The 230686-nt window shown below is 46.7% G+C and carries 211 protein-coding genes, 4 tRNA genes, 1 other RNA gene, 1 pseudogene and 3 other annotated features (2 of these 220 cut by a window edge); of the genes and pseudogenes, 26 read left to right on the plus strand and 191 right to left on the minus strand.

The features are described 5' to 3' along the window. The 4 genes from BK126_RS13845 to BK126_RS13860 form a co-directional block, all read right to left on the minus strand. A protein-coding gene (locus BK126_RS13845; RefSeq protein ID WP_076313160.1) for a bifunctional homocysteine S-methyltransferase/methylenetetrahydrofolate reductase crosses the window boundary here: on the minus strand, window positions 1-1551 show its 5' portion. It extends 315 nt beyond the left edge of the window; 1551 of the gene's 1866 nt are visible here — the first part of the coding sequence; its start codon is at window positions 1549-1551; the stop codon falls past the left edge of the window. Window positions 1552-1730: 179 nt separating this feature from the next. After that, on the minus strand, window positions 1731-2417 hold the full coding sequence (locus BK126_RS13850) for a copper homeostasis protein CutC (RefSeq protein ID WP_076313161.1): 687 nt from the start codon (window positions 2415-2417) through the stop codon (window positions 1731-1733). A 129-nt stretch (window positions 2418-2546) separates the two neighbouring features. Then, the gene (dapF, locus tag BK126_RS13855) at window positions 2547-3380 is read right to left on the minus strand and encodes a diaminopimelate epimerase (protein ID WP_076313162.1); all 834 of its coding nucleotides are present in this window, start codon (window positions 3378-3380) and stop codon (window positions 2547-2549) included. Between the two features lie 155 nt (window positions 3381-3535). After that, the gene (locus BK126_RS13860) at window positions 3536-6325 is read right to left on the minus strand and encodes a calcium-translocating P-type ATPase, SERCA-type (RefSeq protein ID WP_076313534.1); all 2790 of its coding nucleotides are present in this window, start codon (window positions 6323-6325) and stop codon (window positions 3536-3538) included. A gap of 264 nt (window positions 6326-6589) precedes the next feature. On the opposite strand from BK126_RS13860, the gene BK126_RS13865 reads away from it, so the two are divergent. Next, window positions 6590-8335: an Rqc2 family fibronectin-binding protein gene (locus tag BK126_RS13865; RefSeq protein WP_076313163.1), complete on the plus strand. Its 1746-nt coding sequence runs from the start codon at window positions 6590-6592 to the stop codon at window positions 8333-8335. Between the two features lie 160 nt (window positions 8336-8495). On the opposite strand, the gene BK126_RS13870 is transcribed toward BK126_RS13865, so the two are convergent. The 9 genes from BK126_RS13870 to BK126_RS13910 form a co-directional block, all read right to left on the minus strand. Further along, window positions 8496-9350 (minus strand): PHP domain-containing protein, encoded by an 855-nt coding sequence (locus tag BK126_RS13870; protein ID WP_076313164.1) that lies wholly within the window; start codon window positions 9348-9350, stop codon window positions 8496-8498. A gap of 41 nt (window positions 9351-9391) precedes the next feature. Next, window positions 9392-10306 carry a selenium metabolism-associated LysR family transcriptional regulator gene (locus BK126_RS13875; protein ID WP_076313165.1) on the minus strand — a complete coding sequence of 305 codons (915 nt, stop codon included), beginning with the start codon at window positions 10304-10306 and terminating at the stop codon, window positions 9392-9394. Between the two features lie 137 nt (window positions 10307-10443). Then, entirely contained in the window at window positions 10444-10881 is a 438-nt protein-coding gene (locus tag BK126_RS13880; RefSeq protein WP_047910946.1) for a hypothetical protein, read from the minus strand. Between the two features lie 258 nt (window positions 10882-11139). After that, the gene (locus BK126_RS13885; protein WP_047910945.1) at window positions 11140-11406 is read right to left on the minus strand and encodes a YlbG family protein; all 267 of its coding nucleotides are present in this window, start codon (window positions 11404-11406) and stop codon (window positions 11140-11142) included. 87 nt (window positions 11407-11493) lie between these two features. Further along, entirely contained in the window at window positions 11494-11934 is a 441-nt protein-coding gene (locus BK126_RS13890; RefSeq protein ID WP_076313166.1) for a YlbF/YmcA family competence regulator, read from the minus strand. Between the two features lie 120 nt (window positions 11935-12054). Continuing rightward, on the minus strand, window positions 12055-13962 hold the full coding sequence (locus tag BK126_RS13895; protein WP_076313167.1) for a helicase-associated domain-containing protein: 1908 nt from the start codon (window positions 13960-13962) through the stop codon (window positions 12055-12057). Window position 13963: 1 nt separating this feature from the next. Continuing rightward, window positions 13964-15649, minus strand: a complete 1686-nt coding sequence (locus tag BK126_RS13900; protein WP_076313168.1) for a DNA repair helicase XPB — start codon at window positions 15647-15649, stop codon at window positions 13964-13966. Window positions 15650-15738: 89 nt separating this feature from the next. Beyond that, complete coding sequence (locus BK126_RS13905) at window positions 15739-16173, minus strand: CBS domain-containing protein (RefSeq protein ID WP_076313169.1); 435 nt, start codon at window positions 16171-16173, stop codon at window positions 15739-15741. A gap of 100 nt (window positions 16174-16273) precedes the next feature. After that, window positions 16274-17464 (minus strand): M20 metallopeptidase family protein, encoded by a 1191-nt coding sequence (locus BK126_RS13910; RefSeq protein WP_076313170.1) that lies wholly within the window; start codon window positions 17462-17464, stop codon window positions 16274-16276. A 164-nt stretch (window positions 17465-17628) separates the two neighbouring features. On the opposite strand from BK126_RS13910, the gene BK126_RS13915 reads away from it, so the two are divergent. Then, window positions 17629-17976, plus strand: coding sequence for a YugN family protein (locus BK126_RS13915; protein WP_076313171.1), 348 nt, complete (start codon window positions 17629-17631; stop codon window positions 17974-17976). 13 nt (window positions 17977-17989) lie between these two features. Next, window positions 17990-19261, plus strand: coding sequence for a putative lipid II flippase FtsW (gene ftsW / locus BK126_RS13920; RefSeq protein ID WP_076313535.1), 1272 nt, complete (start codon window positions 17990-17992; stop codon window positions 19259-19261). A 118-nt stretch (window positions 19262-19379) separates the two neighbouring features. On the opposite strand, the gene BK126_RS13925 is transcribed toward ftsW, so the two are convergent. Then, a complete protein-coding gene (locus BK126_RS13925) occupies window positions 19380-19742 on the minus strand; it encodes an Asp23/Gls24 family envelope stress response protein (protein WP_047910938.1) in 363 nt (120 codons plus the stop codon). A 163-nt stretch (window positions 19743-19905) separates the two neighbouring features. On the opposite strand from BK126_RS13925, the gene cax reads away from it, so the two are divergent. Next, entirely contained in the window at window positions 19906-20967 is a 1062-nt protein-coding gene (cax, locus tag BK126_RS13930; protein WP_076313172.1) for a calcium/proton exchanger, read from the plus strand. Between the two features lie 75 nt (window positions 20968-21042). On the opposite strand, the gene BK126_RS13935 is transcribed toward cax, so the two are convergent. The 6 genes from BK126_RS13935 to BK126_RS13960 form a co-directional block, all read right to left on the minus strand. After that, window positions 21043-21339, minus strand: coding sequence for an Fpa/YlaN family protein (locus tag BK126_RS13935; protein ID WP_047910937.1), 297 nt, complete (start codon window positions 21337-21339; stop codon window positions 21043-21045). A gap of 141 nt (window positions 21340-21480) precedes the next feature. Next, window positions 21481-21726, minus strand: a complete 246-nt coding sequence (locus BK126_RS13940; RefSeq protein WP_047910936.1) for an HPr family phosphocarrier protein — start codon at window positions 21724-21726, stop codon at window positions 21481-21483. A gap of 100 nt (window positions 21727-21826) precedes the next feature. After that, window positions 21827-22942 (minus strand): aminopeptidase, encoded by a 1116-nt coding sequence (locus tag BK126_RS13945; RefSeq protein WP_076313173.1) that lies wholly within the window; start codon window positions 22940-22942, stop codon window positions 21827-21829. 124 nt (window positions 22943-23066) lie between these two features. Next, window positions 23067-23825: a hypothetical protein gene (locus tag BK126_RS13950; protein ID WP_076313174.1), complete on the minus strand. Its 759-nt coding sequence runs from the start codon at window positions 23823-23825 to the stop codon at window positions 23067-23069. 200 nt (window positions 23826-24025) lie between these two features. Continuing rightward, window positions 24026-25849 carry a sensor domain-containing diguanylate cyclase gene (locus BK126_RS13955; protein WP_076313175.1) on the minus strand — a complete coding sequence of 608 codons (1824 nt, stop codon included), beginning with the start codon at window positions 25847-25849 and terminating at the stop codon, window positions 24026-24028. Then, window positions 25831-26046 (minus strand): hypothetical protein, encoded by a 216-nt coding sequence (locus tag BK126_RS13960; RefSeq protein ID WP_076313176.1) that lies wholly within the window; start codon window positions 26044-26046, stop codon window positions 25831-25833. Before BK126_RS13960 ends, BK126_RS13955 begins: the two co-directional genes overlap by 19 nt. A gap of 449 nt (window positions 26047-26495) precedes the next feature. Between BK126_RS13960 and rpsD the strand changes: the two genes are divergently transcribed. After that, window positions 26496-27095, plus strand: a complete 600-nt coding sequence (gene rpsD, locus BK126_RS13965; RefSeq protein WP_076313177.1) for a 30S ribosomal protein S4 — start codon at window positions 26496-26498, stop codon at window positions 27093-27095. 162 nt (window positions 27096-27257) lie between these two features. Here the strand turns inward: rpsD and tyrS are convergent, their stop codons facing one another. Then, window positions 27258-28508: a tyrosine--tRNA ligase gene (tyrS, locus tag BK126_RS13970; protein WP_076313178.1), complete on the minus strand. Its 1251-nt coding sequence runs from the start codon at window positions 28506-28508 to the stop codon at window positions 27258-27260. A gap of 61 nt (window positions 28509-28569) precedes the next feature. Further along, window positions 28570-28846 (minus strand) — a binding site (T-box leader). A 136-nt stretch (window positions 28847-28982) separates the two neighbouring features. On the opposite strand from tyrS, the gene BK126_RS13975 reads away from it, so the two are divergent. Continuing rightward, complete coding sequence (locus BK126_RS13975) at window positions 28983-32066, plus strand: transglycosylase domain-containing protein (protein ID WP_076313179.1); 3084 nt, start codon at window positions 28983-28985, stop codon at window positions 32064-32066. Window positions 32067-32176: 110 nt separating this feature from the next. On the opposite strand, the gene acsA is transcribed toward BK126_RS13975, so the two are convergent. Continuing rightward, entirely contained in the window at window positions 32177-33901 is a 1725-nt protein-coding gene (acsA, locus tag BK126_RS13980; protein WP_076313180.1) for an acetate--CoA ligase, read from the minus strand. Window positions 33902-34187: 286 nt separating this feature from the next. Between acsA and BK126_RS13985 the strand changes: the two genes are divergently transcribed. Next, window positions 34188-34820, plus strand: coding sequence for a GNAT family N-acetyltransferase (locus tag BK126_RS13985; RefSeq protein WP_076313181.1), 633 nt, complete (start codon window positions 34188-34190; stop codon window positions 34818-34820). Window positions 34821-34890: 70 nt separating this feature from the next. Here BK126_RS13985 and BK126_RS13990 read toward each other — a convergent pair whose 3' ends face one another. The 4 genes from BK126_RS13990 to BK126_RS14005 all read right to left on the minus strand — a co-directional run bounded on the left by BK126_RS13990 (window position 34891) and on the right by BK126_RS14005 (window position 37701). Next, window positions 34891-35586, minus strand: a complete 696-nt coding sequence (locus tag BK126_RS13990; protein ID WP_076313182.1) for a 5'-methylthioadenosine/adenosylhomocysteine nucleosidase — start codon at window positions 35584-35586, stop codon at window positions 34891-34893. A gap of 116 nt (window positions 35587-35702) precedes the next feature. Then, window positions 35703-36707 (minus strand): catabolite control protein A, encoded by a 1005-nt coding sequence (gene ccpA, locus BK126_RS13995; protein WP_047910927.1) that lies wholly within the window; start codon window positions 36705-36707, stop codon window positions 35703-35705. A 99-nt stretch (window positions 36708-36806) separates the two neighbouring features. Then, window positions 36807-37154, minus strand: a complete 348-nt coding sequence (gene ytxJ, locus BK126_RS14000; RefSeq protein ID WP_076313183.1) for a bacillithiol system redox-active protein YtxJ — start codon at window positions 37152-37154, stop codon at window positions 36807-36809. A 127-nt stretch (window positions 37155-37281) separates the two neighbouring features. Next, complete coding sequence (locus BK126_RS14005) at window positions 37282-37701, minus strand: hypothetical protein (RefSeq protein WP_379263663.1); 420 nt, start codon at window positions 37699-37701, stop codon at window positions 37282-37284. Window positions 37702-37951: 250 nt separating this feature from the next. Between BK126_RS14005 and BK126_RS14010 the strand changes: the two genes are divergently transcribed. Further along, complete coding sequence (locus BK126_RS14010; RefSeq protein WP_076313185.1) at window positions 37952-38479, plus strand: type 1 glutamine amidotransferase domain-containing protein; 528 nt, start codon at window positions 37952-37954, stop codon at window positions 38477-38479. A 122-nt stretch (window positions 38480-38601) separates the two neighbouring features. Here BK126_RS14010 and ptsP read toward each other — a convergent pair whose 3' ends face one another. The 4 genes from ptsP to aroA form a co-directional block, all read right to left on the minus strand. Next, window positions 38602-40344, minus strand: a complete 1743-nt coding sequence (gene ptsP, locus BK126_RS14015; RefSeq protein ID WP_076313186.1) for a phosphoenolpyruvate--protein phosphotransferase — start codon at window positions 40342-40344, stop codon at window positions 38602-38604. Continuing rightward, complete coding sequence (locus BK126_RS14020; protein WP_076313187.1) at window positions 40341-42227, minus strand: glucose PTS transporter subunit IIA; 1887 nt, start codon at window positions 42225-42227, stop codon at window positions 40341-40343. Before BK126_RS14020 ends, ptsP begins: the two co-directional genes overlap by 4 nt. A 185-nt stretch (window positions 42228-42412) precedes the next feature. Then, window positions 42413-42838 (minus strand): CoA-binding protein, encoded by a 426-nt coding sequence (locus BK126_RS14025; protein WP_076313188.1) that lies wholly within the window; start codon window positions 42836-42838, stop codon window positions 42413-42415. A gap of 100 nt (window positions 42839-42938) precedes the next feature. Continuing rightward, window positions 42939-44228 carry a 3-phosphoshikimate 1-carboxyvinyltransferase gene (gene aroA / locus BK126_RS14030; protein ID WP_076313189.1) on the minus strand — a complete coding sequence of 430 codons (1290 nt, stop codon included), beginning with the start codon at window positions 44226-44228 and terminating at the stop codon, window positions 42939-42941. A gap of 151 nt (window positions 44229-44379) precedes the next feature. On the opposite strand from aroA, the gene BK126_RS14035 reads away from it, so the two are divergent. After that, window positions 44380-44688, plus strand: coding sequence for a rhodanese-like domain-containing protein (locus BK126_RS14035; protein ID WP_076313190.1), 309 nt, complete (start codon window positions 44380-44382; stop codon window positions 44686-44688). 73 nt (window positions 44689-44761) lie between these two features. Here BK126_RS14035 and BK126_RS14040 read toward each other — a convergent pair whose 3' ends face one another. Next, entirely contained in the window at window positions 44762-45274 is a 513-nt protein-coding gene (locus BK126_RS14040; protein WP_256702840.1) for a shikimate kinase, read from the minus strand. Between the two features lie 149 nt (window positions 45275-45423). Between BK126_RS14040 and BK126_RS14045 the strand changes: the two genes are divergently transcribed. After that, window positions 45424-45750, plus strand: coding sequence for a hypothetical protein (locus BK126_RS14045; RefSeq protein ID WP_090725430.1), 327 nt, complete (start codon window positions 45424-45426; stop codon window positions 45748-45750). 55 nt (window positions 45751-45805) lie between these two features. Here the strand turns inward: BK126_RS14045 and gndA are convergent, their stop codons facing one another. Both gndA and BK126_RS14055 read right to left on the minus strand, forming a co-directional pair. After that, complete coding sequence (gene gndA, locus BK126_RS14050; protein WP_076313537.1) at window positions 45806-47218, minus strand: NADP-dependent phosphogluconate dehydrogenase; 1413 nt, start codon at window positions 47216-47218, stop codon at window positions 45806-45808. A 252-nt stretch (window positions 47219-47470) separates the two neighbouring features. Further along, window positions 47471-48070: a hypothetical protein gene (locus tag BK126_RS14055; RefSeq protein WP_076313192.1), complete on the minus strand. Its 600-nt coding sequence runs from the start codon at window positions 48068-48070 to the stop codon at window positions 47471-47473. 324 nt (window positions 48071-48394) lie between these two features. On the opposite strand from BK126_RS14055, the gene BK126_RS14060 reads away from it, so the two are divergent. Further along, entirely contained in the window at window positions 48395-49027 is a 633-nt protein-coding gene (locus tag BK126_RS14060; RefSeq protein ID WP_076313193.1) for a DUF1054 domain-containing protein, read from the plus strand. A gap of 128 nt (window positions 49028-49155) precedes the next feature. Further along, window positions 49156-50631: an aminotransferase class I/II-fold pyridoxal phosphate-dependent enzyme gene (locus BK126_RS14065; RefSeq protein WP_076313194.1), complete on the plus strand. Its 1476-nt coding sequence runs from the start codon at window positions 49156-49158 to the stop codon at window positions 50629-50631. A gap of 76 nt (window positions 50632-50707) precedes the next feature. Here BK126_RS14065 and BK126_RS14070 read toward each other — a convergent pair whose 3' ends face one another. The 6 genes from BK126_RS14070 to BK126_RS14100 form a co-directional block, all read right to left on the minus strand. Next, window positions 50708-51010 carry a DUF1292 domain-containing protein gene (locus BK126_RS14070; protein ID WP_047910914.1) on the minus strand — a complete coding sequence of 101 codons (303 nt, stop codon included), beginning with the start codon at window positions 51008-51010 and terminating at the stop codon, window positions 50708-50710. A gap of 126 nt (window positions 51011-51136) precedes the next feature. Continuing rightward, window positions 51137-51694, minus strand: a complete 558-nt coding sequence (locus tag BK126_RS14075; RefSeq protein WP_076313195.1) for a stalk domain-containing protein — start codon at window positions 51692-51694, stop codon at window positions 51137-51139. Window positions 51695-51881: 187 nt separating this feature from the next. Beyond that, window positions 51882-52076, minus strand: coding sequence for a hypothetical protein (locus BK126_RS14080; RefSeq protein ID WP_076313196.1), 195 nt, complete (start codon window positions 52074-52076; stop codon window positions 51882-51884). A gap of 405 nt (window positions 52077-52481) precedes the next feature. Further along, window positions 52482-52721, minus strand: coding sequence for a DUF3892 domain-containing protein (locus tag BK126_RS14090; RefSeq protein WP_047910910.1), 240 nt, complete (start codon window positions 52719-52721; stop codon window positions 52482-52484). A 123-nt stretch (window positions 52722-52844) separates the two neighbouring features. Next, on the minus strand, window positions 52845-53288 hold the full coding sequence (locus BK126_RS14095; protein WP_076313198.1) for a GNAT family N-acetyltransferase: 444 nt from the start codon (window positions 53286-53288) through the stop codon (window positions 52845-52847). A 118-nt stretch (window positions 53289-53406) separates the two neighbouring features. Then, window positions 53407-53628, minus strand: a complete 222-nt coding sequence (locus BK126_RS14100; RefSeq protein ID WP_076313199.1) for a hypothetical protein — start codon at window positions 53626-53628, stop codon at window positions 53407-53409. A gap of 136 nt (window positions 53629-53764) precedes the next feature. Here BK126_RS14100 and BK126_RS14105 point away from each other — a divergent pair. Continuing rightward, window positions 53765-53837 (plus strand) — tRNA-Val (locus BK126_RS14105). A 98-nt stretch (window positions 53838-53935) separates the two neighbouring features. Here the strand turns inward: BK126_RS14105 and BK126_RS14110 are convergent. From BK126_RS14110 to BK126_RS14135, 6 genes are all read right to left on the minus strand, one after another. Beyond that, window positions 53936-55135 carry a hypothetical protein gene (locus tag BK126_RS14110; RefSeq protein ID WP_076313200.1) on the minus strand — a complete coding sequence of 400 codons (1200 nt, stop codon included), beginning with the start codon at window positions 55133-55135 and terminating at the stop codon, window positions 53936-53938. A gap of 336 nt (window positions 55136-55471) precedes the next feature. Further along, window positions 55472-55885 (minus strand): WGxxGxxG family protein, encoded by a 414-nt coding sequence (locus tag BK126_RS29835; RefSeq protein WP_076313201.1) that lies wholly within the window; start codon window positions 55883-55885, stop codon window positions 55472-55474. A 257-nt stretch (window positions 55886-56142) separates the two neighbouring features. Beyond that, a complete protein-coding gene (locus BK126_RS14120; RefSeq protein ID WP_076313202.1) occupies window positions 56143-56562 on the minus strand; it encodes a hypothetical protein in 420 nt (139 codons plus the stop codon). A 28-nt stretch (window positions 56563-56590) separates the two neighbouring features. Continuing rightward, window positions 56591-57259 (minus strand): uracil-DNA glycosylase, encoded by a 669-nt coding sequence (locus tag BK126_RS14125; RefSeq protein WP_076313203.1) that lies wholly within the window; start codon window positions 57257-57259, stop codon window positions 56591-56593. 101 nt (window positions 57260-57360) lie between these two features. Beyond that, window positions 57361-57446: transfer RNA gene (locus tag BK126_RS14130), tRNA-Leu, on the minus strand. Window positions 57447-57685: 239 nt separating this feature from the next. Further along, window positions 57686-58087 (minus strand): hypothetical protein, encoded by a 402-nt coding sequence (locus BK126_RS14135; protein WP_076313204.1) that lies wholly within the window; start codon window positions 58085-58087, stop codon window positions 57686-57688. 487 nt (window positions 58088-58574) lie between these two features. On the opposite strand from BK126_RS14135, the gene BK126_RS14140 reads away from it, so the two are divergent. Both BK126_RS14140 and BK126_RS14145 read left to right on the plus strand, forming a co-directional pair. Beyond that, entirely contained in the window at window positions 58575-58793 is a 219-nt protein-coding gene (locus BK126_RS14140) for a hypothetical protein (protein ID WP_076313205.1), read from the plus strand. A gap of 119 nt (window positions 58794-58912) precedes the next feature. Continuing rightward, entirely contained in the window at window positions 58913-59134 is a 222-nt protein-coding gene (locus BK126_RS14145) for a DUF2905 domain-containing protein (protein WP_076313206.1), read from the plus strand. Between the two features lie 7 nt (window positions 59135-59141). On the opposite strand, the gene BK126_RS14150 is transcribed toward BK126_RS14145, so the two are convergent. From BK126_RS14150 to lspA, 22 genes are all read right to left on the minus strand, one after another. Next, window positions 59142-59426 (minus strand): hypothetical protein, encoded by a 285-nt coding sequence (locus BK126_RS14150; RefSeq protein WP_076313207.1) that lies wholly within the window; start codon window positions 59424-59426, stop codon window positions 59142-59144. A gap of 12 nt (window positions 59427-59438) precedes the next feature. Continuing rightward, window positions 59439-59639: a hypothetical protein gene (locus tag BK126_RS14155; RefSeq protein ID WP_076313208.1), complete on the minus strand. Its 201-nt coding sequence runs from the start codon at window positions 59637-59639 to the stop codon at window positions 59439-59441. A gap of 220 nt (window positions 59640-59859) precedes the next feature. Beyond that, complete coding sequence (locus BK126_RS14160) at window positions 59860-60930, minus strand: hemolysin family protein (RefSeq protein ID WP_076313209.1); 1071 nt, start codon at window positions 60928-60930, stop codon at window positions 59860-59862. Between the two features lie 78 nt (window positions 60931-61008). After that, window positions 61009-62313 (minus strand): hemolysin family protein, encoded by a 1305-nt coding sequence (locus tag BK126_RS14165; RefSeq protein ID WP_076313210.1) that lies wholly within the window; start codon window positions 62311-62313, stop codon window positions 61009-61011. Between the two features lie 676 nt (window positions 62314-62989). Continuing rightward, window positions 62990-63063: transfer RNA gene (locus BK126_RS14170), tRNA-Ile, on the minus strand. A gap of 45 nt (window positions 63064-63108) precedes the next feature. After that, a tRNA-Met gene (locus BK126_RS14175) sits at window positions 63109-63182 on the minus strand. A 92-nt stretch (window positions 63183-63274) separates the two neighbouring features. Further along, window positions 63275-63439, minus strand: coding sequence for a hypothetical protein (locus BK126_RS29435; RefSeq protein ID WP_170862441.1), 165 nt, complete (start codon window positions 63437-63439; stop codon window positions 63275-63277). A gap of 123 nt (window positions 63440-63562) precedes the next feature. Then, on the minus strand, window positions 63563-65038 hold the full coding sequence (locus BK126_RS14180; protein ID WP_143757724.1) for an ABC transporter substrate-binding protein: 1476 nt from the start codon (window positions 65036-65038) through the stop codon (window positions 63563-63565). A 21-nt stretch (window positions 65039-65059) separates the two neighbouring features. Then, window positions 65060-65914: an ABC transporter ATP-binding protein gene (locus tag BK126_RS14185; RefSeq protein WP_076313212.1), complete on the minus strand. Its 855-nt coding sequence runs from the start codon at window positions 65912-65914 to the stop codon at window positions 65060-65062. A 1-nt stretch (window position 65915) separates the two neighbouring features. Then, window positions 65916-68876, minus strand: a complete 2961-nt coding sequence (locus BK126_RS14190; protein ID WP_076313213.1) for an ABC transporter permease — start codon at window positions 68874-68876, stop codon at window positions 65916-65918. Continuing rightward, complete coding sequence (locus tag BK126_RS14195; protein WP_076313214.1) at window positions 68876-69982, minus strand: efflux RND transporter periplasmic adaptor subunit; 1107 nt, start codon at window positions 69980-69982, stop codon at window positions 68876-68878. The genes BK126_RS14190 and BK126_RS14195 overlap by 1 nt, the downstream gene beginning before the upstream one ends. Then, window positions 69945-70715 carry an ABC transporter ATP-binding protein gene (locus tag BK126_RS14200; RefSeq protein ID WP_371264563.1) on the minus strand — a complete coding sequence of 257 codons (771 nt, stop codon included), beginning with the start codon at window positions 70713-70715 and terminating at the stop codon, window positions 69945-69947. Before BK126_RS14200 ends, BK126_RS14195 begins: the two co-directional genes overlap by 38 nt. A gap of 261 nt (window positions 70716-70976) precedes the next feature. Further along, the gene (gene pyrE / locus BK126_RS14205) at window positions 70977-71618 is read right to left on the minus strand and encodes an orotate phosphoribosyltransferase (RefSeq protein WP_076313215.1); all 642 of its coding nucleotides are present in this window, start codon (window positions 71616-71618) and stop codon (window positions 70977-70979) included. Then, window positions 71615-72355: an orotidine-5'-phosphate decarboxylase gene (gene pyrF / locus BK126_RS14210; protein ID WP_076313216.1), complete on the minus strand. Its 741-nt coding sequence runs from the start codon at window positions 72353-72355 to the stop codon at window positions 71615-71617. The genes pyrE and pyrF overlap by 4 nt, the downstream gene beginning before the upstream one ends. A 106-nt stretch (window positions 72356-72461) precedes the next feature. Then, entirely contained in the window at window positions 72462-75680 is a 3219-nt protein-coding gene (gene carB, locus BK126_RS14215; RefSeq protein WP_076313217.1) for a carbamoyl-phosphate synthase large subunit, read from the minus strand. A 1-nt stretch (window position 75681) separates the two neighbouring features. Then, entirely contained in the window at window positions 75682-76824 is a 1143-nt protein-coding gene (carA, locus tag BK126_RS14220) for a glutamine-hydrolyzing carbamoyl-phosphate synthase small subunit (protein ID WP_076313218.1), read from the minus strand. Window positions 76825-76918: 94 nt separating this feature from the next. After that, the gene (locus BK126_RS14225; RefSeq protein ID WP_076313219.1) at window positions 76919-78223 is read right to left on the minus strand and encodes a dihydroorotase; all 1305 of its coding nucleotides are present in this window, start codon (window positions 78221-78223) and stop codon (window positions 76919-76921) included. A gap of 108 nt (window positions 78224-78331) precedes the next feature. Next, window positions 78332-79246 carry an aspartate carbamoyltransferase catalytic subunit gene (locus BK126_RS14230; RefSeq protein ID WP_076313220.1) on the minus strand — a complete coding sequence of 305 codons (915 nt, stop codon included), beginning with the start codon at window positions 79244-79246 and terminating at the stop codon, window positions 78332-78334. Beyond that, window positions 79243-79797: a bifunctional pyr operon transcriptional regulator/uracil phosphoribosyltransferase PyrR gene (gene pyrR / locus BK126_RS14235; RefSeq protein ID WP_076313221.1), complete on the minus strand. Its 555-nt coding sequence runs from the start codon at window positions 79795-79797 to the stop codon at window positions 79243-79245. The genes BK126_RS14230 and pyrR overlap by 4 nt, the downstream gene beginning before the upstream one ends. A 797-nt stretch (window positions 79798-80594) precedes the next feature. After that, window positions 80595-81848 (minus strand): LL-diaminopimelate aminotransferase, encoded by a 1254-nt coding sequence (locus tag BK126_RS14240; protein ID WP_076313539.1) that lies wholly within the window; start codon window positions 81846-81848, stop codon window positions 80595-80597. Between the two features lie 218 nt (window positions 81849-82066). Then, window positions 82067-83008, minus strand: coding sequence for an RluA family pseudouridine synthase (locus BK126_RS14245; protein WP_076313222.1), 942 nt, complete (start codon window positions 83006-83008; stop codon window positions 82067-82069). A 4-nt stretch (window positions 83009-83012) separates the two neighbouring features. Next, window positions 83013-83504 carry a signal peptidase II gene (gene lspA / locus BK126_RS14250; protein WP_076313223.1) on the minus strand — a complete coding sequence of 164 codons (492 nt, stop codon included), beginning with the start codon at window positions 83502-83504 and terminating at the stop codon, window positions 83013-83015. Between the two features lie 224 nt (window positions 83505-83728). Here lspA and BK126_RS14255 point away from each other — a divergent pair, with 224 nt between their 5' ends. After that, window positions 83729-84463: a TraR/DksA C4-type zinc finger protein gene (locus BK126_RS14255; RefSeq protein WP_076313224.1), complete on the plus strand. Its 735-nt coding sequence runs from the start codon at window positions 83729-83731 to the stop codon at window positions 84461-84463. 41 nt (window positions 84464-84504) lie between these two features. On the opposite strand, the gene BK126_RS14260 is transcribed toward BK126_RS14255, so the two are convergent. The 37 genes from BK126_RS14260 to BK126_RS14440 form a co-directional block, all read right to left on the minus strand. Beyond that, the gene (locus BK126_RS14260; protein WP_370510325.1) at window positions 84505-84789 is read right to left on the minus strand and encodes a DUF5665 domain-containing protein; all 285 of its coding nucleotides are present in this window, start codon (window positions 84787-84789) and stop codon (window positions 84505-84507) included. Between the two features lie 233 nt (window positions 84790-85022). Next, on the minus strand, window positions 85023-88112 hold the full coding sequence (ileS, locus tag BK126_RS14265) for an isoleucine--tRNA ligase (RefSeq protein ID WP_076313225.1): 3090 nt from the start codon (window positions 88110-88112) through the stop codon (window positions 85023-85025). Window positions 88113-88183: 71 nt separating this feature from the next. Beyond that, window positions 88184-88458: a binding site (T-box leader), on the minus strand. 79 nt (window positions 88459-88537) lie between these two features. Then, window positions 88538-89047: a DivIVA domain-containing protein gene (locus tag BK126_RS14270; RefSeq protein ID WP_076313226.1), complete on the minus strand. Its 510-nt coding sequence runs from the start codon at window positions 89045-89047 to the stop codon at window positions 88538-88540. A gap of 136 nt (window positions 89048-89183) precedes the next feature. Continuing rightward, on the minus strand, window positions 89184-89966 hold the full coding sequence (locus tag BK126_RS14275; protein ID WP_076313227.1) for a YlmH family RNA-binding protein: 783 nt from the start codon (window positions 89964-89966) through the stop codon (window positions 89184-89186). Between the two features lie 35 nt (window positions 89967-90001). Continuing rightward, window positions 90002-90271, minus strand: a complete 270-nt coding sequence (locus BK126_RS14280) for a YggT family protein (RefSeq protein WP_256702846.1) — start codon at window positions 90269-90271, stop codon at window positions 90002-90004. Between the two features lie 7 nt (window positions 90272-90278). After that, entirely contained in the window at window positions 90279-90746 is a 468-nt protein-coding gene (locus BK126_RS14285; RefSeq protein ID WP_076313228.1) for a cell division protein SepF, read from the minus strand. Window positions 90747-90751: 5 nt separating this feature from the next. Further along, window positions 90752-91441, minus strand: a complete 690-nt coding sequence (locus BK126_RS14290) for a YggS family pyridoxal phosphate-dependent enzyme (RefSeq protein ID WP_076313229.1) — start codon at window positions 91439-91441, stop codon at window positions 90752-90754. A 6-nt stretch (window positions 91442-91447) separates the two neighbouring features. Continuing rightward, the gene (gene pgeF, locus BK126_RS14295) at window positions 91448-92317 is read right to left on the minus strand and encodes a peptidoglycan editing factor PgeF (protein WP_076313230.1); all 870 of its coding nucleotides are present in this window, start codon (window positions 92315-92317) and stop codon (window positions 91448-91450) included. A 93-nt stretch (window positions 92318-92410) separates the two neighbouring features. Then, a complete protein-coding gene (locus BK126_RS14300; protein WP_256209778.1) occupies window positions 92411-92716 on the minus strand; it encodes a YlmC/YmxH family sporulation protein in 306 nt (101 codons plus the stop codon). Between the two features lie 235 nt (window positions 92717-92951). Beyond that, window positions 92952-93734 (minus strand): RNA polymerase sporulation sigma factor SigG, encoded by a 783-nt coding sequence (gene sigG / locus BK126_RS14305; protein ID WP_076313232.1) that lies wholly within the window; start codon window positions 93732-93734, stop codon window positions 92952-92954. A 102-nt stretch (window positions 93735-93836) separates the two neighbouring features. Further along, window positions 93837-94559 (minus strand): RNA polymerase sporulation sigma factor SigE, encoded by a 723-nt coding sequence (gene sigE / locus BK126_RS14310; RefSeq protein WP_047910874.1) that lies wholly within the window; start codon window positions 94557-94559, stop codon window positions 93837-93839. 12 nt (window positions 94560-94571) lie between these two features. After that, the gene (spoIIGA, locus tag BK126_RS14315; protein ID WP_076313233.1) at window positions 94572-95537 is read right to left on the minus strand and encodes a sigma-E processing peptidase SpoIIGA; all 966 of its coding nucleotides are present in this window, start codon (window positions 95535-95537) and stop codon (window positions 94572-94574) included. A gap of 201 nt (window positions 95538-95738) precedes the next feature. Continuing rightward, entirely contained in the window at window positions 95739-96857 is a 1119-nt protein-coding gene (ftsZ, locus tag BK126_RS14320; protein ID WP_076313234.1) for a cell division protein FtsZ, read from the minus strand. Window positions 96858-96939: 82 nt separating this feature from the next. Beyond that, a complete protein-coding gene (gene ftsA, locus BK126_RS14325; RefSeq protein ID WP_076313235.1) occupies window positions 96940-98211 on the minus strand; it encodes a cell division protein FtsA in 1272 nt (423 codons plus the stop codon). A gap of 342 nt (window positions 98212-98553) precedes the next feature. Continuing rightward, window positions 98554-99324: a cell division protein FtsQ/DivIB gene (locus tag BK126_RS14330; protein WP_076313236.1), complete on the minus strand. Its 771-nt coding sequence runs from the start codon at window positions 99322-99324 to the stop codon at window positions 98554-98556. Between the two features lie 125 nt (window positions 99325-99449). Further along, window positions 99450-100721, minus strand: coding sequence for a UDP-N-acetylglucosamine 1-carboxyvinyltransferase (gene murA, locus BK126_RS14335; protein WP_076313237.1), 1272 nt, complete (start codon window positions 100719-100721; stop codon window positions 99450-99452). Window positions 100722-100995: 274 nt separating this feature from the next. After that, complete coding sequence (gene murG, locus BK126_RS14340; RefSeq protein WP_076313238.1) at window positions 100996-102102, minus strand: undecaprenyldiphospho-muramoylpentapeptide beta-N-acetylglucosaminyltransferase; 1107 nt, start codon at window positions 102100-102102, stop codon at window positions 100996-100998. A 5-nt stretch (window positions 102103-102107) separates the two neighbouring features. Continuing rightward, a complete protein-coding gene (spoVE, locus tag BK126_RS14345) occupies window positions 102108-103205 on the minus strand; it encodes a stage V sporulation protein E (protein ID WP_076313239.1) in 1098 nt (365 codons plus the stop codon). A 49-nt stretch (window positions 103206-103254) separates the two neighbouring features. After that, window positions 103255-104676 (minus strand): UDP-N-acetylmuramoyl-L-alanine--D-glutamate ligase, encoded by a 1422-nt coding sequence (gene murD / locus BK126_RS14350; protein WP_076313240.1) that lies wholly within the window; start codon window positions 104674-104676, stop codon window positions 103255-103257. Between the two features lie 3 nt (window positions 104677-104679). Beyond that, window positions 104680-105648: a phospho-N-acetylmuramoyl-pentapeptide-transferase gene (gene mraY / locus BK126_RS14355; RefSeq protein WP_047910865.1), complete on the minus strand. Its 969-nt coding sequence runs from the start codon at window positions 105646-105648 to the stop codon at window positions 104680-104682. Window positions 105649-105660: 12 nt separating this feature from the next. Then, window positions 105661-107070, minus strand: a complete 1410-nt coding sequence (locus tag BK126_RS14360) for a UDP-N-acetylmuramoyl-tripeptide--D-alanyl-D-alanine ligase (RefSeq protein WP_076313540.1) — start codon at window positions 107068-107070, stop codon at window positions 105661-105663. Beyond that, window positions 107070-108557, minus strand: a complete 1488-nt coding sequence (locus BK126_RS14365; protein WP_076313241.1) for a UDP-N-acetylmuramoyl-L-alanyl-D-glutamate--2,6-diaminopimelate ligase — start codon at window positions 108555-108557, stop codon at window positions 107070-107072. The genes BK126_RS14360 and BK126_RS14365 overlap by 1 nt, the downstream gene beginning before the upstream one ends. Before the next feature lie 92 nt (window positions 108558-108649). After that, the gene (locus BK126_RS14370; RefSeq protein ID WP_076313242.1) at window positions 108650-110632 is read right to left on the minus strand and encodes a stage V sporulation protein D; all 1983 of its coding nucleotides are present in this window, start codon (window positions 110630-110632) and stop codon (window positions 108650-108652) included. 107 nt (window positions 110633-110739) lie between these two features. After that, entirely contained in the window at window positions 110740-113025 is a 2286-nt protein-coding gene (locus BK126_RS14375; RefSeq protein ID WP_076313541.1) for a penicillin-binding transpeptidase domain-containing protein, read from the minus strand. A 29-nt stretch (window positions 113026-113054) separates the two neighbouring features. Further along, window positions 113055-113477 (minus strand): hypothetical protein, encoded by a 423-nt coding sequence (locus tag BK126_RS14380; protein ID WP_076313243.1) that lies wholly within the window; start codon window positions 113475-113477, stop codon window positions 113055-113057. A gap of 24 nt (window positions 113478-113501) precedes the next feature. After that, on the minus strand, window positions 113502-114452 hold the full coding sequence (gene rsmH, locus BK126_RS14385) for a 16S rRNA (cytosine(1402)-N(4))-methyltransferase RsmH (protein ID WP_076313244.1): 951 nt from the start codon (window positions 114450-114452) through the stop codon (window positions 113502-113504). A 45-nt stretch (window positions 114453-114497) separates the two neighbouring features. Continuing rightward, window positions 114498-114935: a division/cell wall cluster transcriptional repressor MraZ gene (gene mraZ, locus BK126_RS14390; RefSeq protein WP_047910860.1), complete on the minus strand. Its 438-nt coding sequence runs from the start codon at window positions 114933-114935 to the stop codon at window positions 114498-114500. Window positions 114936-115210: 275 nt separating this feature from the next. Further along, window positions 115211-116476, minus strand: a complete 1266-nt coding sequence (locus tag BK126_RS14395; RefSeq protein ID WP_076313245.1) for an adenosylhomocysteinase — start codon at window positions 116474-116476, stop codon at window positions 115211-115213. A 13-nt stretch (window positions 116477-116489) separates the two neighbouring features. Further along, the gene (bshC, locus tag BK126_RS14400; RefSeq protein ID WP_076313246.1) at window positions 116490-118124 is read right to left on the minus strand and encodes a bacillithiol biosynthesis cysteine-adding enzyme BshC; all 1635 of its coding nucleotides are present in this window, start codon (window positions 118122-118124) and stop codon (window positions 116490-116492) included. 125 nt (window positions 118125-118249) lie between these two features. After that, window positions 118250-119188 carry an ABC transporter ATP-binding protein gene (locus BK126_RS14405; protein ID WP_047910857.1) on the minus strand — a complete coding sequence of 313 codons (939 nt, stop codon included), beginning with the start codon at window positions 119186-119188 and terminating at the stop codon, window positions 118250-118252. Next, window positions 119185-120180 carry an ABC transporter ATP-binding protein gene (locus BK126_RS14410; protein ID WP_076313247.1) on the minus strand — a complete coding sequence of 332 codons (996 nt, stop codon included), beginning with the start codon at window positions 120178-120180 and terminating at the stop codon, window positions 119185-119187. The genes BK126_RS14405 and BK126_RS14410 overlap by 4 nt, the downstream gene beginning before the upstream one ends. Window positions 120181-120192: 12 nt before the next feature. After that, window positions 120193-121143, minus strand: coding sequence for an ABC transporter permease (locus BK126_RS14415; RefSeq protein WP_076313248.1), 951 nt, complete (start codon window positions 121141-121143; stop codon window positions 120193-120195). A gap of 3 nt (window positions 121144-121146) precedes the next feature. Further along, window positions 121147-122079 carry an ABC transporter permease gene (locus tag BK126_RS14420; protein WP_076313542.1) on the minus strand — a complete coding sequence of 311 codons (933 nt, stop codon included), beginning with the start codon at window positions 122077-122079 and terminating at the stop codon, window positions 121147-121149. A gap of 193 nt (window positions 122080-122272) precedes the next feature. Beyond that, window positions 122273-123937, minus strand: coding sequence for a peptide ABC transporter substrate-binding protein (locus tag BK126_RS14425; RefSeq protein ID WP_076313249.1), 1665 nt, complete (start codon window positions 123935-123937; stop codon window positions 122273-122275). Between the two features lie 155 nt (window positions 123938-124092). Continuing rightward, the gene (locus BK126_RS14430; protein WP_256702848.1) at window positions 124093-124479 is read right to left on the minus strand and encodes a DUF3397 domain-containing protein; all 387 of its coding nucleotides are present in this window, start codon (window positions 124477-124479) and stop codon (window positions 124093-124095) included. A gap of 5 nt (window positions 124480-124484) precedes the next feature. Continuing rightward, entirely contained in the window at window positions 124485-125435 is a 951-nt protein-coding gene (locus tag BK126_RS14435; RefSeq protein WP_076313250.1) for a ketopantoate reductase family protein, read from the minus strand. Between the two features lie 148 nt (window positions 125436-125583). Beyond that, a complete protein-coding gene (locus BK126_RS14440; protein ID WP_076313251.1) occupies window positions 125584-126228 on the minus strand; it encodes an RsfA family transcriptional regulator in 645 nt (214 codons plus the stop codon). 284 nt (window positions 126229-126512) lie between these two features. On the opposite strand from BK126_RS14440, the gene BK126_RS14445 reads away from it, so the two are divergent. After that, window positions 126513-126749 (plus strand): DUF2626 domain-containing protein, encoded by a 237-nt coding sequence (locus BK126_RS14445; RefSeq protein ID WP_047910852.1) that lies wholly within the window; start codon window positions 126513-126515, stop codon window positions 126747-126749. Window positions 126750-126911: 162 nt separating this feature from the next. Then, complete coding sequence (locus BK126_RS14450; protein WP_076313252.1) at window positions 126912-127997, plus strand: hypothetical protein; 1086 nt, start codon at window positions 126912-126914, stop codon at window positions 127995-127997. 6 nt (window positions 127998-128003) lie between these two features. Here BK126_RS14450 and BK126_RS14455 read toward each other — a convergent pair whose 3' ends face one another. The 8 genes from BK126_RS14455 to BK126_RS14485 all read right to left on the minus strand — a co-directional run bounded on the left by BK126_RS14455 (window position 128004) and on the right by BK126_RS14485 (window position 136295). Next, entirely contained in the window at window positions 128004-129308 is a 1305-nt protein-coding gene (locus tag BK126_RS14455) for a type 2 periplasmic-binding domain-containing protein (RefSeq protein ID WP_076313253.1), read from the minus strand. 147 nt (window positions 129309-129455) lie between these two features. Further along, complete coding sequence (locus BK126_RS14460; RefSeq protein ID WP_076313254.1) at window positions 129456-130787, minus strand: PhoH family protein; 1332 nt, start codon at window positions 130785-130787, stop codon at window positions 129456-129458. A 154-nt stretch (window positions 130788-130941) separates the two neighbouring features. Continuing rightward, complete coding sequence (locus tag BK126_RS29840) at window positions 130942-131067, minus strand: hypothetical protein (protein ID WP_256209764.1); 126 nt, start codon at window positions 131065-131067, stop codon at window positions 130942-130944. Between the two features lie 94 nt (window positions 131068-131161). Further along, window positions 131162-132232 (minus strand): LCP family protein, encoded by a 1071-nt coding sequence (locus tag BK126_RS14465; protein ID WP_076313255.1) that lies wholly within the window; start codon window positions 132230-132232, stop codon window positions 131162-131164. A gap of 187 nt (window positions 132233-132419) precedes the next feature. After that, on the minus strand, window positions 132420-132722 hold the full coding sequence (locus BK126_RS14470; protein WP_076313256.1) for a YlaH-like family protein: 303 nt from the start codon (window positions 132720-132722) through the stop codon (window positions 132420-132422). Window positions 132723-132780: 58 nt separating this feature from the next. Beyond that, window positions 132781-134622 carry a translational GTPase TypA gene (gene typA / locus BK126_RS14475; protein ID WP_076313257.1) on the minus strand — a complete coding sequence of 614 codons (1842 nt, stop codon included), beginning with the start codon at window positions 134620-134622 and terminating at the stop codon, window positions 132781-132783. 263 nt (window positions 134623-134885) lie between these two features. Continuing rightward, window positions 134886-135386 carry a LiaF transmembrane domain-containing protein gene (locus BK126_RS14480; protein WP_076313258.1) on the minus strand — a complete coding sequence of 167 codons (501 nt, stop codon included), beginning with the start codon at window positions 135384-135386 and terminating at the stop codon, window positions 134886-134888. A gap of 243 nt (window positions 135387-135629) precedes the next feature. After that, a complete protein-coding gene (locus tag BK126_RS14485; protein WP_076313259.1) occupies window positions 135630-136295 on the minus strand; it encodes a TerC family protein in 666 nt (221 codons plus the stop codon). A gap of 147 nt (window positions 136296-136442) precedes the next feature. Here BK126_RS14485 and BK126_RS14490 point away from each other — a divergent pair, with 147 nt between their 5' ends. After that, window positions 136443-137126 (plus strand): TerC family protein, encoded by a 684-nt coding sequence (locus BK126_RS14490; protein WP_076313260.1) that lies wholly within the window; start codon window positions 136443-136445, stop codon window positions 137124-137126. Between the two features lie 123 nt (window positions 137127-137249). Here BK126_RS14490 and thiI read toward each other — a convergent pair whose 3' ends face one another. The 6 genes from thiI to BK126_RS14520 form a co-directional block, all read right to left on the minus strand. Next, window positions 137250-138470, minus strand: coding sequence for a tRNA uracil 4-sulfurtransferase ThiI (gene thiI, locus BK126_RS14495; RefSeq protein ID WP_076313261.1), 1221 nt, complete (start codon window positions 138468-138470; stop codon window positions 137250-137252). Between the two features lie 4 nt (window positions 138471-138474). Continuing rightward, window positions 138475-139626: a cysteine desulfurase family protein gene (locus tag BK126_RS14500; protein WP_076313262.1), complete on the minus strand. Its 1152-nt coding sequence runs from the start codon at window positions 139624-139626 to the stop codon at window positions 138475-138477. 130 nt (window positions 139627-139756) lie between these two features. Further along, window positions 139757-140515: a lytic transglycosylase domain-containing protein gene (locus tag BK126_RS14505; RefSeq protein WP_076313263.1), complete on the minus strand. Its 759-nt coding sequence runs from the start codon at window positions 140513-140515 to the stop codon at window positions 139757-139759. Between the two features lie 172 nt (window positions 140516-140687). Then, the gene (locus BK126_RS14510; protein WP_076313264.1) at window positions 140688-141062 is read right to left on the minus strand and encodes a protein-disulfide reductase DsbD; all 375 of its coding nucleotides are present in this window, start codon (window positions 141060-141062) and stop codon (window positions 140688-140690) included. 58 nt (window positions 141063-141120) lie between these two features. After that, the gene (locus BK126_RS14515) at window positions 141121-141336 is read right to left on the minus strand and encodes a DUF1540 domain-containing protein (RefSeq protein ID WP_076313265.1); all 216 of its coding nucleotides are present in this window, start codon (window positions 141334-141336) and stop codon (window positions 141121-141123) included. A 155-nt stretch (window positions 141337-141491) separates the two neighbouring features. Next, the gene (locus BK126_RS14520; protein ID WP_047910837.1) at window positions 141492-141986 is read right to left on the minus strand and encodes a YpuI family protein; all 495 of its coding nucleotides are present in this window, start codon (window positions 141984-141986) and stop codon (window positions 141492-141494) included. A 262-nt stretch (window positions 141987-142248) separates the two neighbouring features. Here BK126_RS14520 and BK126_RS14525 point away from each other — a divergent pair, with 262 nt between their 5' ends. Beyond that, window positions 142249-144132 (plus strand): S8 family peptidase, encoded by a 1884-nt coding sequence (locus tag BK126_RS14525; protein ID WP_076313266.1) that lies wholly within the window; start codon window positions 142249-142251, stop codon window positions 144130-144132. 51 nt (window positions 144133-144183) lie between these two features. On the opposite strand, the gene BK126_RS29105 is transcribed toward BK126_RS14525, so the two are convergent. The 31 genes from BK126_RS29105 to BK126_RS14680 all read right to left on the minus strand — a co-directional run bounded on the left by BK126_RS29105 (window position 144184) and on the right by BK126_RS14680 (window position 181961). Further along, the gene (locus BK126_RS29105) at window positions 144184-144537 is read right to left on the minus strand and encodes a hypothetical protein (RefSeq protein ID WP_047910835.1); all 354 of its coding nucleotides are present in this window, start codon (window positions 144535-144537) and stop codon (window positions 144184-144186) included. Window positions 144538-144750: 213 nt separating this feature from the next. Continuing rightward, window positions 144751-145160: RNase P RNA component class A (gene rnpB, locus BK126_RS14535), an RNA gene on the minus strand. A gap of 62 nt (window positions 145161-145222) precedes the next feature. After that, window positions 145223-146338: a Nif3-like dinuclear metal center hexameric protein gene (locus BK126_RS14540; protein WP_076313267.1), complete on the minus strand. Its 1116-nt coding sequence runs from the start codon at window positions 146336-146338 to the stop codon at window positions 145223-145225. After that, a complete protein-coding gene (locus tag BK126_RS14545) occupies window positions 146314-147084 on the minus strand; it encodes a tRNA (adenine(22)-N(1))-methyltransferase (RefSeq protein ID WP_305954042.1) in 771 nt (256 codons plus the stop codon). Before BK126_RS14545 ends, BK126_RS14540 begins: the two co-directional genes overlap by 25 nt. Before the next feature lie 236 nt (window positions 147085-147320). Then, window positions 147321-148451 carry an RNA polymerase sigma factor RpoD gene (gene rpoD / locus BK126_RS14550; RefSeq protein ID WP_047910833.1) on the minus strand — a complete coding sequence of 377 codons (1131 nt, stop codon included), beginning with the start codon at window positions 148449-148451 and terminating at the stop codon, window positions 147321-147323. A gap of 44 nt (window positions 148452-148495) precedes the next feature. Then, entirely contained in the window at window positions 148496-150316 is a 1821-nt protein-coding gene (gene dnaG / locus BK126_RS14555) for a DNA primase (RefSeq protein ID WP_076313268.1), read from the minus strand. A gap of 47 nt (window positions 150317-150363) precedes the next feature. Beyond that, a complete protein-coding gene (locus BK126_RS14560; RefSeq protein WP_076313269.1) occupies window positions 150364-150822 on the minus strand; it encodes a YaiI/YqxD family protein in 459 nt (152 codons plus the stop codon). A 164-nt stretch (window positions 150823-150986) separates the two neighbouring features. Further along, entirely contained in the window at window positions 150987-153062 is a 2076-nt protein-coding gene (gene glyS, locus BK126_RS14565) for a glycine--tRNA ligase subunit beta (protein WP_076313270.1), read from the minus strand. Then, window positions 153062-153943 (minus strand): glycine--tRNA ligase subunit alpha, encoded by an 882-nt coding sequence (gene glyQ / locus BK126_RS14570; protein ID WP_047910829.1) that lies wholly within the window; start codon window positions 153941-153943, stop codon window positions 153062-153064. Before glyQ ends, glyS begins: the two co-directional genes overlap by 1 nt. Before the next feature lie 386 nt (window positions 153944-154329). Next, on the minus strand, window positions 154330-155082 hold the full coding sequence (gene recO, locus BK126_RS14575) for a DNA repair protein RecO (protein WP_076313271.1): 753 nt from the start codon (window positions 155080-155082) through the stop codon (window positions 154330-154332). 36 nt (window positions 155083-155118) lie between these two features. Continuing rightward, complete coding sequence (locus BK126_RS14580) at window positions 155119-155271, minus strand: YqzL family protein (protein ID WP_076313272.1); 153 nt, start codon at window positions 155269-155271, stop codon at window positions 155119-155121. 136 nt (window positions 155272-155407) lie between these two features. Further along, a complete protein-coding gene (gene era / locus BK126_RS14585) occupies window positions 155408-156310 on the minus strand; it encodes a GTPase Era (RefSeq protein WP_047910827.1) in 903 nt (300 codons plus the stop codon). Between the two features lie 36 nt (window positions 156311-156346). Continuing rightward, the gene (locus BK126_RS14590) at window positions 156347-156754 is read right to left on the minus strand and encodes a cytidine deaminase (protein WP_076313273.1); all 408 of its coding nucleotides are present in this window, start codon (window positions 156752-156754) and stop codon (window positions 156347-156349) included. Between the two features lie 50 nt (window positions 156755-156804). Beyond that, window positions 156805-157170: a diacylglycerol kinase family protein gene (locus tag BK126_RS14595; protein ID WP_076313274.1), complete on the minus strand. Its 366-nt coding sequence runs from the start codon at window positions 157168-157170 to the stop codon at window positions 156805-156807. After that, entirely contained in the window at window positions 157170-157664 is a 495-nt protein-coding gene (gene ybeY, locus BK126_RS14600) for an rRNA maturation RNase YbeY (protein WP_076313275.1), read from the minus strand. Before ybeY ends, BK126_RS14595 begins: the two co-directional genes overlap by 1 nt. Before the next feature lie 87 nt (window positions 157665-157751). Next, window positions 157752-159983 (minus strand): HD family phosphohydrolase, encoded by a 2232-nt coding sequence (locus tag BK126_RS14605; protein WP_076313276.1) that lies wholly within the window; start codon window positions 159981-159983, stop codon window positions 157752-157754. Between the two features lie 17 nt (window positions 159984-160000). Then, window positions 160001-160972, minus strand: coding sequence for a PhoH family protein (locus BK126_RS14610; protein ID WP_076313277.1), 972 nt, complete (start codon window positions 160970-160972; stop codon window positions 160001-160003). A 6-nt stretch (window positions 160973-160978) separates the two neighbouring features. After that, window positions 160979-162184, minus strand: coding sequence for a sporulation protein YqfD (gene yqfD, locus BK126_RS14615; protein ID WP_076313278.1), 1206 nt, complete (start codon window positions 162182-162184; stop codon window positions 160979-160981). Further along, window positions 162181-162474 carry a sporulation protein YqfC gene (yqfC, locus tag BK126_RS14620; protein WP_047910820.1) on the minus strand — a complete coding sequence of 98 codons (294 nt, stop codon included), beginning with the start codon at window positions 162472-162474 and terminating at the stop codon, window positions 162181-162183. The genes yqfD and yqfC overlap by 4 nt, the downstream gene beginning before the upstream one ends. A gap of 120 nt (window positions 162475-162594) precedes the next feature. Then, entirely contained in the window at window positions 162595-163110 is a 516-nt protein-coding gene (locus BK126_RS14625; RefSeq protein WP_076313279.1) for a hypothetical protein, read from the minus strand. 14 nt (window positions 163111-163124) lie between these two features. After that, window positions 163125-164132 carry a flotillin-like protein FloA gene (gene floA, locus BK126_RS14630; RefSeq protein ID WP_076313280.1) on the minus strand — a complete coding sequence of 336 codons (1008 nt, stop codon included), beginning with the start codon at window positions 164130-164132 and terminating at the stop codon, window positions 163125-163127. An 82-nt stretch (window positions 164133-164214) separates the two neighbouring features. Next, window positions 164215-165531: an NfeD family protein gene (locus tag BK126_RS14635; RefSeq protein WP_076313545.1), complete on the minus strand. Its 1317-nt coding sequence runs from the start codon at window positions 165529-165531 to the stop codon at window positions 164215-164217. A gap of 164 nt (window positions 165532-165695) precedes the next feature. Next, window positions 165696-166139 carry a GatB/YqeY domain-containing protein gene (locus BK126_RS14640; protein ID WP_076313281.1) on the minus strand — a complete coding sequence of 148 codons (444 nt, stop codon included), beginning with the start codon at window positions 166137-166139 and terminating at the stop codon, window positions 165696-165698. A 16-nt stretch (window positions 166140-166155) separates the two neighbouring features. Further along, window positions 166156-166329, minus strand: coding sequence for a 30S ribosomal protein S21 (gene rpsU, locus BK126_RS14645; RefSeq protein WP_005547957.1), 174 nt, complete (start codon window positions 166327-166329; stop codon window positions 166156-166158). 268 nt (window positions 166330-166597) lie between these two features. Next, on the minus strand, window positions 166598-166957 hold the full coding sequence (locus tag BK126_RS14650; protein ID WP_076313282.1) for a histidine triad nucleotide-binding protein: 360 nt from the start codon (window positions 166955-166957) through the stop codon (window positions 166598-166600). A 447-nt stretch (window positions 166958-167404) separates the two neighbouring features. After that, complete coding sequence (locus BK126_RS14655; RefSeq protein WP_076313283.1) at window positions 167405-167734, minus strand: hypothetical protein; 330 nt, start codon at window positions 167732-167734, stop codon at window positions 167405-167407. A gap of 137 nt (window positions 167735-167871) precedes the next feature. Then, window positions 167872-171306 (minus strand): AAA family ATPase, encoded by a 3435-nt coding sequence (locus tag BK126_RS14660; protein WP_076313284.1) that lies wholly within the window; start codon window positions 171304-171306, stop codon window positions 167872-167874. Beyond that, window positions 171303-172490, minus strand: a complete 1188-nt coding sequence (locus BK126_RS14665; protein WP_076313285.1) for an exonuclease SbcCD subunit D — start codon at window positions 172488-172490, stop codon at window positions 171303-171305. Before BK126_RS14665 ends, BK126_RS14660 begins: the two co-directional genes overlap by 4 nt. A 31-nt stretch (window positions 172491-172521) precedes the next feature. Further along, on the minus strand, window positions 172522-176694 hold the full coding sequence (addA, locus tag BK126_RS14670; RefSeq protein ID WP_076313286.1) for a helicase-exonuclease AddAB subunit AddA: 4173 nt from the start codon (window positions 176692-176694) through the stop codon (window positions 172522-172524). Next, the gene (gene addB, locus BK126_RS14675) at window positions 176678-180199 is read right to left on the minus strand and encodes a helicase-exonuclease AddAB subunit AddB (RefSeq protein ID WP_076313287.1); all 3522 of its coding nucleotides are present in this window, start codon (window positions 180197-180199) and stop codon (window positions 176678-176680) included. The genes addA and addB overlap by 17 nt, the downstream gene beginning before the upstream one ends. Window positions 180200-180578: 379 nt before the next feature. Next, window positions 180579-181961: a class I SAM-dependent rRNA methyltransferase gene (locus tag BK126_RS14680; protein WP_076313288.1), complete on the minus strand. Its 1383-nt coding sequence runs from the start codon at window positions 181959-181961 to the stop codon at window positions 180579-180581. 127 nt (window positions 181962-182088) lie between these two features. On the opposite strand from BK126_RS14680, the gene BK126_RS14685 reads away from it, so the two are divergent. Next, window positions 182089-183063, plus strand: a complete 975-nt coding sequence (locus BK126_RS14685) for a Na/Pi cotransporter family protein (RefSeq protein WP_076313289.1) — start codon at window positions 182089-182091, stop codon at window positions 183061-183063. A gap of 2 nt (window positions 183064-183065) precedes the next feature. On the opposite strand, the gene BK126_RS14690 is transcribed toward BK126_RS14685, so the two are convergent. From BK126_RS14690 to gpr, 17 genes are all read right to left on the minus strand, one after another. After that, entirely contained in the window at window positions 183066-183497 is a 432-nt protein-coding gene (locus BK126_RS14690) for an NUDIX hydrolase (protein WP_076313290.1), read from the minus strand. A gap of 130 nt (window positions 183498-183627) precedes the next feature. Continuing rightward, a complete protein-coding gene (mtaB, locus tag BK126_RS14695; RefSeq protein WP_076313291.1) occupies window positions 183628-184968 on the minus strand; it encodes a tRNA (N(6)-L-threonylcarbamoyladenosine(37)-C(2))-methylthiotransferase MtaB in 1341 nt (446 codons plus the stop codon). Window positions 184969-184970: 2 nt separating this feature from the next. Further along, on the minus strand, window positions 184971-185735 hold the full coding sequence (locus BK126_RS14700) for a 16S rRNA (uracil(1498)-N(3))-methyltransferase (protein ID WP_076313292.1): 765 nt from the start codon (window positions 185733-185735) through the stop codon (window positions 184971-184973). A gap of 89 nt (window positions 185736-185824) precedes the next feature. Continuing rightward, window positions 185825-186502, minus strand: a complete 678-nt coding sequence (locus tag BK126_RS14705) for a site-2 protease family protein (protein WP_076313293.1) — start codon at window positions 186500-186502, stop codon at window positions 185825-185827. 3 nt (window positions 186503-186505) lie between these two features. Continuing rightward, complete coding sequence (prmA, locus tag BK126_RS14710) at window positions 186506-187468, minus strand: 50S ribosomal protein L11 methyltransferase (protein WP_076313294.1); 963 nt, start codon at window positions 187466-187468, stop codon at window positions 186506-186508. A gap of 198 nt (window positions 187469-187666) precedes the next feature. After that, complete coding sequence (locus tag BK126_RS14715) at window positions 187667-187858, minus strand: YfhD family protein (protein ID WP_076313295.1); 192 nt, start codon at window positions 187856-187858, stop codon at window positions 187667-187669. A gap of 25 nt (window positions 187859-187883) precedes the next feature. Further along, window positions 187884-188246: a hypothetical protein gene (locus tag BK126_RS14720; protein ID WP_076313296.1), complete on the minus strand. Its 363-nt coding sequence runs from the start codon at window positions 188244-188246 to the stop codon at window positions 187884-187886. A gap of 164 nt (window positions 188247-188410) precedes the next feature. Next, entirely contained in the window at window positions 188411-189532 is a 1122-nt protein-coding gene (dnaJ, locus tag BK126_RS14725) for a molecular chaperone DnaJ (RefSeq protein WP_076313297.1), read from the minus strand. 148 nt (window positions 189533-189680) lie between these two features. After that, entirely contained in the window at window positions 189681-191531 is a 1851-nt protein-coding gene (gene dnaK, locus BK126_RS14730; RefSeq protein WP_076313298.1) for a molecular chaperone DnaK, read from the minus strand. 154 nt (window positions 191532-191685) lie between these two features. Then, window positions 191686-192282: a nucleotide exchange factor GrpE gene (gene grpE / locus BK126_RS14735; RefSeq protein ID WP_076313299.1), complete on the minus strand. Its 597-nt coding sequence runs from the start codon at window positions 192280-192282 to the stop codon at window positions 191686-191688. Window positions 192283-192480: 198 nt separating this feature from the next. Continuing rightward, the gene (gene hrcA, locus BK126_RS14740; protein ID WP_076313300.1) at window positions 192481-193512 is read right to left on the minus strand and encodes a heat-inducible transcriptional repressor HrcA; all 1032 of its coding nucleotides are present in this window, start codon (window positions 193510-193512) and stop codon (window positions 192481-192483) included. Between the two features lie 102 nt (window positions 193513-193614). Further along, the gene (locus BK126_RS14745; protein WP_047910799.1) at window positions 193615-194076 is read right to left on the minus strand and encodes an N-acetyltransferase; all 462 of its coding nucleotides are present in this window, start codon (window positions 194074-194076) and stop codon (window positions 193615-193617) included. A gap of 79 nt (window positions 194077-194155) precedes the next feature. Continuing rightward, window positions 194156-195337, minus strand: coding sequence for a radical SAM family heme chaperone HemW (gene hemW / locus BK126_RS14750; protein WP_076313301.1), 1182 nt, complete (start codon window positions 195335-195337; stop codon window positions 194156-194158). Window positions 195338-195493: 156 nt separating this feature from the next. Further along, entirely contained in the window at window positions 195494-197311 is a 1818-nt protein-coding gene (gene lepA, locus BK126_RS14755; protein ID WP_076313302.1) for a translation elongation factor 4, read from the minus strand. A gap of 78 nt (window positions 197312-197389) precedes the next feature. Continuing rightward, the gene (locus tag BK126_RS14760; RefSeq protein ID WP_076313303.1) at window positions 197390-197764 is read right to left on the minus strand and encodes a DUF3679 domain-containing protein; all 375 of its coding nucleotides are present in this window, start codon (window positions 197762-197764) and stop codon (window positions 197390-197392) included. Between the two features lie 66 nt (window positions 197765-197830). Beyond that, the gene (locus BK126_RS14765; RefSeq protein WP_076313304.1) at window positions 197831-199108 is read right to left on the minus strand and encodes a stage II sporulation protein P; all 1278 of its coding nucleotides are present in this window, start codon (window positions 199106-199108) and stop codon (window positions 197831-197833) included. A 202-nt stretch (window positions 199109-199310) separates the two neighbouring features. Further along, a complete protein-coding gene (gene gpr / locus BK126_RS14770) occupies window positions 199311-200303 on the minus strand; it encodes a GPR endopeptidase (RefSeq protein WP_076313305.1) in 993 nt (330 codons plus the stop codon). 210 nt (window positions 200304-200513) lie between these two features. Here gpr and rpsT point away from each other — a divergent pair, with 210 nt between their 5' ends. After that, on the plus strand, window positions 200514-200786 hold the full coding sequence (gene rpsT / locus BK126_RS14775; RefSeq protein ID WP_047910794.1) for a 30S ribosomal protein S20: 273 nt from the start codon (window positions 200514-200516) through the stop codon (window positions 200784-200786). Window positions 200787-200881: 95 nt separating this feature from the next. On the opposite strand, the gene BK126_RS14780 is transcribed toward rpsT, so the two are convergent. The 4 genes from BK126_RS14780 to BK126_RS14795 all read right to left on the minus strand — a co-directional run bounded on the left by BK126_RS14780 (window position 200882) and on the right by BK126_RS14795 (window position 204646). Further along, on the minus strand, window positions 200882-201298 hold the full coding sequence (locus tag BK126_RS14780) for a VOC family protein (RefSeq protein ID WP_076313306.1): 417 nt from the start codon (window positions 201296-201298) through the stop codon (window positions 200882-200884). Between the two features lie 93 nt (window positions 201299-201391). Further along, entirely contained in the window at window positions 201392-202414 is a 1023-nt protein-coding gene (holA, locus tag BK126_RS14785) for a DNA polymerase III subunit delta (protein WP_076313307.1), read from the minus strand. Between the two features lie 255 nt (window positions 202415-202669). Continuing rightward, window positions 202670-204100 carry an anti-sigma factor gene (locus BK126_RS14790; protein ID WP_076313308.1) on the minus strand — a complete coding sequence of 477 codons (1431 nt, stop codon included), beginning with the start codon at window positions 204098-204100 and terminating at the stop codon, window positions 202670-202672. Further along, a complete protein-coding gene (locus BK126_RS14795; RefSeq protein WP_047910790.1) occupies window positions 204101-204646 on the minus strand; it encodes an RNA polymerase sigma factor in 546 nt (181 codons plus the stop codon). It abuts the gene before it with no gap. 582 nt (window positions 204647-205228) lie between these two features. Here BK126_RS14795 and BK126_RS14800 point away from each other — a divergent pair. From BK126_RS14800 to BK126_RS14810, 3 genes are all read left to right on the plus strand, one after another. After that, window positions 205229-205804 carry a hypothetical protein gene (locus BK126_RS14800; RefSeq protein WP_076313309.1) on the plus strand — a complete coding sequence of 192 codons (576 nt, stop codon included), beginning with the start codon at window positions 205229-205231 and terminating at the stop codon, window positions 205802-205804. Window positions 205805-205942: 138 nt separating this feature from the next. After that, window positions 205943-206272, plus strand: a complete 330-nt coding sequence (locus BK126_RS14805) for a PadR family transcriptional regulator (protein ID WP_076313310.1) — start codon at window positions 205943-205945, stop codon at window positions 206270-206272. Between the two features lie 3 nt (window positions 206273-206275). After that, window positions 206276-207598 (plus strand): FtsW/RodA/SpoVE family cell cycle protein, encoded by a 1323-nt coding sequence (locus BK126_RS14810; protein WP_076313311.1) that lies wholly within the window; start codon window positions 206276-206278, stop codon window positions 207596-207598. A 95-nt stretch (window positions 207599-207693) separates the two neighbouring features. Here the strand turns inward: BK126_RS14810 and BK126_RS14815 are convergent, their stop codons facing one another. From BK126_RS14815 to BK126_RS14860, 10 genes are all read right to left on the minus strand, one after another. Beyond that, entirely contained in the window at window positions 207694-208068 is a 375-nt protein-coding gene (locus BK126_RS14815; protein ID WP_256702853.1) for a hypothetical protein, read from the minus strand. Window positions 208069-208277: 209 nt separating this feature from the next. Next, window positions 208278-208946, minus strand: a complete 669-nt coding sequence (locus BK126_RS14820; RefSeq protein ID WP_076313312.1) for a DUF1796 family putative cysteine peptidase — start codon at window positions 208944-208946, stop codon at window positions 208278-208280. Between the two features lie 110 nt (window positions 208947-209056). After that, window positions 209057-209878, minus strand: a complete 822-nt coding sequence (locus BK126_RS14825) for a carbohydrate ABC transporter permease (RefSeq protein ID WP_076313313.1) — start codon at window positions 209876-209878, stop codon at window positions 209057-209059. 10 nt (window positions 209879-209888) lie between these two features. Next, a complete protein-coding gene (locus BK126_RS14830) occupies window positions 209889-210860 on the minus strand; it encodes a carbohydrate ABC transporter permease (protein ID WP_179085546.1) in 972 nt (323 codons plus the stop codon). Between the two features lie 81 nt (window positions 210861-210941). Further along, window positions 210942-212276, minus strand: a complete 1335-nt coding sequence (locus BK126_RS14835) for an ABC transporter substrate-binding protein (protein ID WP_076313314.1) — start codon at window positions 212274-212276, stop codon at window positions 210942-210944. Between the two features lie 44 nt (window positions 212277-212320). Beyond that, on the minus strand, window positions 212321-213310 hold the full coding sequence (locus tag BK126_RS14840; RefSeq protein ID WP_076313315.1) for a metallophosphoesterase family protein: 990 nt from the start codon (window positions 213308-213310) through the stop codon (window positions 212321-212323). A 136-nt stretch (window positions 213311-213446) separates the two neighbouring features. Further along, window positions 213447-214094 carry a GntR family transcriptional regulator gene (locus tag BK126_RS14845; RefSeq protein ID WP_076313316.1) on the minus strand — a complete coding sequence of 216 codons (648 nt, stop codon included), beginning with the start codon at window positions 214092-214094 and terminating at the stop codon, window positions 213447-213449. 141 nt (window positions 214095-214235) lie between these two features. Next, a complete protein-coding gene (locus BK126_RS14850; protein WP_143757725.1) occupies window positions 214236-217238 on the minus strand; it encodes a ComEC/Rec2 family competence protein in 3003 nt (1000 codons plus the stop codon). A gap of 111 nt (window positions 217239-217349) precedes the next feature. Beyond that, on the minus strand, window positions 217350-217868 hold the full coding sequence (locus tag BK126_RS14855; protein WP_076313317.1) for a deoxycytidylate deaminase: 519 nt from the start codon (window positions 217866-217868) through the stop codon (window positions 217350-217352). A 39-nt stretch (window positions 217869-217907) separates the two neighbouring features. Then, complete coding sequence (locus BK126_RS14860; RefSeq protein WP_076313318.1) at window positions 217908-218564, minus strand: ComEA family DNA-binding protein; 657 nt, start codon at window positions 218562-218564, stop codon at window positions 217908-217910. 116 nt (window positions 218565-218680) lie between these two features. Here BK126_RS14860 and comER point away from each other — a divergent pair. Beyond that, window positions 218681-219544, plus strand: a pseudogene (gene comER / locus BK126_RS14865) (late competence protein ComER); the annotation flags it as partial. Here the strand turns inward: comER and leuS are convergent. The 11 genes from leuS to BK126_RS14920 form a co-directional block, all read right to left on the minus strand. Beyond that, entirely contained in the window at window positions 219525-221963 is a 2439-nt protein-coding gene (leuS, locus tag BK126_RS14870) for a leucine--tRNA ligase (protein WP_076313320.1), read from the minus strand. The pseudogene comER and the gene leuS overlap by 20 nt on opposite strands. Before the next feature lie 117 nt (window positions 221964-222080). Then, window positions 222081-222324: a binding site (T-box leader), on the minus strand. A gap of 102 nt (window positions 222325-222426) precedes the next feature. Beyond that, window positions 222427-224121: a M3 family oligoendopeptidase gene (locus tag BK126_RS14875; protein ID WP_076313321.1), complete on the minus strand. Its 1695-nt coding sequence runs from the start codon at window positions 224119-224121 to the stop codon at window positions 222427-222429. A gap of 274 nt (window positions 224122-224395) precedes the next feature. Next, window positions 224396-225172 carry a class I SAM-dependent DNA methyltransferase gene (locus BK126_RS14880; protein ID WP_076313322.1) on the minus strand — a complete coding sequence of 259 codons (777 nt, stop codon included), beginning with the start codon at window positions 225170-225172 and terminating at the stop codon, window positions 224396-224398. A 479-nt stretch (window positions 225173-225651) separates the two neighbouring features. Further along, entirely contained in the window at window positions 225652-226548 is an 897-nt protein-coding gene (locus tag BK126_RS14885; protein ID WP_076313323.1) for a CvfB family protein, read from the minus strand. Then, window positions 226545-226892 (minus strand): ribosome silencing factor, encoded by a 348-nt coding sequence (gene rsfS, locus BK126_RS14890; RefSeq protein ID WP_076313324.1) that lies wholly within the window; start codon window positions 226890-226892, stop codon window positions 226545-226547. Before rsfS ends, BK126_RS14885 begins: the two co-directional genes overlap by 4 nt. 3 nt (window positions 226893-226895) lie before the next feature. Beyond that, window positions 226896-227498, minus strand: coding sequence for a bis(5'-nucleosyl)-tetraphosphatase (symmetrical) YqeK (gene yqeK, locus BK126_RS14895; RefSeq protein ID WP_076313325.1), 603 nt, complete (start codon window positions 227496-227498; stop codon window positions 226896-226898). Beyond that, complete coding sequence (locus BK126_RS14900) at window positions 227479-228072, minus strand: nicotinate-nucleotide adenylyltransferase (RefSeq protein ID WP_076313326.1); 594 nt, start codon at window positions 228070-228072, stop codon at window positions 227479-227481. Before BK126_RS14900 ends, yqeK begins: the two co-directional genes overlap by 20 nt. Window positions 228073-228116: 44 nt before the next feature. Beyond that, window positions 228117-228410, minus strand: a complete 294-nt coding sequence (gene yhbY, locus BK126_RS14905) for a ribosome assembly RNA-binding protein YhbY (RefSeq protein ID WP_047910772.1) — start codon at window positions 228408-228410, stop codon at window positions 228117-228119. 39 nt (window positions 228411-228449) lie between these two features. Further along, window positions 228450-229319 (minus strand): shikimate dehydrogenase, encoded by an 870-nt coding sequence (aroE, locus tag BK126_RS14910; RefSeq protein ID WP_076313327.1) that lies wholly within the window; start codon window positions 229317-229319, stop codon window positions 228450-228452. A gap of 58 nt (window positions 229320-229377) precedes the next feature. Continuing rightward, a complete protein-coding gene (yqeH, locus tag BK126_RS14915; protein WP_076313328.1) occupies window positions 229378-230499 on the minus strand; it encodes a ribosome biogenesis GTPase YqeH in 1122 nt (373 codons plus the stop codon). Further along, window positions 230496-230686, minus strand: the final stretch of a protein-coding gene (locus tag BK126_RS14920) for a YqeG family HAD IIIA-type phosphatase (RefSeq protein WP_076313549.1). The gene runs 337 nt beyond the window's last position; 191 of the gene's 528 nt are visible here — the last part of the coding sequence; its start codon lies beyond the right edge, outside the window; its stop codon occupies window positions 230496-230498. Before BK126_RS14920 ends, yqeH begins: the two co-directional genes overlap by 4 nt.

Consider the following 230686-nt stretch of genomic DNA (forward strand, 5'->3'; position numbering starts at 1 on the left):
CTGTACAAACAGCTTAGGATCATAGATTGGCTGGGTCATAATATAGTCTGCACCTGCAGCAATCTTCTTCTCGAGACGCTGTACCGCCTTCTCCAAATATTTCACATTCGGATTAAATGCGGCACCTACAATGAAGTCGGCTTTTTGCTTAAGCGGTTTACCGGAGAACGCTATTCCACTGTTCAGCTGCTTGATCATTCGTATAATTTCAAATGATGTCAGATCATAGACAGAGCTTGAATCCGGAAGGTCTCCGAACCTTGCAGGGTCCCCGGTTACTGCCAGCACATGATCAATGCCCAGTGCATCAAAGCCCATGAGATGGGACTGGGTTCCGATCATATTGCGGTCCCGGCAGGCGATATGAATCAGCGGTCTCAGGCCGGTCTGCTCCTTCGCCAAATATCCAAGCGCCATATTGCTCATCCGGGTTACCGCGAGAGAATTATCAGCCAGTGTCAATGCATCAACTCCAGCCTTCTTCAGACTCTTCGCTCCGGTTAGAAATTTCTGAATATCAAGATCACGCGGAGGGTCAAGTTCAACGATGACGGTGTGGCGTTCTTTAACCAAGTCTACAATTGTAGGCTCTGTTCGAATCGTGCCTGCTGCACTTCCATCGGCAAGCGTCTCGGATACGGAGTCCGGCAATGGCAGAAGCTCATCATCGACTACCGTTAATGGAGCTGCCTCATAAGTATCAAGAGCTGATACCATGGCTTTAATATGCTCCGGTGTCGTACCGCAGCATCCGCCGATAATGCGTGCATTCAAATCAGCGAACCGGACGGCGCTCTGACCGAAGTATTCAGCAGAAGCACCATACCGGTATTCCCCGTCAACGTATTCCGCCAGACCCGCATTCGGGAATACCGACATCGGAATTCCTAAATTCTGAACAGATTCCATCGCCCGCATAATACCATTAGGACCTGTCCGGCAATTAAATCCGATGACATCCGCGCCTTCTTTATGCAGAATCGAGAACGCTTCAGGCATTGTGAATCCATCGAACGTACGGCCGACATCATCAATAGCAAACTGGCAAATGATCGGCAGATCAGTCAACTTCTTAACCTGTCGAACAGCAATGACAAGCTCCTCCACATCATAGAAGGTTTCAAGCAATACCCCGTCAATTCCCTCTCCCACTAGAGCGGATATCTGCTGTTCGAAATAAAGATTCAGCTTGGCAGCGGAAATATCTGCTCTCTTACCCGCGCGAATGGCTCCGACTGCGCCAACCACAAACCCTTTATTCCCCATGGCTTCCCGCGCAACCCTAACACCCGCCCGGTTGATTGCCTCAACTTGATCTTCAAGTCCATATTTGGATAGGTTAACGTAATTCGCAGAAAATGTATTTGTTTCAATGAGCCTAGCTCCCGCTTCAATGTATCTGCGATGAACATCCTTGACCATCTCGGGGGATGTCAGGTTCAATTCCTCGTAAGAAACGCCGACCGGCACACCCATTTGATAGAGCTGTGTTCCCATAGCGCCATCGCCAATAATGACTTCATTCTTCAACACTTCACGTAAATCCGCCATCGTTCTCCTCCCGCCAATTCCAATTTATTCACACTAATGTAACACAAATGGGAGGATTGTTTAAGCAAAAAAAGCAGGCTGCTGCCCTATAGTAGATAATAGGCAAATATCTCTTTCTCCGTTGTAGCAAGCTTATAAATATGCATATGCTTTTCTGTATTACTTTTTCCTGCACCCTTTTATTTTTGGATGCAATCAGAGAGGGCGCGCAGTTCGGCAGGATTGATCGGCTGAAGACCAGACTGATCGTAGCGGACGGCAGAGCCGAAGTGGATCTCTGTTACACCGGTTTGCTCAATAAAGTTCGTGATCATTTCTCTCTTCAAGCCACTGCCCGCTAGAATACAAAGGTGGCTTCCTGCTGCCTGTTCCACAAGTCTGCGAATTTGCGGAATCGACTGGGGGGCCGGCTTCGGACCGCCGGAGGTGAGAACTCTCGTTACTGCAGGATACTTCGCAAGAGTACTGAGACCCTCCAGTTGATCCTCCAGCTCATCAAAGGCACGATGAAACGTCACCTGCAGATCACCAGCTGACTTGAGCAGCAGCTCTAACGTTCTAACATCGATTTTGCCATCTGGTGTCAGCGCCCCAAGTACAACGCCTGCTGCACCTGTCTGCCGGATTGCCTCAATCTCGGCAGCCATCGTTTCCACATCGGTCTCACTATAAACGAAGGAACGGCTATGTGGACGCACCATGACATGCACGGGAATGCTGACAGACTTCACCACTTGGGAGACAAGACCGATTCCTGGAGTTAAGCCACCTTCAGTAATGGCCGTAATCAGCTCCAAGCGATTGGCACCGCACTTCTCTGCCGTAACGGCGTCGTCCACGGTCGTTGCTATAATCTCTAACAGCATAACTAATCACTCCTTATCCATTTGTCGGTATTCCGTATGATTCCATAAAAAAAGCACGCCCATCAACCAAAACGATGGTTAATGGGGATGCCTTCAGATTTATAACTTTATAATAGTATTCCGATTACCTCAGTTCGTAGTTCCTGTATATACAATCTCGGCAGGTCCTGACATGTATACATGGTTATCTTCCTCACTCCACTCAATATACAGATCACCGCCCTTTAGACTGATCCAGGCTTCACGATCCGTTACATCATTCAGAACAGAGGATACCAAGGTAGCACAAGCCCCGGTTCCACAGGCGAGCGTGGGTCCTGCGCCGCGTTCCCATACCCGCATATCTACATGCCTGCGATCCTTCACCGTTGCAAATTCAACATTCGTTTTGTTAGGGAACAACGGATGTACTTCCATTTTAGGTCCCCATGCGGCCAGATCAAAGCTCACCGCATCATCAACATAAATTACACAGTGTGGATTACCCATAGATACTGCAGTGAACCGGAAGCCGCTGCCTCCCACCTCTATAGGTTCATTCACCACTGGATTTGCATCAATTGTCGTCGGCACCTTAAGACCGTCAAGCTGAGGTTCTCCCATATCCACACGCACCGTCTCCACTTTACCGTCCTTTACAGTCAGCTGAACGGGCTGTACGCCTGCCCCAATCGTACGAATCGTAATCTCTTCCCGGTCAATATGTCCGTTATCGTACACATATTTGGCAACACAGCGAATTGCATTACCGCATTGTTCAGCCTCTGTACCATCCGAATTAATGATGCGCATTTGGAAATCCGCCGTATCGGAAGGCAAAATAAATACAAGCCCATCTGCTCCGATCCCAAAGAATCGATCGCACCATTTTATCGCCAGCTCAGCCGCGTTAGCGGGAAGCTCTTGTTCTCCATATACGACAACAAAGTCGTTACCCAGTCCATGCATTTTCGTAAATTCCATGACGTAACTCCGCTCCTTTTGGCACTCCAGATCGAACGAACCATTCATGATAGCTATTATAAATAGGCTCATTCTCTCCAGCCTATCCTGCTAAAATATGATAAGCATTTGACTTTTTCAGGATAGCATACCTCAAGGAGCGAAGGAAATCTACTTTATGCTGAAAACTTTGTATTTTTTGGTGTGTAGCCTCCGGTAGTCAATCTCCTACGGTTACGGCGTCCTCCCCATACACTGCCGATTCCAAGCAGGAATGTAGGAATTCCGGCAGCAACGATAACAAGCGCCCACTCTCTTAGATCAAGCGGTACAGTTTTGAAGATCGGCTGCAGTTGAGGCGTGTACATTACGATAAGCATCAGAATGACAGATGACAGAACCGCAAGAACCAAATATTTATTCTGCAGCGGGTTCCGATGGAATATGGATCTTGAGCTTCGGCAGTCAAATACATGGATGAGCTGTGCCATGACAAGGGTTGCAAAAGCTACGGACTGGGCTTTAACAAGCTGTCCTTCACTATCGGGTGCGGCCTGTAACGTTAACCAGAATGCCCCCAGCGTACATAATCCGATCAGCACACCACGGCTAATAATCTTCCAGCCCAGTCTTCTTGCAAAAATGTTTTCTTTCGCAGAACGCGGTTTATGCTCCATTAGATCTTTCTCCGGCTGGTCGACTCCTAATGCCATTGCTGGCAGCCCGTCGGTCACAAGATTGACCCATAGAATCTGAATCGGCAACAGTGGCAGTGGTAGACCTGCCATCATGGCGAAGAACATCGTCAATATCTCTCCGACATTGGAAGCGAGCAAATAACGAATAAATTTTCTTATGTTCTCATATATATTTCGCCCTTCCTCAATAGCCGAAACAATGGTAGAGAAATTGTCATCACTTAGTATGAGAGCAGAGGCTTCCTTGGTTACATCCGTACCTGTGATCCCCATCGCAATCCCGATATCTGCGGCTTTGATCGCAGGCGCGTCATTAACACCATCTCCTGTCATCGCAACCACGTGCCCTTTGCGCTGAAGTGATTTTACGATCCTTAGCTTATGCTCCGGAGATACTCTTGCATAAACATAGGTCTGCTCGACTTCATTGTCCAGCTCCTCATCACTTAATGAAGCAAGATGCTGACCTGTCAGTACCTTACCATCCCGCGGCAATATGCCAAGCTGATGTGCAATCGCCTCCGCTGTCATGGAATGGTCACCCGTAATCATGACTGTCTTGATTCCGGCTCTTCTGCAGGTTGCAATCGCATCACGTACCTCCTTGCGTGGAGGATCAATCATCCCGGCTAGACCCACAAAGATCAGCTGACTTTCTGCTTTCTGTTCACTATCAACGTGTTCTTCCGGCTTCACTTCACGATAGGCCATGCCCAGCACTCTCAAAGCCGAGCTTGCCATTCTCTCTCCCGCTGCCGTAACCCTCTGTCTCAGCGTCCCTGTAAATGGCACTACCTTGCCTTCCCACATGATGTAGGTGCATTCCTGGATTAATACGTCCGGCGCACCTTTAGTAAAGATCAGTCTTCCGCCTTGATGCTTCATCATGACGGACATCAGCTTCCGCTCCGAGTCGAATGGAAACTCCTGCACACGCTCATATAAGCCAGACAGGCTTTGCGGTGATACACCGGCTTTGGAGGCAAGCGTAACCAGGGCTCCTTCTGTTGGATCCCCCTTCAGTCTCCACTCCGTCTCCTCCAGCAGCTTTTTGCCGTTTCGCATATCTCCGGCCGGAACCTCTTCGATCTGCGCATTGTTGCAAAGTGCACTAATCTGGAACAGTCTGCGAAGAGATTGATCACTCTTCAAGTCCACGATTTGGTCTTGATACGTAATTTCTCCGGAAGGACTGTATCCTTCCCCGGACACCTTCAGATGACGTCCGCCCTGCCATACATCCGTTACCGTCATTTTGTTCTGCGTCAGTGTTCCCGTCTTATCCGAGCAAATGACCGAGGCCGAGCCCAGTGTTTCAACCGAAGGAAGCTTGCGGACAATGGCCTTCCGTTTGATCATACGCTGTACACCAAGCGCAAGCGCAATCGTTACAATCGCAGGCAGACCTTCAGGGATTGCGGCTACAGCAAGGCTCACACCTGCCAGGAACATCCCTACTGCCGGTTGTCCATGCAGAATACCTGCCACAACAACCAGAACGGTAAGTACGAGGGCAACGACGATTAATATTTTGCCTAGCTGCTCAAGTCTGCGCTGCAAAGGTGTCTCCTGCGCTTCGGTATTCTGGATCAGATCAGCGATTTTGCCCATTTCGGTATCCATACCGGTGCGAATTACGATCCCCTTCGCTGTTCCTCTGGTCACCATCGTGCCCATGAAACCGATATTCTTCTGATCACCGAGCGGAATTTCCTCTTGCTGAATGATTCTGCTATGCTTGCTAACCGGCACAGATTCTCCCGTGAGCGCAGATTCTTCAACATCACAGTTGCTGGCTGCAACAAAGCGAATATCGGCAGGAACGCGATCCCCGCTCTCCAGCATGACAATATCTCCCTGGACCAAGTTTTTGGCCGGTATTTGCATTACCTTACCGTTCCGCAGCACCTTAGAAGTCGGCGCAGACAATTTCTTGAGCGCGCTGAGCGATCGTTCGGCACGAAACTCCTGTACAAACCCAAGGATTCCATTCAGCAGAATAATCGCGATAATGGTGATAGCATCCAGATATTCGCCAAGCAGCCCGGATACTAGTGTGGCACCAACCAGAACAAGCACCATAAAATCCTTGAATTGATTCAGGAAAAGGGTGATCGGTGAGATCCCTTTCCCTTCGGACAGCTCGTTAGCTCCTGATTTTTGTTGCCTCTCTTCCGCTTCGGCTTCTGTCAGACCTATCTGCGGGTCAACATTCAGGCTGGCCCCAAGATCCTCTATACTCATCTGATGCCAATTCTTATGCTCCATCACGTACAGTTTCCCCTCCCGGTCTTTAGTCCTGTGCCTGTCCAGTGTCATGACTTGCCCGAATCAAAATAGGATTCATATCCTTCAATAAGCAGCGCCAATCTTGCCGGACAAACTTCTAACATTACTGTATTCGGACAAGGACTGAATTATCACATCTAAAGAGCTCTTAAGTTTTTGTCAAAACTATGGCATGATAGTAAGAAGTGAATCTAACCGTTCACGGCCACGAACCAAAGCTTAAGATGGGAGAACACTAAACTTATGGCACTAGACGGAATCGTCGTCCGCGCTATTGTAGACGAACTGCAAGCCTGCGTTGGCGGACGCATCAATAAAATACATCAACCTAACACACATGATATCGTAATCAGCCTTCGAGCAGGCCGGGAGAATGCCAAGCTGCTGCTGTCAGCAAGCCCTACCTATCCCCGGGTTCATTTTACAGAGCAAACCTTCATTAATCCGACGGAAGCCCCCATGTTCTGTATGCTGCTTCGCAAACACTGTGAGAGCGGTATTATTGAGAAGATCAGTCAGGTCGGTATGGAAAGAATGATTCACATCGACGTAAGGCAGCGAGACGAGCTGGGGGATGTATCTGTAAAACGGATCATTATTGAGCTGATGGGACGGCACAGCAACATTATTTTGCTTGATCCTGCATCAGGCACCATGATGGATGGCATCCATCACGTCACTCCGGCGATTAGCAGTTATCGAGTGATCATGCCCGGATTTGCTTATACCGAGCCGCCTCAGCAGAACAAGCATCATCCTTTAACAGCCGGCTCAGCCGAGTTTGAAGCCTATACAGCCTATGAAGGGACAGCTGCCAAGTGGCTTGTCGATACCTTCAGTGGTATAAGTCCACTCATAGCCGAGGAGATCGTGTATCGAGCCCAGCTTAGCGGAGAGCCGAAGTCTGAGGCTCTGCCGAAGTTGATACAGGCCTTCAGTGAAGTGATGAGCCTTGTATCTTCGAACCAGTTCAGTCCTGTGATCGGTCAGAATACGAAGGGAAAAATGGTGTTCTCAGCCATTCCTCTTACACATCTGAACGAAGAGCTCACCTCATTCTCTTCAATCAGCAAGTGCATGGAGGCGTATTACGGCGAGAAGGCTGAGCGGGACGCGGTCAAACAGAAGGTGAGCGATCTGCTCCGCTTTTTGCAGAACGAGCGTAACAAAAATGTGAAGAAGCTGGACCACTTGCAGAAGGATCTTGCCGAAGCTGATGATGCAGATCAATATCGAATCTACGGTGAGCTTCTATTCGCATCGCTGTATGCTATTCAGAAGGGGGACAAGGAAGCTGTTCTTCCCAACTTTTATGATGAAGAGCAGAAGGAAGTGCGAATCCCGCTGGATCCGCTTCTTACACCTTCAGACAACGCACAGCGCTACTTCAAGAAGTACAACAAATATAAGAACAGCCTGCAGATCATCGAGGATCAGCTGAAAAAGACGCGTGAAGAGATTGATTATATGGACAATCTCCTTCAACAGCTGTCCATCGCCTCCATGAGCGATATCGAGGAAATTCGCGAGGAACTGGTGTCTCAGGGATATTTACGGGATCGCAGCAAAAAAGGCACTAAGAAAAAGAAGAAAAACCATTTGCCGACCCTGCATGTGTTCACATCATCAGAAGGCATTGAAATCTGTGTGGGCAAAAACAATCTGCAAAACGAATATTTAACTAACCGTCTTGCAAGCTCAGGAGATACCTGGCTGCATACGAAGGATATTCCCGGCTCGCATGTTGTGATCCGGGCGAGTTCTTTTGGTGAAGAGACGCTTGAAGAAGCTGCACAGCTGGCTGCATATTACAGCCAAGCCAAGGAATCGAGCAGTGTTCCCGTAGACTACACCCTGGTCAGACACGTGAAGAAACCGAACGGTGCAAAGCCCGGTTTTGTTATTTACGATAATCAGAAGACATTATTTGTTACGCCGGATGAGGCGCGAATCAAACAGCTGCCGAGCACGATCAAGAACGGATCCTGACTTAGAGCAGATCATTTGAAGACGTAAAGATAGACAAAACACCTTCAGAAAATGCAGCCATTTCACGAGAATGGCGACACTACTGAAGGTGTTTTTTAGATTAGGGATGTTTCAGACTGCTTCAGGTATTTGATGCTTCAGTTTCACGTTACGCTGCAGCTTACTTTCCGTTTAACTCTTCCAGAACTTCTGCAGCCACGGTTACGCTTCCCAGATCCCCGTGGAAGACGACACCCTGTCTCTCCCCGTGAAAATCGGATCCGCCTGTCATGACAAGACTATATTTCTCGGCCATCGCCCTATACCGCGCTTCTTCCTCCAGGCCATGATCGGAGTGGTAGACCTCAATGCCCTCGGGCTTACCCTGCTCAATAATTTCCTGTACTAGCTCATCATCCCCGTACAATCCAGGATGAGCCAGAACAGGCTTACCGCCAGCCTCTCTAATCCATTCCATCGCCTCAGCCGGTGATACACGCGGAACACTGACAAATCCCGGCTTCCCTTCAGCCAGATACCGATCAAATGCTTCGCGCATGTTCTTAACATAACCTTTGTGAACAAGTGCATCGGCAATGTGCGGACGTCCAATCGTCTCATCCTTGTCCAAAGGTCTGTTCATGACACGGATTACGTCATCCATCGTCACTGACAGCCCAAGCTCCTGCAGCTTCTCCAGAATACGTGTATTCCGCTCTTCCCGGGTGCGTCGGAGTGATTCGAGCCGCTCTAGAAATTTAGTGTTGTGTATATCAACAAAATAGCCAAGCACGTGAATATCCTTACCTCCGGCCCGGGTGCTGATCTCAACACCTGGAACGACCTGAATGCCGTATTGTTCTCCCGCTCTGATGGCTTCCTCTACACCGGAGACGGTATCGTGATCCGTAATCGCCACTGCTGCAAGACCTCTAGCTGATGCAAGCCGGACATTTTCTGTTGGAGACTGCATGCCGTCTGATGCCAGCGTATGCGTATGCAAATCACAGCGATTTGTTCCGTGCTCCATAGACATGTTCAGACTACTCCTTTCGTCATTCGCTCGTCAGAGTCATTTTAATCATCGCTTTCGTCTAATGACTGCGCATGCTTCTTCAAGTAATTCAAGAAGGTTACCGCTGAAATAGGCAGCATGGAGGATTTAGAATACACCTCGTAAAATTCCCGTTTGAACTCAATATCCTTCAGCTCCAGTATCTTTAAGAGACCGAGTGTCACTTCATGCTTCACTGAAGAAGGCGATATAATCGTAATTCCTACACCGGCCTCGACAGCGGATTTAATAGCTCCGGTGCTGCCCAGCTCCATCACCGTGTTCAGCTTTGATGGATCAACCCCGTGCTCACGGATTGCATCCTCCATCACTTGCCTTGTTCCCGATCCCTTCTCACGCACAATAAATGGATACTCAAGCAGATCATGCAGCCCGATCTCTTCCTTATACGTCAGCGGGTGATTGCCTGGAACGATCAGTTTCAGCTCATCACGCATTGCAGGCTGAACGATTAAATCCGGGTGCGAGAGCGGCGCCTCAATCATTCCAAAATTCAGCTGATGCTTCATAATTCCATCAATGATTTGAGTCGTGTTCATCACATTCATGACAATGGATATATCAGGATGCTTCTTGCCGAAGGGGCCAAGCAGGCGAGGCAGGACATATTCACCAATTGTCAGGCTGGCGCCAATCAGCAGCCTGCCCTGAAGCTTGTCCGTAAAGGAAGACATCGCTTCATCCGTTTCACGAAACAGCTCCATGCTGCGCAAGGCATAAGGGAGCAATGCTTCTCCAGCCTCCGATAACTCGATCTTCTTCGTTGAACGATGAATCAGCTTCGTGCCGAAGTAATCCTCCAGTGATTGAATCTGCATCGTAACTGCTGGTTGTGTCATATGTAAAGCCTGAGCTGCTGCAGAGAAGCTCCCTTTGTCCGCAACGGTATAAAAAATGTGTAGCTGGTGAAAGTTCATCTTGATCTACTCCCCCTTAAACTTTTCTTATTGTAACCGATCCACAAAAAAAAGTGTGCATATATGCACACTTTTCGATCAAAGCGATTACTCCACTACGAAGCTATTCTGTTAAACAAAGCTAGCTAGGCTTCGTACTACTTTCTCTTACGGCTGTTCTTCACCAGCGTCATTCGTCTAGAATGCCGCAGCCAGGAATAGTAAGTCTTCAAGTCACGCAGTTCAATCGTCTCTGACATCCGTCCAAGGAAAGTGACAATGATCATTTTGTGAAGCGGATTCCCTGTAATATCATATTCACCAGGCAACTCAGAGAATTCAGCAACCACGACTAGATCACCATCAATGAGATAAACATCTTGCTCATTCCGATAGTAGGGTGAAATCCTGTTCTGCTTGAGGCACTCCCAGAGCCATGCTGCGATGTTCTCAATATCGTTATTATCCTGTCTTACTCGGTCCGCATATCTTAGCTTAGCATGGTTCGTAATGACAACATCAGCTACTCTCTTATCACCTAGAGCCACATAAAAAGGTTCGTAAGTGCTCCAGCGCTGCATCAACTTGTCTCGCATGGGATATCACTCTCCACAAGATAGGTCTTTCTATCTACATATTTAACCAATATATTACAACATAAGTCCCGATAGCTCAAGGTAAAATTGCTTCTTGTGATAAGAAATTTGAGTTGTTAGTATGTCAATCAAAAAAATCATCCGACGGCAGCCCTATCTGATCGCTTGATTAATTCAAAAATATGAAAATAAAGAGCGGCCTATGGGCCGCTCCTCCGGATTGTATATGAAATTCCTTCCCGATGTATTTACACCAGGTTAAATCCCGCCGTAAAAGCTGGTTTTGTCCGGAATGTCCTTACTGTACTCCGTTTTAATCTCATTTCGATATGAACGTTCAATCTTGCGAACATAGGATAGTCTTTTGACATTCTTCATTGTATCCTCTGCGCGCTCTGCGTTCACATACATTACGACGTAATGCATTCTTCTTGAGATATAATGTACTGTGCCATACTTTTCCAGATTGCGAGCAGCTTTTAGATCACTGACCCATATGATATATCCTGTTCGCTGTGCAAACATACGAAATTCACCTCTTCTTCAGATTTTGCTATATCTGTCTATTGCAAAATCCTCCTTGTACCGGCATCGGCATTCATGAAGAATAAATCAGCCGCCGCAACCGCAGCTTCCGCCCCCGCCGCAGCCGCCTTTTGGTGAAGGATCGTTGCTAGGAACTTTAATGGAACTAGAAACGGAAAAAGCGATCGTCTCAGACATCTGATGCAGCATATCGTCTAACTGTGCCTCAGCTTCCTTAAAACGTCTAACTTCTTCATAAGTTTCAAGCTGATCCTCTACAGCCTTAACTTCGTCTTTGGCACTATGATAATTGGGGTGGAAATGCCCAAAGCGCTCCGTTTCCGCAAATAGCTCCTTTTTGTCCGAAAGACGTCGGACCCATACTTGAATTTCCGGATTCTGCTGAACCCGCTCTTTCCAATATAAATAATCTGTTACTAACGTAGATTGGTTAATCATATCGCCTAGTTCATAGGCGTATGACAGCACTTGGGCCATATCAACCGTATTTAGCTCAGATACGCTCATGAAAATTCATCCCGATCTATATCAAAGTTCCATTTCTTTTCGGAAAAGGACTATATCTATCATAACATATCAGCCTATACATAAGAAGAGTTTTTGTCTCTATCTTGCTGGCTAATTAACTTATTTTGGTAAAATAAGGGACATTTTTGTCCATTCTGAAGGTACAAGTGTACTCTTCTCGACTACGTTTATCACTCTATCCGGTGCAAAATAGCCGTTTACTGACCAAGGCTCGCCTCTGCCAATCGACTCCGGGATAAATTCTCTACGTATTCCTGCACATTCGATGCCGAGCCGAATCCGCCAGGAAATAGCCTGCTGAACCATTTGTTTAGCTGTTGAAGGATGATATTCCCGCCATTCCTCATACCAGGACTTCGGTATCGATCTGAAATCAGGCATCAGATTAGAAATGTCGGGTGTATCTTCTACCTTTTCGTAATAGTGCAGATTGTTTCCGGTATATACGAAGCCTTGTCTTCCTGTTTCTGCACAGAACCTCACAGCGAGCTCCGCCTGCTCCTTCGTCAGCGGATAGACCCGGGTATCAGGACTAAGACCTTTAATGCCCTTTGCAGGAGAGAGGCCCATCGCAGTCAGTTGTTTCTGTATTTCATTCAGCTTGTCCTTGTTTACAATGAAATGGTTCGGGCCAATTCGCTCTACATCTGAGCGCCATACCGAATAAGACGGATGAGCCTCAATCGCATCCGCATCCTTCAGATTGGCGCATCTTAGCAGAATAACCGCTTCGAAAGTCGTCTTCCCGAGCTCAGCTCCCCATTGCTCCAGTGTTAACCGGACTTGATCGGGTACGCCGGTCTCGCTGTATTGCTCAAGCCACTCCATTACCGTATCCGGCTCGAGTCCATGCTCAGCCGCAAGATGAAGCCGCTCCTTGGTCAACTTGTATATCGTCATTCGATCCCTAGCCTTCAGCTCTGCACAGCCCTCCAATATCCATGTCAGACGTTTGGAAGCGCTCTGCGGCACCATGATTTCAAAGTCAGGCTGCACGAAGATCCCTGAATAACGATCCTCAGATCGAACCTCATCTCGATCCTCGGCCCGATCCGCATCATCATCAACAGGCTCCTCAAATCGAAAATAATAAGTCCCGTCCGTAGAGGAGCCTAATTCTCCATAGCCAAAGGCAGCCAGGAGACGTACCCAGCCTGTGGCAGCATCAGCAAGCTCGGTAGTTGTCATCTGCCTTGCAAATCCATTATCCACTAAGCATGTGCAGAGCATGTCCAGACTGAGCCATGACAGTCCAGCATCTCTTCTTCCACAGCAGGTCAGCAGACTGCGAAAATGCCGGGCCCCCGGTATCGGTGATCCATACCTCTCTACCGCAATATGATAAATGTTCTGCCTCATCTGCTCATTTGACAGGTCCAGCCAGCTGTTTAATACATCCTCATCAATCGTGATCTGTCCTTCCTCTTTGCGTACCAGACCCAGACTAAACAGCAGATCCATGATGACTGCAATATGCACCGGATAAACATCCGGATGTGCGTAAGATAGAGCAAGCCCTTCGAAATCGGAAGACTGGAGAACGGTCATTTCCCCCAGCCTTCCCAGCGTCTTTTTATGTATCGTTCCTTTGGCAGTCAGAGGCATGCCATGAATCGCAATATAAGACAGGATATGAAGAACTTCCCCTGTAATATCTGATTTCGCTTCAAGAAGGACATGCTCCACCATGGAATCATGATCACCTGACAGAGGCAGCTTAGGCAGTATGATTCGTTCTGTCAGCCATACTAAATGCGCGGAAGGAATATAATAGATTTGTTCTCCCCACGTTTTCTTTACCGTCTTCAACAGTTGAAGACCTCTTAACCGAAGAACCGCAAGATCCAGCTCCAGCCCACTAAGCTGACCCGACAGCTCCTCCTGAAGGGAGTCAAGCTGCAGCGCCGAGCTGCCGAACAGCCGAAAGGCTGTGAAATACAGCAGCCTCTCTTGCTGATTTAATTGCTCCATACTTTTCTCGAATGCCATTTGTTCTGGGTTAGCCATTTTATAGCGTGGCCTCCTTCTCAGCGGCTACATGATATTCATACCCCTGCTCAATAAGAAACATTTGTCTCTTTAACGCAAAATCCTGTTCTCTTGAATCCTTGGATACCAAGGTATAGAAATAAGCTTTATTAGCCCCTTCCTTGGGACGCAAAATTCTCCCAAGACGCTGTGCTTCTTCCTGTCTTGAGCCATAGCTTCCCGATACCTCAATCGCAAGCGCAGCATCAGGCAGATCGACAGCAAAGTTAGCGACCTTTGAGACAATCAGCGTAGTAATCTTTTTCTTGCGAAAATCGGCAAACAGGCGGTTTCTTTCCTGCTGAGAGGTTGCACCTGTTATAATCGGCACCTGTAATTCTTCAGCAAGCAGCTTCAGCTGGCCTACGTATTGACCAATAATGAGTGCCGGCAGATCCGGATGACTGTCAAGCAATCGCTTCACTACTGGGAGCTTAGCAGGATTCTCAGAGGCCAGTCTAAATTTCTGCCTTGGTTCGGCATACAAGTATTTTTGCTTCAGCTCCTCCTCCATAGGTACACGAATCTCTCTGCAGTCCACCTCAGCAATCCAGCCTTGCAGCTCCAGCTCTTTCCAGGGCATGTCATAACGCTTTGGACCGATAAGTGAAAATACATCCTGCTCACAGCCGTCCTCCCGGACCAAAGTGGCCGTGAGACCAAGTCTTCTCGTAGCCTGGATGTCAGCTGTAGCCCGAAATACAGGGGCAGGAAGCAAATGCACCTCATCATATATGATGAGCCCCCAGCTGCGCTCTCCGAACAATTTCATATGTGTAAATTCATCATTTTGGTTTTTGCGATGAGTCATAATTTGATAGGTGGCCACAGTAACGGGTCTTACTTCCTTCGTCTGCCCGGAGTATTCGCCTACAGAGGCTTCCGGAATTGTCGTCTTCTCATTAATCTCCCTGATCCACTGCCTAACAGAGGTCGTGTTGGAGGTCAGAATGAGCACCTCACATTGCAATCGTTCCATCACAGCGATTCCAATAATCGTCTTGCCCGCGCCACAAGGGAGTACGAGTACACCACTTCCACCAAGTCCGTCTGATCCTTCAAAGGCGTTTGCCGCTTCCATCTGATAGTCCCGAAGTTGAAATTCCTGGGTCCCCTTGCCCTGCTCTATTGATTTCCACGAGAAGGCAAGTGGACTTCCATGCTTATACCCCGCCTGGTCCATAACAGGATATCCGATACGAATGAGCTGCTGTTTAATTAGCCCGCGATCCTTCGCAGGTATTAGAAGCTTCGTATCGGTTAATCGCTCAAAAGAATACGAGGATAGCGCCTTATGTGACTGAATTTGGTCAATCCATTTGGCCTCTTCGCTTACAAGAATGCATTCTCCAGTCTCATCATCCGATTGAAGCTTTAACTTCCCATACTTTTCTACAATTCCGCGAACATCCTGAATCAGTGACGCAGGAACATTCCACCTGGACACCATCACAAGGCTCTCTATAATATCGTCAGCACTGTACCCCATTGCAGCTGCACTCCACAGGGTGAGTGGGGTCATTTTATATGTATGAAAAGCAGGAGGACTCTTCACCAATTCCGCATAGGGTGCAATTTGTTCTCTAGCGGTCTCATAGCTTGGATGGCCTGTTTCAAGTAATATCGTAAAATCCCGCTGTACAATACACGCTTTGTCTGCGTTCATATTTCTTCTCCTTCCAAAGAAAGAAAAGTCCAATTTCGCATGGGCGAAAATGAACTTTTCTGGCACATTTCATGCAAGTGGATGCTGGATCAATGTAAATGCTCCGAAATTTGCGTCAATGCCTCCCCGGCATTATCAGCAAGCAGATGAGTGACCGCCAAATCACCCAAAGAGACGATACCTATCAGCTGATCCCCTTCGATGACGGGAATTCTGCGAATCTGGTATTTAGCCATCAGCTCAGCTGCTTCATCTGCTGTGGTATCCTTCGTCACGGTATGAACCTTCTTCGTCATGACCTCTTCAACACCGGTTGAACCTGAATGCTTGCCCGCATACCCTCTGAGCACAAGATCGCGGTCTGTTACGACACCCACCAGCTTAGAGCTGTTCTCCGTTTCTACAATCGGAATAAAGCCTGTATCCTGATCCTTCATCATCACGGCTATATCATAGATATGTTTATCTGCTGAAACCGTCGCTACACCGGTAGACATCACTTCAGAGACCATTTTTTTTGTCATCCGAAGACCTCCTAATCATGAAATTTAAGCCTTACATTTCATCATTAGGTTAACCCGAACTAGCTAAAGATATTATGAAATGGATTCAACTTATTAAACATTATGCATGCACGGTTGATGTAATATACTCCTCAGCATAGCTTTTTGTCATTTGTATGAATAATTGCATGGCATCGAGCATCGCCTGCTCGTCAAAATCAAACTTGGGATGATGATGCGGATAGATCGCTCCGGTATTATCGCTGCCTGCACCCACAAACATGAAGCAGCCTGGAACCTCCTGCAAATAATAAGCAAAATCCTCAGCCGGCATCAGTTTTGGCGTTACACGCACTCGCTCTGCACCAAATGCCTTCGTCGCTGTATCAAAAAAACGGGCCGCTTCCTTGTCATCATTAACGACAGGCGGGTATCCCATCACATAATTGATGTTGTAGGTGGCTCCATATGCAGAAGACACCTGCTTCGTAAGCTGATGAACACGATCTTTCATTATAGAACGCGTCTCGGCATCAAATGTGCGAACCGTACCGCTGATCGTAAAGTTCTCTGCAATTACATTTTGTGCAGAACCGCCTCTAATTGTCCCTATTGTTAGTACAGCAGGCTGAAGCGGATCCACCGAACGGCTGACAACACTTTGCATCTGGAGCACAAGTGAAGCCCCGGCTACAATGCTGTCAATACTGTTATGTGGCATCCCCCCATGTCCGCCTTTACCTGTTAGTTCTATATAAAAGTCGTCCGCAGCGGCCATCATCGCCCCAGGAGTGCTGGCATATGTGCCGAGCGGAATGGGTGTCCATAAATGAATACCGTAAATAACATCGACATCCGCTAATGCCCCGTCTGCTATCACTTTTGCTGCTCCTCCAGGAAGAAGCTCCTCGGCAGGCTGGAACAGAAACCGCACCTCACCAATGAAATCCTCTATATGTTCGCTCATATATGCCGCAGTACCCAGCAGGGTTGCCATATGTCCATCATGTCCGCAGGCATGCATTGCTCCGTCCACTTGAGACTTATAAGCGGTCTCCTTCTCATCCTGAATAGGGAGTGCATCCATATCTGCTCGAAGCATAACGACAGGCCCAGGTACGCTCGTTTGCAGGATGCCGATCACACCATGTCCACCTACATTTTTTATAACCTTCAGACCAAAGGATTCAAGCTGCTCGGCAATAAACCTGGATGTATTCACTTCATGAAAGGAAAGCTCTGGATTCTGGTGAAGATAACGTCTCCACACAATCATTTGGTCAAGCCACTCATCTAAACTGCGCTCTCTCATAAAACGCCCTCCACCCCTTCTAATGTTTTCCTATCATTGTATCAGAAATTATGCTTAAACGATATGAAATGGCAGGTTATGGAAAGCTTGCACATGCTGAGGAAACATACTATCATGATATTTGTGAACACAAAGGAGCATTGTATAAGGAGGGTTCATCTTCTATGATATTTGAGAACACGGGCTTGGACGGTCTCAGAAGCGATCTTGCATACTTAGATGAAAGCGCGGAAAAGGCCGGCTTTGTTCGTTGGCAATGGGAATACTACCGCGCTACATACGACTACAAAATCGAAGACAGCAAATCAAAAAATGAATATTTCTTACGAATCAATACGCGTGTAATCGAGGGCAAGCTAGAGAAACCTGACACTATTTTATCTGTAGAAGCTGTATATATCGGAAGAGCAACTTTTCCTCACGGACTGGAGTACGAAAGTGAAATTCCTGCTCCAGTGATGAGCCTTGCTAACGAGAAGATTAAGCAGCTCAAGGAATTGCTTGAAGCGTAATCAGGAACAGCCTATGAAGACAAAAGAAACAAGGCGTGTGCGAAGAGGTATGCCTGATTTTCAGTTACTCATCCTCACCTTGTTATTAGTAGGCTTTGGATTGATCATGGTTTACAGCTCGAGCGCAAGCATAGCCCTCGTCTCAGAAGATTACAACAATGATGCTCTTTATTTCACCAAGCGACAAGTGGTCTTTGCGATCCTCGGAGTTATTGGCATGTTTGTTGCCATGAACATTCCTTTTGCAAAGTACAAGCAATTATATATACCATTGTTTCTCCTAACTGTCATATTACTGTTAGCTGTGTTAGTTGTAGGTGCGGAAATTAACAACGCGAAGAGCTGGTTCTCTCTAGGGCCAATTAATCTTCAGCCTTCTGAAATTGCCAAGATTTCTCTCATTCTGTATTTATCCGCGCTGATTACCAAGAAGGGCGAACGGTTCCGTGATTTACGAACCGGCTATATTCCAGTCATGATTATTGTCGGCTTTGTCGCCGGACTGATCATGCTGCAGCCTGACTTTGGTACAACCTTCATTCTAGTCGCTACCTGCGGCCTTATTATCTATGCAGGCGGCGCCAGTATGAAGCATATTATGGGTTCAATTGGACTCTTAGTTGTCGGAGCAGGCATTGTCATCGGAGCAAAATATATCATCGACTTAATGACAGGCAATGCATCCGGTAATTTCGGCGGTTACCAGCTTGCCCGGTTCACGTCATTTCTCAATCCGTTATCTGACCCTACCAATTCATCCTATAACCTGCTGCATTCCTTAACCGCAATTGGACAAGGCGGGCTGTTCGGTGCTGGCATTGGGCAAGGCGTGATTAAGCTGCACTATTTACCTAACGCTTTTAACGATTTCATTTTTGCCGTTATCGGTGAGGAATTAGGTCTAGTGGGAACAATCCTGTTCCTTGGGGTTTATATTTATTTTATCTGGCGCGGCTTCATTATTGCACTGCGCTGTAAGGACTCCTTCGGTACTCTAGTGGGCGTCGGCATCATGGGACTGATCGCAATCCAGGCTTTTATTAATATCGGCGGCGTAACACAGACTATCCCTGTAACTGGAGTCACCCTTCCATTTATCAGTTATGGAGGTACGTCTCTGCTGATTACGATGGCCAGCATTGGTATTATGCTCAGTATCTCCCGAGAGAATAGTCTTGATCAGCCCCAGGAAAGAGTCAAGTCTGTTCGCACCATAACAGAGGAGCAGCGCACCTCGCCTGCTCTCGTTAATCGCAAAACCCAGAAGAGAACAACTTCGAAATAAGTGTTGTAATAACGACAAAAGGACAGTTTGGTCATTTGACCAAACCGTCCTTTTTTTGTCATTATCCGATTCCATTGCACAAGACCAGTAATCTGCCGTTTCATTACCTGTAACAGACTTACTGCTCATCTCCCTTGAATGACACGCCTTCAACTTTCACATTCACTTCAACTACCCGCAGTCCTGTCATACTCTCTACGGCTACACGTACATTCTGTTGAAGCATCCGGGACACCTCGTGAATTGGTGTTTCATACAAGACGATAATTCTTAGATCAATTGCCGCCTCTGTGGATCCAACCTCCACGGTTACGCCCTTCTGTACATTCTTACCGCTGAGGCGCTTGGCCCAGCCTTCGGACAACCCTCCGGACATTGCTGCAATTCCCGGAGTTTCGAGTGCCGCAAGACCAGCAATTTTAGCTACAACATCATTAGATATACGAATGTTGCCTGTTTCGATTTCGAGCTGCTCTGCCATGCCGAATCCTCCTTTGGCTTCATTACCCATATTTTAAAGCCTTTCACCCCTAAAAAGCAAATCTATATATCTCATCACTTACATAGCAAAGCCTGCTCATATTTTAGTTGAATGAGGGGATATTATAACAAGTATGTTTCTGTTCTATCAGGGGGCGATCTTTATGAACAAATTGACTTCAATCCTGCTCATCCTTACCTTCTGTTTAAGCGCTGCAGCACATTTTCTGCACCTTGATCCGCTTATACAGTTTATCCTATCTTCGATTGCCGTCATCTTCGTAGCTGCTTTTTTAGGAAAAGCAACCGAAAGCGTGGCGCACTATGCAGGGGAGCGGCTTGGCGGATTTCTCAATGCAACATTCGGAAATGCTGCAGAGCTCATCATTGCGATTTTCCTCGTGCGGGAAGGTCTATATGATATGGTAAAAGCAAGCTTGACCGGCTCTATCATCGGGAATCTTCTGCTCGTGCTTGGACTCAGCATATTCCTTGGGGGGTTGAAATACAAAACACAGAGCTTTAATGAATCGCTCGCCGGGATGAACGGCTCTCTCATGACCGTTGCCGTTATCGCCTTATTCGTCCCTGCCGTCTTTCTTAACACCCATACAATTACAGAAAATCAGACGAAAACTTTAAGCTTGCTCGTGGCCGGCATCCTGATTGTGTCCTATCTGGCCTGGATTCTGTTCTCCATGATCACTCATAAGGACCTTCTGACGGATTACTCGGACGGTGCTGAGCTCGATCATGGTGAAAAGCCCAAATGGTCCAAGAAAGGTTCGATTATCTATCTTATTGCTGCTACCGTAATGGTTGCCTTTGTCAGTGAATGGCTTGTCGGAACGCTGGAGTCGCTTACGACTCAATTCGGTTTCAGTGAAGTATTCGTAGGAGCCTTTCTTGTCGCCATTATCGGAAATGCCGCCGAGCATAGTGCTGCTGTCCTGCTTGCCATGAAGAACAAAATAGGCGCAGCTGTAGAAATTGCCGTTGGCAGCAGCCTGCAGATCGCCTTGTTCGTTGCTCCCATTCTCGTATTTGTGAGCTTCTTCTCCGGTAATACAATGGATATCGTTTTCACCACTATTGAACTTGCTGCCATTGCAGTTGCCGTGTTCATATCCAAATCCATCACGCAGGACGGTTCCACGAACTGGTATGAGGGACTGCTTCTCATGGCGGTATATTGTATTCTCGGCGTCTCCTTTTTTCTTATCTGAGCGCTTCAGTCAGTCAAAAAACATACGAAAAAAGCATGCATCTCTCCATGCATGCTTCTATAAATGACCTTGCGCTTACTCCAGATTCCCTTTATTATTCAGCGCTTCATAGAGAACGGCTAAATTACGTTCAAGGTTATTCACCAGCTGCTTGCCTGTTTCCGCTGGAAGAAGTCCTGCACGAACAGCAAAATCAACTTCTTTGGAGAAACCAAATACTTGAGTATCTAATACTTCCTCATAGAGAGGGCAGTAACGTGTTGCCAGGTTCTCCATCTGTACTTGAATAAGCTTTTTTATTTTATCTGCATCTTCTTCAAGAAGACTCATCGCTTTGGAATTCAGTTGTTCTTGCAGATTTGATGAAGTCATGCACTCTTCCCCCCTATGTCCAGAATCTTGTACGACAATATATCATTAATATTAGACGAAAACCACGCTCAAGACAAGAACCTGCTAAAAAAAGCACCTTTACCATCAAGGTAAAGGTGCTTTCAATCGCTGCATAAGCTGTTATTCGGCTGCTATTACCACCGTCAAACCATGCTTAGCAAAGACTTCAGAGATTTCACGTTTCGCTTCATCGGCATCCGGTCCATGAACATGAAGTTCATACGTTTTATTGCCTACTAACGTAGTAAATAATCCAAGAATGCTTTTTACATCAATGTACTTGCTGTCTGAGTGAAGTACGATAGAAGAAGTGAACTTACTCGCAGTTTGAGCAATTTCTACAACCGCTGCATTGTTACTCGACATAGGAATCCCTCCGTCTAATATCAGATCTCTAATGTAATATAACCAGCTTTATGATACCTTGAATCCGCTTTCTTAGCAACTGATTTTTCCATTACATCCATTAAACGAGATTTTCCGGATTCAAACCTTCCAGTTCTGGAATGACAAACAATCCGTCCTTGCGAATAAGAACATCATCAAAGTAGATTTCACCACCGCCATACTCAGGACGCTGAATCAGAACAAGGTCCCAATGGATGGATGACGTATTTCCGTTGTCTGTAACATCATATGCCTGACCTGGTGTAAAATGAAGACTTCCTGCAATTTTTTCATCAAACAAAATATCTTTCATTGGATGCAAAATATGCGGATTGAAGCCGATCGCAAACTCCCCAATATAACGTGCTCCTTCATCCGAATCTAGGATTTCATTCAGACGCTTCGTGTCATTGCTCGTTGCTTCCACAATCTTCCCATTTTCAAATGGGAATTTGATGTTCTCAAAAGTAATGCCATTATATAGAGTCGGTGTGTTGTAGCTGATCGTCCCATTTACAGAATCACGCACTGGAGCACTGTAAACTTCGCCGTCAGGGATGTTTTTCTCCCCTGCACATTTTTCTGCACCAATAGATTTGATTGAGAAAGTAAGGTCTGTTCCCGGACCGGTAATCCGAACCTTGTCCGTCTTGCGCATAAGATCTGCCAGCGGATCTTGAGCTTTATCCATTTTGGCATAATCCAGGTTGCATACATCAAAATAAAAGTCTTCAAAAGCTTCTGTGCTCGTATTGGCCAGCTGAGCCATACTTGCGTTCGGATAGCGCAGGACGACCCATTTGGTACGTTTAACACGCTCTTCACTATGTACGGGATGCGAGTAGAGTGAGTTATACATTTTCATTTTGTCCTCAGGTACATCAGACAGGTCGTTCGCATTCTCGCCGGCTCGGATCCCTATGTAACAATCCATCAGCTCCATACGCTTCAAATCAATCTCTGCCCAGGTCTTCAGCATCTCTTCGGTAGCATTCTTGAGCATTGCACGTTGAACAGTCTTATCTGTAAGCTGAACGAAAGCATTTCCGCCTGCTTTACCGACCTCTTCAATAATCGCGTTGATGAGATCTCGCTCAGAACCGATCATTTCTACTAATACATTTTCGCCTGGCTGTACGTTCACTGAATAGTTCACCAAATTTTGCGCCAGCTTCTGAATTCTAGGATCTTTCATTGTCTTGCTCCTCCTTCAAGTTGGTTCATTTCTATTGTAGCACCCCTTTGTGTTTTGGGGTATCTATTTGGGGCAGCCCCTTCAGCCAACCTGGTTTTCAACTGTATACTTTGCTTAGTGATGCTTAGTGATACTTACTGAAATAAATATCTGTAATGAGCATTTCTTTCTCTTTCTTATTATTCTTATCAGTGACTTCATTCTCCGAGGAGAGTCTGATCGGTAAGCTGGATTGCTTATTTACGGTAAGATGATAAACCGATTTGACGGTTATATTCTTCACTCTTTGGTTAAGTCCATCATTCTCCTCATTCCATATTCTTTCCAGCTCTTTCATGCACTGCTGGCGTTTGCTGCTGTCTACCTGGTTTGCAAGCTCAGGCAGCTCATCATGAAGCATCTGCATTTCTTTCTTCAGTTGATCGGCTATCCATTGACTGGCTTCATCTTCAGCAAGCTCAATTCGAATCATTTGCGTTCCCCGAGGGGCTCCTGACTCATTGCTGAATGCCTTTCCTTTCATATTACCGATCTTCTCCAGCTGTTCTACCGGGTTCAGCCGGGTCAAGCCCCCATACGAGCTGTCCTCCATACGATCCGACATTCTCCACATCCCGGCCTTTCGCTCCATATTGACAGGATGAGAGTCTGTCTCTGCCTTATTGCTGCTGCTCGTCTCCAAACGGCCCTTGTATTCCTGACTTGTTACGACCAGCTTGTTATGGTTAGATAATGTCCCTTTATATTCAAAATGCTGGTTAAACTCGCCCTGCGCTGAAGTTCTAAGTCCTGCATGGCCTTCAAAGGTCATTTCCTCCTTACCAGCTAGTCCCGAAAGAGCTCGATGAAATGTCTCTTCAGGATCAAGTGAATTGTTGAACATCCCGCATCCGCTCATGCTGAATAGCGATAAAGTCACAATCGATATTAGAATAGTGCGTAATCTCAATCTTCGCATAATAAGTCACTGCCCTTCAGGCTATATAGTATCGTCGGTTGTTAGGTTTCCCGTTGAACAGTGCTTATATCCAGTACAGCCAAATAAAAAAACATCCGCCGTAATACTACCCCAGCGAATGTTTGTTATCGGTCAATCATTTTATGTTCGACTACAATCCGATTTCTGCCGCCATTTTTGGCCGCATAGAGCGCCATGTCCGCACGATAAAAAAGAGATTCCAGGCTTACCTGATCATCAAGCCAGCACCATTCCCCGATACCTATCGATACCGTGATGGAAGGAGTCGTCGATTCAGGAACCCGCTGCCGGATCGTTTCTGCGATCATTTTGGCCTGCTCACTGCTTACCTGAGGCAAATATATCGCAATCTCTTCTCCTCCCCATCGCGCACAGAGATCATTGGGTCCAGCCGACTCTCGAATAATATTCCCTACTTGCTTGAGAACGGCATCTCCCACCTGATGACCGTAGCTGTCGTTAACTTGTTTGAATTGATCAATATCAATGATGATAAGGGAGCCGCAAAAATCTGTGCTCTGTCGTTCCTCAATCATACGGTCTACATAATGTCTGACGTACAGTCCAGTCAGTGCATCAACGGTCGCCAGCCGCTTCACTTCAGCGTGCAGTGTTGCATTCGTAACAGCCAGTCCAATATGAACGGCAAGCATATCCAGAAATCGGAAGTTGTTATAAGAGAAATATTGCTTCTTCTGATGTGCTACAAGCACTGTGCCTTCTACCTGTCCGCTGATTCTCAAAGGAACCGCCATCATCGACATAGAGCCTGTTGTCTCCATGAAGAAGGAGCTTGGACCATTGTAGTTCTCATAATTAAACAATATAAAAGGTTCTCCGCTCTTGTATACTTGCCCGCTGATTCCCGATAAGGAAAAAGTCTCGTTCCGGAGTGCAGCAACATTGGAGAACATTACATGGAAGCGTTGGTCTTCCGGGTTCAGCTTGAGAATACAGCAGGATTGAGCCTTGAATATGCGAATCAGCTGCTGAACTGCATACTCATATATATCCGTGAGCTGCAGACTCCGGTTCAGACGTTTGGTCAGCTCATCTATCATCCGCAGTTCTTGAATGAGTGTACCGGATTGTTCATGCAGCTTGGCATTCTCATACGCAGTCCCCGCTGTGTCCGCCATCATGGTAATCAGCTTCAGATCTACATCTTCAATCCATTCCTGATTGCCTTCGATATGAAACACACCATAAGTCCCTTGTTTGCCTCTGAAAGGAATACCGATCTCATATTGATGCCGTGTGGAAGGCTGGGTAATAATCCGTTCCTCCGTAAAGGCACGAACACATACAGAGCTGTTATCTCCATGCAGATATAACGGCTTAACTCTCGGGTCATCCATGCCGCCGTCCTGTGACATATAGAGCGTGAGATTTACCGCAGGAAAAAGAAAAGCAACACTGTCGAACACCTCTTCCAGCACTGCGCTCACATCCATCTTCTCCTGCATTCGCTGGACGATTTGAAGGAGGATGGATCTGCGCCGGTTCTCATTATCAGACAGCTTGTGGATATGAAGCATATCCGCTAGAAATAGATGTTCAAACCGCCGGTAAAAACAAGATTGATAGTGATACTTGGAGGATAAGAGCAAGTCTGCAAATCCCTCTGTCACCCGTTCCTGCATGACCGCAATACATAAAAAACCTAATTGTTTCTGCTCGCTCCGGGAATACAGAGGAAGAGTAAACAAACTGTAATCTTCCGCTTCTGACAAGTTATGCTCGATGATCGCCTCCGAAGCCACGGAATGCCCCATTCGCTCTGCTAGGATTTGTTGAATCTTCTGCTGAGCCGCTTTCTTTACAGAAGAGAATCCTTCACCTTGGACAGCAAGACATGTACCACTTCCGCTCCATATAGAAAAAATGGCTTCATTAAAGGAAGGGATCGTCAGCATTTGAATTCGCATTCCTCAAAAGCATCCTTAAGGATACGTTCGATGTGCTCTGTATCAAATACGTTGACGTCCAAAAATTCCAGCCAATGTTGCTCTATATGGAGATCGTTGGAGCTATCACTAGAGTTTCGATTATATTTCTCCGGCTTAGGTCCCTCCAGCAAGAGATCTTCCATCTTGTAAGCAGATTTATGAAGGTGTTCTGTCATAAAAGCGGCACTCCTTTGCACAAACCAAGACTAGATAGTCATCTTTGTATTAATGTACTCGAATGCTTAAAATTAAGATACAAATCTATTTTACCCTCTTTCATTGCAATTTGCACGGAGTTTAAGAGAAATTTGTCCTATTTTTTTAGGTAATAAGTCCTATCGACAATTTCAGACAAATTATGGATGTTCTCTTTTTATAGCTTCATGACCACATCTTCTTGACTTCGCTCGTACATTTAATATAATATATATTGTTGAATAAGACCGATATGGTCTTTAAATTTGGGCGTAACGTTGTGTCACCCTCACAGCTTATTGTAGCTATCCGGACAGCGGCTGAACTTTCTGGATTAGAAATGTATTGCCTTATAAGGCTTGCGATACAATTAGCGGCGCAAATAGAGCCCCATCATATGAAATTTATTATAAAAGGAGTTACTATAACAATGGCACGTTACACTGGTCCTAAATTTAAATTGAGTCGCCGTCTCGGCATTTCCCTGAGCGGAACTGGTAAAGAATTGAAACGCAACTTCCCTCCGGGTCAACATGGTCCTAACCAACGCAGAAAAATCAGCAACTACGGTATGCAGCTTCAAGAAAAGCAAAAATTGCGTCATATGTACGGCTTGGGTGAAAAGCAATTCCGTACTTTGTTTGCAAAAGCACAAAAAATGCAAGGTATTGCCGGTGAGAACTTCATGTTCCTGCTGGAAAGCCGTCTTGATAACCTCGTTTACCGTCTTGGTTTCTCCAACTCTCGTGCAGGTGCACGTCAGCTGGTAGCTCACGGTCATGTGACTGTTAACGGTAAAAAAGTAGATATCGCTTCTTACGCAGTAAGCATTGGCGATGTAATCGGTCTTCGTGAAAGAAGCCGCGGTCTTTCCTCTATTAAAGAAGCTTTGGAAAACCGTACACATCTTCCATCTTACCTTGAGTACAACGAAGCAGCTCTTGAAGGCAAGTACATCCGTCTTCCAGAACGCGCTGAGCTTTCTCAAGATATCGATGAGAAGCAAATCGTCGAGTTCTACAACCGTTAATATTTAACTGGAGAACACATCCCTCGAAAGCTTGCTTTCGGGGGATTTTTTAGTTGCCTGTAAACATAAAAAAAGAGTGCCTGTCAAGTCATAGGAACTGACCTCATATGACCTAAAGGCACTCTTTTACTATCTAAAGCTTATAACGAAGCTCATAATACTTTACAGTTTGATTTTGGCAAACTTACGTTTACCGACCTGTACGATATCGCCATCCTGCGGGGTGTACTCACTGTTCGGATCGCCCCACTTTTCTTCATTAATTTTGACTGCGCCCTGCTGAATGCTTCGTTTCGCTTCACCGTTAGAAGCAGCGAATCCGAGCGTCGTAAGCAGGCTGATCAGACGTATAGTTCCATTCTCGAGCGATTCGGCAGGAATCACGACTTCTGCAATATCGTCCGGCAGTGCACGCTGCTGGAATACAGTCACAAAGTGCTGCTGAGCTGCCTCAGCTGCTTCCTCCCCGTGGTACATGCGGACAAAGGTGTAAGCAAGCTTCATCTTTGCGTCGCGCGGATGAACACTGCCGTCTTCAACACCTTGCTCCAACGCCTTCAGTTCCTCTGTACTCAGATCGGTAGCCAGCGTGTAGTATTTCAGCATAAGCTCATCGGGAACAGACATCGATTTGCCGTAAATTTCGTTCGGCTCCTCGTCGATACCAATGTAGTTGCCAAGGCTCTTACTCATCTTCTGAACCCCGTCCAGACCTTCTAGAAGCGGAAGCATGATGGTCGCCTGCGCTTCGTCTCCATTTTCTTTTTGCAAAGTACGTCCCATCAGGAGATTGAACTTCTGATCCGTACCGCCAAGCTCAATATCACTCTTTAGAACGACAGAATCCGTACCTTGCATAAGCGGGTAGAAAAATTCATGAATGCTGATTGGCTGACCGCTCTGGAAACGTTTCGTGAAATCGTCACGCTCCATCATCCGGGCAACCGTTACCTTGGCAGCCAGATTAACAACTTCAGAGAAGTTCATCGGCGCAAGCCAATCGGAGTTGTTGTATACTTTTGTTTTGTTCGGATCCAGAATTTTGAACAGCTGCTTCTTGTATGTCTCTGCGTTGCGTATAACGTCTTCCTCACTCAATTGCTTCCGTGTCTCGGATTTCCCTGTCGGGTCGCCAATTCTGCCCGTAAAGTCCCCGATGATCAGCTGCACTTCATGTCCCAGATCCTGGAATTGACGCAGCTTGTGCATAACTACAGTATGGCCAATATGCAAATCAGGCGCGGACGGATCCATTCCAAGCTTCACTTGTAACGGTACTCCGCTGACTACCGATTTCATGATCTTCTGCTTCAAATCCTCTTCCGGAACAATTTCGGATACTCCTCTTGATATCACATCCAGCTGACGGCTCACTTCCTCCTGCTGAGTCTTGCTGAGTTCTTCCCATTTCATCCTAAACGTACCCCCTATAGTATGTTCGATCCTATTTGGACACAAAAAGCTCCTTCTCATCCCAAGGGACGAGAAGGAGCTCTCGCGTTACCACCCTAATTAAAGTGCCTGCTCTACAAATAAAAAGATAGGCACTTTCACTTCATTGACATAACGGGATTTCAACCCGGTACCAGACTAATCCTGCAATAGCTCATGGTAATTTCAACCTGCTATTCCTGTTCATCTGGACAGCTCCGGACGGTAATTCGACAAGCGGCACATTCCGGTTCACACCACCCACCGGCTCTCTGACTATGTGTTATCCGCCTCCTACTGGAGTCCTTCACAGCTTTTTTCCGTATCAAGTTTTGACTTTATATATAACATATTCCGAGAAGGGCTGTCAATTTCCGACCCTTGCCACCATTTGCGGGGGTTCAAAAGAGTGATTTTATGCTATAATAATGCCTGTTAAAAGGAGGAAGACATTTGATGGTTGATGATAAGGATAAAAAACCTGATGAGCAGCCTTCCCGCAAAAGAAAATTCTTAAGCAGGTTAGGTAGTTTTGTTAAATGGATGGTCGTCCTTGGCTTCGTAGGTATCCTGTTTGTCGGCGGTGCACTTACAGGTTACATAGCATCCATTGTTAAAGACGAGCCTGTCCGCTCCAGAGCTGCAATCGAACAAGCAGTCAGTGAGAATGCACTAACGGGTTTTGCTTATTTTGCAGACGGTTCAGCAATCGGTCAACTCAGGACAGAAGAAGACCGGCGTATTGTGGAACTGGAGGACATTCCTCAAATCGTACTTGATGCAGTGACTTCTATCGAGGATGATACTTTTTATGAACATAAAGGCGTAGACATAACAGGTACCCTAAGAGCTGTCAAGGAGAGAGTGCTGAACGAGCCTGTACAAACAGGCGGAAGCACACTGACTCAGCAGCTGGCAAGACGGGTCTTCCTGAGTCTGGACAAGACGGAAGATCGGAAAGTGAAGGAAATTTTATTATCCTTGCGTTTAGAACGGTTTTTGACCAAGGATGAAATCATTACAGCTTATTTAAATAAGGTTCCATTTGGGAACGGCTCCAGCGGATATAACGTATACGGGATCAAAGCTGCAGCCAAAGGTATTTTTAATGTAAATGATCTTGATGATCTGAACATTGCACAGGCTGCCTATTTGGCAGGCCTTCCTCAGCTCCCTTCCGCCTACTCCGCTTTTAACGGAAAAGGTGAGTTCAATGAGGACAATTTCAACAATGCCATTGAGCGTCAGGAGCGTGTGCTCGGACGTATGCTCGCTTTGGGCAAGATAACGCAGAGTGAACATGATGAAGCATTAGCATTTGATCTTAAGTCATCGCTTGCACCAAGAGTAGCCAAAGCATACAATACGTATCCTTACCTAATGCTTGAAACCGAAAGACAGGCTGCCAAAGTGCTGATTGATGTGCTCTATCCTGAAGGAGAAGTGCCAGATAAATCAGACAGCGAGCTGACTGAGGAAGCACTGCAGAAGCTTCGTACCGGTGGATATCGCGTTTATACGACCATTAATAAGAATGTCTACAAGACAATGCGCACCATCGCCGAGGACGACAGCAACTTCTCAGCGTATAACGAGAGCAAAGGCTTAGAGCAAACGGCTGCCATGATGATTGATCACAAGACAGGGAAAATTCTCGGCATGATCGAGGGTCGTGATTTTAATGTTGAGAATTTGAACTTTGCTACACAAATGGTAAGACAGCCTGGTTCGGCTATGAAGCCGATCGCTGCTTTTCTGCCAGCGCTTGAAGAAGGAATTATACAGCCAGCCTCCGTTCTTGATGATTCGCCGATCATTTTGAAGGATGGTCAAAAAGGCTATCATATTCCGAAAAACTCAAACGGAAATTATAACGGTCTAGTAACGGCAAGATATGCGTTAAATCAATCTCTCAACATTCCAGCTCTCAAAATCTTTAATGAAAAGCTGGGACTTGAGAAGGCCTGGGATTTTGCGAAAAGTCTTGGGATTACTACCTTGACAGATGTCGACTATACGAATGCAACTACCGGTGTACTTGGAGGTCTTACTTACGGTGTATCCGTAGAAGAACTGACGAATGCATATGGTGCGATTGCCAACAATGGTGTCTTTAATGATGCTTACATGATTGAGAAAATCGTTGATTCACAAGGGAACATCGTATATTCCCATGAAGCTGCACCGAAGGAAGTCTTCTCTAAGGAAACAGCTTATTTAATGACAGACATGTTAAGTACGGTTATATCGGACGGTACAGGTAAGCTCGTTAGAGACAATTTCAATAAGTACGGTGAAATTGAAATTGCCGGCAAGACAGGCACGACGCAGAACTATGCAGATGTATGGTTCCAAGGATATACACCGGATGTGACTCTCGGCGTATGGGTAGGTTATAACAACAAAGAGACTCTATCCACACTCGCTAAAGGGGCTGAAAGAGAGCGGGCCCGCAGACTCTGGGCTAAAATATTGAACGAGGTTACCGAGGCTGAGCCAGACCTGTTCCCTACGAAGACCTTTACGAAGCCTGAGAATATTACAACCAAGACGGTATCCGCATACAGCGGCAAGCTGCCGACTTCGCTTACCGACAAATTCGTAACCGATATTTTCAATACGAAATATGTACCAACCGAAAGCGACGATGCGGTTGCTAAATCGAAGTACATCACTTACAACGGTGTAAATTATATCCCTAGAGACGAAACGCCTTCAGATATGCTGAAGGAACAAACCGTCGTGAAGCGTGAACGTCCAATCTCTGAGCTGATCAAGCAGCTGCAGGAGGCATTTAAAGTGATGGCCGAGCATGAGCCATTATCCTATTATTTGCCGGACGATGCCGATGAAGACATGCCTAAGGAGGTTGACCCTCGTAAGGATGACGGAGCGAATCCGGATGCCCCTGGCAATGTCAGAATGACGGTGAACAATGGAAATGCAGTCATCACCTTTAATCCTAGCGCAGCCGGCGATGTCGTCGGGTACAGACTATATCGGAGCATGAACGGTGGTCCGTTCCAGAATCAGGGTAAGGTCGTGCTTGCAGGGAATCCGACTTCATTTAGCAGCTATGCGGGCAGCGGCGTACAGTTCTACATTGTTGCAGTTGACGTCGCTGGCAGAGAATCAGCACCTAGTGCAATTGTCAGCAGCGGCGCTCAGGCTCCTCCTCCAGAGGAAGAGACACCAGACAATCCTATTGAGGTTCCAGGTACGGTCGTTGATCCAGATGCGAACCCTGACGGTGACGCTGGAGCGAACAGTAACACCGATGCGTCTGGTGCGCCTGCAGCACCTAGCGGTGTTTCTGCCCAGATTACAGAGCAAGGTATTGTCATCACCTGGGCCGAACAGGAAGGCGTAACGGGCTTCAATGTTTACTACAGCGAAACAGGTCAGGAGCCTTTCCAGCATGTTGGAACTGCTGGTTTCACGGCATTCACTTACAATAATGCGGAAGCAAAGGGTGCATTCAGAGTAACCGCGGTTAACGCGGCTGGAGAATCCAGTCCGTCAGCACCAGTAAGTCCTTAAGATAGGCTATAGAAGTAAAAAAAGCTAACGTAAGTTTTAAACTTACGTTAGCTTTTTTGTATATATTCAAGTTTTTTGATTAAGTCATAATATCAACACGGACGATCATTCTAATCTTCAATCGTGGACAAATCGCCAGCAGGTAAATCAAGCTCCCACGCTTTAAGCACCCTTCGCATAATCTTCCCTGATCGAGTCTTCGGCAATTTATCCTTAAATTCAATTTCACGAGGGGCTGCATGGGCAGATAGGCCTTCTTTTACAAAACGGTAAATATCGTCCTTCAATTCCTGTGTAGGTTCATAGCCTTCCCGCAGGGAGACAAAGGCCTTAATAATCTCACCTCGAACGAGATCCGGTTTACCAATTACACCGGCTTCTGCAACTGCTGGATGCTCTACGAGCTTGCTCTCTACTTCAAAAGGACCGATTCGTTCGCCTGAAGAGTTGATGACATCATCAATTCTGCCTTGGAACCAAAAATACCCGTCCTCATCCATATAAGCGGAATCCCCGGATACATACCAGCTAGGAATACGAAAGTATTCGTCATATTTAGGCTGATTGTTCCACACCTGCCTCATCATGGAAGGCCACGGTGTCTTGATTGCCAAATTACCCATGGAATACGGAGGAAGCTCCTCCCCTTGATCATTAATAATTGCGGCTTCAATCCCCGGGAGCGGCTTACCCATTGAGCCCGGCTTAATCACCATACCTGGATAGTTACAAATGAGCTGTGCTCCGGTCTCGGTCATCCACCAGGTATCATGAATTCGCTGATTATAGGCTTTGGTTCCCCATCTTACTACCTCAGGATTCAGCGGTTCACCTACGGAGAGTACATGACGTAGTGTAGACAAATCAAATTGCTTAATAACCTCGTCTCCTGCACTCATCAGCATTCGAAATGCAGTAGGAGCACTGTACCACACGGTTACTTTATTGCTGACAATCGTTTGATACCAATCCTGTGGACTGAACCGGCCGCCTCTGATTACGTTCGTGACTCCATTCAGCCAAGGCGCAAAAATACCATATGATGTACCCGTAACCCAGCCAGGATCCGCGGTACACCAATAAATATCATCTTCTCGTAAATCCAGGACGACCTTCCCTGTATAATAATGCTGAATCATTGCATTGTGAACGTGATAGACCCCTTTGGGCTTGCCAGTTGATCCAGAGGTATAGTGCAGAATCATACCATCTTCCAGACTGAGCCACTCCAGCTCCAGCTCATCTGAAGCCGCTGCCATCTCTGCATCGTAATCAATGAAACCCTCTTGCTCCTGTGCTCCACCGCCTACAACGAAGATATGCTTCAGTTGGGGCAGTTCGTCACGATTGATACGCGGCAGCAGCTGTGGAACGGTAATCAGTGCTACTGCTTCACTGTCCAGCAGACGATCCTTCACTGCCGTTTCCATGAAGGCTTCAAATAAAGGTCCCACAATGGCTCCGACCTTCAAGGTTCCAAGCAGACTCAAGTACAGCTCAGGGCTTCTTGGCATAAAAATAAAGACCCGATCACCTTTGGATATTCCGTACTTTCGGAGTACATTACCAAATCGATTAGAGCCTTCACTAAGATCTAGGAAGCTGTAGGCTTCCTCTCTGACCGCATCACTGTACAGGAGCGCTGTACGTGCTCCATTACCTTCGTCTACATGACGATCAATCGCTTCATATGCCATATTTACTTTGCCTGTTTCATACCACGTAAAGTGCTTCTTCACTTCTTCCCAGCTAAATTGCTCACGAGCCTGTGTGTAATCTCCCAGATTACTACGCTCTACGACAGTTGCGATAAATTCATTTTGATCATGACTCATTGCCTTCAGAGCCTCCTCAGTTACATTTTCACAATGTACAGGTTAGTTAGCGCTTACAAATCTGTAATGACATGAATCAAATTCATACTTACTCTCATGTAAAATTTGATTCAACTTACCAACGTATCCGAGTTACTGCGGCTATTGCTAGAAATGTGAAAACTTTATGTCTGGAATATTATAGCATAATTTGAGATTCTGTTAATATTCCCTTTTCATTTTTTTGGTTATTTGTTATAAGTAGAGAGAACACGCCATGACACTCCAGAAGGAGCACTGATGAACAATGAACCATACCAAACATCACCACGCTCACTTACTCATTAAGAACAGCAGGGAGATTGTTGTAGAAGGTCCTGTTCCTGCCGCATTGCTGCAGGATCTAGTCATGCATCCGGATCTTGATGCGTTCCGAAGACCTCATGAGCAGCAAGAGGCTCTCATTCAAATATCTGAGCTTCCGGAAGGAAGAATCATTATTGCCAGAGAACAAGATACGATTATCGGCTATGTGACTTTTCATTATCCTGACGAGATGGAACGTTGGTCTGAAGGGAATATGAAGGATCTGATTGAGCTGGGAGCGATTGAGGTTGCAGATGATTACCGCTCTTACGGAATTGGCCGCGCACTCATTCAGCACGCTTTTGAACATGAACAGATGGAGGAATATATCGTCTTTACGACCGAATATTACTGGCATTGGGATTTGAAAGGAAGCGGACTATCCGTATGGGACTACCGTAAGATGATGGAGCGATTGATGAAGACGGTGGATATGGTCTGGTACGCTACGGATGACCCTGAAATTTGTGCACATCCTGCCAATTGCCTTATGGTGAGAATCGGCAGCAAGGTCCCCCTTGCCTCCAAAGAACAATTCGATCACGTAAGGTTTAAACAGCGCTATATGTACTAATAAGACAGGAGCCTGGTCCCGGACATCCCCGGGCTGCTCCTGTCTTTTCTCGTTTACTCATCTGTTCTGCTTACATATGTACCAGTATGTGTTCTACGATCCGATGGGATTTCTGAGAGGATTCCACTGTAAATTCGGCAAAGTTCACATGGGCTGAGCCATCTGCCTTATCCGACATGGCACGCAAAATAACATAAGGGATCTTATTCATGAAGCTCACCTGGGCGACCGCAGCCCCCTCCATCTCGGCACACGCCCCTTGGAACTCCTCGTGCAGCCTGCTCACAACCTCTTTGCTTGCAATAAACTGATCTCCAGACAGCACAATTCCGCTAATATATCTCGCTGACAACTCCTCACATGCTTCAGCCGCCCGTTTGATCAAATCTGCATCCGCCGGAAAAGCCGACGTTTTCTGGTAAGGAATTTCTCCCCGCTTGTAACCTAAAGGAGTAACATCTATATCGTGATGAATACATGCCGTCGAGATGACGATATCTCCAATCTCCAAATCCGGGTGGACTGCACCAGCTACCCCTGTAAAAATAATATGAGATACGCTGAATTTCTCGATCAAAATTTGAGTCGTGACAGCCGCATTCACTTTTCCCACACCTGATTTGCATACGACTACATGCTTGCCATAGACATCCCCCTCGGTATACGTTATGCCCGCATAATCTGTTCGTACCGGATTCTCCATATCCGACAGCAACAGCTCAATCTCTTCATCCATCGCTCCAATGAGTCCAATTGTTTGTGCCATAACTTCATATTCATCTCCTTTGGCTCGGCTTGGTTTATGAATCAGCACATCCTTTGTTCAGCAAAAAAGCTCCGCAAAAACGGAGCTTTCTACCAGTTAACCTATACGGTTGCTAATTACACATGACTGACTGACAAACGCAAAATCGTTTCGTGTGGCAAAATAACACGTGGGTTCTCCACGTTCTCTTTTTTCATCAGCTTGGTAAGCAGACGCATCGCTACCGCGCCAAGATCATACATCGGCTGAGCTACCGTTGTCAGCTGTGGACGAACCATCGAAGCCATCCGGATGTTATCGACACTGATAATCGAGAAGTCATCTGGAACTTTGAGCCCTTCATCCTGAATGCTGTGGATCGCACCAATCGCCATCTCATCGGTTGCGCTGAATATTGCGGTTGGTTTTTTCTTCAGTCCAAGGAAGTACTTCATTGCTTCCACACCAGACTCGTAGCGATAGTTGCCAATGCGTACCAGATCTTCTTGGTACTCGATACCGGCTGTTTCAAGCGCACGCTTGTAGCCCTGGAATCTTGCATAACCGTTCGCTGGGTCCTGAAGTGTTCCACTAATCATCGCAATCTCACGATGACCATGGCGAACCAGTGTGCTTACTGCATCAAAAGCTGCTGCTTCGTGATCGATATCGACGGAAGGGAACGTCCCCTTCTCATCACTCGTCGCACAAAGAACAATCGGCACTGCCGCTGTTTGAAAAGCTTGAATATGCTCATCAGTTACTGTACCGCCCATGAACAGAAGCCCGTCCACTTGTTTTTCCAGAAGGGTGTTAATAACACGAATTTCCTTTTCCTTCTTCTTATCGGCGTTACATAGGATGATGTTATAATGGTACATATTCGCGATATCTTCAATTCCCCGAGCAATTTCGGCAAAAATCGAATTCGAGATATCCGGAATAACTACACCGACCGTTGTCGTCTTCTTACTAGCAAGCCCCCTTGCTACTGCATTCGGACGATACCCGAGTCTTTCTATGGCTTCATATACTTTTTTACGCGTTTGTGGCTTAACGTTAGGGTTGTTGTTCACAACCCGCGAAACCGTTGCCATAGATACTCCGGCTTCACGTGCTACGTCGTAAATGGTTACCGTCACATTCCTTCTCTCCATTTGCAATAAATTTTCATTCCCATTTTCATGTTAAAAATTATGATACGACATATTATTGCGACTTGCAATAAACATAAACAGGCTTTAAGTCGAGCTCAAAACCGAACTAAGGTCTCTTGAAGTGATTCCAGAGTGGGAAGTATGCCAGACTGGATGCCCATTCTTCACCAGAATCGTCTGCGGAGACTCATGCCGAACTCCCAAACGCTCTGCTGCTGCTGTAGATACGGCGCGATCCTCGATGACCAATACAATTGAATAATTAACCTGTTCATTAGGTGCCGCTTCCAGGTAGGCTTGTACCTCTTCATATGCATGTGCGCTGATGGGACAACGAGTACTATGTTTAAATAGCAGAAGCGGAGTCTCTGAAGACTGTGTAACCGCTTCTTCAAGCTGTTCTATACTAGTCAGTCTTGTCATCGTTTTCATTGCCTATACATCCCCTTTGTCACTTCAGCTTTTCGTTTTCATACTTTTCAGAAAAACTTACACTCCCAATATATTAACAAAAAACGAGTCGAAAAGCCAATTTTCATAAGATATGGCACTGACCTGATCAGCCTGCCTCTGAAAAATGCTCTTCCCACCGAAATTGAGAGAGCTGTTCAAGTCTTCTCTCCACATCATTCATCCAATGTTCATCGCCTGCACTCAGCGCATACTGATACAAATCTAATAGCAGATTAATCCTCTCCTGCTTGGCTTGTTCAATCTCTTTACCCATGGTATCGATGTCGATATCAGGATGATGCTCTAATAGTTCAGTAATCAGCTTGGCAACTTCATTTGAATCTGCAAAGGAAACAGAGACATATTCACTTCCGGGACTTAGGCTGCTGATCAGCTGAATCAAATCCGGTTTGACTGGCTTAAGGACTTCATACGTTGAACATGTCATGCAGGAAAATACGGGCACATCTCTAATCTCTACTCTCTTAGCATAGATTACGCTTCGGAGCTCTAAGTTCATTGTCAATTTACATTTACACCATCTGCGCATAACCCATCCCCCACCTATCTGTTCAAATCTCAATATTCAAGTTTTTTCGACTTCATCTCATATTTTTCTACTCTACTTCGACTAATGTAGCATAAATCCTTCTCTATGAGGGATGTACTTATTTCCATAGCTTAACTATTTCTCTTATCCTGCAGCGGATTTGGATTCGCGTGTCGTTTCGGTTACAATGGCACTGTATACGGTTAGGAAGGAGTGTTACAAATACATGAGATTAGCAGGAAAAAAAGTCATTGCACTGGTGGATGAAGAGTTCGAAGATTTGGAATTATGGTACCCTGTTCATCGGGTACGTGAAGAAGGGGCCGAGGTTCATCTTGCCGGAGAAACAAAAGACAAAACCTATGTAGGCAAATACGGTGTCCCGGCGAAGGCTGAATATAGTTTCGACGAGCTTAATAGTCAGGACTATGACGGCATACTCGTTCCCGGCGGCTGGGCACCGGACAAGCTGCGGAGATACCCTAAGGTCATAGAGCTCATTCAAGAAATGCATCAGGATCACAAGATCATCGGTCAAATCTGTCATGCTGGCTGGGTATTAATATCTGCCAAGATACTGCAGGGTGTAACAGTCACGTCAACACCAGGAATCCGTGATGATATGGAGAATGCAGGTGCGATCTGGAAGGACGAGCCTGTGGTCATTGATGGAAACATTGTTTCCGCTCGCAGACCACCTGACTTGCCGCCATACGGGAAAGCCTTCTGTGATCTGCTCGCAGATGAATCCTGATATTTATATGAACAACAAAGAGGATGAATTCAGGCAGCTTGCCTCCGTTCATCCTCTTTTGGTGCAGATTAACACTTTACATATTTTGCATGGTGATGTAATACTGGAGCTTGTCTGTCAAATTAAGACAGGGAAGTGCTTTGTGTCGAATTCCGTTTATACTTCTCCAGCTCTGCCTCAATTTCTTTGCCTGTCGACATGGTTAGACAAGACTTCGCCACCTTTACAGCCTCCGCCGCTTCCGTATTCAGCACACGGTGCTTCACTCTCAGGAGAGATTGAGGAGACATGCTCAGATTGTGTATCCCCAGCGACAACCAGATTGGAACCGCCCTTTCATCACCGGCCAGTTCTCCGCAGACACTGACACTGATTCCTGCTGCATGCGCAGCCTCTGCTGTCATACGAAGAAGTCTTAATACAGAAGGATGGAACGGCTGATACAAGTGGGCAATTTGTTCATTCATGCGATCAACAGCCAGAACATACTGTACAAGATCATTTGTTCCAATGCTGAAGAAATCCACCTCTCTGGCCAGCAGATCGGCGATAACTACGGCAGCCGGCACTTCAATCATAATCCCTACTTCAATGTTAGCATCATAAGGGATTCCTCGCTCCGACAGGCTTGCCTTTACTTCATTCAAGATCTGATTCGCTTCTCTAATCTCATCCAGTGATGAAATCATCGGATACATAATCTTCACTTTGCCATGTACGCTTGCCCGCAAGATAGCCGACAGCTGCGTCCTGAACAGATCCTTAAGCTCCAGACTAATTCGGATCGCACGGTATCCAAGGAAAGGATTGTCTTCCTCCGGAAGAGGGAAATAATCAAGCTGTTTATCTCCGCCAATGTCCAGTGTTCGTATGACTACAGCATTCCCGCCTGTCTTCTCCACTACATGCCGGTATACTTCATATTGCTCCTCTTCACTAGGGAATGATTGACGATCCATATATAAGAACTCTGTACGGAATAAGCCAACCCCCTTAGCACCGGATCGAAGCGACATGTCCAGCTCTTTGACAGAGCTGATGTTGGCTGCCAGATTCAGCTGTATTCCGTCCTTGGTGACAGCATCTACCTCCGCCAGCACTTGAAGCTGCTCCTTCTTTCGCAGCTGCTGATTACGGATTTCCGTATATTTCTCGATAATAAGTGGATCCGGATTAACATACACGATTCCTTCATCGCCATTAATAACGAGAACATCCCCTGTTTGAACCGGAAGATTAACACTATTCTCAAGGCCTGATACCATGGGGATTCCGAGAGCTCTAGCCATAATTGCGGAATGCGAGGTCTTGCCGCCGATCAATGTCACGATACCAAGTACATAATTAGGATTCAGGTGTGCCAATTGGGATGGAGACAGCTCATTCGCTACCAGAATATAAGGCTGTGTATCCAATGGCAGCGTAATCTCTGGAGCACCCAATAGATGCTTCAAGAGACGGTTTCCTACATCCTTGATGTCCAGTGCCCGTTCCTTCATATATTCATCATCCAAGAGGTCAAACATCGTGACAAAGTGGTCAATTGCTTCCTTTACGGCCACCTCGGCCGCTTTATATTGCCGTTCAATAATCCCCTGAATCTCGTTCATAAACACAGGATCTTCTAATATGGCCAAATGAGCATCAAAAATACTCGATTCCTCGGGACCCACCACTTCATTAAATTCCTGCTTAATATGCTGAATCTCATCACGGGATGTTTTAATCCCCTCGTACAGCCGTTCGAACTCCCGAGCCAGGTCTACAGCGTCCATCTTCTGATCCGGTAAATCCCACTCCCAGCTTGGAAGAACAAATGCTTTGCCGATGGCTACACCAGCCGCTCCTGAGATGCCTTGTATCATGCTTCTACCCCTCCAACGTTCCTATCTTCATATAATACGACCGACATGACAGATGCCTGGCCTTTTCTAACGTGCTTAAACGGTGCATAACTCCATGACTTCACCCGATCCGGGTTGGTAATGACCATCGGAGTAACGAGAGACGGTGCTTCCTTGAGCAGTGCAGCATAGTTAAAGCGAATGAGCAGCTGACCTGGCTCTACGGTATCTCCTTCGCTGACGACAGCATCAAAATTCCCCTTGAGCTGTGAGGTATCAATGCCGATATGAAGCAGAACCTCAAGCCCCTCCGGAGTTTGAATCCCGATAGCATGCATGGTCGGATATAAATGCATGACCGTCCCGTACACCGGAGACAGCAGTTCTCCATTCTCCGGCTCAAAAGCGACGCCGTCCCCTACCAGCTTGCCTGCAAATATTTTGTCAGGCACCTCTTCAATGGGGAGCATCTTCCCTTGCACAGGGCTGCTGAACAGCACTTGCGGCAAATCACGCTCCAGCAGCTTGGCAATTTCCTCACGAATTAACTCAGAGTAGGTGCCGAAGACAACCTGCACATTACCTGCGCCGAGCTTGATGAGACCGGCTGAACCAAGTGCCTTCATCGCGCTGCTGTCAATAAGGCGGTCATTATGCACTGTAAGCCGAAGTCGTGTAATACATGCCTCAACCTGAACAATATTGGTCTTCCCTCCAAGCGCCTCCACAATAAGCGGTGCTTGATAAGGTATACTGCCTGCCCAGTCCTCAAGCACAGAGCCTTCCTCACGTCCCGGGGTCGGGATCTGGAATCTACGGATGGCCCATCGGAATAAGAAGTAATATACCAGGCCATAGACGATCCCGATCGGAATCAACAAGAGTGCATTTTCAGACAAGTGGAAATTCAGTATGTAATCAATAACACCTGCCGAATAAGAAAATCCATGTCTTATTTCAAGCACATAGCTGATCCATAAGGCAAGTCCTGACAGAACGGCGTGTACAAAAAACAGATAGGGAGCTGCAAACAAAAAGGCAAACTCGATCTGCTCCGACACCCCTGTTAGAAAACAAACGAGCGCAGAAGTCATGAAGGTCTTATGTATCTTGGGCTTCAAATCTTCCCGAGCTTCCTGAATAATGGCAAATGCAATCGCAGGAATGGCGAACATCATAATAGGGAACAAGCCTGACATAAAATAGCCTGCTGAAGGATCCCCGGCAAAAAAACGCGGTAAATCTCCAGTCATAATCTGCCCTTCCGGTGTCTCGTATGAACCCAGCTGAAACCAGAACACATTATTAAGCAGATGATGCAGCCCGAATGCGACAAGCACCCGATATAGAATACCGTATAAGAATAACCCGAAACCGCCGAGGCTGTATTCCATGGATGCAATTAAATCTAACAGCTGCTGCAATAGAGGAGCTAAGCCGAGCATAATGCAGGAGAACAAGGCGGAGAACAAGCCCACAATCAGCAGAACAAATCGGGATCCGCCAAAAAACTGCAATATTTCCGGAAGCTTGATGCTTTTGAAACGGTTATGAGTAAACCCGGCGATCGCGCCGAGTATAATTCCGATCAAAGATGCGGGTTGAACAACCCCGTTACCGAAATGGCTTACGACTTGGTCATAAATAATCATGCCTGCAAGCGCTGCAAGTCCTGCTTGACCCGCCTGATTGGACAGCCCGAGTGCAACACCGACGGCAAACAGATAAGGTAAAAAATAAAACAGGCTCTGTCCCGCGACGGTAGCTATACCGCTTATACTTTCAAATCCCCATGATTCCCAAGGAAGACTGCCTATGCTTAGCAGAATCGCCGCTGCAGGCAGTACCATCGTCGGAAGCATGACAGCTCTTCCAAGCTGCTGCAAGGAACCGAGCCAATTCATGGCGATCCTCTCCTTTCTATCATTGATGGTAAGCGTTAGCCGTCCTTTTGTCAAAATGAGAATAAACTTGAATTGATTTCATAGCCTGCAAGGCTCTTTGAACGGATTCCTGTGCTTAAATAATGCATATGAAGAAGGCTGTCCCCACAGTCTTCTTTGTGGAAACAGCCTTACTTCGGGTTTGCTTATATTGTTCTGGGTTGAAGAATGGAATCCTCTACTTTAATGCAGCGGTCCATAATTACCGTCATTCCATGCTCTTCGCCGATCTGCGCGGCTTCTTCGTTTACAATGCCTAATTGCAGCCACAATACCTTAGCCCCGATCTCCGCCGCCTCTCTTGCCACATCCGCACAGTATTCACTGCGGCGGAAGACATTGACGATATCGACAGGCTCCGGAACACTCTTCAAATCAGGGTAGCATTTCTCTCCCAAGATGGTATCCGCTCCAGGATTTACGGGTATAATTCGATAACCTCTGGATTGCATCGCCTGCGATACCATATAAGAGGTGCGGTCCGGTTTATCAGACAAGCCCACAACCGCTATATTGCCTGCAGAAGCCAAAATTTCTTTGATCTCTTCACGTGAAGGATTAGCAAAAGTCATTTGAGCATTCGCTCCTCTCCTAACAACAGATTCATTATTAACACTTCTATCGTGATTCAATTTCATAGGTAGCCAAAGGTATTATGAAATTGATACTGTATTATACCCATTCTACGTTAGCCCCAAGCGTCTGCAAATGGTCAAAATACCCCGGATAGGATTTGGCTACATGATGAGCATCCTTGATCCGAATCGGCTGTTTTGCGCGAAGCCCGACAATCGTTAAGGCCATAATAACCCGATGATCATAATGGGCATTAATTTCCACGCCGCCTTCTACCCCTTCCGGTCTTCCATGCACAATAATCTCAGCCTGCTTCTCTTCTACCTTGGCTCCTGCTTTGGCCAGCTCCGTCAAATAATCTGTTATCCGGTCACATTCCTTATATCTTAAATTCTCAACATTATAGAAGCGGGATGTTCCTTCTGCAAATACAGCAGCGGCAACCATAGCAAGCACCGCATCGGTTGCAGCATCCCCATCAAACTCCACCGCCTTCAATCTGCCATTGCCCTTGATGGTGACGGTATTGTTCTCATGCGTGAGGGGAACCTCCATCATTCGAAGCACATCAACAATCGCGCGCTCTCCTTGTTTACTCTCTTCCATTAATCTTGTTACCGTAACCTCAGAATTCGTAACTGCTGCAGCAGCCAGTATGGCAGCCGATCCTGGGTAATCTCCTTGTACCGTGTACTCAGCAGGCTTGTACTTTTGTCCGCCGGGCACTGTGAAGAACATATAATTCTCATCTGCATGAATGATAATGCCCGCCTGCTCTAGAACCTCCAGCGTCTGTCCAACAACGACCTTGGACTTCAGATCTCCGAGAACTTCAATCGTGCTGTCCTCAGGCAAGAGCGGTGTCAGGAACAGTAATGCACTCAAATATTGGGAGCTAACAGAACCTGATACCCGAATGGCTCCGCCTTGAGGCTTCCCTCCGCGAATCGTAATCGGCAGTCTTCCATCCTGATGCTCCACCTCCACGCCAAGCTGCTCAAGTGCATCAATTAAATCCTGATGTGGACGTTTCCCCAGTGATTCGGGGTATGTATTCACAAAATGAATTTCTTCACCAAGTGCTGCGATACCCATAAGAAACCTCAGAACTGCCCCTGCGTTACCTACATTAAGCTCAGAAACCTGTTTTGGAGAGGCACCAAAACCGGTAATCGTTATTTTCTCCTCATCCTCAATCAGCTCAGCCCCCAGCTCCTGTATACAGCGCCGCATCGCATCACTGTCCTCACTATGAGCCGGATAGTAAATGGTGCTGGTTCCTTCTGCAAGCGCACCTACCAGCAAATAGCGTGTCGTATAGTTTTTGGAGGAAAGCGCATTAATCTCTCCGGCGAGTGAAGGGGTATTGTTTACTAGAACGTCCATCGTGTCATAGCTCCTTTTTTATAGAAAAATATCATGAGAGTTGAATCCGTCAACAAATTGACATGCTCCATCTGTCTTCGTTATCATTGAATTGTTGTACATTCATGAACTTGCCTATCGATAAATTATATAGAAGAGAGGTTTCTACCTTATGAACCAAGTACCAGAAATTACACCTTCTGAGCTGCAAGCCCGGCTTCAATCCGGCGAAGCTCTCCAGATGATTGATGTCCGTGAAGATGAAGAGGTTGCAGCCGGCATGATCTCCGGCGCTAAGCATATTCCTCTTGGTCAGATTCCGGACCGACTCTCTGAGATCGAGAATACGGGCGAGATTATCTTCATCTGCCGCAGCGGCTATCGCAGTGAAAGAGCCTGCGAGTATTTGGCTCAGCAGGGCTTTGACGGATGCACCAATCTGGTCGGCGGAATGATTGCCTGGAACGAGCTGGAAGGCTAATAAATTAAGGGGCAGGCATTCATGCCTGTCCTTTTTTTAATCATACTACAACAGACCTTAAAAGCACAACAGCTTAAACGCGGTGATGCGCTAAAATATAATGAACAACCTCTTCCGGTTCCATCTCTGATGTATCCACCGTTAGATCTGCGAAAGAATACTTCGTTTGGCGCTCCTGCATGATCTGATGTACACGCTCTTCCACATTTCCCGCTAACAACGGACGATCACGATTGGCAGAAACCCGTCTTATAATCGCTTCTGCGCTCGCTGTAAGAGCAACCACCCACCCTGCCTTCTTCATTGCGTCACAATTGTGCGGCTTTAGCACGGAGCCACCGCCTGTGGAGATAATCTGTGAAGATTGGTCAAGAACACGAAGCAATACGCTTGTTTCTATCTCACGAAAATACGCTTCTCCCTTTTGTTCAAACAGCACCGGGATCGGGCAGTCTTCCTGTGCCTCTATTTCTGCATCAATATCCACAAGCTTGTATCCCAGCCTATCCGCCAACAGACTGGACACTGTTGTTTTGCCTGTTCCCATCATCCCGATAAGGACGATATTCTCATTACTCCTACTCAAAGACCTTTGCCACCCCTTTAATTGAACTATCAGTCGCTATTTCATTTAAACATATCACAGATAAAATCATCCGCCAAGAAGTCATAAAAGGACATCCTATCACGTACTCATAATAGTAATGAGTTGTCTATAGCATACCTGTAGGGAGTGTGAACACCATTCAAAATACAACTAGCCTCGAAACAGCCGTCAAAAAGCCCTCGCCCAGCCGAATCGCTCGAATTTTCCAGACAGGTCATGTCATCTGCAGAGATGATGTGCTGTTCGTGCTTCATTATGTACAACAAAAAGTGGCTTCGGAGGATCCACTTCTCGTAGATCTTCCAAAGCCACGTCTTATCCAGAGCTTCCAATATTTTAGTGAGGCTTCCCTGCTGCTGTTAGATGAGCATGCTTCCCATCACTGCACACAGGAGAGGTTAAGGAAGTGTCTTAAGGAAGCACTGTTCGGCCTCTATGAAGAACACAGTCCATAACTTTATATCACCAAAACTGCTCAGGACTCATTACCTAATAAATACGGAAGGATTCTTAGTTCCCCATCCAGTTGTAATGGAATGTACCTTCTTTATCCACACGCTTGAAGGTATGAGCTCCGAAATAGTCACGCTGTGCTTGCAGCAGGTTTGCTGGAAGTCTTTCCGTACGATAGCTGTCATAATAAGACAGGGCGCTTGCAAAGCCAGGAACCGGAATACCATTTGCAACGGCGACGGAGATCACTTTACGCCAAGCATCCTGATAGGATTCAACCACATTTTTGAAATATGGATCGAGGAGCAGATTTTTCAGCTCGGCATCCTTATCATAAGCATCTTTAATATTCTGCAGGAACTGGGAACGAATAATGCAGCCTCCGCGGAAGATCATTGCGATATTCCCGTATTTCAGGTTCCAGCCGTACTCATCAGAAGCTGCACGCATTTGTGCGAAGCCTTGAGCATAGGATACGATTTTACTTGCAAACAGGGCTTTGCGGACATTCTCAATAAACTCCGCTTTGTCGCCTGTGAATGCTTCTGTCTTCGGACCGCTCAGCACTTTGCTTGCTGCAATACGCTCTTCCTTCATCGCAGACAGGAAACGGGAGAATACGGATTCTGTAATCATGGACAGAGGCACGCCAAGATCCAGGGCGCTTTGGCTTGTCCATTTACCGGTACCTTTTTGACCCGCAGCATCGAGAATCACATCTACCATAGGCTTGCCTGTCTCTTCATCATATTTCGAGAAGATATCCGCTGTAATTTCGATCAGGTAGCTGTCGAGCTCCCCTCTGTTCCAATCGCTGAATATTTCGTGGAATTGTTCAGCGTTCAGTCCAAGCACATCCTTGAGCAGATGGTAAGCTTCACCAATTAACTGCATATCGCCGTACTCAATACCGTTATGCACCATCTTCACATAATGTCCTGCACCGTCAGGACCGATGTATGTTGTGCAAGGCTCGCCATTTACTTGAGCTGCAATCGAAGTCAGAATCGGCTTCACAAGCTCATAAGCACTTTCTTGTCCACCAGGCATAATGGATGGACCTTTCAGAGCGCCCTCTTCACCACCGGAAACCCCTGCACCGATGAAGCGGAAGCCTTTTTCTTCAAGCTCCTTGCTGCGGCGCTGTGTATCAGGGAAGTAGGCATTTCCTCCATCAATAATAATATCGCCTTGATCCAGATGCGGAACCAGCTGCTCAATCGTCGCGTCTGTCGCAGGACCAGCTTGTACCATAATCAATATTTTGCGAGGAGATTCCAAAGATTGTACGAATTCTTCTATAGAGAACGTTCCTACCAAGTTTTTGCCGTCAGCTTCTTTTAGAAGATCTTGCGTTTTCTCCGGGGAACGATTGAATACAGAAACCGAGAAGCCTTTACTCTCAATATTCAAGGCCAGATTCTTACCCATAACGGCGAGGCCGATAACACCAATTTGTTGTTTTGCCACTCTATCTCCATCCTTTGCTTCGTATTTTTTTGACTTCCACTGTCGATCGCCTTCATGAGGAAGCATAACGTCTGCAGTCCTTTTATCTATGTAGTATAATGAAGTGCGCTTCAACAATACCCCTATTCTATCGTGTTTGGTTTTGGAAGTAAAATACCGGGTCCTCCAAAACAAGGGTAAAACACCTCTATTCACGAGGTGTTCATTAAATGCTCAAACTCTCTGCTCTTACTTTATATATTTGTGGCAGCCTCACCATTCAAGCATCAGCATTCGATCCTGCATTTGAAGAAGCTTTGCGCGGCATTTGTCTGCCCTTGTTGTATCATTTGCACCGATGGCCTCATACAGCCGTTCCAGCTCATCGTCGATCTCCATCCGAAGCAGTGTAAGTCTTAATTCCCCTTCCGTGGAGGTGAACATCTCTTCCATTTCCTCGAGCGTTGGTGCCGGCCCCTTCTGATAGATCACCTTCTGCTTGAAGCCCGACACTTCGACGAGCCTGATGACCTCACCGAACAAAATATTTTCTATTACGATAATATGATCCTTGAATCTGCGAACGACAGCATGCCCTCTCGTGTCTCCAATCAATTTCTCGATATATTCTGCAAGCTTTGCATCCTTGATGATATAGTCACCAATCAACTTATAATCACCAGTTCTCATTTGCTGAAATTTCAGCTTTACTAATTTGCGGCCTGTACGTACGGACAAAATAAAGTAATCCTCATCTTCGCTCCAATATAGCGAATACCCTTCCTGAATGAGATCCTTAATGAGCTGTTGGATACGAAGGCGGCTAAACCGGAGCTCTAAATTGCAGTATTCCACTTCATAGCTCTTGTTCATGGCACTTCCTCCTCCATTTTTTTACGATCATGTGAGCCGGATCTTACTTATTAAAAAATGAGACTTGCCGCCTTGGTATCCTTGCCATTCTTCGCTCCACCATAAGTCGGCTTACCCTATTTTATACTGACTTCAAGGGAAGCGTACTTAGTCGTTTGACCATTTTTTTACCCGATAATCTTCATCAACTATCCAGCAAATGTACAAACTTGAAGAGAGGGGAAGCGGGGACTCCTGTGTTATAATGAGTCGCGTAATATTGTGTATACTATTATATTGGATAGTGTTTAGGTTCATGCTAACCTATAAGGAGGATTACTTATAATGTCACAACTCACATACCCCTCATTAAATGAAGCGGATTTTGAAGTATTCGAGGTACCCGGACTGGAGCCCCGCATGGAGCTATTGATTGAACGGGTTCGGCCGAAGCTTGAGGCCATTGGGGCGGCCTCAGCGCCATTCCTCAGCGAGCTGTGCGGCGAAGACATGTTTGTCCACGTTGCGAAGCATGCCCGCCGGAAGGTGAATCCGCCGAACGATACCTGGGTTGCAGTAGCCAACAATAAAAGAGGGTACAAGGCATATCCCCATTTTCAAGTTGGAATGTTCGGTACACATGCGTTCGTGATCTTCGCCATCATCTATGAGAGCAGCAATAAGGAAGTGTTCGCTGAAGCATTATCCCGTCAGTTTGAAGAAGTAGCACAGAATATACCCGGACATTATTATTGGTCCACCGACCATATGATTCCGGAAGGAACAAATCATGCAGACATGACGAAGGAAGATTTTCAGCGTATGGCGGAACGACTCAAAAATGTGAAGAAATCCGAGGTTTTATGTGGACTTCGTATCGACAAGGATGATCCGCTCCTTCTGGATGGTCAGAAGTTCGGCAAGACTATAGAAGAGACTTTCGCAGCCCTGCTGCCCTTGTATAAAATGTCATTTTAATCAGAGTATATCCCAATATTTATAAATAAAAGGCCGGATCATAAAAAATCCATTTTCATTCCCTTTTCATTTTGCTATACTCATCTAGGTTTGATTATTCTTAATAATGAAAGGTTGTGACAGCATCCATGGATCACCGTCGTACGCCGCTCTTTACAGCACTTAAGAACCACGCGGCTAACAATCCGGTACAGTTTCACATCCCTGGTCACAAAAAAGGACTTGGAACGGACTCAGAGTTTCGCGAATTCATAGGGGATAACGCCCTTTCCATAGATTTGATCAATATCGCGCCACTTGACGATTTGCATCAACCGACTGGAGTAATTAAAGAAGCACAAATGCTGGCTGCCGATGCATTCGGGTCAGATTACACCTACTTTAGTGTACAAGGGACAAGCAGTGCGATTATGACCATGATCTTGTCCGTATGCGGACCTGGTGAGAAGATTATCGTGCCGCGGAATGTGCATAAATCAGTCATGTCTGCCATCATTTTTTCCGGAGCCAAACCGATCTTTATTTCTCCGGTCAGTGACGAAAATCTCGGTATTGATCACGGAATTACAGTTGGTTCGGTACGCCGGGCACTGGAACGCCATCCTGATGCAAAGGGTGTGCTTGTCATTAATCCAACATATTTCGGCGTTTGTGCGAATCTGAAGGAGATTGTGGAGCTGGCTCACAGTTACCAAGTGCCCGTTCTTGTGGATGAGGCGCATGGTGTACTGATTCATTTCCATGAGGATCTTCCTATGTCTGCTATGGAAGCTGGTGCAGATCTAGCCTCTACAAGTGTGCACAAATTAGGCGGCTCGATGACGCAAAGCTCGGTCCTGAACCTGAATACCAAGAACGGATTCGTTAATCCAGAGCGGGTACAGACGATTATCAGTATGCTGACTACAACTTCTACATCTTATATATTGTTGTCTTCACTGGATACAGCAAGACGTAATCTTGCACTCCATGGACACAGCATGGCTCAGAAGGCCATTGATCTTGCGGAGTATGCCCGCCGGGCGATTAATGATATCGAAGGGCTGTACTGCTTCGGCGAAGAAATACTAGGCGGAGAAGCCACCTATAGCTACGATCCGACCAAGGTGACCATTCATGTTCGACATCTTGGACTCACCGGCTATGATACAGAGAACTGGCTTCGCAAGCATTACAACATTGAAGTGGAAATGAGTGATATGTACAACATTCTCTGCCTGATCACACCAGGCGATAATGATGACACTGTCAATACACTGCTTAATGCACTACAAGAGCTGTCGAACACGTATTACAATGTGAATCAAGCCAATGAGCTTGTCGTTAAAATCCCAGAAATTCCTCAGCTGATGCTGACACCGCGTGAGGCTTTCTATGGTGATACCGAGGTGATTCCGTTCAAGGAATCGGAGGGCCGCATTATTGCCGAATTTATTTATGTGTATCCACCAGGTATACCGATTCTGCTGCCGGGTGAGGTCATTTCTCAGGATAATATCGACTACATCATTGAGCATGTCGAGGTTGGTCTGCCTGTTAAAGGACCCGAGGACCGGACGATTCAGAATGTCAAAGTGATCGTCGAAGCAGAGCCTATTTTTTAATACATGCCGCTTTAGCGCAACAGAAAAGACCAGACAACTTGTCTGGTCTTTTCATCTGTTGAGAAGATGGCGTCGATTACTCGTTCTCGACCATTTCGTTGAAAGCTGCTTCAACGCGGTTCCACTCTTCTTCATCTTCGATTTGATACAGTGCAACTTCTTCGTTCTCTTCTTCAAGACGAAGAATTAATCCGTCCGCTTCAGGGTTATCGCGCTCGAGCAGTACCGCATACTCTTTGCCGTCTACATCAAAAGTTTGCGCCAGGATCATTTCGACCTCTGCACCATTCTCGTCTGTCAGGGTAAGAACAGCCATTTCGTGTTCATGATCGTGGTCATGGTTGCAATGTTCATCGTGAACATGATTGTGATCGCTCATGAGAATACCTCACTTTTATATTTATATTGTAATCATACGATAGGCATTTGTAACATCATACTACGGTCGCACTTGTAATCATACGGACGTATCGTAACACTATTACGGGACAAAATCAATGAAACTCTAATCCAAGGCCGTAATCACTTTTTCCGAAACAAGGAAGAACGAATTGCTGCCTGACGGTTTCATATAGAACCCTACTTTATAATTCCCGCTTTTTTTAAAATCATAAGTAAAATCATTTGTTTTGAACCAAAAATTATCCTTCGATCCGCTGCCCAGCTTCTCGGATTGTATATTTTTCACGTTTCCGGAGGGGTCGGTGATCGCTACTTTGACCTCAGAAATTTTCCCATCCAGACTATCGACCTGACTTAACACGTTAAACTTTAATTTACCTACATTGACATTCCCAAACACTGTCTCACCTTTGAACAAAGTGATATGCACATTCGGCTTGGTAATGGTAACCTTGCCATTTCCTGAATCCCATGAAGCAAGCCCGCTAATCTCACGGACCGGAGCGTATGTCGTTCCATTTATAAAGTAACCACCGCCGCTTACTTCTTGCCCATTAATAATGACACGAATTCGTTCGGTAACCGAGTCAGCAAACAACATGGATCCGCTGCCCAAGAGCGAGAACACAATTGCAAGGGCAAGCGTTCTTTTCCACTTCATAAGCTCTTGTTCCCCTCCAGCAATGAGAATATAGTATGTCTATTTATACTTCATCCCGGAGAACAAGTTGCGGTACGTTTGGAAAATTTTTCAGAAAAATTTACGAAATATGTATCCTGCCGCTTCTTCTATGCTGGGTTTTAACATGCACCGTTCCTTGAAAGGGCCCGGTGCACGTCATTTGGGTCTAACCTTTAGGCTTGGTCAAGATGCAAGGGACGCCCTTCCCTACTGCTCCCGGTTCCCGCATGCGCTCTGCGTATGCCATTCCGCGTTCACACGGTGTTTTACAGACTTCACACACCTCGGACGTCACCAGCTTCATACTTGTCCGCACCTTTTCCTTACTTGACCCGCCTTTATTCCCCTTCCCCTTTGCCATGGATGCTTCCCCTCTTTCGTAGGTGTTTAAGGCATGTTCATCTGCAGCTTCGTGTGCCTGGTAATGCATTGTATGGGGATTCGCGGAGAAGGTGCATAAGAGAGTGCGTTGGTGCTCCATTTTGACGCTCTATTTTGACGCTCTATTTTTTGGCCCCCTCTCTCCGGTTGCTTCAGGCGCTCCATTTTTTGGCTCCCTCTCTCCGGTTGCTTCGCAAAAGTCAGGCGCTCCATTTTTTGGCTCCCTCTCTCCGGTTGCTTCGCAAAAAGTCGTTCGGGCTCCAAAAAATTCCGCTGGGTGGTAAGGGCCAGACTATGTTCGCGAATAAACATAGTCATTGTTAAAAAGCAAACAAAAAGGGAAGCCCTATACTCAGGCTTCCCTTTGACAAACGATCAAGATATTTTATTGAAAGATAGGCAGTTGATCCAAATTATTCGTCGGATCACCATCGGCATCTCCGCGAATACGAAGGGAGCCATCTTTCGCTTTGAATACATTTACTCCTGCAATGGATCCGGTTTGGATCTCATTCAACGCTTGATTGTAATCAAGCACTCGGCCCGTTGACGTCTTAAATGCGGTTAAATCTCCGTCTCCGTTTTTTTGAACGGCAACAAATTGCTCGCGTGTGTTATTTTCCATAAGAACATACACTCCTTTTTTGCAGCCATAGTTTGTAACCTGCTCGGATTCAGGATAACCTGATCTCCGACATCTATGATTGTGCCCAATAAGTGGACTTCTTATGAAAGATAATATTCTCGCTTAGAGCTTTTTCTGCATCCGTACGTGCAGTATACCTGCATCATAGAAAGGCTCGTCCGAGATCACTTCATATCCAAGCTTCTTATAGAAGCCTTCTGCCTGACATTGTGCATCCAATATAGAGTAGGCTAATCCCAGGTCTTTTGCTCTTTCTTCAAGCGCCATAATCAGTACACGACCATATCCGTTTACCCGATAAGGCTTCAGGACAGCAATTCTTTGCAGCTTTGCTGTATCTTTTTTATAATAAATCAAGCGGCCGGTAGCCACCATCTCTTGTCCATCCTGAATTAAAATATGGTGTGCATCCGGACTCAGAACATCATATTGGTCTATTTCCTCTTCTATTGGAACGTTCTGTTCCTCTACGAACACCGTTTTGCGAATGTTCAGCCCAGCTTCAAGCTGTTCTTGTGTTGTAACATTAATAATCTCGGCTGGCATACGTCTCCCCCTCTTACTATCCATAAATGCAAAAATCCAAACCATTATACACTACATCAGCAGTGATCGTACAGTCTGTCTTCGATATGGATAATTAAAGCAAGCATTTGCACCTTTGCTACGGTAAAAATGTTTCTTCATTTGATGGCTTGGAGTAAACTTCATCGCCTACGGATTTTCGATATACCTCATCGATTACAGGAAGATCTGACTCAGCTGGCTCAATCAGCTGCAGGTTAATTGTTTCCTGTGAAGGAGTTAAGGTGCATCCTGTTATGCTGGTTAATACTATTCCACAGATCATAAGTATGATCAGACTACGGGTCACACTTCTGTTCATAGAACCCCATCCTCTTGTTGTAATTTTCATCCTTTTAAGGTTGCTCATTTGAGGGAAAATTAAACATAGGACAGGGATTGACATCACATAATAAGCCTGATAATATAAATTTATTCACTTTTTATTATTATTCCATGATCTGTTAGCTCAGCTGGGAGAGCACTATCTTGACAGGGTAGGGGTCAGTGGTTCGAGCCCACTACAGATCATCACTGAGAAACCCTTGTATATCAAGGGTTTCTCTTTTTTTCTCAGCTCATATGATGTAGTGCGGACTATCCTTCTCGACTCGTGCTGCCTCTTCCCATTACACGTACAGTTGGAAAATATATCCTTCTTCTTTAAATTTATGTACTCCCCTGATCTCACCGATTCCATCCAGCCTAACTTTATCTTCACAGATTACAGGTCTTGTTTCTACAATCACATGGAGTTTTGATGCCTGCCAGAGATCCGTCTCATAATAGGAAACAACAGGCTGCTGTATCAAAATTTCGTCGTTACCAAAGGCGAGTTTAACATAGTTTTGATGAAGAAGCCTGCCAGGCAGTGCATCTATATTTTGCGGATCGATGCTCTTCACAGCTATATCTCCTTCAATAAATATGTGAAATCCTGCACTCTCTTCAAACAGCTTGAACGCAGCCGTTCTGTTATCTTTAACATATTCTATTGTTGTCTCCGTCTCTTCACTTACTTTAATATCCTTTATTTTACTTTGCTCTTCCGGGTGGGAATGAGATCTTAGAAATTCGTACAAACAATTCTCCGAATGTAAAAAATCCTCCTGCCATCGTTCTGTGAACTCATCCAGCAGCAAGCACATCCACAAGCCCGAGTAGTAGCAGCTTTTTCTTAATTGAAGTGTGGCGGCTTTTGAATTTATCAATTCTTGTCCAAACAGATTCAATATAGAACGCAATGATTGTGTTGACTCTTTGGCGTATGCCTTCAGTTCCACATAATAAGCAGGCCCCTCTATGGTCTCTACCCTTGTCTCATATGTAAAATATGAACCCAGCAGCTCTTTTCTCCTACTGCGAAATTTAAAAAACTCGGATAAATGACCATCCCTTATCTGTGTATCACTTGCCTCCAGCGCAAGACGAAGACATTGCCTTTCCCGACTCCTAAGCTCCACATTCTCTTCAAGAAGAGGGTAGGTTAAACCCAATAGCTCATCTGGGAACCTCTTCTCTTCGCATAAATACTGGAATCCATGAAACAGCTCATGCACAAGGAGTGACTTGAGCTCTGCCATATCCTCAATTCCTTCCACGTTCACAATTGCTGTAGGATGATCTTTATACATAATTAACGTATTACCGACGAATGGCTGGTCCCATTTCAATTGATGAAACGTATCTGATTGAAATTTGGGATGGTGAAATAGGAAAACTTCGCTCGAGTTATATATCGCGTAGGCGACTTTTCGAAATCCCTGCCATAACGGTTCTACATCGAGCTCAAGCAGCACATCTGCTGCAGAATGAAAGTTGATTCCCATGTTTATTCTTCCTCTCAGTTTTCATTTGGTGAGATGTTTGAGGAGATTATACCAAAAAAATAAAGGACCCGCAGATACCTGGGATCCTTTATTTTTTGGTGATTAGTATAGAATGGTTTTGGAAATGATGACAAGTAGAATGAAAAGAACAAGAATCGCTCCGATGGAAGACCAACCATTGTAACCTCCACAATATCCGGATCTAGATACTTCACTCATGCTGCTCTCCTCCTTATCTCTAAGGTATGAGATAGTATATGAATACCTAGATTAGATGACAGGGCGGGTATCCTGATTTTTCAAATCTTTTTTGTCACTTCTCTCTGTTTACTCCAATTATTTCGCGTGATGAGGTGTTCCCTCATGCTTCTCTTTGCGAAGCCCGGCAAGGCCGAACAGACCTAACAAACCAAGCCATCCCCAGCCGTTTCCACGATCTGTTGTCGCGTTTGCTCGAACGTTATTGGTACCATAAGTACCATTGTTGTAAGCATTGGTATTGTAAGTTCCAGTTCCAGTACCTCTGCCATCGTACATATTATTGTTCATGTTGTTCATTGTGCGAGTACGATTCATGTTTGTTGTACCGTTGTCTGTCCCATCAATACCCAAGTTTTTTTCCAAACGATTAACCGAATTCTTAACCGGATTATCGTTCATATGGTTTGTGTTCGTTTCAGCCATTGCCGGAACAGCAATTACCATAGAAATACTTGCAGCTGCTAAAGTGGCTGCCCATTGCTTTTTCATCATCATTCACCCCACTGATTATTGTTTTGGCCTGTCGCTTGTATAATCCCCTCCGCAATTTAAAGTTATACAAGCATCAATGTGGGGGAAAAATGGGGCAAATCCTAATTTTTATGTACAGCAAAAAAACCACCGTTTGCAGCCGGTGAGTTTTCATATATACCAATCATCTCTTGAAGGGTTACGAGTACAGAATACCGCATGATTATTAACGCTGCATGATAGAAACATAAAATTTAAATTAAAATAATGAGATCTTATCCACGCCTTGACCTCACAACGAACGTATACAGTTCTTTATCAAGGACTGTCCCGTCTTCAAGTACCACATTATGGTCGTCATGAGAGCTGATTGTCGTCCGGTACGAAATAAGTTTAACCCCTTTCCATACCGTTACCGCAGATTTGAAGTAAATTGCATTATCAAATTGAATCGACTGACGCATCACATATCCGACCGTATGAATAGAAGATCTTGCTCTTTTCTTGCCTTTTCCATAGGCATCCTCAGGCAAGCGATGAATTCGTACAATTTGACTAAACGGAATCTTGACTCTCTTCGCTCCTACGACGATGATTTCGGCATCTGCATCCCACTTCAGCAATATCCCTTGAACGGGATCTTTACGACCACCTGCTCGTTCCACCAGCACTCTTTGGCCTACCCAGTGTTTCATTCTCCCGTTCACCTCCGTGTTCTTCTTGTTACTTGTCCGAGATTATCCAATTTACTTGCTTGATTCCTTCTTCTTCCAAGAAGGCGTTCGCTCGAGAAAATGGATGGCTTCCAAAAAAACCGTGCCGAGCTGCAAGCGGACTCGGGTGAGCTGATTCTATAACCAGATGACGGGAACGATCTATGAATGCCCCCTTCTTCTGTGCGTGACTTCCCCAGAGCATAAACACGACAGGCTGCTCCCGAATATTCAAATTCTCAATTACCGCGTCAGTAAACCGCTCCCATCCGATATGGCGATGTGAAGCAGGTTCTCCCTCTTTCACAGTTAATACGTTATTTAGTAACAGAACTCCTTCCTCCGCCCAATCCTGAAGAGACCCATGTGTAGGGATGGCCCCCCCAAGATCACTATGTAATTCTTTATATATATTTCGCAAAGATGGAGGGATTTTAACCCCTTTTTTGACAGAAAAACTTAGCCCTTCCGCCTGACCCGCTCCATGATATGGATCTTGTCCAATAATCACAACCTTTGTATTCGCATACGAGGTCAATTTCAACGCATTGAATATGTCTTCCTTCGGAGGATATATCGTTTGCGTCTTATATTCAACAGCCAGCTTCAATCGAAGCTCTTGCATATAATCCTTACTCATCTCGTCACGCAGCAGTTCATCCCAGTCATTATTAAACATATATCTGCTCTCCTCATTCCCAATCACTTTATACCATATATAGATATCTAAAAAAATAAGCTGGACTCCTGTTAGGAGCCAGCCTATTTCATCTAAATGTATGCCGAGGACGGGGGTCGAACCCGTACGATGGTCACCCATCGCAGGATTTTAAGTCCTGTGCGTCTGCCAATTCCGCCACCCCGGCGTATGTGTATAGACTGTTTAACCAAACTCAATGTAAAGTTAAAGAACAATCCACAACCACTTTCGAATTCCCCAGCAAATATGCTCAAAAATCCGGTATCTCTTATTATATATGAACAGTCACGTTTTGACAAGCTCTGTGCTTACTTATATTCATGAAATCTTGATCTGACTTTAACCGCACAAAAAAATCCACCTCTTCGAGATGGACTCCTGAACGTTTGCATCGCCATGAATAGTTTATTCTTCATGATCTAAGCGCACGGCTTTGTATAATTGGCCTTCATGTTCAACAAGAATAACCTCATTCGTGTTCGCATCTTTTAATTGAAATATGAGCGATCCCGCTTTCAAATAATTGCTTAAGCCGTCTTGACCTTTAAGCTCGTTATCCTCTGTTAATTCCGATAAAGTTACTTCCATCGTTACTTCACCTAGCTCTTCACTTGCCAACTTATCTGGAAGAACCTCCTCGGTAATTACTTTATATGGAACCCCACCAGACCATGTAACAAAAGGATCGTTGTTCTCCGTCTGAACTGTCCCTGCGGATGATTCTTCCCGCTCTGCAGAGTCTGTGGCGCAAGCGACAGGAAATAATAAGCACATCATGACGATCCCAAATTTTAATACATTCATCATATTTCTGCTCCCTCTAAGAAGTTGATCTGGTACCCTGAATAGAAAGCAGATCTACAGAATAATAACGAGCTACCTTTATTTAGCTAAAACACAGATTATTCTTCCTTGTACCCTTTCTTTCTGCTCGCCATTCTCATCCACCAAGCAATGCCACCAATACCCGCAGCAATAATTACAGCAAAGATAACGATATACCATCCATGAATATTCATTGTGCATTCCTCCTAAGATAGTTATACCCATATTATCTGCCACATTAAACTTACTCACTCATTTCTTCATATTCATCACGAATGTTTAAACTCCAGCCGAATTGGTTTATTTAACTTTAAGATATTTTTTTCTGGATTATTGTAGAAATTTAGAACTAGTTCTGATAGACTATTCGTAGACATGAAAGTGAAAAAAGATGTGATAAAACAACCAGTTTGCAATGTAATTAGACCTGATTCATTACATTAATCACTGGCATAGGGAGAATAGGCTTATGAATAAAGAAGCGATTATTGCGATGAAACGTAATCAGCAGATCATGGTACGAAGCAAAGATGGAGAGACACTAACTGGGTATCCTGTTCCTACAGATCATTCATCAAGGCTTGTATTAAAAACAACCTTTGGTCCGGTTTGGATACCATATGAGGAAGTAGAGCAAATTACCCGGATTATCAGTATTAACCGCTCAAGAAAATTGGCTTTATCTTAAAGTTATCCTACAATGTACTGTTCATAAATTTACAACGCAATGTAAATCATAGATATGAATTAGCTGGGGCTTGGCATCATGGCTCTGGCTATTTATTATTTAATGGGGGTGAGCTAGTAATGAACAATATGCCTAAGCTTCTCATATTTGCTGGGATTGCACTGATCGTGATTGGCTTGATCTGGATGGTTCTCGGAAGATTTGTGCAACTTGGTAAATTACCAGGAGATATTTATGTAGATCGAGGGAACTTTAAATTCTATTTCCCCATTGTTACTTGTATCGTTATTAGTCTTATCCTTACGTTGATCTCCTGGATTATCCGCCACTTTATGAAATAAACAGCAGCTAGTATTTCGTCCAATAATCCATTCCATCTGATGAAGCTGGTATCGAACGCACCGGCGTTTGCTCCTCTGGCTCCCAGCCCTCTAGAATCATAATGTGTTCTGTAGATGATTGATCCTGCCACTTAATAAATCCTTGTCTTTCTAACTCTCTCAGAGCCTTCCGAATACCACTTTCTGTTCTTCCGGTCTTGACTTCCAGTTCCATCATTTGAGGCATGCGTCTCCGCTGCCCACAAAAATTGTATAGGATCCGCAGCAGTTTGCGTTCAAAATCAGGCATCATCCTCATCACTCCCTAAGCTGTTATCGTTGTTCTAACAGGTCGCCAAGCCAGCACATTCTCCTCGTTAAAGGTTCTCGGAGCCCCTGTATGAAGACATGTGGAATAAATTCTGCCATTTACTATTCGATGAATTTCAATATTACGTTGACTAACCTGCCCTGCTCGATCCAGATAAACGATTTCTACAACCTTGCCAATATATTTACGTGGCATAAGCTCACCCCAAATAAGAACATTTGTTTGTATCTATTATATAGGAACACACGTTCTTTTATCAACTGTAAAATTTGTCTTCTTCACTCTTAAAAATTCAAATCTATGATAAGATGCATCATACGGAGTCTTACGCAAAAAGACCCTTGCATACCAATATGCAAGGGTCTTTTTCCAACGATATGAGATCTATATAAACTTTCACGTAACAGATCGTCCCTTAATGGGCAGGCGCACTGTTCACTGCAATATCATCATATTCGTCATGAATATCTCCTACGATCTCTTCCAATATGTCTTCCATCGTAACGAGCCCTGTAACTTGGCCGCTGGCATCGGTTACAAGTGCAATATGAACCCGATTCTGCTGCATTTTAGTAAGAACATCCTTAATGGGCGAGGTCTCCTTAAGACTTGGCATCGGATGAATAAAACCGTTCAGATCAAATTCTCTGCCTGCAGCAATGCTTGTCAGCATTTCTTTCGTGTTGATAAAGCCAAGATATTGCTCTTTATTCCCTTTATTAATAACAGGGTAACGGGTGTACTCATACTGATGAATGACCTCAAGTATGCTCTCAAGGGACATATCACTGCTAAAGGTAGCTATTTTCCCTTTTGGAATCATGATCTCCTTCAATATGCGCTCATCAAAATCAAAAATATTCTTCAAATAATCAAGCTCTGTCTGATTAATTTCTCCACTCTCATAGCTGTTGTTGACAATCAGCTTCAGTTCTTCCTCTGAATACACGGTATCATGACCTGCAGGCTTCACACCAAAAATCTTCAACAAGAGGCGAGCCGAATTGTTCAGTGCAGTAATTACAGGATACATTATCTTACCGAACCAATACAGCGGACCTGCCAGCAGCAGAGTCATTCTCTCAGAGAACTGAATAGCCAGTGTCTTCGGAGCAAGCTCACCAATAACAACGTGCAGGAAGGAAACAACCGACAAGGCAATAACATAGGATAATACCGTCGATAGGGCTGCCGGCAGATTCCAGCTATCAAAAACCGGATGAAGCATTTTCTCGACTGTTGGTTCACCCAATGCACCCAGAACGAGCGCCGTAATCGTGATTCCCAGCTGACACGCCGATAGATAATAATCCAGCTCATGTGCGACCTTTTTGGCTAGAACAGCCTTCTTGTTGCCTTCCGCAATCAATTGGTCGATCCGTGACATCCTCACCTTGAGAATCGCAAATTCAGCTCCAACGAAGAATGCTGTCAGTCCAATGAATACAGCTACCAAAAACAAATTTAATGCAATTGTTCCGTCCAATGATTTCCCTCTTATAAGAGGGATTCACCTCCAGAGTCCTATAGTATTTTACATATTTAAGATCTACAAAAAACAAAATTATTGTTGAATTTTACTTAATACGACCTGCTTGATTTGGAAGTTATCCATCTCCTTGACCTTCCATACCTGCTCATCCTGTTCAACGACATCGCCTTCCTCAAGAGAAGCCCCCCGCTTGGATTGAATCCAGCCGGCAATCGTATCTACCTCATCAGCTCCGTCAAATATGAAGCCGAATTGCTTCTCCAGCTCATCCAGTAAGACTCGGCCACTGATTAGATATTCGTTCTCTCCAAGCTGCTGGATGTCGGCCTTCTCATCACTGTCAAATTCATCGCGAATCTCGCCAACGATCTCCTCTAGAATATCCTCCATCGTTATAATCCCGGAAGTACCGCCGTATTCATCAATAACGACTGCCATATGCACCCTTTGCTGCTGCATTTTGATCATCGCTTCCTGAATTGGTGTAATTTCCGAGACATACGGCAGCTCACGCACAAATTCTTCAAGGCGATGCTCACTTCCGTCTACGATATGAGGGAGCATCTTCTTCACGTTGACTACACCGATAATTTTGTCCTTATCTCCAGCTTCAACAACCGGATACCGTGAGTAATTATACTCATCAAAAATAGGAACAATATCTGCATAAACCATGTCGATATCGAGCGTTACCAGATCCACACGCGGAACCATGATGTCTTTCGCGTCCCGTTCATCAAAGGAAAATACATTTTCCATATAAGCAAGCTTTGTCTGATTGATCTCGCCGCCTTCGTAGCTCTGATTCATGATGATCTTGATCTCATCCTCAGAATACGCCTGTTCGTGACCCGCTGGCTTAACCCCGAAAGCACGCAGCATAACGCGTGAAGAACCGTTCAATGCCCAAATGAATGGGGACATGATCTTACCGAACCAATAGAGAGGTGCTGCGAGCAGCAAGGTCATCTTCTCCGCAAATTGGATCGCCAATGTCTTCGGTGCCATTTCACCTACAACCACGTGCAGGAAGGTAACTAAGATAAATGCAATCGCATAAGAAGCCACAGATGAAACAGCCTCGGACAAATCAAAGTAGTTAAACACCGGATACAGCAGACTCTCAACAGCCGGTTTACCCAGCGCTCCTAGACCAAGTGCAGTAACCGTAATACCGAGCTGACAGGCTGACAAATAATAATCCAGATCTGTAGCTACTTTTTTGGCAACCACTGCTTTCTTGTTTCCTTCAGCGATAAGCTGATCGATACGCGACATCCGGATCTTAACTACAGCGAACTCAGCAGCAACGAAAAACGCAGTAAGCGCAAGTAATATGACAAGTAATATTAAATTGGTAAACGTGATAATGTCCAATAATTTCCCTCTTAAGAGGGATTCACCTCCAGGAATATTTACAGCATCTCTATTGAATAACTGTATTTAAATTTAAAAGTTCGAATGAAATATACATTACAACTTCGGCCGATGAGGGGCGGTGTTCATGAGAAGAACCTTGTTCATGCCATCATGATCAGCCCGCTTGAATATTTTCCGTTCGTTTAATTGCGTCTGCGATTCAAAATACAGTAACGCCTTCCCAATGTGTCCACCTCCCCTCCGTAATATTCCTACAAGTATATCATGATTGATTGCTAACCATCCAGTTCAACGTTATGGTTACAGCTTTATAATAGCTGCCGATGCCTCAAGATCTTATACAAAAGGTAATGTTATCGTACCTTGATATAAGTCCAGCGTATGAATTCATTAAGAATGTACAAAACTCATTCTTTCTACAATATATTGAAAAGTCTAAATTATATAAACAATATATGGACCAATTAAACAAAAATTGCTCTATTAAACCCACCATTTTGCATGCCTATACCTATATATAAATGTACTTGATCCTCTTTCTCTGCTATGAAGTTAACTCACACATTACTTACAATATTGTAAGAGAAAAGAATCCATTTCATATGAATATGAAATCGATCTAAGAAAATAAAATAAAACAGCCTTTGCTTATTACGCAAAGGCTGTTCAGGTATGGGCCCTGAGGGACTCGAACCCCCGACCAATCGGTTATGAGCCGACCGCTCTAACCAACTGAGCTAAGGGCCCTGAATCAATATTCTATTACACATATGAGTACGCTGTATGTAACAATTGCGGGGGCAGGATTTGAACCTGCGACCTTCGGGTTATGAGCCCGACGAGCTACCGAGCTGCTCCACCCCGCGTCATTAAAACTTAAAACAGCGACATCTAATAATATACATGATGTGTAATAGAATTGTCAAGGCACTTTTTTTGGAGGAACGAATGCTGCTAATTACGGAATAAAACGGACACCATACCGCCCCTTACGTGATTTGTATACCTCCACCTGCTGCGGCTCATCATGTCCATAGATCCATCCGTCCTGCTCCATCCGCTTCGCGAAGCAGCCCGCCTGAAACTTACTTCCGTATAATCTTGAATAATATACCCATTTCACTCGTGTTCATCTTCCTTTGACTCCATAGTGGATGTTGTTTCCTTTCTACCATTAGGATACCCAAATGCGAAAAAAATAGCCGCAAGATGAAATTTAATCAAGCGGCCCTTTTGATCATTTTATTTAGTTTGCACCTAATTTATCCTCGAAGCTCGCCTTCGGATCTGTCTTCAGCTTCTGCAGCATTTCATTTCCATCCTGCTCCCAGGCTTTCAGTGCTTCCTTCGGTGTCTTCTTATTCTCTACAACTTCATTGAAGTATTTCTGCCCCACGGAGTCTACCTGCCATAGATTCGGCATCTTCTGGTACAGTGTGTTCATATCCGTGCTTGTCGGGGGTATCGGCTTTAATGTGTAGAAAGCGGCAATGTTATAATCTAGTCCTTCCTTAGGCTGGATATAGCTCTTCCGTGACACCATCTCATAGCTGCTCCTTGCCTTGACCTTAGCCCATTCTTCACCGTTCAGAAACTTAATGAATTCCCATGCATCCTCTGGATTTTGAGCATTGCTGTTAATGGCCATCAGGCTGCTTAAATATACACTCCCGCCAATGCCCGGTTTCTCCTGATGTACAGGAGGAGTCACTACATCCCAATCAATCGGGTCAAACTTATCATCCGTTTCAGCGTACTTGTTATCATTAATCAGCCTTGTGACATAACTGTAGTCCGAAACAACCATAGCGAGCTTTCCTTCCATAAACATATTGCCTTGAAAAGGATTGAACTCGGTCTGCTCCGTTTGATATTCAAACATCTCCTGACCAGGCACAATTTTGTCCCGAGCCAGAGTAGCCACAGTATCCCACACTCTCTCCCAGGAATCATTGTTGACTGTCATCGTTTCCGCCTTGTCATCAAAGGTACGCAGCTGCAATGGACCAGCATACATTTGAACATTGTAGAACGGATCTCCGGCATATTGACTAAAGGAGAAGCCGTAAACCCGATCCTTGCCTTCACCACTCGTTACACGTCTTGCAAGATCAAATATATCTTCCCAAGTCGCTCCATCCGCCGGTGGTTCGACCCCGGCCTTTTGAAAAATCGCTTTGTTATAAAACAATGCAGAGGATGAAAAAGTAGGTGTCAGTGCATACAAGTTGTTATCTCCCATATCCTTGATCCCATCCAGCACAGTCGGCACAATATCCGTCGTATCAAACTCATCCTCGGCAATAAGCGGATCAAGCTGTGTCAGCATATTTTCCTGAATAAGCGACTTTAAGAGAGAGGTATCTCCGACAATGACATCCACTGGATTCTCGCCGGTCATCAGCTTCTTGACTGCTTCCAAGGTGTCTGGCTGCTCTGGCTGTTCATTCTTGGTATAGTCGAAATATTGATACTGATCCTGGTCTACTGCAGGTACAATTTCGATCGTTATATTGTCATTCAGCACCTCAAAAATATCCGTATACTGCTGTCTAAAATAGGTGTCATCATTACTTCCGTACACGGTCCCGATTCGAAGCACTCTCTCCTCTTGATCTTCAGATGGTTCATTAGAAGTACATGCTGCAAGAAGTGGGGTCAGCAAAGTCATACATGTCAGCATAGCGATGACGGGTCGACTAAATACAGATTTCTTTATCATTCCCATTCTCCCTTTCTATGGTTACTTAGGCTGCGTAATGACGATACGCTCACCATCAAACTCAAGAGTAGCCCGATTATCAATAGACAGCGCTTCTAAATACTCTCTCGGCACTTGAAGACGGCCTGCTCGATCGATAATGACAAACGCTTCATGCACCTCGCTCATGCCTGGAACAACCTCTGTGTCCAAATTGGCGTTGCGTTTCACAAATTCGGTGCTGGTAAGCCCGTCACGAATAGCAACAATTCGGTCTACCTTATTAGCTAGGGCCAGATCATGAGTGACAATGACAACACTGACGGCCAGTTCCCGATTGAGCTTGCGAAATATATCCATGATCCGGTCGCTTGTCTCGCTGTCAACAGAACCTGTAGGTTCATCAGCAAGGAGCAGACTCGGCCGATTGGCCAGAGAGATCGCAATAGCGACCCGCTGCTGCTCTCCCCCTGATAATTGCTGAAGTCTGCTGTGCATTCGGTGCTCAAGCCCTACCCATTCAAGCAGCTGTTTTGCATAGCTCCGATCATATTTCCCCCCAAGCATCATCGGTGTTTCCACATTTTCGAGAGCTGTCATGTAGGGAAGCAAATTCCGGCCATTGTTCTGCCAGATAAAGCCGACGGTGTGTCTCTTGTATTCCACAAGCTGTGCTTCGGTCATCTTGAGCAGATCCCAATCTCCCACAACCGCTGTTCCAGCAGAAGGACGATCCAGCCCCCCCAGGATATTAAGCAGTGTTGATTTGCCGCTGCCGCTGTTGCCAATAATGGCCATCATCTCACCATCTTCGACAGTCAGGTTCAGACCTTGAAGAGCTACCACTTCAACCTCGCTGGTTTTATAAATCTTGACCAATCCTTCGCAGTGAATCATATCAGCGCTCCTCTCCCATCTTCACAGCCTGATGTACTCTGAGTCTGCGAATTTGCCATAACAGCATCACTGCTCCAATGAAGAGCATGACTCCGGTTACGATATACAGCTGATTCGTATCACTGGCTTCGAACACGATCCGGAACGGAGGCACCTGAGTCTCTACATTATCTGTCGTCTGCAGGAATGGAAGAAACATTCTGCTGGCCAGCTGACCTATACCGATCCCTAGTGCTATGGATAACCCTGCCGTAAATACCTGTTCGAGCAGCAGCATCCCGCTCAGCTGACCTCTGGAGAGTCCCATCGCCCTCAGCACACCAAACTGAACGACTCTGCCTGACAGATTGAAGAACCAATACAGTACATAACCAATTAATGAAATAATAATGGAAACAAGAAATCCAAGGCTTAATATTCCAAAAACTCCGCCTCGCGAAGGATGCTTGCTCTCTGCAACAAGCTCGGTACGTACATCCTTTACAGAGGACAATTCGATCCCTGCATCGGCTAACTCCGTCATCAGAGGAGCAACTAAAGCATCGGGCTCCATCTTGAGCCACACCTCGTATGGAATCATCGGAACCTGGTCGTAGATATAATCCAAATTGGCAATGAAGAATGGTGTCTGATCCGGGTATTGTGCCGGCCAGTATGGCAGAATACCAAATACAACAAATTCGATCATCTGCTCCTGTAGAGCAATGGAAACAATGTCTCCACTTTCCAGCTGATATTTCTCCGCAAGATTGGAAGGAATAATGACGGCCCCTTCATAATGACCAAGCAGATCAAGATAACGATTCGGATGAGCTGGAAATAGATCATTACGGAACCAGGCCACCTCGGCAAAATCTACATTATCGATGCCTACAATCATTCCCTGACCTGCTGATTTACCCGAGACAATGACATTCCCTTTGGTTTGCAGAACCCTGGCAGCGTGCTCTACGCCTGGCAGCTGCCTGAATACTTCAAAAGGCGGCTCAGAGTATATCATTCTACCAGGTGCTGCGCCGCCTCCACCCGGGCCCGGATTCCCTCCACCGCCGGAATTGCCCCCGCCTCCTGGACTTCCACCGGGATTGCCGCCTGTATTTCCTCCATTGTTATTTCCTCCCCCGCCAGAACTGCCCCCAGGCTCGTTCGGGTTGCCTCCCCCTCCCGAATTTCCTCCGTTGACTGGAGTCAATTCAGGGGACCCTTCCCATACCGTCTGCATAACGACATCCGTCCCATATTCATACAGCGTACGTTCTGTGGAGTTCAGATCAATGGTTCTTGCAGCAGATGCATTGTACACACCCAGTCCCAGAGTCAATACAAGCAGGATCATAAGCGGGTAATAAGAAGATGAAGACCGAGAGAGCTGAGTCAGCGTTAGATAGAGTGGAACCGGAAAAATTTTGCGGCCGATCCACTGGATCAGTTTGAGAATCAACGGAAATAACCTCAAAAAGAACAGACCCATAGCAAATATTGCGATGGCGGGCACAAAAAATAAAAATGGCTGCACCTGCAATTGATCGGTTGTCATTCCTGTTTGAAAGGTGAGCATCTGGCGTTCGTAGAACAGATAGTAGCCGTACCCAGAAATACCGAGCAATAAAATATCGAGATACCACCGCTGCCATATCGGCTTACGATCACTTCTCGCCTGTCGGCGCTTGGCATCCACAATTGTCGCTCTTGCATAATTAATTGCCGGAATAACGGAAGCGATCATGGACGCAATTACCGCAACAAGGCCTAGCCAGAGTGCATCCTGCGTTACACCTACAGGTATGGCTTTGCGATCAACGAACTCCAGGAATCCGCTGGCAGACCCTATGCTCTTCGCCATAAACCAGCCAAGAAATGGACCTGCCATCATAGCTGCCGCGCCGAGTATTAGACCCTCCAGCAAATACAATAAAATAATCTGTCTGGCCGATGCTCCCCGGCTCCGCAGAACAGCAATATCACTCTCCTGCTTCTGAAGCGATTGTCTTGCGTTCATGACGATAAAATAGAAGACCATGGCAATCATCGGAACCGCAAGTGTGAACAGCATGGTCTGCAGCTGCAAGCTCTGGGCTCTAAAGTTAGCAAGCAAATCACCGAAGGAGATATCGACTTTGGTGTCCTTTAATCGTTGATACAGTTCGATATCCAACCGTTCGAGTGTTCTTCCTAGACCTGGAAGCTGGCTCGTTTGAATCTCACCCAGATCAAAGGCGTAGTACCATCTGGAGGTCTGAAGCGGAACACCTTTTTCACTCAGCAAATACGTATTCATCACTTCCGGATCAATATACAGTCCATTCATCATTCCTTCAAATCCCTGGAACCAATAAGGATCGGTCAGATCATCCGGAGTAAAAACACCAGTAATTTTGACCCTCAGCGTCAGATCAAGCCCGCTGTATACCGGATATTCCAGGATGTCACCGACATGCAGGTCGTTTCGATACATACCTTCCTCAAGCATCGCTGCCTCAATCACGTTATCCCGCACCTGATTGCCTGGCATAACACCTTGAGTCACTGTTACATGATCTTCTAAATCAGTCATTGAGCCAGCGGTCATGGTCCTGATTCTGCTGGCGTCAACTTTGGTAGGATCTTCAGGACTAACTTCCGTGCTGCGGATCGTACGGACGTTAAGATAAGTATTGTGATCGAAGCCGATGCTGCTCGAAACATCTTCCCTAATATATCGATCCACTTCGTTCAGCGAGGCAAGGTCTGTCTTCGTTCCTCCTGCCGCCTGATAGCTCATGAGCAGAGAACCTGCAGGCATACCACTGCTCTCTTCTTCCAAAGACTGAGCGACGACACGCTTTAACGCTCCATCTGCATACATGGGGATGCTGACGGTGAAACCTACAGCCACAATAAGACCAAGCAAGGTGCTTAGCGTGAGCCATCTGGTGTTCCACATTTTTCGAGCCAAGAGGCGCAACAAGGGCATTCCTTTCATTACCTTCCGACCACCTTCTGTCCGGGCGTCAGACCTTTGAGGATTTCAACATCCGTCGATGTCTGCTGACCTACCTCAACGTCAACCTCCCTCTTGCTACCATCCGCCTCTACAACTTGTACATAAGTTCTGGATCCAATGGATCGAAGTGTAGAGATCGGTATTAAAACAGCATTCTCCTTACGCTGAGTTACAATCGATACGGTAAGGGGGGTACCGCGATTTAAGCCTTTAGGCCAATCATCCAGCTGAGCAATGACATATTGGTCCAGTGATTCCTGTGCAGGAGGTGTCCCTGCTCCTCCTTCTCCTCCAGAACCCGTTTCTTCGGCCAATTCCATAGGCATCACCTGAATGCTACCTGTGTGCGTACCTGCCCCATTGATATCCACTTCAGCCTTCATTCCTTGTGCAATGACTTCCAGATCCTTCTTGGCAAAAGTAGCGGCAACAACGAGATTGGATGTGTCAGCAATAGTCGCAATCGGATCGTATGCCTTCACAGCAGCTCCTTTTTCCACCTGAACACTCAGCACGGTGCCTGCAAAAGGGGCTGACAGCGTTGATTTGCCTACCTGCTCCTCCAGATCGGCCAGTTCCTGTCTTTGCTCTTCAAACGTAATTACAGCTTCTTCATATTCGACAGGGTCCATCTCGTCTTTTTTGCGGAGTGTCTCCTTCATCTGAACTTCCGCTTTTCGAATCTGCAGCTTCTTCTGGCGAATCTGCTTCTCCAGCTCCTCCACATCCAGCACAGCAATTTGCTGTCCAGCCTTTATCTTATCTCCCGGTTTGACGAACAGCTCCTTGATGTGCATGCCATCCAGTGTAAAATAAACCTTCTCCTCTCTCTGACTCATCAGCTTGCCGGAACCCGAAACCTTGGTTTCAATCGTTTCTGTACGAACCTCATATTCCGGTTTCTTGGATATGGTCGGCGGTGTGATCGGGGGTAGTACCTCCTCTTCTGGTTCTGCCGGTAGTAAGGAACAGCCGCTGAGCATAAGACCTGCTGCACCAACTAGTGCAATGCTCCGAAGGCGTCTCTTCCAGCTGGTATAGGATTCGTTATGTAATGAATTTACCGTCCACCATCTCATGAACATGGTCTGCAACCTCCAAAATCGTAGGATCATGTGTCGTCATGCAGATCGTTACTTGCTCTGTTGCAATCATATTTCGAAAAACGGCCATCACTTGTGCTCCCATCTTGGAATCAAGCTCTGCCGTTGGTTCATCCGCGAGCAGAAGCTTCGGGCGGTGTGCTATGGCCTTGGCTATTGCGACTCTCTGCTGCTCTCCGCCTGACAGCTCAAAGGGCCGGTGCTTCGCTCGTTTGGTAAGGCCCACCATATCAAGGCAATAAGCCACCCTCTCCTTCCATTCACTCCTTGGAACATTCGCCATCCGAAGGGACAGCTCTACATTTTCCCATGCAGACAGTAAGGGCATCAGAGCATACGCTTGAAAAATAAACCCAATATCCTGTCGTCTGAGCTTGGTGCGACTCCCGTCTCCTGAATCATGCAGGGGCCTTCCATTAAAATAGATCTCACCACTGGTTGGCTGATCAAGGCCGCCCAGCATATTTAGCAAGGTCGTCTTCCCCGAGCCTGACCTTCCTTTCAGCATAACAAGCTGCTCCGCATGGACCTCTAGATCAATGCCTTTCAGTACATGAATCGCCTTCCCCCCCGTCTCAAAGCTGCGATGAACATTGCACACCTTAAGAACAGGCTCGCTAGATTCCAGCTGAGATGGATCCGAATCCGAGTGTCCTATAGACTCGTTCTTCTCTTCTATGCTGATCATCTCAAGAGAAGGCTCTCTCTCAGGCAATGCATTATTCTCCTCCTGAACAAATATAGAAGAACGTTTGTCATCATCCTGCGTTTTTCTGCTGCGAAATGGGTTTCTTATAACAACTCACCCCCAAACACTACAAGGAAATAACTAGAATATAATTACAAATATTTCTATCTGCATTATAAACGACAGGAAACAGGAATAAGTTACAACCTTTTAAAGATAAATTTCATTTGTTTGGATCAACAAAAAAACGGCCCTCCGCAGGGCCGCCTATCTATAGAACCTTTTATATTACACTCCAAATGAACTTGGATCTTCACGCCAGGAGCGAAGCAAAGCCAGATCCGCCTCGGCAATAGCTCCTTCACGCAGAGCCACTTCAGTCAGCGCTGTATAATTGGACAAGCTTTGCAGTGGAATTCCTGCTTCTTCAAAAGCCTTCGCTGCCCGATCCAGCTGATAGCTGAAGATTGCCAGTACGGCAAGCGCATCAGCACCCGCTTCCTGTACCGCCTTCGCAGCCTTCAAAGAGCTTCCGCCAGTGGAGATTAAATCTTCAATGACGATGACTTTTTGCCCCTCGCGGACAAGTCCCTCAATCAGGTTTTCTTTACCGTGTCCTTTGGCCTTATCGCGAATGTAAATCATCGGAAGGCCCAGCTTCTGCGCAACGAATGCGGCATGAGGTATACCGGCCGTTGCTGTTCCCGCGATCACTTCTGTTTCGGGATATTGCTCGCGGATCACAGCTGCGAACGATTCAGCGATGAGATCACGGATTTCGGGATAAGACATCGTGAGCCGATTGTCGCAATAGATCGGAGATTTAATGCCGGAGGTCCAGGTAAAAGGCTGATTCGGGCGCAATGCCACCGCCTTAATCTGTAACAATTTGGATGCCAGCTGTTCTGGAATTTGCGTTAGTGTTGTCATTGATTCATCATCTCCTCAATAATTTGCTCTACTGCTGCTCTTGGGTTCTCACTGGCTGTTATAGGTCTGCCCACAACGATGTAGCTGCTGCCTCCAGCAATGGCTTGTCCGGGTGTAAGAATTCGGGACTGGTCACCTACCGCACTTCCCGCAGGGCGAATCCCTGGTGTAACTGTATAAAACTGATGTCCACAGGCTTCTCTGATTGCAGCTACCTCCAGTGGTGAAGCAACCACACCGTGAAGTCCCGCTTCCTTGGTGAGTAAGGCATAGCGCACAACAGCCGTCTCGACATCGCCTGGAATGCCTATTTCATCGTTCATCGTCGCTTGATTGGTACTTGTCAGCTGGGTTACTGCGATAATCGTCGGAACTGTAAGTCCTTCCTCCTCCGCTGCCTGTTTCGCTCCTGTCAGTGCAGCAGACATCATCTCCTTGCCCCCCGCTGCATGAACGTTGAACATATCCACACCCAGCCGGGTTATGCTATGTGAGCCACCCTTCACTGTATTGGGAATATCATGCATTTTCACATCCAGAAATACAGAATACCCTTTCGCCTTCAGCTCTTTCACAAAGGATGGTCCTGCCGTATAGAATAGCTGCATTCCGACTTTCATGTAACAAGGTATTCCCTCAAGACGGTCGATCAGCTGTCTGGCACTGTCTGCATCTGGATAGTCCAATGCGACCATGAGGCGTCCGGCCATCTCTTTATATTCAGAAGTTAATTGCATCCGCCGCTCTCCTCCATTCCATTTCTTTTGTTCGTTATAAAGGACATCGGATAAAGCCCGCTGATTCAGAGCTCTATCGATGTCCTTAAGATATTGTTTATACGAATCAGCGGCTGAACGCTGGCATGGATTCGGAGGAGAAGTTAATGGTCTCCAGCATTTGCAGAAGCGCGCGTACTGTATCCAGAGAAGTCATACATACAACCCCGTTTTCAACGGCTTCCCGGCGAATACGGAATCCGTCACGCTGCGGCGTTTTACCTTTTGTCAGCGTATTGAATACGAAGTTCGCTTCACCTGTACGAATCATATCCAGAATGTTCGGGGTTCCTTCGCTCAGCTTGTTGACTGTTTGCACCGGAATTCCCGCCTTAGCGAGTGCTTCCGCAGTACCGCCAGTTGCAATAATCTTGTAGCCAAGCTTGTAGAAGCCGCCGAGCAGAGATACGGCCTCGTCTTTATCTTTATCCGCTACAGTGACGATGATGGCACCGGAAGACGGAATCTTCATGCCCGCTCCAATCAGCCCTTTATACAAAGCCTTCGCGTAAAGTACATCACGGCCCATAACTTCACCCGTAGATTTCATTTCAGGTCCCAGCGTAGGTTCCACACGGCGCAGCTTCGCGAAGGAGAAGACCGGTACTTTAACCGATACATGGTCACTCTCCGGCCATAACCCATCCACATATCCTTGATCAGCTAGCTTGTTGCCAAGAATTGCCTGGGTAGCCAGATTCGCCATTGGAATACCGGTTACTTTACTCAGGAATGGAACGGTTCTTGAAGATCTAGGGTTTACCTCGATGACATACACATCATCCTGATAGATAACAAACTGAATGTTCACGAGTCCAATCGTTTTGAGTTCCTTCGCAATTCGGATCGTGATATCCACAATTTTTTCTTTCAGATGTGCTTCTAAATGCTGCGGAGGATATACCGCAATCGAGTCACCGGAGTGAACACCTGCGCGCTCCACATGCTCCATAATGCCCGGAATCAGGACCGTTTCACCGTCACAGATTGCATCGACTTCAACCTCTTTACCCAGCATATAGCGGTCAATCAGCACCGGGTGCTCAGGATTAATCTTCACCGCCTGCTCCATGTAGCTGAGCAGCTCGCTGTCAGAGTATACAATCTCCATCGCACGTCCGCCAAGTACGTAGGAAGGACGCACCAGCACCGGGTACCCCAGACCTTGTGCAGTGCCGACGGCCTCGTCTACAGAAGTAACCGTGCTGCCTTGCGGCTGTGCAATCGACAATCGGGACAGCAGTGCTTCAAATTTCTTGCGATCTTCGGCTTCGTCAATGCTCGCAAGATCCGTACCCAGTATCTTCACACCTGCTGCGGCCAGCGGTGCAGCCAGGTTGATTGCGGTTTGTCCACCGAACTGCACGATGACGCCGATCGGGTTCTCCTGCTCAATTACGTTCATTACGTCTTCGAAGAACAATGGCTCAAAGTAGAGTCGGTCAGACGTATTGAAATCCGTGGATACTGTTTCAGGGTTATTATTGATAATAACCGCTTCGTATCCCGCATTTTGAATCGCCCATACCGCATGGACTGTTGAATAGTCGAATTCGATACCTTGGCCGATCCGAATCGGACCCGAACCCAGTACCACAATCTTCTCCTTGTCGGAAGGAAGAACCTCATTCTCGGTTTCATAGCTTGAGTAGTAGTAAGGTGTGGTTGCTTCGAACTCCGCTGCGCAGGTATCTACCATTTTGTAGACAGGGCGCAGGTTTTGAGCCTCACGCATTGCACGGACTTCACTTTCCTTCGTATGAGCAGACCCTGGTTGACCTTCAGCACGAAGCTCGGCAACGGCGCGGTCAGTAAAGCCCATGCGTTTCGCTTGATACAATGTTTCCGCAGTCAGTTCTTTCTCTGACCGAATCTGGTCTTCGAATTTGACGATGGCTTCAATCTTATCAAGGAACCACCAGTCGATCTTCGTAATATCCTGAATTTCTTGAAGTGTGTATCCACGACGGAATGCTTCAGCGACTAAGAACATACGCTCATCGTCCGGTTTAGCAAGGCGGTTTCTAAGTACCTCATCTTCGAGTGTTGCCGCTTCTTTTAGATAGATGCGGTGGACACCAATCTCGAGAGAGCGGACAGCCTTATGGATGGACTCTTCAAAAGTACGCCCAATCGCCATAACCTCGCCGGTTGCTTTCATTTGAGTACCCAGCTTGCGGTTGGCGGATGTAAATTTATCGAATGGCCAGCGCGGAATTTTACTTACAATGTAGTCCAGCGTCGGCTCAAAGAATGCATAGGTTTGACCTGTTACCGGGTTAATGATCTCATCCAGTGTGTAGCCGAGTGCGATCTTAGCTGCCATTTTGGCAATCGGATATCCCGTTGCTTTGGAAGCCAGTGCAGAAGAGCGGCTGACACGCGGATTAACCTCGATAACATAGTATTGGAAGCTTTGCGGATCCAGTGCAAATTGCACGTTACATCCACCCTCAATGTTCAAGGCACGGATAATTTTAAGTGACGCCGAGCGAAGCATTTGATATTCACGGTCGGACAGCGTTTGGCTTGGAGCCACGACGATACTATCGCCTGTATGCACGCCTACCGGGTCAAAGTTCTCCATGTTGCAGACAACGATACAGTTATCGTTAGCATCCCGCATGACTTCATATTCGACTTCCTTCATTCCCGCGATACTCTTTTCAACGAGGCACTGTGTAATCGGGCTGTAACGAAGACCCGAAGCTACGGTCTCAAGAAGCTCTTCTTCATCTGCACAGATACCGCCTCCTGTTCCACCCAGCGTATAAGCAGGTCGAACAATGATTGGGTATCCAATCTCATTTGCGAATTTTACTGCTTCTTCTACTGTTGTTACAATCGTGCTTTCGGGTACCGGCTGTTCCAGCTCACGCATCAGTTCACGGAACAGATCACGATCTTCCGCTTTCTCAATCGAAGTAAGCTGGGTTCCGAGCAATTTTACATTTTCACTTTCCAGTACGCCGGCACGAGCCAGCTCCACTGCCATGTTAAGACCGGTTTGGCCCCCGAGCGTTGGAAGCAGGCCGTCTGGACGCTCCTGACGAATGATTTGGGTGACAAAGTCGAGAGTGATCGGTTCGATATATACTTTGTCTGCCATATTGGTGTCAGTCATAATTGTAGCTGGGTTGCTGTTAATAAGAACAACTTCCACGCCTTCTTCTTTGAGCGCTTGGCACGCTTGGGTCCCGGCATAGTCAAACTCTGCAGCCTGACCGATGACGATCGGGCCGGACCCGATGACAAGAATTTTCTTGAGGTCTTTATTAATAGGCATGTTAGCGTGCTCCTTTCCCTGCTGCGGCAAGAACGGCTTGGCGCGGCTTCTGCGGGTTGTTTTGTTTATGTTCACGAATCATATCAAGGAAGCGGTCGAACAGATAGGAATTATCCTGTGGACCTGGTGCTGCTTCTGGATGATACTGCACTGAGAAAGCAGGGTATTTGGTATGCTTCAACCCTTCAATCGTTTTGTCATTGTTGTTGATATGTGTAACTTCCAGATCTGTTCCTTTAATGGATTCTTCGTTAACCGTATAGCCGTGGTTCTGGGAAGTAATATAGCAGCGCCCTGTTTCAAGCTCCTTTACCGGATGGTTACCGCCGCGATGTCCGAATTTCAGTTTTTCCGTATTTGCACCTGCTGCCAGAGCGAACAGCTGATGTCCCAGACAGATCCCAAAGATCGGATATTCACCCAGAAGCTCAGATACCATCTTGACTGCATGAGGCACGTCTTTTGGATCCCCAGGGCCGTTAGAGAGCTGAATTCCGTCCGGATTCAATCTGCGGATCTCTTCTGCCGTCGTGTCATGAGGTACGACCACAATGTCACAGCCGCGCTTGTTCAGCTCACGCAAAATCCCTGTTTTCGCACCGTAGTCGACAAGTACGATTTTTTCGCCGATGCCAGGGCTGTTATATACATGTTTCGTAGAAGTCAGAGGCACCTGGTTGCGAAGCTCATCAATCGTCGTATCACCCATCATTTCCAGAAGCTCTTCAACCGACTTGGAGCCTGTTGTCAGAATTCCTTTCATGGTTCCCTGATGGCGAATGCGGCGTGTCAGCATCCGTGTGTCGATATCGCTGATTCCGATAATTCCGTGCTCTTTGAGCAGCATGTCAATGCTGTATTCAGCGCGCCAGTTGCTTGGCACAGGTTCATACCGGCGGGTTACAAACCCATGCACATATGGACGGATCGATTCAAAGTCATCCCGGGTAATGCCATAGTTTCCGATCAGCGGATAGGTCATTGTTACAATTTGTCCGCAGTAAGAAGGATCAGAGAGCACCTCTTGGTAGCCCGTAATTCCTGTATTAAAAACGACCTCACCTGTTTGCTCACCTTCAGCCCCGAATGCTCTGCCTGTGAACAATGTGCCGTCTTCTAGTAATAATCTTGCTTGTGCCTGCATCCAACTCACTCCTTCGTTGTATCTCTTTCATATTTAAAATGTGCTTACATAATGAATTGATAAGATAATAGTGCGTAATCCATTGATTACTTGCTTAGCTTAATGTTGGATCAGAGTATACCTTCTTGCCGTCTACAAAAGTCATAACCGGCCAGCCCTTGAGCTCCCAGCCTGTAAATGGAGTATTGCGTCCTTTGGTCGCAAACTCGTTCGGATCAACCGCGCGAAGTCCTTCAAGATCAATGATGGTGACATCCGCAATGGCCTCCTTCTCAAGGCGACCTGTATCCAGTCTGAATACCCGCGCAGGCTCCGCTGTCATTTTGTCAACAAGAAACTTGAGCGTCCATTTTCCTGTTTCCACGAACTTGGTATAGAGCAGCGGAAATGCGGTCTCAAATCCGACAATTCCGAACGGAGCGAGCTCCATCCCCTTGGCTTTCTCCTCCGCGCTGTGAGGTGCATGGTCAGTGACGATCATATCGAGCGTTCCGTCCTCAAGCCCCTTGATGCAGGCTTCAACATCACGACGGGATCGAAGCGGAGGATTCATCTTCCAATTCGCATCCAGACCCGGAATGTCTTCATCTGCCAGTATCAGATGGTGAGGACATACCTCAGCCGTTACTTTAATTCCGATTTCTTTCGCCTGGCGGATCAGTCTTACGGATTGCTCTGTACTTACGTGGCAGACATGGTAATGAACACCTGTTGCTTCTGCCAGCAGAATGTCGCGTCCTACATGGATTGCCTCAGACTCGTTTGGAATCCCTTTGAGTCCATGCTTCCTTGCGAACTCTCCTTCGGCTACACATGCGCCTTCTACCAGAGAGTTATCTTCACAGTGAGCAATGACCGGCATATCCAGCGAAGCCGCTAAGGCCATCGCATCCTTCATCATCTGCGCGCTCTGCACACCAACACCATCGTCTGTAAAACCGATCGCCCCTGCTGATTTAAGTGCTTCAAAGTCGGTCAGCTCACGGCCCAGTTCATTGATCGTAATAGCTGCATAGGGCAGTACTTTTGCCAGATTTGCTTCCTGTGCTTTATTCAGCACCAGCTGCACCGTTTCCGGATCATCTGTGACAGGTCTCGTATTCGGCATGCAGGCGATGGTAGTAAATCCGCCTTTTACAGCAGAACGGCTGCCGGTTTCGATCGTCTCTTTATGCTCAAATCCCGGCTCCCTAAGATGTACATGCATGTCGATCAGCCCCGGGACAACCAGCTTGCCTGCCGCATCAATTTCTTCTACATCTGTATTTTCTGATGCGAAGTGACCTGCATTTTCATTCATAATGTCTACAATTTTGCCATCCGCTATCATAATGCTTTTCCGTTCAAGTTCCCCTTCTTGATTCAGCACGTTCGCATTCTTTATAAAATAAGCTTTCATTTAGATCCTCCGCTCCGGTCACCCATCTACGTTATTCAAGATGTTTGTACCTGTTTAATGTTGGTAGCTGATATTTTACTCTGTCTTGTCTTCTACTCTCATTCCTATTTATAGAAGCAATGCGCGTTCCATAACCGCCATCCGGATTGGAACTCCGTTCGACATTTGCGGGAAGATCCGGGAAGCCGGACTCTCTACGACCGCGTCATCAATTTCAACATTCCGGTTTACCGGAGCAGGGTGCATGATAATTGTGCTTGGATTCAGCTTCGCGGCACGCTCTTCTGTAAGTCCGAACTGCTCACGATACTCATCTGCCTTCATATCAATGCCTTTATCATGTCTTTCCAGCTGAACTCTCAGCATCATGACTACATCCGCCTTGAGTGCTTCATTAATGCTGATATAGGGCGCGTGTGCTTCGAGCTCAGGAGCCTTCATCATGTCTGGTGCACAGAACTTCACGTTCGCGCCAAGTTTTTGCAAGGCCCACAGATTGGAGCGTGCTACTCGGCTGTGCTTGATGTCTCCGATGATGGACACATTCAGTCCCTTGAGGCTTCCAAAAGTCTGACGCATGGTATACAGATCCAGAAGCGCCTGTGTTGGATGCTCGTTATTCCCGTCTCCTGCGTTAACCAGGGGCACTTTCACCTTCTCAGCAAGCTGCGCAAGTACACCTTCCGGCTTCAATCGAATCACGCCAGCGTCAATTCCCATCGATTCAAGCGTGCGTACCGTATCGTAGATCGACTCTCCCTTCGCTACACTGGAAGCCGCCGCAGCGAAATTTAATACTTCAGCACCCAGTCGTTTCTCCGCCATTTCAAAAGAAAATCTCGTACGTGTGCTGTTCTCAAAAAACATGTTTGCTACGAATTTGGACGCAAGCACCGGAACAAGCTTCTCCTCTTGTTTATCCCAGTGTGCCGCCCGATCCAGAATTGACTCGATCTCACTTGCTGCCAGACCCTTCAGTCCCAGCAGGCTGCGCTCTCTAATACTTTTTGCAGTTAGTATCATGCTTCATTCCCCCGGTTCTGATTAATGGTGACTTCGTCTTTACCATCAACTTCGATCAGAGCAACCTCGATCGATTCCGATCTTGAGGAAGGAACATTCTTCCCGATAAAATCAGGTCTAACCGGCAGCTCGCGATGACCGCGGTCTGCAAGTACGGCAAGCTGTATCATTTGGGGGCGGCCGATATCCATCAAGGCATCCATTGCAGCACGAATGGTTCTGCCTGTGTAGAGGACATCGTCGAACAAAATTACTTTTTTATTGTGAATGTCAATGTCCAGCTGCTGCTTCATACTTTGTCTTACATCTGCCTCCACATTCCGGTCATCCCGATAAGGGGTGACATCGAGGTCAATGCAGGGAACCTTCTTCCCTTCAATTTCCTCGATCTTTGCTGCGATGCGTTCTGCGAGATATACACCGCGTGTGCGGATGCCGACAAGAATACAGCCTTCAATCCCTTTGTTTTTCTCCAAAATCTCATGTGCAATCCGGGTGAGTGCTCTGCGAATTGCGATCTCATCCATAATGACGTGTGCTTCACCGCTCATGTTGTTTAACCTCCTCCTGGGTTTCCTTGCTTTCTTATGGTCCCGTGATGAGATAAAAAAAACTCCCTGCCGTTAAACTTGGGCAAGGAGTCTCAAAACCACGGCTACGCACGCCGGGTTACTAAGCTCTAAAGGACATACGGAAACAGCAGCCGCAGCTAAAGATCCGGGTCCAATCACGTTACCTTGCCAGTCTCACGGGACTGATTTAAAGGTGCTATTCATGTTATTGCGCCGGCATGTAACCTCTCTGGATTACTCACATTCCTACGCAATTTTTCATCGACATGAATTATGACAGAAAGCTTATCCTCTGTCAACACCTTAACCAAAAAGAAGCACCAAGTGAAGTAATAAACATTACACAGCGATGAGATTTATACAAAATTATCAGAGAAATATACATTAAACATTCATTATTTTTAATAATTATACAATAAGTTCGTATATTTATCCACTGTTCTTTTTTGATGCTTAATTATCTGCACAGTGACCTTTGGAGCGATCCTCATTAACCGGATTCAGGCATTGTACGCAAAAAAAAGAGACCCCTAAACAAAGGGTCTCTTACCGTACGTATTTAATAATTAATGGTCATCCTTGGCAAGTCTGCGGAACATAGCTGTAATACCGATTCCGCCCAAGACCATAATAACTGCGATCATTGCGATAAATTCCATAAAATTATGCCTCCTTCATGGATTTCTTATATATAGTTTACCTCAATTCAGAGGACTTTTATTAATCAATCCGTGACAAAACTATGAAAGGTACCACATGGTATATTGGGATTAGGATTAGAATTCGAACTGAATATCACTTAGCCGGCGTTTTATTTCACCGATTACACGCTGCTCCTCTTCTTCACCGCTTGCTTCGAATGTAACAGAGAAACGGACAAAATGACCGGCATCGTCCCACGGAACAGAAGAAATGAGCTTCTCACGTATCAGAAACTGGGAGAAGTCTTCAGCGGATTCAAAACGCCGGCCCCCAACAATTCCTGATGGAGCTTCAACGTACAAGTAGACGGAACCTTTTGGCTTCTCTACTCGGAAGCCCAGCTCATTTAATGCCTGTACCAGCATATCATGACGACGGGAGTACTTCTCTGTCATTTTCAACGTAATTTCTGGATGTGCAAGTCCATAAGCAGCTGCTTTTTGAATAGCCATAGATTGCCCTGAATCATGATTGTCTTTTATTTCGCTGAACGCCTTTACAACAAGCGGATTCCCCGCTGCAAACCCCATGCTCCAGCCTGACATATTGAACGACTTGGAGAGGGAATGAAGCTCTACGCCCACATCTTTGGCACCTGGTACAGACAAGAAGCTGAATGGCTTGAGACCATCATACGTAAGAGCTGCATAAGCTGCATCATGCACTACAATCACATTGTACTTCTTAGCCCACTCGATAACTTCAGTGAAGAATTCAGCTGTTGCGCTAGCACCTGTTGGATTGTTCGGATAATTCAAATAAATCAGCTTCGTACGAAGGGCAATCTCTTCTGGAATCGAAGCGAGGTCGGGCAGGAAATGGTTCTCTTTGGTCAATTGAACATTGTAAACCTCTCCGCCCAAATACTTCGTATGCGCTCCCATAGCAGGGTAACCCGGCACAGTCAGAACAGCAACATCACCTGGATTGATAAATGCAGAAGGAATGATGGCCAGAGCGGAGTTGGATCCGGAGGAATAAACGACCTCCGTCTCAGGATCGATATCTTCTACACCGAATACCTCTGCAAGATATGCTGCAGCCGCTTCTTTAAATTCTGGAATTCCATTATTTGCATACCCGCGATTTTCCGGCTTCGCAGCCTCTGCAGCTAGTGTCGCAGCGATTCCTGTATCCATCATTTCATTTGGATCGTAAGCGCCCAGGTTAATCAGTTCAATGTCGGGAAAATTTTTATTCGCCGCTGCCATTGCGCGTTTGATTATATCCAATTTATTGTTGTTTGCCGATTTACCATAGTTCGGACCGCCGATTCGATCAGCAAAGCAATTCTGAATATACGTTTCTTGGTATTTGTCAATGCTCATGAGTGTCCCATCCTCCCTTGTAACCAGTTTGCATTTCGGAAAATGCCTGTCACACTTATTACCCATTGGATTGAGGTTTTCCACCAGTTTGCATTCAATCACCATGAAATATTCAGGCATGCTGTAGTTTCTCTTCTCAATAAATCATAAAGAAAGGGCCGCACATCACTGCGGCCCTTTCGGTTTCTATATAAGAATCGAACATATAAATGAACAGCTTATCTGCTTCGAAGTGAAGCGAGTACATCTTCCATATCTTGAGGCAGAGGGGCGTTAAATTCCAGTGTTTCGCCTGAATCCGGATGAACGAAGCCCAGCGTTGCCGCATGTAATGCTTGTCCATTCATCTTCACACCCTTGCTTCGTCCATACATCGGATCTCCAACAAGCGGATGACCAATAAACTTCATATGCACCCGAATTTGATGTGTTCTTCCGGTCTCCAGCTTGAGCTCTAACAAGGTGTAATCCCCAAGCCGCTCCATCACGGAAAAATGAGTCACCGCATGCTTGCTGTTACGCTCCGTTACGGTAAACATCTTCCGATCGTGTGCATCACGGCCAATAGGCGCATCAATGGTCCCCTGATCATGCTGAACATGTCCATGAACCAGTGCAATATAACGTCTATTGACACTATGGTCTTTAAGCTGAGCCGCAAGCGATGCATGGGCTTTATCATTCTTCGCAGCCATCAGAAGTCCTGACGTATCCTTATCAATTCTGTGTACAATACCTGGACGCAGTTCTCCGTTGATACCAGACAGGTCATGGCAATGATACATCAGTGCATTTACTAACGTGCCCGAGGCGTGGCCTGGCGCGGGATGTACAACGAGACCTCTCTGCTTATTTACCACAATGACACTCGAATCTTCATAAACCACTTCAAGCGGGATATTCTCGGGCAGTATTTCGACTGCAGCAACCTCGGGTACAACAAGCACAATCTTGTCTCCAGCCGCCAGTTTATAGTTCGACTTTACTTGGCTGCCGTTCACGGTCACCTGACCATCACCAATCCAGATTTGAACCTGGGAACGCGATACGCCCTCCATACTGTCAGCAATATATTTATCAATTCGTTCCTTAGCGAAATCCGCCTCAACGGTCCATTCTTGGATGTCCTGGCCTGATTCCTGATCGGACCGATCTGTCATAGATTTATTCCTTCCCTTCCTCTTGGCTCTGTGCCGCCTGCTTCTCACGTCTTGATTCAAGCAGTGTGTCCAATATGATTAAGCCTACACCGACGACAATCGCAGAATCGGCGATATTAAAGATCGGAAAGGTGTAGCTTCCAAAATTAAATTTAAAGAAATCGACAACCTCGCCCATCAGCAGTCGATCGATAAAGTTGCCAAGTGCACCGCCAAGCACCATAGCAAGAGCTACAGGTAATATTTTATCCGGCTGTGATTTCACCTTGTAGATATACCAGATCAAGGCTACAGCTACAATCGTTGTTACCACGATAAAGAACCACGTCTGACCCTGCAAAATACCGAAGGCCGCTCCACGATTCCGATGGGAAGTGATCAAGAAGAAATCGCCAATTACGGATATTTCCTCCCCAATGGTCATCCGAGTTGCAACAAGCCATTTTGTACCCTGGTCCACTAGAAAAACAATTAGTGCAATGACATAATATATCACCTTTTTTTGTCACTCCGATCCTTCTCTTTTACCATTCCATGGGTAATGCCTCGTATATTGTAGCACAAGGTCACGAACAGCGTCTATTTTAAGCTGGCTCCTGGGAATGGACGGCCATGGTGAATCATTTTTGCAAAATCCTCCTTCTCTAAAATTGAACAAATCAGCACACTCTATACAGACAAACCGATGAAGGATAAGTTCAACTAAAGGAGTAGACCGCCATGACGCATCTGACGAAGCAGGAATGGAACAGCTTGAAGAAGCAGCTTCTTGAGCAGCAACACGATATCGAGCAGCGCGAGAAGGAATCCGATCATTACGGGCTTAGTGGATCAACACGTTATGAATCCGGAGAGTTAACGACTTTTGATAATCACCCGGGTGATGTTGCAACAGAAATGTATGAACGTGAAAAAGATATTTCGCTGAATGAGCACGATGAATTTATGCTTGAACGAATCACAAGCGCGCTGAATCATATGGAAGAGGGCGATTACGGTATATGCGCCGTATGCAGCAAGCCGATTCCTTATGAACGCCTAAATGCAGTACCGTATACCATTTATTGTAGAGAGCATGCGCCTGAAACCTCGGTATCTGAGGACCGTCCGATCGAGGAGGAATTTCTAAGCCCTCCGTTCGGCAGAACAAGCCTGGATGAAAAGGATACCCAGAATGGATTTGATGGTGAAGATACCTGGCAGATTCTCGAAAATTACGGAAATTCCAACAGCCCCGCTCTTCAGGAAGGCAACAATAACGATGATTATGATGCCATGTACATGGAGGCTGCCGAGGAGATTGATGGCTGTGTTGAAGCGTATGAGAGCTTTCTCGCGACAGACATTTACGGCCAGAACGTATCCGTTGTACGCAACAAGCAGTACAGAAGATATTTGGAGAATCACGAGGGCATGAGCATTTTGGAGCCGGATGTTATTGAAGATGAACTATAGTTCGTCTGCCTAGAGCGAATACCATCTAATGCTTAAGCGCTCTAATATGTATCCAGCTCCAATTGTCTCTGTACGATGCGGACAATATCGGCAATGTAATCCCCGACAATCGGTAAATTCAGCGCGCCAAGCAGCTGAAGAACATACACAATTGTCGCAGCAAAAAAGGTGAATCCGATCGCAATCCCGACCCCTCTTGCTGTTCCGGATAACAAATTAAGCCAGATCAGTCGCAGAGGCTTGTGCAGCAGTCTCGTATAATCTGCAATCCTTGATTTCTCCAGATCAAGAGCGAGCTTCTGAAGAACACTATGCATCTCATCCATCTGTTCGTCCATTTGCTTCACTTCTGCGGAATAATGCTGACGAATGCGTGATCTTCGCCGAATATTGTTCATAACGAAAAAGGCCTCATTCCTTCAATTATTTCAGTAAATATGAAACGAGCCGTAAGACGAGGGAGTTATCCTTCGGCATTAGCGGCTCGCTTTCACATGCAATTCTTTGCTATTATGTCCGCTTTACCGGCATTTTAGCCGGAAAAGCTTCCTTATTTTTTCTAGTGAATCTTCACACCAATCGTTCTCAAACCGGCTTCTACCTGTTCCATATCATCCGATGCGCCAAACGCCAAATCCGTAACCAATACGTTCTCGCGAAGGACGGATTCAAAAGCTTCAATCGCTGTTCTCAGCTCATGATCCACATCCAGTGTCAGGTTTACACGCTTCTCAATCGGAAGATCAAGCTTCTTACGCGTATCCTGTACCGCACGGACCACCTCACGAACCAGACCTTCCTGTTCAAGCTCAGGCGTTATCTCCGTATTCAATGCAACGGTCAGTCCATAGCCGGAAGCTGCCGCAAAGCCTTCTTTTGCTTTTTTCTCAATCAACAGCTCTTCGCTAGTCACTTCCAGCTCTGCTCCGTCCGGTGAAACGATATTGAACTGGCCGGCTTCAACAACTGAACGAGTATCTTCTGCACTCATCGCTTTAAAATGATTTTGCAGGAAGCCTACATTCTTGCCGTATTTCTTACCTGCTACTTTCAGATTAAGCTTAAGTGTAAAGTCAACAAATCCACTGTCGCTCGTCTCCACCTCAATACTCTTCACGTTAATCTCATCCTTGATGATTTCTTCATAGCCAGGGAGATCAAAGTCATGACTGAGCGATACAATGAGGGCCGACAACGGCTGACGGGTCTTGATCCCTGTCTCGTTACGAACATTCCGTGCAAGCTCAACAATGTTACGAGCCGTTTCCATATCCTGCTCCAGCTTCTCATCAATCAGAGCTTCATTCGCTACCGGATAATCGGTCAGATGCACGCTGCCCTTTCCTCCAAGGTTACCGTAGACATCTTCGGACAGCATCGGTGTAAATGGAGCCATCAGCTTAGACAACGTTAAGAGTACCTCTGTCAGTGTGCCATACGCTGCAAGCTTATCCTCAGTCAGACCGCTGCCCCAGAACCGGTCACGGGAACGGCGGATATACCAGTTACTCAATTCGTCGACAAATACTTCAATCGCTTTCGCCGCATTCAGGAAGTCATTCACCTGAAGTCCCTTGCTTACTTTTGCAATGAGGGAGTTCAGGCGTGACAGCACCCAGCGATCCAGCTTATTCTCGGATCCTTCGAATGGATGCTTCTCTGGATCATATCCATCAATGTCAGCATAGAGCGCAAGGAAGGCATGGGTATTAACAATCGTGTCAATGACTTTGGATTTGGCTTCTCCGACGATGCCCTTGGAGAAACGCTTGCTGTTCCATGGAGCACTGTCTGCAAGGAGCGCCCAGCGGAATGCATCCGTACCATACTCCTCAATGATTTCCCAAGGATCAATTACATTTCCTTTGGATTTGGACATCTTCTGCCCGTTCTCATCCAAAATATGACCTGTTGCCATTACAGCCTTATAAGGTGCTTTACCTGTGAACAAAGTAGAAACAGCCAGCAGGCTGTAGAACCAGCCGCGAGTCTGATCAATTCCTTCACAGATCATGTCCGCAGGATATTGCTGTTCGAACGTCTCTTTGTTCTCAAACGGATAATGATGCTGTGCATACGGCATCGACCCGCTGTCAAACCACACATCGATCACTTCTGAGGTCCGTTCCATAACTCCATTCTCACAGTGTGTACAATGTACCTTCACTTCATCAACGTAAGGCTTATGAAGCTCAAGCTCCGGACTTACTTCAGAGGTCGCATGCTTGCGCAGCTCTTCGTGGCTGTGAGGAGCGAACTGGCCTCCACAATCCTGACATACCCACACGTTCAGCGGAGTACCCCAGTAACGGTTACGACTGATGTTCCAATCCACCAAATCCTCAAGGAACTTACCAAAACGTCCTTCACGTACGTGTCCTGGATACCAGTTCACCGTATTGTTGTTGGCGATCAGCTGATCCTTTACTGCCGTCGTTTCAATAAACCAGCTGTCCATAGCATAGTACAGAAGAGGAGATTTACAGCGCCAGCAGAATGGATAGCTGTGCTCAATTTTTTCCTTGCTGTACAGCAGACCCTGCTCAGACAGATGCTTCACGATATCAAGATCGCAATCCTTAACAAAACGTCCGGCGAAATCGGTAACTTCCTCGGTATACTTCCCTTCCGAATTCACGACACTGACAAAGCTGATTCCATTCTCACGACAAGTCTTGTAGTCATCCTCACCATGAGCGGGAGCCATATGAACAATCCCTGTACCGCTGGCATCCGTAACAAAGCTTGCTCCAACCACGATATTCGCTTTTTCGGCTGAAATATAGTTGAACGGCGGAGTATAAGTCAAGCCAACAAGCTCAGAGCCTTGCAAGGTGGACAGCACCTCGTAGTCACCCTTCATCACTTTCTCGACGAGATTTTTCGCTACGATATAAATTCCGTCTTCCTGCTTAACACGTGCGTATTCCATTTCCGGGTTAACAGCAAGCGCAACGTGAGACGGGAGTGTCCAAGGCGTCGTTGTCCAAGCCAGGATGTACTCATCACGGTCATGAAGCTTGAACTTCGCTGTTGCACTAAGGTCCTTCACATCCTCATAGCCTTGTGCCACTTCGTGAGAGCTGAGTGTCGTCTGGCAGCACGGGCAATAAGGGCTTACCCGGTGGCCCCGATAGAGCAGGCCTTTGTCATGAATCGTAGCCAGGATGTTCCATACACTCTCGATGTAGGTGTTATCCAGTGTTACATAAGGATGATCCAGATCCGTCCAGTATCCGATCGCTTCCGTCAGCTCACGCCATTTATGCTCATATACGAATACGCTCTCTTTACATTTCTTAATGAATTCTTCAACACCATAATTCTCAATTTCTTGTTTTCCGCTGATTCCCAGCTGTTTCTCTACACCGAGCTCCACCGGAAGACCATGCGTATCCCAGCCTGCCTTGCGGACAACCCGGTATCCGTTCATCGTTTGGTAGCGGCCGACAAAGTCCTTAATTACACGTCCCAGCACGTGACCGATATGTGGTGCTCCATTCGCTGTAGGCGGTCCTTCATAGAAGACATAATTAGGTCTGCCTTCACGATTCTCGATTGATTTCTTAAATGTATCTTCCGTCTGCCATTTTCCCAGGATTCGCTGCTCACGTGCGCGAGCCTTCTCCTTGACGTCAACTCGTTTCATCCATCTCTTCCTTTCATCAGTTACCTTTGGTGTAATACAACTTCAAGAAAAAATAAAAAAGCCCCGCCCCAAAAAGGGACGAGACTGTTCTCGCGTTACCACCCTAGTTCCGTCATCTGTCTGCATGTGACAAATAAACGGCGCTCTAATCCTTATGTGACTGCCATAAGGAGCCGATGTAACGTTCGGCACACGGTTCGGCTTAATTGCAGCTGCTGCAGCATGCTTTCAGCTTCACTTCTCCGGGATGATATTCAGCCATGGTCCGCTTTATTGGCTCGCACCTACCGCCAACTCTCTGTAAACGAATGCTCATGAGCTTACTGGTTCCCATCATCAAACCTGTATTATAATTTACATATAACAATATTTATAGCCTCTTTACAGCAAAAAGTCAACCTGACAGATGACCTGTGTATTTGGTATTAGTAAATTTCCTTCATTTCGCGCTCGCGCTCACGAACTTCCTGCTCCCGGTTCTCCAGAGCTTCCCAGCCATCCACACTCAACAGCTCCAGCTGAGCTTCAACAAGCGTGCGGAAACGAGCTCGGTAAATGGAAGCCTGCTTCTTGAGCTCCTCAACTTCAAGCGAAATTTTGCGTGACTTAGATAAAGCTTCGTTCACGATCCGGTCTGCATTCTTCTCTGCTTCCTTCACAATGAGCTGAGCTTCCTTCTTCGAATTGTTCTTCACTTCATCAGCAGCTTCCTGCGCAACAATAATGGTCTTGCTGAGCGTTTCCTCAATATTAGCAAAATGATCCAGCTTCTCCTGCACGGACAGCAACTGTGTGCTTAGCTCCTTGTTCTCACGGATAACAGCCTCGTAGTCTTTGATTACTTGATCCAAAAACTCATTGACCTCATCCTCATCATAACCACGAATACGGCGGGCAAACTCCTTATTATGTATGTCCAGCGGCGTTAGTGGCATGCTGTCCACCTCCTATAGTATTAACCTCTTGATTAGAGAGGCATTGAACTTCATTTTATTTATCGGTCCAGTACATCATTTCATAAACTCTGACCTAAAGATTTCGACAAGAAAACAAGAATTCCTGCAAATCTATTTACACAAATTTACCCACTTTCACACGAAACCGACCTTTCTTGGTCATTCCGTCGGTTTCCATCACTTTAAAACGCCCCAAGCCTTGGACAGATACGACGTCCCCTGCCTGCAGCATTTTGGATGGATCCTCTGCCACCTTCCAGTTCACTTTGCAGCGTCCTGCCTTAATCGGTGTAAGAATCTTGCTCCGGCTCAGTCTATACACATCGCTTGCAATCCCGTCCAAACGCAAAGAAGCCACCGTCAGATCCATCATCTGGAGAGCAACATCACTCGTCCGAAGCTGATCTATCGGCAGTATGTCCGTAAATACATTCATCCGATGCACTTGGTGTAAATGAAGCGAGAAATAGTCTGCGATCTCTCTGGCAACAACGGTGTGGCATCCGTCATCCAGGACGTGAATGTCACCGAGCTTTCCACGTTTGAGCCCAAGGCTCAGCAGCGCCCCCATGTAATCCCCGTGATCGAGCTGCAGAAATTTTTGATCCGCCGAAGTAATGCTTAGAATAGCAAGTCCCATATCCTCACCATCTAGATAAGCATAGTCAGGAGCAATCAGTGCTCTTTGACGCTCCGCATTAGCAGAGCCGCCTTCCATACGCACTTGTACATCTCCTCTGCGATTCGCCAGCGTATCCAAAATATAGGCCTGGCGCGGGTCCAGAAAGTCCGTCAGCTTCATCTCATGATACTGTCCGGCACGTTCCACCCACTCCCAGGCCTTGTCTACAAAATCCCGTTCATCGGGGTGAAAATGTTCATAAATGTCTGTACGCATTTCATAATCACCCTGTCTATTCATTTAAAACTGATCTAAGCAAATATTCCTTGTAATATAGCTAACAGTCCTGTTGCAGCATATCTCAGCGCAATGATGGCTATGATCGGCGAAATGTCGAGCATTCCGAAAATAGGCGGTATGAATCTACGGAAAGGAGCTAGATACGGCTCTACAAGCTTGCCCAATATTTCTCCGAACTTAGACTCTCTTGCGTTAGGCAGCCAAGACATTAGGATGTAAATAATGATCATCCAATAGTAAATGGTAACCAAGCTGTTAACAAATTGAAATACGAATTCCAAAAACCTGTCACCTCATTCTGTTGTAATCTACTTCGCTGTCGTGATCTGTAAGTATTTCCGCGATGGTTCCTTGTATTTCAACGGTGTCGGGTGTACAGAGAAAAATGTTTCCGCCGATTTTGGAAATGCCTCCGCCAAGCGCATAAACGGTGCCGCTCAGAAAATCAATAATGCGAAGAGCCTGATCCTTACGCACACGCTGCAAATTGACAACAACGGTCCGATGGGATTTGATATGATCGGCGATCTCCTGTGCTTCATCGTAACTACGCGGCTCGTACAGAACGACCTTTACATTTTTTTGGGAATGAATGCTTACGACATTATTGCCCTTCTGGTTTCTACGTTTATCAAAGCTCGGCGTTTCAACTTCTTGTTCAGGTTCTTCTACGCGTGTGTTAACCTGCTCGCGTTCTACAACCTCTTCTTCTTCTTGAAGACCGAAAAAATTCATAAATTTATTCACTACACTCATCTCCTTTAGCCCTCCTCTTTACCTACGAGAACACTTCCCAGCCTCACCCAAGTTGCACCTTCCTGAATTGCAATCTCATAATCATTGGACATTCCCATCGACAGATCCGTCAATGGTTCATGGGTCAGGGCTTGTCTATTCAAGTCGTCTCTCAGTTCACGAAGTCCACGAAATACGGGACGCGTCCGTTCCGCTTCTTCTTCATAGGGGGCCATTGTCATAAGTCCGGCGACTTGAACATGCTTAAATTCACGAATTTCTTTGAGCAGCGGAACAGCCTGCTCGGGCTGAAGACCATATTTCGATTCTTCACCGGATATATTCACCTGCAGCATACACTGTACTTTAATGTCCAGCTGCGCTGCCTTCTTCTCGATCTCGCGAGCGAGAGACAATCGGTCTAACGAATGGATATATGGAAACTTGCCAATTACATCCTTAACTTTGTTTGTCTGAAGATGTCCGATAAAATGCCATATCCCCCGATGGCCGAGCGTATTCCATTTCTCCTCGGCATTTTGCCATCGGTTCTCGCCAATATGTACCAGTCCGCTGCCAAGCACTTTCTCTGTCATCTCGGCAGATACATACTTCGTTACCGCGATTACATTCACACTTTCTCTATTACGTCCGCTTGCCTCACAAGCAGCATGGATGCGTTCATCCACATACTGTATTCTCTCCTCCAGTGACAAGGAGGGTCACCTCTCTTCCAATCCAATCCAGCTTGCCATTCTGCCTGTTATGCCGCCTTCCTTACGATAACTGAAGAACAGCTCAGGGTGGCAGCTTGTACACCATGATGTACATTCGATATGATCCGGCAATATTCCTGCTTTCATCATAATGTGTCGATTGACTTCTTTCAAGTCAAGCATGCTTTTTCCTTCAGGTGCAGGCTGATGTGCCTTCCTGTATGCAGAATCCTCATATTCATCTTTACCCTGTTCAAGTTCGTACAAAACCTTAACCCGGTCCATCACATAATCATCAACCTCATAGCAGCAGCTTCCGATCGACGGGCCAATCGCCGTCCGAATATCTGCTCGCTTACTTCCATAATGCTCTTCCATCCGTTCAATCATACGTTCTGCAATCTTCTGGACCGTCCCCTTCCATCCAGCATGGGCGAGACCGACCACCTCGTTGACCGGATCATAGAAATAGAGCGGAACACAATCCGCATAAAATGAAGTCAGCAGCACACCCCGGACGTTCGTCAGTAATCCGTCCGTATCCTGAATCGCTGACTCCCGATTCAAGAAGCCCCTGCCTCGATCTGCTTCGGTTACGATGGCAATTTCACTCTTATGTACTTGCTCACCGCATGTCCACGCCTCTGCCGGTATTCCAATCTCCTCAGCGATACGCCTGCGATTCTCAATGACATCCTCAGGGTTGTCTCCTACATGATAAGCACAGTTGAGACTGCTGTATGGTGCAGTACCGACACCTCCGGCACGGCTTGTATATCCCGTAATAAGTCCGTTACTTTTTGAATAGTAATTCCAGGGCTCTATTGCAAACAGCTTCGGTCCACTGTCCTTATTATTCAACACAAAAGGTTCCATGCTTGTATATCACCTCGTTCTTCTTTAGGAACATATATACCAGTGTACCAAAAAATCATCCCTCATGTCTCTTTAGGGGAGACTAGACTCCTTCTAGAATCCCTTTCGTTCCCCTTCGCGCCGCTCTGTACGTTCGTTATAGGCATCCTCAGGCTTCGCTTCCTTCACTTCATCCATCTTCACAAGCACGACGTCCGAACCGATCTTAACAATATTTCGCCAAGGAATAATCAGATCTGCGCCTCCACCAAACAGCCCCATGAATCGGCTGTAGCTGGGTACAACGATGGACTCAATGCGTCCCTGCCGCAGGTCCAGCTCCAGATCACTGATTTGGCCCAGTCTTTTCCCATCCACAATATTAATGACATCCTTGGTTTGAAAATCCGATATTTTCATCGCTCTCACCGTCAGATCTCCTGAGCTCATCTTATCCTCACATCCCGCTCTTATTAATTGAATCCTTATATCAATATATGTTTGGAACGCCCAAAATGTCCTTTTTTTTATTCAGGCTTGGTCGCCTTGGGACAATAATAAAACCTCCAGCTCCGCGCTGCATACGCGAAAGTGGAGGTTAGTTTGAAAATGATACAATACAATCCTTTTTTAAATCAAGCTCTTATTGTTACGATTAGGTTTTAACATGCTTTTGCATTTGCTGAATGGCTGATTTCTCAAGTCTTGATACCTGCGCCTGGGAAATACCGATCTCATCAGCCACTTCCATCTGGGTCTTTCCTTCAAAAAAGCGCATGGATAGAATCATTTTTTCTCGCTGCCCTAGCCGCTGCATTGCTTCTCTAAGTGCGATCTCCTCAATCCACGACACATCCTTGTTCTTATCATCACTGATCTGGTCCATCACGTAGATCGGGTCACCGCCGTCATGATATATCGGCTCAAACAAGGACACGGGGTCCTGAATCGCGTCAAGCGCGAACACAACATCCTCTTTAGGCACATTGAGCACTTCGGAAATCTCAAAGATGGTCGGCTCGCGAGAGTTCATATTGGTCAGCGCATCCCTGACCTGCAATGCTTTATATGCAATATCCCGGAGGGATCTGGAAACTCGAATCGGATTGTTATCCCGCAGGTATCTTCGAATTTCACCGATAATCATCGGTACTGCATAGGTGGAGAACTTCACATTCTGAGACAAATCAAAGTTATCAATGGCTTTCATGAGGCCAATACAGCCAACCTGGAACAAATCGTCAACGAATTCTCCCCGGTTATTGAAACGTTGAATGACGCTGAGCACGAGGCGCAGGTTCCCATTCACTAATTTCTCTCTAGCTGAGCGCTCATTATTTTGCTGAAGATTCGTAAATAACTCACGCATTTCTACGTTGGTTAGGACCGGCAGTTTCGACGTATCCACGCCACAAATCTCGACTTTATTACGGGTCATCGTGATTTACCTCCCAAGGAGAAACATTAATGTACATTATCTCCGGGAGAGGTATTTTTATTCCAATTACAGCCGCTTACCAGTTATACCCAAGACTTGATTTTACACCATTTTGTTGAACTCCTTGCGCAGTCGCTTGATGATACGCTTCTCAAGTCTGGAGATGTAAGATTGGGAGATACCCAGCATATCCGCAACATCTTTTTGCGTCTTCTCTTCCCCATCCTGAAGACCGAAACGAAGCTCCATGATCATCCGTTCCCGATCCGTCAGCTTGTCTAATGCCTTGTGCAGCAGCTTGCGATCGACCTGTTCCTCAATGTTGCGATAGATCGTATCATTCTCCGTACCAAGCACGTCTGACAAGAGCAGCTCATTGCCATCCCAATCAATGTTCAGCGGCTCATCAAAAGAAACCTCGGTTCGTATTTTGCTGTTGCGGCGAAGATACATCAAGATTTCGTTCTCGATACAACGAGACGCATAGGTAGCCAGCTTAATTTTTTTCTCCGGATCAAACGTGTTCACGGCTTTAATCAAACCGATGGCGCCAATTGAGATCAGATCTTCGATATTAATGCCTGTGTTCTCGAATTTGCGGGCAATATAGACGACTAGCCTGATGTTGCGCTCGATCAGCATCGCCCGGATGGCCGGATCACCTGTTTTTAGCTTTTGCAGTAAATAATCTTCTTCTTCCCTGGTAAGCGGCGGCGGGAGTGCTTCACTTCCCCCAATATAATAAATCTCCTCACTCTTCAGCCCGAACAAAAACAGGAACCGGTAATACTGCAGCTGTGCGGCGAGCTTCCATTTCACAAGCATGTATACTTCCTCCTATACCACGTTCAGCGGCTTTTCTGATTGACTGGCAGATGGTTTGATAATGGGGTCCTGCACATATTCCGGATGAATGATCGCCCTGTATTTCCCTTCAGATGAGAGCGTTCCTCCATCAAGACCGATCAATGTGCGAGCCGGCGTATAGCACGTCCCATTCATCTTGATCATGACCGAGTCGGGTTTCATTGCAAGCATAAACGACGTTCCTTTGTTGATCCCCCGAAAGGGGACAAGCCTTAATCGATCCTGCCAATCGAAGTCATCGCTAAGCTCCATAACAAGCTGATCAGCGGGAACCTGAGAGATCCTTCCTCTCCAGTTCTCAGGCAGGTAAGAATCCCATAATGCAGCTTCCATAACCATGACTGGCGTGCGAGTCAACGGATCTGTGAGCTGATTGCCTGTATCCACAAGTCCTGTGCAGCTCACTTCAACTTCCCCAATACGTACACTCACTTCACCGAAGAACGCTGTCATCTGATCTGCTTTCCTCTTGTTCAAATGAACCGCTCTAAAGATGAATAGAACGCTAAAGAAGACAATAAACATAAACCAGAACCCTACTTGAAGTTCGAACGACACGCCGCCCGTTGTAGTGAATAGTATTCCGTTGAATAACTCTCCTGAGCTTTGAAGTAAATAATGCGCCCCGAGTATACCGCCTGCAGCCACAAAATTGATGACATAAAAGGAGCCGATCGTCTTCATAAAGCTCTGCAGACTATGGAATCCGAAGGCGGTCCAAATCATCAATAATGACAAACCGAACTTGATGAGAAAGGTGTACAAAAAGGTAAGTTCGGGTACGAACATCATGACCACATATAGAGCTCCAATGACCGCAGCAATAACCATTCGCCACCACTTTGGCTTCTGGCGCTGCATCCAAGCGGTTAAGAATAACAGGACCCAGTCAATCAGCAGGTTGGTCAGAAAAATCAAGTCGATGTATACAACCAGTTTTTCTCACCACCCTTATATCATCGAATCAAAGAATATAACCAGTATAAGGAGGGAGACTTTCAAAGTCTGTCTAAACTTGGGAGGAGGATTGCAACTTTTTTTGTCGGATTTTTCACCTTATTCAAGACGTGAACAAGGCGTAAAGTGACAGGAAACAAAAAAATGCAGCCTTGTGCAGGCTGCATTGTTGAATGATATTTATTCGTTATTATTGCCGTTGTTTCTGGTGCGATTCCGCAAGAACGTCGGAATATCCAATTGATCAGAGCTAGGCTGATTGCCAAATGGCTTCAGGTTAGAAGAACGATTCTCCTGCGTTTCCGGCTGAGCAGGCTTGCGAACCGGTGGTGCAGCTGCAGCAGGCTTATTCTCGAATCCTGTCGCAATCACCGTAACCTTAATTTCTTCCTTCAAATTCTCATCAATAATGGCACCGAAAATCATGTTCACTTCTGGGTCTGATGCAGAGGTTACAATCTCAGCTGCTTCATTCACTTCGTATAGTGACAGGTTAGCCCCACCTGTTATATTCATGATTACACCGCGAGCTCCTTCAATGGAGGTTTCAAGCAGCGGACTCATGATGGCTTTACGGGCAGCCTCAGCTGCTCTGTTCTCACCTGTTGCCATCCCGATCCCCATCAAGGCGGAGCCGCGCTCCGTCATAATCGTCTTCACGTCGGCAAAGTCAAGGTTAATCAATCCAGGAACAGCGATAAGGTCAGAAATACCTTGTACGGCTTGACGAAGAACGTTGTCTGCTTCACGGAAGGCCTCCAGCATCGGAGTCTTCTTGTCCACAATCTCAAGCAAGCGATCATTCGGAATAACGATCAGTGTATCTACTTTTTCTTTCAGTGCTTCTATACCATGCTCTGCTTGGTTCGAACGCTTGCGTCCTTCAAACGTGAACGGGCGAGTAACGACACCAACAGTCAGTGCTCCACACTCTTTGGCGATCTCAGCGATGACAGGAGCTGCACCTGTACCTGTACCCCCGCCCATGCCTGCTGTTACGAATACCATATCCGCACCCTTAAGCGTGTTAGCGATAAGGTCACGAGATTCCTCGGCTGCCTTCTTACCAACCTCAGGATTAGCACCTGCACCAAGCCCTCTTGTCAGCTTATCGCCGATTTGCAGTTTGTGTTCAGAACGGGCAAGATGCAATGCTTGAGCATCTGTGTTGACCGTAATGAATTCGACTCCTTGAACACCATTCTCAATCATTCGGTTCACAGCGTTGCTTCCGCCGCCACCGACACCTATTACTTTTATCTGAGCCAAGCTCTCCATCTCGAAATCAAATTCCAACATACTTTTCCATCTCCCCCTCATGTGTGCATGGATGGCTCGTCCACTTATCAAAAATGAATCTTGTCCATTTCATATATCGGTGTTAAATCAATTCACTGAACATATTTTTTATGCGTTCGAAAAACCCCGGTTTATGTTCTTCTTCCGGAGCCGGATTCGGCTTAACACGATTCGTAGGCTTCTTGTTATTGCTTCCTCCACCGCTCGTTGGTGCTGCGGGTCTGATTTTAGCACTGCGAATCACGTTATGCAAGATACCTACACCGCTAGTATAACCCGGGTCGCGCACCCCGATAAAGTCTGGTACGGCCACTCTTACTGAAGCCGCAAGCTCATGCCTTGCAACTTGCAAGACACCCGGCATAGCCACCGTGCCGCCCGTTAATATATAACCTCCGGGAAGCTCCGTGTAACCGAGTCTCTTCATTTCCTGATGAATCATTTGGAATATCTCCTGCACACGAGGTTCAATAATCGCTGCCAGATCCTCTTGAGTAAACTCCTTATCCACATTACTGCCGATACGAGTGACTTTGAATACGACATCTCTGGCTGCATCATCAAGCCAAGCACATCCATACTTCAGCTTTACTTTCTCTGCTTGCTCAGTCAATGTACGAAGTCCGTATGCAATATCATTGGTAACAAACTCTCCACCGATCGGAAGTGTAGAAGTGGCGACAATCGAGCCTTCCTCAAACACAGCTATCGTGGTCGCGCCTGCACCGATATCGATCAACGCAGATCCCATACCCTTTTCATCCTTGGACAGAGACAGCAGGCCTGCTCCGAGAGACATCAGTACAAGATCCTTCACTTTCAGACCCGACTTCTCTACGCAGCGAAGCAAGTTATGTATGGCTGTCTTGGCACCTGTAATAATCGTTGCTTCAACCTCAAGTCTTACACCGATCATGCCGCGTGGATCCTGAATGCCCTCAAGACCGTCCACTACGTACTGTCTTGCCACTACATCGATGATCTCACGTTCCGGCGGAATAGCAATCACTTCAGCCGCCTTCAACACCCGTTCCATGTCTTCTTCACCGATCTCACGGTCTTCATTCGATACTGCCACAACGCCGTGACTTGTCATAAGTCCGATATGATTTCCGGAGATACCGACATATACTTCGGATATTTGAATACCAACCATACGCTCCGCATGATCTACTGCATTGCGGATAGACTGTACAGTCTGGTCAATGTCTACAATTGATCCCTTACGAATCCCCTCTGAGTCGGCAGATCCAACTCCAATAATATTAAAGGTTCCATTGTTAATTTCCCCAATAATAGCTCGAACTTTGGATGTACCGATGTCCAAACTAACAATGATGTCATTGTTGCTCAAGTCTGTGGCACCTCCTGACTCCGATAGTAATATACGTTCTCAAGTTACAACACTCTCTACATATTCAACACGTTTAAGGCTTTCCCTCTTTTTTCTACAAATTTTTTAGGTGCCACCATCTTAGGTGTAATTATGAACTTTACGCTTGATTCCAAGCCTAATAGCTGCATGATTCACTCTGCTGTATGTCTATGTCTATTAACGGTTTAAACCGTCTCGATGATTCTATTAAATTCTGAAGAAAAAAGAAGGATACGTTAGTAAGATGCACATAGCTTAAAGTGTAACATTTTTTTAATCAATCAGAAAGTGCTATCTTCACAGGCTGTCAATTCCATTATTTCAGGATGTGCTTCCCGCTTCGTCTTCCCCGGTATCCTCTTCGTCCGGCTGAAAGGGTTCATAGGAATCAGCCTCCAGCATGGTGATAAGACCGGGCTCTTCTGTTTCAATGACTTGGTTTAGATAACTCACCTTATCTCCAAGCAAAGAAATGGTTGTGATGACCTCAAACTGTGATTTGGTATACAGCTTGATCCGGTCGGGGAACGAAGGTGTCGGTGATGGCAGAATCTCCGAAATATCGGTTGTCAGCTCATTTGGTATTTCTTTGAGCACATTCGAGAGCTCGGTCTTCAGCGGATCGTCTGCTTTCCACTGGGTAAGAATCGGTTTTTCTACTGCAATGCCTCTTCCCTCCAGATTGACGCTGGCACCGCTGGATAATATGGCTTGAATCTGACCATCTGAACCTAATTCGTACGCGACAGTCTCATACTCTTTGACGTGTATGGTAATGATTCCAGGGAACTGCTTGTCCACCGTTGCTTCAGAAATAAGAGGACTGTCCTCGAGCCCCTCTTCAATATCCGATGCATCGGCGCCAAAAAAAGGACTTCCTACCTCTAGACCGCTCTTAGATAAAATTTCTTCTCTAGTACTAAACACATTTCCTTCTATCTGAACCTGGGAAATTTTGCTTACGGGAGATCTAAAGAAGATCACTGCAAAAATAACGATAAATAACAACACCAAAATAAAGATAATTTTCCGGCTTGTTTTCATTTTTGGGGTGCTCTCTTTTTTGAGAGCTGGAATTTGACCTTTTGGCATTGACGTCCGCTCCATAAAAGCCTTAAGGTCCCCTCCAAAAAGAGGGGACTTTCAGGGCAATATTGTGCTTAAATCTGATATAGCATGAATATACTTGAATATAATGACCATGAAGGTATTCGAATCTAAGGTGCAACGAAACTTACAGGCTGTCGTTCTACAGATGCACCCAGGGACTGAAATAATTGTTCAATCCGGTCGTAGCCGCGATCAATATGATGCACCTGCTCCACCACTGTTTTGCCCTGCGCTGCCAGTCCTGCAATAACCAGTGCCGCACCTGCTCGCAAATCCGTAGCCTCAACCGTTGCCCCATACAAACGAGGTACGCCGCGGATGAATGCGGTATTCAGATCCACAGAAATATCGGCTCCCATAACGTTAAGCTCATCTACATGCTTGAATCTGGCTTCAAAGACCGTTTCCTTCATAATACTGAAACCATCTGCCAAACTGAGCAGAACCATAACCTGTGATTGAAGATCTGTTGGAAATGACGGATAAGGTGACGTAACGATACGATCAACTGCCTTGGGTCTTCCCATGCAGCTCACGGTTATTATATCATTGCATACACTTGTTTGAACACCGGCACGCTTCAGCACGTGTATAAGTGAAGTGAGATGTGCTGGATTACTGCGCGTTAATGTAACATTCCCCCGTGTTGCAGCTGCAGCAATCAGTACCGTTCCTGCCACAATTCGATCGGGAATAATCTCATACGTGCAGGAAGTCAGCCGATCAACACCATGAATTGTAATGGTGCTCGTACCTGCTCCAATAATATGAGCGCCCATTGCATTGAGGAAATTTTGAAGGTCCTGAATTTCAGGCTCTCTAGCCGCATTTGTGATCGTCGTTGTTCCAGAAGCCGTTACTGCTGCCATCATGATATTTTCTGTTGCACCTACGCTGGGAAAATCCAGCTGAATATCTGCACCGATCAGCTTCTTCGCCCGACAAGTAATCTGAGAATCCTTCTCCTCAATAACCGCCCCAAGTGCTTCGAGGCCTCTCAAATGAAGATCAATCTTACGCTCTCCAATAGCGCAGCCGCCTGGCTGATAAATGGACACTTCGCCAAATCTCGCCAGCAGCGGACCCATCAAAAAAATGGATGAGCGCATTTTGTTCATTAAATCTTCAGGAACTCTTGATGAGCTAACCAAAGAAGTATCGAGCGTTACGACGCCTTGTTCATGTCTCGTATTGCAGCCGAGCCTTTCAAGGATTTGCAGCATTACTTCAATGTCGAGCAAGTGAGGAACATTGTGAAGCTCTGTGTTCCCTTCCGCCAGCAGGCTTGCCGCCATGATGGGCAATGCAGCATTTTTCGCTCCGTGGATACGTATGGATCCTGATAGGGGTTTCCCGCCTTCAATCACCAATTTGTCCAAGTGTATCACCTCCGAGTTTACCGCCCCCCTTGACTATTAACACCCATGAATCGTCTCTAGCGCACACCGTCCGATGTATATGCGTTTTGAATAGGCAGTCATAGGGAATGAACGTCCTTAAGCGGATAAAAAATTTGTTGTAACACACTATGGACTTTTGTTAGCCCAGAGTGATTGTCACATTTGATAAGGTATCTTATGTAAAGAGACCTCTGTGTGTGACAATCGCCTACTGGACTGTTTCTTACGTATCCATGATCTGATCATGTTAGCCTTATTTCTTCGCAATCCGTCTCATCTCTGCGACAAGTACAGCTGCTGAATCAGGCTTTCCGAGCTGTTTAGAGATGCTGGACATTGAGCGCTTGCGGTCCTCATCGCCGATAATGGCCTCAATCGATTGATACAGGGTATTTCCGTTCATATCCTTTTCCAGAAGCACATGCGCTGCCCCAGCCTTCTCTAACGCCCTGGCATTGGCCTCCTGGTGGTTGTTTGTTACGTTCGGGGACGGAATCAGAATAGCTGGAATGCCCAGGGAAGTAATCTCGGCAAGGAAGGAAGCCCCTGCCCGATTCACAATCAGCGAGGTCGCTGCCAGAACTTCAGGCATATTATTTACATACGGCAAAATATGCATATGGCTTGGAATGTTGCCCAGACGTTCTTTTACAGCCTGAAGAGTAGATTCATAATAGGAATCCCCCGTAACATATACCATGTGGACGCCCTTAAGCGTGGATACACGTTCACTCATGTCGATCATCGCCTCATTGATCGCCTTCGCTCCCCGGCTTCCGCCTACGACAAGCACGACCTTGCTGCCCATTGGTACCCCGAGCGAAGCAAATCCGCGTTCGCGGCTCGCATGTTGCACGGTAGTCGCACGCGGATTGCCTGTGTAGAGTACATTTTTCACGCCGGGAAAATGCTTCTCCGAGCCTTCAAAGCTTACGGCTACGGTATCCACATAACGGCTCAGAAATTTATTGGTCAAACCAGGAATTGCATTCTGTTCATGAATAATGCTCGGAATGCCGAGTTTAGCTGCGGCGTAAACGACAGGACCACATACATATCCACCTGTGCCTATCACCACATCAGGTTTGAACTCTCGCAGCAGTTTCTTGGATGTGCGGACTCCCTGCAAAAAGCGGAGGATGGTTTTAACATTGTCCACAGACAGCTTACGGCGAAACCCCGTAATATCAATGGATTCAAACCGAAGCTTTTCCTCGGGAACGAGCTTACTTTCCAGCCCTCTTTTTCCCCCTATATATAAAAACTCAGCGTTCTTGTCCTCAGACTCCAGCTGCCTTGCGACAGCGACAGCCGGATAGATATGTCCGCCTGTCCCGCCGCCTGTAAGTACAACGCGCATATAAGTCACCTCGCATAACGTGATAAATTAAGTAGTATTCCCAGTGCTGTAAGCATCAGCGTCAGAGATGAACCCCCATAACTGATTAAGGGAAGTGTGATTCCCGTTACCGGCATCAGACCGATAACAACTCCGATATTAATAACAACCTGTACGGCAACCATACCGACGATCCCTACGCCCAGCAAGCTTCCAAACGCATCCGGCACGGTCATCGCTACCCGCATCCCTCTCCATACCAGCAGCAGGAAGAGCAGCAGTACAATCAAGCCGCCAATAAAACCGAGCTCTTCAGCCAATATGGAAAATATAAAATCGGTCTGCGGCTCAGGCACATAGCTGTATTTCTGCCTGCTCATGCCAAGACCAAGTCCTCCAAGTCCCCCTGGGCCGATCGCATATAACGATTGAATAATTTGATAGCCTGTACCGAGCGGATCAGACCAAGGGTCCAGAAATCCAGTAATCCGTCTTAGACGATAAGGTGCTGCGAGAATCAAGCCGGCAAAACCAAGTACACCGCCTAGCGCCAGGAACATCAGATGCTTCATCCTCGCCCCTGCTGTAAAGATGATCAGCATCGATGCGCCAAGCATAACCGCGCCCGTTCCAAGGTCTGGCTGAAGCATAATAAGACCAAATGCAAGACCAATAAGACCTAGAGGAGGAAGTAAGCCGGTAGTGAAGTTCTTGATCGCTGCAGGATCCTTGCTGAGCCATTTCGCTAGGAACAGAATCATGCCAAGCTTCATAAACTCTGAGGGCTGAATACCGAACGAACTGATGCCCAGCCAGCTTCTTGCGCCGCCGCGAACGACGCCGATGCCCGGAATCAGTACGATAATGAGTAGAATAAAGCAGAGGATGAGTACAAACTTTGCGTAGTTGCGCCATATCCGGTAATCCACATTTGCCGTAAAGAACATGGCGAGTAGCCCAAGCCCCGCGAACAGCAGCTGCCTTTTTACGAAGTAGAAGGAGTCACCGTGTTCACGAAAGGCAAGGACGGCACCTGCACTGTATACCATCACGATTCCGATGGAGAGCAGCGACACAATGCAGATCACAAGCCACAAATCAGGCGCCGGTCGGGTCTGTTTCATTAGGAGGCCACCTCTTACATAAGTAGTAGGGGCTTATCCACCCCCCTACTTACAGATTATGCACCGCCTCTTTAAAAATGCGTCCACGCTCTTCATAGGAGCTAAACATATCCCAGCTCGCGCATGCAGGCGACAACAGAACAACATCCCCTGCTTGTGCCAGCTCGGAAGCATTTTTAACCGCTTCGACAAGCGCTGCGGCGGCATCCTCCCCATTATCGACAATCCGAATATCCTTTAGACCGGCAAGTTTCGCAACCTCAGCCAGCTTATCCTTCGTTTGCCCCAGCAAAACGACAGCCTTCACTCTCTCTGTGAACACTTCTAACATATCCATATAGTCGGACCCACGGTCAAGACCACCTGCAATCAGCACGATGGGCTCTTTGAATGAGGTGAGCGCATTAAGAGTAGCCTTCGCATTCGTCGCCTTGGAATTGTTATAGTACGCTGCACCTGCATGATTCTGTACATATTCCATTCGGTGCTCTACTCCCCTGAATGTGGAAAGGGGACCCGAAAGCGCTGAAGGAGCAGCACCCGCTGCTAACGCAATCGCACAGGCAGCCAGCGCATTGGCAACGTTGAAACGGCCCGGCAGTTTAATCTCATCCACAGAAATAATTGGATGAATTCCTCCATCAAAATCACGGTACATGATGGTTCTCTCAATATCATCTTCAACATCCGTTATGTAAGGAGGATCTGCATATACACCGGCTTGCAGTGTTTCTGTCAGTGAGAATGGCAAAATTCTGCCTTTGATATAAGGCACAAGCTGTCTGCATACAGGATCATCCCAGTTAATAACCGCATAATCCTCTGGTGTCTGATTGTTGAACAGTTTGGCTTTGGAAGCGATGTAATCCTCCATCCCGCCATGGTAATCAAGATGCGTCTCCGAAACGTTAAGCAGGCAGCTGACGGCAGGACGAAAATCCGTCGTTCCCTTGAGCTGGAAGCTGCTAAGCTCGACGACCATGATATCCTCTTTTTTCGCGGCCTGCGCTGCCTCGGATAACGGAGTGCCAATATTTCCCGCCACAATCGGTGACAAGCCGGCATTTTCGAGCAAAAGACCTACCCAGGTCGTTGTTGTTGTTTTCCCATTAGAGCCTGTAATTCCTATGATGGGAGCTTTGCAAATATGATAAGCCACTTCAACCTCAGTGACGACTTCGATGCCCAGCTCCAGCGCCTTCTGAATCGGTGCAACCTTATATGGGATCCCCGGGTTCTTGACCAGAAGCTGCACTCCAGGATGAATCAGATCATCCGGATGCCCTCCGCATATAACAGAAATTCCCAAAGCCTCCAGTTCGGATGCTTCGGGACACTGCGCTCTGTCCTTTTGATCGTTAACAATAACATGGGCTCCAGCCTGATGCAGCACCTTAGCCACCTGTACGCCGCTCTTGGCCAGGCCAAGAACAACGACGTCCATTCCTTTATAACTCTCCGGATGATTCATGAATTACAACCCCTTGTTGATATAAAGTCCGAGACCAGCGAGCAGCAGTCCTACGGCCCAAAAAGTAATTACTACACGCCATTCAGACCATCCCGACAATTCAAAATGGTGATGAATCGGGCTCATTTTAAACACACGTTTGCCTCTTGTTTTAAAAGATACAACCTGAATAACGACGGACAGCATCTCAATAACGAATATACCGCCGATTACGAGGAATAAGAGCTCTGTCTTTGTGACGATGGCTATAGCTCCGATGGCACCCCCGATCGCAAGCGAGCCGGTATCCCCCATAAATACTTTGGCTGGGTGCGCATTGTAGACAAGGAATCCAAGTACGGCTCCAATCATCGCTGCTGCGCAAACGGCAGCCGGTAGTGAAGTAGCCTGCATCGCTACAATGGCAAACGCGCCAAAAGCTATGGCACTTACGCCGGACAATAGTCCGTCCAGACCATCCGTGAAATTCACTGCATTACTTATAGCAAGCATCATGATAACAATGAACGGATAGTAGAACCACGGACCAAGGTCGAATGCCCATGATGTTCCAGGCAAGGCAATCTCTGTACTGTGACCATTCTGTATAAGCAAGAAGCACATAATCGCCGCAAATAGCAGCTGGCCAAACAGCTTCTGCCTTGCGGTAAGCCCCAGCGAACGTTTAAACACAATCTTAATATAGTCATCCAGGAAACCGATTAAGCCAAAGCCTAAAGTTGCCACGATCAGAACATAAAAATCCGTGTTCTTCGCAGGTGCAAACTTTAAGAAGGCCAGCGTAAAGGCAAGCACGATGACAACGCCGCCCATTGTCGGTGTACCCGATTTCTTGAGATGGCTCTGAGGTCCATCTTCTCTAACCTGCTGCCCGAATTTCATACGGCGCAGGAGTGGTATTAGAATCGGTGCAGCAATCACCGCCAGGATGAATGATACACCGATCGTTAGCAGCATTAATTGAAAATCCATGATAACACCTCTCTAGTCAACTTCGATCTGTAATGGTTCATTGATTAGTGCGTTAGCAACTTCCTCCAACTTCATGCCCCTGGAAGCCTTGACAAGAACAACATCCTTAGGTGTCATTGTTGCCTTCAAATGGGCAATTAAAGCAGCCTTATCCTCAAAAGCATGCACCGCATGGCTCGGCATATTCTGTAACGCGCCTTTTGCGATGCTCGAAGACAAGGAACCATATGTGAATACCAGATCAAGCTTGGCCGGTGTCAGATAGTGTCCAATCTCCTCATGAAGCTCTTCTTCTCTTGGTCCAAGCTCCAGCATATCTCCAAGGACTGCTGCTTTTCGTTCATAGCCTGCAAGTCCGCTAAGGGCATCGACCGCTGCCTTCATTGCAGTTGGGCTTGCGTTGTATGCATCGTTCAGCACCGTAATTCCACTGACGCCCTTCATCACTTCGATGCGCATTCCCGTCAGCTTCACTTCTGCCAAGCCCTTTTGCATATCCTCATGAGATACGCCGTAATGTCTTGCGACGGCAAGCGCAGCCAGCGAGTTAATCACATTGTGCTGACCTATCAGCGGTATTTGCATGGCCTCCTCGCCGGAGGAAACAGAAGTAAAGATCATCCCGCCGGCATGATTCGTAATCCCCGTAGGGAAATCATTATTTGTCTGATTCATTCCAAAGGTAAATCGTTTGAACTCCTTCGGCTTCTTCGTAGACGGCTCAGCTAGAACACGATCAGCAAGTGAATCATCACCATTGTAGATAAGCAGGCCGTCGTTCTTCAGTCCGCTTACGATTTCGAGCTTGGCACGTGCAATTTCCTCTCTGGAACCGAGCTGCAGCAAATGAGCTTCTCCAATGTTCGTAATAACGGCAACATCCGGACGAGCAATTTCTGCCAGTCTCTCAATTTCATGCCGGCCGCTCATGCCCATCTCCAGGATCACAATCTGCGTATCTTGAGGCATATCAAGAATGGTTAACGGCAGTCCAATATGATTATTGAAATTCCCCTGCGTCTTATGCACCTTAAAGGTAGTGGATAACAGCGAATACACCATATCCTTGGTCGTTGTCTTGCCATTGCTGCCCGTAATAGCTACTACGGATGCTCCACTCTCCCTTAAATAAGCCGCGGATAACTCCTGCAATGCCAGAAGAGTGTCCTCTACGACAACAACCGGCCCTTCGGGAGGTGTGCCATGATCGTTCTGCCACATAATCCCGGCCGCGCCTGCAGCCAGACACTCTGCAGCATATTCATGTCCATCGAAACGCTCACCGGCCAAAGGTACAAACAGCTGTCCTTCAGCAGATTTACGTGAATCCGTATATACACCATTTATAATTAATTCACTGTCTTGATCTCTCAAGAGTGTGCCGCCGCACATCTGTGCAATTTGATATAACGTTCTTTTTATCACTTTGCTATGCCCCTTATCGCTTCTTTTGCCACCAGACGATCATCGAAATCTGTTTTTGTCGTACCCAGAATTTGATACGTCTCATGACCTTTACCCGCAATCAATACTACATCGCCGGAGCTTGCCTGCTCAATAGCACGATGGATAGCCGCCTTCCGATCCACGATAAGTTCGTATTTGTCAGGCTCGGTCCCCATATCGATAAGTCCCTGTTTAATATCTTCAAGAATGGCATCCGGATTCTCAGTACGGGGATTATCGGACGTAATAAATACCTTGTCACTGTATTTAGCAGCAATCTGCCCCATAATGGGACGCTTTGTGCGGTCGCGGTCTCCCCCGCAGCCAAAGACACAGAGCACTCTGCGCTCCGCAAACTCATTAACCGTTCGAAGCACATTTTCAAGCCCATCTGGTGTATGGGCATAGTCAACAATTACGGCAAAGTCCTGACCGCAAGCAACGGCTTCAACCCGTCCGTCCACACCTGGAATGGATTCAAGACTTTGTTTAATAGCTTCGAGGGAAATTCCCTCCAGTAGTGAAGCCGTGGTCGCAGCCAGCGCATTGTATACATTGAATTTGCCTACCATGCGAAGCTGAATATCAGCGCTGCCTTTAAATGTATCTACATGGAAGAATGTACCTTGTGCTGTGATTTTAATATTGGATGCTTTCACATCCGCTTCTGTATCAATACCGTAAGTCACGACTTCGGCTGCTGTCAGGCTGGCAAAATACTTGGATGCCTCATCATCGGCGTTCAAGACTGCATATTTACGTTTTGAGATTTCCTCTGTATACCCGTTGCCTAGTCTTGCAAATAACAAACCTTTGGCACTTCGATAGGATTCCATGGTGAGATGGTAATCGAGATGGTCCTGCGTAAGATTCGTGAACACCGCCGTACGGAAGTCGGTCCCTTTGACACGTCCCTGTTCCAGCGCATGTGAGGAGACCTCCATGACACAGTTTTCGACCCCTTCCTGCACCATATGATGCAGGCTGCGCTGCAATTCCAGCGCTTCTGGTGTCGTCCCGGACATAGGGAACTCTTTGCCTGCGTAACGCATTTGTATTGTACCGATGAGACCTGTACTTTGACCTGCATCGTTTAAAATTTTCTCAATGAGATAAGAGGTTGTCGTCTTGCCATTCGTACCGGTTACTCCGATCATGTTCAAGCGCTGGCTTGGCGACTCAAAGAAATGATTAGAAAAGACGGCCATCGCTAAACGGCTGCTATTTACGATAATTTGTGGAACACGAGCTTCCAGCTCCCGTTCAACAACAAGCGCAGCAGCCCCTTGATCCACCGCTGTCTGAGCGTAATCATGCCCATCTACCGTGTGACCAGGCAGGCAAATAAACAGATCTCCTTCGGTAACTTTTCTAGAATCTGTTTGTATTCCTGTAATCTCCGTATCCCCGTTGCCTGTGACTTTACTTGTCTGCAGCAAGGAAGCAAACTGTTTTAAAAGCACATGTATTCCTTCTTTCCCTAAATTAAAACGTCATCCTTCCCTATTGTATCCGTTACCTAGCATTATGGTCCATAGGAAGCGAAGTAAAAACATCAACTTCCTTCTTTTTCCTTGCCAGAGGATGTATTGGTGTCATGCTCGTGAGCATCTTCCGGATGACTTCCCATATAAATTCGTATGGTCGAGCCTCTTTCCACCCTGGCTCCTGGTTTTGGTGCCTGACTGATGACCGTATTGCCAGTTCCTGATTTGACGAGCATAAAGTTCATATTCAGATCTTCATACAGATCCTGTACCGTTGCTCCTGTAAGGTCTGGTACGGTTACAATTGGTGTTTCTCCATATTTATAATTCTTCTCAAGCTGATCCTTCCGCTGCGGAACCTGCAAATAATGTAATGAATCCTCTAATATGTTCTGGACAATCGGAGCCGCCACTACGCCCCCGAATTGAATCCCGTTCGGATTGTCTACCGCGGTATACACCACAATCTGAGGATCATCCGCTGGTGCAAAACCGATAAACGAAACGATATGTTCGGTTGTTGAATAACGACCGTTAATGACTTTCTGTGCGGTACCTGTCTTGCCTCCGACCCGATAACCGTCGATAAAGGCTGGTCGTCCGGTCCCCTTCGCAACCACACTTTCGAGCGCTTCACGAACCTGCTTGGACGTCTCCTCCGATATCACCTGTCTTACCATCTCCGGCTCGGTTTCATCGACAACTTTGCCCGTTATGGGATCGACCCATGCTTTGGCAACAAACGGTTTGTATAATTTCCCGCCGTTTATCGCGGCAGAGACTGCGGTGATCTGCTGAATTGGAGTAACCGAAACACCCTGACCAAAGGCTGTCGTCGCAAGCTCCACAGGTCCAACCTGGGAAAGCTTGAATAGTATTCCAGAAGCTTCTCCACTCAGGTCAATTCCTGTCTTTGCACCGAAACCGAAGTTTTTAATATACTCGAAAAGCGTCTCTTTGCCAAGCTTGTTCCCTAAAGCAACAAACCCCGGATTACATGAGTTTTCCACAACCTGTAAAAAGGTCTGGCTGCCGTGTCCACCCTTTTTCCAGCAGCGAAGCCGGGCTCCGCCAACCTCAACATAGCCTGGATCGAAGAAATGATCGTTAACAAGATCCACCTTCTTCTCTTCCAGTGCAGCAGCGAGGGTAATAATCTTGAAGGTAGAACCCGGCTCATAGGTCATCCATACAGGTAAATTCCGGTTGTATATTTCTGCAGGATATTCCTGATAATTACCCGGCTCATAGCTTGGACGACTCGACATGCCAAGAATTTCTCCGGTCTTCGGATTCATGGCTATCGCTAAGGCGGAATTGGCCTCAAATTTGACCATCGCCTGATCCAGCTCACGCTCGATAATGGATTGAATCGGCTGATCAATGGTCAGCTGAAGGTTGAGCCCGTCCTTTGGTGCGACATACTCATCGGATGAACCTGGCATCAGCCTGCCTGCTGCATCCGACAGGTATTCAATTCCTCCTCCGATGCCCTTGAGGTTATCATCGTACTTCTTCTCAATCCCGGTTAACCCTTGATTATCAATTCCTGTAAACCCGAGAATATGTGCTGCCAAATCGCCGTAAGGATAAAACCGCTTATTGTCCTCAGCAACAACAATGCCCGGAAGCTCCAAATCACGAATTTCCTGTGCTTTCTCCATCGTAATTTTTCGGCCCCCGGGCTTTATCTCGACTATTCTTTCGGTCTTGGAAATGATACCGAGCACCTTCTCCTGCGTCATCCCAAGAAGCGGCGCTAGGGCTTCAGCCGTTTTTTCCTTCTCCTTCACCTGAACCGGAATAGCCATAACGGTTGGTGTCGTAATATTATAAGCAAGTGATGTGCCGTTACGGTCAAGTATTTCTCCGCGCTTAGCAGTATATGGAATTTGCCTCCGCCACAGATTCTCGGCTTCCTCTGCCAATTCCGGTCCTTTGGCAAGCTGCACATAAGCTAGACGGATCGCAAGCGCCGCAAAAAGAATGAGCAGTATCAGCATGCACCACAGCAAGCGGCGGCGAAGCGTCACGCTGGATACTTTGGCCATATGTATCTCCCCCCTACTTGTCTTTCGTATTCACAATGACATGCTTAATCATGAATATTCGGGACAACCAGGGAATAGAACAAGCTTTATTCTATTACGTTACGGTCTCACTCTTCTGGGCCTGCATCTGTGTCCGATGTCTCAGACCCTTCTGAACCGGAGCTGTCAGGTTCTGCATTATCAGGACTTTCTGCCTGTTTATCGGCTGTACTTCCTTCCTCATCTGCCGATCCCTCCGTCGATTCACCAGTTACAGCATCCTTCGCCGTCTGCAGTGTAAGTACTGCCGTACGATTTTCTCCGGTCACTTCCACTTTTTGCTTAGTGACATAACCTTCACCCTCAACTCGAACTCCCACTTTAAGCAAGGTTAGGACTTCCAGCGCATCACGTAAAGATTCACCTGTCAAATCCGGAATTTCCATGGTGTCGCTCTGCTCGGTAAGCAGGTAGATTCGCTGGCCTGCAGTAAGCTCGGCACCTGCTTTTGGATACTGCTGTATCACTTTACTCCCCTTGCCGAGGGTCTCATAGGCGATGCCCTCATCCAAGAGCTGTGCGCGAGCATCCTTGCCGGATTTGCCGACCAGATCAGGCGCTTTTTTGCGCACCAATGGCTGGGTGGTCTCTGCTCCATCCTCGCTTGTTACGGCTTCCTTCGGAACGCCAAGATAAGTGAGTGATTTAGACATGATTTCTTTAAAAATCGGAGCCGCCCCTGAACCGCCTCCCAGGTTTGGATCATTAGGTTCATCAATCATGACCAGCATTGCAATTTTAGGATCATCCACAGGTGCGTAGCCGATAAAGGAAACGACGGACTTCGTATGATCATATTCTCCGTTAATGTATTTAATCGCTGTTCCTGTTTTCCCAGCTACACGGTAACCATCAATGTAGGCATAACGGCCTGATCCATGATCCTGATCGGCAACAACCTGCTCCAAATAACTGCCAACAGTTCTTGCTGTTTCGGGTGATACCACCTGACGGATTTCTTTTGGCTGAATTGACTCTACCTCACCGTTGTTAGGATCTGATATTTCTTTCACCAGATGCGGCTCAAGCAGTTTGCCACCATTAGCTATAGCTGAAATAGCAGCCACCTGCTGAATAGGTGTTACCTGTACAAGACCATGACCATAAGAAGCAGCCGCAATATCTGCAGCATATACCAGCTCTCTAATCGGCGAAGCGGACTCCGTTGGAAGATCAATGCCGGTCTTCACACCAAAACCGAATTTATCAATATAATCGCGAAGCTTCTCTCCACCAAGCATCTTGTAACCAAGGTTGACAAAGGCGACGTTACTGGAGCGTTTTACACCCTCTAAGTAACTGATCGTCCCCCAATTACGACTAATATCACTAATATTTCTGCCACCAACCTGAATACTACCTGATTCAAAGGTCGCATTCGGGTTAAACAATTTCTCTTCAACTGCAGCAGCCAGTGTCACAATCTTAAACGTAGAGCCCGGCTCGTAAATGGATTGAATGGCATGATTGTAATAGTTGTCCGGTGTTTCCCAATAGGAGTTCGGATTGTAATTCGGCAGATTTGCCATGCCCAGGATCTCCATTGTATTCGGATCGGCTGCAATGACCGTCATACTGATCGGATCATATTTATCATAAGCTTCCTTCATCGCTTCCTCGATGTAGTACTGTATCGTATCATCAATGGTCAGCTTTAATTTTTTACCATTCTGCGGCGCCGTATAGGCACTATCCGAGTTTGTCAGCTCAAGACCTATACCATCCTTCTGATATTGGAGACTGCCATCAGTTCCTTTGAGCTCCTCATCATAGTACAGCTCGAGCCCATAAACCGGGTCTCCCTCTTTATTCAAATAACCAAGCACATGCGACGCCAGATTATCCCTAGGATAAAAGCGCTTGGATTCATCCATTAAGACGATGGCATTCTTCGCGCCATACTCCTTGTCCAGCTCATTGCGAAATTCTTCAACCTTATCTCTTAACTCCTGATCAATCTTATAACCCTCGCTGCGTACTTCTCTATGCGGCCTGAGGCTACCGTTCTCTCTTGTTGCCGTCACATCCTCCCTCAGCCCCGCTTCATCCTTGCCCAGCAATTCATGCAGACCCTCGACGACCACGTCTTCGATCCCCTTCTCATGAATAAGCTCCGGATTTACAGCCACTGTATAGGCAGGTGCATCCGTGGCCAGAACATTGCCATTGCGGTCTGTAATTGTCCCCCTCTTCGCCGGGATTGTCTTGGAATTCTCTATCAATTGAGCAGCATAGTCCTGCCAGAAGCCCGCGTTGACCACTTGAATCCAGAACACTTTGCCCACAAGTACAAGAAAAAAGAGGGTGATGATCCCTCCAATGAGTAACGTGCGAAGTTTTATTCTTTTATTGATTTTCCCCATAGTCCAAAACCTCACATTTCTTACTTGCCGTCTGAAGAGCCTTGTTCAGATGAAGTAGGACTAACTGCCGTTCTCGGCACTCGAATGACTTCACGATCCGAAGTTTGCTCTACGTAGCCAAGCTCGCGAGCTTTCGCTACGATCTCGTTTTCCAGCTTCTCCTTATGAACGTCCAGAACAGCAATTTCCTTATTGGCTAACACCGTTGCTTGTTCGACAGAATGCGTCTGCTTGTTGAGATCATAGATGTTTACATATCTGCCAACCATGACACTGACAACAATGACACATACAATCACAGATATCAGATACAGAAGCTTCTCTCTTGTCGGCAGACCTGTCCTTCGAGTAACGACTTTTGTCGTCTCTTTATACCGCTGGGGCTGTGCTTGCTGCTCCTGCACTCTTTCCTTAACTGCCAGGTTGCCACGTGTATAGGCCATATTCGACTCTCCTTACGTTTCTAATTACAATTTCTCCGCTACACGCAGCTTAGCTGAACGCGCTCTGGGGTTCTGCGCAAGTTCCGCCTCGCTCGGCACAATCGGCTTGCGATTAACGAGCTTGAGCGTTCCTTTACCGCCGCATACACATAACGGGAAGTCAGGTGGGCATGTACATTTCTCCAAATAACTGCTAAAAATCTGTTTGCATATCCTGTCTTCCAGGGAATGAAACGTAATAACAGATACTCTGCCTCCTGGTTTCAAGCAGCGAACTGCTTGATGCAAAGCCTCCTCAAACGCACCGAGCTCATCATTCACGGCGATTCGTAGAGCTTGGAAGCTCCGTTTGGCAGGATGTCCGCCCGTTCTTCTGGCAGCTGCCGGAATACCTTCTTTAATGATATCGACCAATTCGCCCGTAGTTTCAATAGCTGCAGATTGCCTTTTTTCAACTATTACCCTTGCAATCCGTCTTGAAAACTTTTCTTCGCCATAAACATACAAAATTCGAGCAATTTCTTCTTCAGACCACTCATTTACAATGTCTCTTGCTGTCAAATCACCAGACTGATCCATGCGCATATCAAGGGGGGCATCGTGATTGTAGCTGAATCCCCGCTCGCCTTCATCGAACTGTGGAGAAGATACTCCAAGATCGTACAGAATGCCATCGACTTGAGGAATCCCTTCGGTCATTGGAACATCCTGTTCACTTAATACCGCAGTGAGATCTCTGAAATTGGTTTTGACCAGTGTAACCTTGGACCCAAATTCTCCAAGCCTTTCTTTTGCATTTTCAAGTGCCCAGTCATCCTGATCGAAGGCGATCAGTCGTCCCTCTGGTCCCAGTCGTGAGGCAATCAGCGAGCTATGTCCTGCCCCGCCTAATGTGCAGTCCACGTAAATCCCGTCCTGCTTGATGTTAAGGCCTTCGGTTGCTTCTTCTTTGAGTACGGTAATGTGGTGAAACACTTGTTTGTCCTCCAGACATTTTTGTAATTACGGATTGTGCATATCCTAAAACTCAAAATTGAAATCGACCAGCTTTTCGGCAATGTCGTTAAACGTTTCTTCGGATTGGCTGTAATATTGTTCCCATATGCCTTTGCTCCAGATCTCTACCCGATTGGATACTCCAAGTACGACGCATTCCTTGTCCATCTTGGCGTAATCGCGTAAATTCATCGGTAAATTTACCCTGCCCTGTTTATCAAGCTCGCATTCAGTTGCTCCTGAGAAAAAAAACCGGGTAAAAGCACGCGCATCGGATTTCATTAGCGGCAGAGCCTTTAGCTTCTGCTCCAGAATGGACCATTCATTCATCGGATACACAAACAAACACTGGTCCAATCCACGTGTGACAACAAAGCTCGGGCCGAGAGCGTCACGGAACTTGGCCGGGATAATCATTCGGCCTTTATCGTCAATGCTATGCTGGAACTCCCCCATAAACATTGTCTACCACTCCTTAGCTCCTGCTCACCACTTTGCTCCACTTTCCACCACTTAAGCATAATTGATTCGCTTTGAAAAATCAAAACCCTTCTCTCCAACTGAAACTTTTTGGAAGAGATGTTAGAGAGCTACCTTGACTAAGGATGAAAAACCAGGTTCGTTCATAGCAAAAAAGAGCGATGCCAAAAGCCGAATTCGGCTTTATAAGCATCACTCTTTGGCGTTCCAATTCCATATCTCATGTGCCAAGCATTCCCAGCTCAGCATTTCATAAATTAGACGTTCCAACTGTCCAAGTATTGAATTTGCTCATCGGTTAATGTGTCTAGCTCAATGTTCAGGCTCTCCAGCTTGTATCTGGCTACCTTCTCATCAATCTCATAAGGAACGTTAATTACAGCAGGTTCGAGAGTTTCATAATTTTCCCTTACATACCGCAGCCCCAGTGCTTGTAGGGCAAAAGTCGTGTCCATAATTTCAGCCGGATGACCATCTGCTGCAGCCAGGTTCACGAGACGTCCTTCTGCTAACAGATACATTTTGCGTCCATCTGCAAACTGGTATTCCTCGATATTTTTCCGTACCGTCCGTACTGATGTAGAACGTTTCTTCAGCTCAGGTATGCTCACTTCCACATCGAAATGTCCTGCATTCGCCAGCACGGCGCCATCCTTCATGACATCAAAATGCTCACCTGTAATAACCGCCTTGTTTCCAGTGACCGTGATGAAGAAATCACCCAGCTTAGCAGCCTCGACCATCGGCATGACACGGAAGCCATCCATGTGAGCTTCAACAGCCTTGATGGCATCCACTTCTGTTACGATGACATTCGCACCAAGTCCCTTGGCACGCATCGCAACGCCTTTGCCGCACCAGCCGTATCCGACGACAACGACGGTGCTTCCGGCAACGACAAGATTTGTAGTCCGAATTATTCCATCGAAAGCAGATTGCCCTGTCCCATAACGATTGTCGAATAAGTGTTTGCAATATGCGTCATTTACAGCCACCATCGGTAAGTTCAAAACCTTCTGTTTTTCGAGGGCTTTCAGCTTAATAATGCCCGTTGTCGTTTCTTCTGCTCCGCCGCGAATCGTCTCCAGCAGATCTGGACGCTCGGAATGAAGGATGGTTACAAGATCTCCGCCATCATCAATAATGAAGTCAGGCTTCGTCTCCAGTGATTTCAGGATCAATTGCTTGTATTCCACCGGATCAGGATTATATTTGGCAAACACCGTAATACCGTCCTCCACCAATGCTGCACATACATCATCCTGAGTAGACAGTGGATTGCTTCCCGTAATCGTTACTTCAGCACCGCCCGCCTGTATAACCTTTGCAAGATAAGCTGTCTTTGCTTCTAAGTGAAGGCAAATTGTTACTTTGAGTCCTTTAAAGGGCTGATCTGCTTCAAACTCTTTACGTACCCGGTTCAATACCGGCATATGAGCCTCCACCCAATCAATCTTCAGGTGCCCTTCGGGGGCCAGGTTCATATCTGCAACGATACTGTTCTTAATCACATCCGTGCTCATCTTGTTCCTCCAATTATATATACAGAATATGATGGTTGCCGCTCATATCAGCAGGAACCTCCATTAATTCCTTCAACCAGCCCGTTCCATACCGGTTAAGGTAATAGTAAACATTATAGACTCTTTCCTGTGGCCGTTTAGAAGGGAAAAGCGATCTCTCTATACAATCCCATTGTTTAAGGGAAGCATCATGTCGCTGTGCGATGGCCTGCTTCGTTCTTTTTTGCATATATTCAATCTGTTCTTCTATTTTCTCACTGTTAGTCATTCCTAGACGACCTAGTCCCGACTCCAGCTGACCGAGCTGTTCAATCAATGGCGCATACAGCTTGTGGAAAGAAGTCTTTAGATCTTCAAACTGTCCATTTACATCAAATTCATCCAAGCTGAGCAGCCAGGCTTCTTTCTTCTCATCAAAAGTGAACTGGATATCGGCAAAATTCAAATCGTATTTATCCATCAGCTTCTGTATATGATGATCCAAAATCGTATATGACAAACGCGGCATGAGTATTGGCATACGAAGACCCATTCGGTGAAAGGCATCTTTGGTCAGCGCCCAATACGCAATCTCGGCATGCCCGAGTACCGTAGACAGCACCGGGAATAGAGAATCCTGCATTAAGGGCCGGGTCAGAACATTGTTGCTAAAGCGCTCCGGATGCTGATGGAGAATTTCAAGCAGCTCTGTTTTGGAAAAAGAGACATACCCTTTGCGATCGACAAATCTACCATCTTCCTTGAACAGCAGCAATCTCGATCCCTCATGGATGTAGAATAAATTGGCTCCTCCGGAGGCGACATCGGCCTGCATTGTGAAGCCGCTTGTTACAACTCGGCCGGAAGATTCGTGGTAACACTGCTCAAGCATGTCGTTATCTTCGATAATACGTTCGAACACAGGCACTTCGAGCCTTCTTAGCTCTGGATCTGCCGAGTCCATAAGGACAAGTCCATAGGAACCGAATAATTGCCCGAGTAATTTGGCAAACACATCACTCAGGCTGATATGTTCGTCCTGAACTGCTTCTTTTATAGAAGCGATGAGCTGCGGCTTGTTCTCCGAATCAGGCAGCAGCTCTTCCAGCTCATGAATAGCGGCAATCCAATGCTCCTTTTCTACGACAACGTCACTCACGGAAGAACGCCCTTCATATTTGCCGGGCATTTTGACTTTGGTTACTGAGAGATCTGAACTCATCAAGTAAGTATGGTCTACCTCATCCCAATCGTGGTCCTCACCCGCAATCCAGAATATGGGCACGACAGGTCGTCCAAGCTTCTCTTCTGCCATCTTGGCTGCTTTAATAATCGTTGCTGCCTTGTATATGACAAGCAAAGAGCCGGTGAACAATCCGCTCTGCTGTCCCCCGGTAACGACCAAAGCGTTCTCCTGTGCCAGCCTGTTGAGAGATGCCTTCACTGCAGGGTGGGGATTTCGATTTTCATTATATATACGCAGGCAATTAACAATAGCCTGTCGGTCTACTCGTGTGTCTCCGGTTCGATCAAGCCACTCGGCACGCGCTATGTAGCTGGAAACGTCGCGAAAATTATATTCGTACAAATGATGCACGGCTTCATCGTAACGCAAATAATGTTCCGCCAGAGGTGATCCACTACGCAGCGCCTCAGGAATTAGATTCATGAGGTCATCCTCCTATTCATTTAAAGCCTTATTCGATTGTACCGAATGCTTTATATTCCGTCAAAGTAATAATTATATAAAAAACCGCCGATGTAACATCGGCGGCACTAAACTACATATTTCGATCAAGCGTAAGGCTCAGCCACAAAATGGCCTTTGGATACTTCGATCAGCTTCGCATTATCCAGGTTAAAGGCGCTCTTCGCTGCCTCTCCCTCGTTGCCCGAACTGATTGGACCGGAATTGTCCTCAGGCATAATAATACGCTTTTTATTCGCTTCAATGTCCGGATCCGGAATTGGAATCGCAGATAGAAGCATTTTGGTGTAAGGATGGATCGGATTGGCATACAGCTCTTCGCTGTCCGCAAGCTCTACCATTTTACCCATGTACATAACAGCAACCCGGTCACTGATGTGCTTAACCATAGAGAGGTCATGGGCAATGAACAAGTACGTCAGGCCCAAACGATTCTGAAGATCCTTCAGAAGGTTAACCACCTGTGCCTGGATGGATACGTCAAGTGCTGAAATCGGCTCATCACAAATGATGAATTTAGGATTTACCGCAAGCGCGCGGGCAATCCCGATCCGCTGACGCTGACCGCCGGAGAATTCATGCGGATAACGGTTCGCATGGTCTGCATTCAGTCCAACGAGATCAAGCAGCTCCTCAATCCGTTTCTTGCGCTCCAAGCTGCTTCCAGCCATTTTGTGAATATCCAGAGCTTCACCAATAATATCAGAAACCGTAAAACGCGGATTGAGTGATGCATAAGGATCCTGGAAGATCATCTGCATGTCCCGGCGCATCGCTTTCATCTTGTTCGGTGAGAGCTTGTAGATATCTGTCCCGTTAAAGCGCACACTGCCTGCAGTAGGCTCATACAATCGAAGGATTGTACGTCCAGCCGTAGATTTACCACAGCCGGATTCCCCTACCATTCCAAGCGTCTCACCTTCACGAATATAAAAGTTAAGATTATCTACGGCTTTGAGCGTACGATTCTTCCCTACATTAAAGTATTTCTTAAGACCTTCAACCTCAATCAAGTTCTTGCTCATGAAGAATGTACCTCCTTCGCCATAGGATGCAGCTCCCAGCAACGTGCCATATGCGTGTCGCTGAATACCGTAGCACCCGGATCAATGCGCTCGCAGATGCTCATTGCACGATCACAACGTGCTGCAAACGGGCAGCCGAGCGGCGGCTTGATCAGATCCGGCGGTGTACCCACGATCGGAATGAGCGGCTCGTCCTTCTTCTGATCAAGACGAGGCATGGAACGCATCAAACCTTTTGTATATGGATGCTGCGGATTTTTGAAAATCTCGTATTTCGTACCTGTTTCTACTACTTCTCCAGCATACATAACAATAACACGGTCTGCAATACCAGCGACTACGCCAAGATCATGCGTAATCAGGATAATTGAAGTGCCAAGCTGCTCCTGCATTTCCTTCATAACATCCATGATTTGGGCCTGGATCGTTACATCTAGAGCCGTTGTCGGCTCATCGGCGATCAGCAGGGCCGGCTTACAAGCGAGCGCAATCGCGATCATCGCACGTTGACGCATACCGCCTGAGAATTCGTGTGGATATTGATTAAAGCGCTCTTCCGCATTTTTGATGCCGACCATCTTGAGCATTTTGACCGCTTCTTTAGCCGCATCATCCTTGGACATGTTCTGATGCTTAATCAATACTTCAGTTATCTGTTTACCGATCTTGATGGTAGGGTTCAGGGAAGTCATCGGATCTTGGAAGATCATGCCGATATCTTTACCACGAATGGATTCCATTTGCTTGTTGGTCTTCTTCAGCAAATCCTGTCCTTGGAAAATAATTTCACCTTTATTAATGATGGACGGTGGAGAAGGAATCAAACGCATAATGGTTTGGGCTGTTACACTCTTACCACTACCGGATTCACCGACAATCGCAACCGTCTCACCCTTGCCGATTTCAAAATTCATGCCGCGTACGGCCTTTACCTCGCCGTCTCTTACTTTAAATGAAACGTTAAGATCTTTAACCTGCAACAACGGATCCATTATGTCCACCTCCTATTTTTTCAGTTTTGGATCAAGTGCGTCACGGAGTCCGTCACCGAAGAGGTTGAACGCTAGCATAATTAAGCTGATCAGACCTGCTGGGAACAACATCCGCCAAGGGTAATACATCCATCCTGTAAGTGCGTTCTCGATCATGGAACCCAGGGACGCTCTAGGCGCTTGTACACCCAGACCAAGGAAGCTGAGGAACGCCTCACTGAAGATCGCACTCGGTACAGACAGAGTCAGTGTTACGATGATTGGTCCTACTGCATTGGGCAGCAAGTGTTTGAAGATAAGGCGAGACGAGTTTGCACCCATGGATTTGGAAGCAAGTACGAACTCTCTGTTCTTGAGCTGCATAATTTCGCCCCGTACGATCCAGGCCATGTTAATCCAGCCGGTTATACATAGGGCGATAATAATCGTGGCAACGCTTGGTTCCAGCACGACAAGCAGCAAAATAGTAACGAGCAGGTAAGGAATGGCATACAGAATTTCAGAGAATTTATTCATGATTTCTCCGACACGTCCACCGTAGAAGCCCATGATTCCGCCGTAGATAACCCCAATACAAAGGTCAATCAAGGCAGCTGCAAAACCGATAATGAGCGAGATCTGCGCACCTGACCAGGTACGTACCCACATATCGCGGCCAAGATCGTCTGTTCCGAACCAATGCTCTTTGGAAGGAGGCTGATTGGCATTCATCAGATCATTGGTTTGATAGTCGTAGCTGGACATTAATGGTGCAACAATCGACATAATAATAATGATCACGAGGATGACTAGGCTGGTCATTGCGAGCTTATTTTTAAGAAGCCGCTCCCATGCATCGCGCATAGCTGACACACTTTGACGCTGAATGACCTCTGCTTGCTTCTCATCCGTCCCGATTCTTCTAAAATCTTCAGGTGTAAGCTGAGTGTTGTTTGGATCGATGCTAGATTGATTTGCAGACACTACCTAGCCCTCCTTTCCATTCGAAAGTTTGATGCGTGGATCGATAAGAACATATGCAATGTCCGTCAGGAAACGAGCCAGCATTAGAATAATGCCATAGAATATGGTGATCCCCATAATCATGGTATAATCACGCGTCGTAATACTCTCAACGAATACTTTACCGATACCGCCGATACCGAATACGCGCTCGATAACAACAGAACCTGTAACTACGTTAGCCGTCATTGGTCCAATATAAGTTACAACAGGCATGATCGCATTACGAATAATGTGTCTGAACATAATGGTGAAGCTGTTTAAGCCTTTGGCTTTGGCCGTTTTGATATAATCAGCGTGCAATACTTCAAGCATGTTGGAGCGTGTCAAACGCGCAATGTATGCAATAGGCTGGGCTGAGAGCGCCGCAACCGGCAGAACATAATCGAGCGGACCGTTCAGCCCCATTACTTTGAACAATCCAAGCTCTTGGGCCAGATAAAATTGCAGGAGTGATGCCAGCACGAAGCTCGGGACCGCGATTCCAATAACCGCAAGCACCATAGCCACGTTGTCGATCAGCTTGCGATGGTTCATTGCTGCCACCATTCCAAGCAGAATACCTACAACTACAGCGACAACGATAGCAACAAGTCCAAGCTTCAATGACACGCCAAAGGTTTGACCAATAATTTCGGCCACATCTTGGTTTAGTCGCTTCATGGAGATCCCCAAATCTCCTGTAATTATATTTCCGAGATAATCAATATATTGCACGAACACCGGCTTATCGAGACCATATTGCTCCATAAGTCTGGCTTGAATTTCAGGTGATGTCGCCTTCTCACTCATAAACGGGTTACCCGGAATCGCCTTCATCAGGAAGAACGTAGCGGAGATGAGAATAAATAGAGATATCAGCATGAAAATCAGCCTATTGATCACGTATCTTATCATGATCATGGACACCCCCCGCAAATTAAAATAACAGTCGTACAAGTACAATTTTATAAAAACTAGAGATTGAAATCTATTCTAGTTATTTGCGAATTTTACTATTACTTACCAAATATGAACGACATACAAAAAAATCGGGATATATAAGGGTTAGCCCGCATATATATCCCGAAGCTTCTATACAGTTATATCCTTACTTACCCTCAACAGAAGCTCTAGTGAAGTCAATGGCTCCACTGAAATCAAGGCTAACGCCTTTAAGGTAAGGCTTAGTTAAAGAAACATTTGTATAGTAGTACAACGGTGCAATGACCATATCCTCTTCAACGAGCATTTTCTCAGCTTGAGCAAAGAGATCATTACGTTTAGCTGCATCTTGCTCTACAGCGGCTTGTTTGATAAGCGCATCGTACTCAGGGTTTGCATAACCGGAATCATTGTTACCATTGCCAGTAGTCCACATATCCATGAATGTCATCGGATCATTGTAGTCAGCAGACCAGCCAGCACGTGCTACTTGATAGTTCAGGTTCTTACGAGTTTCAAGGAACACACCCCACTCTTGGTTCTGAGTGGCAACTTCTACGCCAAGAGCATTTTTCCACATATCCGCTACGGCTACAGCCAATTTTTGGTGAGCTTCACTGGAGTTGTAGATCAGCGTAACTTTAGGAAGTGTAGTGTAGCCCTCTTCCTTCATACCTTCATCAAGCAAGCGTTTTGCTTCTTCAGCATTCTCCTCAAAGTATGCATCTTCAACTTCAGTACGGAATTCTTCAGAAGCACCTTTGATACCTGGAGGTACGAATCCAAATGCTGGCAGCTGTCCGCCAAGAGTTACGTTGTCAACGATCGCTTGACGATTGATAGACATTGCAAAGGCTTTACGGATTTTAGCATTTTGGAAAGGCTCAGCTGTTACGTTAAACATATAGTAGTACGTACTAGCGATACCTTTTACATTAAATTCGTCAGGAAGTTCACTTTGAACACCTTTAATTTGATCTGTAGGGATCTCACCGTTAGGTGCACCAGCGTAATCGATTTCACCATTTCTATAAGAAGAAAGTTCAGTCGCACCGCTGTTTGTCAAGGACATATCTACGCGAGCAAGGTTAATGTTCGCTTTGTCCCAATATTGTTCGTTCTTCGTAACTTGAATCTTTTGACCAGTTGTCCATTCAGTCAGTGTGAATGGTCCGTTAACAACCATCGAATCTTTGTTCGTCGCCCATTTGTCATTGCCATCAACAGAGGAATGAACTGGGTAGTAAGTGTAGAAGGAAGTCAGACCCAGGAAGTAAGGAGTTGGGTTAACCAATTTTACTTTCAAAGTCTTCTCGTCTACTGCTTCAACGCCGACTTGGGAGAAATCTGTAATTTCGCCAGTGTTGAATTGTTCTGCATTCTCGATGTAGTACAGCTGGTAAGCATAAGGTGGAGCTGGTGTAGAAGCTGGATCAAGGACGCGCTTCCAAGCGAACACGAAATCGTTTGCTGTTACTGGATCGCCATTGCTCCATTTCGCATCTTCACGAAGTGTGAAGACGTATTCTTTGCCATCTTCAGAAACTTCCCAAGATTCCGCAACACCTGGAACCGGGTTACCATCTTCGCCCATACGAACTAGGCCTTCATACATAAGCTTCAATACCGTGTTAGTCTGGCTGTCTTGAGCCTGTGCCGGGTCAAAAGTCGGCGGTTCAGCACTCAAATTAATGTTCAAAACCTGTTCTGCTGGTGCATTACCTTCACCAGATTGACTGCCTTCATTGCTATTGTCAGAACCGCACGCTGCAAGTACGGAACCAAATGCAAGAACTAGCGTCAAAAGGACTAACAAACTCTTCCTTTTCATCAAGCATTTCCCCCTAAAAAGATGATGTGGTATATATGTTTATAGATTATACAACCAGCGGTCAAAAAAATCTACATAACTTTTTCTGAAACAAGACTTTTTTTCACCATTCGACACATTCGACACAATTTGCACACAATTTACGTTATGTTTTCTTACATGAAATCTATTATGTAGCTGAATAATCCAAAGGCTAAAAGTACTATGTAGCTAAACCCCATTACGACAAAAGCCATGCGCCAAACGGCTCTTATCATTCTTCTATAGTTAATCTTCCCCTTTAAACGTGTTTGCGCACTACCAATTAAACCCAGGGAGATCAGCATCACCAGCAAGATCAGATAAAAGCCAAAACTCAAATTAAAGGTGCTGTTGAACAAAGCAGCAACTGCTGCAATCAAAAAGATGGTCGTCACATCCATTGCCGTATGAAGCGCCGTCTTCTTCGGCTTCTTGAAATAAACCATTCCGTAGTACACGATCAAAAAAGGAAAAAACGGAAGCATGCTAAGTACAACAAGAAATGATCCGATAACGTTCAATTCCTTTACCCCTCCCTTAGTGGCATCCCCTCAATAAGTAAACATACAAGCTGATGAGCTTCCGCATGCATTCCCGCATCTTCTGCCATAGCGACAATACTACCATTAATAGCAGCGATCTCCGTCGTCCTGCCATGGAGGACGTCCATGCACATGGAAGACCAGTTGCTCGAGGTCGATTGACAAACAGCAACAACTTGTTCCCACAGATCCGTATCATATTCAATCTGATGGGCAGCATAGACAGCCACAGCCTCTCTGTAGAGCTGCTTCATTGCATTCCTTCTCTCTCGGCTTGTCAGCAATTCCCCATTGGGTATTCTCCATAGAGCAGTCAGTGGATTAATTACCGCATTTATGACTAACTTCCGATAAATCAATCTATCGATTTCATTCGACGATTTCGTATCAAATCCTGCTTTATTCAATTTATCGACTAAAGTGTCTATCTCTGCTTTAATAGGCTTTCCTGCGTGTTGCGAAGAGCCGATCTGCGTCTCGCCGTAACCAGCCCTTGTCACTTCAATCTCTTCAATTCGTTTGGCTCCTTCTGTTGTAATTGCAGCATATACCCGGGTGGAAGGAAACGCTTTGGCAATGACAGGGATATGACCTGTTCCATTCTGAAAACAAAATAAAGCGGCATCCAGCTTCCTGACCTTTGTCAGGATCTCCATTATCTCCTGAATGCCCCCTTGCTTCGACATGAGCATGATCATATGTCCAGGCTTCTGGTTCCATACTTCTGGCAGGGATGCAATGTCTCTCGCTTCAAAGCTTCCCGCTTGTACCCTCCATACTTGTCCATCGGGCTGATTTATCTTCATCCCCGCTTCAAGTAATTGTGCAGCCTGTTCACTTGTTCTAGTCCAAAACCTTACTTCTTCTCCAGCATATATGAGGGCCCCTCCATACATTAGACCAAGTGATCCCGCACCGATGACATCAATAATCAAATTATGTACACCTCCAATAAACCTTTCTCTCTTACTATATATTAGTTAGGAGCATATGACAAAAGCCCATCTGACCACGCATAACGCGGTCAAACAGGCTTTATAGTTCCGTAATCTCTAATCTAGAATTGTTACTGTGTATTCGAGTTTATTCAATTCGTTCCAGGTTGCCGTTAGCATCCATTTTGAACCGCGTTTTCTCTTCATCTTCCTCAGACAAAAAGGCGAGTCTTCTGGCACGATCCATAATTTGAATGAGCGCTTTATAATCATCGTTTACTACCCGATAATCGGTTTGTACTTCACTAACTTGCTTGGATAAGCGATCATTCTCGAATCGAAGCTCGTTCAATTCTTCTTCTTTTTCACGCAGTTCCTTCTCGATAAGCTTCAATTGTCTAGAATTCTCTTGAACCATACCCTTCCACTGTCTTAAGAAGCGGATCACCGCATCAATAGACAAGGTTTCCTCAGAGAATCCCTCTGTTCTGTACATAAGCTCATCGGTTTCCGTTACCGATAATGCTGCAACTTGAGGCTGAACTGCAGCATGTCTTCTCGAATAGCTTCGCTTTTGGCGCTGAGCCTTGGCAATGCCTATCGCTTCATCATACTTTTTACGAACAAAACTGTTCCAGCGAAAACCGCACGCGGCCGAAGTTCTACCGATTTTTTCACCAACTTCCTCAAAAGCAGCAAGCTGAGTACTTCCTTCCCGGATATGGCGAAGGGTAACATCAGCCAGGATCAAATCATCCTCCGCGCTCCAAGCATCCTGTCTAACAGCAGTCATGCTATAAACCTCCTAACGACATCCATAATCACAGCTCCACCTCTCAGCATGCATCAAGCTATGAGATGAGAAGCCGGTTATAAAATTCAGCTTTAATCATTCTTATGCCCTTCATAGAGTTCATAGAATCTATTTCATACTAAAATGTATTTCCAAATTGCTCCCTGGACATACCCTAAAAGATTTCGCTTTCATATCCATTTTTTATTTACATCATTTTCCTTAACCGCTATAATGTTACTTAGCAATTAGACGAGCGTTCCTAAGAGAGGGGGTAAGTCATCGTGGCGCGCATGTTTCGTGTACTGGGATTTTTCACTCTAACGATTGGTCTTATGGCCTTTGCAGGTGATATGTTGGAGATGGCACTATTATTTTTCCTTCAAACCGCTTTTTTCGTAATTCTCGGTTATTTGAAATTCACGGAGAGAACATATATTTTATTGTTCTGGGCTTACATGATTATCACCTTTTCAGGCTTTAGCTACTGGACTGTATTCGAAATGGGCAAACCTCTATAGCACATCTTTTAAGCAAAATAAAGAACGGATCAGCGAAGTTAAGCTGGTCCGTTCTTTATTTGTTTTCTTTTTCATATGTATGTTTTAAGTATATGATATAGAAAGTTTGTCATTATTCAGTTCCCATTTACTTGTACAAGCTATAGGGAGGAAATATATGAGATGAGAAATCGTTCTACATATTATGTGACCATCTGTTGTTCTATTCTATTGTTCTTTCTTCATATCTCCCCTATTCAGGCTGAACCTGCTATGGACGAGAATACGAGAGATGTTCTGCAGAACAGCCTGTCTATCGTTGAGATTGATCACGAAATTGAACGTATAGAAGAACAGCAGCAGCAAATTGAAGAGAGGCGGTCATCACTAGAAACCCAAATGTCTGTACATAAGGAAGAAATGAAAGATCATCAGGACCGTGCGGCATCTATTGTGAGATCCTATTATATGGGGGAACGAGATCAATTGCTGCATGTTTTTTTAAAGGCAAAGTCGCTGCGCTCTATTCAAATTCTGGCAGGCTATTATGAGATTATAATAGGCAGAGATCAAGAGGTGCTTCATGCATATCATTCGAGGCAGCAGGAATTTGAAGAAATGACGGTTAAACTAGATCAGAATGATGCAGAGCTTCGTCTGCTTAAACAAAATTTGCAGAATCAACGGGAAAGAGTCCTCTTGCTGGAGCAGGAGGTTGAGAATACGCTGGCAAGCAGTGATAACCGGGAGCTGATGGAGAAGCTGATGGAGGAGCTCAATACTTACTGGAGCAATGTAGGCATTCATGAGGTGAAGCGGTACTTCGGCGCACTTGCCTCCGCTATGAATAATCTGCCCAATTTTGTCCAGCAGGAGAAAGGCATCATATCAACCAATGGCCGTACCTATTCGATCCGAATCAATGAAGAGCAATTAAACGATTTTCTGAGAACGGAGAATGAAATATTCAACGATTTCGCCTTCGAATTTACGGATGATTATATCATTGCCAGTGGAAAAAGAGACAATCTTGAGCTTGCTGTACAAGGTCATTATACCGTCATTGATGAGCCGGCTAACGGTCTGCTGTTTCATGTAGACAAGCTCGTATTTAACGGATTTGAACTTCCAGATACAACGCGGAGCATGCTTCAGCAGGAATTTGATCTAGGATTTTACCCGCAAAAGCTAATGTCTTTCATTAAGGCAACCGATGTCTCAACAAAGGATCAGACGCTTGAAGTGACACTTGAGTTAGCCCTGAAATAACACCGATCATTGCTGCGGATCCGGCACAGACTCATGAGACACTGCATCCCCCTCCTGCTCTGAGAATAAGGATTGAACACGCGAATTATAAGCTTCAGCCGAGATGTCACCACGCAGAAATTGTGTGATCAGAGGCTGTGCACGATTCAACAAATTCCAATCCATCAAGTCATCGCGATAAGCAGTCTCAAGGCTCTGTTCCAGAGCCTGAACAGGAACCGCTCTTGTAATGTCCCGCATCTCCAGCTCTTCATAAAGCGATCTATAAATAGGCAGATTCCCAGTCTCTTCAAACCAGTCTTGTACGGATTCAGGGGATGTCATGGCCTTAATCCATTCCGTAGCCAGATCTGTTTGCCCTGTTCGAGAGGAAATGGCGAAGCTGCGTCCTGTCACCGTAAGGGCCTGTGTTTCGACATCGTTATTAATGTACTCCGTGAGTTCACCACGATATTCGGGCAGCATATCAGATAGCTTCACAATTCCAGACGTCCAGTTCAATTGACCGGAGACAGAATCCTTGAAGTTTGTCTCAATATAAGGAAGCAGCGTCTCCAGATCTTGAATCCTAGCCTGCATCTGTTCGCTCTGCCCAGCAGGATTGAAGGGCTCCTCGGTTTGACGAATGATTCCGCGAAATTCAAGCCAGGAGGCAAACGCCAGCGGGTCCTCCACATCCAAGAAGAATGGCTTATCATCCGTCTCAGACCATGCGGTCATTCGGTTCATCCAATCCTCATCTGAGCTCATTGACTGCAAGGGTGGTGACGACGCGTTGTCACTACGAGCCTCAGCATAGAGATATGGATCAATATCAAGAGGAACAGCCCAGCGATATCCATTCCATTCACTTACTGTAATGGTCTGTGGAAATGGATCAGCAGCCGTTCCATTCAGATCATTCCCTGTAATGGGTCTCAAATAGCCTTGCATGGCAAACAATCGGATATAGTAATTATTCAGTAAGGTAATGTCTGCACTATCACCTAGTACATAGCTTTCGCGAATGGCTGCGTACGCCTCACTCTCAACCGTTTCTTGCATGTTATGTACTTCAACATCACTGCCAATCTTATTTCCGATCTCTACAGCGAGGCGCTGAAAAACGGCAAAATCCTGCTCCTGCATCGAAACTGCTATTTTCAATGGCTGCTGCTCCTGTGGAGCCGGAGGAGCTGGACGATATAACGGATCCGTGCTCTGATCGTCCTCATCTGTAACCGGGTCTCTTGATATATCAAAGCTTGGAGACAATATGGTTAAGGACAAGAATAACACGACAAAGAGTATCCAGTGGTTTCTTCGCTTCACAGCTTCTGTACCTCCCCTAGACATATCCAACCTTTCCCCATTATTGTACCAAATGTATAGTCCGCTTGTCCTATTAACTCAGAAAAGAACCGGAATGGGATCCGGTTCTTTTTCGCATTATATTTCTTTTTCCGGGAAATAAATGACCTACAAGAGATCAGCTGCCAGCTGGGCGAGCTTGGAGCGTTCGCCTTTTTCCAGCATAATGTGTCCGCTGATCCCTTCCTGACGGAATCGCTCCACAATATATGTTAAGCCGTTGCTTGCTGAGTCAAGATATGGATGGTCAATTTGCTCTGGATCACCCATCAGAATGATCTTACTTCCTTCACCTACACGGGAGACAATAGTCTTTACTTCATGCTTCGATAGATTCTGAGCTTCATCAATAATGATAAACTGTCCAGGAATCGATCTGCCCCGGATGTAAGTGAGCGCTTCTACTTGAATACTGCCGAGTCCCATGAGTATTTTATCGATGTCACCCGCCTTTTTTGTATCGAACAGAAACTCCAGATTATCATAGATCGGCTGCATCCAGGGACGAAGCTTCTCTTCTTTTTCCCCCGGGAGGTAACCAATATCCTTCCCCATTGGGACCACCGGTCTTGCTATGAGAAGCTTTTTGTATTTATGTTCATCCTCAACCTTCAGGAGTCCTGCAGCAAGGGCAAGCAGCGTTTTCCCTGTTCCGGCTTTGCCTGTAATTGTCACCAGCGGAATATCATCATTTAAGAGCAGCTCTAAAGCCATTCTCTGCTGTGCATTACGTGCGACAATACCCCAAACCGGATCATTGCTGAGATATAAAGGCTCTAGCTTGGTAGCCTCCTGATTCACCTTAAGCAGGGCGGATTTTCCCGTGCCCATCTCGTCCTTTAATATAATAAATTCGTGTGGATACAGATTATAGGTTAGCTGCAATGGCTTGATAGGCAGAAAACGATACGTATAAAATTCATCGATTACGGAAGGGTGGACTCTAATCGCAGTATACCCCGGATATAATTCGCTTGGATCTGCGGTACGATCAGACAAATAATCCTGTGTATTGAGACCAAGCACATCTGCCTTGATACGTACGAGTACATCCTTGCTGACCAATACAATGTCCCGCGGCTCCTCGTTATCCTCCTGCTCCAGCTGATAATTGAGCGCTACTGCTAGTATACGATTATCATTCGTAACTTCACCAAACATCTCCTGTACTCTTATAAAACTGCGGTGGTTCAGTTCTACCTTCAAGTTTCCACCATTCGGTAAAGGTACCCCACTGTGCAAATGTCCCTGCTCCCTTAATCCATCTAATGAACGCGAGACATATCTCGCATTTCTCCCTATTTCATCTGCATTACGCTTTTTGGAGTCGATTTCCTCCAGCACTACGGCAGGAATTACAACTTCATGCTCGTCAAAAGCATAAATGGCGCCCGGATCATGAAGCAGCACATTCGTATCCAACACAAAAATTTTTTTCATTGGTATCCCCTCCAAGGCGGCGTCTTTTAAGCACAGCTAGGGCAAGCTATGGGCAGCGATAAGGACAATCGTGTATCCCATATCTAAATGTATTCGACCGGGAGCAAATAATTGTACAATTTCCTGAAAATATCCGTGGAATATGCATCGTTCATCACATGAAATACAAAAAGCCCAGTGAACAGCGTTCACCGGGCTTGTATTCATGACAAAACAGTGCATTTGTCAGCATATTCATATGAAGAGAGCGATATTCCATTCGATTAGCATAATTGGACATAGACAGGACCTCCGCTAATGAATTTCCATCTATGGGATACATCCACATTATATCACTACTTCTCCATAGTTTGAATAGATATTTTGCGGATACTTTATTCCCCCGAAGCTTCAGCAGCTGCAGATGTATGCTCGCCTGCCAGCTCCTTAGCTAGTGCTTGCTTCGCCTGGTCTAACTCCCCTTGATTAATATATACATAAGGGCTGTTCCATGTTCCTGTCACCGGCACAAAGTTTACACTATCCTTAGGAAGATTCCAGTAGGTTGATATGAAATTCTTAACCTGATCACTCTCTACCGTGGTCGTCATGTTATCATCGACAGCACCCACGACTTTACCAATCTTCGTAACACCGCCAAGAGACTTCATTTGATCCATTAACGAGTGCAGAACTTCGCTTTGACGCTGGTTACGGGAGAAATCGTCGGAAGCCGGCGTTTTGGGATCACAGTTTGATTTGCGATAGCGTACATACCCGAGTGCATCTTCACCGTTCAAGGTCTGTTGACCCGCAGTGAGATTAATATCAGTATCATCCGCGGTATCCTTATAGCACATGTTCTGATTCACATTCACTTCGACTCCGCCCAAGGCATCTACGATTTCTTCAAATGCCTTGAAGTTCAGCACGGTGACGTAATTAATATCCACATCCAAGTATTTGCCGAGCATAACCCGCATTTCTTCCTCAGCTGAAATACCTGATTCTTTCGCCGCAGCTCTGAAGCGAGGATAGAACTCATTCAGCTTCCTCTCGGTATAGCCCTCGAGCTGAACCAGCGTGTCACGTGGCAGAGATACAATCGTCGCAGATTTCGTCTCCGGATGCAGTGAGGCTACCATCACGACGTCAGACAGATGAGTGCCTGTCTCCTCTCGATAGTCCGTTCCCAAGATCAGCATCGTCTGCGGCTTCACCTTGGCTGAATCTTCAGCTGCTACGGGGTTATTGTTCCCTGTGTCGATCACATCATTAAATACCATGTACAAATAGCCAATACCTGCGATCAAACCGATAACAATGAGAGATAATACCAACTTCATAAATGTTTTTGCTGGACTCTTCTTCTTCACTTTCTTCTTCGTCGTTGTCTGCGCTGTGTTGTTATCGCTGCTCTTGCCGCCTCTATTGCGTGGGGGCAATCCGTTAGATCCCATACTCATATTATAAATTCAACACCTTTATACATTTCTATGGTTGCTCTTACATATTACCGCCACCGCTGCCGCATTTCAAATCTGGGTATATCATCCACTTAAAAAATGAGTTTAACTGCTCCAAAAAGAACGGAAAGACCGCTGATTAGGGCGGTCTCTCTAATGTGTGCATATGAAGTTGTCTTTACTAAAGCTACATTTTACTTGTCTCTCCAGAAGACTCCGTTTTTTTCTTCTGCCGAGCTTCCACAAAATAACGGATTCTGACCAGCAGCATCAGTGCTACTGCGACAAGCAAGCATTGAATAATCGGCAATTTATCGATTTGGAAAACGAGCAGCATGAAGGAGCCGATGGCCATCAAAATGTACAGTAATATCTCTTTGAGTAACGGCATTTTCTGCTGCGGGCGAAATACCTTATTGTAGACATACGTAATCAGTACAAATATAACCACATAACTAACGATCGGGTGTGACGCAAACCATGCCTGCATGGCGGCGTTCAGCTCCTTTCAAGTACATGCTCTCTTTTCCAAGCGTATTATTTACATATTATAGATTAGCTTGGGACATCTTGCGATGCTTCTCCGCACGCTCACGCTCACTCTTATTCAGGAGCTTCTTACGAAGACGAACGGACTTCGGTGTGATCTCACACAGTTCATCATCATTTAAGTACTCCAGAGCTTGCTCCAAGGAGAAGATTATAGGAGTCTTCATCTTCACTGTATCGTCCTTGGTTGCCGAACGAACGTTAGTCAGTTGTTTCTCCTTACAGATGTTTACAACGATGTCATTGTCACGATTGTGTTCACCAACGATCATTCCTTCATAAACTTCCGTTCCCACATCAAGGAACAACATACCACGGTCCTCAACACCAATCATACCATAGAATGTTGATGTACCATTCTCACTGGATACGAGCACGCCTTGGTGACGTCCACCAACTTGACCGCCAACGAGTGGACCATAGCTGTCAAATGCATTGTTCATTACGCCATAGCCGCGAGTCAGTGTCAAGAAGTTCGTACGATATCCAATCAAGCCGCGTGCAGGGATCAGGAACTCAAGACGAACCTGGCCGTTACCAGAATTGATCATGTTGACCATTTCGGCTTTACGGGAACCCAGGCTTTCCATGACCGCACCCATGCTTTCTTCAGGAATATCGATCATTAGGCGCTCAATTGGCTCCATTTTCTTGCCGTCAATCTCTTTAATGATAACTTCCGGTTTGGATACCGCAAGTTCATAGCCTTCACGGCGCATGTTCTCAATCAGGATACCTAGGTGAAGCTCACCACGGCCGGATACAACATAAGCATCTGGGCTGTCTGTTTCTTCGACACGAAGACTTACGTCCGTCTCAAGCTCTTTAAACAGACGGTCACGAAGTCTGCGGGATGTTACCCATTTACCTTCGCGTCCAGCAAAAGGACTGTTATTAACAAGGAATGTCATTTGAAGCGTTGGCTCATCAATCTTAAGAACCGGCAATGCTTCAGGATTCGCTGGATCAGCTATCGTTTCACCGATATTAATATCCTTAATTCCCGCAATGGCAACAATATCGCCTGCACCTGCTTCAGCTACTTCTACGCGCTTCAGCCCTTGGAATCCGAACAATTTCTCAATACGCGCAGTTTTATTGGAGCCGTCACGTTGGATAACTGTTACAGCCTGTCCTTGACGAATAACGCCTCTGTTCACGCGTCCAATTGCAATACGACCCAGATATTCATTGTAATCCATCAGCGTTACGAGGAACTGCAGCGGCTCGTCAACACTTTCTGTTGGATGAGGAATGTGATCAACAATCGTCTCATAGAGACTCATCATGTTGTCATCTTGTTTCTCAGGATCCATGCTTGAAGTACCGTTAAGTGCAGAAGCATATACAACCGGGAAGTCAAGCTGCTCATCATTAGCACCGAGCTCAATGAACAGATCCAGAACTTCATCAATAACCTCAGCCGGACGAGCTGCTGGGCGGTCAATTTTGTTAACAACAACGATTGGCGTCAGGTTATGCTCCAGAGCTTTGCGCAGTACAAACTTCGTTTGCGGCATGCAGCCTTCATACGCATCGACAACAAGCAGTACACCGTCAACCATTTTCATAATCCGTTCTACTTCTCCGCCAAAGTCGGCGTGTCCTGGTGTATCAACAATGTTGATAAGAAAATCTTTATAATTGATCGCAGTATTTTTGGCAAGGATCGTAATCCCGCGTTCACGTTCCAAATCATTGGAGTCCATGGCGCGTTCTTGTACGGCCTCATGTTCACGGAAGGTTCCGGATTGTTGAAGCAGTTTGTCTACAAGTGTTGTTTTGCCGTGGTCAACGTGGGCAATGATCGCAATATTGCGAATATTCTCTCTTACATGCATGGTTTATATCCATATCCTTTCCAAAATCATTTCTATTTGAATCAAGTTCATGGTGCAAAGCCATGAGATTTGATTCTCGAATCAAAATTCATGATAATGAAGTCATGAGGCTTGATTCTTGAATCAAAATTCACGATACAAAGCCATAAAGTTCGATTCTTGTAATATATAACGACCTTACTCACAAAAGAAGCGCCGGGTGATAACTCCGACGCACATATATCCCTTATATTATAGACGAAAAATGTTAAAAATCAAGTAGCTTATCGAAAACGCCGCCGGGTCGGTTTAGGCCTTCCGAAGATAAGCCAGATTCCCACAAAGATAAGTATAGCAGCGACGACATATATGAATCCGGTAGTGAGCATGGTTATGAACAAGAGCACGATCGACACGGCAAGCAAAATAATGGATGTCCTGTAGATCACAGCTGGCCGAGGATATTCAAACAAAGCATATTCAAACAAGCCTAGGGCAACCCCTGTTATAAAGACAGGCCATAGAGTTGCGGTCAGATGCCATCCCCAAATACTGCATATGAGGAAGAAAATACCATACACCGTCAAAATTCCCGCCGGCACCAAAATAACGGCACTCGTATTTCTGAAAAAATAAAAAAGATGGAGAATAATTCCTGGAATGATTAAAATGAGCGGCCAGAAATTTCGTCCAAGAAAACTGAAAAAGCCCAATTGACCAAGTAAGATGACAAGACCGGCAATGACGATAAAGATGCCTACCAACCTTTCGTTTCTTCCCTTCACTTCACACTTCACCCCGTTTGTATGATGATCTCTGCTTCTATCCAAGGCAATTCAAGATCTACGTTCACTAGGAACTATATTAGCGTATATATTTCTAGTTTATCCGATGTTTTTGCAAAAAACTACTGTCATGCTTCATATTTGAAAAAACATTCATTTCCAGCTCTTTCCTCATTGATCTTACGCTTAACAATACAAAAAAACCGGCATTCCACTTCGATTGCCGGTTTATGATTCATCTATTTATGTATCCACCCGATATCTTAACACTTTGAAAAATGCACCGCCAAGCATAACCAATATAACACAAACTGCGGGCAGCAAGGTCTCATAGCCTGCAAAAACCTCTTGGAGCCATAACCCCAGCTTCGGATCACGAAGGACCATCTCGCCGGACGTATAAGCTAATATACCCGAACCTGCGAAGACCAGTATCGGAAAGCGCTGAAGCAGCTTAACAATAATACCGCTGCCCCATACAACAATGGGAATGCTGATCGCGATCCCAATTACAATGAGTGCTAGATCGCCATCTGCGATTGCAGCTATGGCCAGAACATTGTCGAGACTCATGACAAAGTCAGCGACGAGTATCGTGTATACCGCACTCCATAAAGTTGTAGATTGTTTGACATTCACATTCTCATCTTCGTCAAACAACAATTTAAACGCAATATAGAGTAGCATAAGTCCGCCAGCCGCTTGTATAAACGGTATACCAAGTATGAGCACCGCAATAAAGGTTAAAATACATCTTAATAACACCGCGCCAAATGCTCCCCACCATACTGCTCGATTACGGCTCTGCTCAGGCAAATTACGACTTGCCATAGCAATGACGACAGCGTTATCGCCGCTTAAAACAAGGTTAATCATAAGTATCTGCATTATAAGCCAAATATCATCCATGAACAGGGTAAACACCTCCATACACTAGATGTATGCCCTGGTTGTCCGAGCTATGCTTGACGCTGAGAAATCAGAGGAATATAATGAACTCCGATTTAAGCAATCGGATGATTCGGAATCATGGTTAGAGTAAAGGAGTGACAAGAATTGGATATCGGTCAGTTTTTAATCAGCTTGCTACAAATTGTTTTTATTGATTTAATCCTCGCTGGGGACAACGCAATCGTCATTGGACTAGCTGCCCGTAATTTACCGCAAAGTGTTCAGAAGAAAGCCATTGTCTATGGTACTGGAGGTGCGGTTCTGATTCGGATCCTGGCAACCATCATCGTGCTGTGGCTGCTGCAAATTCCATGGCTGCTGCTGGTTGCCGGGCTGCTGCTCGTGGGCATTGCCTACAAGCTGCTGGCCGATCAAGGTGCCGATGAACATAGCGATATCAAGGCCGGCAGCTCGTTATGGTCGGCTGTACGTACCATTATCATCGCTGATGCGGCCATGGGGATTGATAATGTAATCGCTGTTGCTGGCGCAGCAGAGCAAAATCTGATTCTCGTTATTTTGGGTCTGCTGATCAGTGTTCCTGTCATCGTATGGGGCAGTACCTTGTTTATCAAGCTCATCGATCGTTTCCCTTGGGTCATGTATATTGGCGCTGCTGTACTCGCTTACACAGCCTCAAATATGATTACGGAGGAACGAAGATTTGAAACCTTCTTTATCTCGCATCCCGTTCTTCGGATCCTATTTATTGTTCTTGTCATCGGCGGTGTTCTGTTTGCTGGCTATCGGAAACAGCAGAATGTGAAGAGAGAACATTCCTACTCATAAAACGAGAACAAGTGAAGATTGTTTCTGAACAAGCTTCTAGCACCAACCTGATCGAAGAACAAAAAAAGGCTTATTGCTGATCATATCAGCGATAAGCCTTTTCGTTCTATTAAAGTAAACTTCTTAAAACCAATCTTCCTGTATTGAATCAGGCATTGCGGTGTCGTCGTTACTGCGAAGTATCAGTGTCTCAGTCTGCTCTACTGCCCTCGCAATGAACTCAGGAAGCTCCGGAATAGAGGCTTCAATCTTTTCGACAATCCGCAAATTCGGATTCGTTGTCGGTGACTTGGGCACAAACAAGGTACAGCAATCTTCATAAGGTAAAATCGAAGTGGAGTACGTACCGATGTCCTCAGCAATCTTTACTATTTCACTCTTGTCCATCATGACAAGCGGTCTTAACAATGGAAGATCAGTTGCCCTCCCAATGACATTCATGCTTCCAAGCGTCTGGCTGGCTACTTGACCAAGGCTATCTCCGCTTACAATAGCCAGTGCCCCTTCCCGTTCCGCCAGCTGAGTTGCGATTCGAAGCATCGAACGGCGCATTAGTGTAATCATCAAATTATCCTGCCCCGTTTTCGTAAACGAAGTTTGAACCTCTGTAAAAGGAACCAGATGAAGCTTCACTTCACCGGCATGATCAGCAAGAATTCTAGCCAGCTCGATGACTTTATCTTTTGCTTTTTGACTTGTAAACGGGAAGCTGAAGAAATGAACCATTTCCAGCTCTAGTCCCCGGCGCATGGAAGACCAGGCGGCAACAGGTGAATCTATTCCCCCTGATAGCAGCATCATGGCTTTGCCATTAGAACCACGGGGAAAGCCTCCGACGGCAGGAACAGATTCATAATATAGATAAGTTCTCGCCTCGCGAATCTCAATCTTAAGCTCAATATCCGGATTTCTTACATCCACTTTAAGCGCACTGAATTTTCTTAAGATCGGGGCTCCCACCAAATGGTTCGTCTCATGAGAAGAATGCTCGAACGCTTTCCAGACCCTTCTAGCGTTTACCTTAAAGGTCGTTCCTTGCTGCGGATCCAGCTCTTCCATAAAACCAAGGGAGGCTGCCACGATCTCATCTGCTACGGATGGGGTTACCTTAACAGGACTAATGGAGACAATCCCGAATACCTTGCGTAAGCTATCCATTATAATAAGGTGATCGTTCTCTCCAAGGTCTACGTACATTCTCCCATATTCCTCAATAATGGAGGTTCCCGGATAGGCCTTTAATTTAGACTTCACATGCTTAATTACGGATCTCTCAAACCTCTTTCGGTTCTTACCTTTCAGTGTAAACTCTCCAAAACGGAGTAATAACATATCATATTTCATCGGTTTACCTATTCCACCCTTCAAAAGAAGCAAGCCTTTCCTTCATCTGTCTCATCGCCTGAATCAGCTGTAATATATCTTGCTCTGTATGTTGATCTCCCAGACTAACTCGAATCCCGCTGTCAGCAATCGCCTCTGACTTGCCCATTCCGAGCAGCACCCGGCTTGGAATGGCTTGTTTGGACGAGCATGCCGATTGAGTGGAAACAATGACATTCAGCTGTTCTAATACGTGCAGCATCACTTCGGCCTTCATGCCGGGATAAGAGAAATGTACAATATGCGGGGTACCTTCTTCTGAGCTGTTCAGTACCCACTCCGGATGTAGTCTTATTTCCTCAAGAAGCAGGATTTGCAGCTTTTTGAGGTGTGTGTTCAGCTCAGGCTGACGTTCCCGGGCAAGACGCATGGCTTTGGACATGCCTACGATCAGCGGAATATTCTCTGTTCCCGCACGCATCCCCTGCTCCTGTGAACCGCCAGACATTAAGGGAGTAAGCTCCAGACCAGAACGAATATATAAGAGTCCAACGCCCTTGGGTCCTCGGATTTTATGTCCTGAGATGCTGTATAGATCAATTCCAGACTCTGCCAATTGAACAGGAATTTTACCATAAGCCTGAACCCCATCGACATGGAACACAATCTTAGGGTGCTTCTGCTTAAGAGCCTGCCCTATTTCAACGACAGGATGCACGGCTCCCGTCTCATTATTTACATGCATCAGACTTACAAGAATTGTCTCTTTGGTAACCGCATCTAGGACATCCTCTGTCTTCACTCTGCCCATCTCATCCACCGGCACATAAGTAATATCATAACCGATTTCGGACAAAAACTTGATGCTCTCATATACAGACGCATGCTCTGTCCTGGTCGTTATAATATGCCGTCCGCGGGATTGATAACGTAACGCTGTTCCTTTTATTGCAAGGTTGTTACTCTCCGTGGCTCCAGATGTGAAGATAACTTCATCCGGTTTGACATCCAAAGCCTCGGCGCAAACGGAACGGGATTTATTCAATAGTCGTCCTGCATTCTCTCCGTATGCGTGAATGGAGGAGGCATTCCCATAATGCAGCTTCATTACCTCTGACACAGTTCGAATCACATCTTCATATGGCGGTGCTGAAGCCGCATAATCAAAGTAAAGCATATTTTGTCTGCCTCCTTTCTTAAACGTGAAAAAGATCAATAATGGACTCGTCAGCTGATGCCTCATACCGACTGTCCACGTTGATCTTTTGTTCAGATCCGATCAGCAAAAGGACTGAAATATATGCTGTTTATGCTCTATATTTCGCTTCTGCTTTTTCTATTTTAGCAACATAGTCCTGCGTTTCCCTAGGTAATAAATGGAGTACATTCATTAGCTGCTCATCCGTCGTAACCTGAAGCTGGCCTACACGGCCTGGACCTGCATTGTAAGCAGCAAGAGCAAGATTCACTTGCCCGTCAAACCGTTCAAGCTGATATGATAAATACCTTGTTCCTGCATCGATATTCTGCGCAGGGTCGAATGGATTCGTTACGCCTAATCCTGCTGCGGTTCCATCCATAAGCTGCATCAGACCCTTGGCTCCGGCTCCAGATACTGCGTTCGAATTAAATCCAGACTCTGTATCGATAACCGCCTTAATAAGGGATACAGGTACACCATATTTCTCACTGGCTTCCTGAATCATGGACTCATAGGCAGTAACCGTTCCTCCAAGCTGTGAGGGCTGCACTTGTGAGGATGAAGAGATCCCTAAATTCGAAGAGGATACAGTACTTGCATTCAAATTCGCATTTTTATTTATATCGCTTGGGCCGCCGGATATTTTACCGGTTCTGAGGTTAACCCAGAGCAGTCCGTCTGTAGACATAGAAGATTTGTTACTGCCTTTATCTCCTTGACGATCAGTGGATGGTTCTCGGTTGACTTCAGCCCATATCTCCGAGAATTCAGGTGCAGAAGTCGTCGTTGCCGCTGATCTGGAACTTGTTTCTGAAGAAGAGGAAACATCATACCACAGCGATTTTCCTACAGAATCGATTTGCATATGTAAACAGGCCTCCAATATACTCGCTACCTATATCTAAATTTATTGATATTGTTTCATTCACTGATCTATTGTAACAATTGCCATCCTGCATGCCAAGTCTTGTTTTTCCTGATATAAATAAACTAAACAGGCAGCCCCGCATGATAGAAGAGCTGCCTGCATTACTTTACTAATAGTAAGTGAACATTACTAGGAACGCGTAGCTTACCAAAGCCGCAATTCCGATGCCCATTGCCCAGCCGCCAGCTGTACGTCTCCCTTTGCTGAAGGCATAATACCCGAGAACGATACCTATGACACCTACCACATAAGACCATAAAAACAAGGACACAATGGATACGGCAAGAGCCAGATATCCTATTCGTTTAGAGGTTGTGTCTTCATCACGCTCACGAGCCCTCGAAGTTGTCCCAGCAGAATCTGCACTTACTAAAGGGCTGATCTCCGCTGCGTACTCCTCTTGGTGCTCATGATGCTCTTTGCGAGGAAAATCGATACGATCTCGGCTTCCCTTTACTTTGTTTTCTTGGTTCGGTTTGTCCATTTTCGCACCTCCGAAGCATTAGAGCCTGTCAGGTTAGAAGCCGCAGAATACTGATGACTTAAGCCTTTGGTTTAAACGTGTGACAACAAGTCGCCGAGGAAGTGCTTGCATAATCATGATGTTCGAAATCAAATGTTTCTCCAGCATACTCTTCCTTGAGATGGGTTCTGGCATGCGCATCAATGTCAATCATAATTAGATCTGCTTTGCAAACATTTTGTTCTCCCCAATAGCTGCAGTTCGATACGCTGCATTTCACGATGGGTACAGTCATTATTATCACCTCAAATGGTATGGTACCCTCATTGCCGATACCTTATACTCCAGCATTATTATGCACGGATGCCTTTTGCTTGCAAACAAAAAAAAGCCGTGCAATGTACACGGCTCTTAGATATAATCTGTATTCAAAAATCGACCCAGCAGCGCTTAAGCTCTGCTCTTCATTCTGCGCTGAGTCAGATAGTCACTTTCGTAATAATTCAGGTCATCACGCAGTTCTTCATAGGTCTTCGTAATTTCCATAATAATATCGCGAGCAGGTCTTACCGGCTTAATGCGGAAACGAATGGCATCTTGACCTGTATATGCGTAACGTCCATCCTCAGAGTAGCATTCATTCTTTGGATAGAAAAAGCTGTTGATACCCTGATGATAAAGGTTATACAATGCTTTTTCCGCAAAATCAACGTCAAAATTGGCACGACGGAGTGCTGTTCCAAGCTTCTCATACGATACCTCAGAAAAAACGAGCAGGTGCCGAAGGTCGGAAAGAAATCCTTTGTAAAATGGAATCGTCTCCTGATCCTGGTCAGCTGCAAGCTGAGCAAGTGAGTTTTCGTTTAGAAATGTTTCCAGTTTTTCAATTGCGGGCTTCAATTTCTCTCGTGCCGATTCACACAACTTCTGCACATTTGCTGACATAAAGGTAGTTCCCCCTTAAAGAATAAGTCCCTCATATAGACTTCTTATAACCGGCCAAGATTCAAATACATCTACTGACCATTATTTCTCAGCTTCTATCCTACCATAAAAATGTGACGAGCGGTACTTAAATAACCCTAAAGCCGCCATTTCCTTTCCCCTGTTTATTTTAAGTTAGAGCTGCAAAATCCTTCGTATAAAAACCGCCTCATCTTCTCACGCTATAGGTACTATATAGACAGGCAGGAGGAGTACTAAAATAATGGCTAGAAGCAATTGGACATACTGGGCAATTGGCGCCGCCGCTGCCGTTTTGGTAATGACCACCCTGTTACTACCCGGGGAAGAAAATACCGCTGACCAGCAGCAGACCCCTAATGAGCCACAGCAAGAGCAGCTGCTCAAACAACGAATCAAAGCACAGGATGTTCAAGCGACTGACCGCTTATCCCGGATGGATGCTCAAATGCACCTCCAAAAAATACTGCAAGAATTAAAAGATTCAGACAACAAAGAGCTGTCAGCTTATATGGATCAATTAGAGAAAACACATAGTCACATTCACACCTTACTCTGGATGGATCTAGAGCAAAACAAGCAGCAATCCTTCAGTATTCAGAAGAATGCGGATTCGTTACAGAAGAACAAACAGCTTCGAGCAAGCATTGGCTCCGCGAAGCAAGCTCTTCAGAAGCATAAATCCTATGAATCTACTTCGCTTACGCTCGATAAGGATAAGTATTTTGTTCTGGGCGAACCCTCTTCGGATGGTAAGCATGCGGTTATCGCAGTAATGAGCCAGCATATCCTAAATGATGTGGAGGAGCATCAGCGCCGGAACCTAAGAATGATCCCATATCCCAAAGAGGGCATGTACAGCGTAGAATCTGTTCTCCCTAACACCTTAAAGGATATTACAGTTAAGACAGGACACGATAATCAGAATGCTAGTCATTTTTATGAAGATGAGATCGTCGTTAGATTCAATGAGAAATTAACATCAGAGAAGCTAAAACAGATCGAGAAAGATATTGATCTGGATCATACCCATCAAGTTGGCCAGGCGTATGTTTTTCGTTCTAAGAAGATGGATTTTGCTAAACTTCAGTCTTATTTTCAGAACAAATGGAATCCGGTATATACCGAACCTCACTATCTATATTTAACCAACGAAACTGCGCCTGAAAATGAGCTGGCTGATAATATTCCGAACGACCTATTGTTCTCCCGTTATCAATGGAACCTCCCTGCGACAGAAACCAATAAGGGGTGGACGTTATCCAAAGGGAGTGAGGATGTCATTGTAGCCGTTATTGATACAGGCGTCGATCTTGATCATCCTGATCTGGAAGGGCAGCTGGTCGAGGGGTACAACGTTATTGATGGGGAAGCAGAGCCTTATGATGATGTCGGGCATGGTACCCATGTTGCAGGAATTGTATCTGCCAAAGTGAATAACAATGAAGGTGTCGCAGGCATGACCTGGTATAACAAAATTATGCCTGTTAAGGTACTCGATCAATCCGGTTCCGGCACAAGCTATGCCGTAGCTGAGGGAATTATCTGGGCTACCGATCACGGAGCAAAGGTGATCAATATGAGTCTCGGTAATTATGCAGATGCTGAATTTTTGCATGATGCCATCAAATACGCTTATGACCATGATGTCGTCCTGATCGCGGCGACGGGTAATGACAATACGGAACGGCCTGGGTACCCGGCTGCTTATCCCGAAGTATTTGCCGTGTCCGCCACAGATGCATCCATGAAACGAGCGGACTTCTCAAATTATGGTGATTATGTGGATGTGATGGCGCCTGGCGCAAGCATTGCCAGCACCTATCCGGGCAATCAATACGCTGCCCTGTCGGGAACATCTATGGCAAGCCCTCATGTCGCCGCACTAGCGGGATTGATCCGTTCCTATAATCCTGATCTGTCTAACGAAGAAGTAATGGATCTGATGCGCAGCAGTGTGATCGACCTGGGGGATCCGGGATACGATAAATACTTTGGCTACGGTCAGATCGATGTGTACAAGGCACTGGAAGCTGCAGGAGCATCTGGAGAGCAGGCCCCCCTCCAGTTATGGCCTCAGAATGTTCGCGACAAGCTTGAAGATACTATCAACAGATTTATGAAGTAATAAACAAAAAGAGCAGGCGAGTTCATCTCGTCTGCTCTTTGCGTTGTTTAATTATCTACGGCCTCTTCTGTTGCGGTCATGATGACAGCCCTTGCCATGCATGCCACCCATGCCGTGATTCATTGTGCTCATGCCGCCTACACCGTTCATCGTGCTTGTTCCAGCAACACCATTCATACCATTCATGCCTGTGCTCATGCCACCTACCACTTCTTCAGTTTCAGCAACGACCCACTCATGAACTGGAACTGGTACCGGATGATGTTTGTTAATGATTTGTACAGGGTGAATTACAGGCTGGATTTGAGGATGATAATGATTTTTCACTACATTTACAGGATCACAAACGATAGGCTTAAGAGGAGGAAAACATTTTTTCATGTGATGACCACTACGTTGAGACATATTGAACAACTCCTTTTCAAGTGATAGTATAATCTATTCCTCACTCCCTTAATGGCTTGGATGTTCGTCCATAGGTCAAATAATTAATAAAAACGTCTATTCGTTCATATTGGCATAGAAGGAAGCGAGCTGCTGCACAACAAAAAACGGTAATTTGTCCTGCACAAAGCAGGCAAAATTACCGTTATATCATCACATATACTGTGTTGCAGTTTGGAAAGTTTTACGTAAGCCGGGTTCTGTGCTCTTCGTGGTCATAACGGGAACTACCCTTCCACCACAAGCGACAATCATCTATCTAGGCCATTCATTGCTGAACAGCTCAAGCGACCAACCTAGACACACCTCGGGCTAAGGCTGCCTCCCTTACGGAAGACGGTGTCTCTTTAGGTCTTGCTCCAGATGGGGTTTACCAGGAACGAAGTCACCAGCGTTCCTCGGGGTCTCTTACACCTCGGTTCCATCCTTGCCTGTGCTAGCCATATAGCCAGCCATCGGCGGTCCATTTCTGTGGCACTATCCTTCAACTCGCGCTGACTGGACGTTATCCAGCATCCTGCCCTGTGGAGCCCGGACTTTCCTCTCGTGGCAACAAGGCCACCAGCGATTGTCTGTCAAACTTTCCGACAACATTCATATTATACTAGGACTCGCTGTATCATTCAAGTGAAATTACTGGAATCGACTATACAAATTGGAAAGGTTCTGTATCAATTTCAGATGCATTCACCTCTGTCGCATAGCGGCCTTTCTCCAGCTTCTCCTTGAGCCATTTCACCGTGTTGGGCTTCATGATCTTTTCAATATTATGACCTGGGTCAATAATAGCAATCCCCGCCATCAATGCATCATGAGCGGTATGATAGTCAATATCGCCTGTAACAATGACATCCGCGCCTCTAAACAGCGCATGATTCACATATCGGCTGCCCGATCCGCCAAGCACAGCGGCCTTCTTGATCTGACGATTCAGATCGCCGACAACTCGAACTTGCTTCACATCGAACTGCTTCTTCACTTTATCCACTAGCTCCTGGAGCAGAACGGGTGCAGACAGCTTGCCGACCCGCCCCAACCCAAGCGTTCTGCCTTTCATATCCATAGGGTACAGATCATAAGCCACTTCTTCATAAGGATGAGCCTTAAGCATCGCCTGCACGACTTTATTCCGAATGCTATTCGGAACAATCGTTTCAATTCTAACCTCTTCTACACGCTCCATTTGCCCTTGCTTACCAATGAACGGCTGTGTAGCATCACCCGGAACAAAAGTGCCGTATCCGTCAATATTGAAGCTGCAGTGACTGTAATTCCCGATTGAGCCCGCGCCTGCGTCCAGCACCGCATCTAGCACTTTTTGGTGATGAGACTTCGGTACAAACACAACCAGCTTGGACAAGTGATCGGTGTGCAGATCTTCTAATGGAGCGACATCCTTTAATCCAATCGCTTCGGCCATCCAATCGTTTATGCCGTCCTCCGCTACGTCTAGGTTCGTATGACTAATATAAACGGCGATATCATGCTTGATCAGTTTTTCATACAGCTTGCCCATCGGCGAGTCGGTATTCAGCGATTTGAGGGGTCTGAAGATGATGGCATGGTGTGCGATAATAAGATCTGCTTCCAAACGGATCGCTTCTTCAACGACCTCATCTGTCACATCAAGTGCAACCAGCACTTTCTTGATTTCTTTTGCCAGCGTTCCGAGCTGAAGACCGATACGATCATCAGGAACGGCTAGATGCTTGGGAGCAAGCTCCTCCATATAAGAGATTACAGTTTGTCCTTTTGCATACATGTGAGCACCTCCACAATTCTTTTCAACTCCTGCTGGAGCTCCCCAGCCTTCTCTTTTGCTTCAGGAAGATCAGATTTAGATAAGGAAGCGAGCACCTTTTGGATCTTATCTATTTCGAGCTCCCATTTTTTAACGAAGACAGATCCACCTTGTTCTACCAAGAATGGCCCCATCTTGAGCAGTTCGCTTGAAGTCAGCTCAACCTCATGGTCAGCTGTGCCGATCAGCTTCGGCTCATATACTTCATCATTTGAGATGTGGCTGAAATACCCGGGTACAGCTGCAATGACTTCATAGATTTTGCCGTCTTCCTCAATAATTCGTTCTGCTTCAATGACGTAGTCATTATCGAACAGCCATCTTCGCAAAATATCTTCACCAACATTAGGCTGCAAAATAAGACGTGTAACTCCCTTAAGCTTAGGCTTGCCGCGTTCCAGGATATTAGCGATCAGTGCGCCGCCCATCCCTGCGATCGTGATTGTATCCACTTCGCCAGCCTCAATCACATCCAGACCGTCTCCCCGTCTGACTTCGATTTTGGCTTGTAAACCGCTGCTTGCCACTTGTCTCTTCGCTGCCTCATATGGGCCTTCGTTCAGCTCCCCAGCAATGGCTGTGGCCGCCTGACCGCTTTGAATACAAGCGACTGGCAGGAGAGCATGGTCTGAACCGATATCGGCAAGATTCCGTCCCGGATCCATTAGATCATGTAATAGCTGCAATCTTTTCGACAATTTCAACATGCATTGCACCGCCCAACTCTATACTAAATGGTATCACTGCAAATCTATCTCTCAACGATGACTTCGCCCACTAATCAGGCACTGCCTCGTTTCGATGTTTGCAATCATCATCAAAAAAAGCTAAAATAATGGGTAATAAGAAATCGAAGGAAATATATCCAAAAAAAAGAAAAAAATCGCTTGATTCATACAAAAAGACCTCCTGCCGCAAGCACAGCAGAAGGCCCTTAATCTAACTATTCAAGGAAATCTTTAAGCCGTTTGCTGCGGCTTGGATGACGCAATTTGCGAAGTGCCTTCGCTTCAATCTGACGAATCCGTTCTCTCGTTACACCAAACACTTTACCTACCTCTTCAAGTGTACGTGTCCGCCCGTCGTCAAGCCCGAAACGGAGACGCAGAACGTTCTCTTCACGCTCAGTCAGTGTATCAAGTACATCCTCCAATTGCTCCTTCAGTAATTCATACGCAGCAGCATCAGCCGGTGCAAGTGCTTCCTGATCCTCGATAAAATCTCCGAGATGAGAATCATCTTCTTCACCAATCGGTGTTTCAAGCGACACTGGTTCTTGCGCAATTTTCGTAATTTCCCGTACCTTTTCCACACTTAGATCCATCTCAGCCGCGATTTCCTCTGGCGTCGGTTCGCGCCCTAGCTCTTGCAGCAGTTGTCTGGATACACGGATCAATTTGTTAATGGTCTCCACCATATGAACAGGGATACGAATTGTACGAGCCTGGTCAGCAATCGCACGCGTAATCGCTTGACGAATCCACCAAGTTGCATAGGTACTAAATTTAAAGCCTTTGTTGTGGTCGAACTTCTCAACCGCTTTGATCAGACCCATATTCCCTTCCTGGATCAGATCAAGGAAGAGCATACCGCGGCCTACATACCGCTTAGCAATGCTGACAACGAGACGTAAGTTAGCTTCAGCGAGCCGACGTTTTGCTTCCTCGTCTCCATTCATGATTCGCTTAGCCAGTTCAACTTCATCGTCTGCTGACAACAGCGGCACACGTCCGATTTCTTTCAAATACATGCGGACCGGATCATTAATTTTGATACCAGGAGGAAGACTCAGATCATCATCAAAATGAAAATCATCACCCTCTTTATCCTCAGAGTCATCATTAGGCCGTAGTGGGTTATCATCATCACTCTCATTTACCACATCAATTCCTAAATCACTGAGTTGTTCATAGAACTCATCCATTTGCTCAGGGTCTTGATCGAATGGAGACAGCTTCTCCATGATCTCTTTATAATTCAAAGACGACCTCTTTTTGCCCTGCTCAATCAGCTGGTCTTTTACTTGATCCAGCGTCAATTCTGTTTCTAGTTCAGCATGCTGATCATTCGCCATACTTCGACTCCCTCCTCCCTAGAAACATGGTATGATAATTACAATCATTGTCTCTCTAGGGTTATAATCTCACTTGCGATTTGTGCTGCACGCAAAAAGTCTCCGGATCGTTCGGCAGCAATCATTTCCTCTTTTTTAGAATCGATCTGCTGTAATACCGGATACTTTAATACCTCTTTGATACAATCATCCAGTGCTCCGTGATCCCACTGCTCAGGCGTATCCATCATGGAAATGGAGCTTACCGTTTTTTCAAGACGATCGTCTTGAAGAGACAGCATAAACATCCTTAGATCCGGCGGTTTGCCTTGAGCGTAATAAGCATATAGATAAGCAGCGATAGCTGCATGATCGCTAATGTTAAAGGCTTCACCAAGACGTTCACCAACATATCTGGCCGCCTCATCATCTTGAAGCATCCAGGACAGAAGCCTTCGTTCGGCCGTATGATAGGCAGGAAGTAAATTAGGTGTAGGAATCTGCCTATTTTGTTGCCTACCATTATTCCACCTTTTGTCGTTATTATCCCCATAATGCTCGTTTTTTTGCATTTGCTGCCTTTCGAGATTGCATTCCTGCTTCAGTGTCTCAAAATCCACATGCACATCGGAAGCAAGCTCCCGCAAATACACCTCTCTCTCCGTAGGAGAAGAGAGTGGAGCAATTAGCTTGATGGCCTCACGCGAATAAGCAATCCGGCCACCTTCTTCTAGCAGTATATGGTTTTTTTTCAAGTTTATAAGTCTAAATTTTAACGGTGGAACAGCACCTTCAATGATCTGATGAGTGAAGCGGTCTCCGCCATGCTTGCGAATAAATTCATCAGGGTCTAAACCATCTGTCAGAAGCGCAACCTTTGCTTGGATCCCTGCCGACTCCAGGATCGGTAAATTCTTAAGTGCGGCAGCTTGACCGGCGCGATCACCGTCATAACAGATAATTACCTCATCACTGAGAGATTTAAGCATACGGGCTTGATTTTCCGTCAGGGCAGTCCCCATTCCGGCAACCCCATTCTGAATTCCATGCTCCCAAGCAGAGATCACATCGCCATAGCCTTCAAACAGAATGGCTTGTCCTTTCTTACGGATCGAAGCCTTCGCATGATCCATATTGTAGAGGACACGACTCTTGTTAAAGAGCCTCGTCTCCGGCGAATTAAGATACTTCGGCTGGCCATCACCCATAATTCGGCCTGCAAAGGCAATAATTTTGCCACTGCTGTTCTTAATTGGGAACATGACACGGTCTCGAAAGCGATCTACATACCCTTCGCCTTCATTTCGGGCTGATATCAATCCGCCCTTCTCCATTTCAGCAAGCGGAAACTCTCGTTTCGTGAGAAACTGCACAAGTGTACTCCAACCGGCCGGAGCATATCCAATCTGAAAATGGTCAATCGCTTTGTCATTCATACCCCGATTACGCAAATATTCAATTGCTGCCTTACCGTACTCCGTATTCTTCAATAAATAATGGTATAATTTAGCAGTAAGCTCATAAGCCTGCAGCAAACGTTCTGTTTCAGGATTATGATGTGCGACATCACGCCCTTGCCATTCCCCAAGAGGAATATGGCTCTCTTCTGCCATCGTCTTAACAGCCTCGGGAAAGGTTAATCCTTCGATTTCCATCCTGAATTTGATGGCGTTGCCTCCCTTGCCGCAGCCGTAGCAATAGAAGATTTGGCGTTCTGGTGTAACCGTAAAGGAAGGGGTATTCTCTGAATGAAAAGGACAAAGCCCTTTCATATACTTACCCTGCTTGGTCAGATGTACAAACTTACTTACCGTGTCGACGATATCATGTTGACTCAGCACTGATTCGATAACACTTTCCGGTATGTTACCCTGTCCGGCACTCATCTTAACCACCTTCATCTCTTTAACACGTAAATAATTATTCGCTAAACTTACACAATCTCCTGCAAATCCTTCAAAAGTTTTGTCAGTTTATGTTGAAATAACTTCCTGTCCTCATCTGTCATGGGCTTTGGACCCTTACCATACTGGCCTCTTTTCCTAGCTTTCGCGTGCGAATGCCGAGTATCGAGCAAAAAATCGATATCTTGATTGTCGATTATTCTGCCTCGGAATGTAATTACGCTGCAGGATTTGGCCAGAGCTAATGCAGCAAGTCCATAATCCTGGGTTACAACAATATCTTGTGCCTTGATATGATTAGCAATATACAGGTCAGCACTTTGGTCACTCCGGTCAACATGCACAATCGTCGTCCCTTCCCCGCCTTCCAGCCGATGGTCGTAGGAGGACACCATGAGCACATGAATCTGAAATGATGCTGCGGCAGTCTGAATTTCACGTTTTACGGGACATGCATCCGCATCCACCACAATTTTCCTATGCAATATTCATCACCTGTCCGGGATATTATTATATACGCCTTCGTGCATCGTAATTCCTGCTCTAATCTCCACATGGAAAATAAAGGACAAATACGGAACGGAGCCTATCCCCCGTTCCGTATATTTATTTCTTACCGCTTTACCTTTTTAAGCAAATATCAGGCACTCAATTACCAGACAAGCTTGGAGAAATCTGCAAAGGCCTTCAAGTCTTTGTCAATGGATGCGAGTAGACCCAATCGATTGGCTCGAATCGCTTCATCCTCAGCCATCACCATAACAGAGTCGAAGAAGGAAGTGATCGGCTCCCTCCATTCAGCTGCAATGCTTAGTGCCTTCTCGGCATCTCTTGCTCCCAATGCCTCGCGATAAGCCTGCGCTGTGGAGCTCCATGCTTCATATAATGTACGCTCACCTGCTTCGACAAAAACCTCCTCAGTCACAGAGGCGCTGGATGCCTTAGCTGCTAGGTTACCTACACGGTTAAACGAATCGACTGTGGTTTTGAAATCTTCCGTAGTCTCTACCGTGCTCATCAGCGCTGTACCACGATTTACTACAGATACGATATCGTCATACCCTGCGCTGATCACTGCATCTACAACATCATAACGCATCGTTTCAGACAGAAGCTTCTTAACACGAAGAGCGAAGAACTCCTGCAGATCCTTATGGATGTCATCCTTGGACCGCTTCATCACTCGCATATTCTCATGAATCTCGATTCCAATCTCAAAAATCTCATCAAGTGTAATCGGCAGCTTATGATCCAGCGCGATTTGTACAATACCTGCGGCTTGACGACGCAGCGCATATGGATCCTGAGAGCCTGTAGGGATAATACCGATAGAGAAGCATCCTACAATCGTATCTATTTTATCCGCTATGCTTACAATTGAACCTACAATAGAAGCAGGGACTGTATCAGAAGCACTTCTTGGCTGGTAATGCTCAAATACAGCCTTTGCTACTTCAGGACGTTCGCCTGCACGCAGCGCATAATCTTCACCCATGACACCTTGCAGCTCTGGGAATTCATACACCATCTGAGTGACAAGATCGAATTTGCATATATCCGCCGCACGACTTACCAGCTCGACTTGATCTGCTGACACCTGAAGCTTGGCTGCAAGCGTATCAGCGATCTTGCGGATGCGGCGAACCTTGTCTCCCACCGTACCGATCTCCTCTTGGAATACAATGCTCTCAAGCTTGGAGAGCGCATCCTTGATCTGCAGCTTCTGATCTTCCTCATAGAAGAACTTCGCATCAGACAGACGGGCACGCAATACTTTTTCATTCCCTCTTGCAATGACGTCAAGGGATTCTGCTCCTCCATTGCGAACCGTAACAAAATAAGGCAGCAATTTGCTGTTATCGTCCAGAACTGGGAAGTAACGCTGATGCTCTCTCATCGAAGTAATGAGCACATCCTGAGGGATATCCAGGAATGATTCTTCAAATGAACCATAGAGCACAGTCGGTGTTTCAACGAGAAACAGTACTTCTTCCAGCAGATCTTCTTTAATCGCAATCGTCCAATTCTTCTTAGCTGCCAGAGCTTCGATCTGGCTCACTATAAGGGCACGGCGCTCTTCAATGTCAACAATAACATGCTGTTCACGAAGGGCCTCTGCGTATGCAGACGGCTCTGAGATCGTCGTGTCTGAACCGAGGAAACGATGTCCTCTCGATACATTCCCCGACTTCACCCCTGCAATCTCAATATCGACAACATCCGAACCGAACATCGCCACGATCCAGCGAATCGGTCTAACAAATTTCAAGTCATACGAAGCCCAGCGCATAAATTTAGGGAAGGTCATCGCATGCAGTACCTGAAGCAGTCCGTCAGCAAGCACCTCTGAAGTCTGGATACCTTTACTGCTCTTCGTAGCATAGATATATTCTACGCCGCCCAGTTCTTTGAATGTAAACTGCTCCGGATCTACACCTTGGCTTCTTGCGAAACCAAGTGCAGCTTTGCTCCAGTTTCCGCTGTCATCGAGCGCAATTTTACGGGAAGGACCTTTAACTTCTTCCTCTACATCCTCCTGCTTCTCAATAACGTCCTTGATGATAACAGCCAAACGACGTGGAGTGGCATAAGCCAGAACTTCTCCATGAGTAACTCTTACACTGTCCAGCCATTTAACAAGCCTGTCTTCGAGCTGCTCAATTGCTCCCCGAACAAAACGTGCAGGCACTTCCTCAAGACCGATCTCAAACAATAAATCTCTAGACATTATTGTGCACCTCCTTGTTTGAGCAGCGGGAATCCGAGCTTCTCGCGTTCCTCCAGATAGGTAGCCGCTACTTGTCTAGCCAAATTCCGCACTCTGGTAATATATCCTGTGCGTTCAGTAACACTGATTGCCCCTCGTGCATCAAGAAGGTTAAACGTGTGGGAACATTTAAGAACATAATCGTAAGCTGGGAATACCAAATGCTGATCCATCGCTTTTTTGGCTTCTTCCTCATACATATTGAACAGCGTGAACAGCATACGCACATCGGATACCTCGAAGGTATACTTGGAATGTTCAAATTCCGGGTGCTTAAATACGTCGCCGTATGTAATGCCATCAACCCATTCTAGATCAAATACGTTGTCTTTATCTTGAATATAAGAGGCAAGACGCTCCATACCGTACGTGATTTCGACGGACACTGGATGCGTTTCAATACCGCCTACCTGCTGGAAATAAGTAAATTGAGTGATCTCCATTCCATCCAGCCATACTTCCCAGCCTAGTCCTGCACAGCCAAGGGAAGGGTTCTCCCAGTTGTCTTCAACAAACCGGATATCATGCTTCTTAGCGTCAATGCCAAGAGCCTGAAGGCTCTCCAGGTAGATCTCCTGGATATTATCTGGTGAAGGCTTAATAATCACCTGGAACTGATGATGCTGATACAGTCGATTTGGGTTCTCTCCATACCGGCCATCCGACGGCCGTCTAGAAGGCTCTACATAAGCTACCTTCCATGGCTCAGGACCAATCGAACGCAGGAAAGTCATCGGATTCATCGTTCCGGCGCCTTTTTCCGTATCATAAGGCTGAACAATAATACAGTTGTGCTGTGCCCAGAAATCTTGCAGCGTCAATATCATTTGCTGAAAGTTCATTTTCATTTCTCCTTTGCAAGGTAAACTATTTCAAGTGCGCAAGGACAGCAAAAAGCCCCCGTCCTACGCCTGATGTTCAGACGTAGGGACGAGAGCTACTCCCGCGGTTCCACCCTACTTGACTGCACTCCGAGGGAGTACAATCCACTTTTCCGTATCCATTTCATGCTCACGAGTGCCATTTCCTAAACCCGACCTGCCGGACTTTCACCATCTCCGACTCGCTCATTAGCCAAAGGTCCTTTATTTAGTACTTTCTCGATCAACACATGTCTCGTATAGAGATATTACTATGAATAATAGCTTATATGTCAGGTCGTTGTCAAGCTGAGCTCCTGCATCGAAGCTTCTTCACTTCGAAGTCCTTCGAAGGCTGCCCTTCTCCATCAAAATCCGTATTTGTCCATTTGATCGAGAAAATTACGGGATTTTAAAGTGAGGCCAAGCTGTTGATCCATGAAAGCTCGCATGATCTTCTTGATCTCCAGTTTGGTCTCATCACGAACAGAGACGCTTCCCAGACGCTGCAGATCGACCATAGTAAATAAACGAAGCAGCTTCAGCGCTCTTGGAGAAATAGACATGGCAGGTGGATCGAAATGCTTGCATGCTCTGCACAGTGTGCCGCCGAGGCCTGGACTTATAAAATATTCCTCGTCCGGTCTTTCTCTGCCGCAGGATATGCAGGCCGTCAATTCAGGCGCATAACCCGCGGATTGCAATATTTTCATTTCATAAAGAGATATGATAACAGCGGGATCTTTATCCTCATTCAGTGCCGTAAGGCATGCCTTTAATTGCTTAAACCAAAAGCTTCCCGTCTCCTCATCCTGCAGCACGCGGTCGAGCAGCTCACAAGCATAAGAAGCATAAGCAGCTTTGACGATGTCCTCACGCAGCAAATGGTGAGATTCAATAATCTCACCTTGGTTTAACGTTCCGAGCCCTTGATTGCGAAAAAATACATATTCTCCGTGAGTGAAGACTTGTGTCAACGCGGCATGCCGGCTCTTCGGTTTCTTGGCTCCACGAACCAGAACTCCTATTTTGCCTCCACTTTCGGTGCAAAGCGTAATAATTTTGTTCCCCTCACCGTAGTCCATACTGCGGATGACGATGCCTTCCAGCCTATATAGCATGTCTCATCCCCCAATAGAAAGTCATGCTGTACTCTTTTAAGATTCGGTCTGTAATTCATCATAAGCCTCTCCCTCTGCGTCAGCTTCTGCCCCTGCTTCTCCCGTGCTGCACGCACAGGAATCCTTGTATAGCAGATAGGCATCGACATCTCCAGTCTTTGCAAAATACGTCCACGAAAAATCTCGCACAAGTATTCATCCTCTCTTCGGAAATGACGTGATAAGCATCTACGAATAGGATGTGCAGGGCTGCTGTTTCTATGCGATACATTAACTGGAATTGCATTGACGAGAGGCAGCGGCTGATCATGCTTGCTGACCGAAATTATGCGTCCCGATGGAAGCCTAAATCCTTAAGTACACGCTCTTGATTACGCCAATCCTTCTTCACCTTCACCCACAGCTCCAAAAATATTTTGGAGCCGAGCAGTCTCTCAATATCTTGTCTGGAACGCTTTCCGACCTCTTTAAGCAGCGAGCCCTGTTTGCCGATAATAATCCCTTTTTGCGAATCGCGCTCTACGAAAATAACAGCAGATACCTGCACCGTTCCATTCTCTTGCACGCGCATATCCTCAATGGTGACTGCAATGGAATGCGGTACTTCCTCACGGGTCATGTGCAGAATTTTTTCACGAATGAGCTCTGCAATGACGAATTGCTCCGGGTGATCTGTAATCTGATCATCAGGATAATACTTCGGACCTTCTGGCAAATACTTTTTGATCTGATCCATTAGTGTATTGACATTATTACCGAATTTGGCTGAGATCGGCACAATTTCTGCAAAATCAAGCAGATTGCGATACTGATCAATGAGAGGCAGCAGTGCTTCAGGCTCTACCTGATCAATCTTGTTCAGTACGAGGAACACAGGCGTCCGGACATTTTTGAGCTGTTCGGCAATAAAGCGGTCCCCGCCGCCCATGCCTTCAGAAGCATCGACCAGAAATAATACTGCCTCTACTTCGGAGAACGTATTGAATGCCGTTTGATTCATGAAATCTCCCAGCTTGGACTGGCGTTTATGAATTCCGGGTGTATCCAAAAATACGATCTGGTTATCCTCTGCCGTATATACCCCGTGAATTTTGTTACGAGTAGTTTGAGGCTTATCCGACATTATGGCAATTTTTTGCCCGATGACTTGATTCATCAGCGTAGATTTTCCTACATTGGGTCTGCCAATAATGGCAACAAATCCAGATTTAAAAGCGGTTTTAGACATATTTTCCTCCAAAAAGGGTCAACACCCTTATCCTTTTTATGCTTTCTCCAGAGCTTCCGGCCCAAAAGCGCCGGGCAGCAGCTCGCTAATCGTTGTCTCTTGAATTTCGCCCTTGAGGTTTCCTAGATATACAGGCATGCTGCTGTCACATAGTTCTAGTATAACTTGCCGGCACACCCCGCACGGTGCAATAGGCCCTTCCGTGTCGCCTACGACAGCCAGTGCTTTAAATTTGCGGGGAGCGTGACCACTCGCGATCGCACTGAACAGAGCTGTTCGCTCTGCGCAATTACTCGGACTATAAGCTGCATTTTCAATATTACATCCATGATATATATACCCATCTTCCCCTAGAAGCGCAGCACCTACACCAAATTTGGAATATGGAATATAGGCCTTCTTTCGGGCCTCGATCGCTTCCTGCATGAGCTGATTTGCATCCATATTTGTACCTCTTTTCGATTATTGTGAACGTTTATAACGATAGATATGAATTACAAAAGCCATCTAGTGAATGGTTTAAGGTAAACAAAAATCCCAATAATGACGGCAAAAACCGCCGCCAGCAGTACAGCTCCGGCAGCGGTATCTTTGGCAGCTTTGGCCAGCGGGTGAATCTCAGGGGATGCAAGGTCAACAACGAGCTCAATCGCTGTGTTAAGCAGCTCGGTTACCATTACAGAGCCTATCGCCAAACAAACGAACATCCAATCCGTACGTGAAATATCCAGAAGCCATCCGGCAGTAACGGCGATGAGAGCAAGAACCGCATGAACCCGTAGGTTCCTTTGTGTTCTAAAACCGTACATCAGCCCTTCCATCGCATTTCGGAATACATCCACTATGGACCGTTGCTTCATTAGCGTGTCAACCCGACGCTTGCCAAGACAGCTTCTTGTTTACCCATCATTTCCGCTTCGCTCGTTTCATCCTGATGATCATATCCGAGCAAATGAAGAAAGCCATGAACAAACAAAAATCCAAGCTCCCTTTCCACAGAATGACCGTATTCCTCGCTCTGCGCGATGGCCGTAGGGACGGAAATGATGATATCACCAAGTACATCCGGTACATCCATTGATTCGCCTTCCTCGAGCTCATATACAATGTCAAGCTCTTCATCCAGCGTTTCATTCATCGCAAATGAAAGCACATCCGTAGGACGATCAATTCCGCGGTACTCCTTGTTCAGTTCGTGAATCTCCTCATCATTGACAAAGGTTAATGCAACCTCACCTTCATCTACCCCTTCCATTTCGGCTGCTTTTTCAAGCAGCTGAGTGAGAAGGGAGATAAGCTCATCACTGATATTATATTGCTCTTGATTATTATCCCATGCAAGCTGCACACTCATATTAGCATGCTCCTTTGTTTCAATGAATGATTGAATCCATTTCACAACTGCAGAGCTAAAGGTATTATGAAATGGATTCGATTTGTATTAACTATCTTTTGGTTTCTTGATCTCTTCAGGATACTCAATTCTCGAATGAAAAATCCCCATGACCGTCTCTTTTAGCGTCCTGGAAATAATATCGAGCTCCCTCATGGTAAGGTCACAGTCGTTAAGCTGATGATCATCCAATCTGCTCTTCACAATCTTCTCAATCATGGATTCAACCTGCTGCACGGTAGGTTTACGAAGGGACCGCACTGCAGCCTCTACACTGTCCGCGATGCCCACAATAGCCGCTTCTTTGGACTGAGCCTTGGGTCCCGGATATCTGAAATCTTCCTCCGTGAAATCCGGCTCTACGCCAGCCTCCTCGGCCTGTTTCAGCGCCTTATGGTAGAAATAATGGAGGAACGTCGTACCATGATGCTGCTCCGCAATATCTCTTATCCGTTTAGGAAGCTTGTAATCCTTCTGCATCTCTACACCATCTCTGGCATGCGAAATGATGATGGACTTGCTTAGCTTCGGATCGAGCGTATCATGCGGGTTCTCCATATTATTTTGATTCTCGATAAAATAAATCGGTCTCTTCGTTTTGCCAATATCATGATAATACGAACCGACTCTGCATAGCAGCCCGTCCGCGCCAATCGCTTCTGCGGCAGCCTCTGACAAATTGCCGACCATGACACTATGATGATAGGTCCCTGGAGTTTCCGTCAGCAGCTTACGCAGCAGTGGATGGTTCGGATTCGACAGCTCCACCAGCTTGAGCGCTGACAAAATACCGAATAATGATTCGAAGAACGGCATAAGCCCGATGGCAAGGACAGCCATCAAAATACCGCCAGCAAATGCAAAGCCTACACTATACATCGCTGCTGTACGATCCCATTCTGCATTGCCAAGGATGGCCAGCATAAACACAACTAGCGAGCCGATGAGAGAAACAATGATACCGCTCTTAAGCAGGGTTGAGCGCTGACTCGCCTTATCCGTTGCAAATATAGCGGCAAAGCTGATAATAATCGTAAACAGCCCAAAATTAAAGTCGAAATTCTCATTCAGCTGTGTATTCAGGATAATGCTGCTCAGTATACCGAAGATAATAGCACACATATAAGCAAGCGGAATATCCAGCAGCAGCGTAATCAGCATGACGCCAATCCCAACAGGAGCCAAGTAGCCGACATAGGCTCGGTTGTCATTTTGTAAGAAGCTTACGATGTGCATGCAGCCGATCGTAATTGCGAAGATGCAGAGCAGCATCAGAAGCTGAGCATTATGGTATTTAAACTCTGGACTGCTGATTTGTTTCATATAGATTAGAATTCCAAGTGACAAACCGAAGGATAAGAGCAGCAATCCAAGCTGAGGCCAGTAGTTGACTTCGTCGCGAAGCAGCTTGTTGTCTTCCAGCAATTTGTACACTTCTTCGGTAATAATCTCACCTTTGGCTACAAGTGTTTCGCCCTCTTCAATGAAGACCTGAGGTGTGTTCTCTCTAGCTCTTGCCTTGGCTTCCTTCGTTGCTTCTTCATCATAGAACTTGTTTGCCGTTATAACAAACCGAGTAAGCTCCTGTACGACTTCACGTGCAGTTCTATCCGTCAAGGAGCTTGTATTCACCATCTCAGCTACCTTAGCTCTTGGAGTTGAAGCATCCGTAATCTGGTCAACCATCAATCTGGATACGAGCTCACGGGCAACAGGCTTCATTTCCTGAATCTGTTCAGAGGACAGCCGGGCAATCTTGATATACGTTTCCTCCGGAATCCGGTATGACTGCTCCTGAGTTACTCGATGAATCTCATCAAGAAGTGCATCCGAATAAGTGCCTGTTCCCCGGTTGTTATTGATATAATTCGTAATCGAGTCACTGAGTCTCTGGGGAATTTCATCCTTGTAGATCTCAATTTTATCTTCTCGGGAAATATCATCCTGATTGAGTCTGTCAATCCGATCCAATATGGAGGTCACCAGGTTCTCATTTCGTAAGGATACAATCTGATAAACTGGCTGAACCGCTTCAGCCGCTTCCTCTGCTGCAATCGCTCTTGCCTGATTGTCCTGGATCTGCATCGGCGCTTTAATTTCCTTCTCGCTACGAGTTCCCTGCGCAATATCGTATCGTTCAGGCAGAAGACCAGGAGCCAGGCTGACGTAAAACAGAATCATCAGAAACAAAAACAGAAGATAGCGGATCCCTCTGCTATTCTTCCATCCCAGCTTTCTATTCTGAAAAGATTTGTCCTTCGACAATTCCTTAAGGGTCATCCCACGACAATCCCTTCCTATTCTTGATTTTCGGCGGCCCGGTCATATGCAGTAATAATTTTTTGTACGAGTGTATGCCGCACGACATCCTGTTCAGTAAAATAGACAAACCCGATTTCTTCCACACCTTCGAGAATTGCCTTAGCATCAATGAGTCCCGATTTTTTTCCGCGGGGAAGGTCGATTTGCGTCACATCACCGGTAATGACCATCTTCGATCCAAAACCAAGCCGTGTTAAGAACATCTTCATCTGTTCCGGCGTTGTGTTCTGAGCCTCATCGAGAATAATGAATGAATCGTCAAGTGTTCGTCCACGCATATAAGCAAGCGGAGCGATCTCGATCAATCCGCGTTCTAGTGCTTTGGCTGTCTGATCGGGTCCCATAACGTCATATAAAGCATCGTACAAGGGTCTAAGGTAAGGGTCCACCTTCTCCTGCAGATCACCTGGCAGGAAGCCGAGGTTCTCGCCCGCTTCCACGGCGGGACGCGTCAGCACAATCCTTTTGACAGAGCCTTCCTTCAGCGCGGCAACCGCTAGAACGACAGCAAGATACGTTTTACCTGTACCTGCCGGGCCAATGCCGAACACGATATCACGTTTTTTGATCGTCGTTACATAATGCTTCTGGCCAATCGTCTTTACTCGAATCGGCTTGCCGCGATATGTATTCGTAATCTCACCTTTAAATAGATCAAGAAGCTGATCTGCCCGCAGATCCTTAGCGAGTTCAATGGCATACTGGACATCTCTTTCAGATAAGATATGGCCATTCCGGATCAACGCAAGCAGCACTTCAAACAGCTGTCCCATGATCTCTACTTCCTGTTCCTTGCCTCTAATTGTTATTTCTGCTTCCCGGGAGTCGACAGTCGCCGGAATCTGCGATTCCATCATCTTAAGAAAAGCGTCCTGTGGTCCAAATAACGACTGCCCTTCTCCCGCGTTCTGAAGCGAGATTCGAATGCTGTAATTATTTACTGACAAATAGCCTCATTCTCCTTGACTTGGACTTGGGTTATGAACGAGCGGAAGCTCTTCCGCTATACTTTCTTCTACTTCGAAAAGCACTTTCATATAAACTTTACCATTCTCTTTCTTCTCATGCAAAATTTTTTCGCTTATCACCTTCGTTCCTTTCCCATTTTTCGCTAAAATATCGTTTTTTGCCGCTGTAATCCCATATTGTTTAGCCTCTTCCTCACTCGGATTAAGCTCTCTATAATTCGTCTCCCTGTCTGTCTCCGTCATCCAGCCAATCGGCAGCTTGAATGACCTCCACATAAGCGGCTCAACATCCGTGATCGTCTCGTATTTACTGAACGGGGTTTTATCATAACCCCAATACTGAATCGCCCAGTCACCGATGACGATATATCTCCGCTCCTTGGACTCACCTGAATAGGTGACCTGCTTCTGAACGAGCGGGACTTCAATGTTATATTCGTGCCATACCAGTCCCTTCACATCGCCTTTTGCTACAACCAATTCACTGTTCTCCTCGTCACCCAGAATGCCGGAGATGAGAACCGCCCCTTTTTTAACACGTGTATTCTTCTGTACTACAGGCCTTCCCTGCTCAGCATAAATTTCTGTAATTACTGCATCTGCTTTGCTCACAATATGCCTCGGACTTAACAAGGGCTGCTTCTCAGGCTCGTCTGCCTCGACAACTTGAATGGTGAATTTAGTCCCTTCCCGGTCCACTCCGATCCATGCCGCAGCCGGCAGCTGCTTGATTAAATCTCTAGCCAGCTTGTCCTGCGTCGGAAGCCGAAAGGACCACTGAAACGGATACAGCCCCTCTTCTTTAGCTGCAGCCAGAATCTCTTCCTCCGTTATTTTCACATTCCCCTTCACCTCTACATCCCATACAAGCGAGGACATCGAGAACAAGATGGCAAAAAACAGAAAGGCTCCCGCAACAAACATCTTTCTTCTAAGTAATCGAGCCAGAAAAAAAGGAAAGCCGATACGCTTCTTCACACGAACACGGCAGCCTGTCCGCCGTAAAAGCGGGCGCAGCTTGAAAAAATCCCGAAGTAGAATATTCATGCTGGCGCTGCTCTCACCTATCGAACGAATCTCCCAAACCTGAAGACCCCTGACAGCCATCTGGTTAATCATCGCTTCAAGGTCTCCACCCAGGAGAACAATATGAACACTTCCTCTTAAGTTAGCTAGACTCGGTGTCTTCATTTCTCATCCCCCGTTCCCAGGTACTGTATATTCGTAATTCGCCCTTCCACTGCTACTTCTTCCGGGAGAATGGTGCGAATCATCAGATTATTCCCGCTGATCTCAAGCCGCCCGCTTGATAAATCCAGCACGAGCCGTTCTTCAGAGAAGTGAACCACACCGCGATGATTCTCTATGTATAGCTGATTACTTCCAATCAGGGTTAGCCTGGGCGTGTCAAAAAGAACATCCTGCGGCAAATCGAGTACTTCGCTGGTCCATTTGCGCAAATTGCGGCTGATTCGGGTCATTGGGCTGGTCTTCCCCCTTCCTGTACTCTAAACCATATGCAGCAAAATCCTGTTTTATGAAAGCATCGAAACACAAAAAAGCCGTCTTTTCTCATAAGAGAAAAAACGGCTTAATCTGCCTTATTTCCGATGCCTTGTAAAGGACTGCTTAGCACGCGGCGGCCCTAAGATCTCTGCCCATATGATTCCTTTACGAATCTCATCTGAGCTTAGAGGAGCTTCGTTCTTACCAGAATCTATTGCCGGCGCAGCCGCCTGCTTCCTGGAGGCACCTTGACGCTGAGCCTTATGCTCCAGCTTCAGCCTGGCACGCTCCATCCGCATCTTCTCGACTTCAAGCTCTCGCAGCTTCTGCTCCAGCACCTCATTCTGGGCTGCAGCATATGCAGGCTGAGGCTGCTTGGAATAAGGGGATGAATCATCCTCGTACTCATCTTCTTCATCTTCTTCCTCATACCTCGAGTCATACTGCTGTTGCTGCTGACGAGCGTCCTGTGCAGGATTGGAACGCGGAGCCCTTTGAGAAGGATGCTGTTCGTCGTTCGGCTTCTTGCTCTTTCCTATAAAGGATACCAGCGCGAAAATAGCACCCAGCACAAAAATGAAGTTATTCATCACCCATTCGATAAGGTTCATTTACATCCACCACCTTATTTATTAGGGTTTGACTCGTCGTTATCTCCCTGGCGATCCTCAGGTCTGGCAATGGAGCCGCGCATTTGAGTATCTGCTTCAATGTTGCGGTAGTTCATATAATCCATGACACCGATCTGGCCATTACGGAAAGCCTCAGCCATCGCAAGCGGTACTTGAGACTCGGATTCAACAACGCGCGCTCTCATCTCTACGACGCGAGCCTTCATCTCTTGCTCTTGAGCAACGGCCATAGCACGGCGCTCTTCTGCTTTTGCCTGAGCAATCCGCTTGTCAGCCTCAGCTTGCTCCGTTTGCAGATCCGCACCAATGTTATTCCCTACGCTGACATCGGCAATATCGATAGATAGGATCTCAAAAGCAGTTCCTGCATCAAGTCCTTTTTCCAGTACAGTACGAGAAATCAAATCTGGATGCTCAAGTACATCTTTGTGAGAGTCTGAGGAACCATTCGTACTTACGATCCCCTCGCCTACACGGGCGATGATTGTCTCTTCACCAGCACCACCGACGAGTCTGTCAATGTTCGCACGAACGGTAACACGTGCTTTAACCTTCACTTCGATCCCGTCTTTTGCTACGGCAGAAACGACCGGTGTCTCGATAACACGTGGATTAACGCTCATTTGAACCGCCTGCAGAACGTCACGTCCTGCAAGGTCAATCGCAGCAGCACGTTCGAATTCAAGCGGAATGTTCGCACGCTGAGCAGCAATAAGGGAGTTCACGACACGGTCAACGTTACCGCCGGCCAAGTAATGGCTCTCCAGCTGATTTATACTGAGTCCCAGACCTGCTTTGGTTGCCTTGATCATTGGATTCACGATCCGGCTTGGTGTTACCCGTCTAAGTCTCATGGCTACAAGTGTGATAATGCTGATACGTACACCGGATGCGAGAGCCGAAATCCAGAGCATAACCGGGAAGAAGCTGAAGAATACACTCAGAACGATGATCACGACAACCGCGATCAGAAGAATAGGTACGATACCTGAATCCATCATTGATTAAATTCCTCCACAAACTAATTATTTTTGTCTTATGATATTGCCTTCTGCATTGTGTATAAACGTGGCACATTCTTAATTATGGATTTATGCGTCTAACGACAATCCTTGTTCCTTCTACCTTATGAACCGTTATCTCTTCATTAGCTGGAATAAAGCTGCCTTCTGTGACCACATCGACATTCTCCCCATCAATAACAGCTGTACCGGAAGGACGAAGTGTAGTCAGACTTATTCCATTCTTGCCGATCAGATCTTCTCTAGTCCGAATAGAAGAGTAGCCTTGCTCTGCTGTCATGCTGTCTCTGAGAATAAATCGGTTCCATATCCCGCGTTCCTTGAATATAATCGCGACAATAATAACGACCGCTATTGCAGCCGCTGCTGCAATCCCAAGAGAGAACAAAGCCGTACCTGTATCGTACGCCGCTCGAACTACCCCTGCAATCAAACTTACCGATCCCAGTATCCCGAGTATGCCAAAGCTCGGAACAAACAATTCGGCAATAAGCAGCGCCAGCCCGATAATGAAGAGGAACCAAGTCTCAGAACCACCGATACCTGCGACATAACTGCCTCCGAAGTACAGTGCAAAGCTAATAACGCCTACAATACCTGGAACGCCGAATCCAGGAACAAACAATTCGATCAGTATACCCGCGATGCCGAGGAACAGCAGAATGGTAGATACCACCGGATGTGTGAGAAAAGTAGATATTTTCTCAAACGTAGTCGGCTCCATTACAAATAGGTTATCCGGCGAATATTCAAGCCATGCAGCAACCTCTGCAGGGGTCGAAGCAATTTTATCTGCATAACCTACCTTAAGCGCTTCATTCGCGGTCAGAGAAATAACCTGTCCTTGCTGCTTCGTCTTGTTAATCTCCGGCATTTCAACCACCATGTTAAGGTCTGTCATGCCTTGTGCGATTTCTCCGTTCCGATCGTTCTTCTCTGCAGCTGCCTGCATATTCGCCTTCCATGTAGCCACTGCTTTCGGATCATCGATATAGTTATTGCTGGCATCGACAAGGGCTGCTGCACCGATTGTGCTGCCAGGTGACATCGCGATATGATCCGCAGTTAACGCTATATAGCTGCCCGCCGATGCGGCATCACCATGTATAAAAGCCACCACCGGGATACTGCTGCTCTGAATCATATCACCAATTTCTTTCGTCGTCTGCACCAACCCGCCCGGTGTATTAATCTGCAATACAATAAGCCCTGCTTCCATTTCTCCAGCTTCCTTGAACCCACGTTCCATAAACTTGTGGAGCCCGCGTTCAATAGGCTGATCAACCGGTATCACATACACAGCGCCTGATTTCGCTGCCTGTGCGGATGGAGCCAAGAATAGAGCAGAAAACATAGCAAGCAATAAAACAGCCATCATCACAACAGAGAAATTCCACTTTTTCAGAGTGACTGCCAAATTTATAACCTCCCTCCTGTATAAGTCTATAATGTCACCATATGTCGTATATTACGCTTCATGCAAGCGTTACGTTTCAAAAAAGAAAAAACACTCCCTGGTACAGGGAGTGTTTACGGTTTATGTTATTGCAGAAATTGTTGAACTGCTTGGCTCACCAGCTTGCCATCCGCTTTGCCTTTAACCTTAGGCAAAAGGGCTGACATCACTTTACCCATCTCGGCTTTCGAAGAAGCACCGGTTTCCTGGATGGTCTGCTGTACAATGACTTTAATTTCTTCTTCGGTAAGCTGTGCGGGTAGATACTTGCTGATTATATCAATTTCTGCTTTGGCATTCTCCGCAAGTTCGGTGCGACCCGCTTTATCAAATTCTTGGAGGGCATCTTTGCGCTGTTTGATTTCACGACTGAGGATATCAAGCACTTCGTTGTCATCCAAAGTTCTTTTCAAATCTATTTCAAGATTCTTAATCGTCGAACGAACCAATCGAATGGTGGAGAGTGTGAACTTGTCCTGACTCTTCATCGCTTGCTTCATATCTTCGTTCAATCGTTCGCTAAGATTCATGTTGTTCTAATTCCTCCTAAAACTTTCTCTTACGAGCAGCCTCGGACTTTTTCTTGCGCTTTACGCTTGGCTTTTCATAATGCTTGCGTTTCTTCACCTCAGCCAAAACACCATCTTTAGCGATGGAACGTTTAAAGCGACGAAGTGCAGCATCAATTGTCTCGTTTTTGCGAACTTTAGTTTCAGACACCAGTTTTCCCTCCCTCCGACCAGACCGTCCAAGAGCATATAACACGGTTCATCAAACTTAATTATAGGTGAAAATTCGTTAGTGTGTCAACCTCTATAAGAATACCCGTTGAAAAAGTATGTTTTTAGGCTTAATGAAGCCATTTTCACACCGATTAAACAATGAATTCGAGATCATATTGACACACAATGTTGATCTGTATCTGTATATCTTGAATACATCAAATCAGAGTATGATCAAATCAAATCAATTCGAATCCACGTTAGATTTAGCTGTGTGATTTAGAAATACCTGTAAGTGCCCCGAGGCGTGCACCGCCAAGCACATGATAATGCAAGTGATGAACGGTCTGTTCACCATCCTTGCCGCAATTGTTGATCAGCCGATAGCCCGATTCAGCAATGCCCAGCTGTTTTGCCGCTTCTTGAGCTGCTTTATGTATCTCTCCGATCAGAGCAAAGTCTTCCCCTTCCACCTCATTCATTGAAGCGATATGCTTCTTCGGTATAACGAGCACATGTGTCGGAGCTGCAGGCTGGATGTCGTGGAACACAACTACCTGCTCATTCTCCAGCACTTTATTTGAAGGGATTGTTCCTTCAACGATTTTGCAAAACAAACAGTCCATCATAGTAACCTCCATCTATCATTTGAATTGGACAATCGAAAAGTCCGTTAACAACAGGGTCAAGTAACATTTGAATCCGTTAACCCGCGGGCTTGAACGTATACCCAGCTGAATTATAACGGACTTAATCCACCTGTCATCTAAGTTGAACGGGTCAATTCAATCTAGATATCGTCATTATGTATCCATATAGATTGAACTATATAAATTAGCAGTTAACACTCGATATGAGCCGAGCTTACGGCAAAGTGCAATGACGCATTAGTTCGTTCTATACTAATAGACAAGTTTATCATACAAGTTCGTGCCGCTCGTTTCAAGAATGGAGAGGAGCAGGAGTCCTCCCAAATTGGAATCCATCATCAATTCGTCTTACTAAAAGAAATACCCCCTGCATAAGCAGAGGGCTCTTCGTTTGTGTGCAAGCTGCATCAAATGATGAGAGCTTTAGTAATATGGCAGCAATGAAATAGCTGTCAGTGCGAATAGTGGAAGAACCAGTCGATTAAAGCGGCGGCGTCTGCCATAGCCATATCCACCGTATGGAAAAAATCCTCTGTAATCACCGCACGGGGAAGGCATACATCCACAATAAGGATTCATTCCGTGAGCGGGCGCTTGCTGATAAGTATCACAGGTCATCGGTACGGCCAAATATACATTTTCTTCGTCTACACTTTCCACGATACCATCATGTACAGATCCATCCTCCATCCACACCGACACATAACGATATAGATGATCGGAACACATTTTCTTCTTGTCTTGTTTCTCCATGAGACTAACACTCCTCCTTATAAACAATGGACTCTTACCCATAACATATTCAGGGCTGGGCGAATTGCCACTGTTTAAGGAGAAGAATGGAGATTTTATATCCATATTAATTCATGCTTAACCCATTGATGATCAGATTACAGCTGTTCAATAGCCACTTTGGAGCCGCTGCCGGCCTCTTCTGCCGGAATCACAATCAGTTTCCTGGCTAGTCTTGCCCGAAGCTCAGGGACGTGGCTGATAACGCCGACCGCAAGCTGATCATTATGAAGCTTCTCAAGAGAGGTAATCACCGTATCGAGCAGCTCGGAATCCAGCGTTCCAAATCCCTCATCGAGGAAAAAGAATTGGAGCGGATATTGTCCGCGAAGCTGAATCTGTGCTGACAGTGCAAGAGCTAAGGACAGAGAGGTCAGGAACGTCTCTCCTCCAGACAAGGTGGAGACCGGACGCTTCACACCGCCATTGGCATCATCCACAATGACGAAGCCGCCGCCTGAATCCACTTCAAGCGCATAACGCTGTTTGGTCAAATAGCGCAGCCTTGCGGACGCATCTCTGCTGACCTGTATAAGCTGTTCTTCGGCAACATATTCCACGAAAGTATTCCCCCGGAATACCGACTGCAGCTTGGAGAGCTGCTCACCGTACTGAGTCAGCTCAATACGTCCTTCTTCAAGCTCCATCCAGCGTGTATGACGACGTGTAATATCCTCAAGATCCCGCTCTGCCCTAGCTTTTACCCGCATCGCTTCTTCATCCTGTGCTTTGGCCACGCGAAGCTGCTCACTCATCGTCAGCCATTCTTCATCTGTCAGCATGGCACCCTGCAGCTTATGCTCAAGATCTTTCAGCCGTAAAGTCAACTCTCTCTCCCGTTCACGGAACTCCTGGACGGCAGCTTCTGTTTTTTGAACCGTCTCCGGTAACATGTAAGCTGATCTTACTTCCCTGTCCTCCGTAAATGGTGAACGGCCAAGCTCGGTATCGTACTTCTCCGATACAACTGCCAGCTGCTCCTGGACAGAATCTGCTGCCTGTCGGGACATGACCGCCTGCTTCATCGCCTCCTGCTTCTTAAGCTCTGCTGCGACGAGCGCAGCCTTGGCGGACTTGGCAGCCTCGCGGATGGCAGACAGCCTTGCGGACGCTGCCTCCAGAAGGGATTCTGCACGTTCCTCCTGCACTAAATGGCGGAGACGCGTTTCTCGTTCAGTGAGCAGCTCCTTCTTGCCCTGCCATTCGGCCTCAAGCTGCGCGCGCCGTTTGTCAATGGAGGACAGCTGCTGCTGGAGCTCGTTCATGGCAGATGCCTTCGCTTCAAGGAACGATACACTCTTATCCAGTCTGAGCTTGATCTCCTCTGCTGCAGCATCCCTCTCCTGAAGCAATTCATACCTCTCTATCGCTTCCTCTGGTGCGATGCCAGGCCATTCACGCGCCCAATCTGCGCGAATGGCCTTGTATTCGGCGGTGTGCAGCTCGATGCGTGCTGCTGTCTCCGCCTGCTGGCTGATGCAAGCGTCATATGCCGCTTGCGCCAGCCATTTGCGCTGCCGTGCCGAGGCAGCGCGCGTCTCCTGCTGCGCGGCTTCTGTGCGCAGCGCAGTCAGGGAGGCGGCGAAGTGATCTGCCGCCTCGCGGTAAGTGCGGGTGCGCGCAGCATAGCCGCGCACCACCGCCTCCGGCGCCGCAGCAGCGAGCTCCGCTGCGGCGATCTCTGCCGCAGGCGCGGCTTCCGCCTGCGGGGCAGGGACCGCGTCCATGTCCGCGGTCCCGGGGTCTTGCTGCGCGAGGAGTCCGCGCAGCTCATGCAGCTGCTGGCGCAGGCCGAGGCGGAGCTCGTAGAGCTCTGCCGAGATGGCGCGCAGCTGCGCGAGGTCCTCTTCACGAGCATCGCCCGGCTCGTGAACAAGCGCCTGCGGGTTCGGGTGATGGACCGAACCGCAGACCGAGCACGGCACGCCGTCTGTCAGCTCAGCTGCCAGACGGGCGGACAGATTTCTACGCTCATTCTCCTTCAGCTCATTTCGCAATCGTTCTTCAAGCTCACCGAGCTGTTCAAGATCTCGATCAAGCTGATGTCCGCTGAGAACAAGCGCATCCTGAGCCTCACGCAGCTGAATAGCCAGCTGTGCTTGCTCTTCAGCAAGCCTCACTTCCTCAGAAGCCGTCTGTTCCAGCTCTTCTTTTGCTGTGTTCAGCTTGAGATCGGCCTGCTGTCCCAGCAGACGTGATTCATTCAGCCTCTCGGCAGCCGTATCGAGCTTATGCTTCCCGGATACGGCCCCTAATACTTCCTTTCTTTCCTGTGCTTTCACTTCACAGGAGGCCAGACTTTCCTGCAGTTCCTTTCGTCTCTGCTGTCCGCGTGTATGAAGATCTTGTTCCTTGACAAATGCCTGACGGGTCTGTTCATATAACGCTTCCTCTGCATTTCTCTGCTGCTCAAGCTGTGCCAATAATTTCTTGGCCGCATCGGTTTCCCGCTCCAGCTCCCGTGCTTGTTCCAGCTGCTCCAGCCGAACCAGCAGCTTGGGCTCTTCTTCAGCCAAGCCCCTCGCTGCCTGCTCCTCTGCCTGCGAGCATTCCAAAGCTGCCTGCTCGCATTGGTCAAGCTGCACCTTGGCTGCCTCCGCCGCTGCTTGGCGTTTAATCGATTCGGTCTGTGTCTTCTCAAGCTCCTCCAGGATGGGAATAAGCACTGCGGCTTTGGAAGACAGATCAAGCTGTTTCTCCAGTTCTGTAATATGAGCCTCCTGCTGAGACAATCCATCGAGAAGCTGACGATATTTACTGCGCTCCAGCATTTGCTCTCTCACTTTGGCCATACCTTCAGCCGCTGTGGTTAGCTCTTCAAGCTGTTTCCGGGCATTCTCGGCAAGGAGTACAGATTCGCTGAGCCTGTGCTCCGCCTCTTCCAAAGCCTCCTTACTCGCAAGACCCAGTCCTTGCTGCTCCGCTTCCAGCGCTTTTCTTGCACTTTCGTTCTCTTTTACCTTGCGGCTCAGCTTGATCGCGAGCTGATCTCCATACTTCTCCAGATGAAACAGACGCTGCAGCATTTGCCTGCGCTCCGCTCCTTTTAGGGATAGAAATTCCGCAAACTTGCCTTGAGGGAGAACTACAGCCCGTGTGAAATCATCCATTTTCAGCCCAATCATCTCTTCTACCGCTCGATTGACCTCCGCAAGCTTGTCTGCCAGTACTTCCTCGCCTTCCTCCGTAACAGCAACAAAACGGCTCACGGTATTACTGATCGAAACATCACCCGTTCGTTTGAACCTTCGTTCTACACGGAAATGCTGTACACCCTTCTCTGACTGCAGTTCAAAGCTGAAGGAGACATATAGTGTGTCCTCCGCCTGATTCATAATCCCCTGTGTTCCGTTCACCGCTCGTTCCACTTTACCGTACATCGCAAGAGTGATCGCATCAAGAATGGTAGATTTACCGCTTCCCGTCGGACCGAATATGCCGAACAGCCCGGTTTCTGTCAATGTTCTAAAGTCAATTTCCTGTGCTTCACGGTAGCTCTGCAGACCAGACAGCTTCAATTTGACAGGTCTCATAACACAGCCCCCTCTTCACCTTCTGCTGATGACTCCTCCTCATTGACGAGTTCAAGGAATAGTCGAACGAGACTGTCATCAGGCACGGCTCCCCCGGTTTGCCGCTGGTAAAATCGGCGGAACACCTCATGCACAGGCAGCTCGGAACGAGCTGAACGCAGCTCCTCTGTCAGCATTTCCGGGTATACCGGACGGATGTGGATAATGCCCTCACGGGCCTTGCGAAGCTTCTGAATCTCTCCGAGAGACATCGCCTCACTCAGCGAAATCTCCAGATCAATATAAGCGTTCGCGTCTCTCTGCTCTTCCAGCCAATGATAAACTTGGGCGAGCCCTTCCTGCGCCTTCCAGCGAACAAGCGGCTTGCCGCTGCTTAGATATACCTCTCTTGCTGCAGGTATCCCTCCGGGCGCAATATCAACTATGACAACCGATTTAGTCTGTCCGGATTCCGAGAAGCTGTATGCGAGTGGAGATCCGCTGTAACGCATCATCCCCTCACCTTTGACCGCCTGCGGTCTATGCAGGTGTCCGAGCGCAGTATATTGTGCGCCTATGGCCAGGGCCGATGGATCCACCGTGTACGCTCCGCCTACCTGAATAGGTCTTTCTGAGTCCGATTCAAGACCGCCCAGGACATAGATATGACTCATCGCTAGATTAACAGTGTCCTTCCGAAAAGAACTGCCCAGATGCCGCATCAGCTCACCGACGCGTTCACTATATGCCTTACGCATCCCCTGTTCTTCAGCATCATCTGTTAGCAGCTCGTTTAGCCTGGACTCAGAAGGATATGGAAGTGCCGCGACCCTTGCGACCTCCCCCGTTCTCGCGGCATTAACCGTTATAATCTCTGGTGTTGGCATGCCTACCAGAGTAATGCCTCTATTGTTCACCAGAGGAGAGACCGAAGCGACACGCTCCGGCTGATCGTGGTTCCCCGCGATGACCACGAGAGGTCTTCCTCCTGACGTAAGACGGGCACAAGCATCATAGAACAGCTGCTCTGCTGCCGCAGGCGGATTGACGGAATCATACACATCGCCTGCCATTAGGATGACGTCTGCCTGTTCCTCATCCGCAAGAGTGACCAGCTCGTCCACAAATGCCTCCTGCTCCTTAAGCCTGCTTCTGCCTTCCAGCGTCTTACCGAAATGCCAATCCCCCGTATGCAATATCCGCATATTGTCTCTCTCCCTCCTTTACGCCGCATCTCTAGAGCTTCACTGCCGTATCCGCATCAAAGAAATAAAGCCATTTTTCATCAATTTCGTAATCCAAAATATCCTTTAACGCTCTTGCATAGAGATCAAGCTGGAATCGGTATCCATCCGCCAGCTGGGTAACACCGCCCCGATGCTCAAGCACTTTGTCTGTCTTATAGTCCAGCAGCACACGTTTGCCATCCACCTCATACAAGCAGTCCACAATACCACGGATCAGAACCGTCTCCTGACCCAGCTCACTCTGCAGCCTAGAAGCCTCCTCATGCGAGATAGGCATGAATAGACCTTCATCTGTCTCATCTGCCGGAAGTCCGTAGCTGAACGGCATCTCTCTTCTGATCCATGCCGCTCTCGTCAGCTGTAGTCCAGGCTCACTCTCGTAGAACCTTAATATTTGTTCAGGCTCAACGGCTTCTGCTTGATGGGGCAGCAAAATATTCATCTCAATCAATCTTCCGATGGTCTCCTTAATCAGATCAAGACTCATTTCTGCGATCATCGGCATGTGCTGCATAATCGTGTGATACACCGTACCTCTTTCGGTGGGTGTGAGCAAGGCCTCACTCATAAATTTCGGCCGCCGCAGATGGAGTGTTTCTCTGGACTCCGTGCGAGCACCGTAGAGCTCCAGCTCGTCCAGCCACTCCAATGAAGGGCGGTCCTGTGATGCCAGGAGTGCCTTCATCTCGGTAACAGAAGTACTGGCCGGAGTTTTCGCTGCTGCCATGTACGGATATGTCCAGGAGAGAGCATGATCAATCATCTGAGCTGTGTCTTCCTTCTCTTCCAGCTTGGACAACACAGGTCTGCGCTCCATAAGTGCGGCTGTGCGAAGTATCCGCTCCTCATCTATTCCTTCTTCATCAGGCAGCACTCCACCGGCTAAGCCTTGAACCGATTGGCTCGGCACGATGGAAACGATCCAATGCGCTGCATCCTCGCCGAATATCCGATGTGGCATATTCTCCATATTATCTATCCCAGCCATGTCCCGCAGCGGCTTCCCGTCCGGATGACGGAACAATGCCGGACCTACCCAGTCCAGATAGCTTCTTCCCGAAGCAAGAAGAGTTTCCGGCAGGAGCATCGTTGACAGGTCCTTGATCTGCGACCAGGCAAGTGCCCGGGCAGCTGCATCCTTGACTGTTCCGATCAGAATCATCTTTTCCTTAGGACGAGTAAGCGCAACGTACAACACCCGCATCTCTTCGGCCAGCAGCTCAGCATGTGCACGCCTCCGAATCGCCAGATTGGCGAGCGTTGGATAGCCGACCCGATTGTCTTCATCAATATATCTCGGACCAAAGCCAAGCTCCTTATGCATCATGAAAGGAGAATTCAGATCTTGCTGATTGAACATCTTGGACATCCCTGCTACAAAAACAATCGGAAACTCAAGGCCTTTGCTTCGATGGATCGTCATAATGCGCACTGCTTGCTCTGTATCCCCTGATCCACTGACTGTACCGAGATCACCGCCGTGGTCCTTCAGTCTGGCAATGAACGTAAGAAAACGGAATAAGCCCCGATTGGAAGTCGAGCTCTCGTACTGCTTGGCCCGGTCATATAGTGCCTGCAGATTGCGGCTGCGCTGCATTCCGCCCGGCAGACCTACGACCCAGTCCAGATAGCCCGTATCCTGATATATCCGCCAGATAAGCTCACTCAAGCTCCCATTACGTGCCTCATGCCTCCATTGCTCAAGCGATTCACTAAATTCCCGAAGCTTGTCTACTAGCGCAACTCCAGCTGCAGGTTTACGTCCACGAAGAGGACTATTCTCGGTGTCTTCCCCAGCGCTCGTTGTATCCTCCAGCGCAGCCGTTTGTTCATTTATGAATCGTTCGGGTGACGGTTCTTCAATAAATCCATCTGCACGATCTTCCTTACGATCTAAGGAAATATCTATCGCCTCTGTCGCTGCGCTAGCCTCTCTAAGAGCGAATTCCATTTCCAGCTGTGCTGCCTGTCGTTCACTGCTCTCGCTGATCTCCGTTATCGTATTGTCATTCGCCTGGGCTCCACCCGATTTCCCTGCGTCTGCAATGGTCTTCATCATCGCATCATAGAACGATATATTTTTGCCGGACAGACGAACCAGAGCAAGCTCCTCTTCATCCAGCCCTACAATTGGAGACCGAAGCACCGAAGCCAGCGGAATATCCTGCTGGGGATTATCCACAATTTGCAGAAGGGACAGCATAATCTCCACTTCCGTAGCTTCAAAAAAGCCCTTGCTCTGATCACCGGTAACCGGTATTCCTTCTCGTTTCAGCACCTCCATCATGAGTGGCGTCCATATTCTGGCTGATCGAAGCAAGATAACGATATCTCCATATTTCGCCGGTCTCATGAGTTTGGTATGCTTGTCATAGATTTGCGCTGCTTCTCCCGTATTGCCGACCATCTGGTGAATGCGGGCCGCTATATAGGACGCCTCCAGTTCCGCCGTTTCCATCTCCAGCTGTTCAACTTGCTCAGAGGATGCATCTGCTGTATCGCCTTCTATCGTTTCAGCGTCTTCGAGAGAGCCTGTTCCGGCACGATCAATGAGTACAAGCTCCGGTGTATATTCTTCTAACGATTCAGATGTCTCTGGGAACGAGGCACCAAAGGTCAGTGCGGCAGCGTCATCGTATTCAATCTCGGCCACACCGGCATTCATAACCTGCCTAAACAGCATATTGACTGCATTAACGACTTCCTTACGGCTTCTAAAATTGCGTGCCAGATCAATACGCAGACCTTCTCCGCCTCCGTCATGGTCATACCTTCTGTATTTGTCCAGGAATAAGCCGGGTTCTGCCAGACGGAAGCGGTATATGCTCTGCTTGACATCACCAACCATGAACCTATTCCCTGGATGCTCACGGGAGATGAGGCTCACAATATCCTCCTGAACCGTATTGGTATCCTGATATTCATCCAGAAGTACTTCGTCAAACTGCTGCCTGTATTCCATAGCTGCATCAGACGGATACGACTGTTCAGGAGTTGAATCGGCATGACGCAGGATCTGGAGCGCATAATGCTCCAAATCGCTGAAATCAACGACCCCTTTGGCTTGCTTCTCACGAGTAAATCGTTCTCCGAATAGGATGACGATCTCGGCAAGCTTCTTCATCAGTGGTGCAATCTTCGACAGCTCAATGAGAAACTGCTCCGGTGTTCTGCCGAACATGACTGACTTCAGCTCCGTCACGGTCTTCTTCACCGATTCTCTCAGATCCTTCGCTCTCTCCTGAAGCCCCGGGTCAGCCTGACCTTTACGTACCGATTTGAGCTTGCCAAAGGCCGCGCTGTTGAACACATCATACAGTTCGGACCATGATCCGCTCCGAACCTGATCAAGCAGCCGCTCGACCATCTCCAGATCCTCGGTAAAGGTCTCGGCATAAGCTGCCGGTCCCTCCGGCTCCTGTGCAATAGCAAGTGCCTGCTTGAGCTGATCTGATGCTCCGCCCAGAGCCAGCTCAGCATCTCTCATAATACTTGCTACCCACTCCGTCTTGCCCAGCTCTTCCAATGATTGAACCTCAAAAGCAGCTGCCATTTCGGAGAGCCAGTGTTCGGGCCATGAATGACTGCGGGCAAAATCATACAGCCTCTGGACGAGTCCATACATGGCGTCATCGCTGCGTTCTCCACTGAACCAATCGACGAGCCTTCGAAAATCGCTTCCTTCGCCTTCTTCTCCGTACTTTTCTTCAAACAGCTCCATCAGCAGCTCCTGACGCATAAGCTCCGCTTCGTATTCATTCAGAATTCGGAATGAGGGATCCAGAGGAATCAGCTGATAATATCTTCGAATGATTTCCATACAGAAGGAATGAAGCGTAGTAATTGGAGCCCTGCCAAGCAGAGTCAGCTGTCTGGCAAGATGCTCGCTGCCTGGGCTCTGCTCCTGCGCTGTTTCCAGTGCTTCACGAATCCTCTCCCGCATCTCCGAAGCTGCTGCCTTGGTAAAAGTCGCAATGAGCAGCCTGTCCACGCTGTACCCAGCTTCAGGATCTGATATTTTACGAATGATCCGCTCAACCAGCACAGCGGTCTTCCCTGAGCCCGCAGCCGCAGCCACGAGCATGTCTTCTCCGGAAGAAGCAATCGCCTTCCACTGGTCGTCGCTCCAGAAGCTTCCTTCCGGCTTAGGAATCATGCTCATATTCTTGTTCTCCTCCTTCCCTGTTAAATAAATCCCAAGCCTGCTTCTTGTCAGGTCTCTTGAGTAAATTGTATTCACTGCCTGGCATGCTCTCATCAAACTGGCATACCGATTTCAGCGGACAGAACGTACAGGCACTTTGCTGCTGCATGCGATAAGGAGATATCGATACATCTCCATTCGTTATTCGTGTTCCAATATCTTGAATCGTCCCGCGTACCGAGCTCAGCAGCATATCCCACTGCTCCTCTGTCGCCACTGACGAGCTGCTGTAGAATCCACCATCCGTTTTTACGGCTACCGGGAGGATTGAAGAGTATCCTTTCTCCAGAGAGGTATCCATCTTCCCGATCACTTCACGATCCGCGAGCAACAATCCCTTCATCTTAAATCGCTTGAGCAGCTCCTGTTCAGCTTGTTCGGTGCCCATGCCATTGGCAGATTGAAGGAGAGGATTATGCACATGGAAATAGAGCACGCCCGCAGGATGAGCCTCTGTTCCGATCCACTCCTCCGCGTAAGTCAGCAATACATCCAGATAAGTGAGCATCTGCAGCGATAGACCGTAAAACACCTCATGCAGCTTCAGATCGGTCTGGCTGGATTTATAATCAATGACCCGAAGTAAAATTTCTCCATCTTCTCCTTCGGCTACATCTACCCGGTCAATTCGGCCTACAATTTGCATCACAACGCCATTATCCAATGTGAATGTCAGCGGCGGCAGCGGCTTGTCCGGACCAAAATCAAGCTCAAGCGCCAGCGGCTCAAAGCTGCCCCTTCTGGACTGCTCACCCAGTATAATGGAAGCTCGGCTTACGATATTTTTGAGCTTGCGAAAAATATATCCATAACGCTGTGTACTCAGCAAAATTTCACCTTGCAGCTGAGGTGCTAATACATCCACGGTCTCCTCTGCATAGGAAATGCACTCTTCACGGCTGAGATTAGCCCAGCTTAAGTTCTGCTCCTTCAGCTTCATCGCCATTTTGCTGAGTGCCGCATGAAACAGCTGTCCGATATCTGGTGCCTTAAGACGATACACTTGTCTCTCCTTCAGCTTCAGACCGAACGAGACAAAATGAGAGAATGGACATAGGGCAAAGCGTTCCATACGGGATACACTGGTCTTGAGCTGTGTTCCATACAGCTTGAAGCTCGTCTCCTTCGAAAGCGTACGGGTACGGTTCTTATAGAATACAGATTCGAGCATTCGTTCAAGTCGAACCTGCATTGCTGGATGTGCGAGGTACCAGTTATATACCTCCCACCAGGACTCCTCGATGTTCTTTCCTCTTCGCCATTCCCGAAGCTCACCCATCAGATAGGACATTGTCAGATCGGGACGAAGCAGGAAGCCTGCTTGCTCCTTCCATTCGGGTGCTTGTCCCGGGCGGGAGAGCAGCGGACGCTCCTCCAGCCCAGGAAACATCCGCTTCAAATGACGAATCATTTCTGATGGGTGGAGAGACTTGCCGTCTTCATCTGTAAGAGGATAGCTGATCCATAGACTGTGGCTCGCCTGGGTAAACGCAGCATAGATTAAGAAGCGTTCATCCAGCATTTTGCGTGTCACGTCTGGACCTAGCTGCATGCCATACTCCGTAAGCACGGATCTTTCTGAAGCCGTTAGAACTCCTTCCTCCTGCTGAATTTGCGGCATGACACCGTCTGTTGCGCCAAGGATAAATACATGACGGACTTTACCTGTCCGAGACCGATCCAGACTTCCGACAAGCACTTGATCCAGTGCAGGAGGAATCAGTCCCAGCTTCAGCTCGGCAAGTCCAGTCTCTATGACTCCTGCAAACAGCTCGGCATCCAAATGCTCGGTGCCCATCATTTCCACGACTTGATCCAGCAAATCCAGAACCGCGGTCCAAATCCCCCGATGCTCGCGAGCCTGCTCAGGACTTCCTTCCTCAAGCGCCTTGCTGCTCAGTGCATCCAGTTTACGAGCGATATCTGCATCCTCCAGCAGCTTGAATAGGGCGATACATTGCTCCTTGGCCGTCTTCGCTTTTTTGAATCTTTTCTCAAAGGTAAACAATGGGGATACAACCGTCTCACGACATTTCTCCATTAAGTACAGGAACCGGCTGCGATTAAGCTCAGAACCAGCTGGCCCATCTTCTTCGAGGGACAAACTCGGTACTCCCTTCCACGGCTTGCCGTCTGTCCATCTATAGCCGGAAATTCCGGATGCCAGGACGTAGTTCTCCAGCATATCCATATCGTATCGACTAACGGACCCATCGAGAGGCAGCAGCAGATCCGTCTTCACCGCCCGGAATACGTCCTCATACTTCCATCGTCTATTGATGACATCCAGAGCGGACCTGATCAACTCGGCAAGCGGATGATGCAGCTCATCTCTGCGCTCGTCCAGGAAATAGGGAACATCGTAATCCTTGAACAAGGGTGCAACGATATGCCCATAATCGCCGAGATTGCGGACAAGGACTGCCATATCCCGGTAACGAACTCCTTCTTCTCTTGCCAATCGTCTGATTTCTCGCAGGACGCCTTCGACCTCAGCTCTTCTGTTCTCTGCCGCATAAACACGAATTCCTTCATGACCTGCATCCTTCATGCGGACGCGGCGAGCCTCGAAGCCTGCTTCCAGATGCGCAAGCGCCGGAGCCGCATAACGAGGTGATTGTGAGGGAGGTATATGAGTAGTAGCAAATTCCACTTCTGTATCTTCAGCGATTCCTTTCAACTTGACATAGGACATGCCTGCAGAGTAGAACAGGTTCATTTCATTCGGCATATTCATCGCATCATAAGGCTTGTCCAGAGTCAGCGATATGGTTACGGAGTTTGCATTCAGCAGTAATTGTCTGATGACGGAGAGCTCCTGCGGAGTAAAGCTGCGGAAGCCGTCAATCCAAACATCAGCCTGCTTCACATAATCCGAGGACGGGATTCGCTCTGCCAATTTGTCCAGTGTATCTTCTTCATCCATGTATAGTCGGGATACTTCTTCCTCGAAGTCCCGGTATACGGTTAAAATATCATGAATCTTGTGATGCAGAATCGCACCTGCGCCAGGCACCTCCATCACTCGCTCAAGCTCTTCCTTCAAAGATTGTTCCTGAGTTCCGTATCGCTTCATTTCCGCATACAGGGAACTTAATTGATGGGCAAATCCCATTTGTGTACCCGATGCAGAGAAGATTTTAAGCTCATCCTTGCGCTTTTGCATAATTTTGTAGAGCAGCATTTTCTTGCCTTCGGCCCGAATCGGAATAAGAGCCGAGCCTCCCGTTTCCTGCATTACTCTCAAGCTGAGCCTGCGAAAATCAAGCACTTGGGCCCGGACGGAGCCGTTCACGCCTTGAGAACGAATCATTTCGGATTCTGCCTGGAAGGAAGCCTGTTCCGGAACGATAAGAATTATAGGATTTCCTGCAGGGTTCTCACGCAGCTGAGCCGTAATTTGATTCATTATGGCCGTGCTTTTTCCACTGCCGGCTCGTCCAATCATCATATGAAGCGGCATTTATTGAATTCCTCCCTTTCTATTTCGAAACTACATCATCAGCATACTGACATGTATGTATTTGCAATCAACCTTTTTTTTGCACTCTATTACTAGTTAAAAAGCTTCACGATTATTCATCATTCAATTTAAATAAAATGCGAACGAAAAGAGACCAAAAACCTTATAAAGTCTAAGCACAAGTATAACATATCTCACTCGACAGGAACATGCGTTTGGTAATTCCAGTAAGTCAAACCATGCTAAATTTCTTCCAATAGAAGAACGTGCATAAGTCCCTACAACCCTTCAATTCATCGTCGTTACATCACCTATGGTACAGTAAAAAAAGCATCCGAACACTCTTTCTTTAAAGAGAATACGGATGCTTTTTCTTAAATTAATTGATGTCGGATGGCGTTTTTGATCGAACCTCGAAGATGGCAAATTTCAAATAATGACCCTCTTCTACGCCCAAAATCTGTGGATGATCTTTACCTGCAGCGCGCCAATCTACTAGTCTTAATATTTTCCCTGCATCGGTTGCTGCATCCTGAATTGTCTCAAGGAACAAATCGGGACGCATATGGTAGGAGCAGCTTGCCGTTACAAGATAACCGCCTTCATTAACGAGCTTCATGCCATGCAGATTGATATCCTTGTAGCCGCGAACCGCGCCTTTGACGGCCCCTCTTGTCTTGGCAAAAGCAGGAGGATCGAGGATGACTACATCAAAGGTACGTCCACCTCCTGCCGTCATGGCAAGCGACGTATCTACCTTTTTGTCTCCTCTTGCCCTTGCAGCCCGTTCCTCCAAGCCTTTAACCTGATTTCTTAAATATTGAAAAGCATCATCAACTACAAATTCAACACGATCCTCAAAGCCATTCAGCTTCACGTTATCTCTGGCACTTTCAATCGCATGCTCCGAAATATCAAGACAGGTTACACGCTTAGCTCCGAATTTGCAGGCATTCAGTGTAAAGCTGCCTGTATGGGAGAAGCATTCCAGCACACTTGCACCGTCCCAATATGGGAAGGTTACGACTTTACCGCTTTTGTTAATTGGAGCGAAGGTCTTCAGCCCATCTTGTTCTATCTCTTGAATCGTAATTCCACTTCTAGCGCCCCAGCCTGTCATCAGCGGTTCAATGGCTGCACGGTTCTCCCGTTGATCGAAGAAATAACCGGTCTTCTGTCCCTGCTCGATATCAACCTTTATTTTAAGTCCGTTCTCCGTTACCGTTACATGTCTTGGACATTCTCCATAGAGCAGCCCTTTGACCTGTTCAAGTCCCTCCAGCTCTCTTACGCTGACATCGCTTCGCTCATAAATACCCTTGGGCTGGACAACCTCAACCAGAGCCTCAACAATGGCCTCGCGGCACAAATCCATTCCCAGAGTCAGAATCTGAACGACAAGCACATCGCCGAATCGATCAACCACAAGCCCGGGAACATAATCTGCCTCTCCGTAGATCAGACGGTAAGCGTCCCCGCCTGTAACAAAGCGGCCGCGATGCTGCAGCGCTTGATCGAATTTGCGGGCAAAAAAAGCTTTGTCCATTGCTCTGACCGGTTCATAAGAAACGACCCGTACGGTGATTTGGGATGCCGGATTATAATATCCTGTTGCCAAGTAACGGCCTTGATGATTCTTCACCTCAACCAATTGTCCTGGCTCCGCATTTGCCTCTACCGACTCAATTTCATTTTTGTAAATCCAGGGATGCCCCTGCTCTACTCTTTTTTTACGGCTCTTTGTAAGAATAACCGATGCCAAAATGCTTACAACTCCTTTTATAATCAAGTAACCTGCACTCACACAAGAAAGTCATGGTTGTCCTGCTACAAACATAAGATGGACAGTAGACAAGTCATGATTAGAGAGAAGGTGCCCTTGTAATATCATGTTACATTCTATTGTGTTTCCACTATTATATGGATTAACCATATTCTTTCTAGGCATGAAGCTGATGGAGGCTTCACTCTATAAGCTCAGCGGTCCGCTGCTATCAAGCTCGCTTGACCGGGCCACCGCAACGCCGTTAAAAGGCATGCTCTTCAGCACAGGAATAACCGCCCTGCTGCAGAGCAGCACAGCGGTCACCGTACTGACCATCGGCCTCGTAAATGCAAATTTGCTTGGATATGCTCGTACCCTCGGTATCATTCTGGGCAGCAATGTCGGGACTACGGTAACGACCGAGCTGCTCAGTCTGAAGATTGGCAAATACGCAGCACCCATGCTGCTGGTCTTCATCAGCTGCTGGATCATCTGTGTCATGCTCGGCGAATTAAAATCAGTCATGCACAGCCGGCATTCAAAGACCGTACATACGGCTGGATACATCAGTCTTGCAGGAGCTGGTTTCTCCATGGTTATGCTCGGTATTGTCATGATGCAGCGGATCGGGCCCGCTCTAGAACAAGGCGGGGTATTCCCATGGTTTGTCCAGCAGGCCAGTCACAGTGTATGGTGGGGGATGGCTGCTGGTGCATGCCTGACTGCGCTCGTGCACAGCAGTGCTGCGGTTATCGGAATGGCCATCGGCCTTGCTGCTGCCGGCACCCTGCCTCCCGAAGTCGGGATTGCGATTGTACTCGGCTCCAATGTCGGCACCTGTGTTACCGCTTGGATGGCCGCCATTGGAGGCAGCAAAGCCGGTCAATTCGTAGCATGGTCCCACATTACTCTGAATGTTGCAGGAGCTCTGCTGTTTGCCCCTCTTATTTCATTGCTCTACCAGGCAGCGGCCTTGTTCACGACTGAACCAGGCGCACAAATCGCACATGCGCAGACGATTTTCAATATTGTCTGTTCCTTACTGGCTCTCCCATTATGCTACCTTAAGATTTGGAAACGGCTGGAGCCTGATTCCTAGCGTTAAACCTGAATTCCGAGCTGCCTCAGAGCTCTTTGCAGTATTCGATCATTATTATCGTAGCCTTGATGCTGCTGTCTGCTCCATGCCTCAAGGGGAGCATACCATGCGACCGCTTTGATCTCCTCAATCTGTGCTCTGTGCTTCCCGCCCACAGCTTCAACCAGATAGTAATGCACTTCTTTATCTACTTTGCCATGTACAGCATGATGATAGGTATATTTTATAATATCCACAGGTGCAACAATTCTTCCCTTAAGCCCTGTTTCCTCTTCAATTTCACGAAGCGCCGTTTGTTCAACCGTTTCACCCGGCTCCATCTTGCCTTTTGGAAGAGATATTCTAGCATAGCGGTCCGTAATAAGCTGAACCTGAAGCTCATCACCCATATGCCGGAATACGACGCCGCCGGCGGAAATCTCTTTTCTTGCCATCTGAAACTTAGCTCCTCTCCTTGAACAACAAGGATTCCGCATTCTTTCTTCGGGGAACCTCATTCAACGCCCCTCCAAAAGAAAACGAAATCCTTGTTCGTCTTCGTGATCCTATGCTGTCCTTGTTAGCTTAGAGAGCTGCCCTTTGCGGCCCATTTTCCATAACCCGAACAAGCTGTCCTTCACTTGAATGAAGTCCGGCTTTCGTCATCTTCACACGGCACACCTGTCCAACGAGATGATCGGCGCCTTCGAATTCAAGCTGGATATAATTATCGCTATACCCGTGAAGATGACCTTCTGCCAGGTCTCCTCTTCCTTCCGGTATAACCTCCAGAACTTGTCCAACAAATTTCTCAGCATAGCTGAGCTTCATTTGATCTGACAACGCCAGGAGCTCTGTTACACGCTCGTTCTTCACTACATCATCGACTTGATCCTCCATGCGAGCTGCAGGAGTACCCGTCCGCTTGGAATAAGGGAAGACATGCATTTCTGAGAAATTAATAGCTTTCATAAGGTCATAGCCATTTCGGTACATCTCATGCGTTTCTCCAGGGAAGCCAACAATAACGTCCGTTGTAATGGCCACATCCGGCATGGCTTGACGAATCAGTCCCATTTTATTATAGAACTGCTCGGTCGTATATTTGCGGCGCATCCGCTTAAGGACCGTATCGTCTCCCGCTTGAAGCGGGATATGAAAGTGGCGGCACATCTTCGAGGAGCGGTTCAATACATCCAGCATCCGCTCATCAATTTGGCTTGCTTCAATGGAGCTGATGCGGATTCTCTCCAGCCCATCCACTTTATCCAGATCCCATAGAAGACTCGACAAATCATAGTTATCCAGATCATCGCCATAGCCGCCGGTATGAATTCCTGTCAGGACAATCTCCTTGTAGCCTGCCTCTACCAGCTGATTCGCTTGAGTAATAATGCTTCTCGAATCCCGGCTGCGAGACAGTCCGCGCGCCCATGGAATGATGCAAAAGGTACAGAAATTGTTGCACCCATCCTGAATTTTAAGAAAGGCACGCGTGCGATCAGCAAAATCGGGTACGTCCATCTCTTCAAATACGCGATTCTTCATAATATTACGCACCGCATTTACCGGCTCGCGTGTTTCCTTGATCTGATTGACAAAAGGAATGATTTTGTCCCGATCCTGATTACCTACAACGAGATCGACACCAGGAATGTCCATAATTTCTGCCGGTGAAGTCTGTGCATAGCAGCCTGTTACTGCCACGATCGCATCCGGATTCTTGCGTACTGCACGCCGTATAATTTGACGGCTCTTCTTGTCTCCTGTATTGGTAACGGTACAGGTGTTGATCAGGTACACATCAGCCGTCTGTGAATCAAAGTCCACCTGCTCATATCCTTGTTCTTTAAATTGCTGCCAAATGGCTTCTGTATCGTAGAAGTTTACTTTACATCCCAAGGTGTAAAACGCCACGGATGGCATAATTACATTCCTCCCATTTCATCAGTTTCATATAAAATACAAGTCAAAGCGACCATGCCTGCAGTTTCGGCACGAAGAATACGTTTGCCAAGCCCGACGGACCTCGCCCCTGCAGTTTCTGCCGCCTGTACCTCCCCTGTCGTAAATCCACCTTCCGGACCCACAACAACGAGTACAGAGGCACTCTCATCCGCAGACAATCCGGCTGCTAATGGCTTAATTACATCTCTCAGCTGCAAGCCGTTTTCTTTCTCATAGCAATAGCAGACGAGATCATAGCTGTCAAAAGAAGCAAGCAGCTCTTTCCACGACCTCGATTCGTACACAGCCGGGATGCGATTGCGGTGACTCTGTTCAGCCGCTTCCTTCGCTATTTTGCGCCAGCGCTCCAGGCGTTTCCCTTCTTTTTTAGCGTCATATTGGACTATGGTCCGTTCGGATAAAAAAGGGATAAAACCGACTGCACCGATTTCCGTACATTTTTGAATAACGAGCTCCATCTTGTCGCCCTTCGGCAAACTTTGTGCAATGGTGACCGATACTCGCGGTTCGTGATCCATAGGAAGCCACTCCACGACCTCTGCCTGCACCTGTGAAGCCTCTATGTGTGTGATCTGGACCATGGCTTCACGGGAAACTCCGTCACTCACAATGAGCTTGTCCCCGGCCTTGCCCCGCATCACCTTGGTAATATGACGGGCATCATCTCCATGAATGATGACTGTCTGTCCGTCGAATTGATCCTGTTCAATAAAATAACGCTGCATGGATCGATAGGCCCCCTGCTTAACCAACTATCATTCTCAAAAACTAGAAAATAACCACATAACATCTTACAACTTTTTATCGTCGCTGACTACCCGCCAAACAAGGTCATCACCATCTGGGCTATACCTGTATACCAGCTCATCGACAATTCATATAGAGGCGTTATGGTCCATCGGTTCAGCGGAGTAATGACGATAATTAAAAATATGAGTATCGACCATTGCTCCAGCGACTGCAGCTTGATGCGAATGCGCGTCGGCACAAGCTCCTCTACAATTCGATATCCGTCGAGTGGAGGCAAAGGTACGAGATTAAAGAAGAATAAGAAAAAGTTCGTTACGTTAAAAATCGAAAAGAAGGTCGAGATCGCAAACACTACACGCTGATTTTCAATAGAATCCATGACTCCGAACTGGATCAAGAGCGCATAAATAATGGTACCAACAACGGCAAGCAGCAAATTGCTCACGGACCCTGCCGCAGAGACAACCACACTCATCATCCGTCTGCGGTCAAAATTATCCCGGTTCACCGGAATCGGCCTTGCCCAGCCGAAGCCGGCGATCACAAGCAGCAGCAAGCCGAAGAAATCGAAATGCACCGCCGGATTCAAGGTCATTCTCCCCAGCATTTTCGCTGTGGGATCACCGAATTTATTGGCGAAGTAAGCATGGGCAAATTCATGCACTGTAAACGCAATAAGAATCGTCAGAATAAAAAAGGGCAGCTGTTCTAACGGATAAAAGAAAAACTGATCCATACTCATCCCTTATTTCCTCGAAACAATCGCTAGCCAGTCTTCGTCGCGCTGAATATCCATAATCTCAAAGCCTGCTTCCCGCAGTGCGGTCAGAACAGCTTCCTCTTTGTTCTTCCAGATGCCTGAAGCAATATACAGGCCGCCCGGCTGAAGCGCTTCGTAAACATCATTAATGAAGAGAAGGATAACCTCTGCCAAGATATTGGCGACAACGATATGAACAGGCATTGTAACACCAAGGGAACCGTCCTGTTTGTCCAAAATGGACAGAAGGTCACTCTCGTATACTGTAATATGATCCGATAGACCATTTAGAGTACTATTCTCTCGCGCGCTAGTCACGGCCACAGGATCGAGATCAAGTGCAAGCACGTGCTTTGCCCCAAGCTTCATGGCGCCGATGGCCAGAATACCCGAGCCTGTTCCTACATCAATGACCTCTTCGCCGCCTTGCACATATTTTTCCAGTGTACGAAGACATAGAGAGGTGGTAGGATGCGTTCCTGTACCGAATGCCATGCCGGGGTCAATTTCAATTAATTTCTCCGCCGCGCTTTCGGGTGTATACTCTTCCCAGGACGGTTTGATCGTCAGCGTCTCAGATACTCTAAGCGGCTTAAAATACTGCTTCCACGCTGTAGCCCAGCTGTCTTCATCGACTTGCTTCACGGTAATCTCTGCCTTGCCTGCATCAATTCCATAATCCGCAAGCTCTTTGATTCGCGGCTCAATCTCAGCAATCACGGCATCCATATCCGTTGTATCGGCAAAATAACCTTGGATAACGGCTTCACCCTTAGGAATATCATTAAGAGGGTATTCGTACCATTCCCCATACTTTGTCGTTCTGATCTTGTCCAGCGTGCCTGATTCTTCGATAGCTACTCCGCCTGCACCCGCTTCATGCAAGAAGTTCGAGATCATCTCCTGCGCTATTTCCGTTGTATGTATTGTTATTTCATTCCATATCATAATTTGCTGCTTCCTCCCCTGTATTCATACCCTCTATTGTACTATACAAACAATAGCGAGCACAAAGAACGAGAGTATACTCATCCTTTTTTTCTCCACAGTTATTTCCATATTCCCATAAAAATATAGTGTCTCCTCTGAGCAACAGCACACAAAAAAGCACCGGTGCCCACTACTCGGGACCCGATGCTTCCTTATTTACTCATATCTGTAATCATCCAGCTTCTTCATCTGCCGCTGGTCTGCCGCCTCGCTGCGGCGAAGAGCTTCTATATCCTCTTGATCAGCCTCTGCACTGCTGAATTCAACATCCTCATTTTTTGCTGAAGCAAGCTCACTGATCTTCTCTGATTTTTTTAACACTCTATCTTTTCTGCGATTAGAAGACATTCCATTTTCCTCCCTGATTACTGAATTAAATAAGACCACCGGATTCCTCAATAATCCGCAGCGCCTCATGATGCACGGATTCATCCACAACGACAGTGAGCAGAATGTCCTTGCCTGTCGGACCCCCTGCACCTCCATCACTCATCCCGCTGGCAGATGGGTCTGCAGCAGCCAGTATTCCGGAAGATGCACTTGTAAAGGAGCCGTGCAGTGTCGCAGAGGACAAGCTGTCCATTGTACTGTTTAATATGGACTCATTGCTTCCTTCGCCTGGATAGCGGCTGAAACGATCGATTGAAATGCTCTCCAGCTTCAAGCTGCTCAGCTTGGCTGCAACCTGCTGTGCCTGCTCCGGGGTATTGAAATATGCAAGAATGTTCTTATCCATAAGAAAACACCGCCTTTAGTCACTTCTCATTAAATGAAATCGCCGCAGCTCGAAGCTCAAGTTCGAGCCATAATATAGAATGCCGCAAATGAATGAGAGCTATTCAGAAGACAACGCAAAAAAAGGACTGCCCATAAACCATGGACAATCCTTCTTTGCTTATATCAGTCACCTCTAAAAGCACGCTTAACCCGATCAAAGAACGATTGCTCGTGCTCATCCATCTGTTCTCCGCCAAGCGCAGCAAATTCCCGAAGCAGTTCCTTCTGCTCATCGTTTAATTTGGTCGGTGTAACGACGACCACTTTAACATGCTGATCTCCCTGTCCAGAGCCGCGCAAATGCGGAACACCTTTGCCCTTCAGACGGAAATAGGTTCCCGTCTGGGTACCTGCCGGGATTTTGAGCTTCACTTTCTCCCGAAGCGTCGGGATCTCAATCTCATCGCCGATTGCTGCTTGAGCAAAAGTAAGCGGTACTTCACAATAAATATCATTGCCTTCCCGATCAAAGAAATCATGCGATTTCACACGGATAACAATGAACAGATCCCCTGCAGGTCCTCCGCGGAGCCCGCCTTCGCCTTCACCGCTCATACGCAGCTGCGCACCATCGTCTACCCCTGCAGGAATTCGGACATTGATCTTGCGCTGTTTACGGACTTTGCCGCTGCCTTGACAAGTTCTGCACTTATCCTTGATCGTCTTGCCTGAACCACCGCAGTTAGAGCAGGCACGCCGGTTAACCATACGGCCAAACGGAGTATTCTGCACCACTTCTTCCTGACCGCTGCCACGGCAGACAGTACAGGTTTCCGGATGAGTTCCTGGTTTCGCTCCTGAGCCATGACAAGTATCACAGCTCTCTGTGCGCGGAATGGTGATATCCGTCTCTTTACCGAATACCGCTTCCTTGAATTCAATGGTCATCGTATATTGAAGGTCATTCCCCCGCTGCGGAGCATTGGGATCACGCCGACCTCCGCCACCACCGAAGAACATATCGAAAATGTCGCCGAAGCCGCCAAAATCCTGACCGCCAAAGCCGCCGCCCATTCCTTGGTTCGGATCCACATGACCATATTGATCATAGCGGGCACGCTTCTGCCCATCACTCAGAACGTCATATGCTTCTTTAACCTCTTTGAACTTGGCTTCCGCATCTGCTTCTTTGTTGACGTCCGGATGATATTGCCGCGCAAGCTTACGGTAAGCCTTCTTGATCTCATCATCACCGGCACCTTTGCCAACACCAAGCACCTCATAATAATCGCGCTTATCTGCCACTCTTCCACCCCCATAACTTTATAACAATAACGCATATACGTGACAAAAGGAAGGATCAAAGCGCGAAGAACTCCGGCTCTGACCTTCCCATGCTTGTCACTTGTAAGGCTTATAGCATCCTGTCATCCTTTATTAAGGATTTAAGGGCTTATTTATCTTTTTTGTCCTCGTCAACTACTTCGTAATCTGCATCTACGACGTTGTCGCGTCCGCCTGCACCCGCACCTGCGTTCGCAGCGTCTCCGCCTTGTGCCTGTGCATCTTGTGCAGCCTGCTCATACAGTTTGACAGACAGCTGTTGAACGATTTCGGTAAGCTCTTCCGTAGCAGACTTGATGTCCTCCACATTGTCAGATTCCAGCGTTTTTTGCAATTTTTCTTTTGCAGCATTCGCTTTCTCTACTTCACCTGCATCTACCTTGTCACCCAGATCTTTAACCGTCTTATCTACAGTGTAGATCAGCTGGTCAGCTGCATTTCTCACTTCTACAAGCTCTTTGCGTTTCTTGTCTTCCTCCGCATGAAGCTCTGCATCCTTCATCATTTTCTCGATTTCCTCTTCGCTTAAGCCGCTTGAAGAAGTAATCGTGATCTTTTGGGATTTGTTTGTCCCTTTGTCCGTAGCAGATACGTTAACGATACCGTTAGCATCGATGTCAAATGTAACTTCGATTTGCGGTACGCCGCGTGGAGCTGGAGGAATATCACCAAGCATGAAGCGTCCAAGCGTTTTGTTGCCCGCAGCCATCTCACGTTCCCCTTGCAGTACGTGGATCTCAACGCTAGGCTGGTTATCCGCATAAGTAGAGAATACTTGAGACTTGCTTGTAGGGATCGTTGTATTGCGATCGATCATCTTCGTGAATACGCCGCCTGCAGTTTCAATACCCAGGGACAATGGCGTTACGTCAAGAAGAACGACGTCTTTCACATCACCTGTCAAGACACCCGCTTGTACTGCAGCACCAAGTGCTACTACTTCATCTGGGTTAACGCCTTTGTGAGGTTCTTTGCCAGTCAATTTCTTGATTGCTTCCTGAACGGCAGGAATACGAGTAGAACCACCAACAAGAACGATCTTGTCGATATCGTTAGCTGTCATACCTGCATCGCTAAGCGCTTGACGAGTAGGACCCAGTGTACGCTCTACCAGCTGAGCAGAGATCTCTTCGAATTTAGCACGAGTCAGGTTCACTTCCAAGTGCTGAGGTACGCCGTCAGCAACCGTGATAAACGGAAGAGAAATTGTCGTAGTCAGTACGCCGGACAATTCTTTTTTCGCTTTTTCCGCTGCGTCCTTCAGACGCTGAACAGCGGCTTTGTCTTTGCTGAGGTCAATGCCTTGCTCTTTCTTGAATTCACTTACAAGGTAATCGATAATAACTTGGTCAAAGTCGTCGCCACCAAGGCTGTTGTCCCCGCTTGTCGCTTTTACTTCGAAGAAGCCGTCGCCAAGCTCAAGGATGGATACGTCAAAAGTACCACCGCCAAGGTCATATACAAGGATTGTTTGATCTTCGGATTTCTCAAGACCGTAAGCAAGAGCTGCTGCAGTTGGCTCGTTGACGATACGAAGCACTTCTAGACCTGCGATTTTACCCGCATCCTTCGTTGCTTGACGCTGACTGTCATTGAAGTAAGCCGGAACTGTAATAACGGCTTGAGTGACAGTTTGACCCAGATAAGCTTCTGCATCGGATTTCAGCTTTTGCAGAATCATTGCTGAAATTTCTTGTGCAGAATAATCTTTACCGTCAATGTTTTCTTTGTGATTCGTACCCATATGACGTTTAATAGAAATAATGGTACGGTCAGGGTTAGTGATCGCTTGGCGTTTTGCTGTTTCACCTACGATCCGCTCACCGTCTTTTTTGAAACCGACCACCGAAGGGGTTGTACGCGCACCTTCCGGATTCGGAATAACCACTGCTTCGCCGCCTTCCATTACGGCAACGCAAGAGTTTGTAGTACCAAGGTCAATACCGATAACTTTACTCATGGAAAATATCCTCCTTCTTAATCTATGCAAGGCACGAGGCCTGTTCTAAATTCATCTAATATCATGTAAAAAAACGTAGTGTTCCTTATGTTCGGAATTCTGCACAATTCGGTATGAAGAAAAAGCTCTTCGCTTTATTATGCAAATCCTTACGTTACATACTCACCTTAACCATCGCAGGACGGAGTACCTTGTCTTTCAGCATGTACCCTTTCTGCACTTCTTCCACAACAATGCCTTCTTCATGCTCTTCGCTCTCGACCTGCATGATCGCTTGATGGAATTCAGGGTTAAACGCCTCACCAACCGTTTGCATCGCTGTAAGACCTTCAGCCTGAAGCACGCTTTCCAGCTGACGGAAGATCATCCCTACGCCTTTGGCAAAGGAATCGGACTCGGTGTTCGCCGGAGCTGTCGCAATGGCACGCTCGAAGTTATCAATTACAGGCACTAGCTCTGTAATCAGCTTCATCGATGCATATTTCGCCAGATCTTCCTTCTCCTTCTGAGTACGGCGGCGGAAGTTATCAAAATCAGCCTGGGCACGCAAGTAGCGCTTCTCATTCTCTTCAGCAAGTGCCTTCAGTCTGTCTAATTCTTCAGTAGAAGCAAGAGTCTCAGCACCAGCAGTTTCCGTATCGTTCACGGCTGCTTCCTGTGCTTCAGTGGACTCGGCTTGTGCAGCCTCATTCACCATGTCCTCCTGCGGAGTGTTCTCTTCTGTATTCTCTATTGTTTGTTCATCTTTCAAGATGTTCACCTCCTTAAACAGAGCTTATACTTAACTTCCTGATCAGAACGTTCCCTTAAGTAACATTCAACATTCATAAGGTCCTGCCCTTTGTTGCATCTAGAATTCATTATTAAGCTTAAATCGCCCATCTTAAACTTTAACATGATCCTTGTCCTTGATGGGCAGTGAATTAGATTGGCATTTGGATGAATCTATTTATTTATAACGATGTGTCAGCATCGTGGTCAAATTCTTGGACAGCATGTTCAAGATACTGATCACTTTGGCATATTCCATTCTTGTTGGTCCCAAGATTCCAATCGTCCCCAGCGCTTCCCCTTCAACTGAATAGGAGGCGGTGATGAGACTGCAATTGGCAAAAGCCTCATGATCATTCTCAGTTCCGATCTTCACCTGTACCCCGGTACCTCCAATAGAAGGGGTCATAATTTTCATTATGGTCGATGTCTCTTCAAGTAAATCAAAAATATCCTTGACCTTATCGACATCCTTGAATTCAGGTTGGGACAGCATGTTCGTCGTACCGCTGAGATACAATCGATGATCAGGCTCCCCATCAAAGGCTGTATCCAATATTTTCATAAACGCTTCGTACTCAGAGACGTTACGCTCCATTTCCTTGGCGATCTCTGAATATAGCCTAGCCTTCAGCTTATATAGAGGTACTCCTACGAGCCTCGTATTCAGCAGATTGACGACTCTCTCCATCTCAGACAACGAGACATTCGACGGCAAGCTTACCGTCTTATTCTCTACCTGACCTGTGCTCGTTACAATAATCGCTACGGCCATATTCTCTCCTAGCGGGAGCAGTTGAAAATGACGGAGCGACGTATGAAAAACTTCCGGTCCAAGCAGGATGGAAGTATAGTTCGTCATATGCGACAAAATGGTTGAGGTATGCTGTATAACCTGCTCCATCGCGTTTAATTTCTCAGCGAGCAGCAATTTGAGCTCCTTGAGCTCCGATGGCTCGGCAAACTTGAATGGAACCAGATGGTCTACGTAATACCTGTACCCTTTATGTGAAGGGATTCGGCCTGCCGAGGTATGCGGCTGTTCCAAATATCCCATGTCCTCCAGGTCGGCCATCTCGTTACGAATGGTTGCCGGACTATAACCGACATCACCTCTCTTCGAAATGCTGCGGGATCCAACGGGTTCTGCCGAACGGATATAATCATCAACAATGGCATTCAGTATCAGTCTTTGACGCTCGGTTAACATACGTGTCTCCCTCCCTAAAAGATGTTATCGTCATTAGCACTCACAACTGACGAGTGCTAACCAGTAATACAAAAATACCAAACTGACCTGAGCATTGTCAAGTCAGTTCAGTATCTTAAGAACTGCAATTTCATCACATGCATGCTGCTTGCTGCAGTTCACGCAATCGGTCCATACTTTTTCCGGAAAAATCTCTTTATTTACAACGGAGAATCCATTCTTCACAAAGAAGGATACCTCGTAGGTTAGCGCCATTACCTTCGGGATTTCCTGTTCTCTTGCCTCTTCCACCAGCTTGTCCAGAAGCAGCGACCCAATCCCCTGCCCTTTATGACCGTCGGATATGCCTAGAGACCGAATCTCGACCAGATCCTTACCCAGCTTGCACAAAGAACCGCATCCCACTACATTTCCGTCGACTTCTGCGACGACAAAGAGATCAATCTGCCTATACAGGACGTCTCTTGAACGAGGGAGCATTATCCCTCTCTCTGCATAACCCTTGATCATCTCGTACAATGTCTCGACATCCTCATGAGATGCCTTTCTGCAAACCGCAGCCATGACCGCCTCTCCTCCTTACGCCCTGACAAAAAGTAACATGTGTATAAATATACATCAGAGCGTATAAAAGTTCAAGCGGTTATTTGACGGTTAATGCCCCAATAAATTCAGCAAAAACTTCGTTCCCGTACAGGACTCCCTGACTGCTCAAACGATATCCGTCACCTGTGGCATCAAGGAGACCTGCATGCACCATTTTATGCAGCGGTCCAGCAAATATGTCTTCGACTTTCTCACCGAATTGTGCTTCAAAGCGGCTGGTCGATACCCCATCCAGCATACGCAGGCCCACCATCATGAAGTCTTCCATCGCCTCTTCTCTTGTGATCTGAGCGGTTTCGAGTCTTGGAAGACCTTGTTCTGCTTTTTCTATATAAGGGTTCACACCTTTGACATTCATGTGGCGTTCACGACCTACATATCCATGGGCTCCTGCACCAAGTCCGTAATAATCTTCATTTCTCCAATACGTCATATTGTGACGGCTTTGCATTCCAGGCTTCGCAAAATTGCTGATCTCATATTGGATATATCCAGCATCCTTCATTCTCTGCATCAGATGCTTATACATCTCCAGCTCATGGTCCTCATCCGGGAGAGGCAGCTGATTCTTCTGGAACAGCGTATGGAAGAGTGTGTTCTCCTCAACCTTAAGCCCATAGATCGAGTAGTGAGGAAGATCAAGCTCTAGTGCTCTACTCACGCTCTCTGAGAGCATATCGACCGTTTGGTTCGGCAATCCAAACATCAAATCAATAGATAGATTCGTCAAGCCCGCTTTGCGCGCATTTTCCAGACTGCGATATACATCATCTGTATTATGAATACGGCCAATACCAGTCAGCAGCTCATTTTGAAAAGCCTGTACCCCGAAGCTGACCCGATTGACGCCCCCCTCTTTCATTACGGACAGCTTCTCCAGATCCGTTGTTCCTGGATTCGCCTCCATGGAGAATTCAATATCGTCTGCCCAGTCCGGGAAATAAGTTCGAACCGATTTCAAAAAGTACTCCATCTCGTCTGGCTTCAATACGGTTGGTGTCCCTCCGCCAACAAATATGGTCTTAATCTCGCCTGGAGGTGTCTTCTTGACGGTATACTCCATCTCCCTCTCCAGCGCTTCTAAATATTTCATGACTGGCTGATCCTTCAGCACATAGGAATTAAAATCACAGTAGAAACATTTATTGGTGCAAAAAGGAATATGAATATACACCGCTTCGGGTGCGCTATTTATCAATTTCGGCATCTCTGCTGCCATGCGGGTATACCCCCTCTAATATAAGTTGATAGAATCAATTTCGTAAAATTGATTCAACCTGCAATAATATGCATGATCATTCATCGCTTACAAGAAGCCATTGTATCGTTAATGAAGAAAAAAGGAAAGCCGATACGGCTTCCCTTATTCTGTACATTAATTATCGTCAATCTTCAGTACCGCCATAAATGCTTCCTGCGGCACCTCTACGTTACCTACTTGCTTCATCCGTTTCTTACCTTCTTTTTGCTTCTCTAGCAGCTTCCGCTTACGTGAGATGTCACCGCCGTAACATTTGGAGAGTACGTTCTTACGCATCGCCTTAATTGTTTCGCGGGCAACCACCTTTGTTCCGACAGACGCTTGAATCGGCACCTCGAACATCTGTCTTGGAATCAGCTCACGCAGCTTCTCACAAATGATCCGTCCGCGCTGATACGCACGCTCGCGGTGTACGATGAAGGAGAGTGCATCGACCTGCTCCCCATTCAGCAGAATGTCCATCTTCACCAGATTCGACTGGCGATAACCGGAAATCTCGTAGTCATAAGAGGCATAGCCCTTCGTGCTGGACTTCAGCTGATCGAAGAAGTCATACACAATCTCAGCAAGAGGAATATCATAGGTGATCGTTACCCGGTTGGAGTCGATATATTCCATATTCAAATATTCTCCGCGCTTGCTCTGACACAGCTCCATTACCGTTCCAACATAATCATTCGGTACGATGATGTCAGCTTTGACGTAGGGCTCCTCTACGTTATCAATACGTCCAACCTCAGGGTAGTTCGACGGGTTGTCGATCTCCAGAACTTCTCCGTTCGTCAGATTAACCCGGTAAATAACGCTTGGGGCTGTAGTGATGAGCGGAATATTAAACTCACGTTCAATCCGTTCTTGAATAACATCCATGTGCAGGAGGCCGAGGAATCCACAGCGGAAGCCGAAGCCGAGCGCACTGGATGTCTCCGGCTCAAAGCTGAGTGAAGCATCGTTCAGCTGCAGCTTCTCAAGCGCCTCACGCAGGTCGTTATAATCGGATGTATCGATTGGATAGAGTCCGCAGTATACCATTGGGTTAATCTTACGATAACCCGGCAGCGGTTCCGAAGTCGGATTCTTCGCATCAGTGATCGTATCCCCGACCCGGGTGTCGCCTACATGCTTGATCCCGGCAACGACAAAGCCTACATCGCCGACGTTCAGCTCGTCCACAATCGTCATCCGCGGCATGAACGCACCGACCTCAATAACTTCGAACGATTTGTTAGTCGCCATCATCTTGATCTTCGAGCCGGCCTTGATCTTCCCGTCGACGACACGAATGTATACAATAACTCCCTTATAAGGGTCATAGTGCGAGTCAAAAATAAGTGCCTTCAGTGGATTGTTCGGATCGCCTGTAGGTGCAGGCACACCGGTCACAACCTGCTCCAAAATTTCTTTAATTCCGATGCCTGCTTTGGCGGAAGCAAGTACAGCTTCACTGGCATCCAGACCGATAACATCTTCAATCTCCTGCTTTACACGTTCAGGATCTGCGCTTGGAAGATCGATTTTGTTAATAACCGGCAGAATCTCAAGATCGTTATCGAGCGCAAGGTACACGTTCGCAAGCGTCTGAGCTTCGATGCCCTGAGCCGCATCCACCACCAGAAGCGCGCCTTCACAGGCTGCCAGACTGCGGGATACCTCATACGTAAAATCGACGTGCCCCGGCGTATCAATCAGGTTCAGAATATACTCTTCACCGTTATCAGCCTTGTACGTCAAACGTACGGCCTGGAGCTTGATTGTAATTCCGCGTTCACGCTCCAGCTCCATTTGGTCAAGCACCTGCTCCTGCATCTCGCGCGATGTTAGTGCACCCGTGTACTCCAGAATACGGTCTGCCAATGTAGACTTACCGTGGTCTATATGTGCAATGATACTGAAATTTCTAATTTTCTTTTGTCTTGCCTGAATGTCTGTCATGCCTTACCCCCACAAACAGCCTAATGTCAATCATCTCATTATAGCAGTTAGAGGTACAGCCTTCAATATTTGGATCATCTATTCCGTTACACCGTTAAAAAGGGAAACGACCCAGCGGATGCCGCTCTGCGATACCTGCTGGAGCAGACCGGCTGTTTTTTCGGCAAGAACATCGACAGCAGAAGCTTTAGCAGGCTCTGTGGTAAGTACATCACGCGGGGTGACAATCTGAGGCTGTGCTTCAGGCAAGGAAGCAGATACCGTCTGCTCCAATTCATTAGCCTCCATAGCCTGTTCCTGCTGATATTCCTGCTGTAATTGCTGCTGTGCACTGACACCCTGACCTTGCTGCCCCTCAAGTGAAAATCCAGTGCCCGCGATCTGCATTCCCATCAGCATTCCCAGAATGAGCAGAATTGCGAATATAATCAGCCTTTTCCCAAATGCGGCCATTATTCTTCCCCCAATATCAAATTTGCTCCATTGGAGCCTATTTGTCTGAATCCATTCATAGCTCATTTATCCTTTATTTGCTGATGAAGAATCGTCGGTGCTCGCCTTCTCCACATTCTGATCTTCCATGTACACTTCAGCGATGATATCCGCCAGAGCTTCTGAGGTGCGCTTCAGCTCCTCTTCCGTGTTATCGATTCCGCCGATTTCAACCAGGATGCTGTTATCCGATAAAGACTGGTTATACTCGCCGTTATTTCCTCCCCCGCCATCCTTGCCCCATACGCCTCTTGATACTCCGGGATACTTCTTCTCCATTTTCTTATGCAGCTGTGCAGCGTAAGCCTCATTTTTCTCCCAGTTAGGATTGTCGTGACCGATGATGAAATACACTTTGGCATAAGTGACTCCATTAATTTTCGCCGTCGTCTTGCTCTTACGCTGAGAGTCGCGATGAATGTCAATCAGATACGTCAGCTCATCATTCTCCGCCATTGCTGCCTTCACGGTCTCTCTTGAATATTTATAGGAATAGTTCCAGTTATAGTCCTCCTGAGTGGTTACGTAGTCCTCCTGTGCGTGAACCGTACCTACACCCTGCTTCTCTAGCTGTTTGCTGACAAAGGAACCTACCCTGAACACGTTGGCACTGGCTTTTCCCGACGAAGGATTCGTGCTGTCCGTGCCGAGCAGGGGATTATAAGCTTCATGTGGATGAGAATGATAGATGAGTACTGTTTTTTTGAGAGCTTCCTCCGGATCTTGCTCATCAATGACCTCGCCAGGCACCTCAGTCGGAGGATCTTCTTCTGCTGATGGTGGTTCTTCTGTATTGTTCTCTGTTGGTTCAGGATCAGTCTCTTCGTCCTTACCTTCAACGGAAGAAGCGACAAATCCGGGGTCTGGCTGATAATCCTGCGGAGCTTCTGCCATCTCATTGCCTGAGCCGCTTCTCAGCAGTACCGGCTTATTGCTTGCCATACCGGGAACCTGACTTGCAATCAGGCTCTTGGGATTCAGTGGATCTACGCCTGTCAGCAGTTCAAATACAAAGGATGTCACCTGTTCAGAGGTTAAGGTTGACTGCTGCTTGCCTTGGGCCAGATGCGGAACCTCCATACCCAGCACATCCATAAATATTCCGCTTGATATCGACCCGGCAAACCCCTGCATAGAGGAGACAGGTGAAGTATTCAGCCTTCTCTCTGCCATTCCTGACAAACCAAGCAGAACAAAAAATAGGGCAGACACCAATATAAGCAGCAATAGTGCACGCCCTGTCGCCAAAATACGAAGAACTCGTGCTCTCATTCTCGAAACGTTCCAGGTTTGAATCTTATTCATAATGGGATTATTCCACCTCCGCGAGCGATTCAGCTTGAGTCTTGTAATCTCTCATATTTCAAAACTATGAACTCTCACGAAAAAGTAGAACCAGGAAAATAGCAAAAAAAAGAAGACCGATAGATTCGGCCTTCTTGTTCAGGTGGAGCCTCTAGCTTGCAGTCAGCACTTTGCTAAGTGTCTAAGTGTGTATGGCGCTGTGTTAGTGTGTATAGGATGCTACATTCTCAAGCTTCACGGCGTCATGCAAGGCGGCATTCAGGCCGCTTGCGATAATATTTGCGATATCTTCGATAAATTCGTCAATTTCCTTTGGGGTCACAATTAAATCATGTCCAAGCGGATCAAGCACTTCTTTTACGAGACCGAGTCTTTCCTGCTCACTGATCTCATTCAGCACCCCGAGAATCTGACTGCCTGCATCCGTTTGCTTGTTAAAGTGGGCCTGCATGAGCTCAAAGGTTGTATTAACAATCGTTGAGGCGTAGCATACCGTCGGTACACCGATGGCAATACAAGGCACGCCCATAATTTCCTTCGTGATTCCTTTGCGCTTGTTCCCAATGCCCGAGCCCGGATGAATGCCGATGTCCGCCACCTGTATCGTTGTGTTTACTCTTTCAAGCGAACGGGAGGCGAGCGAATCGATGGCGATGATCAGGTCCGGCTTGGTCAGCTCTACAATTCCCTGGATCGTCTCACTGGATTCAATACCTGTAAGGCCTAGAACACCTGGTGCTATCGCGCTCACTTCGCGGTATCCAGGGGATACCTGATCTGGCATTAGCTCGAAGTATTGCCGTGTAACGAGCGTATTCTCTACAACAAGCGGTCCCAGAGAATCGGGGGTCACATTCCAGTTACCTAATCCGACGATAAATACCTTCGACTGCTTGTTAATCCCAATCTTCGCAATGAAATCTTCCATTTCTTTGGTAAATACAGCAGTGACCTGCTCTTGGAGAGTCGTGTCGCCATTCCGAAGCTTGGGCACTTCAAGAGTTACATAATGTCCCATAATCCGTCCCAAGCGCTGTGCTCCTTGTTCATTCAATACGTCAAGCCGAGTCACTTTGACGTCACCTAACTGCTCCACGTCCTCCTGGATGCCAGACATCTCTTGGACTCCGGCAAGCTCACGGGCTTCGATGGCAAGATCGGTGCGTACGCCATACTTTTGCAGATCTAGTGTCATGCTGTGTAGTTCCTCCCTCAGTAAGTAACAAGTTTATCGTAGTGTGCGCCGAACAAGACCTTTTTTATGCAAAATTGCCAGCCGATCCTCTATTTTCACAAGAACATCACATATGTTATTGTTGCTTTTTGAGGGTGCTCATGCTAGAATATTTTAAGTTGTGAAACGTTTTGTATTTCATAAGTATTGCCTTAACAGGAGGTGAATGTAATGCCAAACATCAAATCCGCTGTGAAACGCGTTAAAACTAACGATAAACGTCGTGCGCTGAACGCTTCCCAGAAGTCTGCACTGCGTACAGCTGTTAAAGCTGCTGACCAAGCGCTGACTACGAACGAAGTTGAAACAGCTAAAGCTGCGATTCAAGCTGCTTCCAAAAAATTGGACAAAGCTGTATCTAAAGGTCTTGTTCATAAAAATGCTGCAGCCCGTAAAAAATCCCGCTTGGCTAAAAAATTGAACGCTCTTACTGCTAACGCATAAGACTGCGTTTCTTATAATGACTAAGCAAAAATCCTGACCAGCCCAGCTGATCAGGATTTTTTAGTTTCTTTTCCATATATCAATGTCAATTCAAGTTAGGCCTCGCCGCTGAGCTGCCACGTAATTCCGTACTTGTCTCGAACCATGCCGTACAGGGGACTAAAGAAGGTAGACTGCAGTTCCATCAGCACTTTCCCTCCGTCAGCCAGTCCCTCATACATTCCCTTCAGCCGGTCCAGCTCCGAAGTCGTTATGGCAATGGTGACCTGATCACCTAAGGTATAGGGCTGTCCATACATGGAGTCAGAGAACAAGATTTTATTACCATCGATCTCCAGCGCCCCATGCAGCACTCGATTCTTCAAATGCTCCGGCATGGGTTCAGATGAATTCGGAAGCTCACCATACGTCTGAACACCCAGATTCTTCGCCTGTAGAACCTTCTCATAAAAAGAAATTGCTTCAGCACACTGTCCATCCAAATAAATATACGGTGATATTACCATTGACATTGTTCGTCCTCATTCCATAACAAGCGTATAGGCAAAAGACATTGGCACCTATCGAGCCTATTATATCCAAATTATGGAGAAAAATCTATCAGATCAGGCACCTAGCTTCAGTAGAAACAATTCAAGTCCAAGCACTTTATCAATAGCTCCTGTCTTCATTTGATAATCGAGTTCTGCCAGATGCTTCAGAATGAGACGCAGCCGGTCCGCCTGGAACTTCTTCGATTGCTCTCCAGCGATCTTGACCGCATAGGGATGGAGCCCCAGCGTACTTGCAATTTGCTGCTGAGAATAGCTCTGGGAAGCCAGCTCTTTCACCTGCAGTATAATGCGGAATTGTCTGGCGATCAGCGCCATAATCTTGATCGGCTCTTCCTTCTGCTTCAATAATTCGTAGAAGATTTCAAGTGCGCTGCTCAGCCTTAATCGTGCGATTTCCTCCACCATGGCAAAGATGTTCTGTTCGGTATTTCTCGCTACCATTGCTTCCACGTCAGAGACCGCAACTGTTCCTCCCGAACCCGCATAGAGACACAGCTTGTCTACTTCAGCAGATAAGGTCTGCAGGCTCGTGCCTGCTCTCGATACAAGCGCATCGGCTGCTGCCTTCTCTATAACTACTTTCTGTGACTCCGCTTTTTTAACAATCCAGCCAATCAGTTCATCCCCTTGGAGTGCTCCAAAGGACAATACCGTCGCTTTACTTTTCATCGTTTTTACGATCTTCTTGCGTTCATCCAGCTTCTCGCCCTGGACCATAAATATAAGTACGCTGTATTCAGCGGGATTGTCCAAATAAGACGTCAGTGACTCCATACGATGCTCAATCTTGGAGTTATCTTTGCCTGCTGTAAACAGCTGTTGATCCCGAATAAAGATCAACTTCCGGGGCACCAAAAAAGGAACCGTCTCCGCTTCCTCAATCACTTGTTCAATAGGTGTATCGGCTGTATCATACGTTGCTATTGCAAAGTCACGATGAGCTTCTTCTATGAGCTGCTCCTTCATTAAATCTGCAAACTGCTTCATTTGGTATTTCTCTGTTCCATACAGCAGATAGACACTGGCCGGACTGCCGCCTCGAATTGCTTTTGCTGCTGCCTTTACATCACTCACTCACGAACACACCTCCATCCCTACTATCCTAACAGAAAAAAAGCAAGACAACAAAGGGACCTTTCCGTCTGTCCTAAACAGGCGGCAGGTCCCTATTGTTCAAGCATCTATATAAACACCGGATATCCGAAGACTGGCTCTAGAAACCATTCGGCCGGCGGTCATACGACGCCTTCCCTAACTTAATCGACTCATCATAAACGATGAATCATCATATACATATTCAGGTGCTGCTTAAATGGTGTGGGCCAAGTCTTATTTCTTGGGTTCAGCGTTCTCCGTATTTTTACTGGAGCTTGGTGTGCTGCTATTTTGCGTTGATGATGGAGCTGTCGTGCTGCTGTCCGACTTCACCGGTACAGCATAGCTGTGCTGTGTCGTTTTTCCTTCAAACTCTAGTTCATAACTGTACGTCATACTATCTTCAGACCAGTTTCCTTTAACCCAGGTTCCCTTTAACTCAATGGCTTGCAACAGCTTCTTCTCTTCCTTATTATCTCCATTCAGCTGATATACGTTTAACTTCGTATCTGTGACTTCAACGAGATACTTACCGTCAGGCGAGAGCCAATTAGGAGATATCGTCATAACCAGGCCTGGAAGGTCCAAGCTTCTAAAGCCCTGGCTCTGAATCTCGGATTCATCTCTACTGCTTGGAGGTTCGCTTACTCCAGATGCACTGCTCATTTCTGATGAGGAATTCGACTGGATACTGAAAGTTCCAGTATCCGTGGAGTTCTGCTCTCCAGCTGAGTTTTGCCCACTTGTATCGCTTTGCCCTTTAGCATCATTGTCTCCACCCTGTGTATTGCCCGTTTGGCCGCTTGTGCTAGGCTCTGCCGATGGAGCGCTGCTTGAGCTTGGGGCCGGTTTGTGATCCGTAGTCGACTTTGACGGCGATTCGGATTGACTTCCCCCACTACCATTGCCAGACCCTTTATCTGAGCCAGGGGTAGGAGAAGATGGATCTTCCGCTTTGCTTGGAGCAGCTTCCCTGTCAGTATTAGGAGCAGCGGTTTCTGTGTCTTGAGCATGGTTGTCTCCTGAATTGGATGGTGACGGCACTTCTTCTGCCCGAGCTGTATCCGCCTGATCAGATTGAACCTCTCCCGTCTCCGTTCCTGCTGCCTCCGTCTCCGTACCGGATTCCTTCAGCTTCAGGCTGGCATCTGCCTCTTCCGATTTAGGAGCGACGCCCCCGCTGCCGCTAGTAGAATCGGATTGCTGTTCCGTTTCACTCATCAGGTGGGAGTCCACTTCGGCCTGATTCAATTGCTGCGGTTCATAGTTATATACAGCAACACCGAGAATAACCGCTGCTGCTGCAGTACCCATGATCATACGGCCTACATAGGATTTCATCCATCCTTTTGAAGCCTTGGTTGAAGGACGACCGGGTAATACGGTCAGCTCAGGCTCCTTCTTCATTTCTTGAAGAGCACTTCCCTGTTCCTTCTTTGCACGATCTATTGCATCAAGCTGCGGCATAATTCGATCTACCAAGCTGAATGGCGGGGCTACGTCAGGTATTGCTTCTAAATCCCGCGACAACGCTTTTAATATTTGAAATTTCTCCGAACAGCTCGGACAAGTCTTCATATGCGCAAAAAGCTGCTCTTTTTCCTGATCGTTCAGATCATTATCGATATATCGGTGCATACTTTCCACCACCTCTTGGCATTTCATCTACGTTACACCACCTTTCTGGTACTCCTGTAATAGATTCTGCAGCTGCTGTCTCGCTCTAAACAAATAGGATTTCACCGTATTTAACGGCAAGTCAAGACAATCTGCAATCTCGTTATAAGAGAGGTCCTGCAAATACCTTAATACGATCACGGCCCTGTGATGCTCGGATAACTGATTAATCGCAGACTGGACATCCTTCGTTACATAAGTCAGCATCACCTCATGCTCGACATCCTGCCTGTCTTCAAATATCATTTCATGCTCATCAATGGAAACGGTCGGTTTGGTTCTTCTAAATTTATCTATACAAATATTAGTAACTATACGCTGCACCCAGGTTTTGAACTGTGCTTTTTCTTCGTACGAATCAATCTTGGTGTAAATGCGAATGAGCGCTTCTTGGGCAGCGTCTAGTGCATCCTGCTCATTATTTAAAATGTAGTATGCCGTTTTGTAGACGTGCTGTTCGATTTCTCGCAATAGGGTAATTAGAGCGTCGCGATCGCCTGATTGAGCGGCTCTGATGAGTCCCTGCTCTACCACAAAGGATCCCCCTCTCCTTGTATCTTTACAGACGCAAGTTATGCTCCATTTGTTGCATACATGCGTGATTAATGCTCATTTAACTGGCTGATACGGAATTTATGTATAAAGAGAAAGCTGCATAAACCCCAAATCAAGGTCTGATGAGAGCAAGTTAGGCTAATCCTTATATAGAAAATAATAGGATTTTAAAGTAAAAGCTTCCTCTACAATATCAAAATTCTGGAACATCGTCATCCAAATTTAACTAGTTCATTCATTTAGACTGTTTGCTGAAGCCGTTGGTTCCAAGGTTTGGGATGCTGCTGGGTATATTTACACTTCACGAAGGAAAATAAGAACCTTTATTCCCTAGCATTCATGAGCACCCTGCTCATAAGGGAGAGTCTAAAGACTTAGAGGAAGTGCTCTCTCCTTATCAGTTCCCCCTTGTCTCTGTTCATCAGGAAAAATATGTTTATGCAGGTCAGAAAGGGATACATATAATATATCTATTGCTCAAATCAAATGGTGGGTGAAAGAAACACATATAAGGTAATCGTGTCTTAGATGTATAAAAGGGAATTTTGGAGGATATTCAGCATGAAGATCATTTATTCATTACTTGGAGGTATAGTTACTGCCGTAGCACTCTATTTATGTGCATATCAATTGATGGACGTATTCTATTACAGCTCGTTGCCTGATAGAGGTCCTGGCAGCTTCCCGGGTCTATCGGCAGCACTTGCCGGTATTTACTTATTCCCGGTAGTTATGCTTGTTATCTTTATTTTATTTCTGATCGTTTATAACAAGATAAATATAAGAGGAATATGGCTTGGAGGTGCAGCAGGCTTATGGCTCTACTCTCTGCTGATGACCCTTGCTCCATCGCAAGTATTTAATTACCTGCCGATTATTGCAATCATTTCGGGGTATATTTTGATCCAATCGACCTTGTCGGACCGTGTTCTGAACTGGACACTCTTTGGCGCGGCTTGCAGCTGGCTTGTGACCTACCTGGTCATCATTGGGGGACGTGCAGTTCAGAACACACTCACCTCGTATTTTTACTTCAGTCCATCACAGCAAATCGTAGTGCTCGCTGGTATTTTAGTACTGGGTATTGTGGGATGGCTGATCGGGATGAACAAAAGCAGCGCTCAAACTCGATACTAATTCTAAGGCTGGTCTCACTAGAGATCGGCTTTATTTTTTTTAATAAAATCATGTTGTCTTCTTAAAAGTAGTTCATTATAATCATATACATAGATTTGCGATACATAGATATACGATGTATAGGAGGATGTCTTTAAAATGCGAGTTAACAAAGAACTGCTAAAGGGGAGCACGATGACCCTGGTCCTTTCTATACTGAGCAAACAAGCCATGTATGGATATGAGCTTATCAAGGAAATTGAAGCCCGTTCTAACGGAGTGTTTTTAATGAAGGAAGGCACCCTATATCCCATTCTTCACACGCTGGAAAGCGATGGATGGCTATTATCATATTGGGAGCAAAAGGACGGCCGCAAACGAAAATACTACAAAATTACGGATGAAGGAAGCAGGCTGCTTCAGGAAAAGACTCAAGAATGGATTCAATTTCGGACGGCAGTAGATACGATAATCGGGGAAGGAGAGTAGCATATGCGTGAAATCGATCAACATCATGCAGTTAAGGAGTTCCTAGATCAGGTATGTAGTCAGGTAAGAGCAAAACGTATGCATACAGATATACGAGATGAACTGAAGAATCATATCGAGGAACGAATGGAAGACCTTCAGCAGGAAGGCTATTCGGTTGACATAAGTGCAGAGGCTGCTATAAAAGAAATGGGAACTCCGTTACAGATCGGTAAAAGCTTAGACCAGGCACATCGCCCCTCTACCGATTGGAAGCTGATTTTGCTCATTTTTATGTTTACAGCCATGGGTCTCTTCGCCGCTTTCAATGCTCAGTCCATGGCTCTCTCCTCTCCTTTATTTGCTGACCATCTAATACGAACCGCCTTTCATACCGTAATTGGACTGATCTTTTTCATTTGTTTTTATTTTATCCAATATTTAATCTTTAAGAATTACTCCCAGTTTATATTTACTACAACTCTGTTCTTAATGGCTTTTGCTATTGGCTTCGGTATACAAGTCAATGGGATGAGAGGATACTTAGCTCTCGGATTCTTCTCTTTCAACATCATGTATATTTCAGTTCCCATACTCCTGTTTGGATTAGCCGGAATGAAGCCAGCCAGAGAGTGGAGTAAACGGGAAACACTCACTCAGATGATCTATCGTGGGGTCATCCCTGCAGCTCTATATGTCACAAGCGGTTCAGTTACTTCTTTAATGCTGTACCTACTCGGGTTCCTTGTTCTGACATGGACTACACGAAAAAGTGTACAGCAATTCGCAATCTTCGCATTACTGTCTTTAGTCGCAGCAGCTTCCTATTTATATTTCCACGCAGATTATATGGTTGCTCGTTTTCAGACCTACTTAAATCCAACGGGTGAAGGTGCACACGTTACAGGTATTACCATTGAGGCCATACGCTCAGCGGGATGGTTTGGACATGGCTTTGCTGCCATCAATACCAGCCTGCCTTATATTCATAACGATTCAATCCTTACCTATCTCTTTTATTGCTATGGATGGAGCTTTGCACTCGTCCTTGGACTCTTCATCACCTTACTCTTGCATAGAATGTGGACCTTACAGAAGTCAATCCGTGATTCTTATGGCAAACTCATCGTCACACTGGTTGTATTCTACTTTGGGATCAGACTTGTTTGGTCTCTTCTATCTGCTATTGGATTCCTGCCAATGATCAGCATTAACATTCCATTCATAGGATACGGCGGTACGGCTCAAATTGTCGATCTTGCAGCCATCGGGCTTCTGCTGTCGGTATATCGCTATAAAAATATGATTCCGAGCTTAAGTGAGTCAATTTCATTACCTATGAAATAAGTTATAAAATGAATTTAGGTTACAATTGGTTATGTTAATAAAGAACCAACGCAATGGGTATGATTCCTTCGCTTTGGTTCTTTATTGTATAGAGACTATGATAATGGAGCTTCTTCCCACTCCAGCTGAAAATCATGCCCAAAGCTCCTAATCTCATCTGCAGTTGCATGAATACAGAAATCCTGCTTCGCACCATAGAAATTTAACAAGTAAACTCCTTCAGAAGGGGTTTCCTGCCAGCTTAGCTGATAGAGATCCCTCTCGAACGATGCATACATTTGGTTTAATAGTAAACCATTTAAAATCTCTAATGGAAACCCAGATGTTATTTCGATATAATTTTGAATAGTTATATTAGTCCAACCAAGTCGATCAAGCTCATATTTAAGCTGATGCTTCCGAAAATATTTAAAGTGAAGCTGACAGCCCTCTAACTCACCTGGTATCCGGCTTTTAAAAGTAAATTCCACTCGTGTTCCCGCTTCTATACAGTCTCTAATTGCAGCGATATGTAACTCTCCTTTACTCCGTCTATTAGACAGCTTGTTCTTCCCATAGAAAAAACGAACAGAAAACAATCGTTATCTATTCGTCGTGAACATGAAGCTATTCAATTATACCAAAATCAAAAGTACAGATCGGCACATTCATGAAATTCGGCAGCCTGTTACGTTCTCCCTCAGCCTTCACTGATTGTAATTCCTGCAAGAAGTTCGTCCCAGGTCTCCAAGGCGTTCATGTCGGGAGGAACGTTCAGGGAACAGACCCGATCCAAATTCCATCCGGCATCAGCCATGCCACACTGTCCCTCGACCGGATTCAAGATCAATATACCAAACTCACTTAAGGTCAGCTGGGACAATATTGCACGTAAATGAAAAGTCTCCTCATAACTCGCGGACCAGCGAATAAACAAAGTGGAGGAGCTGCCCGCCAGTTTATCATAGAAACGCTGAATTCGCCTTTGCAGCTTCTCTTTATATTCCGGATAGACCACGGACCAATGCTGACCGGGAACAAGGGGGAAGTCATGTACGGAAATGATGTTGTACAGTGAATCCTTGATCATGTAGGACTCAACAAGCCCTCCCTGATCATAGAACACCGGACTTCCGTCATCCAGCATAATATGGGTATCTTCCAGCACTTGCAGATGGTTTAGCTCCATAAAGCCTTGAAATCGATGCTGCAGAAGTCTGTTCACATCGGACAGCTTCGAGGATATCATCCAGTCGAGCGGCAAGGATATTCTCCTCAGATTGTACCGCCTCAACTGAATCGCTGGCGCACAGGAAATACCCAAACTTACAATCAGATCATACTTCTTTTTCAGATCCTGTACGCTCAAGTCCACTCACCTTTTTCTTAAAAAAGTCACTTCCTCTCTTCTATATTATAAGAACAGGCGGCAAATTGCTTGGACTACCCACGCCCTTCACATTCACAATAGTTACTCCTCTATCTCAAGCCGCCTTTGACAAATGAATCAATAATCTGTCTTTGCAACACCAGATAAATGATAAGCACCGGCAGACTTGCAATTGTCGTTGCCGCCATCAGCGGCCCCCACATGTTTGCATCAGAAGACATGAACATCTGCAGCCCCTTCTGCATCGTTGAGTTCTCCATTTTGTTTGTCACCAGCAGCGGCCAGAAATAATCATTCCATGCGGTAATAAACAGCAGGATGCTGATCGAAGCAATGGAGGCTTTTAAATTCGGGAATATCGTTCTCCATAGCACGGACCAATCCGATGCTCCGTCCAGACGAGCAGCTTCTATGAGCGTTTTGGGAAATGCTTTGAAGGCATTGTAGAGCTGCATCACCGCAAAGGCCGAAGCGACATTCGGCACAATGAGTCCCATCAGCGTATCTCTCCAGCCCATTTCACTGATCACCACATAGTTTGGAATCATAATGACTTGAAACGGAACAAGCCAGGTCAGTGCAATCAATCCGTAAATGAGATTGCTCCCTCGAAAACTCCATCTTGTAAATGCATAGGCAGCGAGAATGCTAGTAAACACCTGAGCCACCGTCTGCGCGATCGCTACCAGCAGGGAATTGCTGATCATTCGCATCATCGGAATGGAGCTCCAGGCCTGAACATAATTGTCTAAGGTCCAATGGGTCGGCCATAGCGCGGCAGAGAACACCTCTCCTTCGGGCTTGAGTGATGTATTGATCATCCAGTACAAGGGAAATACAGACAAGAAACAAAGTGCGATAAGAAGCGCATGCTTAAAAAAAGCGGTAAAGGTCCATTTTTTCAGACTCATGATTTCCCTCCTAGTCGTCAAAGAACGTCAACTTCTTGCTCAGCTTCATGAATCCGAGAGCAATCAGCCCGAAACCGATGAAGAGCACGACAGCGGCTGCAGAGCTCCAGCCTACCGCAAATGTCTGGAAGCCGTATTGCCACAGTAAATAATAGATATTCGTCGTAGAGTCAAGCGGCCCGCCTTGGGTGAGCACATTGACATAAGAGAAGCTCCACTCGGAGGCAAACAAGATGCTGAGCATGCCCATGAACAGAATGGAGGGTGATAGAAGCGGCAGCGTAATATGACGAATCATCTGCCAGCGGCTGGCACGATCTATTTTGGCAGCTTCATAATATTCCTTGTTAATGCCGGTTAAGGCAGCAGAGAAGATAAGAGTGCTGAACCCGATAAGCTTCCAGCCAGTAATAAAAATGATAGAATAGATAGCCCACCGCTCATCGGTAAAGAAATGAATGGGTTCTTCGAGTCCAAAATATTGCAGCGTGCGGTTCAGGATGCCATTGGTTGGATGCATAATCCAACGCCAAATGGAGGAGACAGCCACAGGAGCCATAATCATTGGCAGGAAGATGAGAGCTCGGTATACGTTACGCGAGCGCTTGCTGATATTCTCGGTAAAAATTGCGATGAACAAAGGTACAATCAAGGAAAACGGTACAACACCAATGGTATAGATGAGCGTGTTGGTAAGCGAAGCTCCCATTTCCGGCAGTGTAAACAGATTTTTGAAATTTTCCCAGCCCACATACACCTTTGGTGAGGTAGGGAGCAGATTCCACTGATAGAAGCTGAGCTGGAAGGTCTCGATGAGCGGCCTATATATCCAAAAGCCCAGGGACAGCAGGACCGGCAGCAGATACAGATAAGGCTTAATTCCTCTTAAGCGGACGGCGAGCTTCTTGCGCTGCTTGTCCCGCGGTTGGGGCACTGTGTGTATACCCGGCAGTTCGGATGAAGTCGTCGTATCATAGTTCACAATACTGGTTCTCCTTTCGAGTGACCCTGATTTTGTTGAAGACAGAAGGAAGCGAACTCCTTCTGTCTTCTGCATCAGAATTTATGGCATAAGCGATTGTGCCCGCGTCTGCGCTTCTTTCATTATGGTGGTGACGTCATCACTGGATTGAATAGATTTCTGCACAGCCTCCAGCAGGATCGTCTCGATCTGATACCAATTCGCTCCTGGATAAGACACCCATGGTGTAAGGCGGTCCAGCTGCTCCAAATTAGGCTTGATCAGCGGATTCTCTTCCACCCAGCCTTTTAAGTACTCCTCATCCTCAACAATGGACGGACGAAGAGGCAGATAGCCAATCTCGGAAGTAATAATGGTATAGCCGCGCTCACTAGTCACAAATTTGAGGAATTTCCAGGCAGCCTGCTGCTTCGCTTCATCGTCAGACAAAATAAATAATGCACTGCCCGAATTGACTGGTGTCGTCGGTTTGTTATCAAAGGAAGGCATAGCTGCCGCCTTGAGCTCCCAGCCGCCAGCTTCCGCCGCCGAGAGAAATGCACTCTGCAGCGCACTCGTGAACAGTAACATACCGACCTGTCCCTGGCTGAACGCCTCCATGACCTCGCTGTCGTTCAGCTTGCTGCCCGCGCCGCTCGTAATCATGTCCTGCCACATTTCAACGGCGTGAATCGCTTCCGGACTATCAAAGTGCAGGGTGGTACGGTCATCGGAGAGCACTTTTCCACCGTTGCTTCCAATCAAGGCCTGCACGATCCAGTCGTTCCCGATCGATCCGCCGATGTGGACACCGGATGCGTCTGTAGCTTCGGCAATTTTGGCTGCATATTCCTTCACTTCCGCCCATGTAGCCGGCGGCTGCTCCGGATCAAGCCCTGCCTCTTCAAACAATTTGGCATTATAAAATAAAACAGGAGTACTGAATGTAAAAGGAAGACCGTAGGTCTTGCCGTCCAGCTGTCCGAGCTTCAGACCATTGGGCGAGAATCCTTCGAATGTCTCCGCAAGCTCGTCCGCCGGAACAATATCCTCAAGCGGCTTTACTCCGAAATTGTTTGCAAAATAATCAAGACCGTCAAAAGTAAGCTGGGCTACGTCTGGGGAAGAACCGGCTGCTATATCGGCCTGGACCTTGGCATTAATGTCTGGTGAAGGTACGGGAATGCCTTCTACATCAATATCCGGGTTGGCTGCTTCAAATTCGTCGATCAGCTTCTGGGTTCCGTCCTTTTGTGATGCGGTTGCCAAGTTGTAGCTGTAAAATGTAATCTTCGTTTTTTCCCCTGCACCCTGTGCGCTGTCCGCTCCAGTTGCAGCTCCAGCCGAATCTCCGCTCGAAGCTGAATTACCGCACGCAGCCGTTGCCAGAATCGTTAATAACAACAGCCCCGCTGTCCACATTTTTTTCTGCAGCATGGAACTTTCTCCACTCCCTCTAAGGTTTATAGATGAACTCGTGATTAATCCTGATGATGCAGCTGAGGCGGATACGCCATGACATCCGTAACACCATCCAAATGGATGACTCTATAAGAAACGCGGTCCTCATTCACTGTAACCCATAGGATGAGATTGTCGTCAGCCCGTCCGATCCCATGGGCACCTGCTCCGGTGCGTCCCAGCTGAATATAGGTGCGGTTCGCATCAGCGGTATACTCCAGTGTGTGGAAATGCCCGGCAAACATGGTGTATTCCCGATCTTGCAGCATCGCTTCAAGACGCGCAAATTCTGCGCTGTCTGCTTTCCAGCCTGGCTTATGCATGCTGACGAAGGTATGCTTCACGTCCTTGTTGTCCTCTAATACCTTTTCAAAAAAGGCGAGCTGCTCAGCACTGATGCCAATGCCTACCTTACCCATGCTCTGCAGCTGCTCAGGCGTAAGTCCTTTTGTGATCTCCTCGTAAAATTCCTTCATATATTCCATCGTATGCTCAGGATCCGCATGCACTTTTTCCGTTGAACGCTTGATAAGCTCAATCATTTCGTCCGGCATTTCTTCAAACGGATCTTCGGTATTCAAGGTAAGAAACAGCTGGTCCCCTGCACGGAAAGCATAGTATTCATGCCCCTTGCGCTCACGCCATACATCAACCATAGCCTGTGTGCCGAAATCATGATTTCCGATCGTTTGGAAGAAGGGTAAGCCGGTTGCCTCGATCTGGGCATCTATGTAATCCCATTCCTCGCGCGCCTTGTCCGCATCCTTCCAGTAGCCCTCGACCAGGTCACCCACAAACAAGACAAACTCTGGATTTAGATCTTTGAGAAGCTCAAGTCCTTGCTCGAATACACCCGGGGTCATCATCCCGCAGCGGTCGCCCATCACTGCAAAAGAATACTGGGCTGGCAGAGCTTCCGGCAGCTGTCCAAACCAAGGGCGCTTGCTTGTCTCTATTCTGCTTCCATCCACAAACACTTCATTACGCTTGCTGTTCACTTGAGTAATCATTGTTGATTCTCTCCTCTCATATTTCGACTCAACAACAGTATGCAGGTTGTATGTAAGTTGTGTGTTAACCTAATACACCACTATTGTTAAAAAATAGCGATAAAAAACGAGCCTGCTATGGGCTCGCTGTGGACAACTATATAATTCCATTCATTATTAACGTTTCGTACGTGGCTGTATAGATCCCCATAATTTCGGATCTTGCTGCATCTAAGTCTCCTTTTACAAGGGCTTCATAAGCCTTTTGATTCGATTCCAGCGATTTGTAGGGCTGATGATGAGGAAACTGCTTGCGATAGGAGATCATTCGGTATAGAAATTTCCCTTTGGTTTGTTCCAGAACACCCAGCATATGCTGATTGCGGATCGTATAAATCATCGTTTCCACAAAATCCAGGTAGCTCACATAATAGCCCGGAATATCGTTGGAATCCTTAGCCTGCTGCTGTCGTTCTAAATGCCTTTGCAGCTCCTGAAGATCGAATTTCAAATTACGTCTTTCCACCGCATTGATGACATACAGCTGCAGAGAAATCAGGACTTCGAGTATTTCCGTATATTCGCGGAAGCTGATTTCCTTAACCAACACGCCGCGTCCGCGGAATGATTCGACAAAGCCTTCTGTGACCAATAATGAAATAGCAGCTCTAATAGGCGTTCGGCTCATGCTTAGCTGTTCCGCAAGGTCGTTCTCGGAGAGCAGGGTTCCTGGCATGTACTCTGCAAATATGATTCGGCGACGTAATTCCTGATATGCTCTTGTTTCGAGTGTAGGGGAAGACATTTCCTCACAATTCCTTTGCTTTTTTTATTTTATGTTAGCAAAATAGACCATTTTTGAAAAGAGCAGACGGTTTGGCTAATATTACATTACCTTTTTGATTATATTCAGACTGATTACTTCACACGTGACACGATCTCGGGCTCAATCTTCCCCAAGCTTACTCCGTATTTCCATCACTCCATCTCTCACCCGGAACTGAACCTCGCCCATTACATCTGTGCGGTAAATTTCCGAGCCGTATTGCTCCAGTCTGTCTGTTACCGTAGGATGTGGATGTCCATACGTATTGTTGACTCCGGCAGAAATGACCGATAGCTGCGGCTGCCAATAGGCAAGCCATTCCTCGGTGGTGGAGGTCTTGCTCCCATGATGCGCTACTTTCAGGACATCCACCGGACTCATAAGCTGCGGCTGCGGCGATTGCTGCTTCGTTTGTGCCTTTGCCTCTACGTCTTCTCGTGATGAAGCAATAGTAAGCTCTCCTGCATCCCCCTTGTGAGCCGGATCTTCATGACTGTCAGGTTCACTCTGTCTTCGCAGCCGATCCAATATGTCCAGCTCTGCCGCTGCATCAATATCTCCCGTAAATAGGAAGGAGCGCTCCTCCATATCGAGCTTAAATACAACCGAATCATGATTCTGTTCCTCTGATACAGGCAAAGGCTTCTTGTGATCTGTCTCAGACTGTATCTCCTCAGGGGGAGCTTCTGGAGCCATAAAGGTAAGCCTCGTATCCTTGTCCGGCTCGTATACCATTCCATCATATGCTTCATATAGACGAACTCCTTGATCTAGTGCTGTCTGCAGCAGCTCATGGAAGGCTTCTTTATCTGTCATCCGACCATTGAACATAAATGTCGAAACAGGAATATCCTCTAGCACAGCCTGCAATCCCCCTGCATGATCATGGTCGCCATGGCTTAGGATCACAGCATCGAGCTGCTGAATCCCTCTTTTTTTCAGCAGCGGCACAAGCAGAGACTCCCCTACCTCATACGGATCTCGGCGCTGCTTCCAGCTCTCCTGCTCTCCAAACTGAATTGTGCCCCCACCATCCACCAATATATGCTTGCCCGCCGGCGTTGAGATAAGGATGCTGTCGCCCTGCCCAACGTCCAGAACCGCTACAATCCCCTCGGAGGCACGATAAGGTCCCTGGTAAGAAATGAACAGCCCAGCACACAATATTACACATAGACCTGCCAACAGCACCTTGTGAAAAAAATGAAAGGGAGCACGAGCATAATACCCTGCCCCTTGAGGTCCGAACACGCTCTCCAGCTCGGGCCAGGCTGATGAAATTTGCAGCGCATCAATCGCTCCTTGGAGCCGGGTTTCACCGCGAAGAAAGAATGTGCCTTGCTCTCGTGGTGTGAAGCCTACAGCATGCTGCCCCCTTGAATAATGAACTGCGTGATCTGCTGTTAGCGGAATTGTATCATCTTCACGTGGCGTTAACGGCTGCCTGCTGGTTCTCCATTCTTTTAGTAATAAGAAAACAAAATACAACACTACGTAATATGCTGCTACCGCCATAAAATGAGGGGTTACCCAAATGAGAACAAGTCGCTCAAAGGTGTTCAGCCAAACGACAAAGTCGAAGGTCAGACTATTCAGCCATTCTGTAATCCATACAATCGGCTTCGTCGCAGGCTCCCACAAGTAGACGAGAGCCAGAGCAAGGGTGCCTAACGGCAGTACAAGGAAGCTGATAAACCCTACGAGCAGAAAATTAGCTCCAAACGACAATAACGAAAATTGGTTAAAATAATAGACCGTCATTGGAAAAGACAGCAGCTGTGCAGCGATGGTTACAACCGCCGTGCCGGACAAGATCTTCGGCCACTTGGCAAAATGCGGAGTTAGCAGTGGAACGAAGATCATGAGACCGGCCGTTACCAGAAACGACAGCTGAAAACTCACATTGACCAGCATGTAAGGCTCTACCAGCAGCATAATAAGAGCCGTCAAACAGAGAATGTTCAGACCATCCTTCATGAAACCTCTTCTTGCCATGTACAATCCCAGCATCGACATCATTCCTGCCCGGACGACAGAAGGTGAAGAACCAGATACAAGCACATAGACAGGAACTAAAAATAAGGTGATCGTCAATGCTGTCTCCTTACTGAGTCTGCATTTGGACAGCACAAACAGCAGTGCCGATACGTATATGGCCACATGCATTCCTGAGATTGCGAGAATGTGCGTAAGTCCAAGCTGCGAGAATTCACCATAGGTATCCGGGTCTATTTCGTCTCCAATCCCGATAACAAGCCCTTTCATATAACCGGCATGCGGCTCCTCGAACATGGTCTCCATCCTGCCTCCGAGTTCTTCTCGCGCTGCATCGCTCCATCGTAAAATGACATGTCTATCATAGAGGGTATCCAGCAGGGCATGCTCGATACTGTCGATTCCTTTTGCTTTCACAAGCCAGTGAATTTGGTGCGTATGCAGATACTTTCTGTAATCAAAGCTGCCATAATTACGGGCCTCACCTGGAGCTTCCAGCGTACCGATCATTGTGAGTGTATCTCCTCGCTGCCATGCGTCTGCGATAGTTTGCTCCTGTTCTTCAAGCAGCCTGATCTGCACCTGAATTTTCTCATTTAACATAGGTGCAGCTTCTGTGGGCACATCATTTCCTTTACTAACTGATCCTTTATTCGTTCCTCCATACGCTCCTTCATTCATTGCCCCATCCGTAATTACTTCTGCTTCCTCATCTGTGCCCGTCTCGGCGGAGCTTTGCAGATTCGGATCTAGAGCTCCAATCTCTCTTGCCTTATGCGCAAGCAGTACAAACTGCACTCTGTCTCCATCCACCTCTACTTTGGATGCAATTGTACCTTGAAGCTCAACCGTCATTCCGGTGATCTCACCCTCCGGTTGTTCCAAGTAGGCGGGAAGCTCAGTTACGTTCTTCAGATCATTCCATTCATAATAAGTACAGGACAGAACAATGCTGAACATTAAGACTGCAATCAGCACTCCTCTAATTTCTATGAAGTAGAACAAAATACCGAGGAGCAGGGTGACACCAAGCACAATGGCATATAGTCTTAGCCCATCATATAGATGAGCTGCACTGCTTCCTACAATCCAGCAAGCACAAAATAAGGCAAGCGGTCTCCCCTTCAATGGATTCTCCCTCCTACAGCACAAAAAAGAACCTCGAATACGAGCCACATTCCCTTGGCTGTCTTCGAGGTTCTTCCTCTTCAATTTATTGTCTAGTACCTATACAATGAGTTAATCTGATACGGTCATCAGTGTTTCTCTTGGAGGTTCATATCCGCTAAGCGAACGGAACGCAATTCCTTTATGCTCCATCATCTGACGAACCTTGGTCGTATCCTTCGGATAAGGTCTATGAAATACAATTTCCGTAATCCCGCTGTTGGCCAGCATATTTGCACAAGTCCAGCAGGGCTCATCGGTTACATATACTGAGGAGCCCTCCCGATCGGCTCGGTCTGTAAAGAGCAGTAAATTCTGCTCGGCGTGAATGGTACGGACACAGCGCTGCTTCTTCACCATGACCTCCTTGCCATCCTGAATCGTAAGCTCATACGCCTCGGAGATCATACATCCTGCCTCTGAGCAATCCGGCACACCCATTGGTGCACCGTTATAAGCTGTACCAAGCAGCTTCTTTCCCTGTACGAGTACGGCTCCTACATGTCTGCGGGGGCATCTTGAACGGGTAGATACCATATAAGCGATATCCATGAAGTAAGTATCCCAGTCTTTTCTTATGTCTGCACACATCGTTCCTCACTACTCCTTAGACATTGATTACGAGTTATATTAATTAATATATAAGTAGGGAGACATTTTCTCCAGCATCTTCATGCCAATCCCTTTCACATTCGTCAAATCACTCGGTTTCTGAAAAGGTCCATGCTCAGTACGATAATCGATGATTGCCTGTGCTTTCTTCTCACCTATACCAGGAAGCTCCATCAGCTCTGCCAGCGCAGCTGTGTTAACAGCTACCTTGCCTTCAGCAGCAGAACTTGCCTCTGCTGACACTATAGTATCAGCGGCCGGCTCTGTATTTTTTTTCGCTTGTGAAGAGCTTACAGCCTCCCCTACTACGCGGTCAGCCTCTGTCTTCTCTGTTAATGAACCCACTTCCTTATCACTCACTACCTCTTTAACTTCGCTTGAAGTTACCTGTGCCTTGGCAGAAGGAGTACTCTCACTTACAGACTGCCCATCTACAGTTTGCTCACCCATACCCAATGAAGCTTCTGTCTCCGTACTCCCATCAGCTTCCTTCTCCTTGACCTCAGCTGACCCAGCTCCAGCCTCAGCAGCTTCGTTCCCTTCATTTACGGATAGAGCAACTCTGTCACTGATTTCGGTCCATTCCTCCGTTCCGGAATCTCCAGATCCTCCAAACAATATGAGCGCGCTTGCAGACAGAGCTGTCAAGGCTATGGCAATGGTTCCTCTCTTCACCTCATAAACCTCCTAAACTATTGTGACATTGATGTAAAATTTGTCGTCATGTAGTCCAAGACCTGGTGCATACACTAAGAAGAACGTAAGCCTGCGTAAGTACCGTAAAGCAAGAAAGGGGGAACCTCAAGATGTTGAAGGTTGGATTTATCGGAACCGGCAGCATGGGAAGTTTACTCATTAACGCCTTCCTTGCTTCCGGAGCACTTGACGCTAGACAAATCGTGGCAAGTAATCGGACACATGCCAAAGTTCTTAAGCTTTCATCCATCTATCCGGGTCTGAAAGCTGCTGAAACGAATCAGGAAACAGTCATGAAAGCAAACTTTATCTTCTTATGCGTAAAGCCGCATGAATTCAAAGAAGTTGCTCAGGACATCAAGCCCTTTATCAAACCGGAGCATATTCTTATTTCGATTACAAGCCCGGTTCAAATCCGGCATTTGGAGTCTGTACTGCCATGTAAAATTACGAAAATCATCCCTAGCATCACTCATTTAAGAGGAAGCGGGGCATCTCTATGTATTCATGGAAATCGAATGAAGGATGAAGATAAAAAACGGGTCGAGCAGCTGTTCTCCTATATCAGCAGACCGGTCCAGGTAGAAGAAACTTTTACCCGGATCAGCTCTGATCTTACCAGCTGCGGACCCGCATTCATCGCTTTTTTTCTGGAGCAATGGATCCAGGCAGCTGTGCAGCATACCGGAATTGATCACGAGGAAGCCACTTGCCTGGCCAGTGAAATGCTCCTTGGAACAGGTAAGCTGTTAACAGAAGGAGCCATGACACCGTCACAGCTCCAACAACGTGTTGCCGTCCCCGGCGGTATTACCGCCAAGGCACTGAATTTACTGGATTCCAACCTAGCTGGCGTATTCGACCAATTGATCCAGGTTACGCATGCAAAATACGAAGAGGACCTGGAACAGCTGGATGCCGAATTCGGAGCGGGTGAGATTAACCGGCAACAATATTAACAAGCTTGCCTGGTACAGCAATCACTTTACGGATTGCTTTGCCAGAAAGTGCTTCTTTAATGGCAGGCAGCTCTAAACTATGGGCTTCAAGACCTTTGGCATCAAGGTCAGCTGCAACATGTGCACGCTGAACAATCTTACCATTGATCTGAATTACAATCTCAACTTCCTTATCTACCGTGAGTGATTCATCGTAGTCCGGCCAAGCAACATAAGTAACGCTCTCTTCATGACCAAGGCGGGACCACAGCTCTTCTGCAATGTGCGGAGCGAGTGGTGACAAGAGCTGAACAAAGTTCTCCATTGCTTCGCGCGGAAGACGCTCTGCCTTGTATGCTTCATTAATGAAGATCATAAGCTGACTGATCGCAGTATTGAAGCGCAGGTGCTCCAGATCGTCCGTTACCTTCTTAATCGTCTTATGCCATGTACGCTTGAATTCCTCGGTACCTTGATCACCGATCTTCTCGTTCAAAGTACCATCCTCGTTGATAAACAGGCGCCATACGCGGGCCAGGAAGCGGTGTGCGCCTTCAACGCCATTTTCGTTCCAAGGCTTGGTCGCTTCAAGCGGTCCCATAAACATCTCATAAATACGCAGTGTATCCGCACCAAAGTTATCAACGATATCATCTGGATTAATGACGTTACCGCGGGATTTACTCATCTTCTCGTTATTGGTTCCAAGAATCATGCCCTGGTTCACCAGCTTGTGGAAAGGTTCCTTCGTCTCGACAACCCCCAGATCATACAGCACTTTGTGCCAGAAGCGGGCATATAGCAGATGAAGCACGGCATGCTCTGCTCCCCCGATATAAAGGTCTACCGGCAGCCATTCCCGCTGCTTCTCCTTCGAGACAAGCTCCTTGTCATTGTGAGGATCGATGAAGCGCAGGTAATACCAGCAGCTTCCCGCCCATTGCGGCATCGTATTCGTCTCACGACGAGCCTTCATGCCCGTCTCCGGATCTACGGTATTAATCCACTCAGTTACATTAGCAAGCGGAGATTCTCCTGTACCGGAAGGCTTGATTTGCTCTACTTCAGGCAATAGTAGCGGCAGCTGATCCTCAGGCACAGTCTTCATCGTTCCGTCTTCCAAATGCAGAATCGGAATCGGCTCTCCCCAATAGCGCTGACGGCTGAACAGCCAGTCCCGCAGGCGGTAGGTAACTTTACCTTGACCTTTGCCGTTCTCTTCAAGCCATGAGATCGCAGCTGCAATCGCTTCTTCGTTATGCAGACCATCCAGGAAGCCGGAATTCACGTGAGCTCCGTCGCCTGTGTATGCTTCTTGTGTTACATCTCCGCCGGATACCACCTCAATAATATCAAGGCCAAACTCCTTGGCGAATTCCCAGTCACGGCTGTCATGACCCGGAACGGCCATAATTGCACCTGTACCATAACCAGCCAGTACATAATCTGCAATCCATACAGGCAGTTTTGCCCCGTTTACAGGATTGATAACATAAGCCCCTGTGAATACACCTGTCTTCTCCTTCGCAAGATCGGTACGTTCGAGATCACTCTTCCGCGAAGCCTTCTCGACGTATGCTTCAACGGCCTCACGCTGTTCAGCTGTTGTGATGTCTGCTACCAGTTCATGCTCTGGAGCAAGTACCGCATAGCTTGCACCGAATAAGGTGTCTGGGCGGGTAGTAAATACAGTAACCCCTGCATCATGACCTTCGAGAGGGAAGGTCACCTCCGCACCTTTGGATCTTCCGATCCAGTTCCGCTGCATATCCTTGATGCTCTCTGCCCAATCCAGTTCGTCCAGGTCATCAAGCAAACGATCGGCATATTCCGTAATCTTCAGCACCCATTGACGCATTGGCTTGCGCACAACCGGGAATCCGCCGCGCTCACTCTTACCGTCGATGACTTCTTCGTTAGCAAGCACTGTTCCAAGCTCTTCACACCAGTTTACCGGCACTTCGGATACATAGGCCAGACCGCGCTTATACAGCTGGATGAAGATCCACTGTGTCCATTTGTAGTAATCAGGATCTGTCGTACTGATCTCACGATCCCAGTCATAAGAGAAGCCGAGTGATTTGATCTGACGGCGGAAGTTATTGACATTCTTCACGGTAATATCCCGTGGATGCTGTCCCGTATCAATAGCATGCTGCTCAGCAGGAAGTCCAAAGGCATCCCAGCCCATCGGGTGAAGCACGTTGTAGCCGCGCATTCTCTTGTATCGGGACACGATATCAGTTGCCGTATAGCCCTCTGGATGTCCTACGTGCAGTCCTGCACCTGAAGGATAAGGGAACATATCCAGGGCGTAAAATTTCGGTTTATCCGGATTTTCCTCTGTCTTAAATGTCTTGTTCTGATCCCAGTATTGCTGCCATTTCGGCTCAATTACCTGGGGATTATAGCCGTGCTTCGGCTGTTCTTTCTGACTCAATGTGCATCCTCCTCGTCATCATAACCAACTTCTCCACGCGATTACAGAATGGTTCAGCTAGTGTAACTAAATGAATTCTATAATCAAAAAAACCTCCGCATCCCATAGCGTGTCATCGCTAGGGACGAGAGGTTGTAATTCCCGTGGTACCACCCTAGTTAGCGGACAAACGTGCTTCGTCGTCCACTCCCTTAAGCACCCTGTAACGGCGGTGAACCGATGAGGCTTACCAAATGCTGAACAAATAGCTTAACCTCATATCTCCAAGGCGAGTTCATAGTGCTCCGGCAACCAGCTTGCACCAACCGCTGGCTCTCTGAAATACACAGGCGCTATTACTATTCCTCTTCATCGAAAATTCAATAATAATCGGGATCATTATACAAGATTGACAAGGATAAAGTCAAATATTGCGTTTTACAGCTTGATTTCAATCTCGCCTTGTGGTCAGTATAATGCCGTCTTACAGTGCCGTATCATCCACGCTGTCGAGCCATTCTTCAATCGTGCCGATCACCGAAGTGACACAGCCTTCTTCAAATGGAGAGATCAGGCCCGCGATGGCCACCAGCTCCGTAAAGGATTTGCTTCCTCCCTGACGACAGAGATTCAAATAATCGGCCCATGCCGCAGCATAATCCTCTCTCGAACGCTTCCAGAACTGGAATGCACAGATTTGAGCAAGGGTGTAATCAATATAGTAAAACGGAGAGCCGAAGATGTGGCCCTGCTTATGCCAGAAGCCGCCTTGCTCCAGATAACTGTTGTTCTCGTAATTACGATGCGGCAGATACTTCCGTTCGATCTCACGCCAAGCCTGCTTCCGTTCTGCTGGAGTCGCTTCTGGATTCGCATAGACAAAATGCTGGAATTCATCTACCGATACTCCGTAAGGAATAAAGATAAGGCCGCTTGCAAGATGCTCGAAACGGTATTTATCCACTTCATGCTCGAAGAATAGCTCCATCCACGGCCAAGTGAAAAACTCCATGCTCATCGAATGAATCTCGGCAGCTTCATGTGTCGGGAACATATACTCAGGAACGCCAAGGTCACGGCTCTGATACACTTGAAAAGCGTGGCCTGCCTCGTGGGTCAGTACGTCAATATCTCCGGATGTTCCGTTAAAGTTCGAGAAGATAAACGGTGCTTTGTAGTCTGAGATGAACGTGCAGTAACCACCGCTGCGCTTTCCTTTTTTGCTGACCAGATCCATCAGCTCATTATCAAGCATAAAGTTGAAGAACTCACTCATCTCCGGTGACAGCTCATCGTACATCTTCTTCCCGTTCTGGACAATCCATTCCGGGTCCCCCTTAGGCGTTGCATTCCCTGTAGGGAAGACTACATTCTCGTCATAGTAGTAGAGCTCGTCTACGCCAATCCGTTTACGCTGACGCTCCTTGAGCTTGGAGGCTACCGGTACGATATGCTCCAGCACCTGAGCACGGAATTTCTCAACCATTTCGGCGTTATAGCCAATACGGCTCATGCGGGCATAGCCCATCTCTACAAAATTGTTAAAGCCCAGCTTGATAGCCATGCTTGTTCTTACCTTAACCAGATCATCATAGATGCGGTCCAGCGTTTCCTCATGCTCGCTCATAAAGGCGGTACGTGCTTCCTCCGCCCGTTTCCGCATGGAACGATCTGTCGATTCGCCAAACGGGATAAGCTGGGACAATGTGCGCTCCTCGCCTTCAAACTCAATCTTGGCAGATGCAATCAGCTTGGAGTATTCCGTTGTCAGCTTATTCTCAAGCTGTAGATCACTAATGATGTCAGGGCTGAACGTCTTGATCTCGAGCTCGGCGAGCTGGAACAGCTGCTTCCCGAAACGGGCTTCGAGCTCTGGACGAAATTCAGATTGGACTAGAGCTTCATAGTACTCTGTTATGTATTTCTGAAACAGCGGTGTCGTCTCATCGGAGAAATCCTTCTCAGCCTTGTAGAACTCATCGTTGGTATCCACGGAATGACGAATGGACACAAGTGTCAGCTGTGTGGCTACGGCTCCTCTGAGCTTGTTGAGCTCATTCATCGCTTGGGCTTGATCGTCCGCGTTCTTCGCTTCCCGAAATACGGTAAGCAGACTGCCAAACTCTTGTTCGAACTGAGCTACATCCGGTCTTTCATAACGATATTCACTAAATTTCATCGACGTTACACCTGCCCTCTCTTGATTTTCCTACCCATTATATCCCAATTAGTTATCCAGTTCTATGGAGTAAATGAAATTAATTGATATGTGGTTAAAAAAGTGTGAAATATAAAGAGCACCTCCGCAGCTCGTCATCTCAAGATGATCCACACTGCAGCGGTGCCTTATTTTTTAGTATTTAAGCAGATTTTGAAACAGACTTCTTCAAATCAGAAAATAAGAGGACTCCTATAGAGGGAACCCTCGCTAGATGATCTAATATCTCTATTTATCATAGAGGCTTAACTGCAACGAAAAATAACCGCGAAGCGTCTTCCCCTACAGGCTTCCACTCAAAATCAGCGTAAATCTGTACATCAGAGAAGCCTGCCTTGTGCAGCTCCAGCTGCATCCACACCGGATCATATGCCCTTTGATTATGAATCTCCTCGAATCGACGGTACATATCCCGTCCACTCTCTTCGACTCGTGTAAATATGCTGAGATGGTGCTCAATCTCATACGTTGGACGATGGAAGTCACAGGTCCATATGTAAGAAATCGATTTTTCATCAAGCACAAAGGGCTGCTCCTCATCATAACGAACAAACGTATTCGGATGGTGCACATCAAACAGGAATACTCCGCCCGGCTTAAGACCGGCATAGGTTCTTTGGAATGTCCTTACGATATCCTCTTCTTTGAGCAAATAATTGATGCTGTCACAAAAAGAGATGACTGTATCTGCCTCTTCCGGCAGCTCCCAATCTCGCATATCCTGCTGAACCCAGCGAATGGTGCCTTCTCGGAAAAAGCGGTTCCCTTGCGGTGACTCGTCCAGCTTCTGGCGGGCAACAGACAGCATGTCTGCAGACAGATCGATGCCTGTCACTTCAAAGCCCGATTTAACGAGCGGGATCGTAATCGAACCGGTACCGCAGCCGAGCTCGACAATGCTCTTTGGTATGCCATGCTTCTCCCAAGCTGTTCTAGCAAACCGCAGCCAATCCGGATATGGCATATCTTCCATAAGTTCGTCGTATACATAGGCGAATTTCCGATAGGACATGTTTGACACCACTTTCATATGAAAACTTAGTGTAAAAAGCTGAAGTTAATAAGCGGGTTTGACTGGGTCCTGATGTGAAAAGGTGAAGGTTTATTCATTGAAGAAGTAAAGATATATGATGAAAAATGAAGAGGCTCGCGCTGCGTTCGCTTTTTGGCTGAATCTCTCCGGTTGACTTCGTCAAAAGTCGTTCTTCATCCAAAAACCTCACTACCACGTGAACCCATTTTTCAACAGACTTCACAAAAAAACTCTATTCCGCATCGTCTCAGAACAGACTCGCTTATTAAAAAACCTTTTTGCACCCAAGACGGGGCAAAAAGGGTGGGTGCTCCTGCTTCTATGTTTAGAGGCAGGAGCACCCATAAACACCCGTACATGATTTAGTGTGAAAGCTTCGCTTCACTCGAATCATGCAAGATCAAGTGCATGAAACTGAACAGACAAACCTATCAATGCTACTCAGGCAGGAACACTGTTTATTCAGCTGGCTTATCCTCGTGACCTGCAAGGTAAGTCCAGTTCTCTTTCTGCGTTACATGTCCTTCCTTCATCAGCTTACCAAGTGCGCGCTTAAACGCTGACTTACTGATGCCGAACTTGGACTTGATAATATCAGGTGGAGTCTGATCAGAGTATGGCATAGCTCCGTTAGGACGGTCCTTCAGGAAGGATAAAATGCGATCTGAATCCTCGTTCATTCCAATCTCTTTACGCGGAGCCATTCCCAGGTTCACCCGGCCATCCTCTCGCACCAGCGTAACCCGTGCTTTCACGGTTTCACCCAATCTCAAGAGACGGCTTCGCTCGGAAGAATGAATCATTCCGATTGCGCCGAAGCCAAGCACACCGCCATGCACCAGGACAAAGGTACCCATCTGCAGCGGCTTGTACACCGTGGCTTCAACCCACTCATTCATCCAGCTCGTCGGGGCATGAAAGGCTAGTGGTGCAAGCTCGCGCTCTCCGGCCAATTTGGCCCGAAGCCGGCCCTGCTTGTCATGCTCCATAATAACAAAAACCTCATCGCCAACCTGAGGATGAAGTTCTTTCATTTCCGGCAATTCGCGGATGGGAAGCAGCAGCTGGCGGCCCAGTCCCATTTCGAGAAAACAGCCTAGTCTTGGATGAACGTCTGCTACAACCAGCTTTGCCATCTCACCTAGGGTTAGGAAAGGCTTCTTCATCGTAGCCGCCAAGCGATCCTCTGTATCATAAAAAATAAACACTTCCAGCTGCTCGTCTACCTTAATCTCGCGTGTCAGCTCTGTATAGTGCAGCAGTACATCCTCGCTGCCCGTTGTCAAAAAATATCCATACGGCGACACTTCCCGGGCGACCGGGAGGGTAACGACCGTGCCTGCAATTAAACTCATACCGTATTCACCACTTTGGCATCGGACCAAAGTCTTTCAATATTATAATACTCGCGTTCATCGCGATGGAATACATGAACAACGACATCCCCAAGGTCCATCAAAACCCAACGGGCGGAGTCCATGCCTTCAATTCCGTTGATTTTTACGTTCTTCTCTTGCGCACGTTTACGAACTTCTGTCGCGATCGCCTGAACCTGTGTATCTGAGTTACCGTGACAAATGACAAAGTAATCAGCCACCAAAGAAATACCTCTCAGGTCCAGAGCAACAATGTTCATTGCTTTCTTATCGTCTGCCGCATCAATCGCCATTTGAAGCAATTCGTTAGATGATACTGTCATGGATCAACCTCCAATTGGATTCGTAAAATTTTGTGATACTTTTAATTGAGCAATGAGATCATTACGTGTAAATAAGGTTAAAGGGTAAATCACTTTCTTTAATGTAATCAGATGTGAAATGGTGCCGTCAAAGCCAGCGAGAAGTGCCTCCTCAAGGCTATGCTCCGCCAATTCGCGAATATTATTCACCCCGGGAAAATCACGCCCCGGCTCTATATAATCCGCAAGGCAAACCACCTTATCCAAGAGAGACATGTTGACTCTTCCAGAGGTATGCCATTTGATCGCATTCAGCACCTCGGAATCGGTCACCCCATAGTCCCGTTCGGCCACAAATGCTCCAACCTCAGAGTGCCACAGCTGTTTGTCGTGCAGTAACAGGTCCTGATTCAGTCCATTCTCCCGAATAACCTTCTCCATTTCATTAACCGGCCAGTACTTTGCAACATCATGCAAAATGGCAGCCAGATCGGCTTTGCGGGGATCAGCACCAAAGCGTTCTGCCAATATTACGGCTGTTTCCATGACGCCTTGTGTATGTTTCCAGCGCTGCGGCGGCATTTGCTCAGATACGGCCTTGATCAGATCATCTCGGCTCAGCTGCATACAATCCGCTCCCTGTAATATAATCAAGCACTGCTTTGGGTACCATAAACCGAACTGATCTTCCCTTCGCCAGCCTGCGTCTAATCCCTGTTGATGAGATTTCGACCTGCGGCATGTCGGCATGAAGCACATGCTCCTGTAAGAAATCAGGCAAATCATCGAGATGCAGCTCAAAGCCCGGGCGGCCTACTCCAATGAATGTGACCAGCTTCGTCAGATCTTCGATTCGTTCCCATCGTGACAAATAATTGACCATATCCGCTCCAATAATAAAATACAGATCGATGTCAGGATGCTGTCTTCGGATGATCTCCATGGTATCTACGGTATAGGATACGCCGCCGCGTATGATTTCGACATCAAGCACTCGATAATCCTCGTACTCTTCAGTCGCGAGATTCGTCATCTCAAGTCTCTGCTCTCCGGTAGCACCCGCGGCATGCTTATGCGGCGGAATATGAGATGGCATAAACCAGATTTCATCCAGCTTATACGCATCCTTAACCGCCTCCGCTGCCATCAAATGTCCCATATGAATCGGATCAAATGTTCCGCCCATAATTCCAACTTTCATGCAGTGAACTCCTTTTTGCACAATACTCGCTACCTTCGTATTCGTTACGGAAGTACGATTTGCTTGTTATCACGCGATTCTTTGTACAGTGTAATCGTGTTGCCGATAATCTGCACTATTTCGCTGCCCGTACGTTCTGCCAGCTCTTCTGCAATTTCGTGCTTATCATCCAGATTGTTATTAAGAATAGAGATCTTCATCAGCTCGCGCTTCTCAATCGCTTCTTCAATATGACGGAACAGATGCTCATTGGTCCCGCCTTTGCCGATTTGAAAAACAGGGTCCAAGTGGTGGGCCTGTGAACGAAGATATCTTTTTTGTTTTCCAGTTAACGTCATTATATTTGCTCCTTAAACTTTCATTTCGTTATCATCAACTCACGAGGTAAAGCTGGCGAGCACTGCCCTTCGCATCGCTTCTACAGGAGCCTGAACGTGCAGCCAGTGCTCAAACGCAATAGCGCCTTGATATACAAACATGCCGAGACCGCCGTGAATAATGCAATTTTTGTGCTTGCTGTCTGTCAGCAATTTGGTTTCCAGCGGGTTATAGATCAGATCACTGACGACGATCCCTTCAGGTATGTACAGGGTGCTGACCGGCGTTTGATCCGTATGAGGATGCATACCTACTGATGTTGTGTTGATTACGATATCGGCCTGTGCCAATACCTGTTCCGCACTTTCTATACTATACCCATTAACATTGCCGAGCACCTTAAAATCCTTGGCCAGCTCTTCCGCCTTCTCCGCTGTGCGATTGAGAATGGTTAAGGACTGAGGCCGTTCCAATAGAAGGGCATAGACGATTCCGCGTGCGGCTCCGCCGGCCCCAATGACAACCACATGCTTGCCTTCAATCGTGGGTACCGCTTCTTCCTTCAAGGAACGTACATAGCCGACACCGTCCGTATTATAACCAATGAGCCGGCCCTGCTCGATTACCACCGTATTTACTGCACCGATGAACCGGGCACTATCATCCAGTTCGTCCATATAGGATAGGATATCCACTTTGTGTGGAATCGTCACATTGAATCCGCGGAAATTCATCGCCTTCATTCCCATTACGGCTGCCTGGAGCTGATCCGTCTCCACATGCAACGGAACATAGGCCCCCTGCACACCGGCTTCCTGCAGTGCAGCGTTATGCATTGCAGGAGATTTGCTATGGGCAATGGGATTCCCGATAACACCGAGAAGATAATACCCGCTGATGGGGCGGGCAAGCTCTGTCGTCAAGTCCATATATTATCCATTCCTCCCATGAAACTCTTAAGGCACACAGCTCCAGGCTGCAGCTCAATTAGATCAAGGATGGCCGAACCATTACACGAACTCCGCGAGGCGCATGAACGGCGACAAGAGCTCCTGTCTGTCCATTCACTTTAATCCAGCCGAGACCAGAGATGAACACATCACTGCGGCTGCCTTTGGAAATACGGATGTCATGTCTCGTCCATTCAGGCAATCCCTCAAGACCCTCACGTGTAGGAGGCGATAACAATTCACCTGCATGATTCTCAAACAGCTCGTCCGCCTTCTCAAGCTTCGTGCGATGAATCTTAAGTGTGTTATTCGTATACAGAGTGAAGGATTGATGCTCTCCCTCAATAAAATCAAATCTTGCAAGTCCACCGATAAACAGGGACTGGCCGCTGTTCAATTGATATACACTCGGTTTAAGCGGTTTGTCCGGCATGATCGCCTGCAAATCTTTACGGGATACAAGCTCACTATAGCGCCAAGGATAAACGATACCCGGCGTGTCAATAATGGAAGCCCCATCATCGAGTGGAATATGCACCATATCAAGGGTTGTACCAGGGTATCTGGATGTCGTAAGCTCCTGCTCCAGATCACTGTAATCACGAATCAGTCGATTGATCAGTGTGGATTTCCCTACATTCGTTGCACCCACAACATATACATCCCGATCTCCACGATGCAGATTCACTGCTTCCAGCAAGTAATCAAACCCTTGATTCTGTTTCGCGCTGCAGAGTACGACATCCACGGTACGAAGCCCTTGAGCCTTGGCTTGCTGCTGCACCCAGTTACGTACCTTGTTCCAATTGGTCACTTTTGGCAGCAAATCCGTTTTGTTCACCGCGAGAAGCACCGGATTATTCCCTACAAAACGCTGTAATGCCGAGATCAAGCTTCCTTCGAAGTCGAACAAATCCACAATATGAATGACGAGCGCATCCTTATCGCCGATCTTGCTGAGAAGCTTTAAAAATTCATCCTGATCCACGGTCACAGAAGAAGCTTCACTGTAATTTTTTATACGAAAACAACGCTGGCAGATTACAGGATCACGATCCAGCGCTTTTATCGGAGTATATCCCGGCAATTCAGGGTGTTCTGTCTGCAGTGTGATTCCGCATCCACTGCATCTCCCTTGGCCGTCATGCGTATGATTCATTTTTTCTTTTCCTCCTCAAGCCATAAACCTTTCCTGCGCAGGCGAGACAGTGCAATCCGCTCAACCCGTCTATTAAATTTCGTCATCCATCCTTCGTCTGCTATTGCAATCGGAAGCACGAGGACGGTATACAGTCCCAGGCGATTTCCGCCGAACACGTCCGTCAGCATTTGGTCACCGACAACGA

The sequence above is a fragment of the Paenibacillus sp. FSL H7-0326 genome, assembly GCF_001955535.1.
GTDB classification, from domain to species: Bacteria; Bacillota; Bacilli; order Paenibacillales; family Paenibacillaceae; genus Paenibacillus; species Paenibacillus shunpengii.

What these genes read in the sequence shown, in the direction of transcription:
- BK126_RS13935 (WP_047910937.1), bottom strand. Translation starts at nt 21,339, where the DNA reads ATGACTTCATCAAATCTGCAAGAACAACTGAATTCCAAAGCGATGAGT.
- BK126_RS13860 (WP_076313534.1), bottom strand. Translation starts at nt 6,325, where the DNA reads ATGGAGCATAAGAATTGGCATCAGATGAGTATAGAGGATCTTGGGGCC.
- BK126_RS13885 (WP_047910945.1), bottom strand. Translation starts at nt 11,406, where the DNA reads ATGTTTGCACAGCGAACAGGATATATCATATGGGTCAGTGATCTAAAA.
- sigG (WP_076313232.1), bottom strand. Translation starts at nt 93,734, where the DNA reads ATGACCCGTAATAAAGTCGAGATTTGTGGCGTGGATACGTCGAAACTG.
- BK126_RS29105 (WP_047910835.1), bottom strand. Translation starts at nt 144,537, where the DNA reads ATGTCTCAACGTAGTGGTCATCACATGAAAAAATGTTTTCCTCCTCTT.
- BK126_RS13895 (WP_076313167.1), bottom strand. Translation starts at nt 13,962, where the DNA reads ATGGCTAACCCAGAACAAATGGCATTCGAGAAAAGTATGGAGCAATTA.
- BK126_RS14060 (WP_076313193.1), top strand. Translation starts at nt 48,395, where the DNA reads ATGTCACAACTCACATACCCCTCATTAAATGAAGCGGATTTTGAAGTA.
- addB (WP_076313287.1), bottom strand. Translation starts at nt 180,199, where the DNA reads ATGCCGCTTCATATGATGATTGGACGAGCCGGCAGTGGAAAAAGCACG.
- BK126_RS14300 (WP_256209778.1), bottom strand. Translation starts at nt 92,716, where the DNA reads ATGAAAATATCGGATTTTCAAACCAAGGATGTCATTAATATTGTGGAT.
- hemW (WP_076313301.1), bottom strand. Translation starts at nt 195,337, where the DNA reads ATGGCAGCAGAGATGCCGAAATTGATAAATAGCGCACCCGAAGCGGTG.
- BK126_RS14070 (WP_047910914.1), bottom strand. Translation starts at nt 51,010, where the DNA reads ATGAGCGATCACAATCATGTTCACGATGAACATTGCAACCATGACCAC.
- BK126_RS14790 (WP_076313308.1), bottom strand. Translation starts at nt 204,100, where the DNA reads ATGAAATGCCAAGAGGTGGTGGAAAGTATGCACCGATATATCGATAAT.
- BK126_RS14655 (WP_076313283.1), bottom strand. Translation starts at nt 167,734, where the DNA reads ATGGAGAAACAAGACAAGAAGAAAATGTGTTCCGATCATCTATATCGT.
- floA (WP_076313280.1), bottom strand. Translation starts at nt 164,132, where the DNA reads ATGATGGATTCAGGTATCGTACCTATTCTTCTGATCGCGGTTGTCGTG.
- BK126_RS14245 (WP_076313222.1), bottom strand. Translation starts at nt 83,008, where the DNA reads ATGACAGATCGGTCCGATCAGGAATCAGGCCAGGACATCCAAGAATGG.
- BK126_RS14800 (WP_076313309.1), top strand. Translation starts at nt 205,229, where the DNA reads ATGAAGATCATTTATTCATTACTTGGAGGTATAGTTACTGCCGTAGCA.
- BK126_RS14135 (WP_076313204.1), bottom strand. Translation starts at nt 58,087, where the DNA reads ATGATGAATGTATTAAAATTTGGGATCGTCATGATGTGCTTATTATTT.
- BK126_RS14705 (WP_076313293.1), bottom strand. Translation starts at nt 186,502, where the DNA reads ATGAGTATGGATCAGTTTTTCTTTTATCCGTTAGAACAGCTGCCCTTT.
- BK126_RS14660 (WP_076313284.1), bottom strand. Translation starts at nt 171,306, where the DNA reads ATGAGACCTGTCAAATTGAAGCTGTCTGGTCTGCAGAGCTACCGTGAA.
- BK126_RS14255 (WP_076313224.1), top strand. Translation starts at nt 83,729, where the DNA reads ATGACGCATCTGACGAAGCAGGAATGGAACAGCTTGAAGAAGCAGCTT.
- BK126_RS13985 (WP_076313181.1), top strand. Translation starts at nt 34,188, where the DNA reads ATGAACCATACCAAACATCACCACGCTCACTTACTCATTAAGAACAGC.
- BK126_RS13870 (WP_076313164.1), bottom strand. Translation starts at nt 9,350, where the DNA reads ATGTCTATGGAGCACGGAACAAATCGCTGTGATTTGCATACGCATACG.
- aroA (WP_076313189.1), bottom strand. Translation starts at nt 44,228, where the DNA reads ATGGACGTTCTAGTAAACAATACCCCTTCACTCGCCGGAGAGATTAAT.
- gpr (WP_076313305.1), bottom strand. Translation starts at nt 200,303, where the DNA reads ATGACACTAGATCTGCAAAAGTATGGCGTACGCACCGATCTTGCCATC.
- recO (WP_076313271.1), bottom strand. Translation starts at nt 155,082, where the DNA reads ATGCTATATAGGCTGGAAGGCATCGTCATCCGCAGTATGGACTACGGT.
- thiI (WP_076313261.1), bottom strand. Translation starts at nt 138,470, where the DNA reads ATGAAATATGATATGTTATTACTCCGTTTTGGAGAGTTTACACTGAAA.
- BK126_RS14465 (WP_076313255.1), bottom strand. Translation starts at nt 132,232, where the DNA reads ATGAGTATGGGATCTAACGGATTGCCCCCACGCAATAGAGGCGGCAAG.
- typA (WP_076313257.1), bottom strand. Translation starts at nt 134,622, where the DNA reads ATGCATGTAAGAGAGAATATTCGCAATATTGCGATCATTGCCCACGTT.
- bshC (WP_076313246.1), bottom strand. Translation starts at nt 118,124, where the DNA reads ATGAATCTAATTCCTGAGGCGCTGCGTAGTGGATCACCTCTGGCGGAA.
- mraZ (WP_047910860.1), bottom strand. Translation starts at nt 114,935, where the DNA reads ATGTTTATGGGGGAGTTCCAGCATAGCATTGACGATAAAGGCCGAATG.
- BK126_RS14505 (WP_076313263.1), bottom strand. Translation starts at nt 140,515, where the DNA reads ATGCAAATCGATTCTGTAGGAAAATCGCTGTGGTATGATGTTTCCTCT.
- BK126_RS14875 (WP_076313321.1), bottom strand. Translation starts at nt 224,121, where the DNA reads ATGAAATTTAGTGAATATCGTTATGAAAGACCGGATGTAGCTCAGTTC.
- BK126_RS14240 (WP_076313539.1), bottom strand. Translation starts at nt 81,848, where the DNA reads ATGAGCATTGACAAATACCAAGAAACGTATATTCAGAATTGCTTTGCT.
- BK126_RS14190 (WP_076313213.1), bottom strand. Translation starts at nt 68,876, where the DNA reads ATGAAAGGAATGCCCTTGTTGCGCCTCTTGGCTCGAAAAATGTGGAAC.
- BK126_RS14760 (WP_076313303.1), bottom strand. Translation starts at nt 197,764, where the DNA reads ATGGCCGCATTTGGGAAAAGGCTGATTATATTCGCAATTCTGCTCATT.
- BK126_RS14440 (WP_076313251.1), bottom strand. Translation starts at nt 126,228, where the DNA reads ATGACTGCTGTTAGACAGGATGCTTGGAGCGCGGAGGATGATTTGATC.
- BK126_RS14635 (WP_076313545.1), bottom strand. Translation starts at nt 165,531, where the DNA reads ATGATGGCTGTTTTATTGCTTGCTATGTTTTCTGCTCTATTCTTGGCT.
- lepA (WP_076313302.1), bottom strand. Translation starts at nt 197,311, where the DNA reads ATGACAGACATTCAGGCAAGACAAAAGAAAATTAGAAATTTCAGTATC.
- ileS (WP_076313225.1), bottom strand. Translation starts at nt 88,112, where the DNA reads ATGAAACGAGTTGACGTCAAGGAGAAGGCTCGCGCACGTGAGCAGCGA.
- BK126_RS14405 (WP_047910857.1), bottom strand. Translation starts at nt 119,188, where the DNA reads ATGAGCAAGAACTTGATTGAGGTTGAAGGTCTTAAGAAATACTTTAAT.
- BK126_RS13865 (WP_076313163.1), top strand. Translation starts at nt 6,590, where the DNA reads ATGGCACTAGACGGAATCGTCGTCCGCGCTATTGTAGACGAACTGCAA.
- yqfC (WP_047910820.1), bottom strand. Translation starts at nt 162,474, where the DNA reads ATGACCCGAATCAGCCGCAATTTGCGCAAATGGACCAGCGAAGTACTC.
- BK126_RS14510 (WP_076313264.1), bottom strand. Translation starts at nt 141,062, where the DNA reads ATGGACAAACCGAACCAAGAAAACAAAGTAAAGGGAAGCCGAGATCGT.
- BK126_RS13905 (WP_076313169.1), bottom strand. Translation starts at nt 16,173, where the DNA reads ATGACAAAAAAAATGGTCTCTGAAGTGATGTCTACCGGTGTAGCGACG.
- ybeY (WP_076313275.1), bottom strand. Translation starts at nt 157,664, where the DNA reads ATGAGTGTGCAGCTTGCATGGGATAATAATCAAGAGCAATATAATATC.
- BK126_RS14425 (WP_076313249.1), bottom strand. Translation starts at nt 123,937, where the DNA reads ATGAAAAGGAAGAGTTTGTTAGTCCTTTTGACGCTAGTTCTTGCATTT.
- BK126_RS14285 (WP_076313228.1), bottom strand. Translation starts at nt 90,746, where the DNA reads ATGAGTGTAGTGAATAAATTTATGAATTTTTTCGGTCTTCAAGAAGAA.
- mraY (WP_047910865.1), bottom strand. Translation starts at nt 105,648, where the DNA reads ATGGATTTTCAATTAATGCTGCTAACGATCGGTGTATCATTCATCCTG.
- BK126_RS13955 (WP_076313175.1), bottom strand. Translation starts at nt 25,849, where the DNA reads ATGCGAATTCAAATGCTGACGATCCCTTCCTTTAATGAAGCCATTTTT.
- BK126_RS14545 (WP_305954042.1), bottom strand. Translation starts at nt 147,084, where the DNA reads ATGTTGAAATTGTCGAAAAGATTGCAGCTATTACATGATCTAATGGAT.
- carA (WP_076313218.1), bottom strand. Translation starts at nt 76,824, where the DNA reads ATGCAGGCACAAGCAAGATTATTACTAGAAGACGGCACATTGTTCACA.
- BK126_RS14420 (WP_076313542.1), bottom strand. Translation starts at nt 122,079, where the DNA reads ATGATAAGATACGTGATCAATAGGCTGATTTTCATGCTGATATCTCTA.
- BK126_RS14075 (WP_076313195.1), bottom strand. Translation starts at nt 51,694, where the DNA reads ATGAAGTGGAAAAGAACGCTTGCCCTTGCAATTGTGTTCTCGCTCTTG.
- BK126_RS14410 (WP_076313247.1), bottom strand. Translation starts at nt 120,180, where the DNA reads ATGGATCCGTTGTTGCAGGTTAAAGATCTTAACGTTTCATTTAAAGTA.
- BK126_RS14195 (WP_076313214.1), bottom strand. Translation starts at nt 69,982, where the DNA reads ATGTTCATGAGATGGTGGACGGTAAATTCATTACATAACGAATCCTAT.
- BK126_RS29835 (WP_076313201.1), bottom strand. Translation starts at nt 55,885, where the DNA reads ATGAAAAAGCAATGGGCAGCCACTTTAGCAGCTGCAAGTATTTCTATG.
- yhbY (WP_047910772.1), bottom strand. Translation starts at nt 228,410, where the DNA reads ATGACGTTAACTGGAAAACAAAAAAGATATCTTCGTTCACAGGCCCAC.
- yqeK (WP_076313325.1), bottom strand. Translation starts at nt 227,498, where the DNA reads ATGCAGCTGAGCCGAGATGATCTGATCAAGGCCGTATCTGAGCAAATG.
- BK126_RS14835 (WP_076313314.1), bottom strand. Translation starts at nt 212,276, where the DNA reads ATGCTGCAGAAAAAAATGTGGACAGCGGGGCTGTTGTTATTAACGATT.
- pyrE (WP_076313215.1), bottom strand. Translation starts at nt 71,618, where the DNA reads ATGACAACACTAACGCAAATTCCAGAACAGCTGGCATCCAAATTGTTA.
- BK126_RS13990 (WP_076313182.1), bottom strand. Translation starts at nt 35,586, where the DNA reads ATGGCACAAACAATTGGACTCATTGGAGCGATGGATGAAGAGATTGAG.
- BK126_RS14640 (WP_076313281.1), bottom strand. Translation starts at nt 166,139, where the DNA reads ATGAATCTTAGCGAACGATTGAACGAAGATATGAAGCAAGCGATGAAG.
- sigE (WP_047910874.1), bottom strand. Translation starts at nt 94,559, where the DNA reads ATGCTTGTGAAATGGAAGCTCGCCGCACAGCTGCAGTATTACCGGTTC.
- BK126_RS13910 (WP_076313170.1), bottom strand. Translation starts at nt 17,464, where the DNA reads ATGAGAGAGCGCAGTTTAGATGAGTGGCTTGACCAAATGATTGTGTGG.
- BK126_RS14525 (WP_076313266.1), top strand. Translation starts at nt 142,249, where the DNA reads ATGGCTAGAAGCAATTGGACATACTGGGCAATTGGCGCCGCCGCTGCC.
- dapF (WP_076313162.1), bottom strand. Translation starts at nt 3,380, where the DNA reads ATGGAATTTACGAAAATGCATGGACTGGGTAACGACTTTGTTGTCGTA.
- rpsD (WP_076313177.1), top strand. Translation starts at nt 26,496, where the DNA reads ATGGCACGTTACACTGGTCCTAAATTTAAATTGAGTCGCCGTCTCGGC.
- BK126_RS14140 (WP_076313205.1), top strand. Translation starts at nt 58,575, where the DNA reads ATGAATAAAGAAGCGATTATTGCGATGAAACGTAATCAGCAGATCATG.
- dnaK (WP_076313298.1), bottom strand. Translation starts at nt 191,531, where the DNA reads ATGAGTAAAGTTATCGGTATTGACCTTGGTACTACAAACTCTTGCGTT.
- BK126_RS14275 (WP_076313227.1), bottom strand. Translation starts at nt 89,966, where the DNA reads ATGCGTACAGACATTTATGAACATTTTCACCCCGATGAACGGGATTTT.
- BK126_RS14010 (WP_076313185.1), top strand. Translation starts at nt 37,952, where the DNA reads ATGAGATTAGCAGGAAAAAAAGTCATTGCACTGGTGGATGAAGAGTTC.
- BK126_RS14690 (WP_076313290.1), bottom strand. Translation starts at nt 183,497, where the DNA reads ATGGCAAGAAAAGAGATTTCCGCCGGCGGCGTCGTATTCCGGCATATG.
- BK126_RS14780 (WP_076313306.1), bottom strand. Translation starts at nt 201,298, where the DNA reads ATGTCAATGGTAATATCACCGTATATTTATTTGGATGGACAGTGTGCT.
- BK126_RS14700 (WP_076313292.1), bottom strand. Translation starts at nt 185,735, where the DNA reads ATGCAGCGTTATTTTATTGAACAGGATCAATTCGACGGACAGACAGTC.
- BK126_RS13900 (WP_076313168.1), bottom strand. Translation starts at nt 15,649, where the DNA reads ATGAACGCAGACAAAGCGTGTATTGTACAGCGGGATTTTACGATATTA.
- BK126_RS14470 (WP_076313256.1), bottom strand. Translation starts at nt 132,722, where the DNA reads ATGCAGGCATGGTTTGCGTCACACCCGATCGTTAGTTATGTGGTTATA.
- BK126_RS14155 (WP_076313208.1), bottom strand. Translation starts at nt 59,639, where the DNA reads ATGCCACGTAAATATATTGGCAAGGTTGTAGAAATCGTTTATCTGGAT.
- BK126_RS14520 (WP_047910837.1), bottom strand. Translation starts at nt 141,986, where the DNA reads ATGTCAGCAAATGTGCAGAAGTTGTGTGAATCGGCACGAGAGAAATTG.
- BK126_RS14665 (WP_076313285.1), bottom strand. Translation starts at nt 172,490, where the DNA reads ATGCGGATATTGCATACGGGGGATTGGCATTTCGGTAAGACGCTGGAA.
- BK126_RS14125 (WP_076313203.1), bottom strand. Translation starts at nt 57,259, where the DNA reads ATGTTTAATAATGACTGGGATGAACTGCTGCGTGACGAGATGAGTAAG.
- BK126_RS14720 (WP_076313296.1), bottom strand. Translation starts at nt 188,246, where the DNA reads ATGGATAAGAACATTCTTGCATATTTCAATACCCCGGAGCAGGCACAG.
- BK126_RS14330 (WP_076313236.1), bottom strand. Translation starts at nt 99,324, where the DNA reads ATGCCAAAAGGTCAAATTCCAGCTCTCAAAAAAGAGAGCACCCCAAAA.
- BK126_RS14485 (WP_076313259.1), bottom strand. Translation starts at nt 136,295, where the DNA reads ATGGATGATATTTGGCTTATAATGCAGATACTTATGATTAACCTTGTT.
- pgeF (WP_076313230.1), bottom strand. Translation starts at nt 92,317, where the DNA reads ATGGAACCTTTTGTGTTGAATAATAAGGACAGTGGACCGAAGCTGTTT.
- BK126_RS14145 (WP_076313206.1), top strand. Translation starts at nt 58,913, where the DNA reads ATGAACAATATGCCTAAGCTTCTCATATTTGCTGGGATTGCACTGATC.
- pyrF (WP_076313216.1), bottom strand. Translation starts at nt 72,355, where the DNA reads ATGCAATTAACTTCTGAATATAAAGAGATGGCCGGACGCCTCATGGTC.
- ytxJ (WP_076313183.1), bottom strand. Translation starts at nt 37,154, where the DNA reads ATGAAAACGATGACAAGACTGACTAGTATAGAACAGCTTGAAGAAGCG.
- ptsP (WP_076313186.1), bottom strand. Translation starts at nt 40,344, where the DNA reads ATGATACAAGGCATCTCAGGAGCGGCTGGTGTAGCCATCGGCAAAGCA.
- BK126_RS14025 (WP_076313188.1), bottom strand. Translation starts at nt 42,838, where the DNA reads ATGACTTTTGCTAATCCTTCACGTGAAGAGATCAAAGAAATTTTGGCT.
- BK126_RS14230 (WP_076313220.1), bottom strand. Translation starts at nt 79,246, where the DNA reads ATGATACTAACTGCAAAAAGTATTAGAGAGCGCAGCCTGCTGGGACTG.
- BK126_RS13960 (WP_076313176.1), bottom strand. Translation starts at nt 26,046, where the DNA reads ATGACAGAACACCTTCATAAATCTGCTTACAAGATGGAAGATCTCTTG.
- BK126_RS14370 (WP_076313242.1), bottom strand. Translation starts at nt 110,632, where the DNA reads ATGGCCAAAGTATCCAGCGTGACGCTTCGCCGCCGCTTGCTGTGGTGC.
- BK126_RS13945 (WP_076313173.1), bottom strand. Translation starts at nt 22,942, where the DNA reads ATGAAAGATCCTAGAATTCAGAAGCTGGCGCAAAATTTGGTGAACTAT.
- BK126_RS14055 (WP_076313192.1), bottom strand. Translation starts at nt 48,070, where the DNA reads ATGAACAAGAGCTATGAAGTGGAATACTGCAATTTAGAGCTCCGGTTT.
- BK126_RS14270 (WP_076313226.1), bottom strand. Translation starts at nt 89,047, where the DNA reads ATGCCACTAACGCCGCTGGACATACATAATAAGGAGTTTGCCCGCCGT.
- BK126_RS13915 (WP_076313171.1), top strand. Translation starts at nt 17,629, where the DNA reads ATGATATTTGAGAACACGGGCTTGGACGGTCTCAGAAGCGATCTTGCA.
- mtaB (WP_076313291.1), bottom strand. Translation starts at nt 184,968, where the DNA reads ATGCCATCCGTGGCGTTTTACACCTTGGGATGTAAAGTAAACTTCTAC.
- BK126_RS14090 (WP_047910910.1), bottom strand. Translation starts at nt 52,721, where the DNA reads ATGGAAAATAACACACGCGAGCAATTTGTTGCCGTTCAAAAAAACGGA.
- dnaG (WP_076313268.1), bottom strand. Translation starts at nt 150,316, where the DNA reads ATGAGTGCCGGACAGGGTAACATACCGGAAAGTGTTATCGAATCAGTG.
- BK126_RS14765 (WP_076313304.1), bottom strand. Translation starts at nt 199,108, where the DNA reads ATGAATAAGATTCAAACCTGGAACGTTTCGAGAATGAGAGCACGAGTT.
- BK126_RS14885 (WP_076313323.1), bottom strand. Translation starts at nt 226,548, where the DNA reads ATGAGTTTAATTGCAGGCACGGTCGTTACCCTCCCGGTCGCCCGGGAA.
- BK126_RS14460 (WP_076313254.1), bottom strand. Translation starts at nt 130,787, where the DNA reads ATGAAAAAAATTTTTGTGTTGGATACGAATGTGCTGCTTCATGATCCG.
- BK126_RS13975 (WP_076313179.1), top strand. Translation starts at nt 28,983, where the DNA reads ATGGTTGATGATAAGGATAAAAAACCTGATGAGCAGCCTTCCCGCAAA.
- BK126_RS14855 (WP_076313317.1), bottom strand. Translation starts at nt 217,868, where the DNA reads ATGTGTGCAGACATAAGAAAAGACTGGGATACTTACTTCATGGATATC.
- BK126_RS14845 (WP_076313316.1), bottom strand. Translation starts at nt 214,094, where the DNA reads ATGTCTTCCCCTACACTCGAAACAAGAGCATATCAGGAATTACGTCGC.
- BK126_RS14805 (WP_076313310.1), top strand. Translation starts at nt 205,943, where the DNA reads ATGCGAGTTAACAAAGAACTGCTAAAGGGGAGCACGATGACCCTGGTC.
- BK126_RS14900 (WP_076313326.1), bottom strand. Translation starts at nt 228,072, where the DNA reads ATGAAAGTTGGAATTATGGGCGGAACATTTGATCCGATTCATATGGGA.
- BK126_RS14035 (WP_076313190.1), top strand. Translation starts at nt 44,380, where the DNA reads ATGAACCAAGTACCAGAAATTACACCTTCTGAGCTGCAAGCCCGGCTT.
- BK126_RS14225 (WP_076313219.1), bottom strand. Translation starts at nt 78,223, where the DNA reads ATGAAAGCTTATTTTATAAAGAATGCGAACGTGCTGAATCAAGAAGGG.
- BK126_RS14450 (WP_076313252.1), top strand. Translation starts at nt 126,912, where the DNA reads ATGAGAAATCGTTCTACATATTATGTGACCATCTGTTGTTCTATTCTA.
- BK126_RS14065 (WP_076313194.1), top strand. Translation starts at nt 49,156, where the DNA reads ATGGATCACCGTCGTACGCCGCTCTTTACAGCACTTAAGAACCACGCG.
- cax (WP_076313172.1), top strand. Translation starts at nt 19,906, where the DNA reads ATGAACAAATTGACTTCAATCCTGCTCATCCTTACCTTCTGTTTAAGC.
- rpoD (WP_047910833.1), bottom strand. Translation starts at nt 148,451, where the DNA reads ATGGCGAATGATCAGCATGCTGAACTAGAAACAGAATTGACGCTGGAT.
- BK126_RS14095 (WP_076313198.1), bottom strand. Translation starts at nt 53,288, where the DNA reads ATGCCAGCCGAGATTATTAATGTTACAACACAAGAACAGCTTGAAGCT.
- BK126_RS14020 (WP_076313187.1), bottom strand. Translation starts at nt 42,227, where the DNA reads ATGAATTGGCTCGGTTCCTTGCAGCAGCTTGGAAGAGCTGTCATGCTT.
- BK126_RS14120 (WP_076313202.1), bottom strand. Translation starts at nt 56,562, where the DNA reads ATGAAACACTGGGTAGGCCAAAGAGTGCTGGTGGAACGAGCAGGTGGT.
- BK126_RS14185 (WP_076313212.1), bottom strand. Translation starts at nt 65,914, where the DNA reads ATGATTCACTGCGAAGGATTGGTCAAGATTTATAAAACCAGCGAGGTT.
- BK126_RS13880 (WP_047910946.1), bottom strand. Translation starts at nt 10,881, where the DNA reads ATGCGAGACAAGTTGATGCAGCGCTGGAGCACTTACGAACCTTTTTAT.
- BK126_RS14810 (WP_076313311.1), top strand. Translation starts at nt 206,276, where the DNA reads ATGCGTGAAATCGATCAACATCATGCAGTTAAGGAGTTCCTAGATCAG.
- BK126_RS14380 (WP_076313243.1), bottom strand. Translation starts at nt 113,477, where the DNA reads ATGGCCTATACACGTGGCAACCTGGCAGTTAAGGAAAGAGTGCAGGAG.
- BK126_RS14515 (WP_076313265.1), bottom strand. Translation starts at nt 141,336, where the DNA reads ATGACTGTACCCATCGTGAAATGCAGCGTATCGAACTGCAGCTATTGG.
- spoVE (WP_076313239.1), bottom strand. Translation starts at nt 103,205, where the DNA reads ATGAAACAGACCCGACCGGCGCCTGATTTGTGGCTTGTGATCTGCATT.
- BK126_RS14500 (WP_076313262.1), bottom strand. Translation starts at nt 139,626, where the DNA reads ATGCTTTACTTTGATTATGCGGCTTCAGCACCGCCATATGAAGATGTG.
- prmA (WP_076313294.1), bottom strand. Translation starts at nt 187,468, where the DNA reads ATGATATGGAATGAAATAACAATACATACAACGGAAATAGCGCAGGAG.
- glyS (WP_076313270.1), bottom strand. Translation starts at nt 153,062, where the DNA reads ATGTCTAGAGATTTATTGTTTGAGATCGGTCTTGAGGAAGTGCCTGCA.
- BK126_RS14605 (WP_076313276.1), bottom strand. Translation starts at nt 159,983, where the DNA reads ATGACCCTTAAGGAATTGTCGAAGGACAAATCTTTTCAGAATAGAAAG.
- murD (WP_076313240.1), bottom strand. Translation starts at nt 104,676, where the DNA reads ATGAATCATCCGGAGAGTTATAAAGGAATGGACGTCGTTGTTCTTGGC.
- BK126_RS14110 (WP_076313200.1), bottom strand. Translation starts at nt 55,135, where the DNA reads ATGGGAATCAACTTTCATTCTGCAGCAGATGTGCTGCTTGAGCTCGAT.
- murG (WP_076313238.1), bottom strand. Translation starts at nt 102,102, where the DNA reads ATGCGCGTTGTACTTACAGGCGGCGGGACAGGCGGACATATCTATCCG.
- era (WP_047910827.1), bottom strand. Translation starts at nt 156,310, where the DNA reads ATGTCTAAAACCGCTTTTAAATCTGGATTTGTTGCCATTATTGGCAGA.
- ftsW (WP_076313535.1), top strand. Translation starts at nt 17,990, where the DNA reads ATGAAGACAAAAGAAACAAGGCGTGTGCGAAGAGGTATGCCTGATTTT.
- BK126_RS14685 (WP_076313289.1), top strand. Translation starts at nt 182,089, where the DNA reads ATGTTACATTCTATTGTGTTTCCACTATTATATGGATTAACCATATTC.
- glyQ (WP_047910829.1), bottom strand. Translation starts at nt 153,943, where the DNA reads ATGAACTTTCAGCAAATGATATTGACGCTGCAAGATTTCTGGGCACAG.
- BK126_RS14100 (WP_076313199.1), bottom strand. Translation starts at nt 53,628, where the DNA reads ATGAACAGAAGTGTGACCCGTAGTCTGATCATACTTATGATCTGTGGA.
- BK126_RS13925 (WP_047910938.1), bottom strand. Translation starts at nt 19,742, where the DNA reads ATGGCAGAGCAGCTCGAAATCGAAACAGGCAACATTCGTATATCTAAT.
- BK126_RS13875 (WP_076313165.1), bottom strand. Translation starts at nt 10,306, where the DNA reads ATGAACTTTCACCAGCTACACATTTTTTATACCGTTGCGGACAAAGGG.
- BK126_RS29840 (WP_256209764.1), bottom strand. Translation starts at nt 131,067, where the DNA reads ATGTCCAATTATGCTAATCGAATGGAATATCGCTCTCTTCATATGAAT.
- BK126_RS14840 (WP_076313315.1), bottom strand. Translation starts at nt 213,310, where the DNA reads ATGATTACTCAAGTGAACAGCAAGCGTAATGAAGTGTTTGTGGATGGA.
- BK126_RS13940 (WP_047910936.1), bottom strand. Translation starts at nt 21,726, where the DNA reads ATGTCGAGTAACAATGCAGCGGTTGTAGAAATTGCTCAAACTGCGAGT.
- BK126_RS13850 (WP_076313161.1), bottom strand. Translation starts at nt 2,417, where the DNA reads ATGCTGTTAGAGATTATAGCAACGACCGTGGACGACGCCGTTACGGCA.
- acsA (WP_076313180.1), bottom strand. Translation starts at nt 33,901, where the DNA reads ATGAGTCATGATCAAAATGAATTTATCGCAACTGTCGTAGAGCGTAGT.
- rsfS (WP_076313324.1), bottom strand. Translation starts at nt 226,892, where the DNA reads ATGACAGTATCATCTAACGAATTGCTTCAAATGGCGATTGATGCGGCA.
- BK126_RS14880 (WP_076313322.1), bottom strand. Translation starts at nt 225,172, where the DNA reads ATGTCCTATCGGAAATTCGCCTATGTATACGACGAACTTATGGAAGAT.
- BK126_RS14080 (WP_076313196.1), bottom strand. Translation starts at nt 52,076, where the DNA reads ATGGCAAAGGGGAAGGGGAATAAAGGCGGGTCAAGTAAGGAAAAGGTG.
- BK126_RS14825 (WP_076313313.1), bottom strand. Translation starts at nt 209,878, where the DNA reads ATGAGTCTGAAAAAATGGACCTTTACCGCTTTTTTTAAGCATGCGCTT.
- BK126_RS14625 (WP_076313279.1), bottom strand. Translation starts at nt 163,110, where the DNA reads ATGAACCTTATCGAATGGGTGATGAATAACTTCATTTTTGTGCTGGGT.
- hrcA (WP_076313300.1), bottom strand. Translation starts at nt 193,512, where the DNA reads ATGTTAACCGAGCGTCAAAGACTGATACTGAATGCCATTGTTGATGAT.
- BK126_RS14540 (WP_076313267.1), bottom strand. Translation starts at nt 146,338, where the DNA reads ATGTATGCAAAAGGACAAACTGTAATCTCTTATATGGAGGAGCTTGCT.
- BK126_RS13950 (WP_076313174.1), bottom strand. Translation starts at nt 23,825, where the DNA reads ATGTTCAACAATTCACTTGATCCTGAAGAGACATTTCATCGAGCTCTT.
- BK126_RS13890 (WP_076313166.1), bottom strand. Translation starts at nt 11,934, where the DNA reads ATGAGCGTATCTGAGCTAAATACGGTTGATATGGCCCAAGTGCTGTCA.
- ftsZ (WP_076313234.1), bottom strand. Translation starts at nt 96,857, where the DNA reads ATGTTGGAATTTGATTTCGAGATGGAGAGCTTGGCTCAGATAAAAGTA.
- BK126_RS14150 (WP_076313207.1), bottom strand. Translation starts at nt 59,426, where the DNA reads ATGATGCCTGATTTTGAACGCAAACTGCTGCGGATCCTATACAATTTT.
- BK126_RS14715 (WP_076313295.1), bottom strand. Translation starts at nt 187,858, where the DNA reads ATGTCTTCTAATCGCAGAAAAGATAGAGTGTTAAAAAAATCAGAGAAG.
- BK126_RS14260 (WP_370510325.1), bottom strand. Translation starts at nt 84,789, where the DNA reads ATGGATGAGATGCATAGTGTTCTTCAGAAGCTCGCTCTTGATCTGGAG.
- BK126_RS14590 (WP_076313273.1), bottom strand. Translation starts at nt 156,754, where the DNA reads ATGGATGCAAATCAGCTCATGCAGGAAGCGATCGAGGCCCGAAAGAAG.
- aroE (WP_076313327.1), bottom strand. Translation starts at nt 229,319, where the DNA reads ATGGACTTGACGACAGAGCTTGCCCGCCCCATCAGCGGGTATTATCTT.
- tyrS (WP_076313178.1), bottom strand. Translation starts at nt 28,508, where the DNA reads ATGAAATGGGAAGAACTCAGCAAGACTCAGCAGGAGGAAGTGAGCCGT.
- yqeH (WP_076313328.1), bottom strand. Translation starts at nt 230,499, where the DNA reads ATGAATCATACGCATGACGGCCAAGGGAGATGCAGTGGATGCGGAATC.
- rpsT (WP_047910794.1), top strand. Translation starts at nt 200,514, where the DNA reads ATGCCAAACATCAAATCCGCTGTGAAACGCGTTAAAACTAACGATAAA.
- yqfD (WP_076313278.1), bottom strand. Translation starts at nt 162,184, where the DNA reads ATGAAGACACCGAGTCTAGCTAACTTAAGAGGAAGTGTTCATATTGTT.
- BK126_RS14180 (WP_143757724.1), bottom strand. Translation starts at nt 65,038, where the DNA reads ATGATAAAGAAATCTGTATTTAGTCGACCCGTCATCGCTATGCTGACA.
- BK126_RS14395 (WP_076313245.1), bottom strand. Translation starts at nt 116,476, where the DNA reads ATGAGCACGGATGTGATTAAGAACAGTATCGTTGCAGATATGAACCTG.
- BK126_RS14745 (WP_047910799.1), bottom strand. Translation starts at nt 194,076, where the DNA reads ATGGCTGCGGTTTGCAGAAAGGCATCTCATGAGGATGTCGAGACATTG.
- pyrR (WP_076313221.1), bottom strand. Translation starts at nt 79,797, where the DNA reads ATGAGCGGTGAAGCACACGTCATTATGGATGAGATCGCAATTCGCAGA.
- carB (WP_076313217.1), bottom strand. Translation starts at nt 75,680, where the DNA reads ATGCCTATTAATAAAGACCTCAAGAAAATTCTTGTCATCGGGTCCGGC.
- BK126_RS14650 (WP_076313282.1), bottom strand. Translation starts at nt 166,957, where the DNA reads ATGGACTGTTTGTTTTGCAAAATCGTTGAAGGAACAATCCCTTCAAAT.
- BK126_RS14595 (WP_076313274.1), bottom strand. Translation starts at nt 157,170, where the DNA reads ATGAAGCAACGGTCCATAGTGGATGTATTCCGAAATGCGATGGAAGGG.
- addA (WP_076313286.1), bottom strand. Translation starts at nt 176,694, where the DNA reads ATGAGCATGATTCCTAAGCCGGAAGGAAGCTTCTGGAGCGACGACCAG.